Here is a 229072-nt window from a genome sequence, read left to right as displayed (position 1 = left end):
TTTCGGCCTGGGCGTAGCGGCGCCAGGCCAGTATGCCGGTGCTGCTGTCGTCCTCGGCAGGCAGGCGCAGGTTGGGCTGGGTGGCGTCGAGGAGGCCCTGGACCTGGTGATTTGCTTCGCTTTCCGGCGAATAGAAGAGCACCCAGAAGTGGTCGGTGATGACATTGAGGGCCACCTGGCCGCGACACACCGGGCCTTTCATGAAGCCCATCAGCGTGAACTGGGCATCGTCGAGCATGAAGCGGTAGCGGGCGTCCACTGGCAGCGCCCGGAAGGCGGCGAAGGGATTGGTGGCCGTCTTTGGCGAATAGTCGGGCAGTCTGGCCACCGCGATCGGCGCATCGAAAAACCACTTCCGCAGGCGGGCCAGCCGGGCCGGGTCGAGGGCCAGCGGCATGTGGGTCTTGGCGACCAGCGTCTCCTCCAGCGGACGCAGGCGGTAATACACGCGCTCGACGCCCGGCGCGTCATAGGGGCGGCGGGTGGCGATCACGTCGATGGGCTGGCCGGGGGCGCTGCGGCTGCGAACCAGCTCGAAGCGGTAGTCCGGCTGTTCGTCGAAATACAGCTGGCCCACGTACCAGTGTTCATAGATGTAGCGGGCGGCGAGCCGGTCGCGCAGCGTGTTGCCGTTGAGCAGGCGTTCCCATTCGGCGACGCGGGCCTGCACCGCCGGCAGCGGCGCTGGGCGTGGCGTGTAGGGCGCGCCGGCTTCGATCCAGTGGGCGAGGATGTCGTGGTCCTTCTGGCTGAGCGCCGGCAGGCCGTAGGGCATGCCCCATTCGGGATGCTCGGCGACGAAGCTGTCCATGCTCTCGACCTTGGGGCAGCTCTGGCTGCGGTCGAGGGAGAAGTCGAAGCGCTCGTCCGGCAGCTGGCCCGAACTGGGGCCGGGGTTCTGCTGCTTGAGGGCCAGGAGGCGGTACAGCACGCTGGCCTCGCGGTTGGCGGCCGGTGTGGCGGCCCGTTCGTTGAGAATCGGGTGGAAGCCTTTGTCGCGCCATTCCACGGTGCTGTGGGCGTCGAAGCCGAGGCGGGTCGGGCTGGCGGCCCGCAGGCGGGCATTGGCATAGACCGGGTCCGGGTTGGCGCCGCGGGTGATGCCGTCGTAGCGGGTCAGCTTGAGCTGGCAGGGCGAGTCGTAGCAGGCGTGGCAGGTCACGCAGCGGCGGTCCAGGATCGGACGGACCTGCTGCCAGTAGTCGGGGGTCGGCGCGACGGGCACGGTGGGAGCGTCGTAGCGGGCCGGGTCGGGGCGGCCCAGTTCGTGGTCGAGCTGGACCTTGGCGACAACGGTGGTACAGCCGGCGAGGACGAGCAGGGCAAGGCCGAGGAAGGCGCGCATGGGCTTCGGGGGAGATCTAGTATGGGAGCTGGATGCCGCCGGGCTGCTGCAGGCGCATGTAACGGGCGTCGGGGCCATAGCCAGCCAGGCGTTCAGCCAGCGCCGGTGTGGCCGTCACCGCTTCGAAACCGTGACGCGCCCACCAGCCGGTCGAGCCCTGAATGGCGATCAGGCTGGCGCGCCTGAGGCGGCTGGCGGCCAGGGCCGCCATGAAGGCGTCGACGAGGGCGTCGGCGGCACCGCTGCCGCGCGCTTCGGGGGTCACGGCGAGATCATGCAGATAGAGCGTGTCGGCATCTGCTGGTAACTGGCAGGTTTGGGCGTCCAGATGCGGCGGGTCGTCGAAGCGCCAGGGCAAGGCCAGAAGGTAGGCGACCGGTGTGCCATCGGCCCGGCCGGCGATGAAACAACTGTCGGGCGCGGCGGCCAGCTTGGCGCCCATCGAGCCCGGCGATTCGGGGACGATGGCGGTGTAGCAGCGGGCCTGGATCTGCAGGATGGCGTCCAGGTCGCCACGCCGAGCAGGACGGATGGAGGGGCGGGTCAAGGCTATGGCAAACGGATCGGAAAGGCTGCCGATTATCGCCGATCCCCTCTATCCGTGTGGCGGCGGGTGTTACCGGCTGCAACTGGCACATGCCTTGCTGTTTCCTACCCCAAAGGGAATATAAGGAGACGCAAATGGATTTGCGCTGGAGACTTTTCGGGTACGTGCTGGGCTTTGCGCTGGCCTTGTCGGTCGCGGCGGTGGCATGGGTCGGGCTGGCCCTGCAGCAGGACGTGGCCGAGGAAATGGAAGCCTCGACCCGCCTGGCCGACGTGATCCTGGCGGTCGGGACCGCGCCGGGGCGCCGGGCGAGCGAACTGCGTGAATTGCTGGCAGGTGGTCAGTTGCGACACGTTGCGGTGTCCGTGGAGCGCTCCAATTTGGAGCAAGGGGCCGCCGCGCCTGCTCCAGCGGGCCTGTTGGCGACCCTTGCCGATTATCTGCTCGACGGGCGCGTTGCCCATGAGCGCCGTATTCCGCTCGGCGACGAGGTGCTGGTGATCCGCGCCGATCCCCGTGCCGAAATCCACGAAGTGCTGCGCGACGGCGTGCGCAACCTGGCAACGCTGGTGGTGTTCTGTCTGGGCATGGCGGCTGTGGCATGGGTGGCAGCCCATCGGGCGTTGAAGCCGGTCCGCTTGCTCGAACAGGGCCTGGCCCGCCTCGGACGCGGAGAAGAACAGGTGCGCCTGCCTCCCTTCCAGTTGAAGGAGTTCGCCAGCATCGCCCAGGCCATCGAAACCCTGTCCGGCGAACTGGCCGAGTCGCGGGCGGCGCGTCAGCTGCTCGCCCGCCAGCTGCTGGAGCTGCAGGAGAGCGAGCGCCGGGAGCTGGCCCGGGAACTCCACGACGAACTGGGGCAGGCGCTGACCGCCGTCAATGTTTCGGCGGCTTACATCGAGCGCCAGGCCGGCCGTGCCGAGGCCGGGCAGCTGGCGGCCATCGCCGGTGACATCCGCAGCCAGACCAACGGAATGCTGGCCCAGGTGCGGAACCTGTTGTCCCAGCTGCGCCCCCATGGCCTCGAAGGGCTGCAGATGGTGGACGCCCTCAATGATCTCGTCCGCGGCTGGCGTGGCCGGGTGCCGGAGATCGGCATCGAGGCCGAGTTTCCGCCGTCCCTGCCGCCGCTGGAGCCCCATGCCGGCCTCGCGCTTTATCGTACGCTGCAGGAAGCCCTGACCAATGTGCTGCGTCACAGCGTGGCGAGCCGTGTGCGCCTGTCCTTGCAGACCAAGGGACAGGTGCTGGAATTGACTGTCGCCGACAATGGTGTCGGCAAGGCCGAAGAGGTGGTGCCGCGTTCCCGCGGCGGCTTGCTCGGAATGCGCGAGCGCGCCGAGATGGCCGGCGGAAAGTGCTGGCTCACCGATGCGCCGGGCGGCGGTCTGCAGATTCGCCTCAGTCTGCCTCTGGTGCAGGCTTGAGGCCCATGTTTCCCGAAATCATTCCGGGATTCCGCCTGCGTTCTGCCAAAGGGCGGATGCGGGCGACGTTTTCAGGCTACCGAACGGGTGGCGTGGAGACTTTTTTTAGCCAAGGAGAAACAAGATGAACGCCTTACGCAAGACGGCGCTGCTGGCGGGCCTGGCCCTGGTCGCCACGGCAGCCAACGCCGCGGTGGATGAGGACATGAAGGCGCTGGCCAGCAAGAGCGGCTGCCTGACCTGTCACGCCATCGAGTCCGGCACGCCCGGCCCGAACGGCATGGCCCCGATCGGCCCGGCCTGGCAGGACGTGGCCAAGGCCTACAAGGGCAAGCCGGGTGCCGACACTTTCCTGACCCGTGTGGTGCTCGAGGGTTCCAACCCCTACGGCAGCCACTGGAAGGACAAGGTCAGCGGTCTGGCCATGCCTCCCAACAAGGTCGCCATCAAGGAAGCCGACGCCAAGAAACTGGTGAAGTGGATCCTGACCCTGGCGCCCAAGTAAGCACGCGATACGCACGGCTGCGGCCGTGAAGGATGCAGTACCGAGAACCCCGGACGTCCCCCCCGTCCGGGGTTCGCTTTTTCCGGGCTTACAGCAGGCTGTCGATCTGTTCGAAGTGCCCGTCCACGAGCCGGCCATCCGCGCCGAAGACGAGTTGCAGGATCACGTCGCTCTTGCCGCCGAACCAGCTGCGGGACAGGGGAATCTTGCCGAACATGCAGGGGCCGCCCTGGGGCGGCAGTTGGGAAACGTTGGGGCTGCGCTCGACCAGGGCCTGGCACTCGGCGTTGCTCTTTTCCGAGAAGGTGGTGCCGTGGGCGCTGAGCCGCTTGCGGGCGTCGTCAAGGGGCATGCCGGGCTGGAACTCGGCCGAGAGCTGGTCCGGCAGCGGGCTGGGAGCTGGTGAGCAGGCAGTCAGCACGGCGGTCAGGCACAGGCCGGCCGCCAGGCGCGAGAGGATGGAGGTGATGGAGGGCACGGTGGTGGGCGGAGAGCGCAAAGCCCGAGTATCCCACGCCGGGCCTGTCCGGATCACGAGGCCGATAGCTGGCGCAGCTTGCGGTAGAGGGTTGTGCGGGTGATGCCGAGTTCGCGCGCCGCCGCCGAGATGTTGCCGTTGTGACGGGCCACGGTGCTTTCCACCAGGCGTCCTTCGGCGGCCCGGAGGCTCTGGGCGGCAGGGCGCTGGGCCGGCGTGTCTGGATCGTCCACCAGGTCGTGGGGCAGGTGTTCGGGGCCGAGGGTGTCGTCGTCCGGCCCCAGCATCGCCACGGCCAGGCGCAGCGCGTTCTTCAACTGGCGGATGTTGCCGGGCCACGGGTGGTGGCGGATCAGGTCGAGGGCGGCGGCGGACAGGCGCACCGGCCGCCGGGGCGATTCGTCCTGCAGGATGCGCCGGGCCAGCGCCTCGATGTCGCTGCGGTCCCGCAGCGGCGGGAGGGACAGGCTCATCGCCGACAGGCGGAAATACAGGTCAGGGCGGAAGTCGCCGCTTTCGCACAGGGTTTTCAGCGAACGGTGGCTGGCGCAGACCAGGGACAGGTCGATTTCCTCCTCGGGGCCGCCGCCCAGCGGCGTGACGCGGCGGGTTTCCAGGACCCGCAGCAGGACGGCCTGCAGCTTGAGGGGCATGTCGCCGATTTCGTCGAGGAACAGCGTGCCCTGGTGGGCTTCGCGCAGCTTGCCGCGGGCGCCTTCCCCGCGGGCGCCGGTATAGGCGCCGGCCGTGTAGCCGAACAGCTCGGCCTCGATCAGGTTGGCCGGGATGGCGGCGCAGTTGATCGCCACGAAGGGACCGTTGCGGCGCGGCCCGCTGGCGTGGAAGGCCTGGGCGAAGACTTCCTTGCCGGAACCCGTCTCTCCCTGGATCAGCAGCGGAATGTCGAGCCCGAGGATGCGTCGGGCGCGCCGGATGGCGTGGCTGACGCTCTTGTCGCCGAGGTCCAGTTCGTCAAGGGTCGGGCCGCTCGGTGCGGTTGGGGAGAAGGTTGCCTGTACGTCCCGCGCGTTCATTGGCCGCATGCGCTGCATGTTGGTCAGCAGCACGCGGGCGACCAGTTCCTGGCCCTGGCGGCTGCGCAGACGGACCGGATCGGCGCTGGTCTGCAGCGCGTGGTCGAGCACGGCGTTCCAGCGGGTCTCGAAGATGTCCCAGAACGGCGGCTTTTCGTTGCGCCGGGTATCGGCCAGCCCGAGCAGGCGTTCTGCGCGGCGGTTGCACGCGAGCAGTGCACCGGCTTCGTCGAAGACGGCGAGCCCTTCCAGCGGTGAGGCCAGTGCTTCCGCCTGGTAATGAAAACGGACCAGCACCGCTGCGTCATTGACGGTTTCGATCAGCCGGTTTTCAATGATCTCGGCGGTGGTCTGCAGCAGCGCCTGGGCGTGGGTCTGAGTGATCTGCAGGTTGCTTGATACGTCCAGGATGCCGAGCACACCGCCAGTCGGCGCGTGGATCGGCGTGGCGACGCAGGCGAGGAACTTGTTGCGTTCGAGGTAGTGCTGATCCCCCATCACCGCCACCGGGCGTTGTTCGGCCAGCGCGGTGCCGATGGCGTTGGTGCCCATCACCGATTCGGCCCACGAGTGCCCTGGCTTGAGGGATACGCGGGCGGCTTTTTCCAGGAAATCCGAATCGCCGACGGAGCGCAGAATGACGCCGGAATCGTCGGCGAGCAGGATCGTGGAGGAGGAGTGGGCGATCTGCTGGTGCAGGTGCTCCATGATCGGCTGGGCGTAGGCGACCAGTCGCGCATTGGCTTCCAGACGGTCGGCCAGGTTGCCCTGCTGGCTCGTGGCTGGCAGGCGCTCAGTCGGGCGCAGGCCATCGGCCGCGCAGCGTTCCCAAGAGCGCAGGATGGCCTTGAGCGGGAAGGAGGAGGGGGGATCCTGATTATTCACAACTGCTGAATAGCACGAAGCGTACCCGCCTCGAAAGTGCTTGTCGTGCCCGTCAATTGAGCCGCGTTTCTCCATAAAAATCAGCGCTTAAGATCTATATCCATGTTTTTGAACGGGTTTTTTGGCACGCGCCGTGTGCATGAAGTGGAGCAAGTGTTCAGGGCGACGTAACGGGATGGAGCAGGTGTTCCGCCGCGGAACATGCGTACGCCCCGGTGTTTGCTTTATTCATTTGTCAAGCCTTTGTCTGGAAAGGATTTTTGCTGTTGCGGCCGACTGGCATTGATCTGCACGCTTTTTGCTGCCTATGGTGGGTGATGCGGTTCAGTGGATAGTCGTGCCGTGTCGCGGCCCTGGCCGCTGTCTTGATAACCAGTCAGTCAAGAATGACTAGAAGGAGGAGCTCATGAAATTCGCCAACCTGCTGTGCATCGTCGCCCTGGGAGCCGCCGCCGCGACCCCGGCCGTGGCATCCGAAGAGATCATCAAGAAGGCCCGTTGCGTGGCCTGTCACGCCGTCGACCAGAAACGCGTCGGCCCCGCCTACAAGGATGTGGCTGCCAAGTACAAGGGGCATCCGGAGGCCGAGGCCATGTTGATCGCCAAGGTGCGCAGCGGTGGTACGGGTACCTGGGGGCAGATCCCGATGCCCCCCCATGGTCCGGACAAGATCAGCGATGCCGATCTGAAGGCTGCCGTGGAGTGGATTCTGAAGCTCTGAACCGGGAGCGCGGGAGATCTTCCCGCTACAGATGTGCAAAACACCTGCTCCAGGCTGGAGCAGGTGTTTCTTTTTGATGCGCTACAAAAGGGTGTCCTGCGGCCGCCGGACGGCGGCGCAGATGGGGGTCAGCGGACGACGACGCCCCAGGGGAGCTCCCCGACGGGGATTTCCTTGATGGTTTCCAGGCGTTCGGTGTCAATCACCGAGACGCTGTTGGAGCGGCCGTTGGCCACGTAGAGCTTGCGGCCGTCGGGAGTGATGGCCATGTTCCACGGGCGCTTGCCAACCGGCACGGTGGCTTCGATCTGGTTGTCGCTGGTGCGGATCACGCTGACGGTGCCGTCCTTGCCGTTCGAGACGTAAGCGCGGCTGCCGTCCGGCGCCATGGCGACGCCGTTGGAGAAGTTGCCGGCCTTGATTTCAGCGATGACCTTGCGCTTGCCCATGTCGATGGCGTAGACGGTGCTGACCATCTCGCACGCCACGTAGGCGCGCTTGCCATCGGGTGTGAAGCCGATGCCGCGTGGACGCTTGCCGACCTCGATGCTGGCGACTTGCTTGCGGGCCTTCACGTCGATCAGGTCCACCTGCTGGGCTTCTTCGGCGCTGACCAGCAGCCAGCGTCCGTCCGGGCTGAATTCCGCGTGTTCCGGGTTCTTGCCCTTCACCTTGATTTCGGCAAGCTTGCGCTGCTTGGCCGTGTCCAGTAGCACCACGCTGTTGGATTCCTCGACGGCGGCAGCCACCAGCTTGTCGTCGGCGGAAACGCTGACGCCTTCCGGTGACTCTCCGAGCGGAATGCTGCCGACCTGCTTGCCTTTGGCGATGTTGACCACCACCAGGCCGTTGCTCGGTGCCTCGCTGATGAACAGGTTCTTGCCGTCCGTTGCGATGCCCCGTGGCCGCTGTCCGCCGGGCAGGGTCGCGACCACCTCGTCGGTGGCAGTGTCGATCACCGATACCGACGCGGATTTTTCGTTGGGAACGTAGGCGAAGGGAGCGGCGAGGGCTGCACCCGGCAGCAGGAAGCAGCTCGCCAGGAGCTGCCGCAAGGTGAAGGACTGGTGGGTCATGGTCTCAGAGGGTCGGCTTGACGTAGGTGACGCCGTAACGGGCGAAGATGGCTGCGACCGTGCCGTTCTTTTCGAGTTCCTTGAGCGCCTTGTCGATGGCGTCGGCGAGGCCGGTTTCGTCGGCCTTGACGGCCATGCCCAGCGGCCAGCTGTTGATCTTGAGCTCCGGCATCTGGACCACTTCGACGACGAAGCGGTTGTCCTTGCCGAGGGCGGTTTCGATCTCCGAGCGCGGCCCCATCACGGCGGCCAGTTCGCCGGCCTTCAGCTTCTCGATGGCGGCTTCCACGCTGCCGAAATGGACCACGTTTTCGCGCAGGCGGCCGTTCAGTACGCCGAGCAGGAAAGCGTCGGCCAGGCTGCGGCCTTCGACGCCGATCTTCTCGCGGGTGAACACTTCCAGCGCCGTGGCGGCGGAGCCGCGGATCGAGCCGATGCGCTGCACGCGGGCAACAGCCACCGTTTCCAGGTGATAGGGGCCGAAGATCTTGACCTTGTCGTTCTTGCCCTGCAGGTAGGAGTCCACCGGCACGTGCATCATCACGTCGGACGGCTGGGTGCCCAGGTAATGGCCTTTCCAGACCATGTTGCGCAGGTCGTCGTCCATGTCCTCGTCGGCGTTGTAGCCGACGACCTGGGGATTCAGGCCGAGTTGCTTGCCAAGGGCTTCGGCGAGCTCCACGTCGATGCCCTTGCCCTGGTTGGAGTAGGGGGCAAAATTGTTGTACACGGCAATCCGGAGGCTGCCGCGTTTCCTGATCTCTTCCAGCGCGTCGGCGTGGGCCGGCAGGCTGGAGGCCAGGGCCGCCGCGCCGGCGGCCAGCAGGAAGCGGCGACGATCAGTCTTCACGAACGGTCTCCAGCCAGGAGCGGATGGTCCACATGGCTTCCTGGCTCAGGATGCCTTCGAACGGGGGCATGTACACACGGCCGTCGCGAGTGGCGCCATGGCGGATGCGGTTCAGGAAGATCTCGTCGCCTTCCTGGCCCGCCGGCAGGTAGCGCAGATCGGGGGCGATGCCGCCGGAGATCGCGCCGAGGCCGTGGCAGCGGGCGCAGTTCTGGTTGAAGGCGGAGGAGCCGATGCGGATCGCCTCCTTGTTACCCAGGAAGGGGTTCTTCGGCAGCCAGTCCTTGCCAACGGAGGGCAGCGTCGAGGTGTCGACGGCCTGGGGAGTCACGTCGCCGTGGGCGATGACGGCAGTTGCAGCCAGGGTCAGCACGGCGGCGGAGAGGGCACGGAGAAGGGCGGAATTACGGACAGTCACCTGGGTCACCTTTGGTCATGTGTTTGGATTACGTCGAGCAAACCGCGAGTGGGCGGTCGCCGTGTGTGAATCTTTCAGCAAGGGGCGTGCCAATTTTCAAAGGGCGGCGTTGTGAAATGGGACACCTTTGCCACAACAGGTTTTTTCCAGTTTCCTTTATAGACCTATAAACTGGCCTGAGTTTTGCTGAACAAGCGGAAGGGTGGAGCAGTCACATTGCTGAAATGTGGTCCAGCTGCTACATTTTGGCGCACACCACGATGCCGGCTAGAGCTGGCGCACAATCCGTTCAAACGGAGGAGGAGAGATGATGCAGGTTCCTTTCAGCGCTGAGGCTCGGGCTCTGAGTCTCCTGGAGGCGCGGTCGCTGTATTTCGGCCGGGGAGAGCTTCCGGAGGCCTTGCTCGACCAAAGCGTGTTGCGTTCCTGGGAGCGCTGCCGGCAGGCCGGCCTCGACCCCACCCGCCTCGAGTGCGGCGAACCCAATGTGCGGGCGGTGTCGGAAGCGCGGGAGCGTAACCGCACGTTGATCTCCCATGCCGAGCCGGTTCTTGAGCATCTCTTTGAGCAGATCCGCAACTCCCACAGCATGGTCATCCTCGCCGACGCCCGCGGCATGGTGCTGCAGACCTACGGCGATCCCGATTTCCTGAGCCAGGCCGAGCAGGTGTCCCTGCATCCGGGGGCTAGTTGGCACGAGTTCGACCGCGGTACCAACGCCATCGGGACAGCCCTTGCCGAGCGCGGTGCGCTTAATGTCTTCGGTTCCGAGCATTTCTACGAGGGCAACGCGTCCCTGACCTGCAGCGCATCTCCGATCCAGGATGCCCAGGGCCGTCTGATGGGGGTGCTCGACATCTCCAGCGACTATCGCGCGTTCCAGCGTCACTCCCTCGGCTTGGTGAAAATGTCGTCCCGCATCATCGAAAAGCGTCTGTTCGAATCCGAATTCGCCCACCAGGGCCTGCTCAGTTTCCACGCTCGCCCGGATCACGTGGGCAGCATGTGCGAGGCGCTGCTGGCGATCTCGCCGGATGGCGACATCGTCGGCGCCGACCAGGCTGCCCTCGAACTGCTCGGCCTGCGCCGCGAAGACCTCCCGCGCCGCCACTACAGCATGCTGTTCGACGTGCCGCTGGGCACGCTGATCGATCGCGCACGGCGCGACCCTTCATCCCTCATCGCCATTGCCGGCCGCAACGGCGAGCGCTTCTATGCGCGCCTGCGCGGCAACTTCGCATCGATGCCGGTGGCGACCCCCACCGGGACGGAAACCCGTAGCGAACGCGCGGCCCGTCCGGCCCGCGTGGAGGCGGAGCCGGCTCCGCAGGTCCGTCTCACGCTGCACACCCTGGCTACCGGTGACGAGCGCCTGCAGGCCGCCATCGACAAGGGGGTGCGGGTGCTCGGGCGCGACATCCCGATCCTCGTTCAGGGTGAGTCGGGTGCCGGCAAGGAAATGTTCGCCAAAGCATTCCACAACAGTGGACCGCGGGCCCAGGGGCCCTTCGTGGCGCTCAACTGTGCGGCGATTCCCGAAACCCTGATCGAGTCCGAACTGTTCGGTTACTCCGGCGGGGCCTTCACCGGCGCCCGCAAGGAAGGCGCGGTCGGCAAGATCCAGCAGGCCCACGGCGGAACCCTGTTCCTCGACGAAATTGGCGACATGCCGCTGTCCCTGCAGGCCCGCCTGCTGCGCGTGCTGCAGGAACGCTGTGTAACGCCGCTGGGGACCAACAAGAGCATTCCGGTGGACATCACGCTGGTCTGCGCTACCCACCGGCGCCTGAAGGAGGAAGTGGCGCGGGGCGGCTTCCGTGAGGATTTGTACTACCGCCTCAACGGCCTGTGCATCAATCTGCCGTCCCTGCGCGAGCGCAGCGACATCGACCGCCTGATCGACAAACTGATGCGTGACGAGGCGGGCCCCGACCGGCATGTGGAGGTGTCTCACAAGGTCATGCAGGCTTTCCTGAACTACCGTTGGCCAGGCAACATCCGCCAGCTCAACAATGTCATCAAGGTGGCGATCGCGCTGCTCGACGATGACGAGGACATCATCGAGACCTGGCACCTGCCGGACGACATCTTCGAGGAAATCGGCGAAGCGATGCCGGCGATGGCCTCCGCCGCGCCCGTTCGCAGCAAGCTGGGTGGTCTTGCCGACAGCGCAGCCGCAACGGCCGCCGGTGGCGCGGCAAGCTTCGGGCGCCTGGAGGAGATCGAGCGCGACATGATCCAGCGTACGCTGGAGGCGGAGAACGGCAACATTTCCGCCGCTGCCCGCCGCCTCGGGATCAGCCGCAACACCTTGTACCGCAAGCTCGGCCGCTTCTGATGCGGGCTCGTCGGCGAGTTCCGTCCGGCGCTGCGTGATTCCATTGCCGGTGGGGCGTTCCTGCCGGTGACGGAGGCGCGGGAAACCTGAAGTTGAACATCCCCATGAGACCCTCCTTGCGAGGGTTTTTTCATTGCAGAATGCCAGGTACAAAAAGAAAAAGCCCGAGCGCTTGAAGGCTCGGGCTAAATCCACACCAAAGGAGGAGGGTGGAGGAGACAAATCCATTCTAGATGTACCGATGGCGTCATGTTTGTGAATATTTTTATTGCTTAATAAGCTGGGTTGTTTGTCCACGCTCCGTGGGTATTGTCTTCTTCGCTGGCAGCAAAGCTTCGGGTTCGTGACTGCGCAGGTGTTGACGGGAAATGAAACGGCTGTATGATTAAAACGTACGTTTGAATTAATTTCGACTGCGTTGATGGATTGAGTTGCGTCATATCAGGATCGGAAAAGAACGTTAGCATACGAATGAACATGCGCTGCGGAGACGGCGCCGAGCAAGAGGAGACCTGCGATGTCCTATATGTTCCTGATTTCCCTCCCGTTCCTGATGGCTGCGCTGGCCTGTTGGCGGGCGCCGTTCCTGGTCTGGTATGCCTCGGTCCTCGCGTGGCTGGCCGTGCTGGCGGGCATCACTGGCTGGTCGCCGGTTCTGGCAAGCGGAGTGATTGGTGGTGTGGCGGCGGTTGGTGCCCTGTTCCTGCTGCCGGAGCTGCGGCGCAGCCTGGTTACCGCGTCGATCTTCCGGGCCTTCCGCAAGGCATTGCCGTCCATGTCGCAGACCGAGAAGGATGCGTTGGAGGCCGGCACGGTGTGGTGGGAGGGTGAGTTGTTCGCCGGCCGGCCGGATTGGCGGAAGCTGCTGGCCTACCCGGTGCCGAAGCTCACTGCCGAGGAACAGCGTTTCCTAGACGAAGACACCGCCGAGCTGTGCCGCCTGACCCGCGACTGGGAGATGACCCAGCACCAGGACATGCCGGCCGAAGTATGGAAGTACATCAAGGAACGTGGTTTTCTCGGCATGATCATTCCCAAGGAATATGGCGGGAAGGGCTTTTCGGCTTACGCCCATTCACAGGTGGTGACCAAGCTGTCCACCCGCTCGTCGGCCCCGGCGGTGACGGTGATGGTGCCCAACTCGCTCGGCCCCGCTGAGCTGCTGCTGCACTACGGCACGCCTGAGCAGAAACAGCATTACCTGCCGCGGCTGGCCGCTGGTGTGGATATTCCCGCCTTCGCGCTGACCAGCCCGTGGGCTGGTTCCGACGCGGCGTCGATTCCGGATGCGGGCGTCGTGTGCCGTGGCCAGTACCAGGGGCGCGAGGTGCTGGGCATGCGGGTCAGCTTCGACAAGCGCTACATCACGCTGGCGCCGGTGTGCACGGTGTTTGGCCTGGCCTTTCGTCTCTACGATCCGGATCGTCTGCTCGGCGATGTGGAGGATCTGGGCATCACTTGCGCGCTGGTGCCCCACGATCATCCCGGCGTGGATATCGGTCGCCGCCACTTTCCGCTCAATGCGGTGTGGATGAACGGGCCGATCCGCGGGCGTGACGTGTTCATGCCCCTCGACTTCATCATCGGCGGCCCGCAGATGGCTGGGCAGGGCTGGCGGATGTTGATGGAATGCCTGGCGGCGGGGCGTTCGATCTCGCTGCCCGGCTCCAACACCGGCATGCTGAAGATGACGGCCCGCACGGTCGGCGCCTATGCCCGCGTGCGCTACCAGTTCAAGACCGCCATCGGGCGTTTCGAAGGCGTGGAGGAGGCGCTGACCCGCATTGGGGCCAATGCTTATCTGTGCGATGCGGCGCGGGTGATGACCGCCGGGGCGATCGACCTCGGCGAGAAGCCGGCGGTGGTGTCGGCCATAGTCAAGTATCACGTCACAGAAAGGGCCCGCCAGGCGGTCAATCACGGCATGGATGTGATCGGTGGCAAGGGCATCTGCCTGGGGCCGCAGAACTTCCTCGGCCGCGCCTACCAGCAGATCCCGGTGGGCATCACCGTAGAGGGCGCCAACATCCTGACCCGCAGCCTGATCCTCTTCGGCCAGGGGGCGATCCGCTGCCATCCCTATGTGCTGAAGGAGATGGACGCGGCGCGGAGCGGCAACCTGACGGGCTTCGACCAGGCCTTCTGGGGCCATATCGGCTACACCGTCAGCAATGCCGTGCGGGCGCTGGTGATGGGCCTGACCGGCTCCCATTTCGTGGCTGTGCCGGCCGATGTGGCGCCGGAAACCCGCCGCTACTACCAGCAACTCACGCGTTTCTCGGCGGCTTTTGCGCTGCTGTCCGACGTGTCGATGGGCACCCTCGGCGGCGCGTTGAAGCGCAAGGAGAAGCTGTCGGCCCGCCTCGGCGACATCCTGTCTCTGATGTACCTGGCCTCCGCCACCCTCAAGCGTTACGAGGACGAAGGCCGCCAGGCCGCCGATGCACCGCTGATGCACTGGGCCATCTGGGACTGCATGTTCAAGGCGCAGAATGCCTTCGAGGGCGCCATCGCCAACTTCCCCAACCGCCTGTTTGCCATGTTGCTGCGGCGCCTGGTGGTCTTCCCGCTCGGGCGTCCCTACGTCGTGCCGTCGGACGTGCTCGGGCATCAGGTGGCAGGTCTGCTCATCGAGCCGTCGGCAACCCGCGACCGCCTGACCTCCGATGTGTATCTGCCGAAGGACATGGAAGAGCCGGTCGGTGCGCTGGAGGCCGCGCTGCACGCCACGATTGCGGCGGAGCCGGTCGAGGCCAAGGTGCGCCGCGCGATCAGGGAGGGCCATTTCACGCCCGGTCTGCTGGTCGGCGGGGGTGTGGACGCGCTGTACGATGCGGCGGTGGCCGGCGGCATCATCTCGGGCGACGAATACGCGCTGATCAAGCGCCGCGGCGAATTGCGCGACAAGGTGATCCGCGTGGACGATTTTCCCTATGATTTCGGCCTGCGCGATGCGTTGGCGGAGATCACCGAACCCCAGCACAAGGCCGCCTGAGCGGGATCGGGCGCGCCTGAGGAAAGGGATCCTTGCGAACCATGAACGAGCCGATCTACGTCATCGACGGGGCGCGAACCCCCTTTCTGAAGGCGCGTAGTGGCCCGGGGCCGTTCGCCGCCGCCGATCTCGCCACGGCGGCCGGTGGCGCGCTGCTGCTGCGCCAGCCCTTCGCGCCGGATCAGCTCGACGAGGTTATCCTCGGTTGTGCGAGCCCGTCGCCGGACGAGGTGAACATCGGCCGCGTGGTGGCGCTGCGCATGGGCTGCGGTCTCAAGGTGCCGGGCTGGACGGTGATGCGTAACTGCGCGTCGGGCATGCAGGCCCTCGATTCGGCGATCGCCAACATCCGCTGCGGCCGTTCGCAACTGGTGCTGGCCGGTGGCGTCGATGCCTTGTCCCGCGCGCCGCTGCTGTTCTCGGATGAAATGGTGCGCGTCTTAGCCGGCTGGATGGCAGCGCATGGCTGGGGCGAACGGCTGGCGGCGCTGAAGGGTTTTCGCCTGAGACACCTGGCGCCGGTGATCGGCATCATGAAAGGCCTCACCGATCCCATCGTCGGCCAGCTGATGGGGCAGACCGCCGAGAACCTTGCCTGGAAGTTCGGCATCACGCGGCAGGACATGGACGCCTACGCCGTCGAGAGTCACCGGCGTGTCGCCGCGGCCCAGGACGGCGGCCATTTTGCTGACGAGTTGGTGCCGTTGATCGGCGCTGACGGGACGGTTCATGGCGCCGACGACGGCTTGCGCCGGGATGCGTCGATGGCCGGCATGGGCAAGCCGAAGCCCTTCTTCGACAAGAAATACGGCCGTGTCACCGCCGCTAACAGTTCCCAGATCACCGACGGCGCCACCTGGCTGGTGCTGGCTTCCGGCGTGGCGGTGGAACGCTTCGGCCTGCAACCCATCGGGCGCATCGTCGACAGCCAGTGGGCCGGCCTGGAGCCGGACCAGATGGGGCTCGGCCCCGTTCATGCGGCAACGCCGATCCTGCAGCGCCACGGGCTGGCAATCGACGATGTGGACCTGTGGGAGATCAACGAAGCCTTCGCGGCGCAGGTGATCGCCTGCCAGCGCGCCTGGCAGGACGACACCTACTGCCGTGAGCGGCTGGGCCTGCCCGGCGCGCTGGGGGCCATCGATCCCGCCCGCCTCAATGTGGATGGCGGCGCGGTGGCCCTCGGCCACCCGGTCGGGGCGAGTGGCGCACGCATCGTGCTGCATCTGCTGCTGGCCCTGCGCCGCAGCGGCGGCCGGCGCGGCATCGCCAGCATCTGCATCGGCGGTGGCCAGGGCGGTGCGATGCTGGTGGAGGCCCTGTGATGGAACTGCTCAACTGGAAGCTGGAACGGGACTCGGACGGCATCGCCTGGGCGACCCTCGACGTGCCGGGCGCCGCCGCCAACACGCTGGGTAGCCGGGTGATGGCCGAACTGGAGGCCATCCTCGATCAGCTCACCGTGCGTCCGCCGAGCGGATTGGTGATCCGCTCCGGCAAGGCCGCCGGCTTCATTGCCGGGGCCGACATCGAGGAGTTCACCCGCATCGATTCCGCCGACGGGGCACGCAAGCTGGTGGAGCGGGGCTGGAGCCTGTTCGAACGCCTGGCCGCGGCGCGCTTTCCAACTCTCGCACTGGTGCGCGGCCATTGCATGGGCGGCGGGCTGGAGCTGGCGCTGGCCTGCCGTTACCGTCTGGTGGTGGACGAGCCCGGCACGCGCCTGGCCTTGCCCGAGGTGATGCTGGGCATCATGCCGGCCTGGGGCGGCATGCTGCGCCTGCCGCGGTTGATCGGCCCGGCGGCAGCCCTCGACATGATGCTGACCGGCAAGGGCGTCGATGGGCCGAAGGCAAAGCGCCTTGGCCTGGCTGATGACTGCGTGCCGCTGCGGGTGATGGAGGATGCGGCGCGGATCCTGCTGATGTCCGGTCGGCCGCCGCGCAGGCTGTCGATGACGCAGGCTTTGATGAACGGGCCGCTGCGCGGCATCGTCGCTGCCAAGGCGCGCAAGACGGCAGCCGCGAAGGTGCGCCGCGAGCATTACCCGGCTCCCTTCGCGATCATCGATACCTGGGCCAATCACGGCGGCAACGCGCTGGCCGTGCCGGCTGCTTCGCCATCGTCGCTGGGCGCGATCTTCCGTTCGCCGACGGCGCGCAACCTGATCCGCGTGTTCTTCCTGCAGGAGCGATTGAAGGGCTTCGGCAAGGATGGCGATTTCCGGCCGCGCCACGTGCATGTGCTCGGCGCCGGCGTGATGGGTGGCGATATCGCCGCCGAGTGCGCACTGCGCGGCATGATGGTCACGCTGCAGGACCAGTCGGTCGAGCGTATCGCGCCGGCAATCGCCCGCGCCGTGCAGCGTTTCGGGCGCAAGTTCCGCAGCAAGCCGAGGGAGGCCCGCTTCGCGCTGGATCGCCTGATTCCCGATCCGGCCGGCTATGGTGTCGCGAAGGCCGACGTGATCATCGAGGCGATTTTCGAAGACCTGGAGGCCAAGCGGGCGCTGTTCGCCGACATCGAAAAGCGGGCCCGTCCGGACGCGCTGCTGGCGTCCAACACGTCCAGCCTGCGTATCGCCGATATCGCGACGGCGCTGATGCAGCCCGAACGGCTGGTCGGTATCCATTTCTTCAATCCGGTGGCGGTGCTGCCGCTGGTGGAGGTGGTGCGGACAGCGCAGTCGGGTGACGAGGTTTTCCGGCGGGCGGCGGCTTTCGTGCGCCGGCTCGACAAGCTGCCGCTGCCGGTGAAGGACGAGCCGGGCTTCCTCGTCAATGCGCTGCTCGGCCCCTACATGTACGAGGCCCTGCGCTGCGTGGAGGAGGGCATCGCGCCGGAAACCATAGACGCGGCGCTGGTGGCCTTCGGCATGCCGCTGGGGCCGATCGAGCTGGTGGACACGGTCGGCCTGGACATCGCCGTGGCGGCCGGCAAGGCCCTGGCCGGCGCCGGTGCGGTGATGCCGCGGGCGTTGGCCGAGCGGGTCGAGCGCGGCCAGTTGGGGAAGAAGAGCGGGCAGGGCTTTTACGCGTGGAAGGACGGCAAGGCCCGCAAGGGCAGGCCGGGGGCGATACCGGCCGGTCTGGCGGAGCGGATCATGGCGCCCCTGCGGGCTGCCGCCGAAGCCTGCGTGGCGAAAGGCGTGGTGGACGATGCCGATCTGGCGGACGCCGGGGTTATATTCGGGGCCGGCTTTCCGCCCTTCACCGGCGGACCCTTCCACCAATCCCGCGCGGCTGCGTCTTCTGGCAGCCGGCGCTGACAGGAGTTTCCATGTGCAACATTCCCACCCAATTGCCCTCCGGCAAGATCCCCGTGCTGCGGGTCATGCCGATGCCCCGTGACCTGAACCCGGCGGGCGACGTGTTCGGCGGCTGGATCATGTCCCAGGTGGACATCGCCGGTGCGGTGCCGGCCCACAAGCGCTCCCGCGGCCGGGTGGCCACCATCGCCGTCAATTCCTTCCTGTTCAAGCAACCCATCTCGGTGGGCGACATGGTCAGCTTCTACGCCGAGATCGTGCGCATCGGCAAGAGCTCGATCACCGTCGACGTGGAGGTCTATGCGGAACGCAACCCCGAGAACCCGGTGGTCGTGAAGGTCACCGAGGCGACGCTGACTTACGTAGCGGTAGATGCCAATGGCGTGAAGCGCGAAGTTCCGCCGGAGATTGTTGCATGAATCCAACAGAGCCCCGATTTTCTGCGTAGCAGCAGCCCGTCGGGGCTCTAGAATCGCCGCGGGTTTGCGCTCCCCGTGGTTGCACACAACTAAAGCGCCCTAGTGAGGAGACACAGGTATGAAGATGAAGACCATTGCCCGATTGATGCCCTTGCTTGCCCTTGGCCTCGCCAGCGGTCAGGCCGCCGCCGCAGGCTTCCAGTTGCTCGAGCAGAATGCCAGCGGCCTCGGTAACGCCTATGCGGGTTCCGCCGCGGTGGCGGAGAACGCCAGCACGATCTTCTTCAACCCAGCCGGCATGACCCAGCTGAAGGACCGCGAGGTGTCGGTGGGTCTGGCCGTCGTGCGTCCGACCTTCAAGTTCTCCGACCGGGGCTCCAGCACCGGCGTGCTGGGCGGGGCCGGCAACGGTGGCGATGCAGGGAGCTGGGCCTTCCTGCCCAATGCCTACCTGTCCTGGGCGCTCTCCAAGGATCTGTATGCCGGCGTCGGCCTCGGCGCGCCCTTCGGCCTGATCACTGAGTACGACGACCCGTGGCTTGGCGGTGCGCAGGCGATCAAGTTCGACATCAAGACCTACAACATCAACCCGAGCCTGGCCTATCGGCTCAACGACAAGGTCTCCATCGGCGGCGGGTTGAACATCCAGCGCATCGAGGTGGACTACCGCCGCCAGGCGACAGTGACCGCGGCGGCCCTGGCGGCTACCCACGGGACCTTCTCGGCCGACGACGTGTCCCTCGGCTGGAACCTGGGGGCCTTGTTCACGTTGAGCCCGACGACCAAGGTCGGGGTGTCCTACCGTTCCGAAGTCCGCCACAAGCTCGAAGGCGACCTGAAGGTCGACGGCCCCGCCGCGGGCGCTACCGCCGCCCTGACGACGGGCTCCGCCAAGGCCAATGTGGACCTGCCGGCAACCTTCATCCTCAGCGTCACACAGAAGCTCGACGAGCGCTGGGAGATGCTGGGCGACCTGTCGTGGACCGGCTGGAGCAGCATTCCGAAGGTCGATATCGTGCGCACCTCCGGGCTGCTCAACGGCGTGACGGCGCAGACCCTCGACACCGATTTCCGCGACACCTGGCGCTATGCGCTGGGCGCCAACTACCGCTACAGCGACACGCTGAAGCTCAAGTTCGGCGTGGCCTACGACCAGACCCCGGTGCGCGACCCGCAGCACCGCCTGGTGTCCCTGCCGGACAACAACCGCACCTGGTTCACCACCGGTGCGCAGCTCAAGGTGAACAAGGATTCGGCGGTCGACGTGGGTGTCGCCTACCTGTACGTGCCGGAGTCCCACATCGACAACAATCAGACGGCCCTGGGCCGCGGCCGGGTCACTGGCGTCTATGATGCGCGGGTGTGGATCTTTGGCGCCCAGTATTCGATGGCGTTCTGATCGCTGGCCGGCTTTTCTTTTCCAACCGTTCCCCGGTTCATCCGGGGACTTTGCTGCTGATTCCCGATGGGCCGTTCCGACTCCTCCCTGCCTGACGTCAAGACCCGCATCCTCGACGCTGCCGAGCGCCTGTTCATGGAGAACGGCTACGCCGCGACCTCCGTGCGCATGATTACCGGCGCTGCCGGAGCGCCGCTGGCGCTGGTCAATTATCACTTCGGCTCCAAGCAGGGCTTGATGGAGGCCGTGTATGAACGGGCGCTGGGAAGCCGTGGCGGCAGCCGCGTGAGCTACCTGGACAAGCTGGAGGCCGATGCCGCCGGCGCGCCGATCCCGGTGGATGTGCTGGTGGATGCCTTCCTGTCGTCGGCGCTGCGCCTGACCCGCAAGGACAGCATTCCCGGCGAGGTCTTCAAGCAGCTCATCGGGCGGGCCTTCTACGAGCCCGGGCCGGGCACCGAGGCCTTCTTCCCGACAGAGTACAGGGAGGCGGTGGACCGCTACCGCCAGGCCTTCATGCGTACGCTGCCGCAGCTCTCCCAGGATGACGTGGTGTGGCGCATGTACTTCTTCGTTGGCATCGTGGCCTATGCGATGGCCGGTAAGGACGTGATGCGGATGACCGAGACTTACGCGCTGGCCGATGCAGGCGAGCCGGAGGCCATCATGGCGCGGCTGCGGCCCTTCATCGTCGCGGGTTTCCAGGCGCCTGCCGGGGTGCCGCCGGTTGGGCTGGCAAGCACCTGATTTTTAATCCATGTTGTACCTGAAGGAATCATTGCGCTAAGATTTGAACGATTGTTCAAATTCAACTGCGGCGATGTCGTCCGCGGTTCATGACAAAGGTCCGGTCACGGGCCGAGCCAAAAGGAGACGCATGTGAGCAGACTGATCATTCGCAAGGTGGCTGTGCTTGGTGCTGGCGTGATGGGGGCGCAGATCGCCGCCCATTGCGCCAACGCCGGCGTGCCGGTCGTCCTCTTCGACCTGCCCGCGAAGGAGGGCGACCCCAACGGCATCGCCAGGAAAGCTGTTGAAGGCCTCAGGAAACTGGAGCCGGCACCGCTGGCGGCCAAAGACCGCGCCCAGTTCATCGACGTCGCCAACTACGGCAGCGACCTGGAGCAACTGCGCAGCTGCGACCTGATCATCGAGGCCATCGCCGAGAAGATGGAGTGGAAGCTCGACCTCTACGCAAAGGTCGCGCCTTACGTCCGTGCCGATGCGATCTTCGCGTCCAACACCTCCGGCCTGTCCATCGGGACCCTGTCAGAAGGCATGCCGGTGGCGCTGCGCAGCCGCTTCTGCGGCATCCATTTCTTCAACCCGCCGCGCTACATGGCACTGGTGGAACTGATCGCCACCGGCACCACCGATCCGGCGACCCTCGACGCTCTGGAAAGCTGGCTGACGACCCGCCTCGGCAAAAGCATCGTGCGCGCCAAGGACACGCCCAACTTCGTCGCCAACCGCGTCGGCGTGTTCTCGATCCTCGCGGTGATGCACCACACCGCGCGGCTGGGCCTCGGTTTCGATGAAGTGGATGCACTGACCGGCCCGCTGATTGGCCGCCCGAAGAGCGCTACCTACCGCACCGCCGATGTGGTCGGCCTGGATACCCTGGCCCACGTGATCGGCACCATGCAGGCCACGTTGCCAGGCGATCCGTGGCACGCCTTTTACAAGAGCCCAGATTGGCTGTCCGAGCTGATCGCCAAGGGCGCTCTTGGCCAGAAGACCAAGGGCGGCATCTTCCGCAAGGACGGCAAGGCCATCGTCGTGCTCGACCTGGCGAAGCAGGACTACCGCCCGAGCGCCGGCGAGGTGGCGCCGGAAGTGGCGGCGATCCTGAAGAACCGCAACCCGGTGGAGAAATTCGCCCAGCTGCGCGCCAGCAGCCACCCGCAGGCGCAGTTCCTGTGGGCGATCTTCCGCGACGTGTTCCATTACTGTGCCTTCCATCTGGGCGACATCGCCGACAACGCCCGCGACGTGGATTTCGCGATGCGCTGGGGCTTTGGCTGGGCGCAGGGGCCCTTCGAGACGTGGCAGGCCGCAGGCTGGCAGGCTGTTGCCGAGGCGGTGAAGGCCGACATCGACGCCGGAGCGGCGATGAGCGCCGTACCGCTGCCGGCGTGGGTCTTCGACGGTCGCCAGGGCGTGCATGAGGTCGCAGGCTCGTGGAGCGCGACGGATGCGGCGCTCAAGCCCCGTTCCGCGCTGCCGGTGTATGGCCGCCAGCTCTTCCTGGAGCAGGTGCTGGGCGAAGCCGCGCCGGATGTCGGTGAGACCCTGTGGGAGAACGACGGCGTCCGTCTGTGGAACCTGCCGGCGAAGGATGCGCGTATCGGCATCCTGTCCTTCAAGTCGAAGATGCACAGCATCGGCGACGAGGTGCTGGACGGCGTGCTGGAGGCCGTCGCCCGTGCCGAGCGCGATCTGGACGGGCTGGTGATCTGGCACGAGGCGCCGTTTGCCGTCGGCGCCAACCTGCAGCAGGTGGTGGAAGCCTGCAAGGCCGGCCAGTTCGACATGCTCGAGAAGACCGTCGCCAAGTTCCAGCGCGCCTCCATGGCCCTCAAGCACGCAATGGTGCCGACCGTCGCGGCGGTGCAGGGCATGGCCCTCGGCGGTGGCTGCGAGTTCACGATGCACGCGACCCACCGTGTGCTGGCGCTGGAAAGCTATGTCGGCCTGGTCGAGGCCGGTGTCGGCCTGATTCCGGCCGGCGGCGGCTGCAAGGAGTTCGCGCTGCAGGCGGCGAGCCTGGCCAGCCGGACAGCGGGCGGCGACGTGTTCCCCTTCATCCAGAACATGTTCCAGACCATCGCGATGGCGACGGTGTCGAAGAGCGCGTTGCAGGCCGTCGAGCTGGGTTTCGCCAAGGCTTCGGACGACATCGTCTTCAACGCCCGCGAGTTGTTGCACGTGGCCCTGCATCGGGCCCGGGCGCTGGCCGAGTCGGGCTACCAGCCGCCGCTGGTCCAGCGGGCGATTCCGGTGGCCGGCCGCAACGGCATCGCCACTTGCGAAATGATGCTGATCAACATGCGCGAAGGCGGCTTTATCTCCGCCTGGGATTACCGCGTCGCCAAGGCGGCAGCCACCGCCCTGTGTGGTGGAGAAGTGGATACCAATGCCAGGGTGTCCGAGGAGTGGATCCTCGACGTGGAGCGGGCCCAGTTCGTGGACCTGCTGAAGACCGAAAAGACCCAGCAGCGCATTGTGCACATGCTGGAAACCGGCAAGCCGCTGCGCAACTGAAGGACGGAGACGAAACCATGAGCAAACAGATTCAGGACGCCTATATCGTCGCCGCGACCCGTACGCCGGTGGCCAAGCGCAACGGCATGTTCCGCAACGTGCGGCCGGACGACATGCTGGCCCACGTGCTGCGCGCGGTGGTGGGCCAGGTGCCGGGGCTGGACGCCCACGAGATCGGCGACGTGGTCGTCGGCTGTGCGATGCCGGAAGCGGAGCAGGGCATGAACGTGGCGCGCATTGGCGTGTTGCTGGCCGGCCTGCCCAACACCGTGCCGGGCATCACCATCAACCGTTTCTGCTCGTCCGGCCTGCAGGCGGTGGCGGACGCCGCGGCGCGGATCCGCCTCGGCGAGGCCGACGTGATGATCGCCGCCGGCACCGAGAGCATGACGGTGATGCCGCAGATCATGGGCAACAAGGTGTCCCTCAACCCGAATATCTTCGCGAAGGACGAGAACCTGGGCATCGCCTTCGGCATGGGCCTCACCGCCGAGAAGGTCGCCCAGCAATGGCAGATCGGCCGCGACGAGCAGGATGCCTTTGCGGTGCAGTCCAATCAGCGGGCGGCCGCGGCGATTGCCGCCGGGGCGTTCCGGGATGAGATCACGCCCTACATCGTACGTGCCCATGTGCCCGGCGAGGGCGGTGCGGTGCGTGTCGTCGAGCGGATCTGCGACACCGACGAAGGACCGCGGGCCGATGCGTCGCTGCAGAGCCTCGGCAAGCTGCGCCCGGTGTTCGCCGCCAGGGGCTCGGTGACTGCCGGCAACAGCTCCCAGATGTCCGATGGCGCCGGCGCTGTGCTGCTGATGTCCGAGGCGGCGGTGAAGCGCTACGGTGTCACGCCGATCGCCCGCTTCTGCAGCTATTCGGTGGCCGGCGTGCCGCCGGAGATCATGGGCATTGGCCCGATCGAGGCGATTCCCCGCGCCCTCAAGGCGGCGGGTATCGGCAAGGGCGATCTCGACTGGATCGAGCTCAACGAAGCCTTCGCGGCCCAGGCGCTGGCGGTGATGAAACAACTCGATCTCGACCCGGCCAGGGTCAACCCGCAGGGCGGCGCCATCGCCCTAGGCCACCCGCTTGGCGCCACCGGAGCGATCCGCGCGGCGACGCTGATGAGTGCCTTCCGGCGTACCCAGGCACGCTACGGGATGATCTCCATGTGCATCGGCACCGGCATGGGCGCGGCGGGCGTCTTCGAGAAGCTCTGAGTACGTCTGGTCGGGACGACGGGCGCACTTTCCGTCGTCCTTTTTTTGCGGACAATGATGTCACCGAGATCCAACCAAAACGTCATCGCGAGAACGAGATCATGACTGCACCCATCCTGCTCGACATCGATGCCGGTGTCGCGACCCTCACGCTCAATCGTCCGGCGTCCCTCAACGCCTTGTCCTTCGACATGATGGCGGCGCTGTCCGAGACGACCGGCCAGCTGGCCCGCCGCAAGGACTTGCGGGTCGTGGTGGTCGCCGGGGCCGGCGAGCATTTCATGGCTGGCGGCGACCTGAAGGATTTCGCCGGCCAGCTGCATCTGTCCCCCGAGAGCCGGCTGGCCAGCTTCCGGGCGACCATCGAGCAGCACATCAATCCGGCCATCGAGACGCTGGTCAGCTTGCCAGTGCCGGTGGTCGCCCGTGTGCAGGGCGCCTGTGCGGGCTTCGGTCTGTCCCTCGCGCTGGCCTGCGACCTGGTGCTGGCGGCCGACAACGCCTATTTCACCACCGCCTACGCGAGCATCGCGCTGAGCGGCGACGGTGGCGTGTCGTGGCTGCTGCCGCGCATCGTCGGGCGGCACAAGGCCTACGAGTTGCTGCTGCTTGCCGAGCGCTTCGACGCCGCGGAGGCGCTGCGGCTCGGTGTCGTGAACAAGGTCGTCCCGCTGGCGGAGCTGGATGGCAGCGTCGACAAGCTGGTGCGCCGCATCGTCGACGGACCGCGGGAAACCCATGCGGAGATGAAGCGCCTGCTCGGCCAGTCGGCCTGCCATTCCCTCGATGCCCAGCTGCAGCTGGAGGCCGAGGCCTTTGCCCGCTGTGCGGCGCGGCCGGACTTTGACGAGGGGATCAATGCTTTCCTGGGCAAACGCAAGCCGCGCTTCAACGGTTGAGACGATAGGCCAGCAGTCCCAGCCATTCATGCACGGCATACCAGCCGGCATAGGCCGTATTCATGCTCGGCATTGCCGCCAGGGCGTCGTCGCCACCGGAGGGGCCGCTGAGATAGGCGGTCGGCGCCGGCATGACCTGAAGGCCGGCGTGTTCGAACGCTTCTACCGAGCGCTGCATGTGGGCTGCATGGGTGACCAGCACGATGCGGTGGACGCCGGCCGGCAGCAGCATGGCGGCACTGAAGTCCGCGTTCTCGCGAGTGTCCCGCGAGCGGGTTTCGATCCACTTCACGGGAGTCCGGAAATCATCCTCCAGGGCCGCCTTCATCAGTTCCGCTTCCGTTTCCTTTTGCGACGGCCGCGTCGTGCCGCCGCTCACCATGACCGGCAAGCCGGAGCGGCGTGCCAGACGGGCGCCGTAGCGCAAGCGTTCGAGGGTCAGGCGATTGACTGTCTTGCCGCCGAACTCGGGGGCGTACTGGCGCATGCCGCCACCGAGAATGACGATCGCGTCGGCCTGGCGCAGCGTCGTTTCGTCGATCGGCATGAAGCCGCCTTCGAGGCCACGCACCAGCGGTGCGACCGACAAGGGTGTGACCAGCAGTAGGGCCGCGAGCAGGCCGCTCCAGGCCAAGAGTTTTCCGGTACGTGGGTGGCGGCGCAGCAGCAGGAGGCCCACTGCAACGAGCAGAAGAGGGCCCAGTGGGGGCAAAAGAAGAGCGGAAACGAGCTTTTTCAGAAAGAACATGAGTAAAAGGGGCGTGCCAGGGGGCTGCCACATTGTCGGTGAGGGTCGGCGCGGCTATTATCCAGCGTCACTCGTCGGCCGTGCAGGCCGGCTGCCATCAGGGGAACGATCATTATCTGCATCGGGTTTGAATCAAACGGGTACGACAGGGCGGCCGGGGAGCGCACGCGATGATAAATATCGGTGTGCGCGAGGTGATCCTGGCGCTGGTCGCCGTGTTGAGTCTCTACCTGGTGGTGGTGCTGTTCCGCCTTGCAAGCCATCGGCGTGGCGCTGCGCAGCCCGCCGCGCCGGAGCCGTCGCGCGCGGAGATCGCCGATAAGCCGGTAGGGCGGTCGCCGGCGCCTCTGCCTGCGCCCGAGCAGGACCAGGAGCAGGCCGAAGTATCCAGGGATTTGCTCAACGAACTCGAAATCCAGCAACTGCGCCAGGATGTAACGCGCCTGCGGGCCGACAGCGATTTTCTGCGCCGCGAACTGGCGGTGATGCGCCACGACGTAGACCAGATCGGCGAGCAGGCGCGCAATGAACAGCAGCAGGCCGCCCAGGCGGCGCGGGAGCGTTCCCAATACACCCGTCCGGTTTCGCCGCAGCACTCGGAAGCGATGTTGCTGGCGGGGCGGGGCATGAGTGCGGCACAGGTTGCGGAGCACTGCGGAATTTCGGTCGCCGAGGCCGAACTGGTTTGTGCTCTGGCGCGCGCGGAGAGCGGATCATGACGGAACGCAATAATGACGCAGCTGACGACGTGGCAGGCGACGAGGATCCGCGCAAGCAGTTGTTGATCCGCGCCGGCGTGGCCGGCGGGCTGATCGCCGCGATGCTCGGTGGGCTCGCCATTTTCGATTATGCGTCCCGGCCGCCGGCGCCCGCCGAAGCGCCGCTGCCGACCCGACCCATCGCGCCGGCCCAGGTGACGCCTGAAGTGGGGCGGGATGCGCCGCCGGATGTGTTGCGGGCCGGGAGCGAGGAAGCCGCACCGGAGGCGGCGGCGCCCCAGGAGGAGTCCGCGCCGCCGATGCTGCCGGGCGGTGACGTCGCATCGGATACGGAGGCGCCGTCCCGCGCGATGCGCAGCGGGCGTATCGGCGAGGTCAGTCGAGGTGTGCCGCCGCATGCGGGCAGTACGGCCCATGCGCCGGCGTCGCCGGTACAGGGGGGCGCGCCTGCCCAGCAGCCTGCTCCTGCGGCACCGGCGGTAAGCGCATCGGCGCCGACTGCTGCGGCTGTTCCGCATCAGCCCGCGCCCCAGGAGTCCCCGCGTCCGGCGCCGGCTGCTCCCCCGGCTGCCCGTCCTTCCGTTGCCGCCGCGCCGGCCGTGCCCGCTGCTCCGGCGGTGTCGACGCAGCGCCAGGCCGTACCCGCGGTGCCGGCAGCGAATGCAGCGGCTCCGGTTGCCGCCAGCCCGGCGCAGCCATCGCGGCCCTATGTGCTGGAGTTCGGTGTGTTCACCAGTGCGGCCAACGCCGAGGCCTTGCGGGCGCGGCTCGCCCAGGTCGGAATTCCGTCCCAGCTGGAAATGCGCGTGGTGGTGGGGCCGTTTGCCGATCGCAAGGAAGCTCTTGCCGCGCAGGCACGCCTGCGTGAGAAGGGTATCGATCCGGGAACCCTGCAGCCCCTCGGGCGCTGAGTCCCCGAGCGCGCCTGTCCGGCGCGCACTACTTCCGGCTTATTCCGTTTCGATGGTCAGCGCGTGGCCGCTGCGGCAGTGCAGCGCGAGCCCGTGGCGGCCGGCGGTGGCTTCAGCGGTCCACACCGCTGCGGCCTCACCGAGGCTGCGGGCGATTTCATAGCCTCGCTGTTTCAGCCAGGACGGATCCACGTGACGGGCCACCAGGCGCGGCGCATTGGGTTGGCGGGGCGAGGCGAGGACGAGGTTGTAGATTCCCATGGCAATCTCCAGAGAGTTTTGCAATGGGGGCCAATCTAGCCGCAGAGTATGACGGTTGTTGGTGGTAGGGCCTTGCGGGCGTCTGTCAGCCGAACTGCAGGCTGTCGGCAAAGGACAGGGCTTCGAGGTGGGCCCGGTTGACCTGCTCCGCCGACAGATGGAGCGCTTCCGCCTGGGCAGTGAGGTTCTTCGCGTCGAAGCCTTCCAGCGCACAGGCCAGCTTGAGGAAGGGCGCATACACGCCATCGCCGGTGAGCAGTGCGTCGGCGATGCCTGCCGGCAGGTGCATTTCTTCCAGGGCCGTCTGGAGGCTGGCGCCGAGCAGCAGGTGCAGCATCGAGAACGCACCGGTGATGAACAGGTTGTCCAGTTCGCCCTTGTCGAAGAAGGCCGAGCCGATCTTTTCCATGAAGCGCCCGCGTGCGATGGCCGTCTGCATCAGCGCCGGCGCGGACGGGTCGCGGCTGGCCGACACGAGCAGCACCGACAGCCATTTGTTGAGCTTCTCGTAGCCGAGGATGGTCACCGCGTGGCGGAAGGACTGGATCTCGCACATCAGTCCGAAACCGGCCGAGTTGATGTAGCGCAGCAGCTTGTAGGACAGGGCCACGTCCTGCTTGAGGACGGTCTCGATCTCCTTCACCTCGGCGTTCTTGCGCACCAGGTTCATGAGCCGGACGATCTGCGCGTGGGACGGTGCCAGCTTGCCGTCGGTCTTGATGCCGCGCAGGAAGAACCAGCCGGATGCGCCGTCGTAGCCCTGGGCGACTGATTCCTTGAAGCTGGGCACGTCGGGCAGGCCCCAGGCGAGGGACAGGCCCGGCGGATCGGCGGGCAGCGGGTGGCGCTTGGCGTCGATGATCACGAAGCGCCACGGCACGTTGGGCGGGAGCACCGTGTCGGGCTGATACCAGGTCAGGTTGAGGCTGACGCCGTTGGCCTGCAATTGGGGGAGGAGCTGCAGCGTCAGCGGATGGCCGATGGACTGGGTCGGGATCTCGATCATCGCGTTGGACGGCGCGATCCATTCCAGCAGGTCGGGCGTTGGAACCAGCTTGTACAGGCTGACGAATACCGGATGGGTGGCCGGCCACGCGTCGGCGAGACCGTCGAGAGTTTCCACGGCCTGGGGTACCGACGTGGCGTGAACGACCAGCCGGTTGGCGGTGATCTTGTACTGCTTGTTGATGACGGGTTCGCGGGTGATCAGCGCTGCATTGCTCATGGACTCGGGGCTCCGTTACGCGGGCTCAGGCCGCCTGGGCGTCGTTCGAGAAACTGAAGGCGTCGGCGTAGAAGGCCTCCACCGGCAGGCCGCAGCGCTCGGTGAGGTCCTTGCGGGCCGCGTCGATCATCGCTGGCGAACCACAGGCATACACCTCGTGGCCAGACAGGTCGGGCAGGTCGGCCATCAGTGCCGCATGGGCGAAGCCGGTGCGGCCCGTCCAGTTGTCGCCGGCAGGTGCATCGGAGAGCACTGGTACGAGGCGGAAGCCCGGCAGGTGCTCTTCCCAGCTGCGGGCGACGTCGAGCTGATACAGGCCGGCCGCGTTGCGGCTGCCCCAGTAGAGGGTCATCGGGCGCTTGAGGCCGGTGGTGATGGCGTTCTCGACGATGCTCTTGATCGGCGCGAAGCCGGTGCCGCCGGCCAGCAGCACCACGGGCTTCGGCGAACCCTCCTGCAGCCGGAAACTGCCCAGCGGGCCTTCGAAGCGCAGGATGTCCTTTTCCTTGAGCTTCTCGAAGACGTGGGTGGTGAACTGGCCGCCGGGTACCAGGCGGATGTGCAGTTCGAGGAAGTCGGCGCCGGTCGGGGCGTTGGCGATGGAGAAGCTGCGCCGCTTGCCATCGGCGAGCAGGAAGTCGATGTACTGGCCGGCCACGAACTGGAACTTCTCGCTGCTCGGCAGCTTGATCTCGAGGGCGATCACGTCGTCGGCAACGCGGCTGATCTTCTGTACGCGGCACGGCAGTTTCTTGACCGGGATGTCGCCGGCGCGGGTCACCTGGCGTACCTCGATGCTCAGGTCGGAGCGGGGCTGGGCGCAGCACAGCAGGGTCAGGCCACGCTCGCGCTCCTCGGCGGTCAGCGTGGATTCCGAGTAACGCCCGATGTCCACCTCGCCGGACAGGACCTGGCTCTTGCAGACGCCGCAGGCGCCGTCGCGGCAGCTGTAAGGCAGCAGCAGGCCGGCCGTGAGGGCGGCTTCGAGGAGGGTTTCGTCGGCTTTGGCAGAATACTGGAGTCCGCTGGGTTGGAGGGTGACCTGGAACGACATGATGGGTGGCCGTGAGATAATCGATTAATGAAACGTCGAAATATGAAGAAAGTGCTGATCGTCGGCAGCGGAGACGTGGCCCGCCGGATCATTCCGTGGCTGGCGCGGCGCTTTTGCGTGCGTGCGGTGGTCCGCCGGGCGGAGGAGGGTGCCGCACTGCGGGCCCTGGGCGCGCAGCCCATCGTGGCCGACCTGGATCAGCTCGCCAGCCTGAGACGTCTCGCCGGTATTGCCGATTACATAGTGCATTGCGCGCCGCCGCCCGCCGTGGGGCGAGATGATCCGCGTACCCGACATCTGCTGGCAGCTCTTGTGCATCGCGGAAGTCTACCACGACGGCTAAGCTATATTAGTACCACCGGTGTCTATGGGGACTGCGGCGGTGCCCGGGTCGAGGAGACGCGCGCGCCGCGGGCGGCGTCGGCGCGTGGCCTCCGGCGCATGGCTGCAGAGGCGCATCTGCGGGCCTTCGGGCAGCGCACCGGATGCCGTGTGAGTATCCTGCGGGCGCCGGGGATCTACGATGCCTTCGAGCGCCTGCCGGTGGCCCGCCTGCACAAGGGCGACCCGGTGCTGGCGCCGGAAGATGACGTGTTCACCAACCACATCCATGCCGACGACCTGGCGCACCTGCTGCCCCTGGCCCTGTTCCGCGCAGGGCCGAACCGGGTCTATAACGCCTGCGACGACAGCGAACTGCGCATGGGCGAGTATTTCGACCTGGTCGCCGACACGCTGGGCCTGCCGCGTCCGCCCCGTATGCCACGGGCCGAACTGGCCGGCCGCCTGTCGGAGCTGACGCTTTCCTTCATGGCCGAGTCCCGCCGTCTGAAGAACGATCGCATCAAGCGGGAGTTGCGCGCGCGCCTGCTTTATCCGACGGTTGCCGATGCGCTGCGCACGCGTCCCGCCGCTTCCTGAATACTTTCATCCTCCGAGTCGAGACCATGCTCTATCTGAGTATCAAAGCCCTGCACATCATTTTCGTCGTCAGCTGGTTTGCAGGCCTGTTCTACCTGCCACGCCTGTTCGTCAATCACGCGATGGTCACCGACAAGGCCACCATCGAGCGCCTGGCGCTGATGGAGAGCAAGCTCTATCGTTTCATGACGCCGCTGGGCATCCTGGCCGTCGGCCTGGGCATGTGGTTGTGGTTCGGTTTCGGCTTGGCCGGCGGCTGGCTGCACGCCAAGACCGCGCTGGTCACGCTGCTGATCGTCTATCACCTGTATTGCGGCCGCCTGATGCGCGCCTTTGCTGAAGGGCGCAACACGCGCAGCCACGTGTGGTACCGCGTCTTCAACGAAGTGCCGGTGCTGGTGCTGTTCGTCGTGGTGTTCCTGGTCGTCCTGAAGCCCTTTTGATTTTCCGAACGGATTGCAATCTTGAATTTCTTTGCCCCCTGTCCCCGCGGCCTCGAGCCGCTCCTCGCCGATGAACTCCGCGCCCTCGGCGCCACCGATGCCAAGGATATTCCTGGTGGCGTGCAGTTTTCCGGCGACTGGGCCCTGTGTTACCGCGCCAACCTGGAGAGCCGCCTGGCGACCCGCGTGCTGTGGCAGATCAGCATGGGCCGCTACCGCAGCGAGGAGGACGTGTACCGCATCGCCTACGCGCCGACCTGGGCCCGCTGGTTCACGCCCGACCAGACCATCCGCGTGTTCGTCACCGCCCACAAGTCGCCGCTGCGCAGCCTGGAATTCACGACGCTGAAGATCAAGGACGCGGTGTGCGACCACTTCCGCACCGTCGCCGGCCGCCGCCCGAACGTGGACACCCAGGCGCCGGACATCCGCATCCACGCCTTCCTGTCGGCGGATACCGTCACGCTGTACCTGGATACCTCCGGCGATCCGCTCTACAAGCGCGGTTTCAAGCAGGCCGCGGTGGAAGCGCCGCTGAAGGAGAACCTGGCCGCCGGCATCCTGCGCCTGACCGGCTGGAAGCCGGGCGAGGAGGCCTTGTGCGACCCGATGTGCGGCAGCGGCACCTTCCTCATCGAAGCGGCCCAGATGGCCCTCGACGTGGCGCCGGGCCTTGGGCGACACTTCGCCTTCGAGCGCTTCAAGCACTACGAGCGTGATACCTGGCTGCCGATCCGCAAGGCCGCCGAGGCGCGCCGTCAGGCGCCGCGCAAGCTGGAGATCTACGGTTCGGACATCCTCGAGTCCCAGCAGCGCAAGGCCTATGTGAACCTGCGCAGCGCGGGCCTGGAGGGCTGTGTGGAAGTGGGGCGGGCCGATCTGCTCGACCTTCAGGCCCCGGCACCGGCCGGCGTGCTGATCGCCAACCCGCCCTACGGCGTGCGCCTGTCGGATACCGCCGAACTGGAAGCCTTCTACCCCAAGCTTGGCGATGCGTTGAAGGCCAACTGGACCGGCTGGCGTTGTTACTTCTTCACGGGTGACCCGGCACTGCCGAAGGGCGTCCGCCTCAAGGCCAGCAAGCGCACCCCGCTGTTCAATGGCGCCATCGAATGCCGTCTGTTCGAATATCTGATGGTCACGGGCTCAGCCCGCAAACCGAAGCCTGCAGAATCAGATAACTAAGCCGCCTCGCTCGAACCGAAGCGCCCGAACGGGGGAAGAAGGCGTAGCGAGCGGCCCGATGCTGTGACGAGAAGCACCGCCGTACAAGAGTACGGCGAGCACCGCAGTCGCGAGATCGGGCCGCGCAGTAGCTTTAAGGGCGTCTTTAGACGATGTCGAGGTTCTGGAGGCCCGGTGAGATCGCGTCCCGGTCGCCGCGGCGGCTTTTCAGCTTGATTTGCAGGCGCAGGTCGTTCATCGAGTCGGCGTTGCGCAGGGCATCTTCGTAGCTGATCAGGCCCCGCTCGTAGAGGTCGAACAGGCTCTGGTCGAAGGTCTGCATGCCGAGCTCGCTGGAGCGCTTCATGACTTCCTTGATGCCCGGGATCTCGCCCTTGAAGATCAGGTCGGAGATCAGCGGCGAATTGAGCATGACCTCTACTGCCGGCACGCGGCCCTTGCGGTCGCACATCGGCAACAGGCGTTGGGAGATCAGCGCCCGCAGGTTGAGGGACAGGTCCATCAGCAACTGGTGGCGGCGCTCTTCGGGGAAGAAGTTGACGATCCGGTCGATGGCCTGGTTGGCGCTGTTGGCGTGCAGCGTGGCCAGGCACAGGTGGCCGGTTTCGGCAAAGGCGATGGCGTAGTCCATCGTTTCCCGGTCGCGGATTTCGCCCATCAGGATCACGTCCGGGGCCTGACGCAGGGTGTTCTTCAGCGCCGGTTCCCAGGATTCGGTGTCGATGCCGACTTCCCGCTGCGTCACGATGCAGTTCTTGTGGGCATGCACGAACTCGATCGGATCTTCGACGGTGATGATGTGGCCGTAGCTCTTCTCGTTGCGGTAGTCCACCATCGCCGCCAGCGAGGTGGTCTTGCCGGTGCCGGTACCGCCGACGAAGATCACCAGGCCGCGCTTGGACATGGTGATGTCCTTCAGCACCGGCGGCAGGCCGAGGTCGTCGAAGGTCGGGATCTTCTGCGGGATGGTCCGCAGCACCATGCCGACCTGGCCCTGCTGGATGAAGGCGTTGGCGCGGAAGCGGCCGATGCCCGGCGGAGAGATCGCGAAGTTGCACTCCTTGGTGGCTTCGAATTCCTGGGCCTGGCGGTCGCTCATGATCACCCGCGCCAGTTCCATGGTGTGGGTGTGGGTGAGTTGCTGGTTCGACTGCGGCACGATCTTGCCGTCGATCTTGATCGCCGGCGGGAAGGCCGCCGTGATGAAGAGGTCGGAGCCATTCTTCTGCAGCATCAGCCGCAGCAGGTCGTGCATGAACTTGAGGGCCTGATCGCGTTCCATGGTGCGTTCCTGTCACCGGCGCGGCCGGTGGTTGTTGCGGTTTTAGGACGGGGACGAAGAGGCTTTAGGCCGGGAAACTGTCCTTGTTCTGGGCTTTCAGACGGGCTTCGGCGCCCGCCACGATATTGCGCCGGACCAAATCGGCCAGGCACTGGTCGAGGGTCTGCATCCCGACGTTCTGACCGGTCTGGATCGCCGAGTACATCTGGGCGACCTTGTTCTCCCGGATCAGGTTGCGGATCGCCGGGGTGCCGATCATGATCTCGTGGGCGGCGACACGGCCGGTGCCGTCCTTGGTCTTCAGCAGGGTCTGGGAGATCACCGCGCGCAGGGACTCGGACATCATCGCGCGGACCATGTCCTTCTCGGCGGCCGGGAAGACGTCCACGATACGGTCGATGGTCTTGGCGGCGGACGAGGTGTGCAGCGTGCCGAACACCAGGTGGCCGGTTTCGGCGGCGGTCAGGGCCAGGCGGATGGTTTCCAGGTCGCGCATTTCACCGACCAGCACCACGTCCGGGTCTTCCCGCAGCGCCGAGCGCAGCGCCGCGTTGAAGGAGTGGGTGTCGCGCATGACTTCCCGCTGGTTGATCAGGCAGCGCTTGGACTCATGAACGAATTCGATCGGATCCTCGATGGTCAGGATGTGGCCGTATTCGTTCTCGTTGACGTAGTCAACCATCGCCGCCAGCGTCGTGGACTTGCCCGAACCCGTCGGGCCGGTGACCAGCACGATGCCGCGCGGCTGGATGGCGATGTCCTTGAAGATCTTCGGGCAGTTGAGTTCCTCGAGGGTCAGCACCTTGGACGGAATGACCCGGAAGACCGCCGCGGCGCCGCGGTTCTGGTTGAAGGCGTTGACCCGGAAGCGTGCCAGGTTGGGGATCTCGAAGGAGAAGTCGGTCTCGAACTGTTCCTCATACTGCTTGCGCTGGGAGTCGTTCATGATGTCGTACACCATGCCGTGGACGTCCTTGTGCACCAGCGCGGGCAGGTTGATGCGGCGCACGTCGCCGTGCACGCGGATCATCGGTGGCAGGCCGGCCGAAATATGCAGGTCGGATGCCTTGTTCTTGACGGTGAAAGCGAGCAGTTCGGTGATGTCCATCGTGGTGACTCGTTGCGTGCTGCAGGATTACGGGTGACTGGGCTGAGCGTGCAAAACGGGCCGCGCCAGGGCCGATGCTATACTCAACGGCCTCTTTAGCCCAGATTCACGCTTTGGAAGATTATAAGTCAGGCATTTCCGGCCGCCTTCAAAACCTTGTCATGCGCATCGCGTCGGCGGCGCAGGCGGCGGGGCGTCAGCCGGCCGAAGTCCGCCTGCTGGCGGTGAGCAAGACCTGGCCCGCCGACAGCGTGCGCGAGGCCGCCGCCGCGGGGCAACAGGCCTTCGGCGAGAACTACGTGCAGGAAGGTGTGGCCAAGGTCGAGGCGCTGAGTGGCCTCGGTCTCGAATGGCATTTCATCGGTCCCCTGCAAAGCAACAAGACGCGGCAGGTCGCCAACCACTTTGCGTGGGTGCATTCCATCGACCGCCTGAAGATCGCCGAGCGCCTGTCCGAGCAGCGTGACGTGCATCTGCCGCCGCTCGATGTGTGCATTCAGGTCAATGTGAGCGGCGAGGACAGCAAGAGCGGCGTGGCACCGGCCGAACTGGCGGAACTGGCGAGGGCCGTGGCCGCGCTGCCGCGCCTGCGTCTGCGCGGGCTGATGGCGATCCCCGAGCCGACCTCCGACGTGGCCGTGCAGCGGGCGCGGTTTGCCAGCCTGCGGGCCCTGCGCGATGAACTCAATGGGGCCGGCTACGGTCTTGATACGCTGTCGATGGGCATGTCCGACGACCTCGAAGCGGCGATCGCCGAAGGTTCGACGATGGTCCGCGTGGGCACGGCGATCTTCGGATCACGCGCCTGAAGCATTTCCCTTTGAATCCAACTGGTGGAACGAATCCGATGAAAATCACCTTCCTGGGTGGCGGCAACATGGCGGCGGCCCTGATCGGCGGCTTGGTCAAGCAAGGTTTCAAGGCGGCGGACGTGCAGGCCGTCGAGCTGTCGGCCGAAGGCCGCGCCAAGCTGGAAAGCCTCTTCGGTGTGCGCGCCGTCGAATCCCTCGACGACCAAGCGCTGGCCTGCGACGTGCTGGTGCTGGCGGTCAAGCCGCAGCAGCTGAAGGCCGCCGTGGCGCCGATTGCCGGCCGCCTGAGCACGCAGGTGGTGGTCAGCATCGCCGCCGGCCTGCGCCTGACCGACATCAGCCGCTGGCTGGGTGATTACCGCAAGCTGGTGCGGGCCATGCCCAACACGCCGGCCCTGATCGGCGCCGGCATCACCGGCCTGTTCGCCGACCCGTCCGTCGATGCGGATGGGCGCGACGCCGCCGCCAAGGTGCTGGCGGCTGTCGGCAGCGTGGTGTGGGTGGTCGACGAGGCGCAGATCGACGGCGTCACCGCTGTGTCCGGTAGCGGCCCGGCTTATGTCTTCCACTTCATCGAATGCCTGCAGGCGGCTGGTGAGTCCCTCGGCTTCGATGCCGACACGGCCCGCAAGCTGGCCATCGACACGGTGCTCGGCTCGGCCAAGCTGGCGGCCAGCAGCGACGAATCCCCGGCGGTGCTGCGTGAGCGCGTCACTTCCAAGGGCGGCACCACCGCCGCGGCGCTGGCGTCCTTCGCCGCCGACGGCTTCCCGGCCATCGTGACCCGCGCGGTGGCAGCGGCCGAGGCCCGCGGCCGCGAGCTGGGCGAACAGCTCGGCCGCGACTGAGAACGGAGCCGACCATGCTCGGAAACCTGTTCCTGACCATCGTCGAAACCCTCGGCAGTCTGCTTTCCGGCGTGCTGCTGGCGCGCTTCGTGATGCAGTGGCAGCGGATTTCCTTCCGCAACCCGATCGGCAACTTTGTGCTGGCCACCACCGACTGGGTGGTGGTGCCGCTGCGCCGCGTCATCCCGGGGCTTTTCGGGCTGGATATCGCCAGCCTGCTGCCGGCCTGGATCGTGCAGACGCTGGTGGTGTTCGTCACGCTGTGGGTGCGCGGCATCATCGGCATCACCGATCCCGTCAGCCTGCTGGTGGTGATGTGGGGCGTCGGCCTGCTCGAAACCCTCAAGGCGGCGCTGTACCTGCTGATGGGCGTCGTGCTGATGTCGGCGATCCTGTCGTGGGTCAATCCCTACGCGCCGATGGCGGGCGTCATCAACGCGCTGGCCGAGCCTTTCCTGCGTCCGTTCCGCCGCGTCATCCCGGCCATTGGTGGGGTGGACCTGACGCCGATCGCGTTGCTGCTGGTGCTTCAGGTGCTGCTCAGCGCGCTGGCGATGGGCAAGTACATGCTGATCGGCCTGGCCTGAGCATGACCTGGCTGAGCCGGGCTGCCGACGGCAGCGTGATCCTGACGCTGCACATCCAGCCCGGCGCCAAGAAGACCGAGTTCGCCGGCCTGTACGGCGAGGCCCTCAAGATCCGTCTCGCCGCGCCGCCGGTGGACGGCAAGGCCAACGCGGCCTTGATCGCCTTTCTGGCCAAGACCTGCGGAGTGCCCAAGGCATCCGTCGAACTGGTCAGCGGCGACACCTCGCGCAGCAAGCGGGTCCGCGTGAGTGGCGCCGACCCCGCGCATCTCCTCGCGCTGGAGCAGGCTGCCGTCTGAATTTCCAGCCCCCTTCAGGCCAGCCCTCATACCGCTACTTGAGCGGACCGGCGGGGCTGCTGCCGGTCGTACCGCAGGTTCTCAGGGATACAGCCCACGCATCTCGCGCGCCTTGAGGATGCGCTCGCAGGCCAGGATGAAGGCCGCGGTGCGCAGGCTCACCTGCCGGGCGCGGGCGGTGTCGCGGATGTGCACGTAGGCTTCTTCCATGATGCGGTCGAGGCGGGCGTTGATCTCGTCCTCCGACCAGAAGAAGCTGGAGAAATCCTGCACCCATTCGAAGTAGCTCACCGTCACGCCGCCGGCGTTGGCGAGCACGTCGGGCACCACCTGGATGCCGCGCGCGGCGAGGATGTCGTCGGCCTCCGGCGTGGTCGGGCCGTTGGCGCCTTCGAGCACGATGCGGGTGCGGATGCGCGGGGCGTTGTGGAGGGTGATCTGTTGCTCCAGCGCCGAGGGCACCAGGAAGTCGCTTTGCACATCCCAGAAGCTGTCGTCGGGAATACGCTCGCCGTCGCGGAACTCGGCCAGCGGGCGGCCGGCGGCGACCCACGCCAGCAGGGCCGGGACGTTGAGCCCACCCGGGTGGAACAGGGTGCCGGACACATCCTGCACGGCTACCACATGGGCGCCGGCCTCGTGGAAGCAGCGCGCCGCGGTGCCGCCCACGTTGCCGAAGCCCTGGATGGCGACGCGCGCGCCGCTCATCGGGATGCCGGCGTCCTTGGCCGCCGCCGCGCCCACCACGAAGACGCCGCGCCCGGTGGCGTCCCGGCGGCCGAGGCTGCCGCCCAGGCTCAGCGGTTTGCCGGTGACGACGCCGGTGGCGGTGCGGCCCTGGTTGATGGAGTAGGTGTCCATCATCCAGGCCATGATCTGTTCGTTGGTGTTAACGTCCGGTGCCGGGATGTCCTTGTCCGGCCCGATCAGCACGTTGAGCTCACTGGTGTAGCGGCGGGTCAGGCGTTCCAGCTCGCCGTGGCTGAGGGTTCGCGGGTCGACCCGGATGCCGCCCTTGGCGCCGCCGTAGGGCACGCCGACGGCGGCGTTCTTGACGGTCATCCAGCCGGCCAGCGCCATCACTTCGGAGAGGGTCACGTCCTGGTGGAAGCGGATGCCGCCCTTGCCGGGGCCGCGGGAGGTGTTGTGGTGCACCCGGTAGCCCTCGAAGTGGGCCACCGTGCCGTCGTCCATTTTTACCGGCACGTCCACGATGAGGACGCGCTTGGGGCGCTTGAGGGTGTCGACCCAGTAGGTCAGCTCGCCCAGATAGGGCGTCACCCGGTCGATCTGCTGCATGTAGACGCCCCAGGGGCCGGCGTCGTTGCCGGGGCGGAGGTAGGAAGGCAAGGGGTCGAGCATGGTGTCTCCTTGGGGGGCGGAGGAGTGCAGGGCGCCGGCGGGATGGCCGCTGTACCGGCGCCCCAGGGAGGTTAGAAGTTGTACTTGACGGCGCCCTGGACGCGGCTGGAGGTGCCTTCGGCGCCGCCTTCAACCTTGCGCTGGGACCACACGTATTCCATGCCCACGTCGAGCTGGGAGGCGGCCTTCCAGATCAGGTTGGCGTGCACCTGGCGGGTGTCGGTGTTGAGTCCGGTGATGTCGCCGAAGCCGGTCTTGTTGTTGATGTGGGTGGCGTTGAGGGACACGGTGGTGCGCAGCACGGTGTTCCAGAAGTGCTGCAGGGCCAGGTAGCCGCCGGCCGCCTTCTGGGCCGACAGGGTGCCGGTGCTGGCGTCGTAGGCGGCGGCGCCATATACGTCCTGGATGTAGCGGCCGATGCCCTGGCCGCCGTTGAGCTGGTAGAGCACCGTGTCGTTGGCGCCCAGCTTGAGGGAGCCGCCGACGCCCAGTGCCCAGCCGTTGGTGGAGGCGCGGTGATCGCCGTTGCCGTCGTCGGCCTTCAGCGGGCGCACCAGGGCGCGCACGTTGAAGTGGCCGTAGTCACCGCTGTGCTGCCACTTGGCGGTGAGGTCGGCGCCGCGGTCGATGGCGGTCACGTTGCCGCCGTTGTCGCGGGCGTCGGTCTGGGGGTTTTCCACCGATACGGAGAACTGGCTGGCGCTGCCGACGGCGGTGGTGTAGCGCAGCTGGGGCTGGCGGATGAAGACCTGGCCGGTGGGGCCGTTGAACTCCAGGGTCTCGGGCATGGCGTCCAGGTCCATGAAGTTGGACCAGGTCTGGCCGGCCAGCCAGTTGCCGACGGTGCCGTAGGCGTGGCGCAGGCGCGGGCGGGCGGAGTTGGTGTAGGTCTCGCTGCCTTCGTCGGTGAAGAAGTCGAACTCGATCTTGGTCTTGATCTCGCCCAGCTCGCTGGGGCTGGCGGTCTGCATGTTGATCCGCGAAGTACGGGCGCTGAAGGTGGTGGTGCCCTTGCGCCTGGCGTCGGCGCTGCCGTCGAGGGCGATGTCGGCGGCGCTCACTGCGCGGCCCTGGTTGCCCTTGATGTCGTAGATGGCGTCGAGCTGCACATAGCCGCCGAACTTGATGGAGGTCTCGGTGCCCGGCACCTTGAAGGAGCCCGGCATGGAGCCGCGGGTGACCACGTCGGCCGGGTTGAGGGCCGGCGCCGGCGCTGCGGCGGCCACGGGGGCGGCGGCGACCGGGCGGTTTTCCAGCTGCTCGATGCGCGCCTGCATCTTCAGGAGCATGGCTTTCAGGTCTTCCACTTCGCCGGCACAGGCGACGCCGGGCAGGGAAAGGACGCCGGCGGCGGTGAGGGCGAGGATCAGTTGCGGCTTCTTCATGGTGCGGACTCCCAATTTGACGGTGATGAAAACGGTTTCAGCAGGCAAGGCGCGCCCCTGCGCGGCGGGGCGCATCGAAATTCGGTCCGGGGTGAACCCCGTGTTATCGGGTAGGGGGCCGCAGCCCCCGGGACGGGGACTGCGGCGGGAGGGCGTTTAGCCCTGGGCGGCGAGGACCGCGCGCAGACTGGCTTCAAGCACGTCGAAGCCTTCTTCGAGCAGCGCGTCGTCGAGGGTCAGCGGCGTCATCAGGCGGATCACGTTGCCGTAGCTGCCGCAGGACAGCAGCAGGAGCTGGCGCTTGAAGGCTTCGGCGACCAGGGCCTTGGTGATCTCCGGAGCCGGGCGGGTGCGCTCGGCGTCATGGAAGAACTCGATCGCCACCATCGCGCCGAGGCCGCGCACGTCGCCGATGCACGGCGCCCAGCTGGCCATGTCGCGCAGGCGGGCCTGCATGCGCTCACCGATCTGCACGGCGCGCTCGCACAGCTTCTCTTCTTCCACTGCGTCGAGCACGGCCAGCGCGGCGGCGCAGGCCAGCGGGCTGCCGGAATAGGTGCCGCCGAGGCCGCCGGGGGAGACGGCGTCCATCACTTCGGCGCGGCCGATGATGGCGGAGATCGGGAAGCCGCCGCCGAGGCCCTTGGCCATGGTGATGATGTCCGGCTGCACGCCGCTGTGCTCGATGGCGAAGACCTTGCCGGTGCGTGCCATGCCGGTCTGGATCTCGTCGGCGATGATCAGGATGCCGTGCTTGTCGGCCAGCGCGCGCAGGCGCTGCAGGAACTCGGTGGGCACCGGGTAGTAGCCGCCTTCGCCCTGCACCGGCTCGATGATGAAGGCCGCCACGCGGGCCGGCTCGATGTCGTTCTTGAACAGCAGCTCGATGCCGTGGATGGCTTCGTCGATGCTGGTGCCGTGCAGCTCGCAGGGGAAGGGGGCGTGGTAGATCTCGGCCGGGAAGGGGCCCATGCGCAGCTTGTACGGATCGACCTTGCCGGTCAGCCCGAGGGTCATGCAGGTGCGGCCGTGGAAGGCGCCGTTGAAGGCGATGATGCCGGGCCGGCCGGTGTAGGCACGGGCCACCTTGACGGCGTTCTCGACGGCTTCGGCGCCGGTGCTCATGAAGAAGCTCTTGGCCGGGCCGGCCACCGGGGCGAGGGCGTTGAGGCGCTCGGCGAGGGTCACGTAGCCGTCATAGGCGACGACCTGGAAGCAGGTGTGGGTGAAGGCTTCCATCTGGGCGGCGGCGGCTTCGACGACCTTCGGGTGGCAGTGGCCGGTGTTGACCACCGCGATGCCGGCCACGAAGTCGATGAAGCGGCGGCCTTCCACGTCCCACAGCTCGGCGCCCTTGGCGCGGCTGACGAACAGGGAGTGGGCCTGGCCCACGCCACGGGGCAGGGCGGCGGAGCGGCGGGCCATCATGTGGGCGTTTTGTTGTTGAAGCGCTTGGTTCATTGCTGTTCTCCGTATGAAGGTCTGAATGTCTTGATGGAAAGGGGCTTGAGGGGATCAGCTGTCGAGGCCGCCGAGGGCCACGTACTTGATCTCCAGGTAGTCATCGAGGCCGTGGCTGGAGCCTTCGCGGCCGAGGCCGGAGGACTTGACGCCGCCGAAGGGGGCGACCTCGGTGGAGATGAGGCCGGTGTTGACGCCGACCATGCCGTACTCGAGCGCCTCGGAAACCCGCCAGATGCGGCCGATGTCGCGGCTGTAGAGGTAGGAGGCGAGGCCGAACTCGGTGTCGTTGGCCATGCGGATGGCGTCGGCTTCGGTGACGAAACGGAACAGCGGGGCCATCGGGCCGAAGGTCTCCTCGCGGGCCACGGCCATGTCGGTAGTGATGCCGGTCAGCACGGTGGGTTCGAAGAAGCTGCCGCCGAGGGCGTGGCGCTTGCCACCGGTGAGGACGCTGGCGCCCTTGGCCAGCGCGTCGGCGACGTGGCGCTCGACCTTCTGGACCGCCGCTTCGTTGATCAGAGGGCCCTGGGTGGTGCCGGGCTCCAGGCCGTCGCCGACCTTGAGGGCCTTGACCGCCTCGGCGAGCTTGGCAGCGAAGGCGTCGTACACGCCGTCCTGTACCAGCAGGCGGTTGGCGCACACGCAGGTCTGGCCGGCGTTGCGGTACTTGGAGGCGAGAGCGCCCTGCACGGCGGCGTCCAGGTCGGCGTCGTCGAAGACGATGAAGGGGGCATTGCCGCCCAGTTCCAGCGACAGCTTCTTGATTGACGGTGCGCACTGGGCCATCAGGCGGGCGCCGACGGCGGTGGAGCCGGTGAAGGACAGCTTGCGCACGATGGGGTTGGCGCACAGCTCGGCGCCGATGTCGGCGGAGCTGGCCACGTCGCCGGTGACCACGTTGAAGACGCCCTTGGGGATGCCGGCGCGCTCGGCCAGCACGGCCAGTGCAAGGGCCGAGTAGGGGGTCTGCGGGGCCGGCTTGAGGACCATCGTGCAGCCGGCGGCGAGGGCCGCGCCGGCCTTGCGGGTGATCATCGCGGCGGGGAAGTTCCACGGCGTGACGGCGGCGCATACGCCGACCGGCTCTTTGGTGACGATCAGGCGGCGGTCGGGGAAGGGCGACGGGATGGTCTCGCCGTAGGCGCGCTTGCCTTCCTCGGCAAACCATTCCAGGTAGGAGGCGGCGTAGGCCACTTCGCCGCGGGCCTCGGCGAGGGGCTTGCCCTGCTCGCAGGTCATGATGACGGCCAGGTCTTCCTGGTTTTCCAGCAGCAGTTCGAACCAGGCGCGCAGCAGTTTGCCGCGCTGGGCGGCGGGCAGGCGGCGCCAGGCCGGCAGGGCGGCGTTGGCGGCGTCGATGGCGCGGCGGGTTTCCGCCGTGCCCATCACCGGCACGGGGCCCAGGCTGGCGCCGCTGGCCGGGTTGAGGATCTCGCTGGTGGCGCCGTTGTCGGCCCCGCACCACTCGCCGTTGATGAAGGCGGCATGGCGAAGAAGGGTGGAATCACAGATTTTGGGCATGAGAAGGGCTCTCCCGACACGAGTGGGATAAAAAAGCGGAGGTGGATCAGGGGTTTAGGTTTTTAGCGCAATGCTCAGCGCGATTTACCGGTGCGCAGCTTTTCGGAGCGCTGGCGTAGCCATTCGAGGGTCAGCAGCATGAGGGTGGAAAGTACGATCAGGATCGTCGCCACCGCGGCAATGGCCGGGCTGATGTTCTCGCGGATGCCGGCGAACATCTGGCGCGGCAGCGTGGCCTGGCCGGGGCTGGCGAGGAAGAGCGTGACCACCACTTCGTCGAAGGAGGTGGCGAAGGCGAACAACCCGCCGGAGACGATTCCCGGCGCGACCAGCGGCAGGGTGACCCGGAAGAAGGTCAGCACCGGGTTGGCGCCCAGGCTGGCGGCGGCGCGCACCAGGTTGTAGTCGAAGCCCTGCAGGGTGGCGGTGACGGTGGTGATGACGAAGGGCACGCCGAGGGCGGCATGGGCGAGGATCAGCCCGGTGTAGCTGCCGGCCAGGCCGAGGGGGGCGAAGGACAGATACACCGCGACGCCGACGATGACTACCGGCACCACCATCGGCGAGATGAGGATGGCCGTGAGCAGCGCCTTGCCGGGGAAGTCGCTGCGCACCAGGCCGATGGAGGCCAGCGTGCCGAGGACTACCGCCAGCAGTGTGGCAGCCGGGGAGACGATCAGGCTGTTGAGCAGCGCGTTGCGCCACACCTCGGAGCCGATGATCTCCTCGTACCAGCGCAGGGAGGCGCCGGCCATCGGGTACATCAGGAAGGAGTCCGAGTTGAAGGACAGCGGCACGATGACCAGGATCGGCAGGATCAGGAACAGCAGGATCAGGCCGGCGATGACCCGGTGGGCGTAGAACCAGGTCCGTTCGAGGGGCGAGGCGTAGGCTTGCAACATGGGTTTTTCCTCTCAGTTATCCCTAGCGCTGTGCGCTAGTCGTCAGGCACGGGCCTGAGGCCGGCCGCGCACGGCCGCTCCGAAGCGGCCGGCCTGCCCCCCAGTGGGGGGAGACGCCGCAGGCGTATCGGGGGGCGTCCTTCATCTCAGCGGGCCTTGGCCGCGTTGCGGCCCTGGCCGGCGTAGCGGGAATAGACGACGTAGAGCAGCAGGGTGGCGCCGAGCAGCACGGTGGATAGCGCCGCGGCCATGCCCCAGTTGATCGTCTCGTTGGTGTAGAAGGCGATGAAGTAGCTGGCCATCTGCTCCTGCGGGCCGCCGAGCAGGGCGGGGGTGATGTAGTAGCCCATCGACAGGATGAAGACCAGCAGGGAACCGGCGAACACGCCCGGCAGGGTCTGCGGGAAGTACACCTTCCAGAAGCTCTGGAACGGCGGGCAGCCGAGGGATTGGGCGGCGCGCAGGTAGATCGGCGAGATGCCTTTCATCACCGAGTACAGCGGCAGGATCATGAAGGGCAGCAGGATGTGGGTCATGGCGATGTACACCCCGATGCGGTTGAACACCAGCTGCAGGGGCTCGTCGATGAGGCCGAGGGCCTGCAGGGCCTGATTGACCAGGCCGCCGGACTGCAGCAGCACGATCCACGAGGCGACGCGCACCAGGATGGAGGTCCAGAAGGGCAGCAGCACCAGGATCATCAGCAGGTTGCTGCTGCGGGTGGGCAGGCTGGTGAGCAGGTAGGCCAGCGGGAAGCCGAGGACCAGGCAGCACAGGGTGACCACCAGGCTCATCCAGAAGGTGCGGCCGAGGACGTCCAGGTAGATGGCCTGGTCTTCGGTGGCGGCGACGATGGCGCCGTCGGCATCCACCACGTGGTCGAGGGCGGCCAGCAGGTAGTAGCTGGTGTAGGGCTGGCCGGCGCGGGCCATCACCTGCCAGGTGCGGGTTTCGCTCCAGCGCGGGTCGATGGCGGCGAGGCCTTCCTGCGGGTTGCTGCCGTCGGGCAGCGGCAGGCTGCGGGCGGTCTTCATGATCAGGCTGCGGTAGCCGGTCATCTCGGTGTTGAGGCGCTTGGCGGCGGAGGCCAGTTCGGTGCTGCCACGGGCGCCTTCCATTTCCTTCACGAAGACGGCGAGGGCCGAGGCCGGCGGCAGGCCCTGGCCGTTCCAGTGCTCCAGCGCGGCGGCGGTGGCGGGCAGGCCGCCGACCACTTCGGGGTTGTCCACGCTGCGCTTGAGCAGCGCACCGATCGGCCACAGGAAGGTCAGCAGCAGGAACACGGCGAGGGGGGCGATCAGCGCCAGGTGCAGCAGCTTCTTGCGCCGCTCGGCCCGCTGCAGGCGGGTCTTGAGGGGCAGAGTCCGTTCGGCGGGCGCGGCGGCAGCGTCGGGAGCGCTCAGGGTGGTGGCGGTCATGGGGGCTTCATCCATGGTGGTCGTCGGGGCCGGAGCCCGGTCGGGTGACGCCCGGCCAAGATCCAGGGCAGGGGAGGGGGAGGCGCTGCTCGGGGACATGGCGGGCGTCATTCGGCGGTCTGTTTACTTGGCGGCCCAGCTGTTGAAGCGCTGTTCCAGCTCTTCGCCGTGCTCGACCCAGAACTGGGTGTTACTGGGCAGCGCGCTGGCGATGTTGGCGGCCGAGGTGGGCAGCTCGGCGGCGATCTGCGCCGGCATGCCCTTGGCGGCCTTCAGGTTGGTCGGGCCGTAGGGGATTTCGCCGGAGAAGACTTGCTGGTTCTCGGCCTTGCTGGAGAACTGCAGGTACTTGTAGGCCAGGTCGCGGTTGGGGGCGCCCTTCGGAATGGCGTAGGACTCTACGTCGTAGATGTTGCCGCCCCATACCATCTTGAGGTTCTTGCCTTCCTTCTGGGCGGTGGCGATGCGGCCGTTGTAGGCGGAGCTCATCACCACGTCGCCGGCGGCGAGCATCTGCGGCGGCTGGGCGCCGGCTTCCCACCACTGGATGGAGCCCTTGATCTGGTCGAGCTTCTTGAAGGCGCGGTCGACGCCCTCCTTGCTGGCGAGCAGCTTGTAGACCTGGTCGGGCTTCACGCCGTCGGCGAGCAGGGCTATTTCGAGGGTGAACTTGGCGCCCTTGCGCATGCCGCGCTTGCCGGGGAATTTCTTCAGGTCCCAGAAATCGGCCCAGCTGGTGGGGGCGGCCTTCAGCTTGTCGGCATTGTAGGCGAGCAGCGTGGACCACACGAAGAAGCCGATGCCGCAGTCGGTGACGGCCTTGCCGATGAATTCGTCCTTGCCGCCGATCTTGCTGTAGTCGAGCTTCTCGTACAGGCCTTCCTCGCAGCCGCGGGCCAGCTCGGGGGATTCGACCTCCACCACGTCCCAGGTGACCTTGCGGGCTTCGACCATGGCCTTCACGCGGGCCTGCTCGCCGTTGTATTCGCCGGGCAGGATCTTGTTGCCGCTGCTCTTCATGAAGGGCTGGTAGAAGGCCTTGTCCTGGGCCTTCTGGTTGGTGCCGCCGAAGGAGATCAGGGTCAGTTCGCTGGCCATGGCGCTGCTACAGGACAGGATGCCGCAGACGGCGAGGGCGATGGTTTTGAGGGCATGCATGGTGGTGGTTCTCCGGGTGAGGGATGGCGTGGATTGGGAGGAACGAAGGGTGCAGCGGATTCGTCAGGCGCTCGGCGTGGGGGCCAGGGCGCGCAGGTGGGCGGCCGGGATGCCGACCTCGATGGGTTGTTCGGGGCGCAGCTCATGGCTCAGTTGGGAGATCGGCGCCTTGACCATCAGGCTGGATTGGTTGCCGAGGTCGAGCTGCACGCGGACGTGGTCGCCCTGGTAGATGAGTTCCTTCACCTTGGCGCTGAAGCGGTTCTCGCAGCCGGCGGAGGCGCCGTTGAGGACGATGCGCTCGGGGCGCACCGAGACCACCGCGCTGCTGCCCACGGCGCCCACGTCGGCGGCCCGGGCCTGGACCACTGCGCCGCTCGGCAGGCGGATCGCGCAGGCGTCGCCGTTACGTTCGAGCAAAGTGCCCTGGAAGGTGTTGCTCTCGCCGATGAAGCCGGCGACGAAGGCGTTGGCCGGTTCCTCGTAAAGGCATTCGGCGCTGTCGATCTGCTGGATCTCGCCGCGGTCGAAGACGGCGATGCGGTCGGACATGGTCAGCGCTTCGCCCTGGTCGTGGGTGACGAAGACGAAGGTGATGCCGAGGCTGTCGTGAAGGTGCTTGATCTCGATCTGCATGTGCTCGCGCAGTTGCTTGTCGAGGGCGCCGAGGGGCTCGTCCATCAGCACCAGTTCGGGTTCGAAGACCAGTGCGCGGGCCAGCGCGATGCGCTGCTGCTGGCCGCCGGAGAGCTGCTGCGGGTAGCGGTTGCCGAAGGCTTCGAGGCGCACCATGGCGAGGGCGCGCTTGACCTTGGCGTCGATGTCGGCGGCCGGCAGCTTGCGCACGCTGAGGGGGAAGCGCAGGTTCTCGGCCACCGTCATGTGCGGAAACAGTGCGTAGTTCTGGAACACCATGCCGATGTTGCGGCGATGCGGGGGCACCTTGTTGATGACCGTGCCGCCGACGCGGATCTCACCGGAGGTCGGCGTCTCGAAGCCGGCCAGCATCATCAGGCAGGTGGTCTTGCCGGAGCCGGAGGGGCCGAGCAGGGTGAGGAATTCGCCGCGGCGGATCTCCAGGTTGAGATCGCGGACGATGAGGGTTTCACCGTCGTAGGTCTTCTGGACGCGGGTGAAGGTGACGTGGGCTTCCTGCCCGGTACTGCCGGATTGTGCGGCCATTGGGTATTCCTCCAGGGTGCGGTTCACAGCGGGGCCGGATAGGTTGGCGCCGTTTGTTGCGAGTTCGTTAAGGCCATAGTAGGGTGCGAAAGCGGTTCTGTAGAGAGCCACTTTTTACGCACTGGAAGGAACCACTTTGCGGGAACCTTTCCATTCGGGGCCGGTGGACCTGTCTGCCGGCCGGCGCGTATTGCGCTGCAGAACGGCGCTGCCGCTGCTCCGAAACCCCTGACTGACGCAAGATTGACGCCACTTTTGCCCTGCCATGGATAACCGTCTGATCGTCGAATTGCTGCAGCAGCACCTGGCCCGCCAGCCGGAAGGGCTGATGCTGCGCATCCGCACTTTTCTGGCCTTGCGCCAGGCTATTCTCGATGGGCAGCTGCCCCCCGGCACCCGTCTGCCGGGCACCCGTTCCCTGTCCCGGGATCTGGGCATGGGCCGCAATACGGTGCTTCGGGCCTACGAGCAACTGTTCGCCGAGGGCTATATCGAGGGTCTGATCGGCGACGGTTCCTACGTGTCGGAGGCGTTGCAGCGGGTCGGCCGCCATCCGCCGCCGAAGCGGCTGGTCGGGACGCGGCGGGAGGGCTTGTCGCGGCGCGGCGGGGAGATCGCGGCGGCGAGCAGCAGCAGCCGGATCCAGCGCGGAGCCTTCATGCCGGGGGTGCCGGACACCGAGAGCTTCCCGTTCGCGATCTGGCGGCGCCTGCTCAGCAAATACTTCCAGCCGGCCCAGTCGCACCTGCTGCAGTACGCCCACGGCGGCTACGGCCCGCTCAAGGTGGCTCTCGCCGAGTACCTGCACGTGACGCGGATGATGAAGTGCTCGCCACGCCAGATCCTGATCCTCAACGGTTCCCACCAGGCGGTGGACCTGTGCGCACGGATGCTCACCGACCACGGCGACCGGGCCTGGATCGAGGAGCCGGGCTACTGGGGCTCGCGCAACGTGCTGCGCGCGGCGGGGCTCGACGTGCGGGCGATTCCCCTCGACGCGGGCGGCATCGCACCGACTCCCGAGGATTGGGAGGCGCCGCCGCGCATCATGTGCCTGTCGCCGTCGAGCCAGTACCCGACCGGCGTGGTGTTGTCGCTGGAGCGGCGTCTGGAGGTGCTGGAGCAGGCCGAACGCTGCGGGGCGTGGATCATCGAGGACGACTACGACAACGAACTGCGCTACCACAACCAGCCGCTAGCGTCCCTGTTCGGCCTGTCGCGCACCCAGCGGGTGATCTATGTGGGCACCCTGAGCAAGGTGATGTTCCCCGGCCTGCGCCTGTCCTACATGGTGGTGCCGGAGGATCTGGTCGATGCGTTCTCGATCGGCAACGCGGAGCTGTTCCGCGAGGGGCGGATGGTCGATCAGGCGGCGCTGGCGGAGTTCATCGATTCAGGCCATTTCACCGCCCACATCAAGCGCATGCGCGGTATCTACCGCACGCGTCGGGACATCCTGCTCGATGAGCTCGGCACGCGGCTGGGCAACAGCGTGCGGGTCTCCGGCGGGCATGCCGGGCTGCAGCTGGTGTACCTGTTCGATGCGCCGGTGGACGACGCGGCACTGGCTGCCGATGCGCTGGCCGACGGCGTGGTGGTGCGGCCCCTGTCGCTCTACTACATGGACCGTAGCCGCAGCGAACCAGGGCTCAACCTGGGCTTTGCAGCAGTGCCGGACGAGCTGATCCGCCCGGCGGCGATCAAGCTGGCACGGGTGGTGGAGAACCACCTGGACAAGGCCGCCCGGCGCGGCTGAGCGGCCTGCCGCCGGGCGGGTAGACGAAAAAACGGCACCCGCAGGTGCCGTTTTCGTAACGAAGCGCAGGCTCCGTTTATTCCATCGCCTCGTACAGCGGCAGGGTCAGGAATTCCGGGTATTCCGGGGTCAGCGACATCTTGTCGAAGATCTCGGCGGCTTGATCGTAGGTGGCGGTGTCCTCGCCCTGGGCGGTGACGGTGGCCTTCACCTTGGCCAGTTCCTCGGCGATCATCGGGCGGACCAGCTCTTCGGTGACCTTGCGGCCGTCGTCGAGAATGCCCTTCGGGCTGACCACCCACTGCCACACCTGGGAGCGGGAGATTTCGGCGGTGGCGGCGTCTTCCATCAGGTTGTGGATGGGCACGCAGCCGTTACCAGCCAGCCAGGAGCCGAGGTAGTGGATGCCGACGTTGATGTTGTTGCGCAGGCCGGTTTCGGTGATCGGGGTGGTGGGACGGAAGTCCAGCCACTGGGCCGGGCCGAAGGAGCCTTCGACCTGCTTCTCGAACTGGTTCGGCTTGTCGCCCAGCACCTTGACGAACTCTTCCATAGCGATGGAGACGAGGCCCGGGTGAGCCACCCAGCCGCCGTCGAAGCCGTCGTTGGCGTCGCGGGTCTTGTCGTGGCGGATACCGGCCAGCGCCTTTTCGTTGGCTTCCGGATCACCCTTGATCGGGATCAGCGCCGACATGCCGCCCATGGCCGGCGCGCCGCGCTTGTGGCAGGCCTGCACCAGGGCCAGCGCGTAGGAGCGCATGAAGGGTACTTCCATCGTGATGGCGCCGCGTTGGGCCAGGCAGAAGTCCTTGTTCTTCTTGAACTTCTTGATGCAGGAGAAGATGTAGTCCCAGCGCCCGGCGTTGAGGCCGGCGGAGTGGTTGCGCAGTTCGTACAGGATTTCTTCCATCTCGAAGGTGGCGAGGATGGTTTCGACCAGCACGGTAGCCTTGATGGTGCCCTGGGGCACGCCACAATGGTCCTGGGCCATCACGAAGATGTCGTTCCACAGGCGGGCTTCCAGGTGGCTTTCCATCTTCGGCAGGTAGAAGAAGGGGCCGGCACCGCGGGCGATCTGTTCCTTGGCGTTGTGGAAGAAGACCAGGGCGAAGTCGAAGATGCCACCGCCGACGCGTTGGCCGTCAACGGTCACGTGCTTCTCGTCCAGGTGCCAGCCACGCGGACGGATCTGCAGCGTGGCGATCTTGTCGTTGAGCTTGTATTCCTTGCCGGCTTCGTTCTTGAAGGACAGTTCGCGGCGGATGGCCTTGTAGAGGTTCACCTGGCCCTGGAGCTGGTTGTCCCAGTTCGGGGAGTTGGAGTCCTCGAAGTCGGTCATGTAGGAGTCAGCGCCGGAGTTGAAGGCGTTGATGATCATCTTGGCCTCGACCGGGCCGGTGATCTCGACGCGACGGCACTGCAGCGCGGCGGGCACCGGGGCGACCTTCCAGTCGCCTTCGCGGATGTGCTTGGTTTCCGGCAGGAAGTCGGGCATTTCACCGGCGTCGATGCGGGCCTGGCGCTCGACACGGGCCTTCAGCAGTTCCTGGCGGCGGCCTTCGAAAGCGCGGTGCAGCTTGGCGACCAGCTCGAGGGCTTCCGGGGTGAGGATGGTTTCGTAGCCCGGACGAATCGGGGCATTGATCTGCATGCCGGCGGGGAGGGTGAGGCTCATGATGACTCCTGGTTGAGAAGTTGAAAAAACTTGAAGTTGCTCAGGCACGGTGGCGCGCCACGTAATCGACGACATCGGTCAGCAAGCGGCCCTGGACCGTGGGGGTGACGTCCAGTTGCTCAAGGGGCTGGCCGCTGCGGTTGATCCAGAATGTGGTATAGCCGAACCAGGTGGCGCCGGCTGCATCCCAGCCGTTGGACGACACGAACAGGATGCGCTCGGCGGCGCAGCCGAAGGCCTGCGGAGCCAGCGCGTAGGCGTCGGCGGCGGTCTTGTACTTGCGCACCGCATCCACCGACAGCACGTGCTCGAAGAGGCCGTGCATGCCGGCGCTCTTGACGGCGACCTGCAGCATCTCCGGCGTGCCGTTGGACAGGATGGCGGTGGGGACGCCGGCTTCCTTGAGGGTGCGCAGCGCGCCCAGGTTCTCCGGAAACGGCGACAGGCAGGCGTACTGGTTCATCAGCTGAGTGCGACGCTGGGCGTCGAGCTCCAGCCCGAGCTTGGCGGCGGCGTACTGCAGGCCGTCCTGGGTGATGTCCCAGAAGGGCTTGTAGCGGCCGGACAGGGTGCGGATGAAGCTGTATTCGATCTGCTTGATGCGCCACAGCTCGGCGAGGGCGGCGCCCTTGCCCGGGTAGAGCTGCTCGGCCAGCAGGCCCACCGAGTAAACGTCGAAGAGCGTGCCGAAGGCATCGAATGCAACAGCCTGGATTCGGGGCGCGTGCGCCATGCTCTTGAGGTCCTTGTCGGTAAAGCGGTTGTTGTTGGTGGTGCTGCGGGGCGCTTCTGCCGGGCTTTTGCCCGCTGGCGCCGCTCGATCAGCGTCTCCTCCACCACGTTGAAGCGAAGTTTATTCAATGACTAAACAAAAAAGAAGCCATAATAAAATCAAATGATTTTTTACTTTTAGTATCAAGTGAGCAGCTTCAAGGAAATCGAAACCTTCGTCAGCGTGGCGACCCGCGGCAGCCTGTCGGCGGCGGCCCGCGCCGAGGGCGTGACGCCGGCGATGATGGGGCGGCGCATCGATGCGCTGGAGGAGCGCCTGGGGGTGAAGCTGCTGGTGCGCACCACCCGCAAGCTGAGTCTTACCTTCGAGGGTAGTGCCTTCCTGGAGGATTGCCAGCGCATCCTCAACGACCTCGCCAATGCGGAGGCGTCGGTGAGCCTGGGTGGCGTGAAGGCCAGCGGACACATCAAGGTGTCGGCACCGGCGGGCTTTGGCCGGCGTCATGTGGCGCCGCTGGTGCGGGATTTCCTGGCCGCCAATCCGGAGGTGACCTGCAGCCTCGATCTCAGCGACCGCCTGGTGGACCTGGTGAACGAAGGCGTCGATTGCGCGATCCGCATCGGCGAGCTGAGCGATTCGAGCTTGGTGTCGGTGCGCCTCGCCGACAACCGGCGGGTCGTCGTGGCGAGCCCGTCCTACCTGGCCCGCAACGGCATTCCGGAAACCCCGGATGAACTGGCCCGTCACGACTGCCTGTCCCTCGATCCGCAGCGGGGCTGGGTGTTTGCCGATCTCGACGCGCCGGGCCGGGCGCGCACCGTCAAGGTGTCGGGGCGTTTCGAGTGCAACGACGGTACGGTGCTGCACGAATGGGCGCTCGGCGGCATCGGCCTGGCCTGGCGTTCCATGTGGGAGGTGGAGAGCGACCTGGCGAACGGAGCCCTGGTGTCGGTGCTCGACGAATGGGCCGCGCCGGCCACCGGCATTTACGCCGTCTTTCCCCAGAACCGTCGCCTGCCGCTGCGGGTGCGGCTGCTCATCGATCATCTGCGCGGGGTGTTCGGCCGGCCGGATTACTGGCGCGCGGGCTGCTGATCGATGCCGGGGAAGTTGCTGTCCCCCTTCACCTGGAACTCGAAGACGATCTGGCTGGGAACCTGCGTACCCAGCACTTCACCGGGCAGGAAGCGCCAGTTGCTGACGATGTCCACGTAGATGCGGGCGGCTTCGCAGAGTGCTTCCTCGCACTCCGGTTGAACCTCTTTCACGAGTCCGTCGGTGCCGACCGACACTTCGAGGCGGAACGAGCCCGCCGGTACGCCCGGCATGCGCGGCCAGCGTTTCTCATCCACGTAGCTGATCAGCTCCGGCGGGCGGGTCAGCTCGGCCATCGGAATGAAGCGGGGCGGAATGTGCTGGGACGCTGCGGGGCCCTGGAGGTGGACTGCTTCGTCGACAGGTGTGGCGTCCGCCGGAGCCGGGGCGGTGGTGGTCGCTGGAAGCGGACCCGGAACTTCGTCGAGAGCCGGGGCGTCCGCGAGCATGGGCTTCGGACCCCTTGTATCGCTTTGGGGGTCGTCCGGCGCGGGCGGAGTGGGTGGCGGTGTGTCGGCCTCCGTTTGGGGCTCCCGATGCACCAGGGTGACGGACAGCGGAACGTCGCGAGCGGAGCGGCCACCCGTCGTCGAGGGCCGATCCCCGCTGGTGGTAAAGGCGGCGAGGGTGAGCAGATGGGCAAGCGTCGACAACGCCAGGGCAAGGCCAAAGCGGCGCGGCGCAGCCGAAGGAGAACCGGCGGAAAGCACAGGGAGTGCAGCCATGAGGGACATTGATTGCACTTTAATGCGGGGCCGGCGCACGTGCCCTTCCGTCTGTCGGTAGCCTCGGACCGCTGGTCGATTCACGCTCGCGTCATGCTTTGCGATATGCCATCGTACGATGAAAGGAGATGGATAGATGAAGCATGAAAAAGGCATGACACTGCTCGAGCTGATGATCGTTGTGGCGATTGTCGGCATCCTCGCTGCCATTGCGGTACCTGCGTATATGGACCACATCATCCGCGGCAAGATCGCGCAGGGGACGGAAGCTTTGTCCGAAGCGAAAGTCCGCATGGAGCAGTATTTCAACTCCAATCGTACCTACGAATCGGCGATGGGCAACACGACCTGTCCGGATCTGTTCAGCGGCCTTTTTGCGGACACGCCGTTCACGGTCAGCATGTCCAGCTGCTCCCAGACGAGCTTCACGATCACGGCGACAGGCTCGTCGGCCAAGGGCATGGATGGCTTTACCTACACCATCAACCAGGCCGGTGAGAAGACCTCCCAGACGCCGTCTGTCGGCGGGGCGCAGTCCTGCTGGCTGATGAGCAAGGCAGTCACATCATGCTGACCCCGGCTGGCCAACGGCTGCAGGCGGGCGCCACGCTGCTGGAACTCATGATCACGGTGACCATTCTAGGAATCTTGATGGCCATCGGGATGCCTTCGTTGAAGGACTGGATCCTGCGCAACTCGGTGACGGTGGGGGCCGAGGGGCTGCAGAACGGGCTGAGGCAGGCAGAGGCAGAGGCCATCCGTCGCAATGCACGGGTCGAGTTCCTGTTGACCAACGACACGCCCTCGGTTGCGGCGATCTCGTCCCTTGCCGCCGCCGGCAATGGCAAGAACTGGGCCGTGCGCGTGCTGGACAGCAGTTTCAAACCGCTCGCCGATACCAAGCTGGCCTATGTAAGCGGGCAGCCGATGTCCGAAGTTTCGCCCGATCTCACGATAACCGGACCGGCCAGCGTGGTCTTCAGCGGAACCGGGCGTGGATCGACGATCGATGGGGTCGGGTTGACCGAATACCAGATCTATCGGGTCAGCAGAAGCGGGGCAGACCGTGCCCTGTGCGTTTTCGTGACGCCGGGGGGGGCCGTGAAAATGTGCGATCCATCCGCTGCATCCGGGACGTCTTATGCCTGTGCGCCGCTCGTGCCGGCAGACAGCTGTCCGCAACCGTAATGGGGAGGCACACCGTGAATAAGCATCTGCGGGGTTATGTCTTGCTTGAAGCCTTGGTGGCGCTGCTGATCTTCTCGCTCGGCGTCCTGGGAATGATCGGCTTTCAGGCCACATCGACAAAGATCGCCACGGACAGCCGCTTTCGCACCGAGGCAGCACTGCTGGCCGACGAGTTGCTGGCAAAGATGACGATGTCCGATATCGCAACGGTCCAGTCGGATTACGCCCAGAAGGGCTCGAAATTCCAGGCCTGGTACAAGGACCGGGTCCTGGGCGGGAGCTATTTGCCCAATGCCACGGTGAGCATCGACTGGACATCTCCCGCTTATACCAAGCAGACCCTGGTGGCGATGGTGACCATCGAATGGACGATGCCCGGCACGACTTCGAAGGATGGCAAGACCAGCGAAGTCAAGGGCTCGTACACCACCAGCACCATGCTTTTCTAGGAAGCGCACATGTATTCGGAAATCGTTTCGCGCCGGTGTCATGCGAGGCGGCAGCTCGGTGTGAGTCTCGTCGAGGTCATGGTCGGGTTGGCCGTCGGCCTTATCGCGTCCTTGGTGGTCTTGAAGTCGTTCAGTGCGAGCGATTCATTCCGCCGAAATCTGGGCGGCACCGCGGACGTGACTCAGGCGGCCGCAATCGTCGGGAGCCGGCTCGAAGTCCTGCTCCAGGAGGCTGGCGCGTCCTTCGTTCAGGGCCGCAATGTGTGGGGCTGCCGGTTGATGGTCAGTCGTGCCAATACGGCAGTGCTGCCGGCTGGGGCTGCCTTTCCCGAGCCCTTTGCGAACTTTCCCCAGACGGTGCGGGTGTTGCCGGTGGGCATCAAGGATGGTGGTGACTCCGGCTCCGATCTGATCGTTGTCATGGCTGGCGGCTCGCCGTCGGCAAATCGGGACATGGCTTATGCGTCGGATGCGAAGGGTACGTTCATGTCCTTCAAGAACACCAATGGCTTCGGTTTGAAGAATGCCGCGCAAAGTGTCGATGACCTTTTCCTGTCCGTGCCCATGGCAGTCGATCAACCGGGCGACTGTCAGATCGTGCAGGCTGCCAGCGATTTTTCAAATGGTGCCGTCGTCAGCGATGCGTCGCTGGGGTTGAAGGTGGTGCCCGCGGCGGCTGCAGTCGTAGCACCGGCGTCCTACACGGTGGTCACGTTGAATGCCGCCGCTTCGTCCTATGGGCTGCTGTCGTCGACGGCGAGTAGCCCGTCGGCTTTCCATCTCGGGCGGGAAGCTAACCCGGTGTTCTCGCTGCTTGGCATCAACGCCAATGGCGAGTTTGTCGAGTATGACCTTCTCAAACGTCGTGGCGTGCAGGCTTTTGGAGAGAACGTCGTCCTGCTCAAGGCGCGTTACGGTCTGGACGATGGCGCCAATGGCGGGTTGGCCAACGACAACATCATCGACGAGTGGGTTTCGCCGGCTACGGCGGGGTGGGATGCGGGCAGCCTGATGGACGGCAAGGCGGCGACCCAGCAGAAGATCGACCAGATCAAGGCGATTCGTATTGGTGTCGTGCTGCGTTCGTCCCGGGCCGGCTCTACGGACGCCAAGACCACCCAGTTGGTGCTGTTCAAGGACCTCGGTGATGACAAGAAAGTGACGCGCGATTTGACGGGGAGCGACCAGTTTTACGTCTATCAGGTGTTCGACTGGGTGGTTCCGTTGCGCAACATGAAATCCATTCCGAAATCCTAGGTGTTGCCATGGCATCGATCCCACGCAATTTCTTTTCTTCCAGGCCATCCCGATCGGGGGGAACCATCCTGGCCATCGTGCTGGTGGTTCTGGTGGTGATGATGCTGGGCGGCGTGGCGCTGCTGCGCTCCGTCGATACTTCCGCACTGTTGTCCGGCAACCTGGCGTTCAAGCGGGATACCGTCAATCGCTCCACTGTCGGCTTGAACGAAGCGTTCAAGGTCATGACGTCCACCAATTTTTCTCTTTTCGCCGATTCGAATACAGGCTGTGCTGCAGGTGCGTGTGCCGACGCAGCCAAATGGCTCGCCATGAATTACTCACCGCGCCTGCTGCAGTCTGACGCGAATGGCATTCCTGCCATTTTGACGGACGCCACCACCTTCGACGCCAAGTTCACGGTCAAGCCAATCGACAAGAAAGACGGCGATGTAGTCCGTTTCCTGATCGAGCGGATGTGTACCGATTTTGGCCCGTCCAACGAGAACATGTGTTCGGTGTCGGACCGTGTGCAGGTGGGGGGCGATACCCGCAATAATCCTCTTGGGGCCGTTTCTTTGCCCCTCTACCGTATTACTGTCCGGAGCGATGGTCCGCGCAATACGCAGACCTATGCCCAGGCAATCGTGACGACGCGCGTGAAATGATGAAGCAGCGAGGAATACTGGAAATGAAAACGTGGGCTTCTGGCCGGCGTCTTTTTGCGTCGGTTGTTGCAAGCGGATTTATCGCTTGGGTGGGGACTGGCCGTGTATTGGCGGATACGACGCCCCTGGCCGATCAACCGATCCGGGTTTCTGATGTGCCTGCCAACGTGATGCTGGCCCTGTCGGTGGAGTTTCCGACGGCAATTACACGGGCTCACCAGGGCGCGACTTTCGATACCAGTGGAAATACCCTTTATCTGGGATATTTCGATCCGCTGAAGTGCTATTCCTATGTGAAGGACTCTTCGGTCGCGACGGGGAATAACTCCAGTAATGCGGGTTATTTCAAGCCTGCCGACTTTACGACGAAGGCCGCTGCTTATTCCTGTACCGGAAAGGCGGGGCGGTGGAGCGGAAACTTCATGAACTGGGCGACGATGCAGGGCATCGATGCCTTCCGCTGGGCCTTGACGGGGGGCTACCGCAGCGTGGACCTGCCGGTAGCGTTTGCCGATGCGACGTCGGCGCCTTACGGGCTTACGGTGCTCGAGCGCGCCTATGCCTCTCAGCAGGGAAGCTATCTGACCAGTAACTTTCCGGATAGGGTATTGGCAAGCGCAAATCTGGCCGCTTATACCGATACGACGCTGACGAAGGTTTCGGCAACCACGCTTGGTATCCGGAACGGCGGGCGCGGGGTGCAAGTCCGGTTCGGGCCAGTGACTTTGTCCAGCAGCACCTATTATTGGCCTAATGCGACCAAGACAGGGCAAGTTGCGTGGAATACGGAAGACAGTACATGCCTGAAGAACACGACAAATCCCTGTATCGAATTCGACGTGCGTGTCGAGGTTTGTCGTGACGAAAAGGTGAACGGTGTTTCCCTGCTGGAGGCGAATTGCCAGAAGTATACAAGTGGGGATGGTGCGAAGACGGTCTGGAAGCCTGTCGGACTGATACAGCAATACAAGGACAAGATGTATTTTGGCGCCTTCGGATATCTGGGGCTTTTTGCTGCCAATGATGCCGATGCCAATGGCGTGACGAATAGCAGTAAGGATGGTGGCGTTTTACGAGCAAAAATTCAGCCTGTTTCGTCGGAAATTGGGGCGACTGGCAGTTTCTTGAAAGATCCGTACGGCATGAATGCGATCCAGGGCGCCACTTATAGTGGTACGATTAACTACCTGAATCGCTTTGGTCGGGATGCACAAAAATACAAGTACTATGATCCGGTCAGCGAGTTGTATGCGGAGGTGGTAAAGTATTTCAAGGCGCTCCAGCCAACGCCTTCATATATATCTGGACTCAATTCGCAGCTACGTGATTATTTTCCTGTATTTACGACGTGGACTGATCCGGCGATTGATCCAAAATATCCGACCTCGGGCGCGTTGTCCTGCAAGAAGAACTACATCATCGGGATTGGGGATACCAACTCGCAATATGATCTGAACAATCTTTCCGGGGCTGCTTCTCCTGCTCCAGGAGTGGATGCCGACATGGCTGGTGGTACGGCGGTCAGTTGGACGAACAAGGTTGGTGTTCTTGAAGGGCTCGGCGGCAGCTTGGGCACTACCAGGCAGAACCAGTCCGTAAATCCGAGCAACCCTAATGAGAATAGTTACCTCATAGCAGGTATTGCCTACTATGCCCATAGCAGCGACATTCGGAGTGACCTCGCGGGCGTTCAGAACATCACTACCTACTGGATGGATGTCCTGGAGGCCACCATTCCGAACATGAAGAACGACCAGTACTGGCTGGCGACCAAGTATGGCGGTTATAAGAAGTCGGACGGTTCCGTGGGGCCGTTTGATGCGGCCAACGACACCTGGTATGAAAAGAAGGCAGATGGGACTCCAGCGCGTACCTATTCGGACACGCTGAACAACAAGACTGCAAGTCCGTTGCCCACCAATTATTTCCCTGCCAACACCCCTGATGCAATGGTCTCAGGCCTGCAGAGCGCTTTCAAGAGCATCGCTTCGGGTTCAGGGGCCGGTGCAGGTTCGGCCCTGTCTTCTCCGCAACTGAATTTGGCATCGGGTGGAGGAAATTCCTATGTGGGCACCTACGATGCATCTTCTTGGAAAGGGGATGTACTGGCGTCGTCCATCACGTCTTTTGACAGCGGCAGCCAGCCGGTAACTACGACGCTATGGAGTGCGGCGACCAAGCTGAGTACGCTCGCGGCAGGTTCCGGCTGGGATACCGCACGCAAGATCGTGACCCTGGTGGCCAAGGATGAATCCGCGGCGATCACGGCGGCGAATCTGATGGGTGCCACTTTTCGCTTTGCCAGCCTGGGCGTCAAGCAGAAGTTGAATCTGAGCAAAACGTCGGTTGCGCCTACGGGCAATGACGTGGATGGACAGCAGGTGCTGAACTATCTGCGGGGTGACCGGACTTACGAAAGCACGGCGTCGACGACAAAGCTCTATCGCCAAAGAGAAAGCCTCCTGGGGGATATCGTAGATTCGCAGGTCGTTTATGTGGGAGCGCCGAACGAGGGGTATGGCGATGCCTACAATCCGGGCTATTCCCAGTTTGTGAGCAGCAAGCAGGGTCGGACCCCGGTGGTTTATGTCGGAGCAAATGACGGCATGTTGCATGCTTTCGATGCGAGCAGCACCGCCAATGCCGGTAACGAATTGTTTGCTGTCGTGCCGTACGCGCTCTACGCCGGGCCCGATGATGTGCCTGAAACGAGCGGTATTCAGGCGCTTGCGCGGCCGACCTATTCCCACCATTACTACATGAATGCGACGCCCGAGGTTCGCAGCGTTGATTTTTCCCGGTCTGGCGGGAGCGTCCCCACCGATGTTTCAACATTCAATTGGCGTACCTTGCTGGTGGTGGGTGAAGGCAAAGGGGGGCGCAGCTATATCGGAGTGGATGTAACCGACGTCACTGCTGGCATGACGGAAGCTGATGCCGCGGGCAAGGTCCTGTGGGAGTTCTCCCATGCCGACATGGGCTACAGCTTCGGCCAACCGTTGATCGTCAAGACGACCAAATGGGGGTGGGTGGTCTTGCTGACAGGGGGGTATAACAACATTTCCGGTCCCAACGCGGGGCAGGGTGTGTTGTTTGTCGTGAATCCGCAGAACGGGGCGCTGCTGCAGGCGGTTTACACGGGGGTTGGGTCGGCTACCAGTCCGGCTGGTCTGGCACAGATAGCCGGATTCACTCCCAATTATCAGGATTACACCGTCGACTATGTTTACGGGGGGGATTTGAATGGCAATGTATGGCGCTTCGATCTCACCGGTTCTGGATCTATTCCCAGTCCGACCAAGATTGCAACACTGGTGTCACCGGACGGGACCGCTCAGCCTGTGACCGCCATTCCGCGGGTCGAGTATTCGGCAGATGATCTCAAGCGTTACGTTTTCGTTGGCACGGGGCGCCTGCTCGCATCGGAGGATCAACCGAACTCGCAGGTTCAGACGGTCTATGCGATCAGGGATGGCACGCAGAGTACCGCTTATGGTACTGCCGGCAACCAGATGGCGTTTCCTTCGGGCGGGAGTTTTCCGGCGACGCGTTCGTTGATGAGCCAGGCCAGTAATCTGATTGAAGGGGCCAAGCTGACGGAATCGAAACCGATGGGCTGGTTCTACGATCTGACGGGAGCTTCCGGATCAGTGAGGGAGCGGATCATCGTCGGCCTGCAGACTTTTGACGGCGTTTTGAGCTGGACGGGCTCTTTGCTAAATAGTGATCCCTGCAATGTCACAGGTACGTCCCGTACCTATTCGGTGAACTATGGGACGGGTCAGTCGGTTCTCTATACGACTTCGAGTAGCCTCAGCACTCCCGTGCAGTACCTGGAGGGAGGCTCTACCGGCTTGACCGGGATCAGGTTGGTACGTCTCGGCAACAAGATCGTCATCATCGGGACGACCGCGGACGGCAAGATGGTGGTCTTTGAGCAAGCGGTTGCTGAGTCCGGGGATCCCCGGGTTGTCAACTGGCGGATCATTCGTGAGTGACTTGGTGGTGAGTGGTTTGGAAGGCTACGCTACGCAAGTTCCACTTGCGTAGCGTAGCCTTCGTATATATAATTGTCGACTTCTTGGAGCCGCTGTAGCTCAGTCGGTAGAGCAGCGCATTCGTAATGCGAAGGTCACCAGTTCGATTCCGGTCAGCGGCACCATAAGAAACAAGCATTTAGGCCAGCTCATGAGGGTTGGCTTTTTTGCTGGGGTTACATCTCCTCCGGGAGGTGCAAAAAGCCCACTGAATCAGTGGCGGCATTAGCTCAGTTGGTAGAGCACTGGATTGTGATTCCAGGTGTCACCGGTTCGAAACCGGTATGTCGCCCCAAGAATACATGGCAAAAAGCCCTGAGAAATCAGGGCTTTTTGCTTTTTTGCTTTTGGTGGTGGCAATGCTGAAAGCGGCATTGCCACAGAGGGCTGTCAGGCCTTGCGTCCGAGGCCGCCGAGCAGGAAGGCGATGGGGCGTTGGGCCTTGTGGATGTCACGCCCTGCTGCTGCAGGCGCGGAACTGCCTTGCTGAGGCGCGTGCGTCGGGGCTTCATAGGGCTTGCTGAAGTCGAAGCCGTCCGGTGCGATGTGATTCGGCTGGCGGCCGCGCGGAGCGGGGCGTTCTCGCTCGGTAGTGCGCTTGCGACGATCGCCCGCTGAGGCGTTGTCGGGCTGCTGACGGGCCGCCGCCGGCGCAGCGGGTTTGCGGCGACGTGCCGCTTCACCCTCGAAGAAGTCCACTTCAGGCTCGTAGCCGGGAACGACCTCTTGCTGGATCTCGAGTTTGATCAGCTTCTGGATGTCGGCCAGGCGGTGGCGCTCCTCGGCGCTGACCAGGGAGACGGCCTTGCCCTTCTTGCCGGCCCGGCCGGTTCGGCCGATGCGGTGGACGTAGTCTTCCGCTGTATGTGGCAGTTCGAAGTTGATCACCGAGGGCAGGTCTTCAATGTCCAGGCCGCGTGCGGCCACGTCGGTTGCGACCAGCACGCGGATCTTGCCGTTCTTGAAGTTGTCCAGGGTTTCCGTGCGTGCTTGCTGGCTCTTGTCGCCGTGGATGGAGTCCGCGGAGATTTCGTGGCGTTCGAGGAAGTGGGCCAGCCGGCTGCAGGCGAACTTGGTGTCCACGAAAACCAGCACTTGGTTGGACGGATCTTCGTGACGGATCAGATGGGCCAGCAGATTGCGCTTGAGGCCGCTGGAAACCGGGTGGACGACGTGGGTGATCGTCTCGCTGACCATGTTGCGGCGAGCCACTTCGATCAGCTGCGGATTCTTCAGCATCTGGTCGGCGAGCTTCTTGATCTCGTCCGAGAAGGTGGCCGAGAACAGCAGGCTCTGGCGATTGGCCGGCAGCAGCGCAAGGATGCGGCGGATGTCGGGGATGAAGCCCATGTCGAGCATGCGGTCGGCTTCGTCGAGGACCAGGAACTCGACCTGGCCGAGGGCGATGGTCTTCTGCTGGACGTGGTCGAGCAGGCGGCCCGGTGTTGCCACGACGATCTCGATGCCACGGCGCAGTTCCTGGATTTGCGGGTTCATGTCGACGCCGCCATAGATGCAGGTGCTGCGCAGGGGCAGGTGCTTGGAGTACAACTTGACGGACTCGAACACCTGCATCGCCAGTTCGCGCGTCGGCGCCAGGATCAGGGCGCGCACCGGGTGGCGGGCTGGGCTGGTCGAGGTGCTGGCGTGACGGGCCAGGCGGTTCAGCAGCGGCAGCGTGAAGCCTGCGGTCTTGCCCGTGCCGGTCTGGGCTCCGCCCATGACGTCGTGTCCAGCGAGAACGACGGGGATCGCCTGGCGCTGGATCGGGGTGGGTTCGGAGTAGCCGGCGTCGGTGACGGCCTGCAGGATTTCAGGGATGAGCCCGAGTTCGGAAAACGACATGGATGTGGTCACGATGGCGGTGCTGTTTGTTTAGTGCACCGCAGCATTTAAGTAGTCGAACATTATACATCGGAGAGCCGTCAGCGCCGCGTCAGATAGCACGTAACCTCTTCACGGTCGTGGTAAAGGTGTTTGATTCGCAATGTATATTTGATGCCGGCAGGGCGCAGGCGCTGGTCGATGAGGGCGCGGCAGCGTTCCACTTCCTCCTGCCGGCGCTTCATCGGCAGCTTGAGGTTGAAGATCGTGTGCCGGCAGCGTCCGCTGGAGATCCACTCGGCCATCAGCGGCGCAATGCGCGAGGGCTGCTCGACCATGTCGCAGACCATCCACTCCACCGGTTTCTTCGGGCGCCAGGTGAAGCCGTCGGCGCGTTGGTGCGTGATGAGCCCGGTTGCCAGCGCCGACGGCGCGAGGGGGCCGTTGTCGATGGCGGTCACCCGCAGCCCCCGACTAGCCAGCTGCCAGCTCCAGCCGCCGGGCGAGGCGCCCAGGTCGACGGCCTGCAGGCCGGCTCGCAGCGTGGTCTTTTGTTCGTCCGGGGTCAGCAGCGTGAGGATCGCTTCGGCGAGCTTTAGGGTGGAGCGGCTCGGTGCTTCCTTCGGCATGCGCAGGCGCGGAATGCCCATCGGCCACGGCGAGGATTCGCTCGGCAGGCTGAGGCCGAGCCAGGCCTGCCGGTTGCCGACAAGGAAAAGATGCAGGCGCGGCAGGTGCGGCGTGTCGGGGCGCAGCAGGCCGGTTTCGAGCAGCGCGGTCTGCAGCAGGGGGCCGAAGCGCTTCAGGAAGCCCGACTGCTCCTTGCCGTCGTTGGTATCCGGGGTTTCCAACAGCAGATCCGAAAAGCGTTCGCCGAAGGACTCGATGGCTTGCTTCAGGGGCGTCAGCCTGTCGCGCTCGGGCAGATCGGCGACGATGGCCAGAACCTGAAAGGCCTGGCGCGCGAAGATCAGCCGGGAGATGTCCAGGCGGCGCCGCACTTCGTCGTGGGGAGCCGGTGTGTCCAGCGCCAGGTAAACGAAGCCGCTGTTGGCGTGTGCTTCGACCCGGCCGGCGAGGCGGCGGCTCTCCGCCTGGAGTTCCTGGGCGGCATCGGCTTCGAAGCCGGGCCGGCACTGTACGAGAACGCCGAGTGCCGGGTGAGGCTGGTTGACAGACGACATGAAGGGCTGGATGAGTGTCGGAGCAGGATGGATGTGTAGAATTCCGGAATACTCAGGGGCTGCCGCTGCCATTTACCGGCGTGGCGGGCTGGCCGACTGGTGGCGGATGATAACCGATCGTTGCGGCGGAGCCGTCTCTTTGCCGGGTTTGGGAGTGTGTTCATGGACTATCGCAGGCTGGGGAACAGCGACTTGCAGGTGTCGCCCGTATGCCTCGGGACGATGACCTTTGGCCGGCAGAACACCGAGGCGGAAGGGCATGCCCAGCTCGATGCGGCCTTTGCCCGCGGTGTGAATTTCATCGATACCGCCGAGATGTACCCGGTGCCGCCTCAGGCCGAAACCTATGGGGCGACCGAGTCGATCGTCGGTTCGTGGCTGAAGGGGCAGGCCCGCGACAAGGTCGTGCTGGCCACCAAGGTGGCCGGACCGGCGCGCGGGATGGGGTGGATCCGCGGCGGTCCGCAGGCGCTCGATCGGGACAACATCCGGACCGCGCTTGAAGGCAGCCTCCGGCGGCTAGGCACCGATTACGTCGATCTGTACCAGTTGCACTGGCCTGCCCGTAATCAGCCGATGTTCGGGCAATCGCGTTTCGATCCTGCGGCGGAGCGACCGGCGACGCCGATCCGCGAGCAGCTGGAGGTTCTCGGTGGACTGGTCAAGGAGGGCAAGATCCGCTACGTGGGCTTGTCCAACGAACATCCCTGGGGGGTGATGGAGTTCCTGAGGGTTGCCGGTGAACTGGGGCTGCCGCGCGTCGCAACCATCCAGAACGCCTACAGCCTGCTCAATCGCGTCTTCGAGCAGGGGCTGTCGGAGGTGTGCTTCCGCGAGAAGGTCAGCCTGCTGCCGTATTCCGTACTGGCCTTCGGACACCTGACTGGAAAGTACCTGGAAGATCCCGCGGCGTCCGGCCGTATTTCCCTGTTTCCTGGTTTCGGGCAGCGTTACGACAAGCCGAATGTCCGTCCCGCAGTGGCGGCCTATGTCGACCTGGCCCAGCAGCATGGCCTGACGGGGACCGAATTGGCGATCGCCTTCGTGGCCGCCCAGCCGCTGGTGGGCAGTACCATTCTCGGAGCGACATCCGTCGCCCAGCTCGACGCCAACCTGAGGGCTGCCGAATTGAAGCTGCCGGAAGCCGTGCTCACCGGGATCGAGGCCATACACCAGCGGTTCACGAATCCGGCCCCTTGACCAAGAGGGCTTTTGTCGTCCGGGAGAAGTGCATTGAGGGAAATCGTAGCCGCCCGTGACCTTGGTGTCGGCATGTTCGTGGCCGAACTGGATCGTCCCTGGCTCGAGTCGTCGTTCCTGTTGCAGGGCTTCCTGATCGAGGACGAGACGATGCTCGAACAGGTGCGACGGGAGTGCCGCTTCGTGTACGTAGACCGGAGCCGCTCGGTGGGTGATGCCTGGCGCGCCGATCCGCAGGAGCAGCAAGGGCCGGGAGGGCTCCGGCCGGTTCCGGGTGTCCTGCAGGCCGAAGTGGTTTCCCGGCGCCGTCCCCTCGATTTTTTCGCGCTGTTGCGGGCGCTGCGTTCGGGTGGGCTGGAAGGACAGGAGGAAGTACGGCGCGTCGATGCGGCGGCGGGAGCGTATGTCGTCGGAACGGAAACGCCACTCGAGACGGAGATCGCCGCGGCACTGCCGGTCATGGAGCGCGCCACGTGTGTGCTCGAGCAGATCGCGACCGATGTGCAGCGCAGCCTGAATCCTGATCTGGAGCGCGTGCGCAGCGTGGTCGCTGAGATGGTGCTGAGCGTCGCCCGCAATCCGGATGCGCTGCTGTGGCTGGTGCGCCTGAAGCAGATGGATCGCTACAGTTACGACCATTCCCTCGACGTGGCGGCCCACGTGATGATCTTCGGTCGCGCCCTGGGCCTCAGCGAGGATGGCATCGCGACGTTGGGGATGGCGGGCATGCTGCAGGACGTCGGCAAGCTGCGCCTGCCCGCCCGGCTGCTGCAGAAGACTGGTGCCTTGACGGCCATGGAGTACGAGATATTCAAGACCCATGTGGGCTACTCGCGGCAGATCCTGTCCGCGTCGCCCCATGCAAGTCCGCTGATGCTCGATATCGTCGCCAAGCACCATGAGCGCCTGGACGGCAGTGGCTATCCGGCGGGGTTGAGCGGGGCGGCCATTGGTATCATGGGGGAGGTCGCCGGCATCTGCGATATCTATTGTGCGATGACCCGCGAAAGGCCCTATGGGCCGGCGGAAAGCTCGCAGGCCGCCCTCGATGCGGTGCGTGCCCAGCGCGGCAGCCGCTTCTCGGGGAGCCTGGTCGATCAGTTCGTGCAGTGCATTGGCCTCTACCCGGTGGGAATGCTGGTCGAGCTCAACTCCGGCGAGGTTGCCGTCGTCGTCGCCCAGAACCGCATCCGCCGCCTCAAGCCGAAAGTCATGATCCTGCTCGGGCCCGACAAACAGCCGAACGCTTATCCGCAGACGGTGGACCTTCTATACGATCGGCCGGGCGCGGTGGGCGAGCAGTATTTCATCGTGAAGGCTCTGCCGCCGGGGGCTCATGGTGTGGTGCCTTCGGAGTTCTATCTGGCATGAATACGCTGCCCGTGCGCCCCGGAAGCCCCTTTGTATCAACGTTGGACGCAGATGCGTTGGCGCGCCTGCTACTGCGCTACGGTATCGGGCTGTCCGAGCAGGCGGCGATCCGGGCCTTCGGCCGTGTCATCGATCCACCAGCCCTGGCTGCAAGCCTGGCCGCGCGCTTCGCGGGCCTTGCCGAGGACGAAGGTGGCCCTCCGTTGGGGACCTTCTGTGCCGATCTGGCCGGCTTTGCCGAATGGGATTTCTCGCCGGCCTGGCTGCAGGGCCTGGTGGTCCGCTGGCTCGAATGCTATTTCGCCGGTGCGGTGGCCGAGTTTCCGTTCCTGGCGATCGAAGCGCTGCTGGCGGAGTGTCAGGGCGAACTGCTTGGCGAGCGCCATGTGGCCCATCGTCTCGAACTGGACATCCAGGCTGCGCTGGTACGCCTTGGGCTCTGTCTCGGTGGTGTGCTGGCCGAGGCGACCGTCGAGCAGGAGCAGGCTTTCCGAATCAGTGCTGAAGATGGTGACCCCGTGCTTGGCATCCCCAACCGGCGCCGCTTCCTGCTCCTGCTGGAGGAGCATCTGAGGAAGGCCGGCGAGGACTGCATGCTGGGCCTCGTGGTCGTTGCCGCAGAGTGGGGTGGTGCGGCCGATGTGCTGGCACTGGATGAGCAGGACCGCCTGCGCCTGGCCTTGTCCGACGCGATGCGGGCCGTATTGCGCCCGCGGGACGTCCTGTGCGCGTTGGGCAATGCCGAGTGGGCGGTGATCCTTCCCGATCTGCGCGCGGCGGCACAGGTGTCGCTGGCTGCCTACAAGCTGGTGGATGCCTGTGAGGCGGCGCGTGGCAATGTCTTTCCGGCCTTGCGGGGACGCTTTTGTGCGGGGGGCAGCTGGGCACCCGAACAAGCTCGGGATGTACTGGCGCTGGAAAAGGCCGCCCGAATGGCTGTCAACGTGGCCAGGCGTTCAGGTCAGCTCTTCGACGTGTATTGCCCTGACGTGGCGCGCCAGGCCGATGGTGATGCGCGTTTCGAGACCGAAGTGGCGCGGGCTTTCGAAGCGCGTCAGTTCCAGCTCTACCTGCAGCCGCAGGTTGCCTTGCCGTCCCGGCGCCCGGTGGGCGCCGAAGCCCTGCTGCGCTGGACGGACGGGGAAGGGCGGGTGGTGTCGCCTGCCCGGATTCTGCGTGTTCTCGAACGGCTGGGGCTGATGGCCGACCTGTCGCGCTGGGTGATCCAGCAGGCGGCGCAGAGCCTCGCCGCGCTGGAGGCTGCCGCCTGCCCGCTGCGGGTGTCGGCGAATCTGGTGGCGGAGGACCTGAAGGATCCGGAGCTGCCCCTGTTCATCCGCCAGACCTGCGAGACCTGGCGGATCGACCCGTCGAAGCTGTGCTTCGAATTGACCGAGGGCGGGTTGGTGTCGAGCGAAGGCATGTCCGTGCGTACGCTGGAGGCGCTGAAGGTGGCCGGCGGGCGTGTGGCGCTGGATGATTTCGGAACCGGCTATTCGTCCATGGACTATCTGCGCCGTCTGCCGGTGGACGAACTGAAGATCGACAAGTCCTTCGTCGAGCGCATCGTCGAGTCGACGAGCGATCGCGCCATCGTGGAGCTGATGATCCGCATTGCGCACGCCTTCGGCCTGGAGGTAGTGGCGGAAGGCGTCGAGGACGCCGAAACGGAAGGCATGCTGGCCGGCATGGGCTGCGACTGTGCGCAGGGCTATCTTTATGCGCCAGCCATGGCGGTGGATGCGTTCATCGACTGGTGGCGCGGCCTGCCCGGGCAAGATACTGCCGCCGGATAGGCCGCGCCGACGCCGTCATTCGCTGGAGCGGCGACGTTTGCGCGGCGTTTCTTCAGCCGCGTCGGCCTTGGCGGTGTCCTCGCTGTCCTTGCTGTCGTCCTGTGTTTCGGCTTCCGCCTTCTTGGCCTTGGCTGGCTTGGCTCCGGGCGGTGGGGGCGGAGGAAGCTGCGGTGCGACCTCACCGATCTTGTTCTCCGCCATGTAGTCGTTCATTTCCTTCCAGCCGGCAAACACTGAGGCCTTGGATGCGCCCTGGTTGAGCGTGAAGCAGTCTTCGATGGCGCGCCCCGCGTGCCGGCAGGCGCTGCCGATCGCCTTGCCTTCGGCCTCGGTCTGGGCGGCGGCCTTGCTCGGGTCGGGGATGCCCAGGCGTTCGCAGCCGCCGAGCAGGGCGGCGGCTGCGATAATCGGAAACGTGAGGCGCAGGGAGAGTCTCGTCATGGCTCGCGGGTCGCGTTGCATTGACCCGTAAACGGCCCCTGCGCGGGGGACTTGAACGTCTTGTCACGAATCCGGGCGGGCGGAGCAGGGCGCTTCTTACTATAATCAGCGCCTGATTCGCGTCTTCCTGTCGATGGACCCCTTCCCCATGAATATCTTCAGTCGTACCGCCCTGCTGGCGGCTTTCGGCGCTGTGTGCGTCTCCCCGGTCATGGCCGCTGCCAAATCGCAGCCGGCCGCCAAACCCCAGGCCTCCCGTGTCACGCCGGCGGATGCCGCCGTGAAAGAAGTCGAGTTGGTGCACAGCCTGGGCGCCGACAAGGGCGAGCAGCTGCAGAAACTGGTCGATCGCTACAACGCGACCAATCCGGCCGTCAAGGTGGTGGTGCGTGAGCGCCGCTGGAACGACGGTGCGTTGCCGGACATGATGATCCTTGGCGAGCGGGATCTGCCGGGCTTCTTGAGCGGTGCGCCGCGCTACCGTCCGCTCCACCAGGTCATGAAGGATGCCGGTGAGCACCTCGACACCCTGCGCGCGCCGGCGATGATGACGCCGACGCCGCTCGACGGCGCCAATCGCCTGGTTGCCCTGCCGGTCGGTCTGTCGACCCCGGTGATGTTCTACAACAAGCAGGCCTTCCGCGATGCGGGTGTCGATCCGGATAACGCGCCGAAGACCTGGCAGGCCCTGCAGAAGACCCTCGGCCAGCTGGTTGCGCACGGAGCCACCTGTCCTTACACCACCGCCCAGCCGGCCTGGATCCTGGTCGAGAACATGAGCGCCTGGCACAACGAGCCGGTTGTCTCCGAAGGCAAGAAGGCCAGCCTGACCATCAACGGGATGCTCGAGGTCAAGCACGTCGCGATGCTGTCTTCCTGGGTCAAGGCCCGCTACCTGCACCTCTTCGGCCGCGACGACGAAGCCACCGAGCGCTTCGCTAAGGGCGAGTGCGCGGTGCTTACCGCGCCTTCCGCCGCCTTCCCGACCCTGCAGCGTCAGGCCGGCTTCGAGGTTGGCGTGGCGACGCTGCCGTACCATGAAGACTATTACGGTGCGCCGCAGAACACCCTTGCCGACGGTCCGGCAATGTGGATCGGCGCGGGCAAGAAGCCGGCCGAGTACAAGGCCATCGCCCGTTTCGTAAGCTTCTGGCTGAGCAGCGAGAGCCAGGTGGAATGGCAGCGCACCGCGGGTTACCTGCCCCTCAACCGGGCCGGCCTGCTGGCTTCTGAAAGCCGCCTGCTGGCGGATGACCTGGCCGCTATCCGCATCGGCGTGCAGCAGCTGACCCACAAGCCGGTGAGCTCCGTGTCCCGGGCGAGCAGCTACCCGCAGCGCGCCGCGGTCCGTCGCATCATCGAGGAAGAGCTGGAGTCCGTCTGGGACGATCGCAAGCCGTCCAAGTTGGCCCTCGACAATGCGGTGACCCGCTCGCGCGCGCTGGACTGATCGAGGCTCGGGCGACTATGACCGGCTGGGCGTGGCCTGAGCTGCTGGTGCACCGCTGTGGCGGTGCGCTGGCGCCGGAAAACACCCTGGCCGGCCTCGAGATCGCCGCCCGGCTCGGTTGCCGGGCAGTAGAATTCGATGTGATGCTGTCCGCGGATGGCCAGCCCTTCCTGATTCACGACGAAACCTTGGAGCGCACCGCCGGTGTCCCGGGGCAGGTTGCCCAACTGAGCGCGGCGGAGTTGGCGGCCGTCGATGTTGGTCGTCGCTTCCATCCGGCCTTCGCCGGCGAGACGATTCCCACCTTTGCCGCGGCCCTCGAAAGCTGCCGGCGCCTCGGGCTGGCTACCAACGTGGAAATCAAGCCGGCTGTCGGCCATGACAGGCAGACCGGGCAGGTCGTCGGGCGTGCGCTGCGTGCCGCCGGCGCAACTGGCCAGCAGGTTCTGCTGTCGTCCTTTTCCATTGAAGCGCTCGAAGCCGCCATCGAGGAAGCTCCCGACCTTCCGCGGGCCTTGCTGGCGGAGTGTCTTACGCAGGCTACCGTCGATACCGCGCGGCAACTGTCCTGCGTTGCGCTTAATCTGTCACGCAACGGGTTGACCGAGGAAGATGTCACCGCCGTATGCGAGGCGGGTTTGGCGGTAATGGTCTATACGGTGAACTCCCGCGCGGAAGCTCGGCGCCTGTTGGATTGGGGTGTTTCCGGCGTGTTTTCCGACCGTCCCGATCGCTTGTCCGCCCCCGTGACGGAGTCGTGAATTACTTGACCGGAGCGGCTTGACGCCATCGCGGTCGGCCCCTACCATCGCGTTTTTCCTATCCTGGGCATGGTCTTGTCTCTCACGCAGCTTTACGCGCCGATCGCCGAAGACATGAAGGCGCTTGACGCCGTCATTAGGGAACGCCTCTACTCCGACGTGGTCCTCATCCGCCAGGTGGCCGAGTACATCATCGGCAGTGGCGGCAAGAGACTGCGTCCGGCCATGGTCTTGTTCACCGCTGGCGCGGCCGGTTATCAGGGTAGCTACCATCGTGAATTGGCGGCGGTCGTGGAATTCATTCACACCGCGACGCTCCTGCACGATGATGTGGTCGACGAGTCCGAATTGCGCCGTGGCAACAAGACGGCCAATGCCTTGTTCGGAAATGCGGCTTCTGTGCTGGTCGGGGATTTCCTTTATTCCCGCGCTTTCCAGATGATGGTCGGCACCGACAACATGAAGGTGATGCGCGTTCTCGCGGACGCCACCAACGTGATTGCCGAAGGCGAAGTCCTGCAATTGCTCAATTGCCACAACGCCGACGTCGCAGTGGACGATTACCTGCGCGTGATCCGTTACAAGACGGCCAAGCTATTTGAAGCGGCGGCTCGGCTCGGCGGTATTCTGGGTGGCGTCGGACAGGAACTCGAGGACAGCCTTGCTGCCTTCGGCATGCATATCGGTACGGCTTTCCAATTGATCGACGACGTGCTGGATTATTCCGGCGAAGAAGCGGATACCGGCAAGCATATTGGCGACGACCTCGCCGAAGGCAAGCCGACCCTGCCGCTGATCCACGTCATGCAGCACGGCACGTCCGAGCAGGCGGCCTGTGTACGCAAGGCCATCGAGACCGGCGGACGGGACGACTTCGCAGCGGTGCTGAGTGCCATTCGTGAATCCGGTGCGATCGAAGCCACCCGTAAGGTGGCTGAAGAAGAGGCCAAGCTCGCGCTTAATGCACTTAATCAACTTCCCTCTTCCATTTTTAAGGAATCGTTGGTAGAATTGTCGTCCTTCGCAGTTGCACGGAAATACTGAGCTTCGGCAGATTTAAAAAGTATTTAAAAAATACTTTACAAAGTCGAAATTAAGTGTAAAATGAACGTCTTCTGTTTTAGGGAATTAGCAAAGCAGCGCTAATTCAGCAGTAAAGCGTCGGGGAATAGCTCAGCCTGGTAGAGCACTGCGTTCGGGACGCAGGGGCCGGAGGTTCGAATCCTCTTTCCCCGACCACCAATTCAAGTGCAAATAGAAATTTTATTTGCACTCAAATGAAAATGGAGCAAAGTCAAAATCGACTTTGCTCCATTTTCATTTCCACTGCCGAAATCGGCAAATACGGCTTACTGGCGATGCTATCGATGCCCGCTTCCCGCTGTTCCCTCCTGTCACTGTCTGTACGGGCATCCGGTCAGTCAGTTGCAAGGGGGTTCTGCTATAAGCATGTGTCGTTTTTCCTGGCACAACGCCTGCCGCATCCACATCCCGTGATTCCCTGCCGCAGTTGGAGCCCGAGCGCTTCCACTGCGCGTTGCCACGTCCGCCTTGCGGAACGTGGGCAGGGGGTGACCGACTCTGCTGATCTCCGATGATTGTCAAAGGCCCCCTCCGACCGGATTTCCTCGCTGAAGAAACCCTGGCGGACCTTTTCGAGGCGACCGCGCGTCGCCATCCCGAGCATCCGGCCCTGATCTGGGGAACGGAGTGCCTGTCCTACCGTGTGCTCGACGCGCGCGCGGACCTGATGGCGCATCACCTCATCGAGGCCGGTGTGAAGCCCGGCGACATTGTCGGCCTGTGGCTGCCCAGAGGTGTCGAACTGCTGGTGGCCCAGCTGGCCATTGCCAAGACCGGTGCCGCCTGGCTGCCCTTCGACGCGGATGCGCCGGCCGAACGGGTTGCCGTGTGCCTGAAGGACGCGCAGGGCGCAGGGCTGATCACGCAGCGGGAACGTCCCACGATCGAATGTCCGGCGTGGTCGCCGGCGGAGCTGTTGCGTGATGCCCTGTCGCCCTTGCGTCGCCGGAGCGGCGCGAGCCCGGACGATCCGGCCTACGTGATTTACACCTCGGGTTCGACGGGTGTGCCGAAGGGCGTGCCGATCAGCCAGCGGGCGATCTGCCATTTCCTGCGCAGCGAGAACGAGGTGCTCGGCATTCGCGGCGATGACCGGATCTACCAGGGTTTCTCGGTCGCCTTCGACATGTCCTTCGAGGAGATCTGGATCGCCTATCTGGTCGGCGCCAGCCTGTGGATCGCGCCGCAGGAGATCACCGCCGATCCGGATGCCTTGCCGAAGGCGCTGCAGGATCATGGCATCACCGTGCTGCATGCGGTGCCGACGCTGCTCGCGCTTTTTGCGACCGATGTGCCCGGTCTGCGGCTCATCAATCTGGGCGGCGAGGCCTGCCCGCAGTCGGTGGCCGACCGCTGGGCGACGCCATCGCGGCAGGTTTTCAACACCTATGGCCCGACGGAGGCCACCGTTTCGGCCAGCATCACGGCGCTGACGCCGGGCGAGGCGGTGACCATCGGCCGCCCGCTGCCCAACTATGGCCTGCTCGTCGTCGATGCCGACATGAAGCTGCTGCCCGCTGGCGAAACCGGCGAGCTGTGCATTTTCGGACCGGGGGTTGCCGCTGGCTACCTGGGACGGCCCGAGCTGACCAGCGAGAAATTCCGGCCCAATCCGTGGGCGGAGCATCCCCATGAGGCAAGCCTTTACCGCACCGGCGACCTAGCCCGCATCGACGGGGAGGGCCGCGTGGCGTGCCTGGGGCGGGCCGACGACCAGGTCAAGGTGCGCGGCTTCCGCGTCGAGCTGGGTGAGATCGAGGCGGCGCTGACCCGCCGGCTCGTCAACGCGACGGCGGCAGTGGTGCTCAAGCCGGTCGGCGACCTCGAACAACTGGTTGCCTACATCATGGCGGCGGAGAGTGGGCGGCTGGATGTGGCTGGCCTGCGCGCCCATCTGCGCGAGACCTTGCCGTCCTACATGGTGCCGAGCCACTTCGAGCTGATCGAGACGATCCCGCGCCTGACCTCGGGCAAGATCGACCGCAAGGTCTTGCGCGCGATGCCGATGAGCGCGCCGATCATCGCGACGGAGTCGGACGAGCCGGCCACCGAGGCGGAGGTTGCGCTGTTTGCCGGTCTGGCCCGCTTCTTCCCGGGGTTGTCGATCCGTCGGGACAGTGACTTTTTCAACGATCTCGGCGGCCACTCCCTGCTGGCCGCGCGCCTGGTTTCTTCGCTGCGAACGGATCCGCGTTTCACCGGCATGACCGTCCGCGACGTGTATTGCCAGCGTCGCGTCCAGGACATTGCGGCAGCGATGGAGGAGGGCGCCCGCCGCCACTCGGCCGTCACTTCGCGCCCCTTCGTGCAGGTGCCGCCGCTGCGGCGCTTCCTGTGCGGCCTCGCGCAGGCGGTGACGCTGCCCTTCATGATCGGCCTGCACATCCTCAACTGGCTGGCGCCGTTCTTCACCTACCACTTCTTCACCGGCGATCCGGGAGACAGCGTGTGGCGTGCGATGGGCGCGTCGATGCTGGTCTTCCTCGGCACCTACCTCGTCACCTTCGGCGTGGCGGTTGTCGGCAGCCGGATCCTGCTGGTCGGTATCCGCCCAGGGCGTTATCCGCTGTGGGGTGCGACCTATTTCCGATGGTGGCTGGCTGACCGTCTGCAGCAGACCGCGCCGGCCTATCTGCTGTCGGGCTCTTCCCTGTATTGCGGCTATCTGCGGGCCCTGGGCGCGCGCATCGGCGAGGACGTGGTGATCGGCTCGGTGACGATCCGCCAGCCGTGGCTGCTGTCCGTCGGCGATGGCGCCAGCATCGGCTCCCAGGTCAACCTGGAGAACGTGCGGGTCGAGGGTGGGGAGCTGATCGTCGGCGCCATCGACATCGGCGCGGAGAGCAATGTCGGCTCCTACGTGGTGCTGGAGGACGACACGACGATCGCGCCCCACGGGCGCATCGAAGGCCTGGCGGCCTTGCCGCGGGGCGGACGGATCGGCGAGCGGGAAGTGTGGGACGGTTCGCCGGCTCGTTACGTGCGCCACCTGACGGATAAGGAAAGGCTGGTTCGGCCCCCGGTCAGTGCCCTGCGCCGGAAGCTGGAAGCGGTCTTCTTCGGGCTGGGCGCCGCCATGACGGCCTTGCTGTTCTTCCTGCCGATCTTCCCGACCTTTGTGCTGATCGACGCGCTCGACGACGGCGCCTTCGATCCGTCGGCCGCCGGTGCCCACAGCTATCTGTGGGCCGTCATGCGCTATACGGTGCTGGCGCTGCCGGCCAGTAGCGTGCTGGTCATCGGCACCGCGCTGATCGCCGCCGCCATCCGCTGGCTGGTGCTGCCGCGCCTGCTGCCGGGCACCTGGCCCGTGCACAGCAACGTGTATTGCCGCAAGTGGCTGGCCAACCAGATCCAGGTGGCCAGCCTCAATGTGCTGCACGGGGTGTACGCGACGATCTACGCGCCGGTGTGGTATCGCCTGCTCGGCGCCAAGATCGGCCGCGACGCGGAAATCTCCACCGCGATGGGCATCGTGCCGGACATGCTGACCCTCGGCGACGAGGCCTTCATCGCTGACGCGGTGATGCTCGGCGACGAGAAGATCGACGCCGGCTGGATGTCGGTGGACAACACGGTGATCGGCCAGCGCAGCTTCGTCGGCAACGGCGCCTACGTGCCGGACGGCACGACGCTGCCGCCGGGCGTGCTGCTCGGCGTGCAGTCGAAGGCGCCCGCCACCGAGCGGATGGCCTCCGGCCAGACCTGGCTCGGCTCACCGGCGCTGGAGCTGCCGTCCCGCGAGGAGGTGATGGGTTTCCCGGATTCGCTGACCTTCCGCCCGTCCATCTGGCGGCGCATCGGCCGCGGCATCGTCGAGGCGGCACGCATCCTGATTCCCTTGTCGCTGATCATCGGCGTCGGCTACGTGATCGTGCTGGCCGCCATGCCGGCCGCCGCCGACGAGAACTGGTTCAAGTTGTCCTGGCAGCTGACGCTGGCGGGCATCTGCTACGGCATCGGCGGCTTTCTGCTGGTGGTGGTGCTCAAGTGGCTGCTGATCGGCCGCTACCGGCCGCGGGCGATCCCCATGTGGACGCCCTTCGTGTGGGTCAGCGAGGCGGTCACCAGCGTCTATGAGTCCATCGCTGTGCCCAACTTCCTCGAATACCTGCGCGGCACGCCGATGCTGCCGGTGGTCCTGCGCCTGATAGGCGTGCACACCGGGCGCGGCGTGTATATGGATACCACCGACATCACCGAGTTCGACTGCGTGACGATCGGCGACCAGGCCGAGCTGAACGCCTGGTCGGGGCCGCAGACCCACCTGTTCGAAGACCGCATCATGAAGATCGGCCGCATCGACATCGGCGCGCAGGTGACGGTCGGCGTACGCGGCACCGTGCTGTACGACAGCCGGATCGGCGACGGCGTGCGCCTCGGGCCGCTGACCCTGGTCATGAAGGGCGAAAGCCTGCCGGCCCAGACGGCGTGGAGCGGCTCGCCGGCCCAGCCCTGGCAGGGCTGAAAAACGGGCGATTTCGGTACTGCAACTGAAAAGCTATTCGGCATGCAGCTGCTAAGCTCATAAGAATTGCTTGGTTGGGCCCCCGGAGGGGCGGGACTAGAGTCGGGCCTTCGAGTATTCGTTGGTCCGTATCATGTCCCGCCTCTCCGCGCCTGCCCCAAACCATCGCCCCTTCTGGGACGAAGCCCTCGAAACCCAGTCCCGCGCCGACTGGGATGCCCTGAAGCTGCAGCTGCTGCAGAAGCACCTGCACCACGCCTATTACAACTCCCCGTTCTACCGGGCCAGTTTCGACGCGGCCGGCGTGCATCCGGAAGAGGTGCGCAGTCTCGACGACATCCGCCGCTTCCCCTTCATCAACAAGCAGACCCTGCGGGAACGTCAGCTGGCACTGCCGCCCTTCGGCGATCTGGTGGCGGTGCCTGAGCGGGACATCGTCTACATCTCCGCATCCAGCGGCTCGACCGGCGTGCCGACGGCCTCGCCCTTCAGCGCCACTGACTTCGATGAGTGGATCGACTACGAGGCGCGCCAGTTCTGGTCTTCCGGGCTGCGTCCGGAAGACCGCTACGCCCATTCCCTGAACTTTTCCCTGTTCGTCGGAGGCCCCTGCGTGCTCGGTGCGCAGAAGCTCGGTGCCTTGTCGATCCACGCTGGCACCGTGCCGTCCGAGCGCCTGCTGGCCATCCTGCGCCAGTTCCAGGTGACGGCCATCTGGACCACGCCGTCTTACGCCTGGTACCTCGGCGAGACGGCGATCAAGGAAGGCATCGACCTGCGCAAGGACCTCGCCGTACGGCGCATCTTCGTGGCCGGCGAACCCGGCGGCTCGATCCCGGAAACCCGCCAGCGCATCGAGGATCTGTGGGGCGCGTCGGTGTATGACTACTACGGACTATCGGACATCTTCGGCTCCTGCGCCGGCATGTGCGAGGAGAAGGACGGCCTGCACTGGGCCGAGGACCACATCCTCGTCGAGGTGCTGCACCCGGAGACCAACGAGCCGGTGGAAGAGGGCGGCCGCGGCGAACTGGTGCTGACCACGCTGAAGAAGAGCGCCCGCCCGATGATCCGCTTCCGCACTGGTGACATCGTGTCCTTCACGTCCGAGCCCTGCGGCTGCGGCCGCACGTCGATCCGTCTGCAGGGCGTGCATGGGCGCCTGGACGACATGCTGATCATCAAGGGCGCCAACCTCTTCCCCAGCGACGTGGAGGCCATCGCCCGCCGCGACCACAACCTGACTGGCGAATACCGGCTGATCGTCGAGCGGGAAAACCACCTGGACCGCCTCACCGTGGAGCTGGAGCGCAGCGCCGCATTTACCGGCAGCAACGAGGAACTGGCCCACCACTTCGGGCGCCAGCTCAAGTCGATCACCGGCGTCAGCGCGGTGGTGACCATCCTGCCGCCCGACACCTTGCCCCGCGCCACCCACAAGGCCAAGCGCGTCGAGGACCGCCGCAGCGGCGTGTGGGCCTGAGCAGGCCGGCATAGGCAACGACAACAGACCGATACAGATAGACCAAGGAGCGCTTCCATGACCGACCGCAAAGCCGCCTACCGCTTCGAAACCTTGCAGGTCCATGCCGGCCAGCAGCCGGCGCCGGGCACCAATGCCCGCGCCGTGCCGATCTACCAGACCACGTCCTACACCTTCAATGACGCCGACCACGGCGCGCGCCTGTTCGCGCTGAAGGAGTTCGGCAACATCTACACCCGCATCATGAACCCCACCACCGACGTCTTCGAACAGCGCATCGCCGCGCTCGAAGGGGGCGTCGCCGCGGTGGCCACCAGCTCCGGCCAGGCCGCCCAGTTCCTGGCCATCACCACCATCGCCCAGGCCGGCGACAACATCGTGTCCACCAGCTATGTGTATGGCGGCACCTACAACCAGTTCAAGGTCACGCTGCCGCGCCTCGGCATCGACGTGAAGTTCGTCGAGGGCGACGACCCGGAGGATTTCCGCCGCGCCATCGACGCCAACACCAAGGCCTTGTACGTGGAGACCATCGGCAACCCGCGCTTCAACATCCCCGATTTCGAGGCGCTGGCGCAGATCGCCAACGCGGCCGGCATTCCGCTGATCGTCGACAACACCTTCGGCGCCGGTGGCTACATCGCCCGGCCGATCGACCACGGCGCGGACATCGTCGTCGAGTCGGCCACCAAGTGGATCGGTGGCCATGGCACGTCCATCGGCGGGGTGATCGTCGATTCCGGCAAGTTCGACTGGGGCAACGGCAAGTTCCCGCTGTTCACCGAGCCGGCGCCGGGCTACCATGGCCTCAACTTCTGGGAGGTCTTCGGCAGCGGCGGCCCCTTCGGCAACATCGCCTTCGCGATCCGTGCCCGCGTCGAAGGCCTGCGCGACATCGGCCCGAGCCTGTCGCCGTTCAACGCCTTCCAGCTGCTGCAGGGCGTCGAGACCCTGTCCCTGCGCGTGCAGCGCCACCTGGAGAACACCCTCGAACTGGCCCGCTGGCTGAAGGCCCATCCGCAGGTGGCGTGGGTCGAATACAACGGCTTGGAAGACAGCCCTTATCACGAACTGGCCAAGAAGTACCTGCGAAACGGCTTCGGTGCGGTGCTCAACTTCGGCATCAAGGGCGGCGCCAACGCGGCGCGGACCTTCATCGACAACGTGGAACTGGCCAGCCATCTGGCCAACGTCGGCGACGCCAAGACGCTGGTCATCCACCCGGCGTCGACCACCCACCAGCAGCTGTCGGAGGCCGAGCAGAAGAGCGCCGGCGTGCGGCCGGATCTGGTGCGCGTGTCGGTGGGCATCGAGCACATCGAGGACATCAAGGCCGACTTCGACCACGCCTTGCGCCGGGCTGGGCTGGAAGCGGCGGCATGAGCGCTGTGCGCCTGTCCGACCAGACCCGCCTGTTCCAGATGGGTGGTGACTTCGCGCTGGAGTCGGGCGACAGCCTGCCCGGCGCGCAGATCGCCTTCCGGACCTGGGGCCAGCTGTCGGCACGGGCCGACAACGCGGTGATTGTCTGCCACGCCTTGACTGGCTCGGCAGATGCCGATGACTGGTGGGCGCCGCTGTTCGGCAAGGGCAGGGCGCTTGACCCGAGCAGCCAGTTCATCGTCTGCAGCAATGTGCTGGGCGGCTGCTACGGCAGCACCGGGCCGACGACGCCGGCACCGGACGGGCGGCCGTGGGGGGCGCGTTTCCCGCGCCTCACCATTCGCGACCAGGTGCGGGCGCAGATCGCGCTGGCCGACGCCCTCGGCATCCGCCGAGTCCGCTTCGTGATCGGTGGGTCGATGGGCGGCCTGCAGGCGCTGGAGTGGGCGCTGCTCGATCCGCAGCGGGTTGGCGCGGTGGTGACGATCGCCGCGTCGGCGGCCCATTCGCCCTGGTGCGTGGCGTGGAGCGAAGCCCAGCGCCTGGCGCTGGCTGCCGATCCGAAGTACCGCAACGGCCACTACGATCCGTCCGATCCGCCGCTGGCGGGCCTCGCTGCGGCGCGGGCGATGGCGATGGTCGGCTACCGCAGCCCGGCATCGCTGGGCCGGCGCTTCGGGCGCAGCGCGGCCGAGGAGATCTTCGGCGCGCGGGCCGCCGATCCGGATGCGCTGGCCGTGCAGGGCTGGGTGCGCCATCACGCCGATAGTCTGACCCGCCGCTTCGACGCGCACAGCTACCGGGTGCTCCTCGACGCGATGGACACCCACGACATCGGGCGCGGACGGGGCGGCTGCCGGCTGGCGCTGGAGCAGATCCGCCAGCCGGTGCTGGTCGGTTCGGTGCCGTCGGACGCGCTCTACGTGCTGGAGGATCAACTTGCTCTTGTCCGCCAACTGGTGCGGGCCAGCCTGATCGCCATCGATTCCGAGCATGGGCATGACGGCTTCCTGATCGATGCCGGCCGCTTCGAGCCCGCGATCCGGCGCTTTCTGGCCGAATTCCACACTGGCGATGTGCATTCCTTGCTTACAACTAGCTGCGCGCCGAGTCATATTTCGTACATACATTAGGACGAAAATGCACGCCCCGGCTGGTCCGGCTGTATTACTGGAAAGATCGACATGAGCAATTCCCCCGTTCCCCGCCGCGCCAACGCGGCAACGCCTCCCCAGGTCGGCAACGCTGTGTTGCGCAGTGCGCTGCTCGGAAACCTGCACGATGCCGGTGTGGCGATCGTCCGCTGTGCCGCCGGGCGGGACCGGGAATCCCTGTTCGCCTCGCCGTCCCTGCACGAGAAGATCGTCGAGTGCCTGGAGGTGATGCGCGTCAGCGCCCGCGACATGCCGGAGGCGGACAAGGAGGAGATGGAGCACGTCGACTGGCACGCTTGGGAGACCCTCAACACTGCTGCTATCGGATCCCCGCGGCAGGGCCGCGAGCGCCTGTGGCAGATCATCACCGACCTGGTGCCGACGACCCTCGTCGAGGTTCGCCGCTACCGCCGCGCCTTGCCGGGCTGGTTCGAGATCTGATTTCCGGCCTCCGGTGCCGCTGCCCGGAATTCCCCATTGCCTGCTGTAATTCCACCACGGGCTGCTGGATGCGAAACATCCGGCAGCCCGTGGCCCTTTCTGCCCCAGCTTGCACGCAGCTTGCAGAGCGGCCCGAAAACCCCTGAAGAAACAAAGCCTCGCCGTGCCCCTCCCGGCCAGGGATCTGAGCTGGGTATGCTTCTTGCCGAAGCCTGAACATCATTCACTCGATAAGGCCCGTTCGCGGGCCCATGTTCAGGGGGTTTCATGCGCAAGGTCGTACTTCCCGTCATCGGTGTTACCGCAGCCCTGTCTCTCGCCGCCAGCATGCCGGTGGCGGCACAAAGCCTGGAAGGCGCCGTCAAGGCCCTGAACGCGGCGGACACTCATTCCCTGTCCCTCACCGGGACCGGCCAGTGGTTCCAGTTCGGCCAGGCGCCGAACCCCACGCTGGCTTGGCCGCGTTTCGACGTCAGCCGCTACGCCGCCGATTTCAACTACGACAGCGCCAGCGCGCGGGTGCAGATCACCCGCAGCCAGACCATCGAGCCGGGCCGCCTGCGCCCGGCGCCCGTCGAGCAGAAGGTCGACCAGTACGTCAGCGGGGCCCACGCCTGGAACCTGCCCACCGGCAATGCCGCCAGTCCGGCGCCGACGTCGCAGCCCACCGCGCTCGCCGAGCGGCTGGCCGAGATCTGGTCCACGCCGCAGGGCTTCCTGCGCGCGGCGCAGGCCAACAACGCCAGGAGCGTGGTCAAGGCCGGCGAGGCCGAGGTGAGCTTCACCGTCGACGGGCACTACCGCTTCGTTGGCATCATCAACGCCGCCAACCAGGTGGTGAAGGTGCGCACCTGGATCGACAACCCGGTGCTCGGCGACACCCTCGTCGAGACCCGCTTCTTCGGCTACCGCAACTTCGGCAACCTGTACTTTCCGTCGCAGATCGAGCGCGTGCAGGGCGGTTACCCGGTGCTCGACCTGCAGATCAGCGACGTGAAGGCCAACCCGGCCGTCGACCTGCCGGTGCCGGCCGAGGTGGTGAACGCCAAGCCCACCGCCTCGACGGTGACGGTCACCAAGCTCGCCGAAGGCGTGCTGTACCTGACCGGCGGCACCCACCACAGCGTGGCCATCGAGCAGAAGGATCACGTGGTCGTCGTCGAGGCACCACTCAACGAGGAGCGCTCCCAGGCAGTGATCGCCAAGGTCAAGGAAGCCATCCCCGGCAAGCCGATCAGGTTTCTGGTCAACACCCACGCCCACTTCGACCACTCCGGTGGCCTGCGCACCTTCGTCAATGAAGGCGCGACCATCGTCACGCCGGCGGCCAACGTGGCCTATTACCGCAAGATCTGGGGGACGCAGCGCAGCATCAATCCGGACAGCCTGGCCAAGTCCCATAAGAACGCCCAGTTCGCTGCCGTGGAGGGCAAGCGCGTGCTGACCGACGGCAAGCGCCGCATCGAGATCCACAGCATCGCCGGCAGTGGCCACAGCGACGCTTTCGCACTGATCTACCTGCCCGCCGAGAAGATCCTCATCGAGGCCGACGCCTACACGCCGACGGCCGCCAACGTGCCGCCGCCAACCAGTCTCAACCCGTACTCGGTGAATCTCTACGACAACATCCGCAAGCTCGGGCTCGACGTGGAGCAGATCGCTGCGCTGCACGGCCCGCGCGTCGTCACGCTGAACGATCTGCGCACCGCCATCGGCCAGGCCAGCGCGTCCCGCTGAGCCCCATCCACTGCGTTTCCTGCTGCGGCAAATCCCTGATTAGGAATTCACTGCGGCAGGAATAAGCAAACGAATTTTTCTTGGTTCGCCATTCGAATCTTCGTCTCTAGACTCGGTTTCACTCATCGTTAGTTAATAGGAAGCCCAATGAAATCGCGCATCGCCCGCCGCTCGCTGTTGTCTCTCGCCCTCGTTCTCGGCCTTTCCAGCCTGGCCCACGCCGACGTCACGCTGCTGAACGTTTCCTATGACCCGACCCGTGAGCTCTACCAGGATTACAACGCCGCCTTCGCCAAGTACTGGAAGGCCAAGACCAAGGAAGACGTGACCGTCAAGGCTTCCCACGGCGGTTCCGGCAAGCAGGCCCGCTCGGTGATCGACGGCCTCGAAGCCGACGTGGTGACCCTGGCCCTGGCCGCCGATATCGACGCCCTCCACGAAAATGGCAAGCTGGTGCCGGCCGACTGGCAGAAGCGCCTGCCGCACAACGCCTCGCCCTACACCTCCACCATCGTCTTCCTGGTCCGCAAGGGCAACCCCAAGAAGATCAAGGACTGGAACGACCTGGCGAAGCCCGGCATCGAGGTGATCACCCCGAACCCGAAGACCTCCGGCGGCGCCCGCTGGAACTACCTGGCCGCCTGGGGCTACGCCCTCAAGCAGCCGGCCGGTACCGACGCCACCGCCAAGGACTTCGTCAAGAAGATCTACGGCAATGTGAAGGTGCTGGATTCCGGCGCCCGCGGCGCGACCACCACCTTCGCCGAGCGCGGCATCGGCGACGTGCTGATCGCTTGGGAAAACGAAGCCTACCTGGCCGTCAAGGAGCTCGGCCCGGACAAGTTCGACATCGTCACGCCGTCCATCTCCATCCTGGCCGAGCCCCCGGTCTCCGTGGTGGACAAGGTCGTCGACAAGCGCGGCACCCGCAAGGTCGCCGAAGAGTACCTGAAGTACCTGTACTCGCCGGAAGGCCAGGAAATCGCCGGCAAGAACTACTACCGCCCGACCGATGCCAAGGTCGCGGCCAAGTATTCCAAGCAGTTCGCGCCGGTCAAGCTGTTCAAGATCGACGAAGTCTTCGGCGGCTGGACCAAGGCCCAGAAGACCCACTTCGCCGACGGCGGTGTGTTCGACCAGATCAGCATCAAGTAACAGGCGAGGGCGTTCCGGCCCTAGTGCCGGAAGACACCGGAACCGCGCCAGGCCCCCAAAGCCTGGCGTTTTTTTCATCGAGGCGCCGCAAGGCCGCCTTTTGCAGGAGCGTTCGCGTGCTGCAAACCACCCTGATCGTTCCCGGACTCAACAACAGCGGCCCCGGCCACTGGCAGACCTGGCTGGAAGAACAATTGCCCGATGTGCGCCGGGTGCGCCACATCGACTGGGATGTCCCCGTGCTGGCCCGCTGGGCCACGGAAGTCCGCCGTGAAATCGACGAGGCCGCCGGCGTGGTGTGGCTGGTCGCCCACAGCTACGGTTGCCTGGCTTCGGTCGTGGCGGCGGCGGATCGCCCGGAGAGGGTCGCCGGCCTGCTGCTGGTGGCGCCGCCGGACCCCGACCGTTTCACCGCCTTCGGCCTGCGCGACCCGCGCGACATCGCCTGTAAGAGCGGGCTGGCCGAGTGGATTCCGGCTTCGCCGATCGGCGTGCCGAGCATGGTCGTGGCAAGCGGCAATGACCCCTGGGCCAGCATCGAGCAGACGGCTCACTGGGCGGACAGCTGGGGCAGCCTGTTCATCGACATCGGCCTGGCCGGGCACATCAACGTCGAATCGGGGCATGGCCCGTGGCCGCAGGGCCTGGTGCTGCTCAATGCGCTGCGGGATTCCTACACCGGCCTGCCGCTCGGCAGCATCGACGACGGCAAGGTCACCAACCGCGGCAAGCGCGGTGCGCTGGCCCGCCTGCGCCACCGCACCCGCTTCAACTGGGACGTGTTCACCGAGCTGTCCCACTGAATCTGTATATTCATAAAAAGTGGAATGCTTATCCGGTTTGAGTTGCAAACCTACTGAATTATTGTTGGTTCGCTGCCTGGAACGGTGGGCGTAGTGTGCTCCGCAGTGCAGCAAAGACATTCACCTATCCAAACTGATTGATCCAAGGAGCTTTCCCATGTCGAAATGGTACGCGGACAACGCCCAGTCCATCGGCCACACCCCGCTGATCAAGCTCAACCGCATCACCGACGGCGCCTCCGCCACGGTGCTGGCCAAGATCGAAGGGCGCAACCCGGCCTATTCCGTGAAGTGCCGCATCGGCGCGGCTCTGGTGGCGGACGCCGAACAGCGCGGCCTGCTCGGCCCCGGCAAGGAACTGGTCGAACCGACTAGCGGCAACACCGGCATTGCGCTGGCTTTCGTCGCCGCCGCCAAGGGTATTCCGCTGACCCTGACCATGCCCGAGACCATGAGCATTGAGCGCCGCAAGCTGCTCACCGCCTACGGCGCCAAGCTGGTGCTGACCGAAGGCGCCAAGGGTATGAGCGGAGCGGTCGCCAAGGCCGAGGAGATCGCTGCTTCCGATCCGGACAAGTACGTGCTGCTGCAGCAGTTCAAGAACCCGGCCAACCCGGCTATCCACGAAACCACCACTGGCCCTGAGATCTGGGACGATACCGACGGCGCGGTGGACATCTTCGTGTCTGGCGTCGGCACCGGCGGCACCATCACCGGCGTCAGCCGCTACATCAAGCAGGGCCGTGGCAAGGCCATCCAGTCGGTGGCCGTCGAGCCGTCGGCCAGCCCGATCCTGACCCAGTCCCGCGCCGGCGAGCCGCTCAAGCCTGGCCCCCACAAGATCCAGGGCATCGGCGCCGGCTTCGTGCCGGGCGTGCTCGACCTGTCGTTGGTGGATGCCGTGGAACAGGTCAGCAACGAAGAGGCGGTGGACTTCGCCCGCCGCCTGGCCCGCGAGGAAGGCATCCTGTCCGGCATCTCCAGCGGTGCTGCCGTGGCTGCTGCCGTGCGCCTGGCCAAGCTGCCGGAGAACGAGGGCAAGACCATCGTCGTGATCCTGCCCGATTCGGGTGAGCGCTACCTGAGCTCGGTGCTGTTCGAAGGCGTCTTCGACGCCGCGGGCCTGCCGGCATGAACTCGCGCGAGCCCGTGAGCACGCACGACGAATCCGTCGCGGCCGAACACTGGGACCTTGGCGCGGTGGTCGGCGGCCTGCGGGCCGTGCGCGATCGCTGGCGCGAGGCCCAGGGCCGCAGCCGCGAGGCTGGCGGCCGCGAGTTCCCGTCGCGGGATGCGCTGGCCACGGTGGTCGGACAGTTATGCGGAGCGCTCTTCCCGATGCGCCTCGGCCCGGCCGACCTGCGCCAGGAGAGTGAAGACTTCTACGTCGGCCATACGCTGGACGCGGCGCTGAACGGGCTGCTCGAACAGGTCCGCCTCGAACTGGCCTACCAGGCCCGCCATGGCGATGTCGACGAGCAGGCGATCCGCCGCCAGGCCATCCATGTGGTCCGCGAGTTCGCGGCAACGCTGCCGTCCACCCGGGCGCTGCTCGATACCGACGTGGAGGCCGCTTTCCTCGGCGATCCGGCGGCCCGCAGCGTGGATGAAGTGGTGCTGTGCTACCCGGGCATCCTGGCGGTCATCCACCACCGTATCGCCCATCGCCTGTACCGCCTCGGCGTGCCGCTGATCGCGCGCATCGTCGCCGAGCTGGCCCACTCGGCCACCGGCATCGACATCCACCCGGGCGCCGGGATCGGCCACAGCTTCTTCATCGATCACGGTACCGGCGTGGTGATCGGCGAGACGGCGGTGATCGGCAACCGGGTCCGCCTCTATCAGGCAGTGACCCTCGGCGCCAAGCGCTTCTCTGTGGGCGCCGACGGCGGCCTTGAGAAGGGGCAACCGCGCCACCCGGTCATCGAGGACGACGTGGTGATCTACGCCGGCGCGACGATTCTCGGCCGCATCACCATCGGCGAGGGCTCCAGCATCGGCGGCAACGTGTGGTTGACCCACAGCGTGCCGCCGGGCAGCCACATCACCCAGGCCGGTCTGCAGCATGCGCTCGCCGGCCAGGAGCGGTCCGCCCCATGGCCGCGCTGAATCGCCGCTTCGGGCTGGCCGTCCGTCAGCTGCGGGAGGCGCGGGGCTGGTCCCAGGAGGTCTTCGCCGACCGGGCCGGCCTCAGCCGGTCCTACGCCGGTGAGGTCGAGCGGGGCAACGCGGTGCCGTCCCTGGCCACCGTGCTGAAGGTCGCGGCGGCCTTCGGCATCAGTGGTGCGGCGCTCATCGAGCACTCGGAACAGGCCGAACTGCGGCGTCCGGGCAGCGCCGCCGCGCCCGTCACGACGACGGAAAAATAGGCGTCCTGACGCTGCGCCGCCCAGAATCGGCAGCCGGTGCGGTGGAGCCGGGCAAATCCCCATGGTGGTCATCCTTCGCGAGACCGTCCGGCGGGCGATCCTGCCGGGCTCTGCAGCCTGCGCTGGCGCTGGCGGCCCGCCTGAGCGGCGACGGGGCGACCGGTGGGGGCGGCGGCGCGCTTTCAGTTCCCCGAACGCAATTCCTGTGCGAATGCGCTCGCCCCGACCGGGTGGCCGTAGGCGTAGCCCTGCAGCAGCACATGGTCGGCGGCCAGTTCCGGTGCCGGCTCTTCCACGTGGGTGACGATGATGTGGGCGTCCTCGCGCAGGGCGGCCAGCCACTTCAGGCGCTCGTGGGCTTCGATGCCGGTGCCGAGTTTGCGCCGGTCCACCTTCACGAATTGCGGCCACACAGTGTTGGCGATGGCCTGCCACTGGGCGGCGGACTCCACGTTGACCGCCACGCGGAAGCCGTGGTTGCGGTAGTTGCGCAGCACGAAGGCCAGCAGGTCGGGCTGGGCGCTGGCTTCCGGCGGCGTTTCGATGACGATGCTGTCCGGTGCCACGCCGAGGGCATCCACCACGCGGCGGAAGGCGCGGCCGTGGTCGTCGCCGACGGCGGCCAGCAGGCGGCCGTGCACGTTGAGGAAGAGTGGCGCCTCGTTGCCCGCCGCCAGTCCGTTGAGCAGATGCACGGTGCGCGCCAGGCGGTCGAGGGCGATCAGGCGGGCATCTTCGGCGGCGGCGGAGAACAGCGTCCATGGCGACAGCCCGTCGTCGTCCGGGCCGTGGCTGCGCAGGAAGGCTTCGCGCCCGGCGACGGTGCCGCTGGTCGCATCGACGATGGGCTGAAAGGCGCTCGACAGCTCGAAGCCGAACCAGTCGCCGACCACCGTGCCGTTCTCCGTGCGGTGCAGTTGCTTGCCGGGGACGGGTTCCTGCGGCAGGCGGGCGAGAAAATCCCGCGCCAGCGGGTTGAGGTGGGATGCGGTGGCTGCGGCCATGGGGAGACTCCTTGGTGGATCGGGTGCGGCCGCGCACGGGCGGTCCGGCTGCCAAATCTATTTCCACCCGGCCGCGGGCGGAACCAAGAAATTCTGCAAAACATATGCGGACGCCCGGCCGGGCCCCCCGCGGCGGGGCAGGGCTCAGCCCAGCGAGCCGACGATGCTGACCTCCCGCTGCTCCGGGATCTCGTTGTACGACAGCACGGACAGGCCGGGGGCGAACAGCCGCGCGTAGCGGGCCAGCAGCGGGCGGATCTGCGGCATCACCAGCAGGATCGGCGGCACGTTCTGCTGCTTCATCTGCTCGCGCACCTGGGGCATGTTGGCCTGCAGCTGGGCCAGCAGGTTGGGGTCGATCGGGTAGTTGTCGAGGGCCGCCTTGCCGCCCTGGCGGGCCTGGTTGAGGGAGCCGAGCAGCATGTTCTCCAGCTCGCCGCCGAGGTTGAAGACCCGCATTTCGCCGCTCGGGCCGGCCAGCGTGGCGACGAGCTGGCGGCGCAGGGTGCAGCGCACCTCGGCGGCGAGCAGGATCGGGTCGCGGGTGGCCTCGGCGTTTTCGAGCAGCGTGGTGGCGATCGGCACGATGTCCTTCAGGGACACGTTCTCGGCCAGCAGCACGCGGAAGATCTTCAGCAGCAGGCTGTGGCTGTAGGCCTTCTCGAGGGCCGCGGCGAGCTTGGGGGCCACCGCGGTCAGGCGCTCCAGCAGGGCCGGCACGTCCTCGTGGGCGATCAGCTCGGGCAGGTGGTCGCGCATCAGCTTGGCGACGTGGGTGGCGATCATGCTGGCCACGTCGACGACCTGGTAGCCGAGGCCCAGCGCGTGGGCCTTCTGTTCCGGCGCGATCCAGATGACCGGCATGCCGTAGGCCGGCTCGACGCCCGGCGTGCCGTCCAGCTCGCCGTAGATCTGGGGCGACGGGATGGCCATCAGCTGGTCCGGGTAGGTGAGCACCTGGGCGATCGGCGTGCCGTTGAGGAGCACCGAATACTGGGCTGGCTTCAGCGTCAGGTCGTCGCGCACGCGGATCTTCGGCAGCAGCAGGCCCATGCTCTCGCTGAGCCCCTGGCGCATGCCGGCCAGGCGTTTGCTGAGCGGCGCGCCCTGGGCGCTGTCGATGAGGCCGACCAGCTTGTAGCCGACGGCGATGCCGAGCGGCTCGACGAAGGGCAGGCCGGTCCAGTCCAGCTCGGGGGCGCTCTCGGTGAGCAGCGCGGCGTGGATGGCGGCGTTATCCGCTTCGGCCGGCGCGGCGGGGCGGCGGCCGAGGCGCCAGGCGACGAAGGCGAGCACGCCACCGAAGGCCAGGAAGACCAGCCACGGCATGCCGGGGATCGCCGCCAGCGCCACCATCAGCCCGGCGGCGCCGTACAGCACGGCCGGCGAGGCCAGCATCTGCGCCGCCACCTGCTGCTCGAAGTCCTTGCCGTCGTTGCCGACGCGGGTCACCACGATGGCCGCCGCGGAGGACAGCAGCAGGGCCGGGATCTGCGCCACCAGGCCGTCGCCGATGGTCAGCAGCGCGTACAGGCGGAAGGCGTCGGCGAGGCTCAGGTCGTGCATCAGTGCGCCGATGGCGACGCCGCCGAGCATGTTGATGAGTAGGATCAGGATGCCGGCGATGGCGTCGCCGCGCACGAACTTCGACGCGCCGTCCATCGCCCCGTAGAAGTCCGACTCGGCGGCCACTTCGCGGCGCCGCTGCTGGGCCTTCTCCTGGTTGATCAGGCCGGCATTGAGGTCGGCGTCGATGGCCATCTGCTTGCCGGGCAGCGCATCCAGCGTGAAACGCGCCGACACCTCGGAGATCCGCTCGGCGCCCTTGGTGACCACGATGAAGTTGATGATCATCAGGATCACGAACACCACCAGGCCGACCACGAAGTTGCCGCCGATGACCACGTGGCCGAAGGCTTCGATGACCTGGCCGGCGGCGCCGGTGCCCTCGTGGCCGCGCAGCAGCACGACCCGCGTGGATGCCACGTTGAGGGTCAGGCGCAGCAGCGTGGTGGCCAGGATGATCGTCGGGAAAATCGAGAAATCCAGCGGCCGCCGCGCATTCACGCTGACCAGGATGACGATCAGCGCCAGCACGATGTTGAAGGTGAACAACACGTCCAGCACCACCGGCGGCAGCGGCAGGATGACCATCGACAGGATGGTCAGCACGAACAGCGGCGCGGCGACGCGGTGGCGGCTGAGGTCGGAGAGGAGTTGGCGCAGGGTGTTCATGGGCGTGGTTCGTGGTCCGTCAGGAGGCGGGCTGGAATGGGTTGCCGGCGGCAGCTCAGGTGTTGGTTTCGGTGTCGAGGAACTGCCGCGGCACCGGCGGCGCGTCCGGCAGGTCGGGGCGTTGCGGGCGCTGGCCGTTGCGGAAGGCCTTCAGCTGCAGCACGTAGCCCAGCACCTGGGCCACCGCGCGGTACAGCGGGGCCGGGATCTGCTGGTTGACCTGGCTGGTGTTGTAGATGGCGCGGGCCAGCGGCGGCAGCGGCACGATCTCGACCTTGTGTTCGGTGGCCACCTCGCGGATGTACAAGGCCATCTCGTCCACGCCCTTGGCCACCACGAAGGGCGCCTCGGCGCGGGCAGCGTCGTACTTGAGGGCGACCGCGTAGTGCTGCGGGTTGACGATCACCACGTCGGCGCCGGGCACCGTCTTGCGCACGCCGCGGCGGGCCAGTTGCTGCTGGATCTGGCGGATGCGTTGGCGCACTTCCGGGCGGCCCTCGGTGGATTTGTGCTCCTCCTTCATCTCGCGCCGGCCCATGCGCTGGCCACGCAGGTAGATGAAGTGCTGCACCGGCACGTCCACCAGCGCGAAGACGACGAAGACCGCGCACAGGGCCATGATGCCGTCCACCATCAGGCCGGCGCCGCCCGCCAGCGCCTGGTCGAGGGGCTGGGCCTGCAACTGCATGAAAGACTCGCGGCCGCTGCTGACCACGTGCCACAGCACCAGGCCCAGCGCGGTGGCCTTGATGACGGTGGTGGCCAGCTCGACCAGGTGCTTGGGCTGGGTCAGGCGCTCGGCGTAGGAGAGCGGGTTGAGGCGGTCCAGCCTGGGTTTCAGGTTCTCGCCGCTGAGCACCCAGCCGCCCGGCACCAGCGAGCCGATGGAGACGAGCAGCGGCACCGCGAACAGCGGGGCGAGCATCTTGGCGAGCAGCAGCATGGTGGTCGTGAAGGCGATGGACCACAGGTTGTCCAGCGTGGCGCCGCCGTCCAGCGCCGCGAAGCCGACGCCGAACAGGGCGCGGAAGTCGGCCAGGTAGCCCGGCATCAGCAGGAGCAGCAGCTTGAGGCTGACGAGCAGGCCGAGGGCGGTGGCCCAGTCCCGCGAGCGGGCCACCTGGCCCTGTTCGCGGGCCTTGCGCAGTTTCTGCGCGGAGGCCTTTTCGCTCTTGTCTTCGGTCGACGTGTCGGCCATCGCTCACAGCCCCATGTCGTGGTGGAGCAGGCGCAACACCTGGCTGGTCATGCGCACGTAGTGTTCCGGCACGAAGCCGACGATGCGCACCAGCATGTAGAGGCCGAACAGGGTGATCAGCGAGAAGCCGAGGGCGTACAGGTTGAGGGCCGGCGCCACGCGGTTGAGGAAGCCGAGCCCGACCTGCACCACTAGCGTCGAGAAGATGATCGGGATGGCCAGCAGCAGCGCCGCGGCGAACACCCAGGCGATGTTGAGGGCCAGGGTCTGCAGCGCCAGGAACTCGAAGCCGCGGCCCACCGGCCAGGAACGGAAGCTCTCGGCGAGCACGCCGGTCAGCACCAGGTGGCCGTCGATGGAGAAGAATACGATGACGCCGAGCATGTAGAGCAGGCCGGACACCACGTCCGACGAGGTGCCGTTCATCGGGTCGTTCATGACCGCCATGCTGAGGCCCATCTGGGACGACACCAGGAAGCCGAGGATGGCGAGGATGGCCATCAGCTGGTGGAAGGCCAGGCCGATCACGAAGCCGATCAGTACCTGTTCGCCGGTGGCCAGCAGGCCGGCCATCGAGAAGGGATCGATGTGTGCCGAAGGGCCGACGACCGGCAGCATGACCACCGCGACGAGCAGCGACAGCAGCACGCGGATCGGCACCGGCAGCATGTTCTCGCCGAGCACCGGTGCCGCGCTGAACAGCGCCAGGCTGCGGCAGAAGGGCCACCACAGGGTGTGCAGCAGGGCGAGCAGCTGGCCGAAGAGCGCTTCCATGATGCGGCGGGGGCGGGCTCAGCCCACCAGCGTGGCGGCGCGCCGGAACACGGCGACGCAGAAGTCCATCACGTAGGACGTCATCCAGCGCCCGGCGAGGGTGATCGCCAGCAGCGTGACGACCAGCCGCGGCAGGAAGCTGAGGGTCTGCTCGTTGATCTGCGTGGCGGCCTGGAACAGCGCGACCAGCAGGCCGACCACCAGGCCGGGCACGACCAGCACGGCGACCAGCACCATGACCATCTGCAGGGCTTCGCCGATCAGGTCGGCGGCGATCTCGGGGCTCAGCATCGGGGCTCCGTGTTCACAGGCCGCGCACGCTGGTCACCAGCGTCTCGACGGTCAGGGTCCAGCCGTCCACCAGCACGAACAGCAGCAGCTTGAGGGGCAGCGAGATGACCAGCGGCGACAGCATCATCATGCCCATCGCCATCAGCACCGACGACACCACCAGGTCGATGACCAGGAAGGGGATGAACAGCATGCAGCCGATCTGGAAGGCGGTCTTCAGCTCGCTGAGCACGAAGGCCGCCAGCTTGACGGTGAAGGCGTGCTGCTCGGGCTTGTCGACGGTCTTCTCGCCGGCCAGCCGGGAGACTTGGGCCAGCGCGCTCTTGCTGGTCTGGGCGAGCATGAAGCGGGATAGGGGCTGCTCGGCGATGGAGAGGGCCTCCTGCAGGCCGATCTTCTCCTGGTCGTAGGGCTGCAGCGCCTTCTCCCAGATGGTGTCGCCGACCGGGCGCATGACCAGCAGCGTGAGGATCAGCGCCACGCCGGTGATGATGCGGTTGGGCAGGCCCTGCTGCAGGCCGAGGGCCTGGCGCAGCAGCGACAGCACGATGACGAAGCGCGTGAAGCTGGTCATCATCAGCACCAGCACGGGCAGGAGCCCGAGCAGGGTCATGATGATCAGCACCTGGGTCTTGACCGTCAGTTCGGTCTTGGCGCCCTGGGTGGAGCTGGTGAACAACCCGATCTGATCGGCCACCGCCAGGTCGGGCAGGGCCAGCAGCCCGAGCGCCAGCAGGCCGAGCAAGGCTGCCGGCCCCAGGCGTGCGCGCAACGATGTCATGCCGCCAGCCTCATGACGTCAGCGAGCTCAGGTCCAGGTCGCACAGCTCGACGACCTTCAGCCCGTAGTTCTCGCCGGCCAGCACGACTTCGGCACGGCCGATGGCGGTGCCGTTCACCTTGATCAGCAGCGGCTCGCCGGCCAGCGTGTCGAGCTCGATGACGCTGTCCCGGTCGATGTTCATCAGGTCCTGCAGCGAGATGCTGGTCGACCCGACTTCCAGCGTCAGCCGGACCGGGATCTTGCGCAGCATCTGGGCCAGCGGCCGGGCAGGGCGCGGGGCCGGGGCGGGTTCGGCGGCCTGGCCGAAGTCAGCGGCTTCACCGTCGAAATCGCCCAGCATGTCTTCGAGACTCGGGTTGATCGGGTCCATCCCATTCACTCCACATCTTCAAAAGCGGTTAAACAAAGCTTGCCCCGGTGCTCCACGACCTGGGCCGTGAACACGCGGGAATCGTCGATCAGTACGTCGGACGGCCCCATGCTTACCGGGACCACGTCGCCGACCCGCAGGTCGAGCAGGCGCCCCAGCGGGATGTCCTTTTCCAGCAGGCGGGCCGTCAGCCCGAGCTGCAGGCGGCGTGGAAAAGGCTGGGCCGCGGACGGTTCGCCAGGGCGATCCCGCGTGGGCGCCAGTTGCTGCAGTAGATGGCGCTGCCAGGCCTCCTCGAGCAGGAAGTACATGCCGCCGTCGATGCCGTGGGCCCGCTCGCGCACGCCGACGCGCAGGGCCCAGGCGCCCTGGCGGCGCAATGCCGTCGTCGCATCGCCGAGCAGGCGCCCGGTGTGGGCGCTGCCGTCGTGGGACGGCGCGCGCCCTTCCAGGCGATCGACGAGCACGCCGGCGAAGCGCCGCCCGAGCAGTGCGGCGAGGCGTTCCTCGGTAGCCGTCACCGGGGCTTCGTCCCGGGGGCCGGCCTGTGTGGTCGGATGGGCGCCGTAGCGGTAGTCGAGGGCGCACAGCAACAGCTGACGGTCCAGCGCGAAATCGATGCGACCCCGCTCGTGGGCGTAGCCGTTCCAGCGGCGATGCTCGGGGAGGCCGTCGACCGGCACGAGGCGGACCTCGGCGACTTCGAACTGCGCGCGGTAGCGGCGGTTGAGGCTGCCGCGCAGGGCTTCGTCGAGATCGTCCCGCGCGAGCACGGTGAAGCGCTCCAGCAGGTGGAGCGGGCGCCCCAGCGAGAGAGGATCGAGCGTCATTCCACCGCGCGGCGCTGCGGATTTCTGCATGTGTGTATTACCAATGATTGTCCGGCAATTCGAGTCGAATACCGGTCGCGTTTCGCCCGCGAATGGCGTTTCCGGAGTTTTCAATCCAGAAAGACCTGGGTCTAATTGCTTTTTAGTTTGAGGATTAATTGGATTTCGCGCAACAGGAATTGATGGAATGTCCGTCGATTAATTCAGTCTGAATTCAAATTGAAAAAAATGATTGCCTGCCGGAAAGCTTCTAGGCATAATCACTCCATCTCGCGACAAAAACCGCGAAAACTTAAATTTGGGCACACCCGTTCGAAAGACGGGGTCGCAAAGCCTCCGGTCTAAAGCTCTCTCACGGGCTACGATAGCGGGGTTGCCAGACTGGAACCGCTGACTCGGTTCCGCCGGCTGTTGTCCGTGTGGGCTTTGCCTGCACGCCGCGCCGGGTCTGTGTTGTCGCCTTTCTGGCGGCTGCGCCTCGTCTTTCCCATGTGTGCGCCCCGAGCACATCGATGAGGGAAAGCGCATGAACCGTCACATTCTCGTCTGAATACGCACCAAGGCCGTCTTGGCATGGAGTCGTTCGCCTGCCCTCCGTACGCCTGGATCCGGATCAGGGTTTTCTCCTGATCCCATTCGCCCGATTCAATTCGGCGCGAGGTCTATTTGCGTCCGGTTTTAATTCCGGCCTTATTGCCTTTTCAATTTTTATTCGTCGATTAATTCGTTCGTTTTTCAATTGCCGCATCGAGCGTGCGAGGGATTCCTTTTGCCCGAAAAACGCAACGCCAATTGGCGATTGAATCCCGCTCCACCGGCTGGTGCGTGCGGGGCGCGATTCCGGCGCATCCCGTTTCCGAAGGAGAGTGTGGTGGTGACTGAAATGCTGGCGTCGATCGGCGCCGACCTGATGAAGCTGCAGGGCAGCCTGCCGGCCGCCGATCTGGCCGTGCCGGCGGCCAACCCGCTGGATGCGGCGGGGCCGGAAGCCGACGGCTTCGGCGAGCACCTCAAGCAGGCCGTGCTGGGCGTCAATGAGAAGGACCGCGTCGCCGGCGAGCGCATGGCCGATGTGGACAGCGGCCGCAGCGACGATCTGGTGGGGGCGATGTTATCCAGCCAGGAAGCCAGCCTGTCCTTCTCGATGCTGATGCAGGTCCGCAACAAGATGGTCGGCGCGATGGACGACCTCATCAAGCTGCCGCTCTAAGCGCACCCCGGGACGCCGCTCGTGAATCTCTCCCTCTCTCCCGCCCTGGCCCGCCTGCGCACCCCCGGTGGCCTGCCGAAGCTGCCGCCGGGCTTCGTCAAGAGCCTGCTGCCCATCGTGCTGCTGGCGCTGGCGATCACCGCGCTGGTGCTGATGTTCGCGTGGAACGACCAGGCCGGCTACAAGCCGGTGTTCGGCAGCCGCGAGAAGGTGGCGTCGGCCGACATGATCACTCTGCTCGAGGCCCAGGGCATTCCCTACCGCCTGCATCCGGATTCCGGCCAGGTGCTGGTGCCCGCCAAGCGCTTGGGCGAGGTCCGCATGCTGCTGGCCGCCAAGGGCGTGGTTGCCAAGCTGCCGCAGGGGCTGGAGCTGATGGACCGCAACGACCCGCTGGGTGTCAGCCAGTTCGTGCAGGACGTGCGCTTCCGCCGTGGCCTGGAAGGGGAACTGGTGCAGAGCATCATGACCCTCGACGCGGTGGATTCGGCGCGGGTGCATCTGTCCATCGCGCGCTCCTCGTCATTCGTCGTCAATGACGGCGAAAAGAGCACCGCGTCGGTGGTGCTGGCCCTGAAGGCCGGCCGCAACCTGAGCCCCGAACAGATCGCGGCGATCATCAACATGGTCGCCAACAGCGTTTCCGGCCTCGACCCGCAGCGGGTCAGCGTGGTCGACCAGGCCGGCAACCTGCTGTCGGCCCGCGTCGATCTCAGCGAGGGCTTCGAGGGCGCCCAGCTCAACGACGCGTCCCACCGCTTCCGCGACGAAACCCGGCGCAATGCCGACGATCTGCTGACGCCGATGCTCGGCACGGGCAACTTCAAGGTCAGCGTCACCGCCGAGGTGGACAACGATCGCATCCAGGAAACCACCGAACGCTACGGCGAGGCGCCGAAGATCACCAACGAGGCGACGCGCATCGAGAACGGCCGCGATCCGCTGGCGGTCGGCGTGCCGGGCTCCCTCAGCAACCGCCCGGTGAGCGTGAAGGGCGAGGGCGGCAAGGCCGATGAGGAGCCGGAGGCGGCGACCACCAAGAAGAACGCCACCACCCGCCAGTACGCCTACGACCGCAGCGTGACCCAGGTGAAGCGCAGCCGCGGCCGCCTGAAGAAGCTCTCCGTCGCAGTGGTGATGAACAACGCCGCCGCCCCCGACGGCAAGACATGGACGCCGGAGGCGCTGGCCAATGTGGACAAGGTGCTGCGCAGCGGCCTCGGCATCGACGCGGCGCGCGGCGACAGCCTGGTGGTCACCGCCAGCGGCTTCCGCAAGCCGGTGGATGACAGCGTGGCCTGGTGGCAGCAGCGCGACAACGTCATCGAGATGGGGAGTTGGGCGGCCTATGCGATCAGCCTGCTGCTGGCCTTCCTGTTCGTCGTTCGTCCGCTGATGAAGCTGGCCCAGCAGCGCCTGGCGCGGCCCGCCGCCGGCACCGTCACCGAACTGGAAGAGGCGCAGGAGCCCGGCAGCCCGGAACTGGCGGCGCCGACGTCCCCCGCCGCGCTGGCCGCGCCCGATGCCCAGCGCATGCCGGTTGCCGGCCTGCTCGAAAACTACGACCTGCCGGCACCGGGTTCGCCGGTGGATGTGATGGTCGAACACCTGAAGGTGCTGTCGGCGAAGGAGCCGGAGCGCGTCGCCGAAGTGGTCCGCCAATGGATGCAGAAAAATGGCCGAAGCGAATAATCTGCCCGACATGATCGTGCCCGGCGCCACGCCGACGCCGGTGGAACAGGCCGCCATCGTGCTGCTGTCGATGGGCGAGGAGCCCGCCGCCGCGGTGCTGCGCTGCCTGTCCCGCGACGAGCTGCTGGAAGTCACCCAGGTGATGTCGCGGATGAGCGGCATCAAGGTGGAGGTGGTGAAGAGCTCGCTGCAGCGCTTCTTCGACGACTACCGGGAGCAGAGCGGCGTGCATGGCGCCTCGCGCACCTACCTGCGGCGCTCCCTCGACCTGGCGCTCGGTGCCGACATCGCCGGCAGCGTGCTCAACAAGATCTACGGCGACGAGATCCGCCCGAAGATGGCGCGCCTGCAGTGGGCCTCTCCTAAGTGGCTGGCCGAGCAGCTGATCAACGAACACGTGCGCATGCAGGCGGTGTTCCTGGCTTTCCTGCCGGCCGCGCTGGCCAGCGAGATCGTCGATGCACTGCCCACCGACAGCCGCGACCAGGTGCTGCTCAACGTGGCGCGCCTTACCGAGATCGACCGCGAACTGCTGATCGAGTTGGAGGAGATGGTGCTCCGCTGTCTGGACAGCCTGGGCCTGCAGAGCGCCAGCGTGGAAGGCATACGCCATGCCGCCGAGATCCTCAACCGCTTGCCCGGCAACCGCCAGCAGATGGTCGAAATGCTGCGCGCCCACGATCCCGAGATGGTGTCGGAGATCGAGGTCAGCATGTACGACTTCTACATCCTGTCCCGCCAAAACGACGAGCTCATCACCCGCCTCATCGAGGAAGTGGCCCTCGACCAGTGGGCCATCGCCCTCAAGGGGGCCGAGCCGGCGGTGCGCGACGCGATCCTGCGCGCCATGCCGCGCCGCCAGGCGCAGAGCTTCGAGGAACTCATGCGGCGCAGCGGCCCGGTGCCGCGCAGCCGCGTTGAGCAGGTGCGCGCCGAGATCATGGGCCAGGTCAAGGAGCTCGTCGATGCCGGCGAGATCGAGATCCAGCTGTTCGCCGAGGCGACGGTCGAATGAAAGGCCTGCGCCCCTACCGTTTCCCGCCCCTGTCCCAGGTGGCCGCGGCCTCGCCGGCTGCGGCGGCGGAAGCTCAGGCCCTGCTTGCCGACGGTTTCCAGCAGGGCATGGAGCGGGGCTACCGGGAAGGGCATGCGCTGGGCCAGGCCCAGGGCCGCGCGGACGGGATGGCCGACAGCCGTGCCGAAGGGCTGCGCGTCGGCCGCGACGAGGCCCGGCGCGAGGTGCAGGTGCAGTTCGATACGTTGAGCGCGCCGATCGACGCGCTGATCGCCAGCCTGCGTCAGCTGCAGGCCGACTACCAGGGCGCGCTGCGCCGGGAGGTGGTGGACCTGGTCGCCAAGGTGGCCCGCCAGGTCATCCGCAGCGAGCTGGCGCTGCAGCCAGTGCAGCTGCTGGCGCTGGTGGACGAAACCCTGGCGACGATGCCGCCGGCCCGCGAAGGGGTCGAGGTCTTCCTGAATCCCGAGGAGCGCCAGCGCATCCTCGAGCTGGCGCCGGACCGTGCCGCGCGCTGGACGCTGATCGCCGATCCGCGCCTGGAACCCGGCGAATGCCGCGTTCGCGCCGACGGGCGGGAGGCCGACGCGGGTTGCCGCCAGCGCCTGGCCGCCTGCATCGAACAGCTCGAAAGCCATCTCGCCGAGGACGGCGAGGAGGAGGGGCGTCCGTGATCGCCGCCGCGCTGCGCCAGCTCGAATTCGCCGACATCCCGGTGGCCACGCTCACCGGGCGCCTGGTCGGCGCCTCCGGACTGCTGCTGGAGAGCACCGGCTGCGCCTTCCAGACCGGCCAGTGCTGCCGCATCGAGACTGCCAGCGGCGAGTGGATCGCGGCCCAGGTGGTCGGCTTCCGTAATGACGTTTCCTACCTGATGCCCTTCAAGCGCCCCGAAGGCCTGGCCACCGGCGCCCGCGTGCTGCCGGCTGCCGACCAGGGCGGGCTGATGATCGGGCCGTCCTGGCTGGGGCGTATCGTCAATGGACTCGGCGAGCCGGTGGACGGCCGTGGCCGCCTCGGCGGCGAGCATCCGCTGGCGGCGCGGCCGCCGCACGTCCATCCGCTGCGCCGCAAGCCGGTGGAGGGCGTGCTCGACGTCGGCGTGCGCTCGATCAACGGCCTGCTGACTCTCGGGCGCGGCCAGCGCGTCGGCCTGATGGCCGGCAGCGGCGTCGGCAAGAGCGTGCTGCTCGGCCTGATCACCCGTCAGACCGTCGCCGACGTGGTGGTGGTCGGCCTGATCGGCGAGCGCGGCCGCGAAGTGCGCGAGTTCATCGACATGTCCCTCGGCCCGGCCGGGCTGGCCCGCGCGGTGGTCGTCATTGCGCCGGCCGACGAATCCCCGCTGATGCGCCTGCGCGCCACCGAGCTGTGCCACGCCATCGCCGCCCATTACCGGGACCAGGGCCAGAACGTGCTGCTGCTGGTCGATTCCCTCACCCGTTACGCGATGGCCCGCCGCGAAGTGGCGCTGGCCCTCGGCGAACCGCCGGCCACCCGCGGCTATCCGCCGTCGGTGTTCGGCCTGCTGCCGCAACTGGTTGAGAGCGCTGGCAACGGCGAGCACGCGGAGGGCAGCATGAGCGCCATCTACACCGTGCTGGCCGAAGGCGACGACCAGCAGGACCCGGTGGTGGATACCGCCCGGGCCATCCTCGACGGCCACATCGTGCTGTCCCGCGAGCTGGCCGACCGCGGCCATTACCCGGCCATCGACATCGCCCAGTCCATCAGCCGCTGCATGGCGCAGGTGACGACCCACGCGCAGCAGGCGGCGGCGCGGGAGATCAAGGCCCTGTATTCCCGCTACGCCCGCGTGCGCGACCTGCTGCCGCTGGGCGCCTATGTCGCCGGTGCCGATCCGGCCACCGACCGCGCCGTCGCCCTGTACCCGCAGATCGAGGCCTTCCTGCACCAGGGCACGCGGGAGGCCGCGCCCTTTGGCGACACCCTGGCCCGACTGGAGAGCCTGCTGGCATGAGCACCCATCCCAAGACCTTGCGCGGCCTGGCCGCCGTCGTTGACCAGCGCCGCCGCGAGAAGGACAGCCTGGTCGGCGAACTGGCCGGCCGCCGCGCCCAGCTCGAACGCCAGCGCGCCACGCTGACGCGCCTCGAACAGCTGTACGCCAGCGCCAGCGCCGAAGGCCGGGCCTCCGCCCACGTCGTTGCGCTGTCCCTCAACTGCGGCGACTACAAGCAGGCGGTGATGCGCCTCGCCGACAACCAGCGCGACGAGGTGCTGCGCCATGACGTGGACCTGCAGCTGGCCCAGGTCGAGCTGACCCGTGCCGTGCAGCGCCACGAAGCGCTGACCCGCGTGCTGGACGGCAAGCTGCGCGTGCTGCAGCGGGAAGAGGCCCGGGGCGAGCAGAAGCGCCAGGACGAACTGGCCACCCAGAGCTGGTGGCGGGGGCGGGCATGAGCAACGGAATGCACGCGGGATTTCAGTCCGGAGCGGATCCGGTCGCCTTTAACCAGGGCGTATTCCGATCCACTTCTTGCCCCGTAGGAGAGCTCCATGGCTAGCACGAGCATCAATCCGACCTCGATGGCCAATTCCCTGGCCACCGCCTACACCCAGGCCGCCCAGGACCAACTGACCACCCAGACCAACAAGGCGCAGGCCACGTCCACGGCACTGACGTCCCTGCGCTCGGCGCTCAGCACCTTCAACACCGCGTTGACGGCCCTCGGCACGAAGAAGGGGCTGACCCAGAACACGGCCACCTTCAGCAATACGGCGATCGGCACCGCGACGGCCAACGCCACCGCGCAGGCCGGCAGCTATTCCTTCTTCGTGGACAAGCTGGCCACCGGCAGCCAGGTCGCCTACCAGGACCTGCCCGCCGCGGCGGCATCGGAGGGCGGCCCGATCGTCGTGCAGATGCCCGACGGCGCCAAGATCAACGTCACGCTGGCCGACACGGACGGCGACGGCACCATCTCCCAGGCGGAGGTGGCGCGCGCCATCAACCTCGCCCCGGACAACCAGGGCAAGCTCACCGCCGCCATCGTGAGCGCCAACGGCAAGACCCAGCTGGTGCTGACGGCGGCCCAGACCGGCGGCGCCGCCGATCCCGTGACGGGCGTCGTCCCCAACATCAGCATCGACGCCAGCGGCCTGCCTGGCGGCACCCTGCAGACCGCCCTAGGGGCCGCACCGAACGTGCTGGCAGCGGCCCAGAACGCAGTGGTCTGGCTGGGCGCGCAGGGCACCGGCATCAAGCTGGAGCAGGCCAGCAACACCTTCACGTCGATCCCGGGCGTCAGCATCACCTTCAATCAGGCCATGAGCGCCGGCGCCACGCCGGTGACGCTGACGGTGGCCGGCGACGCGAGCGGCACCGCGGCCAATGTGCAGAGCTTCGTCGATGCCTACAACGCCCTCGACAAGGTGCTCGACAGCCTCACCGCGTCCGGCAGCGCCGACGGCAAGACCAGCGCCGGCGTCTTCGCGTCCGACGCCGGCATCCGTGCGCTGCGCGGCAAGCTGAGCAGCATCCTGCGCCAGAGTTTCGGCGGCCTGAGCGTGATCGACCTCGGCGTGACGAGCGACCGCAACGGCAACCTGAGCCTCGACAGCAGCAAGCTGGCCAAAGCCCTGGCGGCCCATCCGGATGGCCTGTCGCAGGTTTTCGGCAGCACCTCCATCACTGGCGGCAGCGGCCTGCTCGGGACGCTCAACGACTACGCCGGCCTGTGGCTCAACAGCGCCAACGGCCTCCTCAAGAACCGCCAGGACTCGCTGCAGCGTGCACAGACCGCGCTGACCGACAAGCAGACCCGCCTCGACGCCACCTTCAAGCTTTACTACGAGCGCTACCTGCAGCAATTCACCGCGCTGCAGACCCTGCAGGACCAGATGAGCCAGACCTCCGACATGTTCAGCAGCCTGAGCACCAGCGGCTGAGCGACTTCATCGAACCACCGGGACCACCACCGTGCATCACTCCGCTTATCAGAGCTATCACAGCGAAAACCTGGCGGCGCAGACCGCTCAGGCCTCGCCGGTCCAACTCGTGCTGATCCTGACCGACGGTCTGCTCGAGGAACTGTTCCGCGCCCGCGCCCACATCGAGGCCGGCCGCTACGAACAGAAGGCCCACAGCCTGGACCGGGCCCTCGGCATGCTCAACGGGCTGGCCAGCGCCCTCGACCTCGACTCCGGCAGCGAGGTGGTGGCCAGCCTCGGCCAGCTCTACGACTACTGTGGCCGCCGTCTATACCAGGCCGGTGTGGCGCTGGACGTGGGCATCGTCGATGAGGTGGTCGGGCTGCTGACCACGCTGCGTAGCGGCTGGGAAGGGATGCAGGCCAGCCATGGCTAAGCGGCTGGATGTCCTGGCCTCGGCGGCAACCCGTCTGCGCGCCGCGACGGCTGCCCGCCAGTGGGTGGCCGTCGCGCGCATCGACAGCGAGATCGCCGCGCTGCTGGCCGAGCTCGGCGCCGGCTGTCCGCTCAGCAGCGCAGAGCGGCAGGCGGTGGACGCCCTTGCCGCCGTGCATCGCATGGCCCGCGAATCCTGCGCCGAGGAGGCCGCCCGGCTCGAGCGGCGGCTGACCGAGATGTGTACCCACCGGGATGGCTGGATGGCCTACGCGATGGCCGAATACGACCAGTGGGAGCGGCGCGCATGAGCATCGTGGTTTCTGACGCCCGGCTGGCGACGGCCCCACTGCCGGCCTTCGTGGCCGCGGCGAGCGCGGATCTCCCGGCGACGCCCGGCAGCACCGACGACAACGGCCTGGAAGGCACGCCCTTCGACGCAGCGCTGCTGGCCTGCCTGGCCGGTCAGGCGGACCCGCAGGCAGTGGCGGGGTCATCACCGTCGGCCGATGCAGCCCCAGCCGACGGCGATGACCCCGCCACTCCGGCAGCCACCGACGACACGCTGGTCGCCCCGCTGCAGGGCATGCCGGCCATGCTCACCGCGTTGCTGCCGCCGTCGCAGATGGTGGTGGCCGCCGCCCAGTCGCTGGCGACGCCGGATGGTGCCGCGGCAAAGACCAGCGCAACCAGCGTCGGCGCCTCCGCCGGGCCGGCGAGCTGGCCGGCCGCGGGCGACGTGGGAAGCAATCCGGCCATCGTCATGGCGCTGGCTGCAGGGCAGGGGACTTCGAGCCCGCTGCAGGCCGCCATGCGGAGCGAGCCGGCGCCGGTAGCCGCGGCGCCGTCCGAGGCCACGCAGTCGCCGGCGACGCCGGATGGTGCCGCGGCCAGGATGAACGCGACCAGCGCCGGCGCCTCCGCCGGGCCGGCGAGCTGGCCGGCCGCCGGTGACGCGGGAAGCAATCCGGCCATCGCCATGGCGATGGCAGCGGGGCAGGAGGCCTGGCGCCCGCTGCCGGCCGCCGCGCGGGGCGAACCGGCGCCGGTGGCCGCTGAGCCGGCCGATGCCGCCCAGTCCGCCGCACCGTCAGTTTCTGGAATGTCCGCCTCGGTCATGCCCGCCGGCGGGTTGCCGCTGCCCGAGCGCAGCGCCGCTGCAGCGGTTGTCGCCGCGATGTCGGACGGCACCGCCGGCGAGGGCGCCCGCGCGCTGCAGGCCGATGGTGCCGACCGTTCTTCCGTTCCCGCTTCCGTGCTGCCCGTCGGCCTCGCCGACGCCGGCACGCCGCGTAGCGCGGATGCGCCACTGCGCCTGCCCAACGGCGATGCGAGCCAGTGGCGCCAGCCCCTCGCGCAGGCCCTCGGCGAGCGGCTGCAGTTTGCCTCCGAGCGGGGCATCGACAGTGCGGTGATCCGCCTCGAGCCGCCGCGCATGGGCAGCATCGAGATCGCCATCCGCCACCAGGACGGCGCGCTGCAGATCAATCTCAGCGCCACCCACAACGAGGTGCTGCGCCAGCTGCAGGACATCAGCGACAGCCTGCGCCACGGCCTCGGCCAGCGCCACGCCGGCGAGGTGACGGTGCAGGTGGCCGCCGACAGCGCCTCGTCCCGTCCGGGGCAGGGCGACGGCGAGCGCCAGCGGCAGCGCCAGGCGCAGTCCGAACAGAACCCCGGCCGTGCGCTTGGCGATGACGAGGCCGACGGCGGGACGGCGTCCTTCCGCCTGGCCCGCAACGAGGAATGAACGAGATGAGCAAACTGAAACGATCCCTGCTGGCGGTGGGCGCGCTGCTGCTGACCGCCGGCGTCGGCGCCGGCGCCGCCTGGTGGGTGCTGCGGCCGCAGGACGGCGGCACCAAGGCCGAGGCGCCGGCCGTCGATCCGCAGGACTACCGCTACATCAACCTGGAGAAGGTGATCGTCATGCTGCGCGGCCACGCCGGCGAGTCGATGAGCCACTACCTGGCGATGGACCTGGTCTTCAAGACCCCGATCAAGAGCGAGAAGAGCACCAAGGAACACTTGCCGCTGCTGCGCAGCGTGGCGGTGATGGAGCTGTCCCGCTACTCCCACGAGAAGGCCTCGACGATGACCCTCGAGGAGTTCGCCGCCAACATCAACCGTGCCTTCAACGACCGCTACGCCCGCGAACACGGCGAGAAGCCCTTCGTCGAGGCAATGGTCAGCAAGCTGATCATCGAGTAAGCGGCCATGGACATGTACGCGGGGTATGCCGAACTGCAGGGGGGCGCCGTCGAACAGCGCTACCTGCTGCAATACGCACCGCTGGTGAAGCGCATCGTGCGCCAGCTGCGCTCCCAGGTGGGCGCGGCGATGGAGCGCGAGGACATGGAGCAGATCGGCCTGCTCGGCCTGCTCGACTGCCTGCGCCGCTACGGCACGCCTGACGAGAAGTTCGGCGCCTACGCGTCGATGCGCGTGCGTGGCGCGGTGCTCGACGAGCTGCGCCGCCAGGACTGGCGGCCGCGCAGCGTGCGCCAGGAAAGCCACCGCCTGCGCGACAGCATCCGCGCCCTCGGCCGCCGCATCGGCCGCGAGCCGAGCGAGGCGGAGGTGATGCAGGCCCTCGGCCTGAGCCCGGAGGTCTATCAGGCGTTCCTGCTCGCCGAGAACGCCGAGGTGCTGGTCAGCTTCGACGAGGTGCTGCAGGAGATGGGCAGCCTGTCCGCCGACGGCCCGTCGCCGGAAGCCCAGCTGGTGCGCCGGCGCAGCATCGAGCAGGCCCTGCAGGCCCTCGACGAGCGCGAGCAGCGGGTCATCCAGCTGTACTACGAATTCGACCTGAGCCTGAAGGAGATCGCGGCGGTGCTCGATCTCACCGAGGCGCGGGTCTGCCAGATCAACAAGGGGGCGCTCCGCAAGATGCGGGCGTGCCTGCAGCACTGAACGCCAGCCCGGCGGAGCGACGCACATGCAACAGCTAATCGGAATCGTCATTGTCCTCGGCACCGTCTTCGGCGGCTTCGTGCTCGGCGGCGGCATCCTGAAGGTCATCTGGCAGCCGGTCGAGCTGCTGATCATCGGCGGCGCCGCCTTCGGCGCGCTGGTCCTCGGCAACCCGCGCCACGTGCTGGCCGAGACCTGGCTGCAGATCCGCCAGATCGTCACCAGCCGCAAGCAGGGGCGCGAGTTCCAGCGTCAGCTGCTGCTGCTGATGTACGAGCTGCTGCAGACCGCCGCCGGCGGTCTCAAGGCCCTCGACGCCCACGTGGAGGAACCCCACAACAGCCCGCTGTTCCGCAACTACCCGCTGATCCTCGACGAGCCCAAGCTGCTGGCCTTCATCGTGGACAACTTCCGCCTGATGGCGATGGGCAAGATCAACGCCCACGAGCTGGAAGGCGTGCTGGAGCAGGAGCTGGAGTCCATCCACGACGAGCTGAATCAGCCCGCCAAGTCCCTGTCGAAGATCGCCGAGGCGATGCCGGGCTTCGGCATCCTGGCCGCGGTGCTTGGCATCGTGATGGCCATGAACACCGTCGGCGAAGGCGCCAATTCGGCGGAGATCGCCGAGCGCGTGGCGGCGGCGATGGTCGGCACCTTCATCGGCATCTTCTTCTGCTACGGCCTCTTCGACCCTCTCGCCAATATGATGAAGCAGGTCGTCACCCAGGAGCTGTCGGCCCTCGAGTGCGTCAAGGTGGTGCTGGTCACCCACGTGTCGGGCAAGCCGGCGCTGCTGTCCATCGACGCCGGGCGGCGCCTGGTGCAGCTCAACATCAAGCCGAGCTTCGCTGAACTGGAGAGCTGGATCATGGCCCTCAGCGGCGATCCGGACGCGGTGATGCAGCGTCGCGGCGGAGCACGCGCGAATGCCTAGCCTGGCCGACAAGAAGCACGGCGAAGCCGTCGTCAAGCGGGTCTCCCGCCGGCACGACGACGAGGGCCACGGCAGCGCCTGGAAGGTCGCCTTCGCCGATTTCTGCCTGGCGCTGATGTGCCTGTTCCTGGTGCTGTGGGTGATGGCTGCCCGCAACGCCGAGCAGCTGGCCGACATCACGCGCACGGCCACCGGCGATCTCATGGAGGACGGCGCGGGCCGCCGGGCGGAGGCGGTGGGCGGGCCGCGCGGCAGCCTGATCGACCGTTTCCCGGTGCCCGACCACGGCGACGACCCCAACGGCAAGCTGCGCTCCACCGGCGACGGCAATGCCGGACGGGAGCCGCTGCTGACCAAGAGCCGTCTCGAAAGCGCGGCCGACATGCAGGAGCTGGCCGAAGTCGTGAAGCGCCTCAGCGCCGACACCGGCCTGGCCGCCAACCTGCTTACCGAAGTGAGCGCCCAGGGCTTGCGCGTGATGCTCCACGACACCGACCAGAGCGGCATGTTCGCCCGAGGCTCGGCGCTGCCCAGCGAGCCCTTCCGCGCGCTGCTGCGCAAGATGGGGCCGCTGTTCGCGCGCATCGAGAACCAGATGCTGATCCTCGGCCACACCGACGCCATGCAGTACGCCGACGCCGGTCCGTCGGCTTATTCCAACTGGACCCTGTCCAACGAGCGGGCCATGCGCGCGCGCCTCAACCTGCTGGCCGGCGGCATGCGCCCGGACAGCGTGCTGCAGGTGGTGGGCATGGCCGACCGCGCGCCCCTCGACCCGAAGAACCCCCGCGCGGCGGTGAACCGCCGCATCGAACTGCTGATCCTGAGCAGCGAGCAGGCCCGCAGCCTGTCCGCCACCTTCGGCATGCCCGCCGCGGTGGCCCCGCTGATCGACGGCGTGAATGTCGGCCTGCCGCGCGCCGGCGAGCATGCGTCCGCCCGCCAGGGCGCCGACGTGCGCAGCCTGCTTGAGGGCGCCGCCCGCTAAGCCCATGCGAACCAAATCCAGAGAGTCCCGAATGAAGATTTCCGGTCCTTCCATCCCCATGACGTCCGCCGCGGCGGCCTCCGAGGTCGCACCGGTCAGCGGCGCGCCCGCCGTCACTCCGGCCTCCGGCGCCGCCGAGCAGGCGCCGCTGCAATCGGCCGTGCTGCAACAGGCGAAGGAAGCCCTGCAGGGCATGCCCGAGATTGACCGCGCCAAGGTGGATGCCCTGCGCGACGCCCTGGCCAAGGGAGAGCTGCCCTTCGACGCGGGCAAGCTGGCCGGTCTGATCGACCGCTACCACGGCAGCCGCTCATGACCCAGCCGACAGAGCCCGCCACGCCCGCCCAGGCGCTGCTCCGCCTTGCCGCCGGCGTGCGTGCGGACGTGGCCGACTACGAGCGGCTGCGGGAACGGCTCGAAGGGCAGTTCGACGCATCCCTGCACCACGACGGCGGCCGGCTGGCCCGGCTCGCCGACGAGATCGTTGCGCTGTGCAACACCCTCGACGGGCGGCGCCAGGAACGCAACGGGCTGCTGCGCGTGTTCTCCGCCGCGCTGAAGGGCCTGCCGCCCGCCGACGCCGTGCCGGCGCTGCTGGCTCACCTGCCTGTCAGCCAGCGTGCCGCCGCCGCGGACGACTGGGCCAGGCTGGGCATGCTGGTGCGCGAGTGCAAGGCCCTCAACGTGCGCAACGGCCGGCTGCTGATGGATCAGCACGAGATCATGCAGCGTGTGCTCAAGGATGGAGACGATGTCTATGCTCCGGCCTGATGCCGCCTTCCGCACCGGCGGCGCCTTCGACGCGATTACCGACGACATCGCGCTGCCCATCGGCATGGCCGGCAAGGGCGACTTCGCCGCGCTGATGCGCGACGTAAACCGGGAGGTGACGGATTTCATCGAAAACGGCGGCGGTGACAGTGGCGCGGTCGGCGGGCTGGATGCGGCGGCCCGCGCCTACCTGCTGCGCCAGGGCCTGGCGCCGGCGGCGGCCGACAGCCCGGCCAGCGCCGGCGTGGCCGCGGACGGGCTGCCAGCGGACAGCCGCGCCTTCCTCGACGCCATCGCACCGCTGGCCGCCGAGACTGGGCGCCGCCTCGGCGTGTCGCCGGAAATCCTGGCCGCCCAGGCGGCGTTGGAATCGGGCTGGGGCCAGCGGCCGATCCGCCAGTCCGATGGCAGCACCACCCACAACCTGTTCGGCATCAAGGCCGGTGCGGCCTGGCAGGGCGACAGCGCGAGCATCGCCACCACCGAATACGAGGGCGGCGCCAAGCTGACCCGCAGCGAGCGCTTCCGCAGCTACGCCAATCCCGGCGAGGCCTTCCGCGATTTCGGCCGCCTGCTGCTCGACAACCCCCGATACAAGGGGGCGCTCAACACCGGCAACGACGTCGCCGCCTATGCCCGCGGCCTGGCCCAGGGCGGCTACGCCACCGATCCCCAGTATGCGGCCAAGCTGGCGCGCATCGCCGCGCGGCTTCAGTCGGGGGATTGAACGATGCCGACCGGCTCCACTTCATTCGCGCCCGTCACCCGCGCCCGGATCACCCGGCCGGTGGCGCTGTTGCGCACACCGATGACGTCGTCGCGCCGCCCGGCCTCGGTGGCTTCGCCGGTCGAGCTGACCAGGATGCCCTGGTTGCGCGCCACGATGGTCACGCTGGCGCCGCGGCGCACCAGCACCGCCGGGGCCAGCGCGCGGCGGTCTACCACTTGCCCCGGCCGCAGCGCGCGCCGGCTGGCCATGCCGACCAGCGCGGCTGGATCGGACAGCGCGTCCTGCAGGCTCACCAGCGTGCGCCGCTCCAGCCGCAGGTCGTCGGCACCGATGGGTTGGCCGCTGTTGAGCTGGCTGGCGGCCACCACGACCCGGGCGCTGACCTCGGCGCGCACCGTGTATGTCTCGCTCCAGCCCGCCGCCGCGCAGTTGGCGACGAAGCGCATGCGCGACGGGAACTGGGTGTCGGCGGGTTCGACGCTGACGGGCTTGGCGCAGGGCTGCGCCTTTGGTGGGCTGCCGACCACCTCGACGGCGAACTGCGGCTCCACGAGCCCCAGGCGCGTCGCTTCGGCATTGAGGAACTGGCGCGCCGCCCGCGCCACGTCGCCGGTGGCGTCGGCCCGGGCCGGCAGGGTGCCGGCGGCCAGCAGGGCGGCGAGCGCGGCATTGATTACGAATCTGGTTTTGGGGGGAAAACGCATGAGTATCGATTTCGACAAGGCTCTTGGAGTCCATGCCGACACGCTGAAGCTGCGTGCCGAGCGGACGAGGATTCTGGCATCCAACATCGCCAATGAAAACACGCCGGGGTACCAGGCCCGCGACGTGGACTTCTCGACCAGCCTCCGCGAGGCGCTGGCGGGGCAGGGCGGCGTGCCCGGCGGCGACGCGGCCGAGCTGCGCTACCGGGTGCCGAACCAGGCCAGCGCCGACGGCAACACCGTCGAGCTGGGTGTCGAGCAGGCGGCGTTCTCCCAGAACGCGTCGGATTTCCAGACCAGCCTGAGCTTTATCAACATGAAACTCAAGGGCCTGGCCCGAGTCATCGAGGGGCAATAAGACATGTCGTTCAGGAGCATTGCACAGATCGCCGGGGCGGCCATGACGGCCCAGAGCCTGCGCCTCAACACCGTGGCCAGCAACCTGGCCAACGCCCAGACCGCCGCGCCCAGCGAGGACAAGACCTACCACGCCCGCAAGCCAGTCTTCGCTACCTATTACCAGGGCGGCGCCGACGGCCAGACGCCGGCCGCCGGCGTGCGCGTGCTCGACGTGGTGCAGAGCAGCGAGCCGGTGCGCAAGGTGTACGAGCCCGGCAACCCCCAGGCCAACGAGGACGGCATGGTGTTCTATCCCAACGTCAACTCGGTGGCCGAGATGACCGACATGATGGAAGCCTCCCGCGCCTTCGAGACCAACGTGGAAGTGCTCGGCCGCGTGAAGGGCATGCAGCAGGCCCTGCTGCGCATGGGGGAGAGCTGAGATGAGCGCCGTTTTCAACTCCGCCACCGGCGCGGCCGGCAACGCCACCGATAGCACCGCCGTCAAGGCCAACGGGCTGGACGCCACCGGCGACATGTTCATGACCCTGCTGGTGGCCCAGATCAAGAACCAGGACCCGCTCAACCCGCAGGACGCCTCCCAGTTCGTGACCCAGCTGAGCCAGCTCAGCCAGACCTCGGCGCTGCAGTCCCTGGTCAGCCAGGGCAAGAGCGCCGCGACGCAGATGGACGGGCTGCAGACCCTGCTGCTCGGCGCCCGCGTCGGCAGCGACGTGGCCGTGCGCAGCGACAGCGTGGAGCTTGGCAGCCAGGCCCTCAGCGGCCGCTTCGAGCTGGCCAGCGGCAGCGGTGCCACGTCTCTGGTGCTGACCGATGCGCTGGGCCAGGCGTACAGCGTGGCCCTCGGCAGCCGCGGCGTGGGCAGCAACAGCTTCAGCATCGACCCGGCCAGCCTGGGCCTGGCGCCCGGCCGCTACGGCATCGCCGTCAAGACCGACGGCGGCGAGACGCCGGCGGTGGACATCACCGGCAAGCTCGAAAGCGTGCGCGTCTCGGCGAGCTCGGGCGTGCTCCTCAAGGTCGCCAACGTCGGCGAGGTCGCCTCGTCGGCGATCACCGGTTTCAGCAGTCCCGCGGGTTGAGTTTTCCGACCGAGCCCAACGAATAGCCCCGTCACAAGGAATCCATCATGAGCTTCGAAATTGCCCTGTCCGGCATCAATGCGGTCAACACCCAGCTGGACACCATCAGCAACAACATCGCCAACTCCAGCACCTACGGTTTCAAGTCGAGCCGCGCCGATTTCGCGTCGGAATACGCCGGCTCCCAGTCCACCGGCGCCTCGGTGTCGTCCCTGACCCAGAGCATCAACGTCGGCGGCGGCGTGCAGAGCACCGGGCGCGCCATGGACGCGGCGATCCTCGGGCGCGGCTTCTTCGTCAGCAAGGACATCGCCGGCCAGTCGGTCTACAGCCGCGTCGGCGTCTTCTCGGTGAACAAGGACGGCTACGTGGTGGACGGCTCGGGCCGCCGCGTGCAGGGCTATGCGGCCATCGCCGGCAGCGCCACGCTGGGCGCAATGGGCGACCTGAAGGTGCCGGCCAGCCAGATGGCGGCGCAGGCCACCGACAAGCTGCAGTACGTGGCCAACATGTCGGCCGACTGGAGCGTACCGGCGGTGACGCCCTTCGACGCGACCGATCCGCAGACCTTCAACGGCTCGATGGTCTCGATGGTGTATGACTCCCTCGGCACCCAGCACAGCGTGACCCAGTATTTCGTCAAGACCGGCACCAATCAGGTCACCGTTCAGTACGGCTTCGACGGCACCACGCTGGCCGCCACCACGCCATTGACCTTCGACGCCGCCGGCCAGCTCACCGCCCCGGCCGCCGCTGTCGCGCTGGCCCTCGGCACGCCGACCGGCGCCGCGCCGCTGACGGTGAACATCAACTACGCTGGCACCACACAGTTCGCCGGCGAGGCCACCACCAGCGCCAACGCCGCCAACGGCTACGCTTCCGGCTCCCTGAGCAGCGTCCAGATCGCCGAGGACGGCGGCATCATGGTCCAGTACAGCAACGGCCAGAAGCAGCGTTCCGGCACCCTCGCGCTGGCGACCTTTCCCGACGAAGGGGCGCTGACGCCGGCCGGCGGCACCAGCTGGACCATGTCCAACGAGTCCGGCACGCCGCTGTTCTTCACGCCCGGCAGCGGCCTGGCCGGCAAGCTGGCCACAAGCTCGCTGGAGCAGTCCAACGTCGAGCTGACCGGCGAGCTGGTCAGCCTGATGACCGCCCAGCGCAACTATCAGGCCAACACCAAGGTGATCTCGGCACAGAGCCAGATGATGCAGAACCTGATGCAGGCGATCTAAGCCATGGACGCGCTGATCTACACCATCATGAGCGGCGCCGAGCGCGCGCTGCACGCCCAGCAGGTGCGCGCCAACAACCTGGCCAACGCCGACACCAGCGGCTTCCGGGCCGACCTGGAGCTGGCCACCAGCCAGGCGGTGGCCGGCTACGGCTACGACAGCCGCCACTTCAGCCAGCTGCAGGCCAACAGCCTCACCATGCGCGGCGGCGGCGTGCGTGAAACCGGCCGCGAGCTGGACGTGGCGATCGGCGGCGACGGCCTGCTGGCGGTGAGCTGGCAGGGCGGCGAGGCCTATACGCGGGCCGGCAACCTGGCCGTCGACGGCGAAGGGGCGCTGACCGCCAACGGGCACCCGGTGCTCGGCGACGGCGGCCCGATCGTGCTGCCGCCCTTCAGCCAGGCGGAGATCGGCACCGACGGCACGATCTCCGTGCTGTCCCCCGGCCAGCGCGACATGCAGCCGGTGGACCGCCTGAAGCTGGTGCGCGCCGACGCTGCCCAGCTCACCAAGAACGAAGCCGGCCTGATCGTCAGCCGCAGCGGCGCGGCCCTGCCGGCCGACGAGACGGTGACGGTCAGCAGCGGCCACCTGGAAAGCAGCAACGTCTCGGCGGTGGAGGAAATGGTCGCGACCATGAGCCTCAACCGGGACTTCGAAATCCAGATGCGCCTGCTCAAATCGGCCGACTCGATGGCCGCCAGCGGCAATCACCTGATCTCCGAATAAAGGAAAAAGACCATGAATCCCGCCATGTGGATCAGCAAGACCGGCGTGCAGGCCCAGGATGCCAAGCTGCAGGCCATCGCCAACAACATCGCCAACGTGAACACCGTCGGCTTCAAGCGCGACCGGGTGGTCATGGAAGACATGTTCTACCAGGTGGACCGCCAGCCCGGCACCCAGAGCAACAACACCGGCGCGAGCTCGCCGGTGGGCGTGCAGCTGGGCAACGGCACGCGCCTGGTCGGCACGCAGAAGGTGTTTACCACCGGCAGCCTGCAGACCACCAGCCAGCCGCTCGACGTGGCCATCCTCGGCAAAGGCTTCTTCCGCGTGCTGCAGCCCAGCGGCGAAGTCGGCTACACCCGCGCCGGCCAGCTGCAGGTCAATGCCGAAGGCCAGCTGGTGAATACCCAGGGCCGCCCGCTGCAGCCGGAGATCACCATCCCCGCCGATGCCACCTCGGTGACCATCAGCGACACCGGCGCGGTGTCGATCACCCAGTCCGGCTCGGCCATCGCCAAGGAAGTCGGGCAGATCACCCTGTCCAACTTCGTCAATCCGGCCGGCCTGCTGGCCCTCGGTGAGAACCTCTACCAGGAGACGACCGCCAGCGGCGCGCCGACCGAGGCCAATCCCGGCGAGGAGGGCCTCGGCAAGCTCAAGCAGGGCGCGCTGGAAGGCTCCAACGTGCAGGTCGTCGAGGAGATGGTGGACATGATCGCCGCGCAGCGGACCTACGAGATGAACACCAAGGTCCTGTCCGCCGCCGACAACATGATGCAGAACCTGGCCCAGGCGACCCGCTGAGATGCCTGCCGCCCACGCCCTGTCACGTCTCCGGAACGGACTGGCCGCCTGTGCGGCCGGCCTGCTGGCCGCGTGCGCGGCCATCCAGCCGGCCCAGATCCCGCCCCTCGACGACGGCACCCGGCCCAACATCCCGGCGCCGATGCCGCGCAAGGCGCGGGCCGGCGGTGTGTTTTCCAGCGAGCTGCCGTGGGCGATCACCGCCGACAGCCGGGCCTTCCGCCCCGGCGACGTGCTGACCGTGCAGCTCGAGGAAACCACCCAGGCCAGCAAGTCGGCGGACACCGCCATCGACAAGAAGAGCGGAGCGACGCTGGCGCCGGTCACCCTGTTCGGCAAGGCGGTGAAGAGCACCGGCCTCGGCTTCGACGCCAACCGCAACTTCGCAGGCAACGCGTCGAGCCGCCAGCAAAACACCCTGCAGGGGGCGATCACCGTCATCGTGCAGGAGGTGCTGCCCAACGGCCTGTTGCGCGTCAGCGGCGAGAAGAGCCTGTACCTGAACCAGGGCGAGGAGCTGCTGCGGCTGGCCGGCTACGTGCGCGCATCGGACATCGACACCGAGAACCGCGTTTCGTCCCTGCGCATCGCCAACGCGCGCATCGCTTACTCCGGGCGCGGCACGCTGGCCGACGCCAATGAGCCGGGCTGGCTGAACCGCTTCTTCAACAGCCCCTGGAGCCCTTTCTGAGAGTCCGTCCATGAACACCTGTCTGCGCCTCCTCGGCCTTGCCGCCGCGCTGCTCCTTCCCGTCCCCGCGGCCCATGCCGCCCAGGCCCTCGGCCAGCTGGTCAGCGTCGAGGGCGTGCGCGAGAACCAGCTGCTCGGCTATGGCCTCGTCGTCGGCCTGCAGGGCAGCGGCGACAGCACCCAGGTCAAGTTCTCCAGCCAGTCGGTGAGCAACATGCTCAAGCAGTTCGGTATCAAGCCGCCGGAGGGCAACGCGTCGCGCCTGAAGAACGTGGCGACGGTGATGGTCAGCGCGGTCTTCCCGCCGGGCTACCGCCGCGGCCAGCAGCTCGATATCACGGTGTCGTCGATGGGCGACGCCAAGAGCCTGCGCGGCGGCATGCTGCTGCTGACGCCGCTGCGCGCCGCCGACGGCGAGATCTACGCGCTGGCCCAGGGCCAGCTGGTGGTCGGCGGGGTGACGGCGCAGGGCGCCAGCGGCTCCAGCGTGACGGTCAATACGCCGACCTCGGGGCGCATTCCCAACGGCGCCACCGTCGAGCGGGAGATCGAGAGTGATTTCGATATCCAGCCGACGATCCGCCTGAGCCTCAAGCGCCCGCATTTCCGCACCGCGACCAACATTGTCGAGGCGATCAATCGCCGCTACGGCCAGCTCGCCACCACCCGCGACGCGACCAGCGTGGACGTCATCGCACCGCCCGACCCGACCCGCCGCGTGGCCTTCGTGGCCGACCTGGAGATGCTGCCGGTGGACATCGGCGAGAACCGCCCGAAGGTCATCTTCAACTCGCGCACCGGCACCGTGGTGATCTCGGAAGGGGTGCGCGTGCGCGCCGCGGCGATCTCCCACGGTTCGCTGAAGGTGGTTATCTCCGAGATGCCGCAGGTCAGCCAGCCGGGTCCCTTCGGCCGCGGCCAGACGATGGTGGTGCCCCAGTCCCAGGTGAAGGTGGAGCAGAGCGGCGGGCACATGTTCAAGTGGCCGTCCGGCGTCAGCCTGCAGGCCATCATCGACACCGTGAACAGCATCGGCGCCAATCCCGACGACGTGATGGCGATCCTGCAGGCCCTCGACCAGGCCGGCGCCATCGACGGCGAGCTGATCGTCATCTAGGAGCGCGCCGTGAAACTGAATTCCGCCAACCCTTCGCCCGCCGCCCCGACCACTGCCGAGAGCGTCCTCGACATGCCGCGCGGCGCCGGGGGCGAAGACGCCGAGCGCGCCCGCGTGGTGGCCGCCGCCGAGAAGTTCGAGTCCTTCTTCATCGCCGACATGCTCAAGCAGATGCGCAGCGTGACGCGGGAGATGGCCGACGAGGACAGCGCATTCCAGAGCCACATCAACCAGGACATGCTGGAGATCGCCGACGGCAAGCTCGCCGACGTGCTCGCCGGGCAGCGCGCCTTCGGCGTGGCCGATGCGATCCTTGCCCAGCTGCTGCCCGATGCGCGCAGCCCGGCGGCCGGTGGCGCGGCGGTGAAGTCCTCCTCCGCCAGCCCGGTGCCGGGCGCGACCCCGTTTAAGTCCCGGCCCTGAGGGGTCGCCTTTCCGTCAGGAAGGGGTTCGCCGCCTTGCCGGCGCCCCGCTACAGGAAGAACCCGCCATGAGCCTCATCAACAACGCCCTGTCCGGCAGCCTGGCCGCCCAGGCCGCGCTCAACGCGACCAGCCAGAACGTCGCCAACGTCATGACCCCCGGCTACACCCGGCAGGGCGTGCTGCTGACCGCCCTCAAGCCGGCCTACAGCGGCCTGTCCGCCGGCAATGGCGTCGAGGTGTCGGCGCTGACGCGCTTCGCCGACAGCTACAAGAGCCAGCAGATGTGGCGGGCGGCGACCAGCCTCGGCCAGTACAACGTGACCCAGCCCTACCTGACCCAGCTGGAGCAGGTGATGGGCGACACGACCTCCGGCCTCAACAGCGGGCTGGACGCCTTCTTCAGCGCGCTCAACGCGGCCAGCGTGGACCCCACGTCGAGCCCGCTGCGCCAGCAGGTGATCACCACCGGCGAGGCGATGGCCCAGCGCTTCAACAGCCTCAACCAGGTGCTGTCCAACCAGCGCGCGTCGGTGCAGCAGCAGCGCACCGCGGCGGTCGGCCAGATCAACACGCTGACGACGGACGTGGCGACGCTGAACAAGCAGATCTCCGCCGCCCAGGCCGCCGGCGTCAATGCGTCCGGGCTGATCGACGAGCGGGACCAGAAGATCGATTCCCTGGCCAGCCTGGTCGGCGTGCAGGTGGTGGACCAGCAGGATGGCACGCGCAGCGTGTCCCTGCGCTCCGGCCAGCCGCTGGTGGTCGGCTCCATCGCCGCCACGCTGGGCGTGAGCGCCCAGCTCGATGGCTCGCAGACCCTCAGCGTGAGCTTCGCCAAGGAGAGCTTCAAGCTGCCGGTCAGCGGCCTGGGCGGCCAGCTCGGCGGGCTCGACAGCCTGGAGCGCAGCGTGCTGGTGCCGACCATGCAGTCGATCACCGAGATGGCCAGCCAGATGTCGACGGCCTTCAACACTCAGCTGGGCGCCGGCTTCGCGCTGGACGGCAGCCCTGGCAAGCCGCTGTTCATCTTCGACATGAGCAGCGTGACCGGCATGCTGCGGGTCGACCCTTCGGTCTCCGCGCAGGATCTCGGCTTTTCCGGCGATGCCACGCTGCCCGGCGACAGCGCCAACCTGAAGGTGTTGCTCGCCCAGCAGCAGGCGCCGTTGGCGCTGAGCGCGCTGGGCAGCGTCAGCCTCGGCGACGCGGTGACGCAGCTGGTCGGCAAGCTCGGCATGGACAGCCAGCAGAACCAGACCTCGCTGAAGACGGCCGAGACGGTACGCAGCCAGAGCGAGGACAGCTGGGCCTCCACCAGGGGCGTCAATCAGGACGAGGAGGCGATGAACCTGGTCCAGTACCAGCAGATGTACAAGTCGAACATGAAGGTCATTGCGGTGGCCAACGAGCTGTTCGACGCCACGCTGTCGATGCTGGGCTGACGATGTCCGTTGTCCCATCCGTGCCCGTCGGCGCCGGGGGCGGCCCGGCCGCCGTCGAGGAGGCCTTCGTGCAGCGCCGCCGCTATGCGCGCGTGCATGCGCCGGTCGGCCTGCCGTTCACCGCCGAGTTCACGCTGGGCGGGCGGCTGCGCGTGCTGGGCGTGGACAACGTCGCCCGCGGCGGCATCGGCCTGCGCGCCTCGCCGGCGCAGGCCGCGCTGCTGTACGTCGGGCGGCGCCTGCCGCGGGTGTGGATGGAGCTCGGGCCGGGCAGCGGCTTCCAGGCCGAGCTCGAAGTCCGCTCGCGGCGGGTTCTGCAGACTTTCCTGCTCGGCCAGCAATACGTGGTCGGGTGCCGTTTCACGGATCTGTCGGCGCCGGCGCAAGCCATCGTCGAACATGCGCTGGGCGAGCTGGAACGGCACCAGGGCGTGGCGGCGGAGCAGACAGTATCCCTTGAGAACCAGTGAGGCCCGCGATGCGCATTTCCACCACCCAGTACCACAGCACCATGAGCCGCACGCTGCAGACCGCCTCGTCGCGCCTCGAGAGCGTCATGCAGCAGATGTCCACCGGGCAGAAGCTGCTGCTGCCGTCCGATGACCCGATCACCGACGTGCGCCTGTCCCGGCTGAACCGGGAGGAGGCTGCGGTGAAGCAGTACCGGGACAACATCGGCGCGCTGCAGGTGCGCCTGCGCCAGAACGAGGCCAGCCTGGACAGCATGAACTCGGACATGCTGAGCGCCCGCGACCTGATGGTGTGGGCGCTGGACGGCTCGAACACCTCGGAGGACGTGGCCGCCATGTCTTCGTCCCTGAAGGCCATCGGCGACAGCCTGTTCTACGGCGCCAACGCCAAGGACCAGGAAGGCCGCTACCTGTTCTCCGGCACCAAGACGGCGACGCAGCCCATCGTCTACGACCCGACGAAAGCCCTCGGCTCCCGCTACAGTTACCAGGGCAACGCCGGCGAGCAGCAGGTGGCGGTGGGCAACGGCGTCACGCAGAGCGCCAACGTGACGGTCGGCGAGATGGCCGCCATGCTCAACCAGCTGGAGAGCACCGTCAGCATGCTGTCCGCGCCGGGCGCCAGCGCCAACGACCCGGCGACGCGGACGCAGCTGACCGCCACGCTCGACACCATCGACACGACGACCGGGCAGGTCAGCAGCAAGATCGCCCACCTGGGCGGCATGCAGAACATCCTCGAAACCCTCGACGGCAATTTCGCCAATGTCAGCCTGTCCAACCAGCAGGCGCTGATCGACCTCGGGCAGCTGGACTACGGCGACGCGGTGACCAAGCTTAACGGCTACAGCGAAGCCGCCCAGGCCACGCAGAAGGCCTACGCGCGGGTCAGCCAGCTGTCCCTGTTCGACGTGATCTGATCGATGGCGGCACCGATGCAGATTTCTGCTATCCAGGCCCGCGGCGCGGCGGCGGCCGGCGCTTCCGTCGCCGCCGCACGGGCACCTGGTTCGGCCGCGGCGGGGCGGGACGCGCTGGCGCAACGCGCCGCGCAGTTCGCCCTGCCGACGGGGGGCGGACTGGCCCTGAAGGAAGGCTTTAACCGGCAGGCCTCGGCGCTGCAGCAGACCAAGGCTTTCACCGGCCGCGCGCAGGCGCTGCTGTCCGATCTCAAGAAAGGCCTCGGTGACGCGCTGGCTGGGCAGCCAGCGGCCGAGGCGCGGGCGCCGCAGCAGGTGCGGCGCTTTGCCGATTTCTGGCAGAGCCGCCCGGCGGCCACCGACGGCAGCGTGGACGGCGCGCTGCGCCTGGTGGATGCCGGCACAGCCCGCCAGGGCTTCCGCCTGCGGGGCCTCGATACGCCCAATGTCGCCGCGGGGGACGCGGAGAGACTGCAGTTTTCGGTACGCGGCCAGGCGTCGGCGCCGGTGTCCGTCGAGCCGGGCCTGTCGCCGGTCAATCTCGGCCGGCGCCTCGATCTGGCGCTGGCTCCGCTCGGTGTGCGCGTCGCGGCGGATGCCGACGGCGTGCTGCAGTTCAGCGCCACCGAAGCCGACTGGCCGGCGGTGCGCGACAGCCTGCAGGTGAGAGGCGAGGGCCGGCGCTATCCGACCGGCCAGTTCAGCCGCGTGCGGATTGACGCCGATGCGGCGGCAATCCGCACCGATGGCTGGAAGACCGACAGCCCGACCGCGCTGCGCCAGACCCTGCGCGATGTGGTGCAGGCCGGGCAACAGGTGGGCGCGCTGCAGCGCGGTGCCGATACCGCGCTGAACAGCCTGGCGGCGCAGGCCGGCGATCCGTCCGCGGCCGAGCAGGCGCGCCGCGCCGCGGCCCTTGCGGCCCAATTCGAAACGCAGGCCGGCACGGCCTCGTTCGCCATGCTGGCCGACCTGCTGCCAGCCACCCGCGGCCTCACCCGCGAGCGCGTCACTGCGCTGCTGGCCGCCCAGGGCTGAATTCCGCATCCTCCGTGGCGGGCGGCTTCGCCGTCACGGCTCGCTTCCTCCGCGCCGCCCGGCGCACTCTCCGGGATTCCGGCCGTCATTTCCCTTTCATGCCATTTCCGTGATCGATGCGCGCCCGCGCGCTCGATCCCGCCACCGTTTTTTTGCGCATCACGCGAAAATTTCCTGCAGATCGATTTAAGGACTCCACCGGGGAGGTCGCCTTTGACTGATGAGGGCGCAGGAAACGGTGCCCGCAACGAAAAACCTCTTAAGGAGTCTTGCCATGCTCAGCCTGAACACCAACCTCGCTTCCCTGACCTCGCAGAATTCCCTCAGCGCGACGCAGAAGAACCTGTCCACCTCGATGGCCCGCCTGGGCACCGGCTACCGCGTCAATTCCGCGATGGACGACGCCGCCGGCCTGCAGATCGCGACCCGTCTGGACGCCCAGACCCGTGGCATGGCGGTGGCCCAGCGCAACGCCCAGAACGGCATCTCGATGATGCAGACCGCCGAAGGCGCTTTCAAGGAAGTCACCGACATCCTGCAGCGCATGAAGGATCTGGCCACCGAGGGCGCCAACGGCACCGCCAACACCGACGACAAGGCCGCGATGCAGTCCGAGTACGACTCCCTGTCGCAGGAACTCTACAACATCACCTCCAACACCTCCTTCGGCGGCTCCAAGCTGCTGGATGCGGCGAGCGGCTCCCTGGCCAACGCCTCCGGCGTGACCTTCCAGATCGGTTCCAGCGCCAACGAAACCATGAAGGTGGACATCAGCGCCAGCCTGAAGACCGGCGGCACCCTGGACGCCGCCCTGGTGGCCGCCAGCGCCAACAACTACAAGGCGGCTTCCGCCGGTGCCGGTACCGAAATCGGCGCCGCCGCCACCATCACCCTGCTGGATACCGCGCTGAAAGAAGTCGGCACCGTGCGCTCCGCCCTCGGCGCCGCCTCCAACCGCCTGGACCACGTCTATAACAACCTGGCCAACATGAGCACCAACACCTCCGCTGCCAAGGGCCGCATCATGGACGTGGATTACGCCACCGAAACCGCCAACATGACCTCCAAGCAGATGCTGATGCAAGCCGGCTCCGCCATGCTGAAGCAGTCCAACAGCATGTCCCAGATGGTCATGTCGCTGCTGCAGTAAGCCTCCGGAACAGGATGACGGACGCCCCTGCGCGGCAGGGGCGAAGCGCTACCCGATGGTGCCCCCCGTGCCGTCGGGTTTTTTGCGTTTACGGGGCGGGTTGGTCAGTCGGCCGCGGGCTGCCAGCCTGGGTGCTGGAAGTAGGTGCCGTAGTCCTGCAGGGCCCGCTGCAGGCGCGCGGCGCCGGCGTGGCGCCGGGCGGGGAGCTTGCTCCGCATCATCTCCGCGCCGCCGAGCATGTCGGCGATGACGAGGTGCAGCATTTCGTCGGTCTCCGGGGCCAGCCGGCAGTGTTCGACGGCGTAGGCGACCTTCTGGTCGACGGTGGCGGCGAGGGCCGCGTAGTCGCGCCGGCCGAAGCGCTCGCCGTGGATGGCCGGCAGCGCGCCGGCCAGCGCCCGGTTGATGTCGTCCATCACCTGGCGCAGCGGGGCGTCGGTTTCCCACTGGGCGCCGGCGTTCAGGTGCAGCCCGGCGGCCGGCGCGGCACCGTGATGGGCGTGATGAGGGTGATGGGCGTCGGCGGCGAAGGACGCCTGGGGAGCGGCCAGCAGCGCGAGGGCGCTGATCGCCAGGGTGATCCACGGTCTGGTCTGCATGTCTTTTTGTGCCATCGGTTCGGATTCCGGTCGCGCATTCTGGGCCCGGCGGGCGGCGGAGGGCTTTAACCGGGATCAAAGGGGACTGGATTGGGAGCGGATTCGGCGGCGAACCTGGGGGCCGGATTCGGCCGCCGACGCGCCGCGTCCGTCCGGCATTGCTATAGTTCGGGCCCGAACACGCATCAATCAGTGAGACGAAAAATGGCCCAGCAGGTGAGCAAGGTTTTCCAACACATCGACTTCGCGATCTGGCACGTGCCCCAGGCGGGCGGCTATGTGTACGAAGCGGTCGGCGTGGAGATCGACGACGACACCTACCAGGACAGTCCGTTTGAGGACAGCTACGAAGCCGCGCTGGAGGCAGCCTGCGAACTCTACGACGTGGAGGTCGGCAGCCTGGCGGCCGAGCTGCCGGTGGTGTACGCCAACAGCCTGTTCAGCGTGTATGCGACGCCGGATGGGGAGTTCCTGTTCCACTTCTCCAGTGAAGACAGCGAGGCGCCGACGCTGGCCAGCTACGCCGGCTTGCCGGGGCCGCTGTTCGACACGCGCGAAGAGGCCATCATCGCCGCCTTCGAGCAGGACCTGGAGCGCCGCAGCGAGCGGGGGGACTGATCGTCCCGCGATCTGATTCCCGCCGTGGCGGGATGGCAGCTTGAATGGAAGAGGGGCGGGGCGCCGTGTAGTCGGCGGCCCGCCCCTCGTTCGTTGCTGCGTGGCTTAGTCAGCGTACTTCACCGAGCCGCCGTAGGGCTTGGTGATTACTCCTTGGCGAGTTTGGAGGAAGCGGTGGCCGGCCCAGCCGCGGCGATGGCGGACAGGACCGTGGCGGGGGTGAGCAGCTGCGGCAGCACCTGCGGCGCGTTGCCGGCGCCGGCCGGGTAGAGCAGGTAGAGCGGCACGCCGCTGCGCCCGAACTCCGCCAGGTGGGCGGAGATCTGCGGGTCCTGGTTGGTCCAGTCGCCCTTCAGGTAGGTGATGCCGGCCTGGCGGAAGGCGTCGGCCACGCCGGCGTCACTGAGGGCGACCTTTTCGTTGGCCAGGCAGGTGATGCACCAGGCAGCGGTGAAATTGACGAATACCGGCTTGCCGGCGGCGCGCAGTTCGTCGAAGCGGGCCTTGCTGTAGGGCTCCCAGGCGTGCTTGGCGGCGCCGGCGGTGGCTGGCGTGGCCGCGGCCTGCACGCCGGCGTAGCCGCCGAGCAACGCCGTGAGCAGCGTCAGCACAGCCAGGCCGGTGCTGCCGTGGCGGGCGAACACGTGGGCGTTGCGGCTGCTGTCGTACAGCCAGGCGGCGAAGGCGATGGCCAGCATGCCGCCCAGCGCGATGGCGATGGCGTTGGGACCGGCCTGCTGGGCGAGCACCCACACCAGCCACACGGCGGCGCCGTACATCGGGAAGGCCAGTGCCTGCTTGACCCATTCCATCCACACGCCGGGGCGCGGCAGCGCACGCTGCAGCGCCGGCCAGAAGCACAGCAGCAGATAGGGCAGGGCGAGGCCCAGGCCGAGGCTGAGGAACACTGCCAGCAGCACCGGCGCCGGCTGGCCCAGTGCGAAGCCGAGGGCGGCGCCCATGAAGGGGGCGGTGCACGGCGTGGCGACCACCGTGGCCAGCACGCCAGTGAAGAAGCTGCCGGCATAGCCCGGCTTGTCGGCCAGCGAGGCGCCGATGCCGGCCGCCGAGGCGCCCAGCGTGAACACGCCGGACAGGCTGAGGCCGACCGCGAACATCAGGTAGGCCACCGCCAGCACGAAGGGCGGCGACTGGAACTGGAAGCCCCAGCCGACCTGGGCGCCGCCGGCCTTGAGGGCGATCAGCACGGTGCCGAGGGCCGCGAAGCTGGCCAGCACGCCGGCGGTGTAGGCGAGGCCCTGCAGGCGGACCAGCCGGCGGTCGTGGCCAGCGTGGCGCAGCAGCGACAAGGCCTTGATCGACAGTACCGGGAAGACGCAGGGCATCAGGTTGAGGATCAGCCCGCCGGCGAGGGCCAGCAGCACGGCCATGCCGATGGAGAGGTCGGAGCTTCCGGCGTTGTCGCCGGTTGGCGGCGCCACGGCGCTGGCCCCGGCAGCGACGGACACCGGCGCGGCGATGCGGTAGCCGCGGGTCTGGCCATCATCGTCGCGAATGCTCAACACGCCGGCCAGGGTTTCGCCATCCTTCGGCGGCTCGTCACCGGGCTTGATGCGGATCTCGAGGGCATTGCCGACCACCGCGACCGGCTGCGGCGCGTCGTGGGCGGTCTTGCCCCACTGCTCGGCGTAGAACCACAGCTCGCCGGGGGCCTGGCTGGCGAAACGGGCGGCCAGCCGCGTATCGGCGATGCGCAGCGTCAGCGCGTCCTTGCCCATGCGGGCGTCGACGGGCCACGGGCTGCTTGCCGGGAGGCGGGCGCGGGCCGCTTCGATCAGCGGGCTGCCGGGGCCGACGGCGCTGCCGGCGGCCTGCACGGGCAGCGTCAGCTCCAGCTCGACCTGCTGCGGGATGCAGCTTTCCTGGCAGACCAGCCAGACCACCGTGGCCTTCACCGGGAAGCGTCCGCCGGCCGGCAGCTTGGCCGGCGCCGTGACGGTGGTGAGCAGCGTGACTTCGTTTTCGTAGCCGTAGTTGACCACCGGGCCGAGCTTGAAGCGGCCGGGCGTCGGCCACTGGATGTCGCCGGCACGGGCGCCGTCGGGCAGCGTCCACGCGATCTGCGTGGCGAGGCCGGAGTCGCCGGGATTGACCCAGTAGGTGTGCCAGTGGGGAATGATCTTCTGGCGCACGCCGAGCTGGATCTCGTCGCCGGGGTGGATGGCGGCGGCCGAGGCGACGAGTTCGGCCTCGACCTGCGGCGTGCTGGCGCGGGACGACGCGGCGAAGCCGGCATCGGTGGCCAGGCTCAAGGCCAGCATGGCCAGGCCGGCGGCGAAGCGGGCGATCGGAAAGTGGCGCATGGCGGTCATCGGGCGGGGCCAGGCCCCGCGCAGAGGCCCCGGCCAGGCCGGGGTGGGGTGGATCAGTTGGTGGCGAAGCAGTAGAAGTAGCCGGCGCCGCCGGTGGCGATCAGCGCGTCCTGGCTGCAGCCGCGGCTGCCGTGGGTGGAGTTCCACGACACGTTGCCGCCGGTGGCGCCGCGGTTGGTGCGGTCGGAGTGGCCCAGCTGCACGCTGCCTTCGCCGCTGCTCGTGTAGTTCTTGCAAGTGTGGTCGGCGGCGTCGGCGTAGGCGCGGCCGTCGGGCTTGGAGCCGGTGATGATGTCGTGCTGGTTCGGGGTGTCGCCGACGCCCTTGATCGGATCGCCCTTCTCGGTCAGCGCGGTGGTGCGGTGCAGGTTGCTACCGAGCTGGCCCAGCTCGACGGTGTCGCCGTGCAGGTGGGCCACGTCGTTGGCGATGATGGCATTCTTGGCGTTGGCCCACGGGCCCTTGCCGATGCGGTCGCGGGCGTTGACGGCCGGCTGGCCGTCGGCGGCCTGGGTGCTCAGGTAGGCGTGCCAGGTCCGGTTGCCGGCGCCGACGGCGGCGGCCAGCTTCTGGCAGTGGGCATCGGCGCCGGCCAGGCCGCCCAGGTCGGCACCCTTGCCGACTCCAATGCTGGTGACGAAGAAGCCGAGGGGCAGCTTGGGGGCCTCGGTGACCTGCTGGGCGATGGCGGCGCCGGCAGCGAGGACGAGGGCGGCAGCGATGAGGGTGGTGCGTTTCATGCGGTGTTTCCTGGAGTGGTTGTAAAGATGGTATTCAGCTCGCCGGGCTGTCGGTGGCCAGGCGCGGCTGGCCCGGCGGTGGAACCGACACAGGAGACGTTTCACCGGAGTGCTCTTCTTGTGACGGACGACAGGGGCCGGAAACAAAGATCCCCCCGGTGGCCCGGGGGAAGTCTTTGTATGAGGGGAGGGCTTTTGCTTACAGCTTGCCGGTGAACATCACGCCGACCCAGCGCGGAACGGCCGGGGTGTAGCTGTTCCAGGTGGCGGACAGCGGGGTGCTGTCGTTGAAGGCGTTCTTCACCAGCAGGCTTACGTCGTAGGAGCGGTCGGCCTTGCCGATGCCCACCGACAGGTCGGTGACGCTGTAGTCCGGAATCCAGGAGTAGCTGGACAGGGACACGTCGGAGTTGAAGCGGCTGTAGTAGGCCGTGTTGAAGCTGGCGTGGAACACCTTGTCGCCGAACACCGGGCGGTTGTAGTCGGCGCCGACGTTGAAGGTCCACTTCGAGGCGCCCGGCAGGGTCTGGCCGGAGACGTCCTGGTAGGGCGCCGCGCCGGTGTAGCCGTTCTCGTTGGGCTGCGCGGAGTTCGTGAAGTCCTTGTAGCGGGCATCCGTGTAGGCGCCGGAGAAGCGGAGCGTGGTGTTCTTGATGCCGGCATACACGCCGTCGAACTCGACACCCTTGGACTGCACCTTCGGCACGTTGCCGGTGGCGTTGGTGTAGTAGACGGTGCCGTCGGCCTTCAGGGCGGTCGTGTACGCGTCAAGAACCCGCGTGGTCTGCTGGTAGTTGCGGATGTTGGTGACGTAGACGTCGGCATTGAGGATCAGCGTCTTGTCGAGCAGCGCGGACTTGAAGCCGACTTCGAAGGAGTCGTTCTTCTCCGGCTTGACCTGGTTGGAGATGCCGTTGGTGAGCTGGGCGATACCGGCCTTCTCGCCGTGTTGCCAAGAGGTGTAGGCGGTCAGGTTGTTGTTGAACTTGTAGCTCGGGCTGATCACGAAGGCCGGCAGCACCGCGCGGTAGGGCTCGGCCTCGGTGCTGTTGAAGACCACGCCGATGTTGGAGGCGCGGATGTTCTTGGCATCGGCCACCTGTTGCTTCTGGGCGGCGGAGAGGGCCGAGTAGGAGGCGAGGTTGAAGTACTTCTGGGCGACCAGGTTGGCGACGGCCAGTTGCGCTGCATTGTTGGTGCCCAGCACGCCCTTGGCGTCGGAATCGAAGCCGCCGAGCTGCACGCCATTGACCGAGACCGGGTTCAGCTCGCCGCCGTTGCCGTTGTCCTTGATGTAGCTGCTGCCGGTGTTGGTGCGGTCTTCCTGGGTCAGGCGCAGGCCGGTGGTGATGGTGAAGGGCTCGGTGATGTGCCAGTTGGCCTGGCCGAAGATCGCCGTGCTCTTGTTGTTGATCGCCTGGTAGCCGGTCGGGCTGTTGAAGGACATGGACAGCCGACCGAGGGAGTTCTGCATCAGCGAGCGGCCGGCGGCGTCGGCATCCAGACGGTTGTACTGGGCGGTGCTGGCGAACCATGCGCCGGCGTCGTTGCCCCACGACTTGCGGTAGTCGTTGCTGTTGTGGACGTTGATGAAGTACAGGCCGGTCTGGTAATCGACGAAGCCGCCGGGCTTGGAGCTCAGGCGGATTTCCTGGCTGACCTGGCGGTAGTCGTTCCAGAAGCCGCCGGAGTTGGTGTTGATGTCGAAGGGCGTGCCTTCGTCATTCACCGCATTGAAGTGGTAGTCCTTGTAGGCGGAGATGGAGGTCAGCGTGTGGCTGCCCAGGTCCCAGTTGAGCTCGGCGGAGGCGCCGCGGCTGCCGGTGACCAGGCCGCGGGCGGCATCCACATTGACGGCGTTCTGGCCGCCGCCGTAGAGGTAGTTGTTGGCGTAGCTGTAGCTGCCCTGGGTGAACCAGCGGCGGCCCAGGCGCGTCGAGGCGTCGGTGCTGAGCGGGTTGGTGGAGCCGTTGGCGTAGGTGGCCGGTGTCGGCGTGTAGATGGTGCGGCCGTTGGTGGTTTCGGACGAGCGGGGCTGTAGTTCCAGCGAGACGCGGGCGTTGAAGTCCGGTGTCGGCGTGAGCAGGAACTGGACGCGGCCGGAGACGCGCTCGATGTTCTGGTAGGTGAGGTCCGGGTTGTTGGCGTTGTAGATGTCGCCGCGGCCCTTTTCGACGACGAAGCTGCCGCGCCAGGCCAGCAGGTCGTCGATCAGTGGGCCGCCGGCGGCGAGCTTGCCGATCAGGCGGTCGCGCTGGCCGAAGGTCAGGGAGTAGTCGGCGCTGGGCGTGAACGAGGGTTTGCGGGTGACGATGTTGACTGCGCCGAGGCTGGCGTTCTTGCCGAGAAGGGTGCCCTGGGGGCCGCGAGTAACTTCCACTGCTTCGATGTCGTGGAAGTTGAAGCTGGAGGTCAGCGCGTTGTAGGCGTAGCTGACGCCGTCCACGATCACGCCGACCGGCGGGTCCTGGGCCTCGGTCTGGCCCTGCTTGCCGATGCCGCGGATCGACAGGCTGGAGGTGCGCTGGTTGCCCTGGTTCCAGGAGATGTTGCCGGCCCGCTTGGTGATCTCTGCGATGTCGCCGGCGCCGAGGCGGTCGAGTTCCTTGCCGGTGACCACGGAGACCGACAGCGGTACGTCCTGCAGGCGTTCGATGCGGTTGCGGGAGCGGATCACCACGGCGTCGAGGGCGGTGGGTTCTTCCTTGGCCGGCGCGGCGGTTTCGTGGGCTGCCGCGGCGGAGGCGGCGGGCGCGCTGCCGCCTTCCTTCTGCTGCAGTTCCTGCTGGGCTTTTTCAAGGGCCTGCTTGAGGCGGCTGATTTCCGATTGCAGCTCGGCACTGGATTTTTCCTGGGCGTGGACGGCACCGCTGGCGAGCACCGAAACGGCGGCGATGGCGGCGGCCACGGGGGACAGGCGGAAACGGGCGGCGTTGCGACGGGCGATGGAGCGCGGTCGAACCTGGGTGTGGCTGGTCATGACGGGAGTGTTCCTCTTGGAAATATTCGAGGACACATTCCGCAATAGCTATGCCACGCCGGCTAATCGGGCTTATAAGAAATAAGGAAATCCATATTCCGTCCAATAAGTCGTGGAAATACAGTGATTTTTTTGCCGGCTTTGGTCTTATTTACGTAATGACGGATAAGAATCGTCAAAAAGACGTAAGCAAATGAAAAACGATTTCGGTGCTGATTAGGCAGCAGCCGCGCATTCAGATTGTTTGTTGCGATGCAGCTGCGCCCGCCCGGTGGCGGGGCGGGCGCATTTCCGGTCACTCCGGCCGGATCAGAGCTTGCCGCTGAACACGATGCCGTACCAGCGTGGGTAGGGGTAGGGCGTGTAGCTGGCCCAGCCCTGCTCGTGGGCGGTGTCGTTGAAGGCGTTCTTGGCGATGAAGGTCACGTCGTAGTTGCCCCTGACGTGGCCGAGGCCGATGGCCAGGTCGGTGGTGGCGTGGTCGGGCACCCAGGCGTAGTCGGAGATCAGCTCGTCGGTGTTGGCCTTGCCGGTGTAGGCGGTGGTGAAGCTGGCGTGGAAGACCTTGTCGCCGAACACCGGGCGGCGGTATTCGCCGCTCAGGTTGGCCTGCCAGTACGGGGCTTCACCCAGCCGCGTGCCGCTGCGGTCGATGAAGGGGTTGGACAGATAGGCCAGTTCGGATGGCTTGCCGGCGTTCTTGAAATCCTTGTAGCGGGCGTCGTTGTAGGACGCCGCCAGGCGGAAGCTCGTGAAGGGGATGCCGTTGTAGGTCGCGTCCAGCTCGACGCCGGAGACCTGCACCTTGTTCACGTTGCCCTGCACGCTGGCATAGGCGGTGGGGTTGGCGATACCGTTCTTGATGTTGTCCTGGGTGGCAAAGTCATCCACCGCGACGACCGTCTGCTGGTAGTCCTTGATGTCCATCAGGAAGACATCGGCATTGAGCGTGAGCGTCTTGTTGAGCAGGAAGGTCTTGATGCCCAGCTCGTAGGCGTTGGTCTTTTCAGGCTTGACCGTGGTCGGGATGCCGTTCACTACCAGCGCCGAGCCTGACTTTTCGCCGTACTGCCAGCTCGCGTAGGCGGTGATGTCGTCGTTGATCTTGTACTTCGGGCTCAGTACCGCGGAATAGAGCTGGTCCTTGTAGTCGCTGCGTACGTTGTTGACCAGCGTGGCGATCTGCGACGCGCGGATCGCCTTGGCGGCGGCCACCTGGGCCTTCTGGACGGCGCTCAGGTCCGCATAGTTGGCGACGCCGAAATACTTTTGCGCGATGGCGTTGGCCTGGGCCAGCTGGGCTGGGCTGTTGGTGCCGGTGAGGTTGCCGGCGGTGCCGTTGGCGACGCTGGCCGTAGTGTAGGCCACCGAGCTGAAGCCGCCGAAGGACTGGGTGTTGCCGGCGCCGTCGATGCGGACGGAGACCGGGTTCAGCGCGGTGCCGTAGCCAAGGTTGTTGAGGGCGTTGAACTGCGTTGTCGAGCGGGCCTCCGTGCCGATGCGCAGGCCGGCAGTGACGGTCAGCTGGTCGGTGACATGGATGTTGGCCTGGCCGTAGATCGCCTTGCTGAAGCTCTTGATGTACTGCTCGCCCCACTTGTAGAGGCCGCTCAGGGAATCGGTGGCCAGCGCGCGGCCGGCACCGACGTTGGTGCCGGCGTTGGTGATCAGCGTGCCGTACTGGGCGTTGTTGGCGAACCAGGCGCCGGCGTCGGCACCGTAGCCGGAGCGGGATTCGACCTCGTCCTCGGTGCGCAGCAGGAAGATGCCGGTCTGGTAGTCGATGAGCTTGTTCGGTTTGCCGGTCAGGCGGAATTCCTGGCTGGCCTGGTTGTAGAAGACGCTGCCGCCGCCCAGCTTGCTGATGTCGAAGGGGGTGCCCTCGTCATTGCGGGCCTGGAAGGTGTATTGGCGGTAGCCGGTGATCGACGTGAGGGTGTGGGTGTCGTTGAGGTTGTAATTGAGCTCCGCGACGGCGCCGTTGCTGGAGGCGATCTGGCCCTGGGTCTCGTTCTGGTAGACCTTGCCTTCCCGGGTGATGCTGTTGATGTAGGTGTCGTAGTTGAAATTGCGGCCGGCGAACCAGCTGCGGTTGAGGCGGGTGCGGGCGCCGGTGCCGCTGGGGTCCACCAGTGTGCCGTTGGCGTAGTTGAGCGGCGTGTCCACGAAGTTGGTCAGGCCGTTCTGTAGCTGCGGCGCGCGCGGCTGGATGTCCACGCTCAGCTTGGCGTTGAAGTCCGGCGACGGGGTCAGCAGGAACTGCGTGCGGGCGCTGACCCGGTTGCGGTTGTACATGGTGTCGAGCTGCTTGTTCGAGTCTTCCGCGACGGTGTAGTAGCCGCGCTGGTTGTCCACGATGAAGGAGCCGCGCCAGGCCAGCAGGTCATCGATGATCGGGCCACCGAGGGCGCCCTTCAGCATCACGGTTTCCCGCTGGCCGTAGGTGATCTCCAGGTCGGAACTGGGCGTGAAGGACGGGGCCTTGCTGGTGATGGTGAGGGCACCGGCGCTGGCGCCCTTGCCCTGCAGCGTGCCCTGCGGGCCGCGGGCCACTTCCACCGACTGGATGTCGTAGAAGTCGAAGTTGCCGAGTTGGGACAGGCCGTAGGGTACGCCGTCGACGATGATGCCGACGCTGGGGTCCTGGGTTTCGGTGAAGCCGCGTCGGCCAAGGCCGCGGATCGACAGGGACGAGCCGCGGGTGTTGTTCTGGTTGAAGGTGATGTTGCCGAGGCGCTTGGTGATGGCCTCGAAGTCGGAAGCCTGCTCCCGCGCCAGCTCGCCGCCGGACACCACGGAAACCGATACCGGCACGTCGTGGAGCTTTTCCAGCTGGCGGCGGCTGCGGATCACCACCGAATCCAGGGACTGGGGCTTGACGGCTTCGGCGGCCTCCTCGGGCGTGGGGGGCGCTGCCACTGCGGGGGCGGCCGCTGGCGCCGCGGCGGTGGGCGTGCCACGCGATTTTTCGAGTTCCTTTTTGAGCTGCTGGATTTCCGCATTGGCCCGGTTCAGCTCGCCCTGCAATTCGGTGGCCGTCTTGTCTTCCGCGGCGTGCAATGAGGTGGACGAAATGGCGAGGCCGGCGATCAGCAGCGCAGAAATCGGTTTGCGGCGGAAGGCGGGCGGAAACGCAGAATAGGAATCAGGTGTTCGGTGGGATCGGTCGGTCATGGTGGCAGCTCTCGTTTTCTACTGATATGTAAATGGACGAAATGCTGCCAGCAACCGCTGTGCCAATCGAACTTCCGGTTTAACGGCTTGTTGTCTTGTAAATAAATTCAATCCTTGTGATTGTTTTAATGGGAAAAATTAAAGTCGATGTGCGTATCCACTAGCGCGGTTTTGCATATCTTTAAAAGATATGCTGTTTGATTGTGCGCAACTCTGGATTTGTTGATGTGATTATCTGAGCAGCCCTTGTCGGGATATGAATGGACGGCTTTTATCAGCCATTTTTTGTTCCCGGGGCAATTCGCTGCCTGCCTGCGGACAGGGGCTGTGTGCTGGGCAGCAGCGCGCTGGCGGAACGTGCTGCTGCTTCAACATCGTCTGCTGCAGGGGCTTTCCGAAAAGCGCTGTCCGGCATCTTGCCTTGACGAAAAAGATCCTTTTGAAACATTGGTTTGCCGTGGAGTGCGACGCTTTTGTGACGCTCTCCGGGTATTGGCATGCTTGATGCGAATGAAATGGTCGCTGCGTTCGGAGCGTCCTTCTGTGGCTTTCACCCCGGACTTCCGTGACGCCTTATCTATTTCCAGGAATCGCATCGGGTGGTGGCCGGCGTGTTCGCCAGTCCGACGCTTTTCGGTTGTCATTAAATGGCCTTTGGGAGTTGGTTGATGTCAAAAAGAAAAGGGATCTATATCGCGGTTGCGTTGGCGCTGAGTGCGCCGCTCATTCACGCGGAAGGGGACGGCAAGGCCGCTGCGGCGCCGGCGACGGTAGCCGCCAAAGCGGTGCCGAACGGCTGGGCCTATCAGCCCGTCAAGCAGCAGCAGGCACCCGCAGTGAAGCAGCAGAAATGGGTGCGTACGCCGATCGATGCGTTCGTGCTGGCCCGCCTCGAGGAAAACGGCATCAAGCCGTCGTCGGAAGCCGACCGCTCCACCTTCATCCGCCGCGCGACGCTCGATGCCTGGGGTCTGCTGCCTACGCCGGAAGAGGTCAAGGCCTTCGTCAATGACAAGTCGCCGAACGCCTACGAAAAGCTCGTCGACCGCCTGCTGGCCTCCCATCACTTCGGCGAGCGCCAGGCCCGCCGCTGGCTCGACCTGGCCCGCTACGCCGACAGCTCCGGCTTCCAGAACGATTCGACCCGCCCGAACAACTGGCGCTATCGTGATTACGTGATCAAGGCTTTCAACGACGACAAGCCCTTCGACCGTTTCATCCGCGAACAGGTGGCCGGCGACGAACTGTGGCCGGACAGCCAGGAGGCCAAGATTGCCACCGGCTTCATCGCCGGCTATCCGGACAACGCCAACTCCCGCGACCTGGTGCAGCGCAAGTACCAGATCACCACCGACATCACCGACACCATCGGCGAGACCTTCCTGGCGTCGACCATCGGTTGCGCCCGCTGCCACAACCACAAGTCCGACAAGGTCAGCCAGAAGGAATACTTCCAGCTGCAGGCCTTCCTCGCCAACACGTCCTTCGACCAGCGCACGCCGCTGGCCAAAGGCACGGAAACCGCGTGGGACAAGAAGTTCGCCGAGCAGCAGGCCAAGTACCGCGAGGCCACCAAGGAAATCCGCGACAAGCAGGCGGCAATCCTCAAGCCCTATCGCGAAGCGGCCATCAAGTACCAGAAGGAGCGTTACCTCACCGACAGCCGCGAATCGATCTTCAAGGCCGAGAGCGACTGGAACGCCCTCGACCGCTGGGTGAATTTCCGCCACAAGACGGTCTTCAATCCGGACACCGACACCGCCGGCTACCTGCGCCTGACCGCCGAGAGCAAGGAGCACCAGGATTACTCCCCCGACCGCGTGACGGCCTGGAAGGAATACCAGAAGCTGCAGGCCGAGCTGCGCAAGTTCGACAACCTGCGCCCGATCAGCGGCTCGGTGAACATCACCGCTGCGACGGAGCTGGGTCATTCCGACTCGCCGCCGACCTTCGTGCGCTTCGGCGGCATCCATGAACGCCCGACCGACGAAGTGCAGCCCGGCATTCCGGCCCTGTGGGGCGGCGACAAGCTCGACATCAAGCCGACCGCCACCTCGTCCGGCCGCCGCACCGCCTACGCCAACTGGCTGGCCAGCCCCAACAACCCGCTGACGCCGCGGGTCTACGCCAACCGCGTGTGGAGCCAGTACTTCGACAAGGGCATCGTGCCGACCGTCGCCGACTTCGGCCGCGCCGGCGAGAAGCCGACCAATCCGGAACTGCTCGACTACCTGGCCAGCTCCTTCGTGAAGAACGGCTGGAGCGTCAAGAAGCTGCACAAGGAGATCCTGCTGTCGGCGGTCTATCGCCAGTCGTCCGAGGAGCGTGCGGACGTCGCCAAGATCGATCCGAAGAACCAGCTGCTGGCGGTCTATCCGCGCAAGCGCCTGGAGGCCGAGGAGATCCGCGATGCGCTGCTGTACGCGTCTGGCCAGCTGACCGATGTGGTCGGCGGTCCGTCTGTGTTCCCGCCGATCGCCAAGGTGCTGGAAGGCGGCCAGGCCGACTTCGACGGCAACCGCCAATGGACGGTGTCGAAGGACAAGGCCGACTGGAACCGTCGCAGCATTTACATCTTCAGCCGCCGCAGTCTGCCGTATCCGCTGCTGCAGAACTTCGACCCGGCCAACCCGTCGCAGGCCCACCACAAGCGTGACGTGACCACCACCCCGCTGCAGGCACTGACCCTCTTCAACAGCGACATCGTGGTCAATTGGTCACAGGCGCTGGCCGGCCGGATCATCAACGAAGCGGGCAAGGAGCAGTCCGCCCAGCTCAGCCGCCTGTACCAGATCCTGTTCTCCCGCGAGCCGAACAAGACCGAGCTGGCGGCGCTGAAGGAGTTCCTGAACAAGGAAGAGGCGATCGTCCAGAAGAAGGTGGCTGACGGCAAGTTCGAGGCTGCGGTGCCCATCGGCCTGAAGGTCCCGGGCGCCATCAACCCGGTGCGCGGCGCGGCCTTCGTGGATCTGGTGCACACCGTCGCCAACTCCAACGACTTCGCCTACCGCTTCTGATCGACCCCAACATCTGACGACAAGGAAAACAACCATGAGCATCAACCGTCGCGACTTCCTGCTCAAGAGCGGTCTCGGGCTAGGCGCCGCCGCTGCGACCGGCTTCATCCCCGGTCTCGGCTACATCAACGCGGCCACCGCCGCCGAACTGATCGACCCGCTGGCAGCCAAGCAGCCGCACTTCCCGGGCAAGATCAAGTCGGTGATCTGGCTGCACCAGAACGGCGCTCCGTCCACGCTGGACCTCTACGACTACAAGCCGGAGCTGGAGCGCCTGGCCGGTACGCCGGTGCCGGCGTCCTTCCTGAAGGGCATCAAGACATCCACCCAGGGCGGCGTGAGCAAGCTGTTCGCCTCGAAGGAACGCACGTGGAAGCAGTACGGCCAGAGCGGCGCGTGGTTCTCCAATCTGCTGCCCAACCTCGCCCAGCACGCCGACACGCTGACCTTCATCAAATCCAGCGTGACCGTCGGCGCGACCCACGACATCTCCATCCTCAAGCTCAACACCGGCGACCTGAACCCGGGCCGTCCGTCGCTGGGCGCATGGATCACCTACGCGCTGGGCTCCCTGAACCCGGATCTGCCGCCCTACGTGGTGCTCTACAACGGCGAGCAGGAACCCAGTGCCGGCTCGGTGAACTGGAGTTCCGGCTTCCTGCCGGCGGTCTATCAGGGCACCGCCTTCCGTCCGGGCGAATCCCCCATCCTCTACCTGGAGCGCCCGGACCTGCGTTCCGCCTCCCAGCAGCGCGCGTCGCTGGACTTGTTGAAGCAGCTCAACCGCTTCGGCGGCGACCGCCGTCCGTCCGACACTGAGCTGCGCGCCCGCCTGGAGTCCTACGAGCTAGCCGACCGCATGCAGACGGCCGCGCCGGCGGCGGTGGATCTCTCCAAGGAGTCCGAAGCCACCCTCAAGCTGTACGGCATCGACGACCCCACCAGCGAGAGCTACGGCAAGGTGCTGCTGCGCGCCCGCCGCCTGGTGGAGCGCGGCGTGCGCTTCGTGCAGGTGGTGTCCGGCTATCCCGGCAACGTCTCCGACCAGGAGCGCCGCAGCTGGGACGCCCACAGCGATCTGGACGGCAACCACGCCACCCAGGCGCGCATGGTGGACAAGCCCATCGCCGGCCTGCTGACCGACCTGAAGGCCCTCGGCCTGCTCGACACCACGCTGGTGGTGTGGGCCTCCGAGTTCTCCCGCACCTCGTGGGGTGAGAGCGGCACCGGCCGCGACCACAACCCGTGGGGCTACACCCAGTGGATGGCCGGCGGCGGCCTGAAGGCCGGCTTCACCTACGGCGAGACCGACGAGATCGGTTTGCAGGTGGCGGACAAGGAGAAGGGCGTGGATACCTACGACCTGCACGCCACCGTGCTGCACCTGATGGGCCTCGACCATCTCAAGACCACCTTCCTGAACAACGGCCGCTCCGAGCGTCCGACGGTGGTCTACGGCAAGGTCGTCAAGGAGCTGCTGGCCTGAGGGCTGGTGCTGCCGGGCGGGTGCCGGGAGAACCGGCGCCCGCCATTCCCGCAGGGTGGCGCGGTGCGCCATCCGACGAACAACATGCAATTCCCCAATTGGATCCCGTATGAAGCGATCTCTCCTGTCCGGCCTGCTGCTCGCCGGCGTACTCGCGGCGCCCGCGTTCGCGGCCCTCAACGAGGGCGACAAGGCACCGGAATTCAGCGCCCAGGCTTCGCTGGCCGGCAAGGCCTTCAACTACTCCTTCCGCGACGCGCTGAAAAAGGGGCCGGTGGTGGTCTATTTCTACCCATCGGCCTTCACTGGCGGCTGCAACCTGCAGGCCCACACCTTCGCCGAGAACATCGACAAGTTCAACGCTGCCGGTGCGACGGTGATCGGCGTCTCCCTCGACAGCATCAAGCGGCTCAACGCCTTCTCGGCGGACCCGCAGTACTGCGCCAGCAAGGTTGCGGTGGCCTCCGATCCGGATGGCCGGATCGCCAAGTCCTTCAACCTGGCGGTGGCCGACGTGCCGGCCGGGCGCAAGGACTCCCGCGGCGAGGACATCGACCACGGCCGCGTGGACCGGGTGACCTTTGTCGTCAAACCCGATGGCCAGGTCGCCGCGACGATCGGCGGCGTAGCGCCGGTGGAGAACGTCGAGAAGGCACTCGAAACGGTGACGCGGCTGGCGTCCGCAAGGCGCTGAGGGTCATCGTTTGAGTTTGACTGTTCGCAAGGCCCCGGGCCTGGCCTGGGGCGCGGGAGGTTGCGTGGCCCTGGTGCTGGCAGCCTTCCTGTCCGGGCCGGTGGCGGCCCAGGCAATAAAGAGCAAGGGGAAGTCGGTAACGGGGGCGGTGCCTGTCGCGGCCGCCTCCGCACCGCGTAGCGGTGATCCGGTCGCCGGCGCCCGCAAGTCGGACGACGAGCGCTGCCAGGAATGCCATGGCGTCGACGGCCACGGCTTCGACCAGAGTGCCAGCTCCGAAGGTCGGCATCCCAAGCTCGGCGGCCTGCCCGCCGACTACATCGTCAAGCAGATCGCCGATTTCCGCAGCGGCGCGCGCAAGCACGACGTGATGACGGTGATGGCGCGCACCGTCGATCCGGCCGACATCGCCGACATCGCGGCGTACTTCGCCAGCCAGAAGGCGATGGCGGGTGACGGCAAGGGCGACGACGCGGTGGGGCGCAAGCTCTTCGAGGGCGGCGATCCGGCCCGCGGCGTGGATGCCTGCGTGGCCTGCCATGGTCCGGCCGGGAAGGGGATCGCCGGGCTGGGCGCCGCCTCGCCGCCGATCGGCGGGCAGGAGTGGCGCTACCTGGAGAAGCAGCTGCTCGACTGGCGCAGCGGCGACCGCAGCAACAGCCGCGACGGGGTGATGAACCGCATCGCCAGATCCCTCAGCGACGAGGAGGTGAGGGCGCTGGCGAACTACCTGTCCGCGCAGCGCTGAGAGGGCGCCGTGCGGTGCTGGGCAGCCTCTGTTGGCGGTGCAGCATTTGCGTTGTGCCCGGTGCTGGCCGCGCAGCAGGCCGGCCTTTTACCCGCCGTCATCGAGGCCGTCGGCAGGGATTTTCGCCGGACCCGGGAGGTTTTGTAAGCGATTGAAAAATTGAATTCTTGATCGCCATTCAATGACCATGGGATGCGTGCTGGCGTGGAGCGGCATGGATTCTGCTGAAAGCCTGCATGCCGATGCGCAAGCGTCGGCTCATCCAATCTGTCATTGGAAGGTTCACGGCAATGAAGAGCCCGCACTTGGCCATGTCGCCGACGCCGGCATCGATGGCGGCCGCTCCGCCCGCCCGCTGAACCGAATGCAGGTTTTCTATGCGGAGGTTCGGTGACGAGTCGACGCAGGCACATGGAGTTGAAACGATGAAGAGAAAAGCCGCATCCCTGGCGGTGGCCTGGAGCCTGGTCGGGGTCATGAGTCTGGAGTCGGTGGCAGCGCTGGCCGCCGATGCCGCGCCCGCCGCATCCGCCGAACCAGTACGTCCGGCCCGCGCAGCCCAGGGCCAGCAGCACTGGGCCTACCAGACCGTCGCGCGTCCGGCCACGCCGGCCGTGAAGGACGCCAAGTGGGTGCGCAGCCCGATCGATGCCCACATCCTGGCCCAGCTCGAAGCCAAGGGCATCAAGCCGTCCGCCGATGCGGACCGGGCCACGCTGATCCGCCGCGTCACGCTGGACACCTGGGGCATCATCCCGACCCCCGAGGAGGTCAAAGCCTTCGTCAATGACAAGTCGCCCAACGCCTACGAGAAGCTGGTGGACCGCCTGCTCGCCTCGCCGCGCTACGGCGAGCGCTGGGGCCGCCGCTGGCTGGACCTGACCCGCCACGCCGACAGTGACGGCTACAACACCGACGGCACCCGGCCCAACATGTGGCGCTACCGGGACTACGTCATCAAGGCCTTCAACGACGACAAGCCCTACGACGTCTTCATCAGGGAGCAGTTGGCCGGCGACGAGCTGTGGCCGGACCGCAAGGATGCACTGGTGGCGACCGGCTTCCTGCGCAACTTCCCGGACGAGATCAACGCCCGCGACCTCAACCTGAAGAAGCAGGAGATCGCCAACGACCTGACCGACACGGTCAGCTCGGTGTTCCTGGCCACCACCGCCAACTGCGCCCAGTGCCACAACCACAAGTTCGACAAGTTCAGCCAGAAGGAGTACTACCAGCTCCAGGCCTACTTCGTTAACACCAGCTTCCGCGACGACGTTACGCCGCTGTCCGGCAAGGAACTGGCCGACTACTCGTCCAAGCTCGCCAAGTGGGAAGACGCCACCAAGGACGTCCGCGCCAAACAGGAAACCCTGCTCAAGCCCTACATCGACAAGCTGGAGGCGGACCGCCTGCTCGGCTTCGTGCCGGAGACCCGCGACTCCATCAACAAGCCGGAGAAGGAACGCAACGCCTACGACCGCTGGATCTACCACCGCAACCTGTGGACCATGTCCGGCCGCACCCGCAACGCGGCCAACCAGATGAAGGAGAAGGACAAGGCCCAGTACGCGGAGTACGAGAAGGTGGCGGCCGAGCTGAAGAAGTTCGACGAGCTCAAGCCGAAGGACCCGGGCAACATCTCCACCGCCACCGAGCTCGGCCACAGCGATTCGCCGTCCACCTTCGTGCTCTTCAAGGGCATCTACGACCGCAAGCTGGAGGAAGTCCAGCCGGCGCTGCCGGCGGCCCTGTCCGGTGGCCAGAACCCGCAGATCGTCGCCACCGCCGCCTCGTCCGGCCGGCGCACCGCGCTGGCCAACTGGATTGCCAGCCCGTCCAACCCGCTCACCGCGCGGGTGCTGGTGAACCGGGTGTGGAACAACTACTTCGGCCGCGGCCTGGTGGATACCGTCAATGACTTCGGCAAGATGGGCCAGAAGCCGGTCAATCCGGCGCTGCTCGACTACCTGGCCGACAGCTTCGTGAAGAACGGCTGGAGCGTGAAGAAGCTGCAGCGGGAGATCCTGCTGTCAAGCGTCTATCGCCAGTCGTCCGACCACCGCGAGGAGCTGGTCAGCATCGATCCGGAAGACAAGCTGCTGGCCTACTTCCCGCGCCAGCGTCTGGACGCCGAGCAGGTGCGCGACTCCCTGCTGTACGCCGCCGGCCTGCTCGAAGAAAAGATCGGCGGCCCGTCGGTGTTCCCGCCGGTGCCGGTCAATTTCGACAACCGCAACGCGTGGAAAGTCTCCGACAGTCTGGCCGACCAGCACCGGCGCAGTGCCTACATCTTCGTGCGCCGCAATACGCCGTACCCGCTGCTCGACACCTTCGACTGGGCCAACCCGCAGCTGGTCCATGGCCGCCGCGAGGTGACCACCACCGCGCCGCAGGCGCTGGCGCTGGTCAATAGCGACCTGGTCTTCGAGTGGTCCAAGGCGCTGGCCGGCCGCGTGATCCGCGAAGTGGGGGAGAGCGATAACGCGCGCCTCGACCGCCTGTACCAGATCGCCTTCGGCCGCAACCCGGACAAGACCGAGAAGGACTCCCTGCTGGCCTTCCTCGACAAGGAAGAGAAGGTCGTCGCCGGCCAGATCTCCGGCGGGAAGAAGGTGGTCGCCCCGGTCGGCGCCAAGGACGCCGGCGCCGTGCGTGAGAAGGTGGACGGCCTCTTCAAGACCCTCTACGGCCGCAGCCCCGACAGGTTCGAGCGGGCCACGCTGCTGTCCTACCTGGACACCCAGCAGGCCAAGCTGGCAAAGGCTTCTGATGACGACGGCGACAGCGCCGGCGGCGCCAAAACGTCCGCCCGGGACAAGGCCAACCCGGCCCGCAGCGCCGCCTTCGTGGAGCTGGTCCATGCCGTGGTGAACTCCAACGAATTCCTCTACCGCCTGTAAGCACCGCAGCGAAAACAAGGCAGGAACACATACATCATGACTCACGATCACAACGCCCGTCGTCGCTTCCTCGTCAATGCCGGCTATGGCATCGGCGCCTTCGCCTTCAGTGGCGTGCTGCCCGGCGGCGGCTTCATCTCCTCGGTGCAGGCCGCCGAGTACCTCGACCCGCTGGCCCCCAAGCAGCCCCACCACACCCCGAAGGCCAAGGCGGTGATCTGGCTGCACATGGCCGGCGCGCCGTCCACCCTCGACCTGTTCGACTACAAGCCGGAGCTGGTCAAGCTGCACGGCCAGCCGCTGCCGGATTCCTTTTCGAAGAACCTCAAGACGGCCACCGACGGCGGCGTCGGTGCCCTCTACGCCACCAAGCGCAGCTGGAAGCAGTACGGCGAGAGCGGCGCCTGGTTCTCCGACCTGGTGCCCAACCTGGCCCAGCACGCCGACAAGATCTGCTTCCTGAAGGGCAGCAAGACCGAAGGCTCGACCCACGTCATCGCCTCCCTCAAGCTGCACACCAGCGGGCTGGTGCCGGGCCGCCCGGCCCTCGGCTCGTGGATCCAGTACGGCCTGGGCACCAACAACCCCGACCTGCCGGCCTTCGTGGTGCTCGCCAACGGGCGCAGCACCGGCGGCGGCGGGCGCGGCCAGGTGATCTGGAGCTCCGGCTTCCTGCCGGCGGTGTACCAGGGCACGGCCTTCCGCCAGGGCGATTCGCCGATCATGTACCTGGACCGCCCGGCTGGCGTGTCCGACGCGGAACAGCGCAACACGCTGGAGCTGCTGAAGACCCTCAACCAGCGCACCACCGCGCGCTTCCCGGCGGATACCGAACTGGAAGCCCGCCTGCGCTCCTACGACCTGGCCTACCGCATGCAGAAGTCGGCGCCGGAGGCGGTGGATCTGTCCAAGGAGACCGACGCCACCAAGAAGCTCTACGGCCTCGACGACAAGGCCACCGTGGAATACGGCACCAATCTGCTGCGGGCCCGCCGCCTGGTCGAGAAGGGCGTGCGCTTCGTGCATGTGATTTCCGGCTCGCCGGACGACAGCCTGCCGGACTGGGACGCCCACAACAACATCGAGAAGAACCACGGCACGATGGCCAAGCTGGTGGACAAGCCCATCGCCGGCCTGCTCGCCGACCTGGAGGCCCGCGGCCTGCTGAAGGACACGCTGGTGGTGTGGACCTCCGAGTTCGGCCGCACGCCTTACGGCCAGACCGGCGACGGGCGCGACCACAACCCGTGGGGCTTCACCTCGTGGATCGCCGGCGGCGGCATCAAGGCCGGCTACACCCACGGGGCCACCGACGAGATCGGTCTGCGCGCCACGTCCGGCATCGTCGACACCTACGACCTGCAGGCCACGCTGCTGCACCAGCTGGGCCTCGACCACCGCAAGCTGACCTTCCAGTACCAGGGCCGCCAGGAGAAGGCGACGACCGTCTTCGGCGACGTGGTGCCGGAAATCATCACCTGACCGGCAACGGGGGGCGAGGGCAGGGGCCCTCGCCATGCCCGCCGGCATTCACCCTGAGCTTGACCCCATGTACAAGAAAAAACTGTTCCGCCTTGCCCTGACCAGCCTGCTCGCCACGACCGCGCTCACCGCCTCCGGGGCGGTGGACGAAGACTTCATGCGCAACGTGGAAGACACCTTCAAGAGCGCCGATGCCGCCATCGGCATCAAGGACGCCAAGACCGCCACCGCCGACGCCAAGGAGCTGGAGAAGCTCTTCAAGGAAGTGGTGGACCACTACGTCAAGAAAGGCGATGCTGAGGACGGCGTGAAGATGTCCCAGAAGAGCATCGACCTGTCCGCGCGCATCGTGACCACCGTCGCCGCCAAGGACTTCGACAGCGCCGCTGCCGCGTCCGCCGAACTCGGCCGGACCTGCAAGGCCTGCCACAACGTTTACAAGCAGGACTGACCCCCATGAAGACCCTCGCGACCGGCGCCCAGCTCGCCGCCACGGTGGCCGGCCTCCAGCCGGTGGCCAACGTGGACAAGGCCCTCGACGGGGTGCAGACGCTGGCGGGCGGGGTGCGTTGAAGCGCGTCCTTCCCCGCCTGCTGGCGGTCGTCGCCTTGAGCGCCGGCGTGCTGTGCGCCGGCGCCGCGGCGGCCGACAGCATCCTCGAGTTCGACGTGTGGATGCAGAAGATTGACCGCCACAGCCAGTCGGTGCTGCTCGCCCTCAAGCGCCAGGACGCCGCATCGGCCAGCGCCGAGGCCCGCGAGCTGGAGCGCCTGTACGGGCTGATGGAGCGCTTCTACGAGGCCCGCGGTGAGCACGACGATCCGCTGCTGCTGTCCTGGGACGGGCGTCAGCGGGCAGCCAGGGCAGCGAGCCTGGCGGAGCGCGGGGATTTCGCCGCCGCCTACGAGTCGGCGCTGGGCATCGCCCGTGACTGCCGGGCCTGCCACGACCGCTTCAAGCCGATCCGGCCGCAGGGGTGAGCGCAATGTGGCTTCCGTCTTCACTTCGTATGCTGCTGCTCGGCGCGTTGTGCGCGGCCGGTAGCGCCGCGGCGGCGGACCGCATCGGCGATCCGCTGGTCGGCAAGGCCTGGTCCGACGACAACGTCTGCAAGGAATGCCACAACCCGGACGGCAACAGCACCGTGGCCGAATACCCGCGCCTGGGCGGCCAGCAGGCGGTCTATCTGTACAAGCAGCTGCGCGACTTCCGCGACGGCCGGCGCAGCAACGTGATCATGCAGGCGCTGACGCAGGAGCTGGGCGATGCCGAGCTGGCCAACGTATCGGCCCATTTTGCCGCCCAGCCGGCGATGAAGGGCGCCGCAGCCAGTAGCAACCCGCTGGGCCGCAGCCTGTTCGAGCAGGGCGACGGTGCCCGCGGCATTCCGGCCTGCAGCGCCTGCCACGGGGCCGACGGTAAGGGGCGGGTGGCCGGCAGCCTGGCCTATCCGGCCATCGGCGGCCAGCACCGCTTCTACCTGCGCGGGCAGTTGCAGGACTGGCGCAGCGACACCCGCCGCAACAGTCCGGACGGCGTCATGAACCACATCGCCAGATCGCTCGGCGACAAGGACATCGAAGCGCTGGCAGACTATCTTTCAGGCTTGTAGGGCCCGCCTTCAACCATCCGGACCGACCCATTCCATGAGCAAATACACCCTGTCCATCAACGGCAGCAGCCGTAGCGTCGAGGCGGCACCGGAAACGCCGCTGTTGTGGGTCCTGCGCGACAGCCTGTCGCTGCTCGGAACCAAGTACGGCTGCGGCATCGGCCAGTGCGGCGCATGCACGATCCACCTCAACGGCGTGCCGGCCCGTGCCTGCATGACGCCGGTGTCCACCGTCGGCCGCAAGCAGGTCACCACCATCGAAGGGCTCGATCCGCAGGGCGAGCACCCGCTGCAGCGGGCCTGGAAGGAGCTCGATGTGCCCCAGTGCGGCTACTGCCAGGCCGGCCAGATCATGACCGCTGCGGTGCTGCTAAAGGAGAACCCCCAGCCCAGCGACGAGGACATCGACGGCGCGATGGCCGGCAACCTGTGCCGCTGCGGCACCTATCTGCGCATCCGCAAGGGCATCCACCGGGCCGCCGAACTGGCCGCCGCCGACAAGAAAGGTCGTAAATGAACGCCCCCGATCTCGCCAGCGCCGGCCGCCGCAATTTCCTCCGCCAGTCTGCCGCAGCCGGTGGTGGGCTGGTGCTCGGCTTTTACCTGAACGGCACGACCCAGGCCGTCGAGCGGCTCGAAAAGCCCGTCGCCGGCGGCGCCGGGTTCAAGCCGAATGCCTTCATCCGCATCGGCCGCGACGGCGTCGTGACGCTAGTGTCCAAGCAGCCGGAGATCGGCCAGGGCATCAAGACCTCGTTGCCGGCGGTGATCGCTGAGGAACTGGAGGTCAGCTGGAAGGATGTGCGTATCGTGCAGGGCGATCTGGACCCGGCCTACGGTCGCCAGAGCGCCGGCGGTTCCACATCCACACCGACCAACTACGAGGACTTTCGCCGCCTCGGCGCCGCGGCGCGGCTGATGCTGGTGGAGGCGGCTGCGCGCAGCTGGAAGGTGCCGGTCGGCGAGTGTTTCGCGGCAGATTCGGCCGTGCATCACCGCCCGTCGAAGCGCACGCTGGGCTACGGCCAATTGGTGGACGCGGCGGCGGCGCTGCCGGTGCCCGATCCGAAGAACGTGCAGGTCAAGGACCCGAAGGATTTCAAGCTGCTCGGCAAGCGTATCGGCGGCGTGGACAACCACCAGGTCGTCACCGGCCAGCCGCTGTTCGGCATCGACACCCAGCTGCCGGGCATGCTCTACGCGGTATATGAGAAGAGCCCGGTGTTCGGCGGCAAGGTCCGTTTGGCCAATCTGGAGGCGATCAAGGCGCTGCCCGGTGTGAAGGACGCCTTCGTGATCGCCGGTACGGATAACCTGCGCGGCCTGCTGCCGGGCGTGGCGATCGTTGCCGAGTCCACCTGGGCGGCGTGGAGCGCCCGCAAGCAGCTGCAGGTGGACTGGGACGAAGGGCGCTTTGCCGACCAGAGCTGGGCCGGCTTCGTCGCCGAGGCCCAGCGGCTGTCCAAGCAGGGGGGCGCCGTGCTGCGCCAGGACGGTGACGTGGGCGCCGCGCTGGCCGGCGCCGCCAAGACCGTCGAGGCCGCCTACAGCTACCCCTTCATCTCCCACGCCAGCTTCGAGCCGCAGAACTGCACGGCCCACTACAAGGACGGCACGCTCGAACTGTGGGCGCCGACCCAGAACCCGGCCGCCGGGCAGGCCGTCGTCGCGGCCACGCTGGGCATTCCGAAGGACCGGATCATCCTGCACATCACGCGCAGTGGCGGCGGCTTTGGCCGGCGCCTGTCGGCGGACTACATCGTCGAGGCGGCGGCCATCGCCCAGCGCGTGAAGGCGCCGGTCAAGCTGACGTGGACGCGGGAGGATGACCTGCGCCACGACCATTTCCGGCCGGCCGGTTTCCACTTCCTGCGCGGCGGCGTCGATGCGCGGGGCCAGCTGATCGCCTGGCACAACCATTTCGTGACCTTCGCCAACCCGGTGACCGGCGACGGCCAGACCAGCCTGGAGCCGGGCGCCGGCGGCAGCCTGTCGGGGGACGAGTTTCCCGGCCGCTGGGTTGCCAACTGCCTGCTGGAGCAATCCGCCATTGAATGCGGCGTGCCGATGGGGCCCTGGCGCGCGCCGGGCAGCTGCGTGTTCGCATGGGTCTTCCACAGCTTCATCGACGAGCTGGCCCACGCCGCCGGGCGCGATCCGCTGGAATTCCGCCTCGACATCCTGGGCGACAAGGCCATCGTCGCCGGCAGCGGCGAGCGCGGCACGCCCTACGACGTCAGCCGCATGCGCCGGGTGCTGCTGCACGTGGCGGACAAGGCTGGCTGGGGCAGGAAGAAATTCCCGAAGGGGCAGGGCCAGGGCATCGCCTTCCACTTCAGCCACCGAGGCTACATTGCCCAGGTGGCCGAGGTGACGGTGACCAGGGACGGCACGCTGAAGGTGGACCGGGTGGTGGTGGCCACCGACATTGGCGCGCAGATCGTCAATCTGTCCGGCGCCGAGAACCAGGTCGAAGGCTCGGTCGTCGACGGCCTCGGCACGCTGATGTTCCCGGAACTCACCATTGAGCGCGGACGCATCGTGCAGGGCAATTTCAACGACTACCCGCTGATCCGCATTGCCGATGCACCGCCGAAGATCGAGGTGCATTTCGTCAAGACGGATTACCCGGTCACCGGCCTCGGCGAGCCGGCGCTGCCGCCGCTGGCTCCGGCCGTCTGCAACGCGATCTTCGCCGCCACCGGCAAGCGGGTTCGCCAGCTTCCGCTGTCGCGAACCGACCTGCGCTGGAGCTGAGTGTTTTTCGCGGCATGTTCTGAAGGAGAGGGCCGATGCGTTACGTGATCCTGCTGGTGTGGCTGGCCGTCGTCGGCGTGGTCATTGGCTGGTTGGGCCTGGCGGCGGCGGAAGAGGAGGCCGGCAAGAGCGAGCCGACCAACGCGCCGGAGCTCTCCATCCCGGCGGTGAACGGCCGCGGCATCCGCGACTGGGTGGCCGAGGACGACAGCACGCTGCTGGTCCAGGACAACTTCCGCAAGTGGTACAAGCTCCGCCTGATGGCGCCGTCGCGGCATCTGCTGCATGCCGAGCATATCGGTTTCGTCACCGGGCCATCGGGCATCCTCGACAACACTGGCGCGGTGGTGGTGCGCGGGCAGAAGACACCGGTTGTGTCGATCACCGCCAGCGAGGGCCCCAGGCGCCAGCGGCGCTGATATAAAGATTGTTAACTCTCTTCCCGTTGCGACTTAGTTCGCACCAGAATGGGCAATACGTGCGGAGAATCTCGTACGAGTGCCGCTTGGGAGAGAGCCATGAATTCCACGAATGGAAACGGCAGGCGCTGGGATGGTGTCGATCGACGCTTGAAAGGGGAGCGTCGGCAGACGGATGGAGAATCCCCGATGGGCTGGGAACGGCGCAGGCGGGCGGAGCCACGCCAGATGCAGGTCGTCGAAGTGTTCCTTTCGCCGGAGCAATGGAAGGTTGTCAGCCGCCACTGGATGCTCGGACCCGCAGCGCCTCAAGCCGACAAGGACGATGACGCCTTGGGAACGCCTGGTTTCGTGCAGCCTTGAGGTAGGTTGCCGGAGCCGATCCGGCAAATCGGTTTGCGCCGATTGGTGTGAGTCATAAAAGCGGTGCCGGCGTGGAAGCGTCGGCACCGCTTTTTCATTGATGCCTCACTTCTGCCGCTTGCGGCGGGCCAGCAGGGCCAGACCGCCGAGGCCCAGTGCCAGGCTGCCGGGCTCCGGCACGCGGTGGGCGGCATCCAGGCGGATGTTGGCGAGGCTCAGCGCCGAGGTGCCGACGTAGTCGTTCACATCGACGATGCCGAAAGCCAGGTCCACATTGCCATCGGCAGCGAAGGTGGTGCTGAAGTGACTGCCGGTGGCGCCGCCGAAGACGTCGGCCAGCGTGATCAGGGTCTGGCCGATAATCACGAAGGCGTAGTCGTTCATGCCGTTGCGCGGGTCTTCGTGGGTGGAGAACAGCCAGTCGAAGCTCAACGTGTCGCCGGCCTTGACCGCCAGGGTCTGCTTCAGTGCCGAGCCCTCGAAGGCCCAAGTGCCACCCGCCGGATCCGGATCGAGGCCGCCGAGGGGCAGGCCGACGAAGCTCTCCATGCCGCCGGGCATGCCGACCGGGGCCGCCGCGGTGCCGGACACGTTGAAGGCCGCGGCGCCGGCCGGCGCGTCATCCACGTCCAGGGACGCGGTGGTGAGCGTCGCACCGTTGACCGCCGCCACGTCGCCGAGGGTGGCCCAGCCGGTCAGGCCGGCGCCGAAGTCGCCGTTGATCACCGCCGCGTGGGCGGGCGCGGCCAGCACGCCGGCGACCAGCAGGGCGGCGGCGCAGCGGGAAATCAGGGAATGCAGTTGCATGGAGGGTTCTCCTTATTGGGGAAGCTGTTGGACGATGAAGTCGCGGCGCAGGTCGAGGGCGCTGACCTGCACGCCCTTCAGCAGCACCAGCGGGCGGGGCAGGGCGCTGCCGGCATCGCCGTCGCTGTCGAACTGCACGCTGGTGCCGGCGGCGGTCTGGACCAGCTTCAGCACGCCACGGCCCAGGTTGTCGGAGGTGACGCCGAGTTGGCTGACGTCGACGCGGTCGGTGCCCGGCGTGAAGTCGGTGATGGTGTCGCCGGCTTCGCGCATGTTGCGATACACGAAGATGTCGGCCCCACCGCCACCGGTGAGGGTGTCGGCGCCGTCGCCGCCGACAATGACGTCGTCGCCGGGCGTGCCGACCAGGGTGTCACGGCCGGCGGTGCCGTCCAGCTTCTTCAGCAGTTGCAGGCCGATCACCACCGGGTCGTGGTCGGACGAGCGGTAGGGCGTGGCGGCGTACAGGTCAGGCTCGCAGGCCGGGCAGGCAGGCTGCTTGAACTCCAGGTTGTAGTCGAGGAAGGAGGGCTCGTCGGCATTGATGTGCCAGTGGCCCACGCCGCCCATCTGGCTGGTCAGCGAGGCGGTGGTCAACGCGTGGTCGATGTAGCCCAGCTCGCCGTCGAAGACGTAGGAGTAGGCGTTGCTCTCGTAGGCGGCGAGCTGGTTGGCCAGGCCGGCGGCGGTGAGGGCGTTGATCGGGTCTTCCTTGCCGTAGGAGTTCATGTCGCCGATCAGCACCACGTCGTCGTCGCCGGCGCCGCTCTTGACCTGCTCGACGAAGGACAGCAGGCGGGCGGCCTGCTGCACGCGGCGGGGGGTGTAGCAGCCCTGGCCGTCGCCCTGGTCGAGGTCGGCGCCGCTGGCGTCGGTGCAGCTCTTCGACTTGAGGTGGTTGACGATCACCGAGAACTTCTCGCCGTTGAGGGCGGCGAAGGTCTGGGCCAGCGGCGGGCGGTTGTTGATCGCGTCCGGATCGGACAGCGACGCGCCGACGCGGGTGACGGAGGCCGGCTTGTAGATCATCGCCACCTTGATTTCGTCTGTACCGGTGCCGGTGGAGGGATCGGGCACCACCGCGTAGGTGCCGGCGCCCATCGCTGCGTTGAGACCATTCACCAGGTCCTGGATGGCGCTGGTGCTGCCGTAGCCGTCGTTCTCGATCTCCATCAGGCCGACCACGTCGGCGTTGATGGCCTTGATCGCGCCGATGATCTTGGTGCGCTGGCGCTCGAACTCGGCGGCCGTGCTGGCCCCGCGGGAGGTCGGGAAACCGCCGCCGGTGCCATTGCCGTTGAAGTAGTTGAGCACGTTGAAGCTGGCCACCTTCACATTGCCGCCGACGCCGGCGGGCGTGGTGGTACGCGGGTTGGCGCGGGTGAAGCTCACCGCCTCGGTGGGGTGCAGGCGGTAGTCGATGGCGGCCGGGCTGCTGGCGTTGATCGGGCCCTGGTCGAGCACGCCGACCAGCGGGCCGTTCACCGTGTCGCCGGCGCGCACGGTGTTGCCGGCGCCGATGTAGGGCGTCGGGCTGGGGTTCTGCAGGGATGAGCCGTCGTCCAGCACCAGCAGGCGGCGCTGGTTCTCGTCGGCCAGCGCGATGGCCTCCGGCGTGCCGGCTGCGTAGCGGTTGGTGGCCTTCTCGATGCGGCCGTTGGCCGACAGGGTCAGCTGGCCGTAGCGGCCGAGGAAGTAGTTCTGAGCGACGCTCATCGGGCTGACGATGCGCACCAGCATGCCTTCGTAGCGCTCCAGGTCGCCATTCACGGCTTCCGGCAGCGTGACGTCCACCGGCTGCACGCTGTTGCCGGTGGATTGCACGGTGACGGCGCTCGGGGCGGTCAGTTCGGTCAGGCCGTTGAACTCGGCCACCGTGCCCTTGACGGTGATGCGGTTGCCCACCGCCACGCCGGCCGGCATGGTGGCGCTGTTCACGTACACGAAGATGCCGTCGGAGGTGGCCGGGTTGCCGTCGCCGCTCGGGTCCTGCAGGTAGAAGCCCTTCAGGTTGGGGAACACCGCGGTGATCACGCCGCCGGTGGTGAGGGTCTCGCCGACCTTCGGGCTGGTGGCGCCGCTGCCCTGGATCTCGTAGACCGGGGTAACGGCCGGCGCGGCGCTGACGCTCACGTCCACCGTGCAGCTGGCGCTCTGGGATTCGTTATTGCTGAACTGCACCAGCACCGGGTAGTTGCCCACGGCAAGGCCGGCAGCGGCCTGCAGGCTCACGCTGGCGGTGCCGCCGTCGGCGTCGGCCGGGGTGACCGGGCTGAGGCTGATGCCGGAAACCGGCGTGCCGACGATGGCGGCGCCGGTGACGATGCTGTCCGGATCGGTGGCAGTGAGGACCACGTTGCCGGCGCTACCGACTTGCACGGCCAGCGGGCCGCAGCTCGGCACGATGGCGGCGTTCACCGGCGCGGACACGCATTGGTTGAACGGCGAACTGCTGTTGCGCGGCGACGGCGTACCCGTCGCGAAGTCGGTGCCGTTCTGGTCGGTGTCGGTGCACCCGCCGTTGGCGCGGAACAGGGCGGTGGTGCCGTTGGCGGCCGGCGCGGTGGCCGAGCCTTCCTTGAAGTTGGCGCTGCCGTAGCCAACCAGGTCGACGATCTGGGCGCTCTGCTCGGCGGAGCACGGCACGCTGCTGCCGTTACAGGCCAAACCGGTGCCCACGTTGGCGAGGATCACCTTGCCGGCGCTGGCCGACAGGTTGCTGCTGCCGGTGGCGTCCGGCGTCGGCACGGCCGCGCCGGTGGTGGCGGTGGCCAGGCGCACCAGCAGGTACTGGCCGGGCTGCAGGGTGCCGCTCACGGCGGCCACACCGTTGCCGTTGAAGTTGCCGGTACCGGTGGCGCTGGCGTACTGCACCGACCAGTTGGACAGGTTGACCGCCGTGGCGCCGCGGTTGAACAGCTCCACGTAGTCGGCGTTGTAGGTGTTGCCGTTGCCGCCGTAGATCTGGCTGATGACGACGTCGGATGCGGCGGCCAGGCCGCTGGCAGACAGCAGGCCGACGGCGCACAGGGCCGAGGCGAGACGATGGGGTGTGGGCATTGGGGGCTCCGTGTTCTTTCTTGAAAGAGCCCGCCACTTTAGGCACCGCAGGCTACAGGGATCGCCTTGCCCAAACCGCCAAAACTGGGCTGACCGGATCAGGCCGGGCGAATGATCGTGTAATGAAGATGGTGTATGCCATAAGACAGTCCGTAGGCAAAATGGAAGCTGTCGTCTGCCTTTCAAATCCCTGTCATGGAGCGCCGCTAGCCTTCGCCGGCTATGCATACGCCCGCCTTCCGTCCCGATCGTCCCCGCCGTTCCCGTCGCCTGCGGGGTTTCACGCTGCTCGAACTGCTGGTGGTGATGACCATCATCGGCCTGCTGGCCGGCTACGTCGGGCCCAAGTTCTTCGCCCACATCGGAAAGTCGGAGGTGAAGGCGGCGCGGGCGCAGATCGACGGGCTGGAGAAGGCGCTCGACCAGTACCGCCTCGACGTGGGCCGCTACCCGACGACCGAGGAAGGCCTGCGCGCCCTTACCGAGAAGCCGGCCGATGCCGCTCGCTGGGCCGGCCCTTACCTCAAGAAGGCGGTGCCCGACGACCCGTGGGGCAAGCCCTACCAGTACCAGCAGCCGGGCGAGCACGGCGAGTTCGACCTGTATTCCTTCGGCCGCGACGGCCAGCCCGGCGGCAGCGGCGAGGCCGCCGACATCGTCAACTGGTGAGCCATGCGTTTCCGTGTTCGCGCCCTCGGGGCGGCCTCGTCCGTGGTCGACATCGAGGTCGATGCCGTCGATGAAGCTGCCGCCCGCGCGCTGGCTGCCGAGCGCCGCCTGGCGGTGCTGTCGGTTGCGCCGCTGGGGCGGCCGGCCCGCGGCGCGCGCTTCCCGCTGATGCTGTTCAACCAGGAGCTGGTGGCCCTGCTGCGCGCCGGCATTCCGCTGGCCGACGCGCTCGGCGCCCTCGCCGAGAAGGAGGCCCGCCCGGCTCTGCGCGCGGTAGTGGACGCCCTCGGCCACGGGCTGCGGGAAGGCCGCAGTCTGTCCGCCGCGCTGGAAGCCCAGCCAGCCGCCTTCCCGCCTCTGTACGTGGCCACCGTGCGCGCCGCCGAGCACACCAGCGACCTGGAGCCCGCCCTGTCCCGCTACGTGGCCTACCAGCGCCAGCTCGACGCGATCCGCGGCACGCTGGTCGCCGCCGCGGTGTACCCGGCCTTGCTGCTGGTGGTGGGCGGGGCGGTCATGCTGTTCCTGCTGCTCTTTGTGGTGCCGCGCTTCGCGCAAGTCTTCGAGAGTGTCGGCGGCGAGCTGCCGTGGATGTCGCGCCTGCTGCTCGACTGGGGGCAATTGATGGACGCCCATGGCGGGCTGATCGGCGGCGCTGTCGTGGCCGCGCTCGGAGGGCTGGGGGCACTGGCCGTCCGCGCCGACAGCCGTGCCGCGCTCCTACGCCTGGCCTGGTGCCTGCCGCGCCTCGGCGAGCGGCTGCGCGTCTTCGAGCTGGCCCGCCTGTACCGCACGCTGGGCATGCTGCTGCGCGGCGGCATCCCGGCGGTGGCGGCGATGGGTATGGTCGAGGGCCTGCTGTCGCCGGTGCTGCGGCCCGGCCTGCTGGCCAGCCGGACGGCGGTGCGCGAAGGGCAGGGCTTCACCGCCACGCTGCAGGCCCACGGCCTCGCCACGCCGGTGGCGCTGCGCATGCTGGCGGTGGGGGAGAAGGCCGGCAACCTCGGCGACATGCTGGAGCGCGCCGCCGACTTCCACGACCAGGACAACGCCCGCTGGCTCGAACTGGTGGCCCGCCTGGCCGGGCCGCTGCTGATGCTGGTGATCGCGGTGGGCGTCGGCGTGGTGCTGGTGATGCTCTACCTGCCGATCTTCCAGGTGGCGGAGAGCATCCAGTGATTGCCGCCATCGGCCACGCCGAACTGTTCGCGCTGCAGCCCGACTTTGCCGCGCTGCCTTTCGACGACGCGCTGCGCCGCGACGCCTTCGCCGGCCGCGCGGACGACGGGCGGCTGCTGATCGCCGTCGCCGACCCGCAGGACACCGACCTGCTCGACGGCCTCGGCGGCCGCCTCGCCGAACCCTTCGCGCTGCGCCTGGCGCGCCGCGACGATCTGGCCGCCTGCCTGGCCCGCCACGCGGAATCCGGCCGCGTCGTCGCCGGCGTGCTCGGCGAAGCCGCCGCGGCCCGCGTGGACGACGGCGAGGACTTGTCCCTGCGGCGCATCGCCAGCGACGCCAGCCCGGTGGTCAAGCTGGTTAACTCCACCCTCTACGACGCCATCCAGCAGGGGGCCAGCGACATCCACCTGGAGAGTGTGCCCGGTGGGCTGGTCGTCAAATACCGGGTGGACGGCGTGCTGACGCGGGCCGGCGGCGCCCAGGGCGGCGAACTGGCCGAGCAGGTGCTGTCGCGCCTGAAGGTGCTGGCCGAGCTTGACATCGCCGAGCGGCGCGTGCCCCAGGACGGACGCTTCAAGGTCCACGCCGCCGGCCGCCCGATCGACTTCCGGGTCTCCATCATGCCCAGCATCCACGGCGAGGACGCCGTGCTGCGCCTGCTCGACAAGGAACACCTGACCCGCGAGATGGCGGCCCTCACCCTCGAGACCCTCGGCTTCGACGCCGCCACCCGCGCCACGCTGCGCCGCCTCGCCATGGAGCCCTACGGCATGCTGCTGGTCACCGGGCCGACCGGCTCGGGCAAGACCACCAGCCTCTACGCCGTGCTGTCCGAAACCCACTCGGGGCAGGAGAAGGTCGTCACCATCGAAGACCCGGTGGAGTACCAACTGCCCGGCGTGCTGCAGATTCCGGTGAACGAGAAGAAGGGCCTGGGTTTTGCCCGCGGCCTGCGCTCCATCCTGCGCCACGACCCGGACAAGATCATGGTCGGCGAGATCCGCGACCCGGAGACCGCAGAGATCGCCGTGCAGGCCGCGCTGACCGGCCACCTGGTGTTCACCACTGTGCACGCCAACAGCGTCTTCGACGTGATCGGCCGCTTCATGCACATGGGCATCGACCCCTACAACCTGGTGGCGGCCCTGAACGGCGTGGTGGCCCAGCGCCTGATCCGCGTGAACTGCCCGGCTTGCAGCGCCGAGTGCACGCCCGACGCCGCGCTGCTCGCCGACTCCGGCCTGGCGAGCATGAGCGGCTATCGTTTCCGCGCCGGCAGCGGCTGCGGTGCCTGCCGCGGCACAGGCTACCGGGGCCGGCACGCCATCGCCGAGGTGTTGATCCTCGACGACGAGCTGCGCGACCTGATCATCGCCCGCGCGCCGCTGCGCGAGCTGAAGGCGACGGCTCGCCGGCGCGGCTTCGCCAGCCTGCGCGACGCCGGCCTGGCGCTGGTCCGCGACGGTCTCACCACCTTGCAGGAGCTGAACCGTGTCACTTTCGTGGCCTGAGCGCGCGACGCTGCATATCGGGCCGGATGCGCTGCGGCTGGAGCGGCGGGCCGGTGTGATCGAGCAGCCGGTCGTTGACGCCGACTGGGGCGAGGCGCTGGCCGCCTTGCCGGCGCTGCCGCGCTTCTCGCGCCTGCACGTCACCGTCGCCGACCGCCACGTGCGTTATTTGCGTGTGACCTGGCCGAAGGGGCTGTCGGCGGACGAGCGACGGGTTTTTGTCGAACATCGATTTGTCGAGGTTTTCGGTGCTGGGCCCTGGGTGGCGCTCGCCGACCGCAACGCCGCCGGGCCGCAGTGTGTCGCCGCGGCGCTGCCGCTCGCCCTGCACGACGCGCTGCGGGACTGGGCGAGGGAGCGCCGATTGAGCCTGCGGGCGGTCGAGCCGGCTTTCCTGGCCGACTTCAACTGGGCCCGCCGCCGTTTCCGTGGCGACGGCGCCTTCGCGCGCCGGGAGCCGGGGCGCGTCACTATCGGGGTGTGGGCGGCTGGCGCCTGGCGGGCCCTGCGCAGCCTGCCGGTCGGCGAGGCCGATGGCCGCGCTGCGGTGGACGGCCTGATCGCGCTGCTCGCCACGCTGCCGGACGCACCGGCCGCCGGCACCTTCTACGTGGCCGGTGTGCTGCCGACGGACGCGCCGCTGCCGGCCGGCTGGACCCACGCCGATTGCGTGGAGGCCCGTCCGTGAGTCGCGCCGTGCCGGCGGCAGTGGACCTGGACTTCAGCGGCCGCCGCCGACCGCCCGGCGCGCTCGGCTGGCTGATGCTGGCCTGCGGAGGGCTCGCCGCATTCGCTGTGCTGCATGAGTTCGACGTGGCCGAAACCCGCCTCGCCGAGGCGCGCCATGCCGATGAACGGGCGCGCCGGCAGAGCGCCGTGGCCCATCCGGTCCGACCACCGGTGGCGCCACTCACGGACCCCGAACGCCGCGCGGCCCTCGGCGTGGTGGCCGGCCTCGGTCGCGACTGGAACGCCTTGCTGGCGGCCCTCGAGAGCGCCGCCGACGATCCGGGCCTGGCCTTGCTGGAGATGGACCAGGACGGCGCCAAGGGGCGGCTCAAGCTCAGCGGCGAGGCCCGCAATTTGCCCGAGGTCTTCGCCTTCGTGAAACGCCTCGAAGCCATCCCGGCGCTGCGCGACGTGCGCCTGGCGGGCTACGCCTTCCGCCAGAACGGGCCGCTCCCGGTGGTCGGCTTCGACCTGCAGGCCCGCTGGGAGGCGCAGCCGTGACGGCGCCGCGCCTCGCCAGCTTACGAGCGGAAGCCCAGCGGATCCTGCGCGGCGCCGGCTGGGCCGGCGTGCTCGGCGTGGCGCTAATGGTTTTCGCGCTGGCCTTCGACATCAGCGGCAACCGGCCCCTCGCCGACGAAGCCGACATGCTGGACCGCCAGAGCCGCAGCCTGCTGCGCCAGCAGCGCCACGCGCTGCCGCCGCCGCCCGCCGAGCGGGAGCGCCTCGACGCCTACTACGGCGCCTTCCCGGCCAGCGACGGCCTGCCCGATCTGCTGGTGCGCATCCACGGCTACGCGCTGGCCCGCGGCCTCGCCGCCGACAAGGCCGACTACCGCTCCACGCCGGTGACCGGCACGCCGCTGGAGCAGGTGGCGCTGGAGCTGCCGTTGCACGGCCGCTATGCCGCGCTGCGCCTGTGGCTCGGCGACCTGCTGGCCGAACTGCCGGAGGTCGCTATCGACGGGCTGCTGCTGAAGCGCGCCGACATCGGCGCCGAGGAACTGGACGCGCGGGTCCGGCTGGTGATTTTCCTGCGGGGGCGCTCATGAAACGCGCCCATGGGTTGATCCTCGCGCTGGGCGCCGTCCTTGCCGCCGCCTGGTGGGCCGCCGGGCTGGACGATGAGGGCGACGGCGGTGCGCGGCCGCTGCGCAAGGCCGGCCGTGCACGTCCGGCCGCCATCCCGGCCACGCCGCTGGGCGAACTGCGCCTTGGCGCGCGTCCGCCGGCCGATGGACCGCCGGGCGAACTCTTCCCCGCACGCAGCTTCCTGCCGCCGCCGCCACCTTCGCCAGTCGTCGACACCAAGCCCGTCGCACCGCCGCTGCCTTACCGCTACGGCGGCGCGCTGGAGGATGGCGGCCCGCCGGCGGCCTTCCTGCTGGAGCGGGACGAGGTCCGCGCGGTGCGCCCCGGCGACGTGCTCGATGGCCGCTACCGGGTCACGGCGGTGAGCCGCCAGCGCATCGACTTCCTGTATTTGCCCCTCAACGAAACCCAGAGCCTGAGCACAGGCAATCCATGAAGCCACGACGTCCGTTCCGTACCCTGTGCGCCGGGGCCGCGTTTGCCCTCGTATTTGCCTTGTTGACCGCCTGCGCCGCCAACCCCGCCCTGGAGGCAAGCCGCCAGGCCTTCGCCAGCGGAGCCCCAGACGCGGCCCTGCGCGAGCTGCAGCAGAAGGTCGCCGCCGACCCCGCCAACCTGGCGCTGCGCAGCTACTACCTGCGCCAGCGCGACCGCCTGACCTTGCGCCAGTTGGCCGTGGCCGAGGAGGCGCGGGCCGGCGGCCGTTTCGAGGACGCCGAGGCGGCGCTGGTGCTGGCGCGCCAGTACGACCCGAATCACCCGCGGGTGGTCGCCGGGCTGGAGACGATCGCCGCCCAGCGCCAGCGCAACCGGATGGCGGCCGAGGCTGGCAAGCGCCTCGACGCGCAGGACTTCGTCGGCGCAGAGCAGGTCGCCCGCAGCGTGCTGGCCGCCGAGCCCGGCCATGCGGTGGCGCGTGGCGTGATGCGCCGGCTCGACGAGCGTACCGCCGCCCGCGATCCGCTGCCGGTGGCGCTGAAGGGACCTCTCGCCAAGCCGATCACCCTCGAATTCCGCGACGCCGCGCTGCGCGGCGTGCTGGAGGTCTTGTCGCGGGAGTCCGGCCTCAATTTCGTGCTCGACAAGGACGTGCGACCCGACACCAAGGTGTCGATCTTCGTGCGCCGCAGCAGCATCGACGACGTGCTCAAGCTGCTGGCGGTGACCCAGCAGCTTGAACGCAAGCTGCTCAACGACAACTCGATCCTGATCTACCCCAACACGCCGGCCAAGCAGAAGGACTACCAGGAGCTGGTGACGCGCAGCTTCTACCTCGCCAACGCGTCGCCCAAGCAGGCCATGGAACTGGTCAAGCAGATGGTCAAGACCAAGGACGTCTTTGTGGAGGAGCGCCTCAACCTGCTGGTGATGAAGGACACGCCCGACGCGGTGCGCCTCGCCGAGCGGCTGATCGCCGGCCTCGACCTGGCCGAGCCGGAGGTGATGCTGGAAGTGGAGGTGCTGGAGATCAGCCGCAACAAGCTGCTCGAACTGGGCCTGCGTTTCCCCGATCAGATCGGCTACGGCCTGCTGCAGCCCAACACCACCAGCGCGGTGACCACCACCACCGGCACCACCATCACCGAGAACTTGGGCGGCCAGCTGCTCAGCGGCAATGTGAACCTGCGCAACACCGGCGCGATGGTGCCCTACGTGGCCAACCCCGGCCTGCTGCTCAACCTGAAGGACCAGGACGGGGATTCCAACATCCTCGCCAACCCGCGCATCCGCGTGAAGAACCGGGACAAGGCGCGCATCCACATCGGCGAGAAGCTGCCGGTGTTCACCACCACCTCCACCGCCAACGTGGGCGTATCGGCCTCGGTGAATTACCTGGACGTGGGCCTCAAGCTGGAGGTGGAGCCTTCGGTGCACCTGGACGAGGAGGTGGCGATCAAGGTGAATCTGGAGGTCAGCAGCGTGGTCAAGGAAGTCCTCGGCCCGTCCAACTCCCTGGCCTACCAGGTTGGCACGCGCAGCGCCGCCACGTCCCTGCGCCTGAAGGACGGGGAGACCCAGGTGCTGGCCGGCCTCATCAGCGACGAGGAGCGCAGTGCCGCCAACCGCCTGCCGGGCCTCGGCGATCTGCCCGGGCTCGGGCGGCTCTTCAGCAGCCAGCGTGACGTGGCCAACAAGACCGAGATCGTGCTGCTGATCACCCCACGGGTGCTGCGCAATCTCAACCAGCCGGCGCTGGCCAGTGCCACGTTTGGTGCGGGGACGGAGTCGGCGGTGGGGGCCGCGCCGCTGCTGCTCGCGCCCGTGGCGGGGCCGGCGGCTGGAACACGGCGGGCCGAGGCTGCGCCTGCGCCGGTGATGGCGACGCCGACGGGCGCGTCGGCCGGCGAACTGCAGCTGGACGCCCCGGAGCAGGTCCGTCCAGGCGAGACCTTCGCGGTGCACGTCAGCGGCGCGAGCGGGGAAGGGCGCCCGCTGCTGCTGGCCTACGACACGACGCTGGTCGAATCCCTCGACCAGCCCGGCGAGGGGGGCGACGCGCTGGCCTTGCGCATGCCGGCCAGCGGGAGCGTGGATGCGCGCTTCCGCGCCCGCGCCAAAGCCGCCGGCAATACCGTCTTCAGCCTGCTGGCGAGCGACGCGCGTGCAGGCGGATCGGTCCAGCCGTTGAGCAGCCCCGCGCCGGCGCGGGTGCGCATCGCGCCCTGAGCCCTATATATATGAGCAGCCGCGGCTTCACGCTGATCGAGATGGTTGTCACCGTGGCGGTGGTGGCGGTGCTGGCCGCCATCGCGGTGCCGGTCGCTCAGCTCACCGCCCAGCGCGCCAAAGAGAGCGAACTGCGCCTGGCCCTGCGCCAGCTGCGTGAGGGCATCGACACCTACAAGCGTTACTCCGACGAAGGGCGCATCGCCCGTGCCGCCGATGGCAGCGGCTACCCCGAGACGCTGGAAGACCTGGTGCGCGGCATGCCCGACGCCCGCGCCCCCGGCCAGGCGCGCATTTACATCCTGCGGCGGATCCCGCGGGACCCTTTCGACACCAGCGGTCAGGACGCCGCGGCCGGCTGGGGCCTGCGCAGCTACGCCAGCCCGCCCGACGCGCCGCGGGAAGGGCGCGATGTGTACGACGTGTATTCCCGCGCACCGGGCAGTGGGCTCGATGGCGTGCCCTACCGGGAATGGTGATGGACATGCCGAACCGGGCCCGCCGGGGCTTCACACTGATCGAGCTGCTGGTGGTGATGGCCATCGTCGCGCTGCTCATCTCGATTGCCGCGCCGCGTTACTTCGTGCACCTGGAACGGGCGCGGGAGGCGGCCCTGGCTGAGACGCTGGCGGTTACCCGCGACGCCATCGACAAGTTCCGTGGCGACACCGGGCGTTATCCGCAGGACCTGGACGAGCTGGTGGACCGCCGCTACCTGCGCACCGCGCCAGTGGACCCGCTCACCGAACGTAGGGACGGCTGGCTGCTGGTAGCCCCGCCCGGCGGCAGCGGCGTGTGGGACCTGCACAGCAACGCCCCCGGCACGGCCCGCGACGGGCGCCCGTTCGGCGAGCTATGAGCACGCGGGCACGCCAGCGCGGCGTCACCTATCTCCTGATGCTGTTCGCGGTGGCGGCCCTGGGCTTCGGCCTGGCCCGCTTCGGCGGCCTGTGGTCGATCACCGCCCAGCGGGCGCGGGAGGCCGAGCTGCTGTTCATCGGCGGCGAATTCGCCCGCGCGCTGGCCAGCTACCAGGCCGCCCAGCCCGACGATCCGGCCGCTGCTCCGGCAACACTGGACGCGCTACTCATCGACCCGCGCGTGCCCTTTGTGCGGCGCCACCTGCGCCGCCCGTACCGCGACCCGATGACCGGCGCGGCGGACTGGGTGGTGGAGCGGCAGGGCGGCCGCATCGTCGGGCTGCACAGCCGCTCCGAGCGCGAGGCGCTGCGCACCGACGGCTTGCCCGAGTGGGTCAGCCCGCGCGGTGCGGCTTCAGGGGCACGCTATAGCGACTGGTTGTTCCGCCCGGCGGACATTACGTCCCCGCATCGTCCTTTGGCTGCGCCAAGGCAATGAGAGGGGCTCTGCGATGATGCTTCTTACCGACCTCGACCGGGAGCGTCTGCCGCTGGTGCTGGACGAGGCCATCCGCATCCGGCGCAGCCACCAGTTCTATTTGTGGACCCAGGGTGGGCTGCAGAGCTTCCTGCCCCATGAAACGCTGGTGTGCCTGAGCCATTGGTCCGGCGGCGGACGTGCCGAAGTGTTCTCCCGCCTGCCGCTGCCGGTCGGTGTGGAGGAGGGCGTCCGGAAGGCCGGCGAAGTCTTGAGTCGAGAGTGCGTTCGCCAGTGGCAGGCCCGTGACAGGCTTCCGTCGCGTGTGGATCCGTTGTCAGATTGTCCGACCCTGGCGAAGGCATTGGGGCCGCTGGCTGGTGGTGTGGCGCTGCTACACGCCAGCGAACTGGCTATGGAAGGCGGGGCCTGCGTCTTCATCTTCCTGGGGCTTCCCATTGCGCCCGGCGCGCGGGAAGCCTACTTCGCACAACTCCTGCAGCCCTATCTAGTCAATGCACTGGCAGGCCTGCATCTGGATGCCGGTTGTTCAAAGAGTGTGGAATCAGGCCTGTCGCCGCGACAGCGCCAGGTGCTGGCCGGCATCCGCAATGGCCTGTCCAATCGGGAGATCGCCGAAGCGCTCGGGCTGAGCCCCCAGACGGTCAAGAACCATGTCCAGCAGCTTCTCAACAAATTGAACGTGTCGAATCGCACCGAGGCTGCGCTTCATTCAGCGGGGTCTGGCGCTGATTGATGTGCGGCCATTACGCTGAAATCGGGTGTCGGGTGTCGGGTGTCGGGTGTCGGGTGTCGGGTGTCGGGTGTCGGGTGTCGGGTGTCGGGTGTCGGGTGTCGGGTGTCGGGTGTCGGGTGTCGGGTGTCGGGTGTCGGGTGTCGGGTGTCGGGTGTCGGGTGTCGGTGGGCGAGCCGTGACTGACGCGCATGCCCTAGGCCGCAGTTTGGGCTTTGGGAAGTACGACCCCAGATTTTCGATGTAAGTGACTGCGTGGCTTGAAGCTAGGCGCAGTCCTTTGGCGTGTGCGAAGTGGCAGCCGGTGAGGCGTACATTGGCGTCCCTGCGGCGCCTCGAGAATTATTTTCCCAAATGGTGTTGACGCATTCCGATAACTCTTTATAATGCGCAGCTCTTTCGCTGCAGCGCGTTACGCAATAAGCGCTACGGGGTGAGGAGGCGGTGCTGAAGCGGTTTGTGTGTTTCGGTGCTGGCGCGCTAAGTAGTTTGTTTCGAAGTGCTGAAACAAAATGCTTGACAGGGTTAAAAAGCTCTGTATAATGCGCACCTCTTCGCTGCTTCTGCAGCAGTTCTTTAAAAAGATGAACAACCGATAGGTGTGGGTGCTCGGTTTCGAGGGGTGACTGATTTATATCAGAAGCCACAAAGAAATTGAAGTATCTGCAGAAATCGTCAGGTTTCTGGAGTTTTTGGATTGAACTTAAGAGTTTGATCCTGGCTCAGATTGAACGCTGGCGGCATGCTTTACACATGCAAGTCGAACGGCAGCACGGGCTTCGGCCTGGTGGCGAGTGGCGAACGGGTGAGTAATGCATCGGAACGTGCCGTGTAATGGGGGATAACGTAGCGAAAGTTACGCTAATACCGCATACGCCCTGAGGGGGAAAGCGGGGGATCGTAAGACCTCGCGTTATACGAGCGGCCGATGTCGGATTAGCTAGTTGGTGGGGTAAAGGCCTACCAAGGCGACGATCCGTAGCGGGTCTGAGAGGATGATCCGCCACACTGGGACTGAGACACGGCCCAGACTCCTACGGGAGGCAGCAGTGGGGAATTTTGGACAATGGGCGAAAGCCTGATCCAGCCATGCCGCGTGAGTGAAGAAGGCCTTCGGGTTGTAAAGCTCTTTCAGTCGGAAAGAAATCCTTCGGGTTAATACCTCGGGGGGATGACGGTACCGACAGAAGAAGCACCGGCTAACTACGTGCCAGCAGCCGCGGTAATACGTAGGGTGCGAGCGTTAATCGGAATTACTGGGCGTAAAGCGTGCGCAGGCGGTGATGTAAGACAGATGTGAAATCCCCGGGCTCAACCTGGGAACTGCGTTTGTGACTGCATCACTCGAGTACGGCAGAGGGAGGTGGAATTCCGCGTGTAGCAGTGAAATGCGTAGAGATGCGGAGGAACACCGATGGCGAAGGCAGCCTCCTGGGCCAGTACTGACGCTCATGCACGAAAGCGTGGGGAGCAAACAGGATTAGATACCCTGGTAGTCCACGCCCTAAACGATGTCAACTAGTTGTTCGGTGAGGAGACTCATTGAGTAACGCAGCTAACGCGTGAAGTTGACCGCCTGGGGAGTACGGCCGCAAGGTTAAAACTCAAAGGAATTGACGGGGACCCGCACAAGCGGTGGATGATGTGGATTAATTCGATGCAACGCGAAAAACCTTACCTACCCTTGACATGCCAGGAACTTGCCAGAGATGGCTTGGTGCTCGAAAGAGAGCCTGGACACAGGTGCTGCATGGCTGTCGTCAGCTCGTGTCGTGAGATGTTGGGTTAAGTCCCGCAACGAGCGCAACCCTTGTCATTAGTTGCCAGCATTAAGTTGGGCACTCTAATGAGACTGCCGGTGACAAACCGGAGGAAGGTGGGGATGACGTCAAGTCCTCATGGCCCTTATGGGTAGGGCTTCACACGTCATACAATGGTCGGTACAGAGGGTTGCCAAGCCGCGAGGTGGAGCCAATCCCAGAAAGCCGATCGTAGTCCGGATTGGAGTCTGCAACTCGACTCCATGAAGTCGGAATCGCTAGTAATCGCAGATCAGCATGCTGCGGTGAATACGTTCCCGGGTCTTGTACACACCGCCCGTCACACCATGGGAGTGGGGTTTACCAGAAGTAGGTAGCTTAACCGCAAGGAGGGCGCTTACCACGGTGAGCTTCATGACTGGGGTGAAGTCGTAACAAGGTAGCCGTATCGGAAGGTGCGGCTGGATCACCTCCTTTCTAGAGAAAAACCTCTGAATCGAGTATCCACAACCTATCGGTTGTTTTTTAAAGAACAGTGAGAGGCTGGGCGTCAGGCAGTGAGACATCGCGGGCTGATGTCGGGCTGTCTGGGCTGATCCTCGAAACAGTAATGGGGGTCAGTAGCTCAGTCGGTTAGAGCACCGTCTTGATAAGGCGGGGGTCGTAGGTTCGATTCCTACCTGACCCACCAAGCGATCAAAGGGGGCATAGCTCAGCTGGGAGAGCACCGGCTTTGCAAGCCGGGGGTCGTCGGTTCGATCCCGACTGCCTCCACCAGAGATCAGAACAAAGCAGCACGGTGCGTGTGCTTTGTTCTGGTTTTTGCCAGTAAGACTGTTCGATCTTTAACAAAGTGGAAGAAGTGTGTAGCGTCTGTTGATGAGACAGAGGCTACATGGGTTGTGTGATTGCATTTGCATCACTGCTGGCTTTGAACCAGCACAGTGGTGATGCGCACAAGCGCGAGTTCGTCGATAGCTTTGTCTCTGAGCAATCAGAGTGCAACGTTATAGGATCAAGCGACAAAGTGCATGTGGTGGATGCCTTGGCGATCACAGGCGATGAAGGACGTGCAAGCCTGCGAAAAGCGGGGGGGAGCTGGCAATGGAGCTTTGATCCCCCGATATCCGAATGGGGAAACCCACCTCTTTTGAGGTATCCCTGACTGAATTCATAGGTCAGTGGAAGCGAACCGGGAGAACTGAAACATCTAAGTACCCCGAGGAAAAGAAATCAACCGAGATTCCCCAAGTAGTGGCGAGCGAACGGGGATGAGCCTGCACGACTAAACCGGTTACTTAACAGAACAAGCTGGAAAGCTTGGCCATAGTGGGTGATAGCCCCGTATGTGAAAAGTAGCCGGCGGGTCTGAGCGTGCGACAAGTAGGGCGGGACACGTGAAATCCTGTCTGAAGATGGGGGGACCATCCTCCAAGGCTAAATACTCGTGATCGACCGATAGTGAACCAGTACCGTGAGGGAAAGGCGAAAAGAACCCCGGGAGGGGAGTGAAATAGATCCTGAAACCGCATGCATACAAACAGTGGGAGCCTCGCAAGGGGTGACTGCGTACCTTTTGTATAATGGGTCAGCGACTTACGTTCAGTAGCAAGCTTAACCGGATAGGGGAGGCGTAGCGAAAGCGAGTCTGATAAGGGCGATTCAGTTGCTGGGCGTAGACCCGAAACCAAGTGATCTATCCATGGCCAGGATGAAGGTGCGGTAACACGCACTGGAGGTCCGAACCCACTAATGTTGAAAAATTAGGGGATGAGCTGTGGATAGGGGTGAAAGGCTAAACAAACTTGGAAATAGCTGGTTCTCCCCGAAAACTATTTAGGTAGTGCCTCGTGCGGACACTTCCGGGGGTAGAGCACTGTAATCGTTGGGGGGGTCATTGCGATCTACCCCGCGATAGCAAACTCCGAATACCGGAAAGTGATACACGGGAGACAGACGGTGGGTGCTAACGTCCATCGTCAAGAGGGAAACAACCCAGACCGCCAGCTAAGGTCCCAAATACATGGCTAAGTGGAAAACGAGGTGGGAAGGCATAGACAGCTAGGAGGTTGGCTTAGAAGCAGCCACCCTTTAAAGAAAGCGTAATAGCTCACTAGTCGAGTCGTCCTGCGCGGAAGATGTAACGGGGCTCAAGCCATGAACCGAAGCTGCGGATCTCGTAAGAGATGGTAGGGGAGCGTTCTGTAAGTCTGTGAAGGTGTCTTGTAAAGGATGCTGGAGATATCAGAAGTGCGAATGCTGACATGAGTAGCGATAAAGGGTGTGAAAAGCACCCTCGCCGAAAGCCCAAGGTTTCCTGCGCAACGTTCATCGACGCAGGGTGAGTCGGCCCCTAAGGCGAGGCAGAAATGCGTAGTCGATGGGAAACAGGTCAATATTCCTGTACCGCTCTATGATGCGATGGGGGGACGGAGAAGGTTAGGTCAGCCGGGTGTTGGACGTCCCGGTTTAAGCGTGTAGGCGTGCTCTTTAGGCAAATCCGGAGAGCTTAGCTGAGGCGTGACGACGAGGTCTCTTTGAGACCGAAGTGATTGATACCCTGCTTCCAGGAAAAGCCTCTAAGCTTCAGTCATAGAGTGACCGTACCGCAAACCGACACAGGTGGGCAGGTAGAAGATACTAAGGCGCTTGAGAGAACTCAGGAGAAGGAACTCGGCAAATTGATACCGTAACTTCGGGAGAAGGTATGCCTCGGTAGCTTGTAGGAGTACATCCGAAGGGCGAAGAGGCCGCAGAGAATCGGTGGCTGCGACTGTTTATTAAAAACACAGCACTCTGCAAACACGAAAGTGGACGTATAGGGTGTGACGCCTGCCCGGTGCCGGAAGGTTAAGTGATGGGGTGCAAGCTCTTGATCGAAGCCCCGGTAAACGGCGGCCGTAACTATAACGGTCCTAAGGTAGCGAAATTCCTTGTCGGGTAAGTTCCGACCTGCACGAATGGCGTAACGATGGCCACACTGTCTCCTCCTGAGACTCAGCGAAGTTGAAGTGTTTGTGAAGATGCAATCTCCCCGCGGCTAGACGGAAAGACCCCATGAACCTTTACTGTAGCTTTGCATTGGACTTTGACGGGACTTGTGTAGGATAGGTGGGAGGCGCTGAGACCAGGACGCTAGTTCTGGTGGAGCCGTCCTTGAAATACCACCCTGGTGTCGTTGAGGTTCTAACCTAGGTCTGTGAATCCAGATCGGGGACCGTGCATGGTAGGCAGTTTGACTGGGGCGGTCTCCTCCCAAAAGGTAACGGAGGAGTACGAAGGTCTTCTAGGTACGGTCGGACATCGTACTGATAGTGCAATGGCAAAAGAAGGCTTGACTGCGAGACCGACAAGTCGAGCAGGTGCGAAAGCAGGTCATAGTGATCCGGTGGTTCTGTATGGAAGGGCCATCGCTCAACGGATAAAAGGTACTCTGGGGATAACAGGCTGATTCCGCCCAAGAGTTCACATCGACGGCGGAGTTTGGCACCTCGATGTCGGCTCATCACATCCTGGGGCTGTAGCCGGTCCCAAGGGTATGGCTGTTCGCCATTTAAAGTGGTACGTGAGCTGGGTTTAAAACGTCGTGAGACAGTTTGGTCCCTATCTGCCGTGGGCGCTGGATATTTGAGGGGGCCTGCTCCTAGTACGAGAGGACCGGAGTGGACGGATCTCTGGTGTACCGGTTGTGACGCCAGTCGCATCGCCGGGTAGCTAAATCCGGAAGAGATAACCGCTGAAAGCATCTAAGCGGGAAACTCGCCTCAAGATGAGATATCCCTGGGAACTTGATTCCCCTGAAGGGTCGTTGAAGACCACGACGTTGATAGGCTGGGTGTGGAAGCGCAGTAATGCGTTAAGCTAACCAGTACTAATTGCCCGTGAGGCTTGATCCTATAACCTTGCAAAAAAGTGCAAGATGAACACCGCGCACAGCGCAGTCACACACCCCACAGAACACTTCTTCCCTTTGACGCTCAGCGCGAAAGCGCGCCTGAGCGGTACAAGTTATAGTCTGACGACCATAGCGTCTTGGAACCACCCCTTCCCATCCCGAACAGGACCGTGAAACGAGACCGCGCCGATGATAGTGCACAGCCGTGCGTGAAAGTAGGTCATCGTCAGACTAACCCATCGAAGCCCCCGCAGAGTTCTCTGCGGGGGCTTTTTGTATTGGCCGGCAACACAAAACAAGATCCCGCCAACGCCTGCATTCAACCCTTGCTCAGGTGTTAGCAGTTGATACAGAACCCAGCTGGCCATCGCGCGGAAGCCGTGCCCGGTCATCTCGGTTTTGGTGTCGTAGCCCATGCGGCGTAGGGCTGCATTCACTGTGGTGTTGCTCATGCACTTCTTCGGATCTCGGCCGGAGAACACGAACTGTCCACGCCCGGTCAGCGGCTTCAGGTCGCGCAGGATCGCCACGGCCTGGGGCGCCAGCGGGACGAGGTGCGGCGTCGTGATACCTTTGCGGGCCCATCCCTTCATCCGGCTGGCCGGGATGTTTCATTCGCCTTTGTCCAGATCGATCTCTACCCACTCGGCTTGTCGCAACTCGCCAGGGCGGACGAACCACCAGGGCCGACAGCTTCAGGGCTGATTGGACGATCAGGGGGCCCCGGAAGGCGTCGATGGCGCGGAGCAGGGCGCCCACCTCGGCCGGGGCGGTGATCGCGGCCATGTGCTTTTCACGGGTCGGGGGGAGGACGCCGCGCAGGTCGCCGGTCAGGTCGCGTTCAGCGCGTCCAGTCGCCACGGCATATCGGAACACCTGGCCGCAGTTCTGGAGCGCACGGTGGGCCGTCTCCAACCTTCCACGGGCTTCAATGCGGCGGATCGTAGTCAGCGCCTCGGGGGCATTCAGGTCGGCAATATGCTTGTCGCCGATCCACGGGAACACGTCGCGCTCCAGGCGCTTGATGATCTTGTCAGCGTGGTCGAGTGTCCAGGTAGGAGCATCTTGGTGAACCACTCGCGGGCCACCGTCTCGAAGCTGTTGGCCACAGCGTCGGCGCAGGCGTTCTTGTGGGCCTTCTTGTGTTCGCCCGGGTCGATAGGAGACGGCGGGCTTCGTCGCGGCGGTCGCGTGCCGCTTTGAGGGGTACATCAGGATAGGCGCCGAAGGACAGCCGTTTCTCTTTCCCGTCGATGCGATATTTCAAGCGCCAGAGTTTCCCGCCTGCCGGTGAGATCTCAAGGTACAGGCCGCCGCCGTCGAACATCCGGACTGGTTTCTCGCCCGGCTTGGCGGAGCGGATAGCGGAGTCGGTTAGGGGCATTTTTCACCTCGTGGGGGCACGCTGCGGGTTGCATCCAGGGCCGCGCAGCTCGGCTGTTTCAAGATGGAGTCAAGGTGACGTAGCGGGCGCCAAGGCGGAAAGAAAGCGCACCATCGCTATCCAGCAGGAAGCGGGTGGCTGTTTTCTGGCGGGCCTGCTCGTCGTTCTTTCGGATACGCTCCTGGCGTGATCGCTCGGATCTACGCCGGCCGCAAGAAGGGATCTCGCGGCATCTCGCCGCTCACGTGCTGCTTCATTCAAGGCTGGTTTCCGGATACACGCCACAGGAGAGCGTGTTTTGCTTGCCTGCCCATCGGTAGCGCAGGCGCCAGTACTTCGCGCCGTTGGGGCGGATCTCGAGGTAGAGCCCAAGTCCGTCCGTTACCTTGTAGGTTGTGCCGCGCGGGCGGAGTGCCTCAATGGAGGCGGGATCTAGGGGCGTTGGGGGCATCCATTCCTCCAATAATGCCCCCACGAAGGGCCGGCTTGCAATAGCCTGTACCGGAACACTACAGACGTAAAAAAGGCCGAGAACCCTGATATTGCTAGGTTTCTCGGCCTTCTCCGGAACATCCCGGACTCGATTCTGGTGGAGCCGGGGGGAATCGAACCCCCGTCCGCAAGCCCTCTACAGTCAGTTCTACATACTTAGCCGACTAATTTGAATTTAACCCGGAGTTTAGCCAATCGGCAGGCCGACTACAGGCGAGTCACCTAGAGTTTCGCGCGAGACCAAGTAACCCGATCTGTTGCTAGTTCCTGTAAATGACACTGCATTGGGTTTGACCCCATCTGACCCAGGAACGAATCAGTGCAGTGGCTTAGGCCTTAAGCGGCCAGAGCGAAACGCTCGTCGTTGGCGTTTGTAGTTTTCCAGTGGATTTACGAGGTAACTGGTCCTCGGTATGCACTGATCTGCTTTGCAACCCACGTCGAAGCCAGGTCGGCCCCATGCTTGTTACATGCATTGGTTTCCAGCCTGAGCTGGAAGTTCCGTATCCTAACACAAACTCAAGGTCTTCTCAGTAGCTCCAGGATTTCCAATGGGTGCTGGATGATTACATCCGCTTCCCAGGCCTGGATTGCGGCGCCGTTGCCGAGATAGCCGTAGGCGGCGGCCACGGTCTTCATGCCGGCGGCGCGCCCCGCCGTGATGTCGCGGATGTCGTCGCCAACATAGAGGCACTGCAGTGGGTTGGTGCCGGAAACCTGGCAGGCGTGCAGTAGTGGATCAGGATGAGGCTTGGCGCGGGCGGCGGTGTTTCCACCTACGATGCAGTGGCTGCGTTCGGCGAGCCCGAGGGTTTCGATGATGGGGCGTGCGAAGCGCTCGGCCTTGTTGGTGACGATGCCCCAGGCGATACCGTCGGCGTCAAGTGCGTCGAGGAGTTCGGCCATGCCTGCGAAGAGCTGAGTTTCGACGCAGAGGGCGTCGGCGTACAGGTCTAGGAAGCGTTTGACCATTGGCGGATAGTCGGCCATATCAGGCGTCAGTCCGAAGCCCATACCGAGCAAGCCGCGCACGCCGTTGGAAACCATCGGGCGTAGTTGCTCGAACGGTGTTTCTGGGCGTCCGTGTTCGGCCTGAAGGCGATGTAGTGTGCCGATGAGATCCGGTGCGGTGTCGGCGAGTGTGCCGTCCAGGTCGAAAAAGACGGCTTCAGCCACGCTTTGAAGCCCGCATCAGGTAATTCACATCGGCATTGGGGCCGAGGGAATAGACCTGGCTGAGCGGGTTGTAATGCATCCCGGTCAGGTCTTCTACATCGAGTCCGGCTTCGCGCACATAGCGGGCGAGTTCGGACGGCTTGATGAATTTGGCGTACTCATGGGTGCCCTTGGGCAGCAGCTTGAGGACGTATTCTGCGCCGACAACCGCCATCAGATAGGACTTGAGGTTGCGGTTGAGGGTGGAGAAGAACACATGCCCGCCGGGTTTGACCAGCGCGGCGCAGGCGCGAATGGTACTGGCCGGATCGGGAACGTGTTCGAGCATTTCCATGCAGGTCACGACGTCGAAGCCTTCGGGATTCTCGCGAGCGATGTCTTCGGCGGAAATGTGTCGATAATCGACGGTCTGGCCGCTTTCGTAGAGGTGCAGGCGAGCGACGCCGAGGGCTTTTTCGGAGAGATCCACACCGGTGACCTGGGCGCCACGGGCCGCCATAGATTCGGCCAGGATGCCGCCGCCGCAGCCGATGTCGACGACACGCTTGCCCGTAAGGCCGGCGGCGGAGTCGATCCAGTCGAGGCGCAGGGGGTTGATCTGGTGGAGAGGCTTGAATTCAGATTCCGGGTCCCACCAACGGTGGGCGAGGTCACTGAATTTCTGCAGTTCGGCGGGATCGGCGTTCATGGAGTCGGACATCAGCAGTGGTCGGTAATCAGGTTGGGATTGTATGCGAGAGGCTGGCCCGCGCTCAAAAACAAAAAGCCCTGCAGTGCAGGGCTTTTTGCGAACTGGCGCGGAACCAGCGTATCGGCGATTACTTGGTGCCGATGACTTCGATTTCCACGCGGCGGTCCGGCTGCAGGCAGTCGACCAGCTTCTTATTCTTGCCGGACTCCTTGCCGAGGTTCTTGCAGGAGTCGCCGGTGACGGGCTGCTTCTTGCCCTTGCCTTCGGTGTAGACGCGGTTGGCTTCGACGCCCTTGCTGACCAGGTAGCTCTTCACAGCGGCAGCGCGCTTTTCGGAGAGCTTCTGGTTGTAGGCGTCGCCACCGATACGGTCGGTGTGGCCAACAGCCAGGATGACTTCCAGCTTGACGTCCTTGGACTTGGCGGCCAGGTCGTCGAGCTTGGTCTTGCCGGCGGGCAGCAGGACAGCCTTGTCGAATTCGAAGAGGGCATCGGCAGCCAGCTTGATCTTTTCAGCAACGGGGGCCGGAGCGGCAACCGGAGCCGGAGCGCTCTTGGCGCCAGCAGCCGGGGCAGCAGCGGTCTTCACGCACTTGTCCTGGGGTACGACGTCCTTGTCGCACTCGCAGCCAACCGGGAACTCGCCGGCCATGGTGGTGGAGGCAGCCGCCGGGGTCCAGTAGCCGGTGCGCCAGCACAGGTCGTGGCCGCTACGGGCAACAACGGAACGGGCGTCGATCACGTAGGGGACTTCGCCTTTCGTATCCACGACGACATCTTTGGCGAAGCTCGCGGAGGCGGACAGGCCGAGAGCGGCCATTGCGGCGGCAATCAGCAGTTGTTTTTTGGCTTGTTTGATCATCGTTTTCCTCGTCGCAAGGCAAAGGGGGTAGAACCGGAAATTACTTACTTGCTGAAGTTGAGTTGCCGCAAGGCACTCAGGCAGCATATCCAATTCATTGGCGGAACTTATTCTGCCATAGCCGGACGGCGCTCAATAGCTCGGTGTTGGTTATTTGCAACAGTTTTCCGCTGGCTACACGCCGTTCGCCGGCAACCCACACATCTGATACAACGCGCCGGCCAAGTACATAGATCAGGTGCGAGATCGGATCGAAGCAAGGCAAGTCGTCCACGTCGTCTACACCCACGGCACATAGATCGGCGGCTTTACCGGGAAGGAGGGAGCCGATGGTCGAGTCGAGTCCGAGTGCTTGGGCGCCGTATAGCGTTGCCATGCGCAGGGCCTGGTGGGCGGGGAGGGTGGAGGCGTCACAGCTGCTCAGCTTGGCGAGCAGGCTGGCCTGGTGCATTTCGCGAAACAGGTCGAGCCGGTTGTTGCTAGCCGCGCCATCGCTACCCAATCCAACCGTGATGTGTCTATCCAGCAGGGTGGAGATTGGCGCTGCGCCGCTGGCCAGTTTCATATTGGACGTCGGGCAGTGGGCGACAGAACAGTTGTGCAAAGCCAGGCGTTCGATGTCTTCGTTGTCGAGGTGGACGGCGTGCACACCGATCAGGTTGGGTCCCAGCAGTCCGAGGTCATCGAGACGGGCGAGGGGGCGTTGTCCATGGTCGCGCAAGCTGTCGGAAATTTCCGTAGCCGTTTCGTGGATATGGATATGAACAGGAAGATCGAGCTCGTCCGCCAGCGCGCCAACCCGTTCGAATGTGCGATTGGATACGGTATAGGGGGCGTGGGGGGCCAAGGCAAAACGTATGCGAGGATGGTTCTGCCACTGGTCGTGGGCGGCGAGTCCCTTGTGCAGATAGTCATCTGCGTCCGCCGCGTACTGTGACGGGAACTCCAGGACGGTGATGCCCAGTACGGCCCGCATGCCGAGGCGGTCGAATGCGTCGGCGGCCGCCTCAGGGAAGAAGTACATGTCGTTGCAGGTGGTGATGCCGCCACGCAGCATCTCCGCCCCGGCCAGCAAGCTGCCGTCCCTCACGAAGGCAGGGGAGACGTGGCGTGCTTCGGCCGGCCAGATGGCTTCCTGCAGCCAGCGCATCAGCGGAAGGTCGTCGGCCAGGCCGCGCATCAGCGTCATGGCGGCATGGCAGTGTAGATTGACGAGGCCCGGGATCAGGATGTGCTCGGGCAGCTGGACATGTTCTTGCGCCGAGAATTTTGCGCGGGCCTCGCCGGTTGGAAGTATCTCGACGATCCTGCCGTCGCGGATGGCGACAGTGTGGTGTTCCAGCGTGGTGTCGTCGGGCTCGACCGGGATGATCCAGCGCGCCTCGATGAGCAGGTCGACCTCGATGGGCGTCATGGCTGTTCTCGTTGTTTGTATTGGGCGAAAGGGTGTCCCGCGTCGTGTCCGGTCGGGGTTGGTCGATTAGAGCATATGCGCTGCGGCTGTCACAATTGGCCGGGGCCGTGCCGTGGTGGGGTAGCGCAGGCGGGAGTAGGGCTCTCGCGGCGTGCTAAACTCGCGTCTTTTCGTCTTTTCGACGAACTGTCGATTCCCGCGGTGCCATGATCCCGTTCGCCAAAGAAACTCTCCCTATCAGCCTCGAAGACGAGATGCGTCACGCCTACCTGGATTACGCGATGAGCGTGATCGTCGGGCGAGCCCTGCCGGATGTGCGTGACGGCCTCAAACCCGTGCATCGGCGCGTACTGTTTGCGATGCACGAACTGGGCAACGACTGGAACAAGGCTTACAAGAAGTCCGCCCGTATCGTCGGTGACGTGATCGGTAAGTATCACCCCCACGGCGATCAGTCCGTATATGACACCATCGTCCGCATGGCACAGAATTTCTCGCTGCGCTACATGCTGGTGGACGGCCAGGGCAACTTCGGTTCGGTGGACGGCGACAGCGCGGCGGCCATGCGTTACACCGAAATCCGCATGGCCAAGATCGGCCATGAGCTGCTGGCCGACATCGACAAGGAAACGGTCGACTTCGGGCCGAACTACGACGGCTCGGAGAAGGAGCCGCTGGTGTTGCCGGCGCGCATCCCGAATTTGCTGATCAACGGTTCCGGCGGTATTGCCGTCGGTATGGCGACCAACATCCCACCGCACAACCTCAGCGAAGTTGTCGATGCCTGTCTGCGCCTGTTGCAGGAGCCGGACGTGTCGATCGACGAGCTGATCAAGATCGTGCCGGCGCCGGACTTCCCGACCGCGGGTCTGATCTACGGCCTGTCCGGCGTACACGAGGGCTATCGCACCGGCCGTGGCCGCGTGGTGATGCGTGCGCGCACCCACTTTGAAGACATCGGCAAGGGCGATCGCCAGGCGATCATCGTCGACGAGATTCCGTACCAGGTTAACAAGAAGACCCTGCTCGAGAAGATTGCCGAGCTGGTGAACGAGAAGAGGATCGAGGGCATTAGCGAGATCCGTGACGAGTCGGACAAGTCCGGCATGCGCGTGGTCATCGAGCTTAAGCGCAACGAAGTGCCTGACGTGGTGCTGAACAACCTGTTCAAGCAGACCCAGCTGCAGGACACCTTCGGCATGAACATGGTGGCGCTGGTGGACGGCAAGCCGCGTCTGCTGAACCTGCGCCAGATGGTGGAGTGCTTCCTGGCGCACCGCCGCGAAGTGGTCACCCGCCGCACGATCTTCGAACTGCGCAAGGCGCGCGAGCGTGGTCACATTCTCGAAGGCTTGGCTGTCGCACTCTCCAACGTGGACGAGATCATCGCGCTGATCAAGGCCGCGCCGACCCCGCCGGAAGCCAAGAAAGCGCTGATGGGGCGCGAGTGGCGCTCGGCGCTGGTGGAGGAAATGCTGGCCCGCGCGACTTCCGACAGCTTCCGTCCCGAAGGCCTGGCGCCGGAGTTCGGCCTGTCCGCCCAGGGCTACCGCCTGTCCGACGCCCAGGCCCAGGCCATCCTTGAGCTGCGCCTGCAGCGCCTGACCGGCCTGGAGCAGGACAAGATCGTTGCCGAGTACAAGGAGGTGATGGCCAACATCGCCGACCTGCTCGACATCCTGGCCCGCCCGGAGCGGATCACCGCAATCATCGGTGACGAGCTGACGCTCATCAAGCAGCAGTTCGGCGACCCGCGGCGTTCCGAGGTGGTGATGAACACCGCCGACATCAACATCGAAGACCTGATCGCCCCGCAGGACATGGTGGTGACCTTGTCCCATACCGGCTACTTCAAGCGTCAGCCGCTCACCGACTACCGTGCCCAGAAGCGCGGCGGTCGTGGCAAGCAGGCGGCGGCGGTGAAGGACGACGATTTTGTCGACCAGCTCTTCGTCGCCAATACCCACGACCACATCCTGTGCTTCTCCAATCGAGGCCGCCTGTACTGGCTCAAGGTGTACGAAGTGCCGGAAGGCACTCGGAACTCCCGTGGCAAGCCGATCGTCAACCTTTTCCCGCTGCTCGACGGCGAGAAGATTACCGCCGTGCTGCCGGTCAAGGAGTTCGACGAAGGGCATTTCATCTTCATGGCCACCGCCGAGGGCACGGTCAAGAAGACGCCGCTCACCGACTTCTCCAACCCGCGCAAGGCCGGCATCATTGCCGTGGGCCTGGATGAGGGCGACTACCTGGTCGGGGTGGCGATCACCGACGGCAAGCATGACGTGATGCTCTTCTCCGACGCCGGCAAGGCGGTGCGCTTCAGCGAGAACGACGTGCGTCCGATGGGCCGCCAGGCCCGCGGTGTGCGCGGCATGACGCTGGAGGACGGGCAGACCGTGATCGCCATGTTGGTGGCCGAGAACGAAGAGCAGAGCGTGCTGACGGCCACCGAGAACGGTTTTGGCAAGCGTACGCCGATCGGCGAGTACACCCGCCACGGCCGCGGTACCAAGGGCATGATCGCCATCCAGACCTCCGACCGTAACGGCAAGGTGGTGGCGGCAACCCTGGTGACCGAGAAGGATCAGATCATGCTGATCACCACCGGTGGCGTGCTGGTGCGGACCCGCGTGGCCGAGATCCGCGAGATGGGTCGTGCCACCCAGGGCGTCACGCTGATTTCGGTGGACGAGGGCAGCAAGCTGTCCGGCGTGCAGAAGATTCTTGAAGGCGATGAAGAAGAGCAGGACGTGACGGGCGAGGCCGGGGCCGAAGGCGCTGCGCCGGAAGCCTGAGCGAACTGAGGAAGGATTCAGACGATGCGGATTTTCAATTTCTCGGCGGGCCCTGCCGTTCTGCCGAGCAAGGTGCTCGAACAGGTGCGCGACGAACTGCTCGACTGGCAGGGCACCGGCATGAGCGTCATGGAAGTGAGCCACCGGGGCAAGGATTTCACCGGTGTGATCGAGGCGGCCGAGGCCGACCTGCGCACGCTGATGGGTATCCCGTCCAACTACAAGGTGCTGTTCCTGCAGGGCGGCGCGACGCAGCAGTTCGCGCAGATCCCAATGAACCTCCTGGACGGGCGTTCCGCCGACTACATCGTCACCGGCTCGTGGTCCAAGAAGGCCTACAAGGAAGCCCAGCGTTTCGGCGCCGTGCGCCTGGCCGGCTCGAGCGAAGCCGACAATTTCATGCGGGTGCCGGGGGCTGACGAGCTGAAGCTCGATCCGCAGGCGGCCTACCTGCACATCTGCACCAACGAGACCATCCACGGCGTCGAGATGTTCGATCTGCCGACCGCGCCGGCGGGTGTGCCGCTGGTGGCGGACATGAGCTCGCACATTCTGTCGCGCCCGATGGACGTGTCCCGTTACGGCCTGATCTATGCCGGCGCGCAGAAGAACATCGGCCCGGCCGGGCTGGTCATCGTGATCGTGCGCGAAGACCTGCTAGGCAAGGCCTCCGCGATCACGCCGAGCGTCATGGACTACGCGACGATGGCGGAGAACGGCTCCATGCTCAACACGCCGCCGACCTTCGGCATCTACCTGGCCGGCCTGATCTTCAAGGACCTGCTGGCGCAGGGCGGCCTGGAGGCGGTGGAGCAGACCAATATCGCCAAGGCGCAGCTCGTCTACGATGCCATTGCGTCCAGCGGCGGCTTTTACCGCAACCCGGTGCAGGAGGCTTTCCGCTCGCGCATGAACGTGCCGTTCACGCTGGCCAATCCGGCGCTGGATGCCGCTTTCCTGGCCGAGGCCGCCGAGCGGCAGCTGTCCGGCCTGAAGGGGCACAAGTCGGTGGGCGGCATGCGCGCATCCATCTACAACGCGATGACGCTGGACGGTGTGCGGGCGCTGGTGGACCTGATGCAGGATTTCGCCGCGCGCAAGGCGTGAGCGTTACGGACGAGGAGAAGGCATGAACGACGAGATGCTGCGTGAGCTCGGCGTGGTGCGCGAGCAGATCGACACCATCGACGCGCAGATGCTGGCGCTGCTCAACCAGCGCGCCAAGTGTGCCCAGCACGTGGGCGAGATCAAGGCCAGGTATGGCGACGCCGGTTATATCTACCGGCCGGAGCGGGAGGCGCAGGTGTTGCGGCGCATCCAGTCCCTGAACGAAGGGCCGCTGCCGAACGAAAGTGTGACTTTCTTCTTCCGGGAAGTGATGTCGGCCTGTCTGTCGCTGGAAAATCCGCTGGGTGTCGCCTTTCTGGGGCCGCTCGGCACGTTCTCTGAGAGCGCCGCGGTCAAGCAGTTCGGGCACGCCGCGCGCCTGGCCCCGCAGACGACCATCGACGACGTGTTCCGTGAAGTGGAAGCCGGGCATGCGGACTACGGCGTGGCACCGGTGGAGAACTCCACCGAAGGGGCGGTTGGCCGGACCCTCGATCTGCTGCTGGGCTCCTCGCTGAAGATCTGCGGCGAGGTCGTGCTGCGTATCCACCAGAATCTGCTGACCCGTGAGACGGAGCTGTCGGCGATCCGCAAGGTGTATTCCCACGCTCAGTCCCTGGCCCAGTGCCATGAATGGCTGAACGGCAACCTGCCGGGCGTGCCGCGCATCTCGGTCGGCAGCAATGCGGAGGCCGCGCGTCTGGCTTCTCTTGAGCCCGGTGTGGCGGCGATTGCCGGCGAAGCCGCGTCCGAGCGCTACGACCTGCCGCGGCTGGTCGAGAGCATCGAGGACGAGCCCAACAACACCACGCGCTTCCTGGTGCTCGGCCGCCATGATGCGGGGCGCACCGGGGCGGACAAGACATCGCTGATCATGTCGGCCACCAACCGTCCGGGTGCGGTGCACGAACTCCTCGCGCCGCTGGCTGATGCCGGGGTTTCGATGACCCGTCTCGAATCGCGTCCGGCCCGCGCTGCCCTGTGGGAATACGTGTTCTACGTGGACATCGACGGCCATCGCGATGATCCGGCAGTGAAGGCCGCCCTCGATGACCTGGCACGCAACGCCGCCTATCTGAAGATCCTGGGCTCCTACCCCCAGGCTGTGTACTGATTCCCAGGAGTTGTTCATGTCTTTGTGCGATCTGGCGCCCGCTCATATCCGGGCCATTTCTCCCTATCAGCCCGGCAAGCCGATTTCCGAGCTGGCGCGCGAAATGGGTCTGGCCGAGGAATCCATCGTCAAGCTGGCCTCCAACGAGAATCCGCTGGGCGTCGGCGAGAAGGCCCGTGAGGCCATGCTCGAGGTGGTGGCGGACATCGCCCGCTATCCAGACGGCAACGGCTTTGAGTTGAAGGACGCGCTGCATCGTCGCTACAGTGTGGGCCACGACCAGATCGTGCTGGGAAACGGTTCCAACGACGTGCTCGAACTGGCCGCCCGCGCCTTCCTCGGGCCGGGCATCGATGCTGTGTATTCCCAGCACGCATTCGCGGTGTATCCGCTGGCGACGCAGGAGGCGGGCGCACGGGGCATCGAGGTGCCGGCCAAGCACTTCGGCCATGATCTGGACGCTATGCTGGCCGCCATTACGCCGGCGACCCGGGTGCTGTTCATTGCCAACCCCAACAATCCGACTGGCACCTTCCTGCCTGGAGCGGAGATCGAGGCCTTCCTCGCCCGCGTGCCCGGGCATGTGCTGGTGGTCCTCGACGAGGCCTACACCGAATACCTGTCGCCGGAGCAGCGTTACGACGCGATCGCGTGGCTCAAGCGTTTCCCGAACCTGCTGATCAGCCGCACCTTCTCCAAGGCCTATGGCCTGGCTGGGCTGCGCGTCGGCTACGGTCTGGCCAGTCCGGCTGTCATTGATCTGTTGAACCGGGTGCGCCAGCCTTTCAATGTGTGCAGCCTCGGTCTGGTGGCCGCCGCCGCAGCCTTGTTTGACGACGAATTCCTCGCGCGCAGCTACGAGCTCAACCGCACCGGCATGGCTCAACTGACCGCCGGTTTCGTCGAGCTCGGCCTCGACTGGATCCCGTCCGCCGGCAATTTCGTGACCTTCAAGGTCGGCAACGGGGCTGCGGTCAATCAGGCGCTGCTCAAGCAGGGCGTCATCGTCCGGCCGATCGGCGCCTACGGAATGCCGGAATGGTTGCGGGTTTCCATCGGCCTGGAAAGCGAGAACGCACGCTTCCTCGAGGCCCTGCCGGTGGCGCTGGGCTAAATGGGGCCCACCGTGAAGATGATCGACAAGCTGGTGGTCTGCGGCGTCGGTCTGATCGGCGGCTCGGTGGCCCTGGCCCTGCGCCAGGCGCGGCTGGTCAATCGCATCGTCGGCGTCGGCCGGCGGCCCGAGCCGCTGGCGGTGGCCCGCCAGTTGGGCGTGATCGACGAGATTTCTACCGACTGGGCCGAGGCCCTCGACGGTGCCGACATGGTGCTGCTGGCGATGCCGGTCGGCCAGATGGATGCGGTGGCCGCGGCGATGGCGCCACACCTGTCCGCCGGAACCATCGTGACGGATGCGGGCAGCACCAAGCGTGACGTGATTGAGGCGATCTACCGCCACCTGGGTGCCCATCTGGCCAACGTGGTGCCGGCCCATCCCATCGCCGGTGCGGAAAAGAGTGGGCCGGCGGCGGCCCGTGCGGAGCTGTATCGCGGCCGCAAGGTCGTCGTAACGCCGTTGCCGGAGAATGCCCCCGAGTCCGTGGCACGGGTCCGTGAGCTGTGGGCCGCCTGCGGCGCGGTGCTGCACGAGATGAGTCCGCAGGAGCACGACCGGGTTTTCGCGGCGGTCAGTCATCTGCCGCATCTGCTGGCCTTCGGTCTTGTTCATGACCTGGCCGGTCGGGCCAATGCCGAGCAGCTGTTCAGCTACGCGGCGAGCGGTTTCCGGGACTTCACCCGCGTGGCAGGCAGCCATCCGGAGATGTGGCGGGACATCTGCGTGGCCAACCGGCATTCGCTGCTGGCCGAGTTGGATGCCTACCTGTCCGAGCTGGCCTATCTGCGTGCGCTGCTGGTAGCCGGTGACGGACCTGCTCTAGAAAAGGTTTTCGACGAGTCCAGTCGCGCCCGCAACGCGTGGGCGGACAAGGCATTTCCCGCGACGCCCTCGGGCGAGTAATCAAAAGGAGTTTTCATGGAATTCATCGACCTGCCTCCGATGCAGAAGGCCGCGGGCACGGTGCGCCTGCCGGGCTCCAAGAGTATTTCCAATCGCGTCTTGCTGCTTGCTGCGCTGGCAGAAGGCGATACGCTGGTCGAAGACCTGCTGGACTCCGACGATACGCGGGTGATGCGCAATGCGATCGTTGCCCTCGGCGTGGCGGTGACGGAGGAGGGCGAGGCGCTACGCGTGAAGGGCTGCGGCGGACGTTTCAGCAATCTGCGGGCCGATATCTTCGTCGGCAATTCCGGGCTGAGCATCCGTACTCTGGTGCCGGCCATCGTGACGAGTTTGTCTGGTTGTGCGGATGAGGCCGCCGAGGTGCGTCTGTCCGGCGTGCCGCGCATGCATGAGCGGCCGATCGGCGACCTGGTGGATGGTCTCAAACAGTTGGGCGCGCAGGTCGAGTGGCTGGGACAGGAGGGCTATCCGCCGTTGGCGCTGAAGCCCGCGGATCTTGCTGCGGAGCGGGTCAGCGTGCGCGGCAACGTGTCGAGCCAGTTCCTGACCGGTCTGCTGCAGGCCGCGCCGCTGGTGGCACGGGACAAGCCGCTGGTCATCGAGGTGGAGGGCGAGCTGATCAGCCGTCCCTACGTGGAGATCACCCTCAACCTGATGGAGCGCTTCGGCGTCTTTGTGCAACGCGAGGGCTGGAGCCGTTTCATCGTGCCGGCTGGCCAGCGCTATACGTCGCCCGGCCGCATTGCGGTGGAAGGGGATGCATCGACGGCCAGCTATTTCCTGGCTGCGGGGGCTCTGGGCGGCGGTCCGGTCCGCGTGGTCGGGGCGGGGCGCCGCAGCATCCAGGGCGACGTCAAGTTTGCCGAGGCGCTTGCGAAGATGGGGGCGCAGATCGTCTGGGGCGAAGACTGGATCGAGGCGAGCGCGCCGGCATCCGGCCGCCTGAAGGCCTTCGACCTCGACCTGAACCACATCCCCGATGCGGCCATGACGCTGGCGGTCGCCGCGCTGTTCGCGGACGGGCCCAGCGTGCTGCGCAACATCGGCAGCTGGCGGGTCAAGGAGACCGATCGCATCGCCGCGATGGCTGCCGAGCTGCGCAAGCTCGGCGCCACGGTCGAGGAGTATCCGGAAAGCATCAAGGTCATTCCGCCTGCGCAGCTCAAGCCGGCGGTGATCGATACCTACGACGACCATCGCGTGGCGATGTGCTTCTCGCTGGCGACATTGGGTGGACCCTACGTGCGCATCAACGACCCGAAGTGCGTGAACAAGACCTTCCCGGCTTACTTCACAACCTTCGCGGGCATTGCGACGCCGGCTCCGGTGGTGGCGATCGACGGTCCGTCGGCCTCCGGCAAGGGGACCGTGGCGGCGCGGGTGGCCGAGGCGCTGGGCTTCGATCATCTGGACAGCGGTGCGCTGTACCGTCTGGTGGCGTTGGCCGCTGCGCGGCAGGGGGTGGCGCTGGACGACGAGCCCCGTCTGGAGAGCATCGCCGCGGCGCTGCCGGCGCGTTTCGACGGTGATCGGGTGTTGCTGGATGGTGACGACGTGACCGAGGCTATTCGTAGCGAGGAGTGTTCGGCGGGTGCCTCCAAGGTGGCGGTGCTGCCGGCGGTGCGCGACGCGCTGTTCTGGCGGCAGCGGGCCTACCGCAAGTCGCCCGGCTTGGTGGCGGAAGGGCGTGACATGGGGTCGGTGGTTTTTCCCGATGCCGGCCTGAAGATCTTCCTGACCGCCTCCGCGGAGACGCGTGCGGAGCGACGCTATAAGCAGTTGATCGATAAAGGAATGGCTGCTAACATGACAGATCTGCTCAAAGACTTGCATGAACGTGACGCGCGGGATTCCCAGCGCGCCGTTGCGCCTTTGACGCGGGGCGAAGACGTGGTGCTGCTCGATACGTCCGGAATGACTGCCCAGCAGGCGGTCGATTTCGTGATCGAGCGGGTCGCGCCTCACAACTAATTTTTTGCTGTAAAGGATCTTCCCGAACCATGAGGAACGGGAAGGTATGTTCAACCAGGAGCCGTTTCGCGACGGTTGTAAGGTTCTTTTTTTCAATATGTCCACTGCCACCCCTGTTTCCTTCGAGGAAAGCTTTGCCGCCCTGTTTGAGGAATCCCTCAATCGTCAGGAAATGCGTGCCGGCGAGGTGATCACCGCTGAAGTCGTGCGGATCGATCAGAACTTCGTTGTCGTCAATGCTGGCCTCAAGTCCGAGAGCTACATCCCCATCGACGAGTTCCGCAGCGATCGCGGCGAAGTGACCGCTCAGGTTGGCGACTACGTTCAAGTCGCCATTGAGCAGCTCGAAGACGGCTACGGTGAAACCCGCCTTTCCCGTGACAAGGCCAAGCGTATCGCTGCCTGGAACGACCTCGACAAGGCGCTCAACGACGCGATCCTGGTCAAGGGCATGATCACGGGCAAGGTCAAGGGTGGCCTGACCGTCATGGTCAACGGCATCCGCGCATTCCTGCCGGGTTCCCTGGTGGACATGCGTCCTGTCAAGGACACCACGCCGTTTGAAGGCAAGGAATTCGAATTCCGCGTCATCAAGCTCGACCGCAAGCGCAACAACGTCGTCGTTTCCCGTCGCGCCGTGCTGGAAGCTTCCATGGGTGAAGAGCGTCAGAAGCTCCTCGAAACCCTCAAGGAAGGCACCGTCGTCAAGGGTATCGTCAAGAACATCACCGACTACGGCGCATTCGTGGATCTGGGTGGTATCGACGGCCTGCTGCACATCACCGACCTGGCATGGCGCCGTGTCCGTCACCCGTCGGAAGTTCTGTCCGTCGGCGACGAACTCGAAGCCAAGGTGCTCAAGTTCGACCAAGAGAAGAACCGCGTCTCCCTGGGCCTCAAGCAGCTCGGCGAAGATCCGTGGGTCGGCATCTCCCGTCGTTACCCGCAGGGCACCCGTCTGTTCGGCAAGGTTACCAACATCACCGACTATGGTGCATTCGTTGAAGTCGAGCAGGGCATCGAAGGCCTGGTGCACGTGTCCGAAATGGACTGGACCAACAAGAACATCCACCCGACCAAGGTTGTCCAGCTGGGCGACGAAGTCGAAGTGATGATTCTGGAAATCGACGAAGACCGTCGTCGTATCTCCTTGGGCATGAAGCAGTGCATGTCCAACCCGTGGGACGATTTCGCCATCAACCACAAGAAGGGCGACAAGGTCCGCGGCCAGATCAAGTCCCTGACCGATTTCGGCGTGTTCATCGGCCTGGAAGGTGGCATCGACGGTCTGGTTCACCTGTCCGACCTGTCCTGGTCCCTGACCGGCGAAGAAGCTGTTCGCCAGTACAAGAAGGGCGACGAAGTCGAGGCCGTGGTGCTGAACATCGACGTCGAGAAGGAGCGTATCTCTCTCGGCATCAAGCAGCTTGATGGGGATCCGTTCACCAACTTCATCGCTACCCACGACAAGAATACCCTCGTGACTGGCACCGTGAAGTCCGTGGATGCCCGTGGCGCCGTGATCGGCCTGAACAGCGATGTGGAAGGCTACCTGCGTGCGTCCGAGTTCTCCCGTGACCGCGTGGACGATCTGTCCCAGCTGCTGAAGGTCGGTGAGTCCGTCGAGGCCCTGATCGTCAACGTCGATCGCAAGACCCGCGGTATCAACCTGTCCATCCGTGCCAAGGATCAGGTCGAGCAAAACGAAGCGATGAGCAAGCTGGCTTCTGACAGCGCTTCCGCAGCCAGCGGCACCACCAACCTCGGTGCGCTGCTGAAGGCCAAGCTCAACGAGCAGAAGTAAGCGGTTCGGGCATGACCAAGTCGGAGCTCATCGCCCGGCTGGCGGAGCGTTTTCCCCAGCTGGTTGCGAAGGACGCCGAGTTCGCGGTCAAGATGATTCTCGATGCGATGACCGACGCCTTGTCGAGGGGTGATCGCATCGAGATCCGCGGCTTTGGCAGCTTTGCCTTGAATTACCGCCCCCCGCGCGTTGGGCGCAATCCCAAGTCGGGTGAAAAGGTGCAAGTGCCGGAGAAGTATGTTCCGCATTTCAAGGCAGGCAAGGAGTTGCGGGAACGCGTCGATATGATGGGTTGATTCCGTCTGAGATGCGGTCTCGTCCGGTGGCCAGAAGCTCGAGCAGGAAGGCGGCGTAAGCCGCCTTCTTTTTTTTGTCCACGTCGGGGATAATTTCGGCCATGCGTGCTCTCATATGGCTTGTCAGGCTCTTCCTCTTCTTGGTGCTGTTTGGTTTCGCGCTCAAGAACGATGAGGTTGTCGTCCTGCATTTCTTCTTCGGTGCTCAGTGGCAGGTGCCGCTGGTGCTGGTCATTCTGCTTTTTGTCGTCATCGGCGTACTGATCGGTGTGACGGCAACGCTGGCAACCGTGTATCGCCAGCATCGCGAGATCGGCTTTCTCCGTAGCCGGGCGAGCTCCAGCAGCGCCCCGGAGGCGCGCAGTAGCGTTCCTGTCGTGAGCGGTCCCGATCTTCCCGAAAGCTACTAGTACCTATGGAATTTGAACTCTGGTGGCTGCTGGCGTTCCCCCTGTTCTTTGCGCTGGGGTGGCTGGCGGCCAGAATCGACATCAAGCATTTGGTCCGGGAGTCGCGGGCACTACCGCGCACTTATCTGACGGGCCTTAATTTTTTGCTCAACGAGCAGCCGGACAAGGCGATCGATGCCTTCATTGAGGCGGTGAAAATCGATAACCAGACAGTCGAACTGCACTTTGCACTGGGTAGCCTTTTTCGCCGTCGCGGGGAAACTGATCGGGCCATCCGCATGCACCAGAACCTGGTTGATCGTGATGATCTTTCCGAGGATCAGCGTTTGCATGCGCTTTCGGAGCTTGGGCTGGATTTTCTGAAGGCGGGCCTGCTCGATCGTGCCGAGGCTGTCTTTCTGCAGTTGCGCGGTACGCGGGCCAATGATTTCGCTCTGAAGAACTTGCTGGACATCTATCAGCAGGAGAAGGACTGGCGCAAGGCCATCGATACTGCAAACGCACTGCCCGAGCACGAGAGCGTGCTCTGGGAGAAGGAGGTTTCCAACTTCCATTGCGAGCTTGCGGCCGCCGATCTGGCAAATTCCCGTTTTGACGACGCCGCCGAGAGTTTGGCTCGTGCGCTTGAAATGAACCGGAAATCCGTGCGTGCGAGCATGTTGCTTGGCGATCTCCATGCCGCGCGCGGGGATGACCGCGGAGCGTTGGAGGCCTGGAAGCGGGTCGAAAGCCAGAATCCGGTTTATCTCGCGCTGGTGGCAGAGCGGATCATGGACGCCTATCGACGTCTGGGCGAGCTGGAGCAGGGCATGCAGCTGCTGCGCAGCTATCTGGAACAGTATCCCTCGCTTGATCTGCTCGATGCCCTGTTCCAGTGGGAGCTGCAGCAGGAGGGCGCTCAGGCCGCTTATAGCCTGGTGCGCGACGAGTTGCGCCGCAATCCCACGCTGCTGGGCCTCGATAAGTTGCTTGAGGCCGCACTTCTTACTGCGCCGGCGGCTCAGCGGACCGATATCGAGCTGGTAAAAGGCTTGGTCCATGGCCATACCCGGCGCGTAGCACGTTATCGCTGTGAGGCATGTGGTTTCAAGGCGCGGCAGTTTTATTGGCGTTGTCCTGCGTGCGGTGGATGGGAAACCTATCCGCCCAAACGGACGGAAGAATTCGATCTGGCCCCTTAGCGTTTCCAGGGGCGGGCAGTTGGCGCGTTTTCTGGATTCATCATTGGAAATGAGTGTATGAAAATCACTGTAGTCGGTACTGGGTACGTGGGCTTGGTGTCAGGGGCCTGTCTGGCGGAGATGGGCAACGACGTGCTGTGCCTCGATCTGGATCCGGAGAAGATCCGGATTCTTGAGGAAGGCGGGATTCCCATTCACGAGCCGGGCCTGGATCAGGTTGTGGCACGTAACGTCGCGGCTGGTCGTCTGCATTTCACGACGGATGTCCAGGCTGCCGTGCAGTTCGGCACGATCCAGTTCATTGCCGTCGGTACTCCGCCTGACGAAGATGGTTCTGCGGATCTGCAGTACGTGCTGTCGGCAGCGCGGGCTATCGGCCGGCACATGACAGACTACAAGGTGATCGTCGACAAGAGCACCGTGCCGGTGGGCACGGCGGACAAGGTCAAGGCGGCCGTGCAGGCCGAGCTCGACGCCCGTGGCGAGTCCATTCCGTACAGCATCGTCTCCAACCCTGAGTTTCTCAAGGAAGGGGCTGCCGTCGAAGACTTCATGCGTCCGGATCGCATCGTTGTCGGTGCGGAGGACGATCAGGCTATCTTCCTGATGAAGGCCTTGTACGCGCCTTTCCAGCGCAACCATGAAAAGCTGCTGATCATGGATCTGCGCAGCGCTGAGCTGACCAAGTACGCCGCCAATGCGATGCTGGCCACCCGTATCAGCTTCATGAACGAACTGGCCTTGCTGGCCGAATCCCTCGGGGCCGACATTGAGTTGGTTCGCCAGGGTATCGGCAGCGACCCGCGTATCGGCTATCACTTCCTGTATGCGGGCTGCGGCTACGGCGGTTCCTGCTTCCCGAAGGACGTCAAGGCGCTGATCAAGACCGGCTCGGACGAAGGGCATGCGCTGTGCGTGTTGAATGCCGTGGAGGATGCCAACGATGCGCAGAAGCTCGTGCTGGTGAACAAGGTCGTCGCCGAGTTTGGCGAAGACCTGTCCGGCCGCAATTTCGCCATCTGGGGCTTGGCCTTCAAGCCGAACACCGACGACATGCGCGAGGCGCCCAGCCGGGTGATCATCGCCGAGCTGTTCCGCCGTGGCGCGACGGTGACGGCTTACGATCCGGTGGCGATGCCGGAGACGCGCCGGATTTTCGGCGATGAGCCGCGCCTGCGTTACGCTGAGCGCCCGATGCAGGCCCTCGACGAAGCAGATGCGCTGCTGATCGTGACCGAGTGGAAGGAGTTCCGCAGTCCTGACTTCGCGGTCATCAAGGAGAAGTTGAAGGCGCCAATCATCTTCGATGGGCGTAACATCTTCGATCCGAAGCTGCCGCGTCAGGCCGGCCTCACTTACCTGAGCATCGGCCGGCCGTAAGTCTGGCGCAAAACTGACAAATTGTTTCGGGGGCTTCCGTCGGAAGCCCCTTTTTCATCCGGCGGAGCCAGGCGCACGCGGTGCTGAATGGATGGCTCAGGGTTTGCTTGTCTGGCTTGAGGCGGCATTCGGTATGATCGCTTCAATCCGGCATCCCATTGGACGGAATCATGGAATTCAAAACACTCGAGGACTACGTGGGGCAAACCCCGCTGGTCCGTCTCAAGCGTATTACTGCAGGGCGCAACAACGTCATCCTGGCCAAGCTGGAAGGTAACAACCCGGCGGGCTCGGTGAAGGACAGGCCGGCGATGTCGATGATTCTGCGGGCTGAGTTGCGTGGCGACATTCGCCCTGGCGACACGCTGATCGAAGCAACCAGCGGCAACACCGGTATCGCGCTGGCGATGGCGGCGGCGATCCGCGGCTACGGCATGATCCTGGTCATGCCGGAGAATCAGAGCATCGAGCGCCGGCAGACGATGCGCGCCTTCGGTGCCGAGCTGGTGCTGACCCCGAAAGAGGGCGGCATGGAGCTGGCCCGAGACGTGGCCGAAAAAATGCGCGATGAAGGTCGTGGCGTGATCCTCGACCAATTCGCCAATCCGGACAATCCCCAGGCGCACATTGATGGCACCGGGCCGGAGATCTGGCAACAGACCGGTGGAATGATCACCCACTTCATCAGCAGCATGGGTACTACTGGCACCATCATGGGCGTCTCCGTCTACCTGAAGGCGCAGAATCCGGCGATCCAGATCATCGGTTGCCAGCCAACCGAAGGCGCGCAGATTCCAGGGATCCGCAAGTGGCCTGAGGCGTATCTGCCGAAGATCTACGACAAGAGCAAGGTTGATCACCTGGAGTACGTGGCTCAGGCTGACGCCGAAGAAATGACCCGCCGTCTGGCGCGGGAGGAGGGCATCTTCGCCGGCATTTCCTCCGGCGGCGCCATGCATGTCGCGCTGCGCCTGGCTGAGCAGGTCGAGAATGCGGTCATTGTCTCGGTCGTCTGCGACAGAGGTGACCGTTATCTGTCCACCGGGGTATTTCCTGCCTGATGGCTGCCTTGGCCACCACCCTCGTCTTCGACATCGAGACGATCCCGGATGTCGAGGGGATTCGCGTCCTGCACGGGTTGCCCGCTGAACTCCCGGGCGAGGAGGTGGCCGAGTTCGCGTTTCAGCAGCGGCGGGCAGCGAACGGCACCGACTTCCTGCCCCATCATCTGCAGCGGGTCGTCACGATTTCCTGCGCGTTGCGGGATGCGAGCCAGTTCCGGGTCTTTTCCCTGTCGGAGCCGGAGTGCACGGAAGGGCAGTTGATCCAGCGCTTCTTTGACGGTATCGAGCGTTTCACTCCGCAGATCGTGTCGTGGAACGGCGGCGGCTTCGATCTGCCGGTACTGCATTATCGCGGCATGCTGCACGGCATCGCCGCGCCGCGGTACTGGGATCTGGGAGATGGTGATTTCCACGACTCCCGCGATTTCAAGTGGAACAACTACATCAGCCGCTACCATACCCGCCATCTGGATCTGATGGACCTGCTCGCGCTGTATCAGCCGCGAGCCAATGCGCCGCTGGATGATCTGGCCAAGCTGATGGGTTTTCCGGGCAAGCTGGGCATGGATGGTTCGGCAGTCTGGAAGGGGTACTGCGAAGGGCGCATTGGTGAGATCCGCGATTACTGCGAGACTGATGTAGTCAACACCTACCTGGTGTTCCTGCGTTTTCAGCTGATGCGTGGTGCGCTCGACAAGGCGCAGTACGACGTGGAGATCGCATTCGTGCGGGAGTCTCTCGGTCGTGTGGCGGCGCCCCATTGGCAGCGCTTTCTGGCGGCCTGGCCGCAGATGGAAGCGGGGAATGAAAATAGTGTTGACAGTTTCTGAGGTTCATCTATAATGCGGGCTTCTTAGGCGCGTAGCTCAGCTGGTTAGAGCACCACCTTGACATGGTGGGGGTCGTTGGTTCGAGTCCAATCGCGCCTACCAAACACCTAAGAGGAAAACGCAATGTTTCGAACTTGCAGCTTTCTAGGCTAAGTAGGGTCGAGTCTGCTGTAAGGCGTTTTTCGGTAGAGAAAAAAGTGCGGCTCGGCCGCACTTTTTTTTTGCCCAGATTTTTCCTTTGAGCGAGCCATCATGCCCAACATCACCCTGCCCGACGGTTCTGTTCGCAGTTTTGAGCAGCCTGTAACCATTGCCCAGGTTGCTGCGTCGATTGGTACTGGCCTTGCCAAGGCGGCGCTTGCCGGCAAGATTGAAGGCAAACTGGCTGATACCTCCTGTCTGATCGAGTCCGATGTGGCGCTGTCGATCGTCACGGACAAGGATCCTGACGGTCTCGAGGTGATCCGTCACTCGACGGCCCACTTGTTGGCCTATGCGGTCAAGGAACTGTTTCCGGAAGCGCAGGTGACCATTGGGCCGGTGATCGAAAACGGTTTCTACTACGACTTTTCCTACAAGCGTCCGTTCACGCCGGAAGATCTGGTGGCGATCGAGGCGCGCATGGCCGAGCTTGCCAGGCGTGATATTCCCGTTGAGCGCCGTGTGCTGCCGCGGGATGAGGCCGTGGCGTACTTCAAGTCCATTGGCGAGCATTACAAGGCCGAGATCATTGCGTCGATCCCGGAAGATCAGGATGTGTCCCTGTATCGGGAGGGTGATTTCACCGACCTGTGTCGCGGCCCGCACGTGCCGTCCACTGGCAAGCTGAAAGTGTTCAAGCTGATGAAGGTGGCTGGCGCCTACTGGCGCGGCGACTCCAAGAACGAGATGCTGCAGCGCATCTACGGTACCGCCTGGGCCAAGAAGGAAGACCAGGAGGCCTACCTGCATATGCTGGAAGAGGCCGAGAAGCGGGATCACCGCCGCCTGGGCAAGCAGCTCGATCTCTTCCATCTGCAGGAAGAGGCGCCGGGACTGGTGTTCTGGCATCCCAATGGCTGGACGGTCTGGCAGGCGGTCGAGCAGTACATGCGCGCCGTCTATCGCGACAATGGCTACCAGGAGGTACGCTGCCCGCAGATCCTGGATCGTTCCCTGTGGGAGAAGTCCGGCCATTGGGAGCACTACAAGGCCAACATGTTCACCACCGAGTCGGAAAGTCGCGATTACGCGGTGAAGCCTATGAACTGCCCGGGGCACATCCAGATCTTCAATTCCGATCTGCGCTCCTATCGCGAGCTGCCGCTCCGCTACGGCGAGTTCGGAGCCTGCCACCGCAATGAACCGTCGGGTGCGCTGCACGGCATCATGCGGGTGCGTGGCTTCACGCAGGACGATGGGCATATCTTCTGTACAGAAGATCAGATTGAGGCCGAAGTCACCGCCTTCAATGCACTGGTTCGCAAGGTTTATGCGGATTTCGGTTTCAAGGATGTGGCCGTCAAGCTCGCGCTGCGTCCGGATAGCCGGGTGGGCTCGGACGATGTGTGGGACAAGGCCGAGAGTGGCCTGCGTTCCGCGCTGCGTGCCAGCGGCCTGGAGTGGGAGGAGTTGCCGGGTGAGGGCGCCTTCTATGGTCCGAAGATCGAGTTCCACATCAAGGATGCGATTGGCCGCTCCTGGCAGTGCGGTACCGTCCAGGTGGACTTTTCAATGCCGACCCGCCTCGGGGCCGAGTATGTGGGCGAAGATAACGGTCGCCATACGCCGGTGATGCTGCACCGCGCCATTCTGGGTTCGCTGGAGCGCTTCATCGGTATCCTGATCGAAAACTATGCGGGAGCCCTGCCCATGTGGCTGGCGCCGGTGCAGGCGGTGGTGCTGAATATCTCCGAATCCCAGGTGGATTACGTCACGGAAGTGGTCAGTTCCCTGCGCGCGCGCGGCTTCCGCGTTGAGGCCGATTTGCGCAACGAAAAGATTACTTATAAAATACGCGAACATAGCGTGCGTAAGTTGCCGTACATCCTTGTCGTGGGCGACAAGGAAAAGGCAGCTAATGTAGTGGCCGTGCGCGCCCGAGGCAATCAAGACCTCGGTCAACTGACCCTCGATTCGGTTGTTGAGCGTTGGCAGCAAGAGGTTTCCTCGTTTGCTGGCACGGCCTGATTTTTTGTTTTCATAGGAGATTTGAACCATCGCTCAGGAAAAGAAGCTGCGCATCAACGGCGAAATTAGTGTGCCGGAAGTGCGCCTGACGGGTGAGGACGGTGAGCAGATCGGCATCGTTTCTCTGCGTGCTGCACTGGAAGCGGCTGAAGAGGCCGGTGTAGATCTGGTAGAGATCGCGCCGATGGCCAAGCCGCCGGTGTGTCGCTTGATGGACTTCGGCAAGTACAAGTACGAAGAAGCCAAGCGCGCCCACGAGGCCAAGCAGAAGCAGAAGCAGATCCAGGTCAAGGAGGTCAAGCTGCGTCCGGGTACGGACGAGAACGACTACCAGATCAAACTGCGTAACCTGATCAAGTTCCTGAACGATGGTGACAAAGCCAAGGTGACGCTCCGTTTCCGCGGTCGCGAAATGGCTCACCAGGAGTTCGGCATGCGCCAGCTCGAGCGAATCAAGGCCGACCTGGACGAAATCGCCCAGGTCGAGCAGATGCCGAAGATGGAAGGGCGCCAGATGATCATGGTCATCGCGCCGAAGAAGAAGCACTAAGGATTTTCGGAGCCTTCGGGCTCCGGAGTACGGTGGACAGCATAGTCCGCCGGAACAAGTGGTGACGGGTTGTTGAAGCGTTTCCGAAAGTCGGAAGCCACCTGGCACCATGATATAAGTGGAGTACTTCATGCCCAAGATGAAGACCAAGAGCGGCGCCGCCAAGCGGTTCAAGATCCGCGCTTCCGGTAGCATCAAGCGTTCGCAGGCGTTCAAGCGCCACATCCTGACCAAGAAGACCACCAAGAGCAAGCGCCAGCTGCGCGGCATGACTGCCGTGCATGCTTCGGACGAAAAGTCCATCCGCGCAATGATGCCTTACGCTTGATTTAGGAGAACGCAATGCCCCGAGTTAAACGCGGTGTAACCGCTCGCGCCCGCCACAAGAAAGTCCTCGATCAAGCCAAGGGCTATCGCGGCCGTCGCAAGAACGTATATCGGATCGCCAAGCAGGCGGTGATGAAGGCCGGTCAGTACGCTTACCGTGACCGTCGTCAGCGCAAGCGTCAGTTCCGTGCCCTGTGGATCGCCCGTATCAACGCGGCCGCCCGTGAAGTTGGTCTGACCTACAGCCGCTTCATGAACGGTCTGAAGAAGGCCTCCATCGAAGTGGACCGCAAGGTTCTGGCCGACCTGGCCGTGTTCGACAAGCCCGCTTTTGCGGCGCTCGCCGAACAAGCCAAGGCCAAGCTCGCTGCGTAATCTTGCGTAGCACGAAAAAAGGAGGCCTAGCCTCCTTTTTTTTGTCCTGAACCCGGGATAAGACAGGAAAAATGGATCAACTCGATCAACTCGTCGCGCAAGCCGGCGTGGATTTCGCCGCCGCCGCGGACGGAGCAGCCCTGGAGGCCGCCAAGGCGCGCTACCTGGGCAAGGGCGGTTCCCTCACTGAACTGCTGAAGGGCCTCGGCAAACTCGATCCGGAAGCCCGCAAGACAGCCGGTGCCGAGATCAACAAGGCCAAGGCCGCCATCGAAGCGCAGCTCAACGCGCGCCGCGATGCGCTGCAACAGGCCGCGCTCGAAGCGCAATTGGCTGCCGAAGCGCTGGATGTGACCCTGCCTGGCCGTGGCGCCGGCATCGGTGGTCTCCACCCGGTGGTGCGTACGTTGGAGCGTGTCGAACAACTGTTCCGCTCCATTGGCTTCGATGTGGCCGAAGGGCCGGAGATCGAGACCGACTTCTACAATTTCACGGCATTGAACACCCCGGCCAACCATCCGGCCCGTTCGATGCACGACACCTTCTATCTGGAAAACGGCGAGGGCGTGCTGCTGCGCACCCACACCAGTCCGGTCCAGATCCGCGCGATGCAGGCCCACGTCGAGGCCTACAAGGATTGCGACACGATGCCCGAGCTGCGCGTGATCGCGCCGGGCCGCGTCTACCGCGTCGACTCCGATGCCACCCACTCCCCGATGTTCCACCAGGTCGAAGGCCTGTGGGTGGGCGAGAGCGTCAGCTTTGCCGACCTGAAGGGCGTGGTTGCCGACTTCCTGCGCAGCTTCTTCGAGAGCGACGACCTGCAGGTGCGCTTCCGTCCGTCCTTTTTCCCGTTCACCGAGCCGTCCGCCGAGATCGACGTGGCGTTCATGAGCGGCGCGCTGAAGGGGCGTTGGCTGGAGATCGCCGGCTGCGGCATGGTTCATCCCAACGTATTGCGCTTCGGCGGCATCGACCCCGAGCGTTACACCGGCTTTGCTTTCGGCATGGGGCCCGACCGGCTGACCATGCTGCGGTATGGCGTCAATGACCTTCGCCTGTTCTTCGAAGGCGATCTTCGTTTCCTCGGTCAATTCAGGTAAGCCATGCAATTCTCAGAACTCTGGTTGCGCAGCTTCGTCAGTCCGGACCTCGATTCGGATGCGCTTGGGCATTTGCTCACGATGGCGGGGCTGGAAGTGGAAGAGCAGGACGGCGTGGCCGCCCAGTTTTCCAAGGTGGTGGTCGCGCAGATCGTCGAGGCTGAAAAGCACCCCAACGCCGATAAGCTGCGCGTCTGCAAGGTGGACGCGGGGCAGGGCGAGCTGCTGCAGATCGTCTGCGGTGCGCCGAATGCGGCCGCGGGCATCAAGATTCCGTGCGCGCTGGTGGGCGCCGACCTGGCCGGCTTCGGCATCAAGGCGGCCAAGCTGCGCGGCGTCGAATCCTTCGGAATGCTGTGTTCCGCCAAGGAGCTGGGCGTCTCCGAAGAGAGCAACGGCCTGCTGGTGCTGCCGGAAGATGCGCCTGTCGGCACGGACCTGCGCGAATACCTCGACCTCAACGACACGCTGTTCACCATCAAGCTGACGCCGAACCGCGCAGACTGCCTGAGCCTGACCGGCATCGCCCGTGAAGTGGCGGCGCTGACCGGCAAGCCGCTCAGCCTGCCGGCGAGCGAGCCAGTGGCGCCGGTCCACGACGCCGTGCGCGGCATCATGCTCGATGCACCGGAAGCCTGCCCGCGTTACGCCGGCCGGATCATCCGCGGCGTCGATGCCAAGGCCGCGACGCCCGACTGGATGAAGCAGCGCCTGGCCCGCAGCGGCATCCGCTCGATCAGCGCGCTGGTGGACGTCACCAACTACGTGATGCTCGAACTGGGCCAGCCGCTGCATGCCTTCGACGAGGCCAAGCTGAACGGCGCCATTCACGTGCGTTTCCCGACGGCGGGCGAGCAGGTGCTGCTGCTCAACGGTCAGACCGTGACGCCGGCGGCCGACACCCTGCTGATCGCCGACGAATCCCGTGCGCTGGCACTGGCCGGCATCATGGGCGGCGAGGAAAGCGGCATCACCCTGGAAACCACCGATCTGTTCCTCGAGAGCGCCTTCTTCGCGCCGGACGCGATCGCCGGCCGTGCGCGCGCCTACGGCTTCTCGTCGGATGCGTCCTACCGCTTCGAGCGCGGCGTCGACTTCGCGCTGGCTGGCCAGGCCATCGAGAGGGCGACCCGCCTGATCCTGGACATCTGCGGTGGTTCCGCCGGTCCCGTGAACGAAGTCGTCGATGCGGCCAAGCTGCCCGCCCGTGCGCCGATCCGCCTGCGCGCTGCCCGTGTGCGCCGCGTGCTGGGTATTCAGCTGACGGCCGACCACGTCGCCGAGATGTTCATCCGCCTGAATCTCCAGGTGGCCCGTGACGGCGAGGATTTCGTCGTGACGCCGCCCTCCTACCGCTTCGACCTGGAGATAGAGGAAGACCTCATCGAGGAAATCGCCCGCCTGCACGGCTACGACAACATCCCGACCGTCGCCCCGAAGGGCCCGATCAGCATGTTGCCGCGCCCCGAGGCCCGCCGCGACACGATGAGCATTCGCCGCCTGATCGCCGGCCGCGAGTACCAGGAAGTCATCAACTTCGCCTTCGTCGAAGAAGCCTGGGAGAAGGATTTCAGCGGCAACGCCGATCCGGTCCGCCTGGCCAACCCGATTGCCAGCCAGATGAGCGTGATGCGCTCCAGCCTGATCGGTGGTCTGGTGTCCAACGTGGTGACCAACCGCAAGCGTCAGACCAATCGCGTCCGTGTTTTCGAGATCGGCCGCTGCTTCGCCAAGGATGCCGCGGGCAAGCCGGTGGAGGGGTACCACCAGCCGTTGCGTGCAGCGGCGCTGGCGGCCGGCCTGGCCAAGGCCGAGCAGTGGGGCGAGTCCAACCGCAACGTGGATTTCTACGACGTCAAGGCGGACCTGGAAGCGTTGCTGTTCCCGCGTGTCGCCGAGTTCGAGCGGGCCTCCCATCCGGCCCTGCATCCAGGCCGTTCCGCACGTGTGCTGCTCGATGGCCGCGAAATCGGTTTCATCGGCGAACTGCACCCGATCTGGGTTCAGCGCTATGAGCTGGGTACGGCGCCGGTGGCCTTCGAGATCGAACTCGACGCGCTGCTCGGCACGGTGACGCCGGCTTACAAGGAACTGTCCCGCTTCCCAGCGGTGACCCGTGACCTAGCGCTGGTGGTTGAGCAGAATGTGACGGCGGCAAGTCTGCTGAAGGGCCTGCAGCAGGTGGCTCCGGCTATTGTGCAGCGCATCGAACTGTTCGACCAATACCAGGGCAAAGGTATCGAGCCGAACCGGAAAAGCCTTGCTTTCCGCGTAGTTATGCAAGAAACTCAGCGGACTCTGGAGGACGCTGAAGTGGATGCCGCGATGACTGCCCTGACCCGCCATGCCGAAGAAAACCTCGGCGCGAAGCTGAGGGCTTGAGTCAATATGGGTATGACACTTACCAAGGCGGAACTCGCCGACATGCTGTTTGAACAGGTGGGGCTCAACAAGCGCGAGGCCAAGGACATGGTCGAGTGCTTCTTCGAGGAAATCCGCCTGGCGCTGGAGCGGGGGGATTGCGTCAAGCTCTCTGGCTTCGGCAACTTCCAGCTCCGTGAGAAGCCGCAGCGTCCTGGTCGAAATCCCAAGACTGGCGAAGAGATCCCCATCACCGCCCGGCGTGTGGTGACTTTCCACGCCAGCCAGAAGCTCAAGGCCAATGTGGAGCAACTGAGCGATGTCGCAAAGTGAAGTTCCGGCGATAGCCGAATTGCCGCCGATTCCCGCCAAGCGCTATTTCACCATCGGTGAGGTCAGCGATCTGTGCGGGGTCAAGCCCCATGTGCTGCGTTACTGGGAGCAGGAGTTCACCCAGCTGCGGCCAGTCAAGCGGGGCGGCAACCGGCGCTACTATCAGCATCACGAAGTGCTGCTGATTCGCCGGATTCGCGAACTGTTGTACCGGGACGGCTTCACCATTTCCGGCGCGCGCAACCAGCTCGGTGAGCTGGGGGTGCGCAAGCTCGAAGACGTGGAAGAGGCCGCCGGTTTGCGCGGGCAGCTCAGTGACATCCGCGCCGAGATCAAGTCCATTCTTGACGATCTGCGTCGCTGACCCGCCGGCGCACTACACAGCTTCCAAACTCTCCCGGCGGTCCCGCATCCGGACCGCCTTTTTTTGGGACTTTCCCCATGACTTATTGTGTCAGCATGCTGCTCGATGCGGGTATGGTTTTCCTGTCGGATTCTCGTACCAATGCGGGCGTCGACCACATCAATACCTTCCGCAAGATGTCCATCTTCCAGCGCCCCGGCGAGCGGGTGATGGTCCTGATGAGCTCGGGCAACCTGGCGATTACGCAGCAGTTGGTGTCGATGCTGCGCGAAGCGATGGCAGCCCAGGATGGGCGGGAAAACCTGTGGTCGGTGCCGAACATGTTCGAGGCGGCCCGGCACGTGGGCGACACGCTGCGTGAGGTGCATCGGCGGGATGCCGACGCGCTGCAGAGCTTCGGCATCGATTTCACCGCGGCGCTGATTCTCGGCGGGCAGATCGGCGATGAAGCACCGCGCCTGTTCCACATCTACGCGGCCGGCAACTTCATCGAAGCCACGCCGGATACGCCGTACTTCCAGATCGGCGAGTCCAAGTACGGCAAGCCGATCATCGACCGCGTCGTGAAGAGCCAGACCAGCCTGGACGAGGCGGCCAAGCTGGCGCTGATCTCCATGGATTCGACGATCCGCTCGAACCTGTCGGTGGGCGTGCCCCTCGATCTGGCCATCCTCAAGACCGATGAGCTCAAGATTTCGTCCCACGTCAGCATCGATGCGAAGAACGAATACTTCGCGATGATCCGCAACCGCTGGAGCGAAGCCCTCGGCCACGCCTTCGACGAACTGCCCAACCCCGACTGGCTCAGCGGCGAAGCGGCTCCGAAGGGCGACGCCTAGCGCCACAGGGCCTGGCCCGTCCAGGGCCGGGCCGTTGTTAGGGCGTCGTCGCTTCGGATGGCTCGTTGAGCGACAGCCAGTACAGGCCCAGTTGCCCGACGGCCTGCAGGAAGCGTTCGAAATCCACCGGCTTGCGGATGTAGCTGTTGGCGCCGAGGCGGTAGGCCTCGGAAATGTCCTGGTGTTCCTTCGAGGTGGTCAGCACGACCACTGGCAATAGAGCGGTGCGCTCGTCCGCGCGGATGCGGCGCAGCACTTCGAGGCCGTCGATGCGCGGCAGCTTGAGGTCGAGCAGCACGAAGGCCGGCATCACCAGCGGGTCGCGTGCCGCATGCTGCCCGGTGCAGAATAGGTAATCCAGCGCTTCGACCCCATCCCTGGCGACCACCACCTGGTTGCTGATCTTGTTCTTGCTGAATGCCCTCAGCGTCAGGGCTTCGTCGTCGGGATTGTCCTCGACGAGAAGAATCGGGCGATCGGTCGCCATAGGGACTCCTTGATCCTGCCTTTATGTTCTTGTGTGTGTCTTTCCATTGGGTGGGGCTGGATCCGGAAGGGTCCAACCCCCGCACATGATCATAAGTACGGCAGGAGCAGGAATAGGTTGACCGATTTCTCGCTGAAAATCACTTTTACGATAGTTGACCGGCTTCGAGGACAAAAATCTTGTCATCGCCGCCCGGGGCGGATACCCAGGTCGGGGCGAGGCTGGGGAAGGCTTCGTCGACGATGTGCCGGTTGTGGCCGACTTCGATGGCTAGCAGGCCATCTGGCGTCAGGAAGCGGCGCGCATCGACCAGCAGCTTGCGCACGAGGTCGAGGCCGTCCTCGCCGGAGCCGAGGGCCAGGCCGGGTTCGTGCAGGTATTCCGCCGGCAGGCTGTCCATGGATTCCTGCGTGACGTAGGGCGGGTTGCTGAGGATGAAGTCGAACTTCTGCTCGGGAACCGCCGCGAAGCCGTCCGACAGCACCAGCTTGATGCGGCCCTCGAGACCATAGGCGGCGATGTTCTCGGCGGCGACGTCAAGGGCGTCCTGGGAGATGTCCACGGCGACGATCTCGGCATTGGGGAAGGCATGGGCCATCAGGATGGCCAGGCAGCCGGAGCCGGTGCACATGTCCATCGCCGAGGTGACGGCTTCCGGATCGGTGATCCACGGGCCGAAACCGTCGTGCAGCAATTCGGCGAAGTAGGAGCGCGGAATGATGACGCGCGGGTCCACCTTGAAACGGAAGTCGCCGAGCCAGGCCTCCCCGGTGATGTAGGCAGCGGGCAGGCGCTCGGCCGCGCGCTTCTCGATGACCTCGAAGATGTCCTCCCGCTCGTCGCTGGGGATGCAGGCGTCGAGGAAGGGTTCGAGGCGGTCGAGGGGCAGCGCGAGGGTGTGCAGGATCAGGTAGACGGCCTCGTCGTAGGCGTCCTGCAGGCCATGGCCGTAGAAGCAGCCGGCCCGGTTGAAGCGGGTGACCCCGTAACGAATCCAGTCGCGCACGGTGACGAGTTCAGCCAGCGGGCCATGCTCGTGTTCATGCTCGTCCTCTTGGTCGTGGTCATGCGCGTGGTCGTGTTCGTCGTGGTGGGTCATGCCGGTTCCGATGCAGTCAACAGGTTTTCGAGGGTGCGGCGATAGATCGCGGACAGGGGCTCGATGGCGTCCACCGCGATGCACTCGTTGAGCTTGTGGATGGTGGCGTTCACCGGGCCGAATTCGACGACCTGCGGGCAGATGTCGGCGATGAAGCGGCCGTCGGAGGTGCCGCCGGTGGTGGACAGTTCGGTATCGAGACCGACGGTGTCGCGGATCGCGCCGGACAGGGCCGTCACCAGGCTGCCGCGGGGCGTCAGGAAGGGCTTGCCGCCGAGGGTCCAGGCGAGGTCGTAGTCGAGGCCGTGGCGGTCGAGGATCGCATGGACCTTGGCCTTCAGGTCGTCGGCGGTATGCACCGTCGCGAAGCGGAAGTTGAACAGCACTTCCAGCGCACCGGGAATCACGTTGGTGGCGCCGGTGCCGGCCTTGATGTTGGACATCTGCCAGGACGTGGGCGGGAAGTACTCGTTGCCTTCGTCCCAGGTGACGGAGGCCAGCTCGGCGAGGGCCGGCGCGGCCAGGTGGATGGGGTTCTTGGCCAGGTGCGGGTAGGCGATGTGGCCCTGCACGCCCTTTACGGTCAGCTTGCCGGACAGGCTGCCACGGCGGCCGTTCTTGATGGTGTCGCCAAGGGTATCGACGGAGGTCGGTTCGCCGACGATGCAGAAATCGAGCGTCTCGCCACGGGCCCGGAGGGTTTCGACGACCAGTGTGGTGCCGTGGGTGGCGTCGCCTTCCTCGTCCGAGGTCAACAGCAGCGCGATCGAACCGGCGTGGTCGGGATGGACGGCGACGAAGGCTTCGATGGCGGTCACGAAGGCCGCCAGGGACGACTTCATGTCGGCGGCGCCGCGGCCGTACAGGAAGCCGTCACGCTCGGTGGGCACGAAAGGGTCGGAATGCCACTCGGCCAGCGGGCCGGTGGGGACGACGTCGGTATGGCCGGCAAAGACCACCAGCGGGCTCTGCGTGCCGCGACGGGCCCACAGGTTGCTGACGCCACCGCCGTCGATACGTTCGCAGACAAAGCCCAGCGGCGCGAGGCGGGCGGCGATGAGTTCGAGGCAGCCGGAGTCCTGCGGGGTGACGGACGGGCGGGCGATGAGTTCGCGGGTCAGGGCCTGGGTCGGCAGGTCCGTGGTCTGGGGGGCGTTCATGTCTTGTTGTTAGTCGTCGTTGTTGAGTTCGAGGGTGAACTCCCGGAAGGAGGAGCCGTCGGGCTCTGTCCGCTCGAAATCGATGGTGGAGGGCGGCCGGGTGTTGTTGTTCTTGTCGCCGCCGGTGGGGCCAAGCTGGGCGTTGTTGATCAGCCAGGACAGGTTGGTGGGCGAATCTGAGTTGGCCAGCGCCTCGTCGAGGGTGATGAGCTTTTCCTTGTAGAGGCGGAACAAGTCCTGCTCGAAGGTGCGAGAGCCCTGCGCCAGGCTCTGCTCCATGGCTTCGCGGATCGCCGAGATCTCACCGCGCTCGATGAGTTCGGCCACCTGGCGGGAATGCAGCAGGATCTCCACCGACGGGATGCGGCCGCCGTCCGGGCGCTTGACCAGCCGCTGGGAGATGATGCAGCGCAGCGTCGCGGCCAGGTCGAGGGACAGCAGCGTGCGGGCGTCCAGCGGGAAGAAGCTGAAGATGCGGTTCAGCGCGTGGTAGGCGTTGTTGGCGTGCAGCGTGGCCAGGCACAGGTGGCCGGTCTGGGCGTAGGCGAGGGCGGCCTGCATGGTCTCCCGGTCGCGGATTTCACCGATCAGGATGCAGTCGGGGGCCTGGCGCATCGCGCTGCGCAGCGCGTTCTGCCAGTCGAGCGTGTCGCTGCCGATTTCGCGCTGGTTGACCAGCGACATCTTGTGCTTGAACAAGTATTCGATCGGGTCTTCGATGGTCAGGATGTGACCGGAGCGGTTCTCGTTACGGTAGTCGATCATCGACGCGATGGTCGTCGACTTGCCGGAGCCGGTGGCGCCGACCACCAGAACCAGGCCGCGCTTTTCCATGATGACTTCGGACAGCACCGGCGGCAGGCCCAGGCTGTCGAGGCGCGGAATGTCGCCGAGGATGTAGCGGACGACGATGGCGATGCTGTTGCGCTGCCAGAAGATGTTGATCCGGAAGTTGCCCATGTCCCGCCGGCCGAAGGAGAGGTTCATCTCCTTGTGCTTCTCGAAGCGCTCGACCTGCTCGGGCGACATCATTTCGTAGGCCATGCGGTGGATCATCGTCGGATCCATCGACTGCTGGTTGATCGGCAGCGTGTTGCCGTCGATCTTGATGTGGATCGGGGTGCCGACGGTAATGAAGATGTCCGAGGCCTTCTTTTCGGCCATCAGGGCAAAGAGCTTGTCGATGATCATCGGGCGGCCCGAGAAAAGAACAGGGCCGCCCCTGGAGGGCGGCCCGTGAAGGGGGGAAGGTCAGTCGCGCAGCAGTTCGTTGATGCTGGTCTTGGCGCGGGTCTGGGCGTCCACCTTCTTGACGATCACGGCACAGTACAGGCTGTACTTGCCGTCGGCGGAGGGCAGGTTGCCGCTGACCACCACGGAACCTTCGGGGATGCGGCCATAGGTGATTTCACCGGTGGCACGGTCGTAGATCTTGGTGCTCTGGCTGATGTACACGCCCATGGAGATGACGCAATTGTCTTCCACGATGACGCCTTCGACGACTTCGGAGCGGGCGCCGACGAAGCAGTTGTCGCCGATGATGGTCGGGTTGGCCTGCAGGGGCTCCAGCACGCCACCGATGCCGACGCCGCCGGACAGGTGCACGTTTTTGCCGATCTGGGCGCAGGAACCGACGGTGGCCCAGGTGTCGACCATGGTGCCTTCGCCAACGTAGGCGCCGATGTTCACGTAGGAGGGCATCAGCACGACGCCCTTGCCGATGAAGCTGCCCTTGCGCGCCACGGCGTTCGGCACGACGCGGAAGCCGCCAGCGGCGAAATCGTGGGCGTCGTAGTTGTCGAACTTGGTCAGCACCTTGTCGAAGTAGCGGGTGTCGCCGCCCTGCATGATCTTGTTGTCATGGGTGCGGAAGTACAGCAGTACGGCCTTCTTGATCCACTGGTGGGTGACCCACTCGCCGTTGATCTTTTCGGCGACGCGCAGCTTGCCCTGGTCCAGCTCTTCGATCACATGCTCGATGACCTCGATCTGCTCCTTGGTGGCGCTGGCGGCAGACAGGTCGGCGCGGCGCTCCCATAGTTCTTCGATGAGGGCGGCGAAGGGGTTTTCGTGATTGGGCATGATGTGAATGGATGCAGTCATGAATTGTTCGAAAGTCGTTGGGCGAAAGTGGCGACTCGGGTGGCCGCCTCGACACACTCTGCCAGTTCGGCTACCAGCGCGATACGGACAAACCCCGCGCCGGGATTGACGCCGTGGGCTTCGCGCGCCAGATAGCTGCCGGGCAGAACCGTTACATTATATTCGGCCTGCAGGCGGCGGGCGAATTCGGTATCGCTGAGCCCCAGCTGGTCCACCCGCGACCACAGGTAGAAGCCGGCATCGGGGCGTTCCACGTCCAGGTGGGCGGCGATCAGCGGGGTGATGCGGTCGAACTTCTCGCGGTACTGGCGGCGGTTCTCGGCCACGTGGGCCTCGTCGTTCCAGGCCGCGGCGGAGGCCGCCTGCACGGACGGGCTCATCGCGCAGCCGTGGTAGGTGCGGTAGAGCAGGAAGCGCTTGAGGATGGCCGCATCGCCGGCCACGAAACCGGAGCGCATGCCCGGCACGTTGGAGCGCTTGGACAGGCTGGAGAACATCACCACGTTGCGGAAATCGCTGCGGCCGAGGCGATGCGCGGCTTCGAGGCCGCCGATCGGCAGATTGGCGTCGTCGAAGTAGATCTCCGAATAGCACTCGTCGGCGGCGATCACGAAGTTGTAGCGGTCGGACAGCTCGAACAGGCGTTTCCATTCATCCAGCGACAGCACGCGGCCGGTCGGGTTGCCGGGCGAGCATACGTAGACGAGCTGGATCCGCTGCCAGTCGGCTTCGGGGATGGAGTCGAAGTTCGACCCGAAGTTGTCCTCCGGCAAGTTGTTGATGAAGTAGGGCTGGGCGCCGGCGAGGTAGGCCGCGCCTTCGTAGATTTGATAGAACGGGTTCGGGCAGACCACCAGTGCCCCGGGCTTGGAGCCGTCCACGACGCACTGGGCGAAGGCGAACAGCGCCTCGCGGGAGCCGTTGACCGGCAGCACCTGGGTGCCGGCATTCACGGAAGGCAGGCCATAGCGACGCTCCAGCCAGCCGGCGATGGACTGGCGCAGCTGTTCGGAACCCTGGGTGGTGGGGTAGTTGGCCAGGCCGCCGAGGTTGTCGATCAGTGAGTCGCGGATGAAGGCCGGCGTGGCGTGCTGGGGTTCGCCGATGGACAGGCGGATCGGCGAGTACTCCGCCGGCGGCACGATGCCGTCGAACAGGGCACGCAGCTTTTCGAAGGGATAGGGGTGGAGTTCCTGGAGATGCGGATTCACTTTCGGCGGATGTCCTGTGTTTGGGCCCTCGATGGGCATTCGTGGCGCCGGCGCGGGGCCCGGCTTGGCCGCTGTCGGTGCGGCATGGGGGAGAGCAGTCAGCCCTGTGGCCTCGTTTTGGGCCGGTGGTATTATAGCGGCGGCCGTTAATGCGGCACTGCAGCATCAGCGGCGTTCCCGCCTCCTGTCCCTCGTTTTCTGGAATCCCGTGCGCCTCGCCAAACTCAAGCTTGCCGGCTTCAAGACCTTCGTCGACCCGACGACCGTGCTCACCCCGGGCAACCTGGTGGGCGTCGTCGGGCCGAATGGTTGCGGCAAGTCGAACATCATCGACGCGGTGCGCTGGGTGCTCGGCGAGTCGCGCGCCTCGGCGCTGCGCGGCGGGTCGATGCAGGACGTCATCTTCAATGGCTCGACGACCCGCAAGCCGGTGTCGCGGGCCAGCGTCGAGCTGGTCTTCGACAATGCCGAGGGACGCGCCGCCGGCCAGTGGAAGCCCTATGCCGAAGTGGCGGTAAAGCGGGTCCTCGACCGCAGCGGCGAATCCACCTATTTCATCAACGGCGTGCAGGTCCGGCGCAAGGACGTGATCGACCTGTTCCTGGGCACTGGCCTCGGGCCGCGGGCCTACGCGATCATCGAGCAGGGGATGATCTCGCGCATCATCGAGGCCCGCCCGGAAGAGGTGCGCGGCTTTCTCGAGGAAGCCGCCGGCGTTACCAAGTACCGGGAACGCCGCAAGGAGACCGAAGGTCGCCTGACCGACGCGCGGGACAATCTGGCGCGCCTGGACGACATCCGCAACGAGCTCGGCCAGCAGCTCGGCCGTTTGGAAGCCCAGGCCGCGGTGGCCGAAAAATACCACCGGCTGAACACCAGCCTGTCTGAACGCCAGAACCTGTTGTGGCTACTCAAGCGCAACGAGGCGCGCGCCGAACGGGCGCGTCTGAGCGAGGAGCTTGCCGACGCCACCCGCCGCATCGAGGCGGATTCGACCCGCCTGCAGGAACTGGAAGCCCAGCTTGAAGCCGCACGGGACAACCAGATGTCGGCCAACGAAGGCGTGCAGCTGGCCCAGAGCGCGCTGTTTACGGTGAGCTCCGAATTGACCCGCCTCGAAGGCGAACTGGCGCGCCTGCGCGACAGCCGGCGCCTGCTGGAAAGTCGCCTGGCACAGCTGGAGCGGGACGACGCCCAGTGGCGCAGCCAGCAGGAAAACCTGGGTGCCGACGCCGAGCGCTGGCAAGGCCTGCTGGAAAACGCCAGCCTGCGCGCCGAACAGGCCGAGGCGCGGCACGCGGAAGTCGGCGAGCGCCTGCCGGAGGCAGAGGAGGCCCAGCGCACCGCCGATACCACCGCCGCGGCCGTGCGGCGCGAACTCAACCAGGCCGAGCAGCAGATCCGCGTTGAAGAGGCGCACCGGGTCAGCAGCGAACGGACCCTCGAAACCCTGACCCAGCGCCGGGTGCGCCTGCAGCAGGAGCAAGCCTCCGTGCAGGCGCCGGACCTGCGCGCCGTGGCCGAAAGGGAGGCCGCGCTGGAGGAGGCCGAGGACACCCTGGCTCGCCACCAGGGCGAAATCGCCGATCGGCAGGCCGGCCTGCCGGGGGCCCAGCAAGCCCTCAAGCAGGCGCTGGAGGCGGAGCGCCAGGCCCAGCGCCGGGCGACCGAATTGCGGGCGCGGCGCGAAGCCCTGGTCCAGTTGCAGAACAAGGTGCAGGCCCAGGGGCAGCTGGGCGACTGGCTCAAACGCCATGGCCTGGAGGCGCTCAAGCCCTTGTGGCAGCGCATCCGTGTCGAAGCCGGCTGGGAGCTGGCGCTGGAGGCGGTATTGCGCGAGCGCCTGGCGGCTCTGCCGGCGTCCGACGGCCGTGCTGCGCTGGCGGCCCTGGCCGACCGGGTGCCGGGCGCTGTGGCCTTCCTGCTCACCGATGCGGCGCCGGAGCTGTCTGCGTCAGGCAATGCACCGGATGGCGCGCGTCCGCTGCTGTCCCTCGTGCAGACCGACGCCGAACTGTCGCCCCTGCTCGCCAGCTGGCTGGCGCAGGTCTTCGTCGTGGACGATCTCGGGCCGTGGCTGGCGCGGCGTGCGGAGCTGCATGGCCTGCGGCTGCTGACCCGGGAAGGGCATCAGCTGGATGCCTGCGTCCTCAGTCACTACGCGCCGGATTCCCGCACCCATGGAGTGATCGAACGCCAGCGGGAGATCGACCAGCTGGCGGCGGAAGTGGATGTCGCCCAGGAAGAGGCGTCGATGGCCCACGCGGGCGTGGGCGAGGCGGAAGAGCAGGCCACCCGCCTGCAGGACTCCCTGACCCAGCTGCGGCGCGAGGCGCAAGCGCTGCAGGCCCGCGTCCACGCCGAGCAGGTGGAAGTGCTCAAGCTCAACCAGGCGCGCCTGCGCTACGAGGAGCGCTGCGGCCAGATTGACCGCGACCTCGGCGAGATCGCCCACGGCGAGCAGGCCGAGCGGGACCGTCTGATGCGCGCCGAGACCGAGCTGGAGCGCAGTCGGGAAATGGCCGAGCTGCAGCGGGGCCGCCTGGATGCGGCGGAAGCCGTGCGGCAGGAGCGCGAACGTTCGCTGCGCGAGACCCGCGCGCTGGAGCAGGCCCTGTCGCGGGAGTTGCAGGAGTCCCGCCATTCCGAGCGGGAATGCGCCAGCAAGCTCGAAGATATCGCCCGCAACCGGGCGCTGGCCGCCGAGCAGCTCGAACGCATCGCCGACGAACTGGCGGAGCGGCGCGAAACGCTGATGGAGATCGACGAGGTGTCGGTCGCCTCGGCCCTGCAAGAGGCTGTAGCTCTGCGCTCGGCGCGGGAATCCGCGCTGGCGGAGAGCCGCAACATCCTCGAGGATGCCAACGGACGCCTGCGGGCGCTGGAGGAGGAGCGCCAGCGCACCGAGCATGGGGCGGCGCCTCAGCGCGAACGCGTCGCCGACCTGCGCCTGCGCGTGCAGGCCGCGGAAATGGCTGAAGCCCAGCACGGCGCGCGCCTGGAGGAAGCCCGGGCCGACGAAGCCGCGCTGCTGCCGTTGCTGGTGCCGGACCTGAAGGAGACCTCGCTGCAGCGGGAAGTGGCTCGTCTGGGGCGGGAGATCACCGAGCTGGGGCCGGTCAACCTGGCCGCGCTGGACGAGCTGAAAGCCGCGTCGGAGCGCAAGAATTACCTCGACATGCAGACCGAGGACTTGCTCGGTGCCATAGAAACCCTGGAGGATGCAATCCGCCGTATCGACCGGGAAACACGGGAGCAACTCCAGGAGACGTACAATACGGTCAATCGCCATTTCGGCAGCCTGTTCCCCATGCTGTTCGGTGGGGGCGAGGCCCGCCTGGTGCTGACCGGCGACGAGATCCTCGATGCGGGGATCACGATCGTCGCCCAGCCGCCGGGCAAGAAGAACAGTTCCATCCAGCTGCTTTCGGGCGGCGAAAAGGCCTTGACGGCGATTGCGCTGGTGTTTTCGATGTTCCAGCTCAATCCGGCGCCGTTCTGCATGCTGGATGAAGTCGACGCGCCACTCGACGACTCGAACACCGAGCGTTACTGCCAGATGGTCAAGCGCATGTCGTCGCAAACCCAGTTCGTGTTCATCAGCCACAGCAAGATCACGATGGAAATCGCGCAGCAGCTGGTGGGTGTCACGATGCAGGAGCAAGGTGTGTCGCGGGTGGTGGAAGTGGATATCGAGGAAGCGCTGCGTCTGGCCGAAACGGCCGCAGCGTAGTCCGGAATACAAGGGAAATCGATGGCAATCAACGAATTGCAGATGGGTCTGGTCGGTGCCGGCGGTGCCGTGGTGATCGGCATCTTCGCGTTCAACAAGTGGCAGGAACGCAAGCACCGCAAACAGACGGAGCAGGCCACCGCCAGCGTGCAGGAGGAGCCCGTGCTCAGCGAGCTGCCGACGGGAAGCGGCGCCGAGCGGGTCGAGCCGGTGATCAGTGCCGAGCCGCCGGCGAGGGCGGTGCCGAGTGCCCAGTCCGTCAAGGAGGCCAGCGCGCGGCGGGTACCGCCGCTGCTGCCGCCCGAGGTGGACGAGCGGGCCGACTGGGTGATCCGCATCGAATCCATCGAGCCGCTGGTCGCCGCCCGCCTGTGGCAGGCCGCCACGCAGCAGTGCGGTGACATCGCCAAGCCGGTGCGCTGGTTCGGTTTTTCCGATACCGCCAACCGCTGGGAGCCGGTGACGGCCCATAGCGCCGGCACCTACCACTGGGTCTGCGCGGCGCTGCAGCTGGCGGACCGTCGCGGTCCGGCGGGCGAGGGCGATCTGGTGCACCTGTCCGACAGCCTGCAACGCATGTGCGACATCTTCATGGCCATCCCGTCGCTGCCCGCTCGTAACGAGGCGCTGGCGCGGGCGGCCGAGCTCGACCGCTTCTGCGCCGGCGTGGACATCCAGATCGGCGTCAACGTGGTTGCCCGCAGTCAGGCCTTCGCCGGCACCAAGCTGCGCGGCCTGGCGGAAGCCGCCGGGCTGGAACTGCTCGGCGACGGCTGCTTCCATGCCCGTGACGAGCTGGGCAACAGCCAGTTCGTGCTCGGCAACCTGGAGCCGGTGCTGTTTGCGGCCGAGGAAATGCGCGGCCTGATCACCAAGGGCGTGACGCTGACGCTGGACGTGCCGCGCGTGGCCGATGGTGTGCGCGTCTTCGAGCGCATGATGGGCTTTGCCCAGCAGCTGGCCGAGGCGCTCAACGGGGCTGTTGTAGACGACAACCGCAACCCCTTCGGCGACAAGGCCGTCGGCTTGATCCGGGCCCAGATCGAACAGTTCCAGGGGCAGATGGCCGAGTGCGACATTGCGCCGGGCTCGCCGCTGGCGCAGCGCCTCTTTTCCTGAGCGGGGTACGGATGACTGTCAGTCAGGAAACCCGTGCCCGGGCGGCGGCGCTGCGCGCCGAACTGGAACGCCATGAACATGCCTACTATGTGCTCGATGCGCCGACCGTGCCGGATGCCGAGTACGACCGTCTGTTCCGCGAATTGCAGGACCTCGAAACGGCCAACCCTGAGCTGCTGACGCCGGATTCGCCAACCCAGCGTGTCGGCGGCCAGCCGTCGTCCGAGCTGGCGTCGGTGGCCCACGTGGTGCCGATGCTGTCGATCCGCACCGAGACGGACACCACCGACCAGGGCGCTGTCAATTTCGATCAGCGCGTGCGCCGGGCATTGGGCCTCGACGAGCAGGCGCCGCCGGTGGGCTACGCAGCGGAACTCAAGTTCGACGGCCTGGCGATCAGCCTGCGCTACGAAGACGGCGTACTGGTCCAGGCAGCGACGCGCGGCGACGGCAGTACCGGCGAGGACGTGACGCGCAACGTACGCACGGTCCGCCAGATTCCGCTACGCCTCAAGGGCGAGGTGCCGCCGGTGCTGGAGGTGCGCGGCGAGATCTACATGCGCCGCGACGAATTCGAACACTTCAATGCCCGCCAGGAAGCGGCAGGGCAGAAGATCTTCGTCAATCCGCGCAACGCTGCGGCAGGCAGCCTGCGCCAGCTCGACCCGGGCATCACCGCGCAGCGGCCACTGTCCTTCTTCGCTTATGGCCTTGGTGACGTGCAGGGCTGGGCGCAACCGGATACCCACAGCGGCGTGCTCGATGCACTGGCGGCCTTCGGCCTGCCGGTCTGCGAGCACCGTACCCGCGCCGAGGGGCCGGAAGCGCTGGCCCGTTTCCACACCGAGATGGCAGCGCAGCGCGAGCGCCTGCCCTTCGACATCGACGGCGTGGTCTACAAGGTGGACAGCATCGCTCGCCAGATGGAGCTGGGCTTTGTGTCCCGCGAGCCGCGCTGGGCCGTAGCCCACAAGTACCCGGCCCAGGAAGTGGCGACGCGTCTCATCGGCATCGACGTGCAGGTGGGGCGGACCGGTGCGCTGACGCCGGTGGCGCGGCTGGAGCCGGTGTTCGTCGGCGGGGTGACGGTCACCAACGCCACGCTGCACAACCAAGGCGAGATCGACCGCAAGGACGTGCGCCTCGGCGACTGGGTCATCGTGCGCCGCGCCGGCGACGTGATCCCGGAAGTTGTCGGCCCCATCGTCGAGCGGCGAGAAGGCGAGCTGGAACGCTTCGACCTGCTCAAGGCCTACCCGACCTGCCCGGAATGCGGCTCCCACGTGGTGCGCGGCGAGGACGAGGCGGTGGCGCGGTGTACCGGCGGCCTGTTCTGCCCGGCCCAGTGCAAACAGGCCCTGCTGCATTTCGCGGGTCGGCGGGCGGTGGATATCGATGGGCTCGGCGAGCAGATCGTCAATCAACTGGTCGAGGCCGGTATCGTCAAGACACCGGCGGATCTCTATGACGCCGGCCGGGTGAACACCGAGGTGCTGGCGGGGCTGGAACGGATGGGCGAAAAATCCGCGACCAATCTGGTGCAGGCCATCGACGCCAGCCGCGAGACCACGCTGGCGCGCTTCATCTTCGCGCTGGGCATCCGCAATGTCGGGGAGACGACGGCCAAGGACCTGGCCCGCCATTTCGGTGGCCTCGAAGCCCTGCAGGACGCCGACGAGGCCGCGCTGCTGGCGGTGCCGGACGTGGGGCCGGTGGTGGCGCGCTGCATCGCCGAGTTCCTTGCCGAAGCGCACAACCGGGATGTCATCGCCGCGCTGCGCCGGGATATGCGCTGGCCGGAGACCGCGCCGGCGCCGAGTCGTCCGACCGAAGGCGGCCTGGCCGGCAAGACCTTCGTACTGACTGGCACGCTGCCGAGCTTGCGGCGCGACGAGGCCGCCGCGATGATCGAGGCGGTCGGCGGTAAGGTCAGCGGTTCCGTCTCCAAGAAGACCAGCTACGTGGTGGCCGGCGCCGAAGCGGGCAGCAAGCTCGAAAAGGCGCAACAACTCGGTGTCATAATCCTGGACGAAGACGCATTGCGCGTCCTGCTTGCATCGGTCGAACCGGAACCGCCGGGCGACCAGGGCCAATTATTCGGGGAATAAGGGACGATGAAGAAAGTAACGAAGGCGGTGTTTCCCGTCGCGGGTCTGGGTAGCCGCTTCCTGCCGGCGACCAAGGCCAGTCCGAAGGAAATGATGCCGATCGTGGACAAGCCGCTGATCCAGTACGCGGTGGAAGAGGCCGTGGCGGCCGGCGTGACCGACCTGGTGTTCATCACCGGGCGCTCCAAGCGCGCCATCGAGGATCACTTCGACAAGGCCTACGAGCTCGAGACCGAGCTGGAGATGCGCGGCAAGAGCGAATTGCTGAAGATCGTGCGGGACACAGTGCCGTCCCACGTCAATTGCATCTACATCCGCCAGGCCGAAGCGCTGGGCCTTGGCCACGCGGTGCTGTGCGCCGCGCCGGTGGTGGGCGACGAACCCTTCGCGGTGCTCCTCGCCGACGACCTGCTCGACTCCCAGGGCCAGACCCCGGTGCTCAAGCAGATGACCGACGTGTACAACTACCACCGCTGCTCCGTGCTCGGTGTCATGAACGTGGCCCGCGAGCAGACCAAGCAGTACGGCATCGTCAGCACCGAGCGGGATACGGGTGACATCCAGCGGGTCACCGGCATCGTTGAGAAGCCGAAGCCCGAGGAGGCGCCGTCCACCCAGGCGGTGATCGGCCGCTACATCCTGACCGGGCGGATCTTCGACCACCTGCGCCAGCTCAAGCCGGGCGCCGGCGGTGAACTGCAGCTGACGGACGCCATCGCGTCCCTGCTGGAAGAAGAAGCGGTACTCGCCTACCAGTTCAAGGGCGTCCGCTACGATTGCGGCTCCAAGCTGGGCTACCTGCAGGCCACCGTGGAGCTCGGCCTGCGCCACCCGGAAGTCGGCGCCGAGTTCGCGGCCTTCCTGGCCTCGCGGGGCGCCTGATCTGCTGACGGAGGCCGCAGGCCGAGCGGCCCGCCGGCTCCGTTGCGGTCCGCCCGAAGAGGGCACGCCCGGCTGCCTCCGCGGATGCCCGGCGACGCACCGGGGATGACTGTGCCGCGCGGCCGACTATGCTTCAATACTCGGGCTGCGGCGGGTGGCGCGCCAGGCATGGAGCGGCCCTGAAGGAGAGACGGACATGGATATCAGTGCATCCGTGGGTGCCTGGGAACGGGGCGCCCAGAACCTCAAGGCCGATGTGATCACCGTTCAGACCTTGCTGACCGAGGCGGCCCGGCGGCTCGCCAGGCCGGCGGTGGATCCGGCGGGCGTCGACGGCGGCATTGCCCGTCCGCCGAAGAATTCCGCGACGGTGGCCGCGATCAAGGCGTTCCAGATCCTCTCCAACCTCGCGCCGAGCGGCCTGATCGCCGTGCAGAGCCAGGACTGGCAGCACCTGCTGATGACCGCCGGCGGCATTGCTGGCAGCGCGGTGAGCGGCGCCGCCTGCTTCCCCTTGCCCGTGCTGCCCAGGGTGGACTGGACCCAGCCGCCCCGAGCGTACGGATCGAACCGCAGCAGCGGCGCCCGGGCCCACGCCGGCTGCGACCTCTATGCGCCCATCGGCACCACCGTCCATGCTGTCCGCGCCGGCGTGGTGGTCCGCGATCCCTATGCCTTCTACGCCGGAACCGACGCGCTGGAGATCGACCACGGGGATTTCCTGATCCGCTACGGCGAGATCCAGCCCGGTTCGCCGCTGCGCAAGGGTGATCGGGTGACGGCCGGCCAGTTCATCGCCAAGGTCGGGCACCTGGTCGGCGTCAACGTACCGAGCGCCATGCTGCACCTGGAGATGTATGCCGGCACCGCCAGCGGCCGCCTGACCGTCAGCGAGGACGAGTCCGCCCGGCGTGCGGATGGCATTCCCTTCCTGCGCCGTGCCGACCTCATCGATCCGACACCCTATCTCGACCAATGGAAGCTGAGTCTGCCCAAGGCATGACATATCGAATGCTGTTTTGCGGCGGCCTGGCCGCCTTGTTGACGATCTCTGTTCCCACCCACGCCGCCACGCCGTGCAAGGCCGGCCCGCCTGACGGCGTCAGCGTATTGAGCGGCGACTTCGATGGTGACGGCGCGCCCGACCGCCTGTGGGTGCGCCGCCAGTCCCGTACCGCCATCCCGGCGCTGGCCTGGGACCCGTGGAATGCGCGCCTGCGCCGCAATGCCGGCGTGGCCTTCATGCTGGTGGTGGATCGCTACGCTGGCTGTACGATGATCCAGAACCGCCGCTTCTTTTCCACCCCCATCTGGAACGAAGGCCCCGCGCCCTTGCAGGTCCTGGCCCAGAATGCGCCCCAAGCGGAATCCTGGCGTGCTCTTGCGCCGCGCTGGCGGGGTGATGGCATCCTGCTCGGCAGCGAGGCCGGTATCGACATGCTGCTCTACTGGGACGGGCGGCGCTTCCGTGTCGTGCATTCCAGCGACACGCCGTAGCAAAACAAAACGCATATTCCTTGGCACTTCGATGCGCCTCGTCTAATTTTGGATGACACCGGCCTAGCGTGCCGGTACCAACCGGACGAGGACGAGATGGCGACACGATTCAAGTACGAGAACGATTTCCTGGTGGGCGGCCCGGCGGCGGGCAGCGTGACGCCGAGCTTCCAGCTGCGCGAGTACGCCAGGCCGGACGGCAGCGTGCATATCCACCGGGAGCTGGTCGGTTCCGTGCAGGTGCTGCGCGACGCCATCGGCATGCCGCTGAAGATCGCCTCGGTGCTGCCGGTGGATGGCATCGGGCAGGGGCTGGACGGGCGTTTCGTGTGGGTGAGCAGCGCCAAGCCGGAAGAGCTGTTCAAGTCCGCGTCCCGTCTCGCGCAGGAAGGGCATTTTCAGCGCGTCGAGCAGGAAGGCAAGCTGGTTTACCTGGAAATGCCCGATCCCGCCGCGCTGCCGGCGGTGCGTCCGGAACTCGCCATCGCCAACGCGCTGCGCGTCACCGCCGCCTTCGAGACCAGCGGCGATCCCTTCCAGCAGGTCACCGGCAATTTCGACGGCGCCGGCCTGTCCTTCGGGCCGCTGCAGGTCAATCTCAAGACCGGCACGCTGCAGGAACTCTTCAAGCGCTTCGCGGTGCGTGACGAGGCGGCCCTCAAGGCCTGCTTCGGCACGCTGTGGCCCGAGTGGCAGGCCATGCTCAAGCTGCCCAGCCTGGCCAAACAGGTGGCCTGGGCCGATGCCCTGTCCCGCGGCGGACGCAAGACCGACTTCGATCCGGCCTGGAAAGCCGCGCTGCAGGCAGTCGGCCGCGTCCCGGCCTTCTATACCGAGACCCTGCAGTACGCGTACGACGTGTATGGCCGCAAGCTCATCGCCGCGCTATCGTGGCTGCACGGCCTCAACCCGATCCGCATCGACAACGTGCGTTGCCTGGCGGCGCTGTATGACCTGTGCGTGCAGCAAGGCAGCCTGGACAAGGCGCGCGATGCCATCCGCGCCCGCGTGGACAAGGAGAAGCCCGCCGACCAGTTCCATCTCACCCGCATCGCGGTGGAGGAGCGCGGCAAGACCGCGCTGCCGCCGTGGCGCGCCGACTGCGTCAGCCGCCGCCTGTGCATCCTCGACCGGGAGCCGGTGCCGATCACTCTCAATGGCAAGTCGGCAGAGCGCGTCAATCCGCAGCTCTACCTGTTGCGCAACGCGCCGGTGAGCCGCATCGAGCAATACCTGTTGTAAGCCGCCAGCGGCGGGGGGCGCCTAGTGGTGGTGCTCGCCGCCGTTGAGGCTCTTGATCACGTCCCGCGTCACCTCGCCGAAGGCCAGCACCTTGCCGCCCTGGGCCTTGGTGAAGGCCTCCGCCGCCTCGCGGGTGGCGAAAGCCGGCAGGTTGGGATCGTTCATCGGGCCGGTGGCCTTCGAGCCGAGCACGAAGAAGGCCTTCTTCGCATCCACCGGCGTCTTGCGCTCGTAATCCGCCACGTAGATCGCGCCGATATCCGCCGGCTTGTGCTGCTTGTCGAACAACACCATGTTGTTGAGGAAGCGGAACAGATCCACCGGCGAATCGAAATGGCTGGCGCTCTGGTCGTTGAAGACGATCTGCGCCGCCCACTGGGGCGTGCGCGCCGGGTACATGCCGCACACCGGGCAGCGCGCCGAGCGGGGAACGGCCTGCGCGGCGAGATCGACGGCGAAGGCCGGCATCGACAGGGCCAGCGCCAGCAGCGGTGCGGCGAGGCGGGCAGGGGACAGGCGAGAAAGCATGACGAAGCTCCTTGGGGCTTAAGGGGCGGACTTGCGTTCGAGCAGTGGGTCGGCAAGCACCGCATCGAGCACCGCGCGCAGGTTGTCCCACGGTGCCGCACCGCAAACGGTCAGCGGATCGTGCTGCAGATTGCCGTCGGCGGCGTGCAGGTGGTTGGGCCAGGTGGCCAGATCCTTGTGTACCGGTGCAGTGTCGATGCGCAGCTCCGCCTCGCCCCAGGCCCACGCGATGACATAGGCGTCGGGGGCGGCAATGCGCGCTTCCATCACCACGCCGTTGTCCAGGCGCAGGATCAGCGCATCCAGCTTGATCTCAGGCGCCGATTCCAGGTGGGCGCCGAAATCCTCTTCCACGCGGGCGGCGAGTTCGATATGCAGGTTCATTGTTCCTGGGCCTCCCTGACGAGGGCGGCCAGCTCGGCACGCACCTGGTTGTGCAGCCCGTTGAGGATGCGCACCGACAGATAGTGTTCGTAGCCCGGATGCTCGGGCAACTGGCCGTCGACGATGCAGGCCAGCGCCTGCTCGGCATCCGCGGCGCCGAGGCGGGCCAGCATGTCGTCACGGGCGGCGCGCACTTCGTACATCAGGCGCGACACGCGCTGGATCTCCAGCGCGCGCTCGGCGGGAACCTTGTCGTAGAAATTGTCCATCGGGCTTACATCCTCTGATCGTGCAATGCGCCGCCATCCAGGCGGGCCATTTCAGGGGTGACTTCGGAGAACGCGACGACCTTGCCGCCCTCGGCGGCGGCGAACTTCTGCGCTCCCTCGCGGGTGCCGAAGGACGGCAGCGTCGGGCCCATCGCGGCGCGCTTCTTCGAGCCCACCACGTAGAAGGCCGCCTTCGCGTTGATCCACGCGCCCTTCGGCTCTTCCCAGGTGGTCTTGTCCAGGTCCTGCACGTAGATCGCCGCCACCTTGCGGGCCTGTTCCGGCTTCAGGTAGATGGAGAACATCTCCATCGTGTCGCAGAAGAACTCCGGCTCCGGCTGACCGGCGTAGTGGATCTGCGCCTTGGGGCCGGGATAGTCGCCGAGCAGCATGCCGTCGAGGGCGCAGTAGGTTTCCTTGCCGATCTCCGTCGGGGCGACGCTGCTGTCCATCGTCTTGCCGCAGGCCGTCAGCATGCCGGCTGCCAGCAGCAGCGCGGCCAGGCGCGGCAGGGCCTTGAAGGGGGAGGGGCGTTTCATCGTTCGAATCTCCAGATGGCTACCATCAGCGGGCCGGCGATCCACGCCAGCATCACGCCGCCCAGGGTGGCCGGATGGCTGAGGGCTTCGGGGAACACGGTGGCGAGGCCGTACAGCGTGCGCACCTCGTCCAGGCTGAACACATTGAGCACGCGGAACACATCCGCCGGGTTGAGCAGCAACAGGTAGGGGAAAACCTCCCCACCATAGTCGCCGGCGGTCACCACCAGCGCACCGAGGATCAGCAGGTCGAACACCAGCACGAAGAAGAACCATGTGCCGATGGCCAGGCCCGAGGCCCGTGTGCGGTCGCTGGCAAACACCGACAGCATCACCGCCAGGCTCAGGAAGGCGAAGCCGAGCAGGATCGCCGAGGCCATGAAGCCGGCGTAGTGGAACAGTGCGTTGAGATCCAGCTGCGGCGACAGGATCACCCCCACCGCGCCGAAGCCGGCGATGGTGGAGAAGGCCAGCGCGCCGGCCAGCCCGGCGTATTTGCCGAGGATCAGCTCCTTGCGGGTGATCGGCAGCGTCAGCAGCAGGTCGAGCGAGCCCCGTTCCCGCTCGCCGACGATGGCGTCGAAGCCGAGGATCAAGGCGATCAGCGGGATCAGGTAGATCACCAGGCTGACCAGCGAGGCAATGGTCACGTCGATGGAGTGGAAACCCACCGTGCCCTGCTGGGCCGCGCCGAAATAGGCGATCACCAGCGCGAACACCGTGAACACCACGGCCACGGCCAGCACCCAGCGGTTGCGGATGCGGTCCCAGAATTCCTTGCCGGCCACAATGCCGATCTGTCTGAAGTCGATGGAGAACATGGTTCAGGTCCGGTAGCCGAAGAACACGTCCTCGAGGGACGGTTCGCGCACGTGGAGGTCGCGCAGCGTTTCGCCAAGGGTGGCGAGGCGGGCGAGGGCGGGCATCTTGGCTTCGCGGGGCAGGCGGATGTGCAGGCTGTAGCCCGAATCGTCGATGCTGTCGACGGCGAGGCCTTCGAGCACCCGCGCCACCTGCTCGCGCAGGCCGGCGCCGCCGGCGATCTCCAGCGTCAGCGGCAGGTTCATCGCCTCGCGCAGGGACTGCACCGTGCCGGTCGCGCGGATCACGCCGCCTTCCATGATCGCCAGCCGATCCACGCGCTCCTGGATCTCGGCGAGGATGTGCGAGGTGAGCACCATCGTCACCCCCTCGTCGCGCAGCTCCCGCAGGATGCGGTAGAAGTCGCGGATCGCCCCGGGGTCGAGGCCGGTGGTCGGCTCGTCGAGGAACAACAGGCGCGGCTTGCCAAGCAGGGCCTGGGCAAAGCCGAGGCGCTGGCGCATGCCCTTCGAGTATTCCCGCACGCGCCGGCCGGCGGCGTGGGCGAGGCCCACTTTTTCCAGCAGCGCGGCGCAACTGCTGCGCGGCACCGCCTTTAGGTCGGCGAAGAAATACAGCGTCTCGATGCCGGTCAGGTTGTCGTAGAGGACCACGTTTTCCGGCAGGTAGCCGATCTTGCGGCGCGTATCCCGAAAGCGCGGCCCGGTCACGGACTCGCCGTCCAGGCGGATCTCGCCGCGGGTCGCAGGGATCAGCCCGAGCATCATCTTGAACAGCGTGCTCTTGCCGGCGCCGTTATGGCCGATCAGGCCGAACAGCTCACCGGCGGCGATGGAAAGGTCGACACCCTTCACCGCCTGAATGGACCCAAAGTCCTTGGTGACGCCGCGGGCTTCAACGATAGTGCTTGCCAAGCCAGTTTCTCCAATCGGTATGTTCGGGGCGCATGCGCGGATTCTTGTCCACGATGCTGGGGGCGCGCAGCAGCGGAAACTGCTGGGCGATCAGGCGCAAAGTCTGGATGGCCGGGCTGGCGAGCAGCAGCTTGACCATCGGATGGCGCCACGACAGGCGGTCCACCATGTCGTTGGCTTCGTAGGGCACGTCGCCGTGGCCATCGCCGTTGCGGTCCCAGCCCACGTAGTTGCTCCAGTGGTTGCCCACCTTGCCCCCCCAGGGCTCGTCCTTGGTGGCCACGTACTTGATCTGCTCCCGGTTGGAGATGAAATCGTTGCCCTCCACCGTGTTGCGTACCGAGCCCGCCCACAGGTGCACGCCCACCTGGTTGTCCACCACCAGGTTGTTGCGCAGGGTGTTGTACTCCGCGTCGTAGATGAAGAAGCCGCGCGCATTGCCGGCCACCACGTTGTTCTCCACGACGGAGTCCTGGATCGTCCGCAGCATGATGCCGTGGTCCGAATTGCCCCAGGCCTTGTTGTTGCGCACGATGAGGTTGCGGACCTCCATCAGCGCCAGGCCACCGCGGTTCAAATAACTCTCGTTGTCCTCCCACAGGTTGTAGTGGGAGTTCATGTAGTGGGTGCCGTAGCGGCTGTGGTGCATCTTGTTGCCACGAAAGACCGCGTGGTTGGTGATGTCCACGTAGATCGCGTCGCGTACGAAGCTGATGTGGTTGCCGATGATCTGCGCGCCGGCGCTGTTGTAGAGCTCGATGCCGTTGCCGCGCTGGGCCGAATCCACGTCCCGCTTGCCGGTGATGATGTTGTATTCCACCCGCACGTCGCGGGCTTTCTCGATCCACAGCCCGAACAGCGTGTAGCTGAAATCGCAATGCGCCACGCGGGCCCTGTCTGCGCCCGGCTGGATGTACACGCCGGCGTTCTGGGCGCCCAGGTCGGCGCCGGAGTTGGAAATGATGAAGCCCTCGATATTCACATCGGTGGCCACCACGCGGATCGTGTCGCCATGGCCTTGACCATCGAGGGTCGGGCGGCTGTCGCCGACCAGTTTCACTGGCTTTTCGATACGCAGGTTTTCCGCGTAGGTGCCGCGGGCCACGTGCACCGTGTCGCCGGCGGCAGCGCGGTTGAGCGCGGCCTGGATCGACTCGCCCGGCTTCACCAGCCAGTCGGCCCCATGGGCCGCCAGTGCCGGCACGGCCAGCAGGGTGGCAAGGCCACTGCGGACGACAGAACGAAGGGTGAGGCGAGAAAGCAGCATGGACGGAATGGAAGCAGCTGACGGGAAGTGACTCTGGCCGCCAGTCTGCGGCGGAATGTCGCAGGCGGCCTTGATGTAGGTGAAGTCAGCGGCCGCGTAGCGCGCTGCAGGGGCTGCCGCGGGCCTCTCTCCGGCAAGATGCGATCAATTACGGCTTGGCCGTGGCCGGCGGCGCACCGTCCACCGCGCCGGTGGCGGCTGCGTTCGATGAGGCGACCACCACGCTGCGGGGCGCGGCCGGCGGGGCAGGGCAGCGATTGCTTGCTGCCGGTTCCAGCGCCGGCAGCAGCAGCGGACCCATCGACTTCAGGATCTGCACCGGCAGCGCCGACGTGAAGCGATAGCGGGCGGCGTCCGGGCCGATGACATAGGCCGTCAGCGTGCCGAAATGGCGCGGGCCAAGATAAAAAACGAAGGTCGCCGTGCGGTTCAGCGCAACACCGCGGGCTGCGCCACGGCCGAGCACAATGCGATTGTCGCCGGTGCCTGTCTTGCCGCCGACATTCAGCGTGCTGCCGTCGGCAAGCTTGAAGGCGCCGGCCAGGCGCCGCGCCGTTCCACCTTCCACCACTTCGGACAGCGCGCTGCGCAGCGCAGCAGCCACCTCCGGCGCCATCACCCGTTCGCCCTGTTCGCCGCCGCTGGCGAAGCGGGTTTCGTAAGGGGTGCCGGTGGCGAAGTTGAGGCTGTCGATGCGCAGCGTGGGCTGGCGGATGCCGTCGTTCTCGATGATGCCCATCAGTTCGGCCAGCGCCGCCGGGCGGTCGCCGGAGCTGCCGAGGGCGGTAGCCAGCGAGGGCACGAGATGGCCGAAGGGGTAGCCAAGACGGGCCCAGCGGCGGTGGATGTCGAGAAAGGCCTCGACCTCCAGCATGGTGAAGATGCGCGAATCCTGCGCGCCCTTGAAGCGGGTGCGGAACAGCCAGCGATAGACAGCCTGGCGTTCGGCGGTGCTGGCCTTGACCAACTCGTCCCAACTGGCTTCCGGCTTGGCTGAAAGATAGCTCACCAGCCACAGCTCAAGCGGATGGACGCGGGCGACATAGGCGCGGTCGGTCAGGTCATAGGCCTCCGGTGCCGTGCGCGTGTACAACTTGCCGATCTGTTCGGCGCTCAGCTTGCTGCCTTCCAGGCGCTGCTGCAGGAAGGTGCCAAGGGCTTCCGGCGAGGCCTGCGGCGACAGATAGCGGAAGACCGCGGAGAGGCGCTCGGCACTGGGATGCAGGCCGTCGAGGAAATCGTCCTGGATGTCGGCGGCCTTCTTGCCCCGGTACTTGTTCCAGAAACGACGCAGGAAGACCTGCCCTTCCTTGTCTGCAAAGCGGGCCAGATAGTCCGCGCGGCGCGGGTCGTCGGCCTGTTGCAGCAACTGCGCCGTGCTGCCGGACACCTGGTACATGGCGTGGCGCACGACATCGCGCATCAGGCGGACGAAGGGCAGGTTGATCGAACCCTGCAAGGCCTCACGCACGGTAGGCATGCGGCCGTTGTCCTCCTTGCGGAAATTGTTGAAGGTGTGGACGCCGCCGCCGGTGAAGAAGCTCTCGCCCGGGCTGGCCGAGTAGTTGCGGGCCAGGGCTGCCTGCAGCATGGCCGGCAGGCCGCGGTCGGTGGCGTGGGCCAGGTAGTCGAGGGCCCATTGGCTGATGCGGTCGTGCGGGTCCACCTGCAGCTTGCGCAGCTCGGCCGGCGTCTTGGTCACGTGTTGCTGATGCAACTCGGCGACGATCTCGAGATAAGTGGTCAGCACGCGCAGCTTGGCGGTGGAGCCGAGTTCGAGCTTGCTGCCTTCGTTGATGTCGAGGGGCTGGTCGGTGGTGTCGGTCTGCACGCGCACGCGATTGCTGCCCGGCGTGCCCTCGACCAGGTTGAAGCTGTAGCGCACCTTGCCCCAGTTGGCGGTCTCGAGCATGTGCTCGCCGATCAGGCCCTGCTGCCGGGCAAACTCCGGCTCATCGAGGCGCCCGAGGAAAGTACTCACACGCTGCTGCAGCGTGCCGTCGAGAGTGGTGGCCACATCCGCATCGTAGCGGTCTAGTTCGTACAGCGACGCGTCGAGGAGGCCCGCCAGGCGGTTGCGGATCGCCGTTGCGCCCTTGCCCGCGTCGGCCGGCAGCAGGGCCGGGTTGGCCACCATGTCGCGGAACTTCAGCGGTTCGGCCAGGGCCGCATCGCGCAGCGCAGGCCCGATCATGCCGTTCTCGGCAAACAGTCGGATGTAGCTCGCAGAGAGCTGGCCAAGGCTCTCGCGGCCCTTGGGGGCGAGATAGTAGGTTGGCCGGCGGTGGGCGATCATCAACGCCACCACTTGGCGCAGCGCACGGCCTTGGGCGGCGAGGCGCGGGCCACCGTCCTCGGGGGCGGCGAGCAGCGTGTTGACCTCGTTGAAATCGGCGGCGAACCACACCCACAGCCCATCGCCGAGGCCGTTGACCTCGCCGAAGCCGGGCGCCGCCGACAGCGGCACCGTGTTGAGGTAGTCCACCAGCAGGTCACGGCGCTGGGGCAGGGTCTGCTCGCCGTCCCGGTAGGCACGGACGCTGGCCGACACCATCTGGCGGAGCTTCTCGCTGCTGTTGGGTGTAACGCCGTCCGGCGAGTGGCGGAACTTCTCGATCTGCGTGGCCAGCGTGCTGCCGCCCGGCGCATCGAAATCCTCATTGACCAGGCGGCCGACCCGGCCGAGCACGGCGCGGCCGAAACGCACCCAGTCCACCGCCGGGTTCATCAAGGGGCGGTCGTCGTCGAGCAGATCGCGGTTTTCGATGAAGGTCAGGGCCTGGGCAATGCGCGGCGGTACCGCCGCGAAGTCCGCATAGGCCCGGAAGGGATAGCGGAAGCGGTACAGCGTCTCGTTGCGGCAATCGGTGACGGTGAGGCCGGCCGAAGTCTTTTCCCGGTAAGGCGGGAAGTAACCGCGGCTGGTGTAATCGAGCAGCGCGTCGGAGAAGTGCGCCTGCCGCATCAGCCGGAAGCCGTGCGCCGTGAGGCGGGTACCGATCTTGGGCAGTTCGCTGTAGCCCATGCGCTCATCGAAGGGGCCGTGGGCCGGCGTGCGGATGGCGTCGCTGCTGCCATCGACCACCGCATAGCTCAGGTCGGCGGCGTAGCGCGCCAGGTAATGCGCCTGCAAGCGCGAAGTCTTCACCTCGTCGGCGACGAGCAGGCCGCCACCGACAACAATGACCACCATCAGCCCGCCAAGGGGCCAACGCAGGCGGCGCAACAAGCTTGGGGGCTGGTCTTCTCGCACTTGGGATTCGTTGTCTGACCTCACGGCGCCAGTATAGGGGGATCGCGCGGCGCGCGGCCAGATCGATGGACTTGAATGTCATCGATCTTCCCGCGCTTGTGTTGCGGAACGACGGTGGTGCCGGCTCATTCCTGCGGACGGCAGCCCCGCCAGCCGGCTTCAGCCCAGCAAAACCGCCGCAATCGCCATCACCTTTCAGAAGAGCATGCTCAGATAACTTGTCGGGACCTGGCGGCCAAGTTATGCAACTGGCCTCGTTGCGTAGTAGACGCCAAACGCGAGCAACACCGGCAAGATCAGTTGTGAGATGGCTACAAGGACCCCCAGCATCCGGCTTCTTCGAGCGTGCTCGGAGAAGCCGGCAATCAGCAAAGCAAGCTGGAAAAGCGCGACAACATAAAAGATGCCTGAGAACTGACTATCAGCCATCGCTGCAAGAAAGCCCTCGAACGGAGTCAGATTCATTGGTTGAATGCCATGAAGTTCCAGCGGAATAGATCGAAGTACTTGATGAAGTCACTGCTGCGGTTATGGGTCGAAGTATTCTCGTAATCCCATCGACCATTTCCATGATTGGTGTAGATGCCGTGCTCCAACGGCAACCCAGCATATGCGCTCTGCTGGGGATCTGCGGAATTCCTGCCGAGGAGTCTGTTGATCCAGGTCATAGGACGATGAATGGTGTAGTCCGAGTTGCCTTGAAGGATCGCAATAGCGTTGTCGTTCTTGGCGATCAATACCTGAATATGGTGTGCTAATCCACCCGATGCCTTGCCCTTCGTGTCGTGAGCTAGCAGGCTGATGCAGAACCCAGTGAACGATCCGGCCACCCACCTGTCCTAGCCGTATCCTTCAAACCCCAGGCACAGCACCGATGCGCGGCGAAGTCGATCCCCAGTCCTCGATGTTCCACTATTTCTCGGTCGAGTCCCGGATTCCGGCCGATCATCCGCTGCGTCCGGTGAAGAAACTGGCCGACTCGGCACTCTCGGCGATTTCCGCGGAACTCGATGGGCTTTACGCCAAGGGCGGCCGACCGTCGATTCCGCCGGAGCGGTTGCTCAAGGCGCAGTTGCTGATCGCGTTTTACTCGGTGCGCTCGGATCGGCAGTTCTGTGAGCAACTCGATTACAACCTGCTGTTTCGCTGGTTTCTCGATCTGGACCTGGAGTCGGGTGGATTGGATCAATCCAATTTCAGCCGCCTGCGCGAGCGATTGGTGGAAACGGACATCGCCCGTCGTTTCTTTGACGAAGTGGTGCGTCTGGCCCGCAAGGACAAGCTGCTGTCGTCCGATCACTTCACCGTGGATGGCACCTTGATCGACGCTTGGGCATCCTTCAAGAGCTTCAAGCGCAAGGACGACGACGAGCCCCCCAAGCCCGGCGGTGACGGCACCGGCATGGTGGACTTCAAAGGCGAGAAGCGTTCCAACGCCACCCACCGGAGCACGACCGATCCCGACGCGAAGCTCATGAGGAAAGGCAACGGCCAACCGGCCAAGCTCAGTTACGGCGGCCATGCGCTCATGGAGAACCGCAGCGGCCTGTGTATCGATCTGCTCATCACCGATGCGACGATGGCCGAACACAAAGCGGCTCGCCAACTGCTCACCCGCGCCCGGCGCCGCAGGATTCATCCCAAGACGCTGGGGGCCGACAAGGGCTACCACGTGAAGGACTTTGTCCAGCATTTGCGCGAGCACAAGATCAAACCTCATATCGCCCGAATTGAAGGACGCAAGACACCGGGCCTCGATGGACGGACGACCTGCACCGAAGGCTACAAGGTCAGCCAGCGCAAGAGAAAGCGGGTTGAAGAGATCTTCGGGTGGTTGAAGACGGTGGGTGGAATGAGAAAGACCCGTTTCATCGGAGAAGCCCGAACCCAGATCGCCGCCTATTTGTCGGCAGCGGCGTACAACCTGCTGCGGATTGCGAAATTGCAGACGATGGGGAGTGCGGCATGAAGCGGCACTTGGAATCGGGTGAAAACCCATTTCCCTGCCCAGTCTATGGGCATAAAAATGGGATTGAGAATCCAATTTCGGGAATGAAGTCATGAGAGATCAAACAACGGGCTTCAGGCTGGACGTGGAGTCTGAGCTTTTTGCATCGGCCTGCTAGGGCCAGAATGTCACCGGGCTGCAACTCTTCAGGGGTTTCCACGGCAATGGTATTGATCCCGATACGCTGCATGTCAGGCGCACCGTAGGAGCGCATGACCATCTCCGAAAAGCCATAGATGTTCGAGGCGTGCTTGTCATGCTCGTTGGCGTTGTACATCTCCATATTGCGGAATGTCCGTACGCCGGTCGTCAGTTTGACCGGCAGGCCTTTCGGCGCGGCATACTCGCAAAGCACACGAATGGCAAAATCTTCACAGGTGAACTTGTTGGTGTGAATGTTGCCGTCTGTGCTCCAGTAGCGTTCAGTGCGAAGGCGCTCGGCGATGTTCGGGACACTCTTCTGAAAATCCTTCACGTCTGCCAATGTCCAGAATCTAATGGTTTTCCAGAACACCTTGAGTCTGATCTTGACTCCTTGAGTGTCGTTTTTTGGCGTCAGCGCAACTGATCGGACTGTCAGCATGGATAGGACTTCTGCGCTCATGCCTTGGGTTCCTTGGCAATGTCGCAGTCCAGCGTCTCGCCGTTGTTACCGGCAACGCTCCCCGTTTTCCCGTCTATTGCTGTTGTCCCCTCAATAATTGTTCCCCGGACATCAATGAGCCGATACGGAATACCCTCGAGCAACTGTCCGTCCTGATCCTCAAGAATCAGGTGTTGATCATGGCCGTAATCTTCATGTTCAAGGGGGGCAAGCATGGAGAGCCATTTACCATTGGAATCCTGCATGAACTCTTCAGGAATGGCCTCGTCCCCCTCATTTGTCCATCCATGGACATCGTTCAGGGTGGATTCGAGCGGGCAACCGCCAGTGGTGATGTGCCCGTGGTGCGGCACATTGCGGCCATTGGGTAACGTGAAGCATGGATGTGCCTGCGTGATCAGGCAATTCTTGCGGCAGGCAATGCGTGCCCCGTAGTAGGCGAGCGGACGACCATGGCTTTTGAATGTCGGGTCACCCTCAACCACAGATCCGCCGCAAGCCGCTTTGTCACCGTACCGTATCCAGCCAAGTATCTTCATGCATGATCTCCCGATGCTAAGTAGCTGTCTCGCTATGGCGTATCGCTCGATTTTTCTATTTTTTTATGCATTATAAGTATATTGTTGGTGCTTGGTGATTCTGATTTTTTGAGTGGTGTGAGGCGTGTTCTTAGAAGCTCTAACAAAAAGACCCATTCGCCCCTGTTCACGATGGTCGAATTTCGTTAACCTCGGCCTTGTTTCTTTGAATAGAGGACATGGCCAAAGCACTTCTCGACGACGATCTGTGGGCCTTGATCGAACCGTTGCTACCTCCCGCCAAGCCCCGTCGGAACAAGTATCCGGGGCGCAAGCCGCTCGATGATCGAGCGGTTCTGACCGGCATCCTGTTCGTCCTGCAAAGCGGCATCCCTTGGGAGATGCTGCCCCAGGAAATGGGCTGCGGCTCGGGCATGAGTTGCTGGCGGCGCCTGCGTGCCTGGCAGGAAGCGGGTGTCTGGGACAGGCTGCATGAGGTACTGCTGGCTCGCTTACGCACGGCCGACAGGATCGATTGGTCCCGTTGCATCGTCGATTCTTCCTCCATTCGTGCTGTGGGTGCGGGTCAAAAACAGGACCCAATCCCACCGATCGCGCACGCCCCGGCTCCAAGCACCACCTGATCACCGAAGCGCAGGGCATTCCGTTGGCGGTCATCCTGACCGGCGCCAATCGCAACGACGTAACCCAACTTTTGCCCTTGGTCGAAGCCATTCCACCTATTCGTGGCAAGCGGGGGCGCCCACTCTCCAAGCCCCGCATCATCCAGGCCGACCGTGGCTACGATCACGACAAGTACCGCCGGCCCCTTCACGCTCAAGGCATCAAGACCGAGATCGCCCGGCGCAACACGCCGCACGGCAGCGGCTTGGGCAAAACCCGCTGGGTGGTCGAGCGAACCATCGGCTGGCTCCACAATTACCGACGCCTGCGGGTTCGATTCGAGCGATTGGCCGTCATTCACGAAGCCTTTATCAAGATCGCCTGCAGCCTTATTTGCTGGCGAAAACTGAACTGCGCGGAAAACTCATTTTGTTAGGTCTTCTTAGGTCGTCATCCAACACCCCACTGATTGGCCAGAAGGAGGTGTTAGAAGCCCTAACAAAAAGACCCATTTCCCCCTGTTCACGATGGTCGAATTTCGTTAACCTCGGCCTTGTTTCTTTGAATAGAGGACATGGCCAAAGCACTTCTCGACGACGATCTGTGGGCCTTGATCGGACCGTTGCTACCTCCCGCCAAGCCCCGTCGGAACAAGTATCCGGGGCGCAAGCCGCTCGATGATCGAGCGGTTCTGACCGGCATCCTGTTCGTCCTGCAAAGCGGCATCCCTTGGGAGATGCTGCCCCAGGAAATGGGCTGCGGCTCGGGCATGAGTTGCTGGCGGCGCCTGCGTGCCTGGCAGGAAGCGGGTGTCTGGGACAGGCTGCATGAGGTACTGCTGGCTCGCTTACGCACGGCCGACAGGATCGATTGGTCCCGTTGCATCGTCGATTCTTCCTCCATTCGTGCTGTGGGTGCGGGTCAAAAACAGGACCCAATCCCACCGATCGCGCACGCCCCGGCTCCAAGCACCACCTGATCACCGAAGCGCAGGGCATTCCGTTGGCGGTCATCCTGACCGGCGCCAATCGCAACGACGTAACCCAACTTTTGCCCTTGGTCGAAGCCATTCCACCTATTCGTGGCAAGCGGGGGCGCCCACTCTCCAAGCCCCGCATCATCCAGGCCGACCGTGGCTACGATCACGACAAGTACCGCCGGCCCCTTCACGCTCAAGGCATCAAGACCGAGATCGCCCGGCGCAACACGCCGCACGGCAGCGGCTTGGGCAAAACCCGCTGGGTGGTCGAGCGAACCATCGGCTGGCTCCAGAATTACCGACGCCTGCGGGTCCGATTCGAGCGATTGGCCGTCATTCACGAAGCCTTTATCAAGATCGCCTGCAGCCTTATTTGCTGGCGAAAACTGAACTGCGCGGAAAACTCATTTTGTTAGAGCTTCTTAGCCGGTTTGCAAAGTTGACCTGCAAGATCTGGGCAACGGCTTGGCGACACTTCAGCCCGGCAACACCGCCGCAACCGCCGCTGGCAGGTCTTCCATGCGCTCCACCAGCGGATGCCGGCAATACTTCTGAAACTCCGCCGCCCGCGTAAAGCCCCAGGCCACCCCCAGGAACGCCATGCCCACCGCCGCCGCGGCTTCCGCATCGCGGATCTCGTCACCCACGTACACCACCTGGAGCGGCTTCAGCCGGCTCGACCACAGCAACTCCTGCAGCTTGAAACGCTTGCCGAACAGGGACGCACCGCAATGCACCTGCGCAAACAGCGCCAGCGTCTCCCCACCCAGCACCGCATGCACCGCCTCGCGAGAGTTGGATGTCACCAAGGCCAGCGTCGTGCCCTGGTCCGCAATCGCCCGCAAGGCCTCCGCCGTGCCCGGATAGGGCTGCACCATGTCGATATGCGCCAGCACCCGCTGCCGCATGTCCACCGCAATCGCCGGCACCTTCCAGAACGGAATCCCCAGGTAATCCATCAACTGCCGCCCCGACATCTTGCGCGGCTCTTCCGTCGCATCCGGCGCAATACCCCGAAAACCATGCCGCTTGGCCACCTCGTTGAGGGACACAAGGAAAGCATCGAAGGAATCGGCAAGCGTGCCGTCGAAATCGAAAACCGCGAGGCGCTGCGACATGATGGAGAAAGCCGGAACAGACGAAAGTGAAAGGCGCTCGGTCGATGTTGACAGAGTATGCCGAAAGGATTGGCCGCGCAGACTACGCGAAGCCGCGTGCACGGTAAAGAGTGCCGCGTCTAAACACGATGTTGCAGCCGTCACATCGAACAATGCCATCCCGATATCGAATGTTCACGACGCACTCATCAATGTTGCCGCCACAACATGCTTAGTGGACGGTCAACATGCCATGTTCCCCTGTCAACAAAGCATGTTGACGTCACAACATAGAACATTGCGATGTGAACATACGATGTTGCGACGTCAACATTGAATATTCGCCGTGAACATCGAAAAATAATGTTGTGTGGATATTTGCACCTGTTTAACATAAATGAAACAGGCCTCGCATTCCCTTCCAAACCACACGCAGGAGGATTCATGGCAAACCCGCTGTTCAAACGTCTCCCCACCCAGGTCGTATACGCTGACCTGGAAATCTACCGTGCCCTCAAGGCCATCCCCGACTACAAGCCGGCCAACACCGACTACAGCTTCGACGTCGTGACAGCCTTGTTCAACAAGTTGCAGAGCGCCCTCGACACCGAAACCCACACCCAGAATACCTACGCCGCCGCCCGCGATGCCGCCGTCGCCGTCCAGCACGAATTCCACGCTGCAATCCTCGGCGTGAAGAACCAGTTCAAGGCGCAATACGGCGTGGACTCCGACCAGGTCGCGGCGCTGGGCTTGAAGAAGAAGTCGGAACGGAAATCGCGGGCGAGGGCAGGGAAGGTGGAGGAGGCGACGACGTAGACCGCCGTTCGACGGTATGAGATGAGGGCGTTACGCAAAGCCCACAAGGCCCAGCTGATTGCTGGGCCTTGTCACGTCGAGGGGGCTCTGCCGTCAAGAGTGAAGTTCTGCACTACCCAATATGGTCAACTGTCATAGTTTTCATGTGTCATCTCATGGGAGCCTCGATGCATCACAAACTATAAGAGTTTGCTGATCAACTGAAGGCGACTGCCAGCCTTCATG

At 65.8% G+C, this 229072-nt stretch carries 207 protein-coding genes, 6 tRNA genes, 3 rRNA genes, 1 other RNA gene and 1 riboswitch (1 of these 218 cut by a window edge); of the genes, 147 read left to right on the top strand and 70 right to left on the bottom strand.

Features of this window, described 5'->3' with window-relative positions; genetic code table 11:
• Together AC3QL2_RS02690 and AC3QL2_RS02685 are read right to left on the bottom strand one after the other, a co-directional pair.
• A protein-coding gene (locus AC3QL2_RS02690; protein ID WP_493233780.1) for a fatty acid cis/trans isomerase crosses the window boundary here: on the bottom strand, positions 1-1345 show its 5' portion. It extends 998 nt beyond the left edge of the window; the window shows 1345 of its 2343 coding nt (coding positions 1-1345); it begins with the start codon at positions 1343-1345; the stop codon falls past the left edge of the window.
• 16 nt (positions 1346-1361) lie between these two features.
• Entirely contained in the window at positions 1362-1892 is a 531-nt protein-coding gene (locus AC3QL2_RS02685; protein WP_493233778.1) for a GNAT family N-acetyltransferase, read from the bottom strand.
• Positions 1893-2026: 134 nt separating this feature from the next.
• Between AC3QL2_RS02685 and AC3QL2_RS02680 the strand changes: the two genes are divergently transcribed.
• Both AC3QL2_RS02680 and AC3QL2_RS02675 read left to right on the top strand, forming a co-directional pair.
• A complete protein-coding gene (locus tag AC3QL2_RS02680; protein WP_493233776.1) occupies positions 2027-3319 on the top strand; it encodes a histidine kinase in 1293 nt (430 codons plus the stop codon).
• 124 nt (positions 3320-3443) lie between these two features.
• Positions 3444-3824: a c-type cytochrome gene (locus tag AC3QL2_RS02675; protein WP_079435902.1), complete on the top strand. Its 381-nt coding sequence runs from the start codon at positions 3444-3446 to the stop codon at positions 3822-3824.
• Between the two features lie 88 nt (positions 3825-3912).
• Here AC3QL2_RS02675 and AC3QL2_RS02670 read toward each other — a convergent pair whose 3' ends face one another.
• Together AC3QL2_RS02670 and AC3QL2_RS02665 are read right to left on the bottom strand one after the other, a co-directional pair.
• Positions 3913-4323 (bottom strand): hypothetical protein, encoded by a 411-nt coding sequence (locus AC3QL2_RS02670; RefSeq protein WP_493233774.1) that lies wholly within the window; start codon positions 4321-4323, stop codon positions 3913-3915.
• Between the two features lie 32 nt (positions 4324-4355).
• Positions 4356-6221 carry a sigma-54-dependent Fis family transcriptional regulator gene (locus tag AC3QL2_RS02665; protein ID WP_493233772.1) on the bottom strand — a complete coding sequence of 622 codons (1866 nt, stop codon included), beginning with the start codon at positions 6219-6221 and terminating at the stop codon, positions 4356-4358.
• Positions 6222-6627: 406 nt separating this feature from the next.
• On the opposite strand from AC3QL2_RS02665, the gene AC3QL2_RS02660 reads away from it, so the two are divergent.
• Positions 6628-6942, top strand: a complete 315-nt coding sequence (locus AC3QL2_RS02660) for a c-type cytochrome (protein WP_493233771.1) — start codon at positions 6628-6630, stop codon at positions 6940-6942.
• Positions 6943-7070: 128 nt separating this feature from the next.
• Here AC3QL2_RS02660 and AC3QL2_RS02655 read toward each other — a convergent pair whose 3' ends face one another.
• Genes AC3QL2_RS02655 through pedF form a run of 3 tightly spaced genes read right to left on the bottom strand, consistent with a single transcriptional unit; the run spans position 7071 to position 9295 of the window.
• Positions 7071-8018, bottom strand: coding sequence for a beta-propeller fold lactonase family protein (locus AC3QL2_RS02655; RefSeq protein ID WP_493233769.1), 948 nt, complete (start codon positions 8016-8018; stop codon positions 7071-7073).
• Positions 8019-8022: 4 nt separating this feature from the next.
• Positions 8023-8868 (bottom strand): substrate-binding periplasmic protein, encoded by an 846-nt coding sequence (locus AC3QL2_RS02650; RefSeq protein ID WP_493233767.1) that lies wholly within the window; start codon positions 8866-8868, stop codon positions 8023-8025.
• Positions 8858-9295: a cytochrome c-550 PedF gene (gene pedF, locus AC3QL2_RS02645; RefSeq protein ID WP_493233765.1), complete on the bottom strand. Its 438-nt coding sequence runs from the start codon at positions 9293-9295 to the stop codon at positions 8858-8860. The genes AC3QL2_RS02650 and pedF overlap by 11 nt, the downstream gene beginning before the upstream one ends.
• Positions 9296-9701: 406 nt before the next feature.
• Here pedF and AC3QL2_RS02640 point away from each other — a divergent pair, with 406 nt between their 5' ends.
• The 10 genes from AC3QL2_RS02640 to AC3QL2_RS02595 all read left to right on the top strand — a co-directional run bounded on the left by AC3QL2_RS02640 (position 9702) and on the right by AC3QL2_RS02595 (position 25082).
• The gene (locus tag AC3QL2_RS02640) at positions 9702-11624 is read left to right on the top strand and encodes a sigma-54-dependent Fis family transcriptional regulator (protein WP_493240347.1); all 1923 of its coding nucleotides are present in this window, start codon (positions 9702-9704) and stop codon (positions 11622-11624) included.
• A gap of 517 nt (positions 11625-12141) precedes the next feature.
• Positions 12142-14619: an acyl-CoA dehydrogenase gene (locus AC3QL2_RS02635; protein WP_493233761.1), complete on the top strand. Its 2478-nt coding sequence runs from the start codon at positions 12142-12144 to the stop codon at positions 14617-14619.
• 41 nt (positions 14620-14660) lie between these two features.
• Positions 14661-15944 (top strand): acetyl-CoA C-acetyltransferase, encoded by a 1284-nt coding sequence (locus AC3QL2_RS02630; protein ID WP_493234029.1) that lies wholly within the window; start codon positions 14661-14663, stop codon positions 15942-15944.
• Positions 15944-17887 (top strand): 3-hydroxyacyl-CoA dehydrogenase NAD-binding domain-containing protein, encoded by a 1944-nt coding sequence (locus AC3QL2_RS02625; RefSeq protein ID WP_493233759.1) that lies wholly within the window; start codon positions 15944-15946, stop codon positions 17885-17887. Before AC3QL2_RS02630 ends, AC3QL2_RS02625 begins: the two co-directional genes overlap by 1 nt.
• A gap of 11 nt (positions 17888-17898) precedes the next feature.
• Positions 17899-18306 (top strand): acyl-CoA thioesterase, encoded by a 408-nt coding sequence (locus AC3QL2_RS02620; RefSeq protein WP_493233757.1) that lies wholly within the window; start codon positions 17899-17901, stop codon positions 18304-18306.
• Positions 18307-18424: 118 nt separating this feature from the next.
• The gene (locus AC3QL2_RS02615; protein WP_493233755.1) at positions 18425-19705 is read left to right on the top strand and encodes an OmpP1/FadL family transporter; all 1281 of its coding nucleotides are present in this window, start codon (positions 18425-18427) and stop codon (positions 19703-19705) included.
• 66 nt (positions 19706-19771) lie between these two features.
• A complete protein-coding gene (locus tag AC3QL2_RS02610; protein ID WP_493233753.1) occupies positions 19772-20452 on the top strand; it encodes a TetR family transcriptional regulator in 681 nt (226 codons plus the stop codon).
• Positions 20453-20584: 132 nt separating this feature from the next.
• Complete coding sequence (locus tag AC3QL2_RS02605; RefSeq protein ID WP_493233752.1) at positions 20585-22969, top strand: 3-hydroxyacyl-CoA dehydrogenase/enoyl-CoA hydratase family protein; 2385 nt, start codon at positions 20585-20587, stop codon at positions 22967-22969.
• A gap of 17 nt (positions 22970-22986) precedes the next feature.
• Positions 22987-24183: an acetyl-CoA C-acyltransferase gene (locus AC3QL2_RS02600; protein WP_493233750.1), complete on the top strand. Its 1197-nt coding sequence runs from the start codon at positions 22987-22989 to the stop codon at positions 24181-24183.
• A 101-nt stretch (positions 24184-24284) separates the two neighbouring features.
• Positions 24285-25082, top strand: coding sequence for an enoyl-CoA hydratase (locus tag AC3QL2_RS02595; protein WP_493233748.1), 798 nt, complete (start codon positions 24285-24287; stop codon positions 25080-25082).
• Here the strand turns inward: AC3QL2_RS02595 and AC3QL2_RS02590 are convergent.
• Positions 25072-25716, bottom strand: coding sequence for a YdcF family protein (locus AC3QL2_RS02590; RefSeq protein WP_493233746.1), 645 nt, complete (start codon positions 25714-25716; stop codon positions 25072-25074). The two genes, AC3QL2_RS02595 and AC3QL2_RS02590, sit on opposite strands and share 11 nt — an antisense overlap.
• A 284-nt stretch (positions 25717-26000) precedes the next feature.
• Here AC3QL2_RS02590 and AC3QL2_RS02585 point away from each other — a divergent pair, with 284 nt between their 5' ends.
• Together AC3QL2_RS02585 and AC3QL2_RS02580 are read left to right on the top strand one after the other, a co-directional pair.
• The gene (locus AC3QL2_RS02585; RefSeq protein ID WP_493233745.1) at positions 26001-26549 is read left to right on the top strand and encodes a DUF2802 domain-containing protein; all 549 of its coding nucleotides are present in this window, start codon (positions 26001-26003) and stop codon (positions 26547-26549) included.
• A complete protein-coding gene (locus AC3QL2_RS02580) occupies positions 26546-27460 on the top strand; it encodes an SPOR domain-containing protein (protein ID WP_493233744.1) in 915 nt (304 codons plus the stop codon). Before AC3QL2_RS02585 ends, AC3QL2_RS02580 begins: the two co-directional genes overlap by 4 nt.
• A 39-nt stretch (positions 27461-27499) precedes the next feature.
• On the opposite strand, the gene AC3QL2_RS02575 is transcribed toward AC3QL2_RS02580, so the two are convergent.
• From AC3QL2_RS02575 to AC3QL2_RS02565, 3 genes are all read right to left on the bottom strand, one after another.
• A complete protein-coding gene (locus AC3QL2_RS02575; RefSeq protein ID WP_493233743.1) occupies positions 27500-27721 on the bottom strand; it encodes a hypothetical protein in 222 nt (73 codons plus the stop codon).
• 85 nt (positions 27722-27806) lie between these two features.
• A complete protein-coding gene (locus AC3QL2_RS02570; protein ID WP_493233741.1) occupies positions 27807-28946 on the bottom strand; it encodes an EAL and HDOD domain-containing protein in 1140 nt (379 codons plus the stop codon).
• A gap of 25 nt (positions 28947-28971) precedes the next feature.
• On the bottom strand, positions 28972-30000 hold the full coding sequence (locus AC3QL2_RS02565; RefSeq protein ID WP_493233740.1) for a CDP-6-deoxy-delta-3,4-glucoseen reductase: 1029 nt from the start codon (positions 29998-30000) through the stop codon (positions 28972-28974).
• Positions 30001-30042: 42 nt separating this feature from the next.
• On the opposite strand from AC3QL2_RS02565, the gene AC3QL2_RS02560 reads away from it, so the two are divergent.
• Genes AC3QL2_RS02560 through AC3QL2_RS02550 form a run of 3 tightly spaced genes read left to right on the top strand, consistent with a single transcriptional unit; the run spans position 30043 to position 32549 of the window.
• On the top strand, positions 30043-30921 hold the full coding sequence (locus AC3QL2_RS02560; protein ID WP_493233738.1) for an NAD-dependent epimerase/dehydratase family protein: 879 nt from the start codon (positions 30043-30045) through the stop codon (positions 30919-30921).
• Positions 30922-30947: 26 nt separating this feature from the next.
• A complete protein-coding gene (locus AC3QL2_RS02555; RefSeq protein ID WP_493233737.1) occupies positions 30948-31364 on the top strand; it encodes a CopD family protein in 417 nt (138 codons plus the stop codon).
• 21 nt (positions 31365-31385) lie between these two features.
• Entirely contained in the window at positions 31386-32549 is a 1164-nt protein-coding gene (locus tag AC3QL2_RS02550; RefSeq protein WP_493233735.1) for a THUMP domain-containing class I SAM-dependent RNA methyltransferase, read from the top strand.
• A gap of 145 nt (positions 32550-32694) precedes the next feature.
• Here the strand turns inward: AC3QL2_RS02550 and AC3QL2_RS02545 are convergent, their stop codons facing one another.
• Positions 32695-33831, bottom strand: a complete 1137-nt coding sequence (locus tag AC3QL2_RS02545) for a PilT/PilU family type 4a pilus ATPase (protein ID WP_493233733.1) — start codon at positions 33829-33831, stop codon at positions 32695-32697.
• Positions 33832-33895: 64 nt separating this feature from the next.
• The gene (locus tag AC3QL2_RS02540) at positions 33896-34939 is read right to left on the bottom strand and encodes a type IV pilus twitching motility protein PilT (RefSeq protein WP_493233731.1); all 1044 of its coding nucleotides are present in this window, start codon (positions 34937-34939) and stop codon (positions 33896-33898) included.
• A 161-nt stretch (positions 34940-35100) separates the two neighbouring features.
• Between AC3QL2_RS02540 and AC3QL2_RS02535 the strand changes: the two genes are divergently transcribed.
• From AC3QL2_RS02535 to AC3QL2_RS02520, 4 genes are read left to right on the top strand one after another with little or no spacing between them, the layout of a single operon-like run.
• A complete protein-coding gene (locus AC3QL2_RS02535) occupies positions 35101-35748 on the top strand; it encodes a YggS family pyridoxal phosphate-dependent enzyme (protein ID WP_493240345.1) in 648 nt (215 codons plus the stop codon).
• Between the two features lie 38 nt (positions 35749-35786).
• Positions 35787-36599: a pyrroline-5-carboxylate reductase gene (gene proC / locus AC3QL2_RS02530; RefSeq protein WP_493233727.1), complete on the top strand. Its 813-nt coding sequence runs from the start codon at positions 35787-35789 to the stop codon at positions 36597-36599.
• A 14-nt stretch (positions 36600-36613) separates the two neighbouring features.
• Positions 36614-37186 carry a YggT family protein gene (locus tag AC3QL2_RS02525; RefSeq protein ID WP_493233726.1) on the top strand — a complete coding sequence of 191 codons (573 nt, stop codon included), beginning with the start codon at positions 36614-36616 and terminating at the stop codon, positions 37184-37186.
• 2 nt (positions 37187-37188) lie between these two features.
• On the top strand, positions 37189-37485 hold the full coding sequence (locus AC3QL2_RS02520; protein WP_493233724.1) for a DUF167 domain-containing protein: 297 nt from the start codon (positions 37189-37191) through the stop codon (positions 37483-37485).
• 81 nt (positions 37486-37566) lie between these two features.
• Here the strand turns inward: AC3QL2_RS02520 and AC3QL2_RS02515 are convergent, their stop codons facing one another.
• From AC3QL2_RS02515 to AC3QL2_RS02480, 8 genes are all read right to left on the bottom strand, one after another.
• Entirely contained in the window at positions 37567-38847 is a 1281-nt protein-coding gene (locus AC3QL2_RS02515; RefSeq protein WP_493233723.1) for a Glu/Leu/Phe/Val family dehydrogenase, read from the bottom strand.
• Between the two features lie 71 nt (positions 38848-38918).
• Positions 38919-40232: a DcaP family trimeric outer membrane transporter gene (locus AC3QL2_RS02510; RefSeq protein WP_493233721.1), complete on the bottom strand. Its 1314-nt coding sequence runs from the start codon at positions 40230-40232 to the stop codon at positions 38919-38921.
• Positions 40233-40388: 156 nt separating this feature from the next.
• Positions 40389-41693: a 4-aminobutyrate--2-oxoglutarate transaminase gene (gabT, locus tag AC3QL2_RS02505; protein WP_493233719.1), complete on the bottom strand. Its 1305-nt coding sequence runs from the start codon at positions 41691-41693 to the stop codon at positions 40389-40391.
• A gap of 54 nt (positions 41694-41747) precedes the next feature.
• Positions 41748-43217: an NAD-dependent succinate-semialdehyde dehydrogenase gene (locus AC3QL2_RS02500; protein ID WP_493233718.1), complete on the bottom strand. Its 1470-nt coding sequence runs from the start codon at positions 43215-43217 to the stop codon at positions 41748-41750.
• A gap of 74 nt (positions 43218-43291) precedes the next feature.
• Entirely contained in the window at positions 43292-44119 is an 828-nt protein-coding gene (locus AC3QL2_RS02495) for an ABC transporter permease (RefSeq protein WP_493233716.1), read from the bottom strand.
• 146 nt (positions 44120-44265) lie between these two features.
• Complete coding sequence (locus tag AC3QL2_RS02490; protein WP_493233714.1) at positions 44266-45552, bottom strand: ABC transporter permease; 1287 nt, start codon at positions 45550-45552, stop codon at positions 44266-44268.
• Positions 45553-45660: 108 nt separating this feature from the next.
• Positions 45661-46695, bottom strand: coding sequence for an ABC transporter substrate-binding protein (locus AC3QL2_RS02485; RefSeq protein WP_493233712.1), 1035 nt, complete (start codon positions 46693-46695; stop codon positions 45661-45663).
• Between the two features lie 63 nt (positions 46696-46758).
• Complete coding sequence (locus AC3QL2_RS02480; protein WP_493233710.1) at positions 46759-47877, bottom strand: ABC transporter ATP-binding protein; 1119 nt, start codon at positions 47875-47877, stop codon at positions 46759-46761.
• Positions 47878-48142: 265 nt separating this feature from the next.
• On the opposite strand from AC3QL2_RS02480, the gene pdxR reads away from it, so the two are divergent.
• Positions 48143-49633, top strand: a complete 1491-nt coding sequence (gene pdxR / locus AC3QL2_RS02475; protein WP_493233709.1) for a MocR-like pyridoxine biosynthesis transcription factor PdxR — start codon at positions 48143-48145, stop codon at positions 49631-49633.
• A gap of 76 nt (positions 49634-49709) precedes the next feature.
• Here pdxR and aceB read toward each other — a convergent pair whose 3' ends face one another.
• Together aceB and AC3QL2_RS02465 are read right to left on the bottom strand one after the other, a co-directional pair.
• On the bottom strand, positions 49710-51308 hold the full coding sequence (gene aceB / locus AC3QL2_RS02470; RefSeq protein ID WP_493233707.1) for a malate synthase A: 1599 nt from the start codon (positions 51306-51308) through the stop codon (positions 49710-49712).
• A 40-nt stretch (positions 51309-51348) separates the two neighbouring features.
• Positions 51349-52041: a haloacid dehalogenase type II gene (locus tag AC3QL2_RS02465; RefSeq protein WP_493233705.1), complete on the bottom strand. Its 693-nt coding sequence runs from the start codon at positions 52039-52041 to the stop codon at positions 51349-51351.
• A 186-nt stretch (positions 52042-52227) separates the two neighbouring features.
• On the opposite strand from AC3QL2_RS02465, the gene AC3QL2_RS02460 reads away from it, so the two are divergent.
• Positions 52228-53136 (top strand): LysR family transcriptional regulator, encoded by a 909-nt coding sequence (locus tag AC3QL2_RS02460; RefSeq protein ID WP_493233703.1) that lies wholly within the window; start codon positions 52228-52230, stop codon positions 53134-53136.
• On the opposite strand, the gene AC3QL2_RS02455 is transcribed toward AC3QL2_RS02460, so the two are convergent.
• Positions 53115-53585, bottom strand: a complete 471-nt coding sequence (locus AC3QL2_RS02455) for a hypothetical protein (protein ID WP_493233702.1) — start codon at positions 53583-53585, stop codon at positions 53115-53117. The two genes, AC3QL2_RS02460 and AC3QL2_RS02455, sit on opposite strands and share 22 nt — an antisense overlap.
• Positions 53586-53997: 412 nt before the next feature.
• Between AC3QL2_RS02455 and AC3QL2_RS02450 the strand changes: the two genes are divergently transcribed.
• The 8 genes from AC3QL2_RS02450 to AC3QL2_RS02415 all read left to right on the top strand — a co-directional run bounded on the left by AC3QL2_RS02450 (position 53998) and on the right by AC3QL2_RS02415 (position 61734).
• Positions 53998-54435, top strand: coding sequence for a type IV pilin protein (locus AC3QL2_RS02450; RefSeq protein ID WP_493233700.1), 438 nt, complete (start codon positions 53998-54000; stop codon positions 54433-54435).
• Positions 54429-55049 (top strand): GspH/FimT family pseudopilin, encoded by a 621-nt coding sequence (locus AC3QL2_RS02445; RefSeq protein WP_493233698.1) that lies wholly within the window; start codon positions 54429-54431, stop codon positions 55047-55049. The genes AC3QL2_RS02450 and AC3QL2_RS02445 overlap by 7 nt, the downstream gene beginning before the upstream one ends.
• A gap of 14 nt (positions 55050-55063) precedes the next feature.
• Positions 55064-55498: a hypothetical protein gene (locus tag AC3QL2_RS02440; RefSeq protein ID WP_493233696.1), complete on the top strand. Its 435-nt coding sequence runs from the start codon at positions 55064-55066 to the stop codon at positions 55496-55498.
• A gap of 9 nt (positions 55499-55507) precedes the next feature.
• Positions 55508-56755, top strand: coding sequence for a PilW family protein (locus AC3QL2_RS02435; protein WP_493233695.1), 1248 nt, complete (start codon positions 55508-55510; stop codon positions 56753-56755).
• Positions 56756-56763: 8 nt separating this feature from the next.
• Positions 56764-57402 (top strand): hypothetical protein, encoded by a 639-nt coding sequence (locus AC3QL2_RS02430; RefSeq protein WP_493233694.1) that lies wholly within the window; start codon positions 56764-56766, stop codon positions 57400-57402.
• Between the two features lie 23 nt (positions 57403-57425).
• Positions 57426-61400 (top strand): pilus assembly protein, encoded by a 3975-nt coding sequence (locus AC3QL2_RS02425; RefSeq protein WP_493233692.1) that lies wholly within the window; start codon positions 57426-57428, stop codon positions 61398-61400.
• Between the two features lie 88 nt (positions 61401-61488).
• Positions 61489-61564, top strand: a tRNA-Thr gene (locus AC3QL2_RS02420).
• Positions 61565-61658: 94 nt separating this feature from the next.
• Positions 61659-61734: transfer RNA gene (locus AC3QL2_RS02415), tRNA-His, on the top strand.
• Between the two features lie 95 nt (positions 61735-61829).
• Here the strand turns inward: AC3QL2_RS02415 and AC3QL2_RS02410 are convergent.
• Both AC3QL2_RS02410 and rlmM read right to left on the bottom strand, forming a co-directional pair.
• The gene (locus tag AC3QL2_RS02410) at positions 61830-63284 is read right to left on the bottom strand and encodes a DEAD/DEAH box helicase (protein ID WP_493233691.1); all 1455 of its coding nucleotides are present in this window, start codon (positions 63282-63284) and stop codon (positions 61830-61832) included.
• An 80-nt stretch (positions 63285-63364) separates the two neighbouring features.
• Positions 63365-64447: a 23S rRNA (cytidine(2498)-2'-O)-methyltransferase RlmM gene (rlmM, locus tag AC3QL2_RS02405; RefSeq protein ID WP_493233690.1), complete on the bottom strand. Its 1083-nt coding sequence runs from the start codon at positions 64445-64447 to the stop codon at positions 63365-63367.
• A 162-nt stretch (positions 64448-64609) separates the two neighbouring features.
• Here rlmM and AC3QL2_RS02400 point away from each other — a divergent pair, with 162 nt between their 5' ends.
• The 3 genes from AC3QL2_RS02400 to AC3QL2_RS02390 are packed head-to-tail and all read left to right on the top strand — an operon-like array spanning position 64610 to position 68814.
• Positions 64610-65647 (top strand): NADP(H)-dependent aldo-keto reductase, encoded by a 1038-nt coding sequence (locus tag AC3QL2_RS02400; RefSeq protein WP_493233688.1) that lies wholly within the window; start codon positions 64610-64612, stop codon positions 65645-65647.
• A gap of 33 nt (positions 65648-65680) precedes the next feature.
• Positions 65681-67018 carry an HD-GYP domain-containing protein gene (locus AC3QL2_RS02395; protein WP_493233687.1) on the top strand — a complete coding sequence of 446 codons (1338 nt, stop codon included), beginning with the start codon at positions 65681-65683 and terminating at the stop codon, positions 67016-67018.
• Positions 67015-68814: a putative bifunctional diguanylate cyclase/phosphodiesterase gene (locus tag AC3QL2_RS02390; protein ID WP_493233685.1), complete on the top strand. Its 1800-nt coding sequence runs from the start codon at positions 67015-67017 to the stop codon at positions 68812-68814. The genes AC3QL2_RS02395 and AC3QL2_RS02390 overlap by 4 nt, the downstream gene beginning before the upstream one ends.
• 15 nt (positions 68815-68829) lie before the next feature.
• Here the strand turns inward: AC3QL2_RS02390 and AC3QL2_RS02385 are convergent, their stop codons facing one another.
• Entirely contained in the window at positions 68830-69255 is a 426-nt protein-coding gene (locus tag AC3QL2_RS02385) for a hypothetical protein (RefSeq protein ID WP_493233683.1), read from the bottom strand.
• A gap of 148 nt (positions 69256-69403) precedes the next feature.
• Here AC3QL2_RS02385 and AC3QL2_RS02380 point away from each other — a divergent pair, with 148 nt between their 5' ends.
• From AC3QL2_RS02380 to AC3QL2_RS02310, 15 genes are all read left to right on the top strand, one after another.
• Positions 69404-70705 (top strand): extracellular solute-binding protein, encoded by a 1302-nt coding sequence (locus AC3QL2_RS02380; RefSeq protein WP_493233681.1) that lies wholly within the window; start codon positions 69404-69406, stop codon positions 70703-70705.
• Positions 70706-70722: 17 nt separating this feature from the next.
• Entirely contained in the window at positions 70723-71466 is a 744-nt protein-coding gene (gene ugpQ, locus AC3QL2_RS02375) for a glycerophosphodiester phosphodiesterase (RefSeq protein WP_493233679.1), read from the top strand.
• 75 nt (positions 71467-71541) lie between these two features.
• Entirely contained in the window at positions 71542-72510 is a 969-nt protein-coding gene (gene ispB / locus AC3QL2_RS02370) for an octaprenyl diphosphate synthase (RefSeq protein ID WP_481118878.1), read from the top strand.
• 118 nt (positions 72511-72628) lie between these two features.
• Positions 72629-72705, top strand: a tRNA-Pro gene (locus AC3QL2_RS02365).
• 355 nt (positions 72706-73060) lie between these two features.
• On the top strand, positions 73061-77017 hold the full coding sequence (locus AC3QL2_RS02360; RefSeq protein WP_493233677.1) for a Pls/PosA family non-ribosomal peptide synthetase: 3957 nt from the start codon (positions 73061-73063) through the stop codon (positions 77015-77017).
• Positions 77018-77150: 133 nt separating this feature from the next.
• Positions 77151-78500 (top strand): phenylacetate--CoA ligase family protein, encoded by a 1350-nt coding sequence (locus AC3QL2_RS02355; RefSeq protein ID WP_493233676.1) that lies wholly within the window; start codon positions 77151-77153, stop codon positions 78498-78500.
• A gap of 57 nt (positions 78501-78557) precedes the next feature.
• Positions 78558-79883, top strand: coding sequence for an O-acetylhomoserine aminocarboxypropyltransferase/cysteine synthase family protein (locus AC3QL2_RS02350; protein ID WP_493233674.1), 1326 nt, complete (start codon positions 78558-78560; stop codon positions 79881-79883).
• Entirely contained in the window at positions 79880-81016 is a 1137-nt protein-coding gene (gene metX / locus AC3QL2_RS02345) for a homoserine O-acetyltransferase MetX (RefSeq protein ID WP_493233672.1), read from the top strand. Before AC3QL2_RS02350 ends, metX begins: the two co-directional genes overlap by 4 nt.
• Before the next feature lie 51 nt (positions 81017-81067).
• Positions 81068-81478: a hypothetical protein gene (locus tag AC3QL2_RS02340; protein ID WP_493233670.1), complete on the top strand. Its 411-nt coding sequence runs from the start codon at positions 81068-81070 to the stop codon at positions 81476-81478.
• 267 nt (positions 81479-81745) lie between these two features.
• On the top strand, positions 81746-83215 hold the full coding sequence (locus AC3QL2_RS02335; protein ID WP_493233669.1) for an MBL fold metallo-hydrolase: 1470 nt from the start codon (positions 81746-81748) through the stop codon (positions 83213-83215).
• A gap of 147 nt (positions 83216-83362) precedes the next feature.
• Complete coding sequence (locus AC3QL2_RS02330; RefSeq protein ID WP_493233667.1) at positions 83363-84370, top strand: sulfate ABC transporter substrate-binding protein; 1008 nt, start codon at positions 83363-83365, stop codon at positions 84368-84370.
• Between the two features lie 116 nt (positions 84371-84486).
• Complete coding sequence (locus AC3QL2_RS02325; RefSeq protein ID WP_493233666.1) at positions 84487-85173, top strand: RBBP9/YdeN family alpha/beta hydrolase; 687 nt, start codon at positions 84487-84489, stop codon at positions 85171-85173.
• A 157-nt stretch (positions 85174-85330) separates the two neighbouring features.
• A complete protein-coding gene (gene cysK, locus AC3QL2_RS02320) occupies positions 85331-86308 on the top strand; it encodes a cysteine synthase A (protein ID WP_493233664.1) in 978 nt (325 codons plus the stop codon).
• A 14-nt stretch (positions 86309-86322) separates the two neighbouring features.
• The gene (gene epsC, locus AC3QL2_RS02315) at positions 86323-87282 is read left to right on the top strand and encodes a serine O-acetyltransferase EpsC (RefSeq protein WP_493233662.1); all 960 of its coding nucleotides are present in this window, start codon (positions 86323-86325) and stop codon (positions 87280-87282) included.
• Complete coding sequence (locus AC3QL2_RS02310; protein ID WP_493233661.1) at positions 87270-87542, top strand: helix-turn-helix domain-containing protein; 273 nt, start codon at positions 87270-87272, stop codon at positions 87540-87542. Before epsC ends, AC3QL2_RS02310 begins: the two co-directional genes overlap by 13 nt.
• 182 nt (positions 87543-87724) lie before the next feature.
• Here AC3QL2_RS02310 and AC3QL2_RS02305 read toward each other — a convergent pair whose 3' ends face one another.
• The 8 genes from AC3QL2_RS02305 to AC3QL2_RS02270 form a co-directional block, all read right to left on the bottom strand.
• Positions 87725-88546 carry an EAL domain-containing protein gene (locus AC3QL2_RS02305; protein WP_493233659.1) on the bottom strand — a complete coding sequence of 274 codons (822 nt, stop codon included), beginning with the start codon at positions 88544-88546 and terminating at the stop codon, positions 87725-87727.
• A 144-nt stretch (positions 88547-88690) separates the two neighbouring features.
• On the bottom strand, positions 88691-90781 hold the full coding sequence (locus AC3QL2_RS02300; RefSeq protein WP_493233657.1) for a flagellar biosynthesis protein FlhA: 2091 nt from the start codon (positions 90779-90781) through the stop codon (positions 88691-88693).
• A gap of 55 nt (positions 90782-90836) precedes the next feature.
• Positions 90837-91979 (bottom strand): EscU/YscU/HrcU family type III secretion system export apparatus switch protein, encoded by a 1143-nt coding sequence (locus AC3QL2_RS02295; protein ID WP_493233655.1) that lies wholly within the window; start codon positions 91977-91979, stop codon positions 90837-90839.
• A 3-nt stretch (positions 91980-91982) separates the two neighbouring features.
• On the bottom strand, positions 91983-92753 hold the full coding sequence (fliR, locus tag AC3QL2_RS02290; protein ID WP_493233654.1) for a flagellar biosynthetic protein FliR: 771 nt from the start codon (positions 92751-92753) through the stop codon (positions 91983-91985).
• 18 nt (positions 92754-92771) lie between these two features.
• A complete protein-coding gene (fliQ, locus tag AC3QL2_RS02285; protein WP_493233652.1) occupies positions 92772-93044 on the bottom strand; it encodes a flagellar biosynthesis protein FliQ in 273 nt (90 codons plus the stop codon).
• Positions 93045-93057: 13 nt separating this feature from the next.
• Positions 93058-93825, bottom strand: a complete 768-nt coding sequence (fliP, locus tag AC3QL2_RS02280) for a flagellar type III secretion system pore protein FliP (protein ID WP_493233650.1) — start codon at positions 93823-93825, stop codon at positions 93058-93060.
• Between the two features lie 10 nt (positions 93826-93835).
• A complete protein-coding gene (locus AC3QL2_RS02275) occupies positions 93836-94198 on the bottom strand; it encodes a FliM/FliN family flagellar motor switch protein (protein ID WP_493233648.1) in 363 nt (120 codons plus the stop codon).
• Positions 94199-94203: 5 nt separating this feature from the next.
• The gene (locus tag AC3QL2_RS02270) at positions 94204-95028 is read right to left on the bottom strand and encodes a FliM/FliN family flagellar motor switch protein (protein ID WP_493233646.1); all 825 of its coding nucleotides are present in this window, start codon (positions 95026-95028) and stop codon (positions 94204-94206) included.
• Positions 95029-95319: 291 nt separating this feature from the next.
• Positions 95320-95409: riboswitch (cyclic di-GMP riboswitch) on the top strand.
• Between the two features lie 502 nt (positions 95410-95911).
• Here AC3QL2_RS02270 and fliE point away from each other — a divergent pair.
• From fliE to AC3QL2_RS02185, 17 genes are all read left to right on the top strand, one after another.
• Positions 95912-96238 (top strand): flagellar hook-basal body complex protein FliE, encoded by a 327-nt coding sequence (gene fliE, locus AC3QL2_RS02265; RefSeq protein ID WP_493234027.1) that lies wholly within the window; start codon positions 95912-95914, stop codon positions 96236-96238.
• A gap of 21 nt (positions 96239-96259) precedes the next feature.
• Entirely contained in the window at positions 96260-97930 is a 1671-nt protein-coding gene (fliF, locus tag AC3QL2_RS02260; protein WP_493233644.1) for a flagellar basal-body MS-ring/collar protein FliF, read from the top strand.
• Complete coding sequence (locus AC3QL2_RS02255) at positions 97914-98945, top strand: flagellar motor switch protein FliG (RefSeq protein WP_493233643.1); 1032 nt, start codon at positions 97914-97916, stop codon at positions 98943-98945. The genes fliF and AC3QL2_RS02255 overlap by 17 nt, the downstream gene beginning before the upstream one ends.
• Positions 98942-99619, top strand: coding sequence for a flagellar assembly protein FliH (gene fliH, locus AC3QL2_RS02250; RefSeq protein WP_493233642.1), 678 nt, complete (start codon positions 98942-98944; stop codon positions 99617-99619). Before AC3QL2_RS02255 ends, fliH begins: the two co-directional genes overlap by 4 nt.
• Positions 99616-100926, top strand: a complete 1311-nt coding sequence (gene fliI, locus AC3QL2_RS02245) for a flagellar protein export ATPase FliI (RefSeq protein ID WP_493233640.1) — start codon at positions 99616-99618, stop codon at positions 100924-100926. Before fliH ends, fliI begins: the two co-directional genes overlap by 4 nt.
• Positions 100923-101369: a flagellar export protein FliJ gene (locus AC3QL2_RS02240; RefSeq protein WP_493233638.1), complete on the top strand. Its 447-nt coding sequence runs from the start codon at positions 100923-100925 to the stop codon at positions 101367-101369. Before fliI ends, AC3QL2_RS02240 begins: the two co-directional genes overlap by 4 nt.
• Positions 101370-101465: 96 nt before the next feature.
• Positions 101466-102857: a flagellar filament capping protein FliD gene (gene fliD, locus AC3QL2_RS02235; protein WP_493233636.1), complete on the top strand. Its 1392-nt coding sequence runs from the start codon at positions 101466-101468 to the stop codon at positions 102855-102857.
• Between the two features lie 31 nt (positions 102858-102888).
• Positions 102889-103275: a flagellar export chaperone FliS gene (gene fliS / locus AC3QL2_RS02230; protein WP_493233634.1), complete on the top strand. Its 387-nt coding sequence runs from the start codon at positions 102889-102891 to the stop codon at positions 103273-103275.
• Entirely contained in the window at positions 103268-103585 is a 318-nt protein-coding gene (locus AC3QL2_RS02225; protein WP_493233633.1) for a hypothetical protein, read from the top strand. Before fliS ends, AC3QL2_RS02225 begins: the two co-directional genes overlap by 8 nt.
• The gene (locus AC3QL2_RS02220; RefSeq protein WP_493233631.1) at positions 103582-105024 is read left to right on the top strand and encodes a flagellar hook-length control protein FliK; all 1443 of its coding nucleotides are present in this window, start codon (positions 103582-103584) and stop codon (positions 105022-105024) included. Before AC3QL2_RS02225 ends, AC3QL2_RS02220 begins: the two co-directional genes overlap by 4 nt.
• Before the next feature lie 5 nt (positions 105025-105029).
• On the top strand, positions 105030-105485 hold the full coding sequence (locus AC3QL2_RS02215) for a flagellar basal body-associated FliL family protein (RefSeq protein WP_493233630.1): 456 nt from the start codon (positions 105030-105032) through the stop codon (positions 105483-105485).
• Between the two features lie 6 nt (positions 105486-105491).
• A complete protein-coding gene (locus tag AC3QL2_RS02210) occupies positions 105492-106187 on the top strand; it encodes a FliA/WhiG family RNA polymerase sigma factor (protein ID WP_493233628.1) in 696 nt (231 codons plus the stop codon).
• 25 nt (positions 106188-106212) lie between these two features.
• The gene (gene motA, locus AC3QL2_RS02205; RefSeq protein ID WP_493233626.1) at positions 106213-107121 is read left to right on the top strand and encodes a flagellar motor stator protein MotA; all 909 of its coding nucleotides are present in this window, start codon (positions 106213-106215) and stop codon (positions 107119-107121) included.
• On the top strand, positions 107114-108109 hold the full coding sequence (locus AC3QL2_RS02200; RefSeq protein WP_493233625.1) for a flagellar motor protein MotB: 996 nt from the start codon (positions 107114-107116) through the stop codon (positions 108107-108109). Before motA ends, AC3QL2_RS02200 begins: the two co-directional genes overlap by 8 nt.
• A 31-nt stretch (positions 108110-108140) precedes the next feature.
• Entirely contained in the window at positions 108141-108425 is a 285-nt protein-coding gene (flgM, locus tag AC3QL2_RS02195; protein ID WP_493233623.1) for a flagellar biosynthesis anti-sigma factor FlgM, read from the top strand.
• Positions 108422-108880 (top strand): hypothetical protein, encoded by a 459-nt coding sequence (locus AC3QL2_RS02190; protein WP_493233621.1) that lies wholly within the window; start codon positions 108422-108424, stop codon positions 108878-108880. The genes flgM and AC3QL2_RS02190 overlap by 4 nt, the downstream gene beginning before the upstream one ends.
• Complete coding sequence (locus tag AC3QL2_RS02185; RefSeq protein ID WP_493233620.1) at positions 108867-109607, top strand: glycoside hydrolase family 73 protein; 741 nt, start codon at positions 108867-108869, stop codon at positions 109605-109607. Before AC3QL2_RS02190 ends, AC3QL2_RS02185 begins: the two co-directional genes overlap by 14 nt.
• Here the strand turns inward: AC3QL2_RS02185 and flgA are convergent.
• On the bottom strand, positions 109592-110314 hold the full coding sequence (flgA, locus tag AC3QL2_RS02180) for a flagellar basal body P-ring formation chaperone FlgA (RefSeq protein WP_493233618.1): 723 nt from the start codon (positions 110312-110314) through the stop codon (positions 109592-109594). The two genes, AC3QL2_RS02185 and flgA, sit on opposite strands and share 16 nt — an antisense overlap.
• Here flgA and flgB point away from each other — a divergent pair.
• From flgB to AC3QL2_RS02110, 14 genes are all read left to right on the top strand, one after another.
• On the top strand, positions 110313-110672 hold the full coding sequence (flgB, locus tag AC3QL2_RS02175) for a flagellar basal body rod protein FlgB (RefSeq protein WP_493233616.1): 360 nt from the start codon (positions 110313-110315) through the stop codon (positions 110670-110672). The two genes, flgA and flgB, sit on opposite strands and share 2 nt — an antisense overlap.
• Positions 110673-110675: 3 nt before the next feature.
• The gene (flgC, locus tag AC3QL2_RS02170) at positions 110676-111095 is read left to right on the top strand and encodes a flagellar basal body rod protein FlgC (RefSeq protein ID WP_493233614.1); all 420 of its coding nucleotides are present in this window, start codon (positions 110676-110678) and stop codon (positions 111093-111095) included.
• A gap of 1 nt (position 111096) precedes the next feature.
• Positions 111097-111756, top strand: a complete 660-nt coding sequence (locus tag AC3QL2_RS02165) for a flagellar hook capping FlgD N-terminal domain-containing protein (protein ID WP_493233613.1) — start codon at positions 111097-111099, stop codon at positions 111754-111756.
• 47 nt (positions 111757-111803) lie between these two features.
• On the top strand, positions 111804-112991 hold the full coding sequence (locus AC3QL2_RS02160; protein ID WP_493233611.1) for a flagellar hook protein FlgE: 1188 nt from the start codon (positions 111804-111806) through the stop codon (positions 112989-112991).
• 3 nt (positions 112992-112994) lie between these two features.
• Entirely contained in the window at positions 112995-113720 is a 726-nt protein-coding gene (locus AC3QL2_RS02155) for a flagellar basal body rod protein FlgF (RefSeq protein ID WP_493233609.1), read from the top strand.
• Between the two features lie 12 nt (positions 113721-113732).
• Positions 113733-114524, top strand: a complete 792-nt coding sequence (gene flgG, locus AC3QL2_RS02150; RefSeq protein WP_493233607.1) for a flagellar basal-body rod protein FlgG — start codon at positions 113733-113735, stop codon at positions 114522-114524.
• A gap of 1 nt (position 114525) precedes the next feature.
• Positions 114526-115215 carry a flagellar basal body L-ring protein FlgH gene (flgH, locus tag AC3QL2_RS02145; protein WP_493233606.1) on the top strand — a complete coding sequence of 230 codons (690 nt, stop codon included), beginning with the start codon at positions 114526-114528 and terminating at the stop codon, positions 115213-115215.
• A gap of 10 nt (positions 115216-115225) precedes the next feature.
• On the top strand, positions 115226-116332 hold the full coding sequence (locus AC3QL2_RS02140) for a flagellar basal body P-ring protein FlgI (protein ID WP_493233604.1): 1107 nt from the start codon (positions 115226-115228) through the stop codon (positions 116330-116332).
• Positions 116333-116341: 9 nt separating this feature from the next.
• Positions 116342-116755 (top strand): hypothetical protein, encoded by a 414-nt coding sequence (locus AC3QL2_RS02135; protein ID WP_493233602.1) that lies wholly within the window; start codon positions 116342-116344, stop codon positions 116753-116755.
• 67 nt (positions 116756-116822) lie between these two features.
• Positions 116823-118199 (top strand): flagellar hook-associated protein FlgK, encoded by a 1377-nt coding sequence (flgK, locus tag AC3QL2_RS02130; protein WP_493233600.1) that lies wholly within the window; start codon positions 116823-116825, stop codon positions 118197-118199.
• A 2-nt stretch (positions 118200-118201) separates the two neighbouring features.
• Positions 118202-118669, top strand: coding sequence for a PilZ domain-containing protein (locus AC3QL2_RS02125; protein ID WP_493233599.1), 468 nt, complete (start codon positions 118202-118204; stop codon positions 118667-118669).
• Positions 118670-118677: 8 nt separating this feature from the next.
• Positions 118678-119589 carry a flagellar hook-associated protein FlgL gene (gene flgL / locus AC3QL2_RS02120; protein WP_493233597.1) on the top strand — a complete coding sequence of 304 codons (912 nt, stop codon included), beginning with the start codon at positions 118678-118680 and terminating at the stop codon, positions 119587-119589.
• Positions 119590-119604: 15 nt separating this feature from the next.
• The gene (locus AC3QL2_RS02115; RefSeq protein WP_493233595.1) at positions 119605-120627 is read left to right on the top strand and encodes a hypothetical protein; all 1023 of its coding nucleotides are present in this window, start codon (positions 119605-119607) and stop codon (positions 120625-120627) included.
• Positions 120628-120901: 274 nt separating this feature from the next.
• On the top strand, positions 120902-121777 hold the full coding sequence (locus AC3QL2_RS02110) for a flagellin N-terminal helical domain-containing protein (RefSeq protein ID WP_493233594.1): 876 nt from the start codon (positions 120902-120904) through the stop codon (positions 121775-121777).
• A 104-nt stretch (positions 121778-121881) separates the two neighbouring features.
• On the opposite strand, the gene AC3QL2_RS02105 is transcribed toward AC3QL2_RS02110, so the two are convergent.
• Entirely contained in the window at positions 121882-122391 is a 510-nt protein-coding gene (locus AC3QL2_RS02105; RefSeq protein ID WP_493240342.1) for a hypothetical protein, read from the bottom strand.
• A 189-nt stretch (positions 122392-122580) separates the two neighbouring features.
• On the opposite strand from AC3QL2_RS02105, the gene AC3QL2_RS02100 reads away from it, so the two are divergent.
• On the top strand, positions 122581-122994 hold the full coding sequence (locus AC3QL2_RS02100) for a hypothetical protein (RefSeq protein ID WP_493233590.1): 414 nt from the start codon (positions 122581-122583) through the stop codon (positions 122992-122994).
• A gap of 146 nt (positions 122995-123140) precedes the next feature.
• On the opposite strand, the gene AC3QL2_RS02095 is transcribed toward AC3QL2_RS02100, so the two are convergent.
• The 4 genes from AC3QL2_RS02095 to AC3QL2_RS02080 all read right to left on the bottom strand — a co-directional run bounded on the left by AC3QL2_RS02095 (position 123141) and on the right by AC3QL2_RS02080 (position 132221).
• Complete coding sequence (locus tag AC3QL2_RS02095; protein WP_493233588.1) at positions 123141-125318, bottom strand: protein-disulfide reductase DsbD family protein; 2178 nt, start codon at positions 125316-125318, stop codon at positions 123141-123143.
• A gap of 62 nt (positions 125319-125380) precedes the next feature.
• The gene (locus AC3QL2_RS02090) at positions 125381-126067 is read right to left on the bottom strand and encodes a lectin (protein ID WP_493233586.1); all 687 of its coding nucleotides are present in this window, start codon (positions 126065-126067) and stop codon (positions 125381-125383) included.
• A 199-nt stretch (positions 126068-126266) separates the two neighbouring features.
• On the bottom strand, positions 126267-129047 hold the full coding sequence (locus tag AC3QL2_RS02085; RefSeq protein ID WP_493233584.1) for a TonB-dependent receptor: 2781 nt from the start codon (positions 129045-129047) through the stop codon (positions 126267-126269).
• Between the two features lie 309 nt (positions 129048-129356).
• A complete protein-coding gene (locus AC3QL2_RS02080) occupies positions 129357-132221 on the bottom strand; it encodes a TonB-dependent receptor (RefSeq protein WP_493233583.1) in 2865 nt (954 codons plus the stop codon).
• A gap of 668 nt (positions 132222-132889) precedes the next feature.
• On the opposite strand from AC3QL2_RS02080, the gene AC3QL2_RS02075 reads away from it, so the two are divergent.
• From AC3QL2_RS02075 to AC3QL2_RS02010, 14 genes are all read left to right on the top strand, one after another.
• Positions 132890-135238, top strand: coding sequence for a DUF1549 and DUF1553 domain-containing protein (locus AC3QL2_RS02075; protein WP_493233582.1), 2349 nt, complete (start codon positions 132890-132892; stop codon positions 135236-135238).
• Between the two features lie 34 nt (positions 135239-135272).
• Entirely contained in the window at positions 135273-136724 is a 1452-nt protein-coding gene (locus tag AC3QL2_RS02070; protein ID WP_493233580.1) for a DUF1501 domain-containing protein, read from the top strand.
• Between the two features lie 109 nt (positions 136725-136833).
• Positions 136834-137418, top strand: a complete 585-nt coding sequence (locus AC3QL2_RS02065; RefSeq protein ID WP_493233579.1) for a peroxiredoxin — start codon at positions 136834-136836, stop codon at positions 137416-137418.
• Positions 137419-137428: 10 nt separating this feature from the next.
• Positions 137429-138166: a c-type cytochrome gene (locus AC3QL2_RS02060; protein ID WP_493233577.1), complete on the top strand. Its 738-nt coding sequence runs from the start codon at positions 137429-137431 to the stop codon at positions 138164-138166.
• 214 nt (positions 138167-138380) lie between these two features.
• Complete coding sequence (locus AC3QL2_RS02055) at positions 138381-138560, top strand: hypothetical protein (protein WP_493233575.1); 180 nt, start codon at positions 138381-138383, stop codon at positions 138558-138560.
• 31 nt (positions 138561-138591) lie between these two features.
• On the top strand, positions 138592-141066 hold the full coding sequence (locus tag AC3QL2_RS02050) for a DUF1549 and DUF1553 domain-containing protein (protein WP_493233573.1): 2475 nt from the start codon (positions 138592-138594) through the stop codon (positions 141064-141066).
• Between the two features lie 36 nt (positions 141067-141102).
• Complete coding sequence (locus AC3QL2_RS02045; RefSeq protein WP_493233572.1) at positions 141103-142548, top strand: DUF1501 domain-containing protein; 1446 nt, start codon at positions 141103-141105, stop codon at positions 142546-142548.
• Between the two features lie 67 nt (positions 142549-142615).
• On the top strand, positions 142616-142999 hold the full coding sequence (locus AC3QL2_RS02040; protein ID WP_493233571.1) for a hypothetical protein: 384 nt from the start codon (positions 142616-142618) through the stop codon (positions 142997-142999).
• 118 nt (positions 143000-143117) lie between these two features.
• A complete protein-coding gene (locus AC3QL2_RS02035; RefSeq protein WP_493233569.1) occupies positions 143118-143528 on the top strand; it encodes a hypothetical protein in 411 nt (136 codons plus the stop codon).
• Positions 143529-143533: 5 nt separating this feature from the next.
• Complete coding sequence (locus AC3QL2_RS02030) at positions 143534-144160, top strand: c-type cytochrome (RefSeq protein WP_493233567.1); 627 nt, start codon at positions 143534-143536, stop codon at positions 144158-144160.
• 34 nt (positions 144161-144194) lie between these two features.
• Entirely contained in the window at positions 144195-144677 is a 483-nt protein-coding gene (locus AC3QL2_RS02025) for a (2Fe-2S)-binding protein (RefSeq protein ID WP_493233566.1), read from the top strand.
• Positions 144674-146917 (top strand): xanthine dehydrogenase family protein molybdopterin-binding subunit, encoded by a 2244-nt coding sequence (locus tag AC3QL2_RS02020; RefSeq protein ID WP_493233564.1) that lies wholly within the window; start codon positions 144674-144676, stop codon positions 146915-146917. Before AC3QL2_RS02025 ends, AC3QL2_RS02020 begins: the two co-directional genes overlap by 4 nt.
• A gap of 35 nt (positions 146918-146952) precedes the next feature.
• Positions 146953-147336, top strand: a complete 384-nt coding sequence (locus AC3QL2_RS02015; RefSeq protein WP_493233562.1) for a DUF6491 family protein — start codon at positions 146953-146955, stop codon at positions 147334-147336.
• 99 nt (positions 147337-147435) lie between these two features.
• Positions 147436-147699: a hypothetical protein gene (locus AC3QL2_RS02010; RefSeq protein ID WP_493233560.1), complete on the top strand. Its 264-nt coding sequence runs from the start codon at positions 147436-147438 to the stop codon at positions 147697-147699.
• Positions 147700-147804: 105 nt separating this feature from the next.
• Here the strand turns inward: AC3QL2_RS02010 and AC3QL2_RS02005 are convergent, their stop codons facing one another.
• Positions 147805-148506, bottom strand: coding sequence for a PEP-CTERM sorting domain-containing protein (locus AC3QL2_RS02005; protein ID WP_493233559.1), 702 nt, complete (start codon positions 148504-148506; stop codon positions 147805-147807).
• A gap of 12 nt (positions 148507-148518) precedes the next feature.
• Positions 148519-151566, bottom strand: coding sequence for an ExeM/NucH family extracellular endonuclease (locus tag AC3QL2_RS02000; protein WP_493233558.1), 3048 nt, complete (start codon positions 151564-151566; stop codon positions 148519-148521).
• 222 nt (positions 151567-151788) lie between these two features.
• Between AC3QL2_RS02000 and gspG the strand changes: the two genes are divergently transcribed.
• The 17 genes from gspG to rrf all read left to right on the top strand — a co-directional run bounded on the left by gspG (position 151789) and on the right by rrf (position 167395).
• Positions 151789-152235 carry a type II secretion system major pseudopilin GspG gene (gene gspG / locus AC3QL2_RS01995; protein WP_493240341.1) on the top strand — a complete coding sequence of 149 codons (447 nt, stop codon included), beginning with the start codon at positions 151789-151791 and terminating at the stop codon, positions 152233-152235.
• 3 nt (positions 152236-152238) lie between these two features.
• Positions 152239-153414, top strand: a complete 1176-nt coding sequence (locus tag AC3QL2_RS01990) for a type II secretion system F family protein (protein ID WP_493236397.1) — start codon at positions 152239-152241, stop codon at positions 153412-153414.
• Positions 153411-154928 (top strand): GspE/PulE family protein, encoded by a 1518-nt coding sequence (locus AC3QL2_RS01985; protein ID WP_493236396.1) that lies wholly within the window; start codon positions 153411-153413, stop codon positions 154926-154928. Before AC3QL2_RS01990 ends, AC3QL2_RS01985 begins: the two co-directional genes overlap by 4 nt.
• Positions 154909-155616: a hypothetical protein gene (locus AC3QL2_RS01980; RefSeq protein ID WP_493236395.1), complete on the top strand. Its 708-nt coding sequence runs from the start codon at positions 154909-154911 to the stop codon at positions 155614-155616. The genes AC3QL2_RS01985 and AC3QL2_RS01980 overlap by 20 nt, the downstream gene beginning before the upstream one ends.
• Positions 155613-156158 (top strand): PilN domain-containing protein, encoded by a 546-nt coding sequence (locus tag AC3QL2_RS01975; RefSeq protein WP_493236393.1) that lies wholly within the window; start codon positions 155613-155615, stop codon positions 156156-156158. Before AC3QL2_RS01980 ends, AC3QL2_RS01975 begins: the two co-directional genes overlap by 4 nt.
• Entirely contained in the window at positions 156155-156709 is a 555-nt protein-coding gene (locus tag AC3QL2_RS01970; protein WP_493236392.1) for a hypothetical protein, read from the top strand. Before AC3QL2_RS01975 ends, AC3QL2_RS01970 begins: the two co-directional genes overlap by 4 nt.
• Entirely contained in the window at positions 156706-157185 is a 480-nt protein-coding gene (locus AC3QL2_RS01965; RefSeq protein WP_493236390.1) for a hypothetical protein, read from the top strand. The genes AC3QL2_RS01970 and AC3QL2_RS01965 overlap by 4 nt, the downstream gene beginning before the upstream one ends.
• Positions 157182-159416: a secretin GspD/PilQ domain-containing protein gene (locus AC3QL2_RS01960; RefSeq protein ID WP_493240339.1), complete on the top strand. Its 2235-nt coding sequence runs from the start codon at positions 157182-157184 to the stop codon at positions 159414-159416. The genes AC3QL2_RS01965 and AC3QL2_RS01960 overlap by 4 nt, the downstream gene beginning before the upstream one ends.
• 11 nt (positions 159417-159427) lie before the next feature.
• Positions 159428-159895, top strand: coding sequence for a prepilin-type N-terminal cleavage/methylation domain-containing protein (locus tag AC3QL2_RS01955; protein WP_493236414.1), 468 nt, complete (start codon positions 159428-159430; stop codon positions 159893-159895).
• Positions 159895-160275, top strand: coding sequence for a type II secretion system protein (locus AC3QL2_RS01950; RefSeq protein ID WP_493236416.1), 381 nt, complete (start codon positions 159895-159897; stop codon positions 160273-160275). Before AC3QL2_RS01955 ends, AC3QL2_RS01950 begins: the two co-directional genes overlap by 1 nt.
• A complete protein-coding gene (locus AC3QL2_RS01945; protein ID WP_493236417.1) occupies positions 160272-160775 on the top strand; it encodes a type II secretion system protein in 504 nt (167 codons plus the stop codon). The genes AC3QL2_RS01950 and AC3QL2_RS01945 overlap by 4 nt, the downstream gene beginning before the upstream one ends.
• Positions 160776-160788: 13 nt before the next feature.
• Positions 160789-161511, top strand: a complete 723-nt coding sequence (locus AC3QL2_RS01940; RefSeq protein WP_493236419.1) for a helix-turn-helix transcriptional regulator — start codon at positions 160789-160791, stop codon at positions 161509-161511.
• Between the two features lie 696 nt (positions 161512-162207).
• Positions 162208-163745 (top strand): 16S ribosomal RNA (locus tag AC3QL2_RS01935).
• Between the two features lie 137 nt (positions 163746-163882).
• A tRNA-Ile gene (locus AC3QL2_RS01930) sits at positions 163883-163959 on the top strand.
• A gap of 10 nt (positions 163960-163969) precedes the next feature.
• Positions 163970-164045, top strand: a tRNA-Ala gene (locus AC3QL2_RS01925).
• A 236-nt stretch (positions 164046-164281) separates the two neighbouring features.
• Positions 164282-167164 (top strand): 23S ribosomal RNA (locus AC3QL2_RS01920).
• A 118-nt stretch (positions 167165-167282) separates the two neighbouring features.
• Positions 167283-167395: ribosomal RNA gene (gene rrf / locus AC3QL2_RS01915) — 5S ribosomal RNA — on the top strand.
• Together the 16S, 23S and 5S rRNA genes with 2 tRNA genes alongside form the textbook arrangement of a ribosomal RNA operon.
• Positions 167396-167493: 98 nt before the next feature.
• Here the strand turns inward: rrf and AC3QL2_RS01910 are convergent.
• The 8 genes from AC3QL2_RS01910 to AC3QL2_RS01875 form a co-directional block, all read right to left on the bottom strand.
• A complete protein-coding gene (locus tag AC3QL2_RS01910) occupies positions 167494-168240 on the bottom strand; it encodes a tyrosine-type recombinase/integrase (protein WP_493240338.1) in 747 nt (248 codons plus the stop codon).
• A complete protein-coding gene (locus tag AC3QL2_RS01905; RefSeq protein WP_493237128.1) occupies positions 168197-168490 on the bottom strand; it encodes an Arm DNA-binding domain-containing protein in 294 nt (97 codons plus the stop codon). The genes AC3QL2_RS01910 and AC3QL2_RS01905 overlap by 44 nt, the downstream gene beginning before the upstream one ends.
• A 310-nt stretch (positions 168491-168800) precedes the next feature.
• Complete coding sequence (locus AC3QL2_RS01900; protein ID WP_493236103.1) at positions 168801-168998, bottom strand: Arm DNA-binding domain-containing protein; 198 nt, start codon at positions 168996-168998, stop codon at positions 168801-168803.
• A gap of 136 nt (positions 168999-169134) precedes the next feature.
• Positions 169135-169498, bottom strand: a transfer-messenger RNA (tmRNA) gene (gene ssrA / locus AC3QL2_RS01895).
• Positions 169499-169558: 60 nt separating this feature from the next.
• Complete coding sequence (gph, locus tag AC3QL2_RS01890) at positions 169559-170215, bottom strand: phosphoglycolate phosphatase (RefSeq protein ID WP_493236104.1); 657 nt, start codon at positions 170213-170215, stop codon at positions 169559-169561.
• Positions 170208-170915 carry a bifunctional 2-polyprenyl-6-hydroxyphenol methylase/3-demethylubiquinol 3-O-methyltransferase UbiG gene (gene ubiG / locus AC3QL2_RS01885; protein WP_493236105.1) on the bottom strand — a complete coding sequence of 236 codons (708 nt, stop codon included), beginning with the start codon at positions 170913-170915 and terminating at the stop codon, positions 170208-170210. Before ubiG ends, gph begins: the two co-directional genes overlap by 8 nt.
• Before the next feature lie 118 nt (positions 170916-171033).
• Positions 171034-171768, bottom strand: a complete 735-nt coding sequence (locus tag AC3QL2_RS01880; RefSeq protein ID WP_493236106.1) for an OmpA family protein — start codon at positions 171766-171768, stop codon at positions 171034-171036.
• A 94-nt stretch (positions 171769-171862) separates the two neighbouring features.
• Positions 171863-173182, bottom strand: a complete 1320-nt coding sequence (locus AC3QL2_RS01875) for a TRZ/ATZ family hydrolase (protein ID WP_493236107.1) — start codon at positions 173180-173182, stop codon at positions 171863-171865.
• Positions 173183-173388: 206 nt separating this feature from the next.
• Between AC3QL2_RS01875 and gyrA the strand changes: the two genes are divergently transcribed.
• The 23 genes from gyrA to AC3QL2_RS01760 all read left to right on the top strand — a co-directional run bounded on the left by gyrA (position 173389) and on the right by AC3QL2_RS01760 (position 197581).
• Positions 173389-175980, top strand: coding sequence for a DNA gyrase subunit A (gene gyrA, locus AC3QL2_RS01870; protein WP_493236108.1), 2592 nt, complete (start codon positions 173389-173391; stop codon positions 175978-175980).
• Positions 175981-176004: 24 nt separating this feature from the next.
• Positions 176005-177087, top strand: coding sequence for a 3-phosphoserine/phosphohydroxythreonine transaminase (serC, locus tag AC3QL2_RS01865; protein ID WP_493236109.1), 1083 nt, complete (start codon positions 176005-176007; stop codon positions 177085-177087).
• A 22-nt stretch (positions 177088-177109) separates the two neighbouring features.
• Entirely contained in the window at positions 177110-178201 is a 1092-nt protein-coding gene (gene pheA, locus AC3QL2_RS01860) for a prephenate dehydratase (RefSeq protein ID WP_493236110.1), read from the top strand.
• A 16-nt stretch (positions 178202-178217) separates the two neighbouring features.
• The gene (gene hisC, locus AC3QL2_RS01855; RefSeq protein ID WP_493236111.1) at positions 178218-179315 is read left to right on the top strand and encodes a histidinol-phosphate transaminase; all 1098 of its coding nucleotides are present in this window, start codon (positions 178218-178220) and stop codon (positions 179313-179315) included.
• Between the two features lie 12 nt (positions 179316-179327).
• Positions 179328-180221: a prephenate dehydrogenase gene (locus AC3QL2_RS01850; RefSeq protein WP_493236112.1), complete on the top strand. Its 894-nt coding sequence runs from the start codon at positions 179328-179330 to the stop codon at positions 180219-180221.
• Between the two features lie 15 nt (positions 180222-180236).
• Positions 180237-182195: a bifunctional 3-phosphoshikimate 1-carboxyvinyltransferase/cytidylate kinase gene (locus AC3QL2_RS01845; protein WP_493236113.1), complete on the top strand. Its 1959-nt coding sequence runs from the start codon at positions 180237-180239 to the stop codon at positions 182193-182195.
• Positions 182196-182292: 97 nt separating this feature from the next.
• The gene (gene rpsA, locus AC3QL2_RS01840) at positions 182293-183999 is read left to right on the top strand and encodes a 30S ribosomal protein S1 (RefSeq protein WP_493236114.1); all 1707 of its coding nucleotides are present in this window, start codon (positions 182293-182295) and stop codon (positions 183997-183999) included.
• 11 nt (positions 184000-184010) lie between these two features.
• Entirely contained in the window at positions 184011-184295 is a 285-nt protein-coding gene (locus AC3QL2_RS01835; protein WP_079434022.1) for an integration host factor subunit beta, read from the top strand.
• 101 nt (positions 184296-184396) lie between these two features.
• Positions 184397-184705 carry a lipopolysaccharide assembly protein LapA domain-containing protein gene (locus AC3QL2_RS01830; protein ID WP_493236115.1) on the top strand — a complete coding sequence of 103 codons (309 nt, stop codon included), beginning with the start codon at positions 184397-184399 and terminating at the stop codon, positions 184703-184705.
• A 5-nt stretch (positions 184706-184710) separates the two neighbouring features.
• The gene (lapB, locus tag AC3QL2_RS01825; protein WP_493236116.1) at positions 184711-185886 is read left to right on the top strand and encodes a lipopolysaccharide assembly protein LapB; all 1176 of its coding nucleotides are present in this window, start codon (positions 184711-184713) and stop codon (positions 185884-185886) included.
• A 57-nt stretch (positions 185887-185943) separates the two neighbouring features.
• The gene (locus AC3QL2_RS01820; protein WP_493236117.1) at positions 185944-187266 is read left to right on the top strand and encodes a UDP-glucose dehydrogenase family protein; all 1323 of its coding nucleotides are present in this window, start codon (positions 185944-185946) and stop codon (positions 187264-187266) included.
• A 170-nt stretch (positions 187267-187436) separates the two neighbouring features.
• Positions 187437-188327: a cysteine synthase CysM gene (gene cysM, locus AC3QL2_RS01815; protein WP_493236144.1), complete on the top strand. Its 891-nt coding sequence runs from the start codon at positions 187437-187439 to the stop codon at positions 188325-188327.
• 8 nt (positions 188328-188335) lie between these two features.
• Positions 188336-189160 (top strand): 3'-5' exonuclease, encoded by an 825-nt coding sequence (locus AC3QL2_RS01810; protein ID WP_493236118.1) that lies wholly within the window; start codon positions 188336-188338, stop codon positions 189158-189160.
• Positions 189161-189185: 25 nt separating this feature from the next.
• Positions 189186-189262 (top strand) — tRNA-Val (locus tag AC3QL2_RS01805).
• 150 nt (positions 189263-189412) lie between these two features.
• Positions 189413-191329, top strand: coding sequence for a threonine--tRNA ligase (gene thrS, locus AC3QL2_RS01800; protein ID WP_493236119.1), 1917 nt, complete (start codon positions 189413-189415; stop codon positions 191327-191329).
• Between the two features lie 70 nt (positions 191330-191399).
• A complete protein-coding gene (infC, locus tag AC3QL2_RS01795; protein WP_493240336.1) occupies positions 191400-191879 on the top strand; it encodes a translation initiation factor IF-3 in 480 nt (159 codons plus the stop codon).
• Positions 191880-192009: 130 nt separating this feature from the next.
• Entirely contained in the window at positions 192010-192207 is a 198-nt protein-coding gene (gene rpmI / locus AC3QL2_RS01790) for a 50S ribosomal protein L35 (protein WP_481113480.1), read from the top strand.
• 14 nt (positions 192208-192221) lie between these two features.
• On the top strand, positions 192222-192581 hold the full coding sequence (gene rplT / locus AC3QL2_RS01785) for a 50S ribosomal protein L20 (RefSeq protein WP_079434014.1): 360 nt from the start codon (positions 192222-192224) through the stop codon (positions 192579-192581).
• 71 nt (positions 192582-192652) lie between these two features.
• Positions 192653-193684, top strand: a complete 1032-nt coding sequence (gene pheS, locus AC3QL2_RS01780) for a phenylalanine--tRNA ligase subunit alpha (protein ID WP_493236120.1) — start codon at positions 192653-192655, stop codon at positions 193682-193684.
• A 3-nt stretch (positions 193685-193687) separates the two neighbouring features.
• A complete protein-coding gene (gene pheT / locus AC3QL2_RS01775; protein ID WP_493236121.1) occupies positions 193688-196066 on the top strand; it encodes a phenylalanine--tRNA ligase subunit beta in 2379 nt (792 codons plus the stop codon).
• 6 nt (positions 196067-196072) lie between these two features.
• Positions 196073-196378, top strand: a complete 306-nt coding sequence (locus AC3QL2_RS01770; protein WP_173862649.1) for an integration host factor subunit alpha — start codon at positions 196073-196075, stop codon at positions 196376-196378.
• The gene (locus tag AC3QL2_RS01765; RefSeq protein WP_481118761.1) at positions 196365-196742 is read left to right on the top strand and encodes a MerR family transcriptional regulator; all 378 of its coding nucleotides are present in this window, start codon (positions 196365-196367) and stop codon (positions 196740-196742) included. The genes AC3QL2_RS01770 and AC3QL2_RS01765 overlap by 14 nt, the downstream gene beginning before the upstream one ends.
• A gap of 77 nt (positions 196743-196819) precedes the next feature.
• Positions 196820-197581 carry a proteasome-type protease gene (locus tag AC3QL2_RS01760; RefSeq protein WP_493236122.1) on the top strand — a complete coding sequence of 254 codons (762 nt, stop codon included), beginning with the start codon at positions 196820-196822 and terminating at the stop codon, positions 197579-197581.
• 37 nt (positions 197582-197618) lie between these two features.
• On the opposite strand, the gene AC3QL2_RS01755 is transcribed toward AC3QL2_RS01760, so the two are convergent.
• The 6 genes from AC3QL2_RS01755 to dapC all read right to left on the bottom strand — a co-directional run bounded on the left by AC3QL2_RS01755 (position 197619) and on the right by dapC (position 203641).
• On the bottom strand, positions 197619-198068 hold the full coding sequence (locus tag AC3QL2_RS01755) for a response regulator (RefSeq protein WP_493236123.1): 450 nt from the start codon (positions 198066-198068) through the stop codon (positions 197619-197621).
• A 145-nt stretch (positions 198069-198213) separates the two neighbouring features.
• Positions 198214-199167 carry a 50S ribosomal protein L3 N(5)-glutamine methyltransferase gene (gene prmB, locus AC3QL2_RS01750; RefSeq protein ID WP_493236124.1) on the bottom strand — a complete coding sequence of 318 codons (954 nt, stop codon included), beginning with the start codon at positions 199165-199167 and terminating at the stop codon, positions 198214-198216.
• On the bottom strand, positions 199164-200327 hold the full coding sequence (gene dapE, locus AC3QL2_RS01745; protein WP_493236125.1) for a succinyl-diaminopimelate desuccinylase: 1164 nt from the start codon (positions 200325-200327) through the stop codon (positions 199164-199166). The genes prmB and dapE overlap by 4 nt, the downstream gene beginning before the upstream one ends.
• Before the next feature lie 9 nt (positions 200328-200336).
• Positions 200337-201518 (bottom strand): PilT/PilU family type 4a pilus ATPase, encoded by a 1182-nt coding sequence (locus tag AC3QL2_RS01740; RefSeq protein ID WP_493236126.1) that lies wholly within the window; start codon positions 201516-201518, stop codon positions 200337-200339.
• Between the two features lie 60 nt (positions 201519-201578).
• Positions 201579-202409, bottom strand: a complete 831-nt coding sequence (gene dapD / locus AC3QL2_RS01735) for a 2,3,4,5-tetrahydropyridine-2,6-dicarboxylate N-succinyltransferase (RefSeq protein ID WP_493236145.1) — start codon at positions 202407-202409, stop codon at positions 201579-201581.
• 17 nt (positions 202410-202426) lie between these two features.
• The gene (gene dapC, locus AC3QL2_RS01730; RefSeq protein WP_493236127.1) at positions 202427-203641 is read right to left on the bottom strand and encodes a succinyldiaminopimelate transaminase; all 1215 of its coding nucleotides are present in this window, start codon (positions 203639-203641) and stop codon (positions 202427-202429) included.
• Positions 203642-203849: 208 nt separating this feature from the next.
• On the opposite strand from dapC, the gene smc reads away from it, so the two are divergent.
• The 7 genes from smc (at position 203850) to AC3QL2_RS01695 (ending at position 214222) form a co-directional block, all read left to right on the top strand.
• Positions 203850-207374, top strand: coding sequence for a chromosome segregation protein SMC (gene smc, locus AC3QL2_RS01725; RefSeq protein ID WP_493236128.1), 3525 nt, complete (start codon positions 203850-203852; stop codon positions 207372-207374).
• Between the two features lie 21 nt (positions 207375-207395).
• Positions 207396-208493: a cell division protein ZipA gene (locus AC3QL2_RS01720; RefSeq protein ID WP_493236129.1), complete on the top strand. Its 1098-nt coding sequence runs from the start codon at positions 207396-207398 to the stop codon at positions 208491-208493.
• An 11-nt stretch (positions 208494-208504) separates the two neighbouring features.
• Positions 208505-210601, top strand: coding sequence for an NAD-dependent DNA ligase LigA (ligA, locus tag AC3QL2_RS01715; RefSeq protein WP_493236130.1), 2097 nt, complete (start codon positions 208505-208507; stop codon positions 210599-210601).
• A gap of 6 nt (positions 210602-210607) precedes the next feature.
• Positions 210608-211483: a UTP--glucose-1-phosphate uridylyltransferase GalU gene (galU, locus tag AC3QL2_RS01710; RefSeq protein ID WP_493236131.1), complete on the top strand. Its 876-nt coding sequence runs from the start codon at positions 210608-210610 to the stop codon at positions 211481-211483.
• Positions 211484-211679: 196 nt separating this feature from the next.
• Positions 211680-212486 carry a M23 family metallopeptidase gene (locus AC3QL2_RS01705; RefSeq protein ID WP_493236132.1) on the top strand — a complete coding sequence of 269 codons (807 nt, stop codon included), beginning with the start codon at positions 211680-211682 and terminating at the stop codon, positions 212484-212486.
• Between the two features lie 8 nt (positions 212487-212494).
• A complete protein-coding gene (locus AC3QL2_RS01700; RefSeq protein ID WP_493236133.1) occupies positions 212495-212980 on the top strand; it encodes a hypothetical protein in 486 nt (161 codons plus the stop codon).
• Between the two features lie 96 nt (positions 212981-213076).
• Entirely contained in the window at positions 213077-214222 is a 1146-nt protein-coding gene (locus AC3QL2_RS01695) for a hypothetical protein (RefSeq protein WP_493236134.1), read from the top strand.
• Positions 214223-214243: 21 nt separating this feature from the next.
• Here the strand turns inward: AC3QL2_RS01695 and AC3QL2_RS01690 are convergent, their stop codons facing one another.
• The 10 genes from AC3QL2_RS01690 to AC3QL2_RS01645 all read right to left on the bottom strand — a co-directional run bounded on the left by AC3QL2_RS01690 (position 214244) and on the right by AC3QL2_RS01645 (position 223028).
• A complete protein-coding gene (locus AC3QL2_RS01690) occupies positions 214244-214750 on the bottom strand; it encodes a nitrous oxide reductase accessory protein NosL (protein ID WP_493236135.1) in 507 nt (168 codons plus the stop codon).
• Positions 214751-214768: 18 nt separating this feature from the next.
• Positions 214769-215134, bottom strand: coding sequence for a hypothetical protein (locus AC3QL2_RS01685; RefSeq protein WP_493236136.1), 366 nt, complete (start codon positions 215132-215134; stop codon positions 214769-214771).
• Positions 215131-215403: a hypothetical protein gene (locus AC3QL2_RS01680; RefSeq protein WP_493236137.1), complete on the bottom strand. Its 273-nt coding sequence runs from the start codon at positions 215401-215403 to the stop codon at positions 215131-215133. The genes AC3QL2_RS01685 and AC3QL2_RS01680 overlap by 4 nt, the downstream gene beginning before the upstream one ends.
• Positions 215404-215408: 5 nt before the next feature.
• Complete coding sequence (locus AC3QL2_RS01675) at positions 215409-215942, bottom strand: nitrous oxide reductase accessory protein NosL (RefSeq protein ID WP_493236138.1); 534 nt, start codon at positions 215940-215942, stop codon at positions 215409-215411.
• On the bottom strand, positions 215939-216754 hold the full coding sequence (locus tag AC3QL2_RS01670; RefSeq protein WP_493236146.1) for an ABC transporter permease: 816 nt from the start codon (positions 216752-216754) through the stop codon (positions 215939-215941). The genes AC3QL2_RS01675 and AC3QL2_RS01670 overlap by 4 nt, the downstream gene beginning before the upstream one ends.
• A 12-nt stretch (positions 216755-216766) precedes the next feature.
• Complete coding sequence (locus AC3QL2_RS01665) at positions 216767-217678, bottom strand: ABC transporter ATP-binding protein (RefSeq protein WP_493236139.1); 912 nt, start codon at positions 217676-217678, stop codon at positions 216767-216769.
• A complete protein-coding gene (locus AC3QL2_RS01660; protein ID WP_493236140.1) occupies positions 217659-218945 on the bottom strand; it encodes a nitrous oxide reductase family maturation protein NosD in 1287 nt (428 codons plus the stop codon). Before AC3QL2_RS01660 ends, AC3QL2_RS01665 begins: the two co-directional genes overlap by 20 nt.
• 148 nt (positions 218946-219093) lie before the next feature.
• Entirely contained in the window at positions 219094-222138 is a 3045-nt protein-coding gene (locus tag AC3QL2_RS01655) for a transglycosylase domain-containing protein (RefSeq protein WP_493236141.1), read from the bottom strand.
• A gap of 300 nt (positions 222139-222438) precedes the next feature.
• Positions 222439-222663, bottom strand: a complete 225-nt coding sequence (locus AC3QL2_RS01650) for a hypothetical protein (protein WP_493236142.1) — start codon at positions 222661-222663, stop codon at positions 222439-222441.
• Positions 222660-223028, bottom strand: a complete 369-nt coding sequence (locus AC3QL2_RS01645) for a hypothetical protein (protein WP_493236143.1) — start codon at positions 223026-223028, stop codon at positions 222660-222662. The genes AC3QL2_RS01650 and AC3QL2_RS01645 overlap by 4 nt, the downstream gene beginning before the upstream one ends.
• Positions 223029-223072: 44 nt before the next feature.
• On the opposite strand from AC3QL2_RS01645, the gene AC3QL2_RS01640 reads away from it, so the two are divergent.
• Positions 223073-224167: an IS5 family transposase gene (locus tag AC3QL2_RS01640; RefSeq protein WP_493240271.1), complete on the top strand. Its 1095-nt coding sequence runs from the start codon at positions 223073-223075 to the stop codon at positions 224165-224167.
• A gap of 43 nt (positions 224168-224210) precedes the next feature.
• Here the strand turns inward: AC3QL2_RS01640 and AC3QL2_RS01635 are convergent, their stop codons facing one another.
• Both AC3QL2_RS01635 and AC3QL2_RS01630 read right to left on the bottom strand, forming a co-directional pair.
• A complete protein-coding gene (locus AC3QL2_RS01635; RefSeq protein ID WP_493240335.1) occupies positions 224211-224810 on the bottom strand; it encodes a hypothetical protein in 600 nt (199 codons plus the stop codon).
• Positions 224807-225349 (bottom strand): PAAR domain-containing protein, encoded by a 543-nt coding sequence (locus AC3QL2_RS01630; protein ID WP_493236439.1) that lies wholly within the window; start codon positions 225347-225349, stop codon positions 224807-224809. Before AC3QL2_RS01630 ends, AC3QL2_RS01635 begins: the two co-directional genes overlap by 4 nt.
• 218 nt (positions 225350-225567) lie before the next feature.
• On the opposite strand from AC3QL2_RS01630, the gene AC3QL2_RS01625 reads away from it, so the two are divergent.
• A protein-coding gene (locus AC3QL2_RS01625) for an IS5 family transposase (protein WP_493240282.1) occupies positions 225568-226388 on the top strand; the annotation gives its coding sequence in 2 pieces (ribosomal slippage) (positions 225568-225916 and positions 225916-226388; 822 coding nt in all).
• 138 nt (positions 226389-226526) lie between these two features.
• Positions 226527-227347, top strand: a protein-coding gene (locus AC3QL2_RS01620; protein ID WP_493240334.1) for an IS5 family transposase whose coding sequence is annotated in 2 segments (ribosomal slippage) — positions 226527-226875 and positions 226875-227347 — 822 coding nt in all. Because the reading frame shifts where the segments join, the coding sequence is not laid out codon by codon here.
• A gap of 60 nt (positions 227348-227407) precedes the next feature.
• Here AC3QL2_RS01620 and AC3QL2_RS01615 read toward each other — a convergent pair.
• Positions 227408-228049, bottom strand: a complete 642-nt coding sequence (locus tag AC3QL2_RS01615; protein WP_493236343.1) for an HAD hydrolase-like protein — start codon at positions 228047-228049, stop codon at positions 227408-227410.
• A gap of 423 nt (positions 228050-228472) precedes the next feature.
• Here AC3QL2_RS01615 and AC3QL2_RS01610 point away from each other — a divergent pair, with 423 nt between their 5' ends.
• Positions 228473-228847, top strand: coding sequence for a hypothetical protein (locus AC3QL2_RS01610; RefSeq protein ID WP_493236345.1), 375 nt, complete (start codon positions 228473-228475; stop codon positions 228845-228847).
• Positions 228848-229072 lie beyond the last annotated feature (225 nt).

Source organism: Zoogloea sp. GW822-FHT05C07, from assembly GCF_058800215.1.
The sequence above is the reverse complement of the archived record's forward strand: the minus strand, read 5'-3'. Positions and strand labels throughout refer to the sequence as shown.

Bases quoted from the DNA above. Each gene is read 5' to 3' on its own strand.
- AC3QL2_RS02675 (WP_079435902.1), top strand. From the start codon at position 3,444: ATGAACGCCTTACGCAAGACGGCGCTGCTGGCGGGCCTGGCCCTGGTC.
- AC3QL2_RS02615 (WP_493233755.1), top strand. From the start codon at position 18,425: ATGAAGATGAAGACCATTGCCCGATTGATGCCCTTGCTTGCCCTTGGC.
- AC3QL2_RS02455 (WP_493233702.1), bottom strand. From the start codon at position 53,585: ATGCTCGCGGACGCCCCGGCTCTCGACGAAGTTCCGGGTCCGCTTCCA.
- AC3QL2_RS02575 (WP_493233743.1), bottom strand. From the start codon at position 27,721: ATGGGAATCTACAACCTCGTCCTCGCCTCGCCCCGCCAACCCAATGCG.
- AC3QL2_RS02295 (WP_493233655.1), bottom strand. From the start codon at position 91,979: ATGGCCGACACGTCGACCGAAGACAAGAGCGAAAAGGCCTCCGCGCAG.
- flgH (WP_493233606.1), top strand. From the start codon at position 114,526: ATGCCTGCCGCCCACGCCCTGTCACGTCTCCGGAACGGACTGGCCGCC.
- AC3QL2_RS02620 (WP_493233757.1), top strand. From the start codon at position 17,899: ATGTGCAACATTCCCACCCAATTGCCCTCCGGCAAGATCCCCGTGCTG.
- AC3QL2_RS01820 (WP_493236117.1), top strand. From the start codon at position 185,944: ATGAAAATCACTGTAGTCGGTACTGGGTACGTGGGCTTGGTGTCAGGG.
- AC3QL2_RS02450 (WP_493233700.1), top strand. From the start codon at position 53,998: ATGAAGCATGAAAAAGGCATGACACTGCTCGAGCTGATGATCGTTGTG.
- pdxR (WP_493233709.1), top strand. From the start codon at position 48,143: ATGGATAACCGTCTGATCGTCGAATTGCTGCAGCAGCACCTGGCCCGC.
- AC3QL2_RS02485 (WP_493233712.1), bottom strand. From the start codon at position 46,695: ATGCATGCCCTCAAAACCATCGCCCTCGCCGTCTGCGGCATCCTGTCC.
- cysM (WP_493236144.1), top strand. From the start codon at position 187,437: ATGGAATTCAAAACACTCGAGGACTACGTGGGGCAAACCCCGCTGGTC.
- AC3QL2_RS02565 (WP_493233740.1), bottom strand. From the start codon at position 30,000: ATGTCGTTCCAGGTCACCCTCCAACCCAGCGGACTCCAGTATTCTGCC.
- AC3QL2_RS02510 (WP_493233721.1), bottom strand. From the start codon at position 40,232: ATGAAGAAGCCGCAACTGATCCTCGCCCTCACCGCCGCCGGCGTCCTT.
- rpmI (WP_481113480.1), top strand. From the start codon at position 192,010: ATGCCCAAGATGAAGACCAAGAGCGGCGCCGCCAAGCGGTTCAAGATC.
- AC3QL2_RS02310 (WP_493233661.1), top strand. From the start codon at position 87,270: ATGGCCGCGCTGAATCGCCGCTTCGGGCTGGCCGTCCGTCAGCTGCGG.
- AC3QL2_RS01660 (WP_493236140.1), bottom strand. From the start codon at position 218,945: ATGCTGCTTTCTCGCCTCACCCTTCGTTCTGTCGTCCGCAGTGGCCTT.
- fliP (WP_493233650.1), bottom strand. From the start codon at position 93,825: ATGACATCGTTGCGCGCACGCCTGGGGCCGGCAGCCTTGCTCGGCCTG.
- fliQ (WP_493233652.1), bottom strand. From the start codon at position 93,044: ATGCTGAGCCCCGAGATCGCCGCCGACCTGATCGGCGAAGCCCTGCAG.
- AC3QL2_RS02680 (WP_493233776.1), top strand. From the start codon at position 2,027: ATGGATTTGCGCTGGAGACTTTTCGGGTACGTGCTGGGCTTTGCGCTG.
- AC3QL2_RS02540 (WP_493233731.1), bottom strand. From the start codon at position 34,939: ATGGACATCACCGAACTGCTCGCTTTCACCGTCAAGAACAAGGCATCC.
- AC3QL2_RS01705 (WP_493236132.1), top strand. From the start codon at position 211,680: ATGGATATCAGTGCATCCGTGGGTGCCTGGGAACGGGGCGCCCAGAAC.
- fliD (WP_493233636.1), top strand. From the start codon at position 101,466: ATGGCTAGCACGAGCATCAATCCGACCTCGATGGCCAATTCCCTGGCC.
- ugpQ (WP_493233679.1), top strand. From the start codon at position 70,723: ATGACCGGCTGGGCGTGGCCTGAGCTGCTGGTGCACCGCTGTGGCGGT.
- AC3QL2_RS02240 (WP_493233638.1), top strand. From the start codon at position 100,923: ATGAGCACCCATCCCAAGACCTTGCGCGGCCTGGCCGCCGTCGTTGAC.
- AC3QL2_RS02560 (WP_493233738.1), top strand. From the start codon at position 30,043: ATGAAGAAAGTGCTGATCGTCGGCAGCGGAGACGTGGCCCGCCGGATC.
- AC3QL2_RS01955 (WP_493236414.1), top strand. From the start codon at position 159,428: ATGAGCAGCCGCGGCTTCACGCTGATCGAGATGGTTGTCACCGTGGCG.
- AC3QL2_RS02155 (WP_493233609.1), top strand. From the start codon at position 112,995: ATGGACGCGCTGATCTACACCATCATGAGCGGCGCCGAGCGCGCGCTG.
- rlmM (WP_493233690.1), bottom strand. From the start codon at position 64,447: ATGTCGTCTGTCAACCAGCCTCACCCGGCACTCGGCGTTCTCGTACAG.
- pheA (WP_493236110.1), top strand. From the start codon at position 177,110: ATGAACGACGAGATGCTGCGTGAGCTCGGCGTGGTGCGCGAGCAGATC.
- AC3QL2_RS02600 (WP_493233750.1), top strand. From the start codon at position 22,987: ATGAGCAAACAGATTCAGGACGCCTATATCGTCGCCGCGACCCGTACG.
- AC3QL2_RS01700 (WP_493236133.1), top strand. From the start codon at position 212,495: ATGCTGTTTTGCGGCGGCCTGGCCGCCTTGTTGACGATCTCTGTTCCC.
- AC3QL2_RS01740 (WP_493236126.1), bottom strand. From the start codon at position 201,518: ATGATCATCGACAAGCTCTTTGCCCTGATGGCCGAAAAGAAGGCCTCG.
- AC3QL2_RS01675 (WP_493236138.1), bottom strand. From the start codon at position 215,942: ATGAAACGCCCCTCCCCCTTCAAGGCCCTGCCGCGCCTGGCCGCGCTG.
- fliE (WP_493234027.1), top strand. From the start codon at position 95,912: ATGCTGGCGTCGATCGGCGCCGACCTGATGAAGCTGCAGGGCAGCCTG.
- gyrA (WP_493236108.1), top strand. From the start codon at position 173,389: ATGATCCCGTTCGCCAAAGAAACTCTCCCTATCAGCCTCGAAGACGAG.
- AC3QL2_RS02275 (WP_493233648.1), bottom strand. From the start codon at position 94,198: ATGGACCCGATCAACCCGAGTCTCGAAGACATGCTGGGCGATTTCGAC.
- serC (WP_493236109.1), top strand. From the start codon at position 176,005: ATGCGGATTTTCAATTTCTCGGCGGGCCCTGCCGTTCTGCCGAGCAAG.
- AC3QL2_RS02525 (WP_493233726.1), top strand. From the start codon at position 36,614: ATGCTCGGAAACCTGTTCCTGACCATCGTCGAAACCCTCGGCAGTCTG.
- AC3QL2_RS02425 (WP_493233692.1), top strand. From the start codon at position 57,426: ATGAAAACGTGGGCTTCTGGCCGGCGTCTTTTTGCGTCGGTTGTTGCA.
- AC3QL2_RS02000 (WP_493233558.1), bottom strand. From the start codon at position 151,566: ATGCCCACACCCCATCGTCTCGCCTCGGCCCTGTGCGCCGTCGGCCTG.
- AC3QL2_RS02595 (WP_493233748.1), top strand. From the start codon at position 24,285: ATGACTGCACCCATCCTGCTCGACATCGATGCCGGTGTCGCGACCCTC.
- AC3QL2_RS02125 (WP_493233599.1), top strand. From the start codon at position 118,202: ATGTCCGTTGTCCCATCCGTGCCCGTCGGCGCCGGGGGCGGCCCGGCC.
- AC3QL2_RS01940 (WP_493236419.1), top strand. From the start codon at position 160,789: ATGATGCTTCTTACCGACCTCGACCGGGAGCGTCTGCCGCTGGTGCTG.
- AC3QL2_RS02545 (WP_493233733.1), bottom strand. From the start codon at position 33,831: ATGGAACGCGATCAGGCCCTCAAGTTCATGCACGACCTGCTGCGGCTG.
- AC3QL2_RS02210 (WP_493233628.1), top strand. From the start codon at position 105,492: ATGGACATGTACGCGGGGTATGCCGAACTGCAGGGGGGCGCCGTCGAA.
- AC3QL2_RS02570 (WP_493233741.1), bottom strand. From the start codon at position 28,946: ATGAGCAATGCAGCGCTGATCACCCGCGAACCCGTCATCAACAAGCAG.
- AC3QL2_RS02030 (WP_493233567.1), top strand. From the start codon at position 143,534: ATGTGGCTTCCGTCTTCACTTCGTATGCTGCTGCTCGGCGCGTTGTGC.
- AC3QL2_RS01835 (WP_079434022.1), top strand. From the start codon at position 184,011: ATGACCAAGTCGGAGCTCATCGCCCGGCTGGCGGAGCGTTTTCCCCAG.
- AC3QL2_RS02430 (WP_493233694.1), top strand. From the start codon at position 56,764: ATGGCATCGATCCCACGCAATTTCTTTTCTTCCAGGCCATCCCGATCG.
- proC (WP_493233727.1), top strand. From the start codon at position 35,787: ATGAAAATCACCTTCCTGGGTGGCGGCAACATGGCGGCGGCCCTGATC.
- AC3QL2_RS02410 (WP_493233691.1), bottom strand. From the start codon at position 63,284: ATGTCGTTTTCCGAACTCGGGCTCATCCCTGAAATCCTGCAGGCCGTC.
- AC3QL2_RS02020 (WP_493233564.1), top strand. From the start codon at position 144,674: ATGAACGCCCCCGATCTCGCCAGCGCCGGCCGCCGCAATTTCCTCCGC.
- AC3QL2_RS02160 (WP_493233611.1), top strand. From the start codon at position 111,804: ATGAGCTTCGAAATTGCCCTGTCCGGCATCAATGCGGTCAACACCCAG.
- AC3QL2_RS01900 (WP_493236103.1), bottom strand. From the start codon at position 168,998: ATGCCCCCAACGCCCCTAGATCCCGCCTCCATTGAGGCACTCCGCCCG.
- AC3QL2_RS01760 (WP_493236122.1), top strand. From the start codon at position 196,820: ATGACTTATTGTGTCAGCATGCTGCTCGATGCGGGTATGGTTTTCCTG.
- AC3QL2_RS01875 (WP_493236107.1), bottom strand. From the start codon at position 173,182: ATGACGCCCATCGAGGTCGACCTGCTCATCGAGGCGCGCTGGATCATC.
- AC3QL2_RS01965 (WP_493236390.1), top strand. From the start codon at position 156,706: ATGAAACGCGCCCATGGGTTGATCCTCGCGCTGGGCGCCGTCCTTGCC.
- AC3QL2_RS02385 (WP_493233683.1), bottom strand. From the start codon at position 69,255: ATGACGAGACTCTCCCTGCGCCTCACGTTTCCGATTATCGCAGCCGCC.
- AC3QL2_RS02535 (WP_493240345.1), top strand. From the start codon at position 35,101: ATGCGCATCGCGTCGGCGGCGCAGGCGGCGGGGCGTCAGCCGGCCGAA.
- ubiG (WP_493236105.1), bottom strand. From the start codon at position 170,915: ATGTCCGACTCCATGAACGCCGATCCCGCCGAACTGCAGAAATTCAGT.
- flgL (WP_493233597.1), top strand. From the start codon at position 118,678: ATGCGCATTTCCACCACCCAGTACCACAGCACCATGAGCCGCACGCTG.
- hisC (WP_493236111.1), top strand. From the start codon at position 178,218: ATGTCTTTGTGCGATCTGGCGCCCGCTCATATCCGGGCCATTTCTCCC.
- AC3QL2_RS01630 (WP_493236439.1), bottom strand. From the start codon at position 225,349: ATGAAGATACTTGGCTGGATACGGTACGGTGACAAAGCGGCTTGCGGC.
- AC3QL2_RS01680 (WP_493236137.1), bottom strand. From the start codon at position 215,403: ATGGACAATTTCTACGACAAGGTTCCCGCCGAGCGCGCGCTGGAGATC.
- AC3QL2_RS02445 (WP_493233698.1), top strand. From the start codon at position 54,429: ATGCTGACCCCGGCTGGCCAACGGCTGCAGGCGGGCGCCACGCTGCTG.
- AC3QL2_RS02435 (WP_493233695.1), top strand. From the start codon at position 55,508: ATGTATTCGGAAATCGTTTCGCGCCGGTGTCATGCGAGGCGGCAGCTC.
- AC3QL2_RS02185 (WP_493233620.1), top strand. From the start codon at position 108,867: ATGCTCCGGCCTGATGCCGCCTTCCGCACCGGCGGCGCCTTCGACGCG.
- AC3QL2_RS01960 (WP_493240339.1), top strand. From the start codon at position 157,182: ATGAAGCCACGACGTCCGTTCCGTACCCTGTGCGCCGGGGCCGCGTTT.
- AC3QL2_RS01755 (WP_493236123.1), bottom strand. From the start codon at position 198,068: ATGGCGACCGATCGCCCGATTCTTCTCGTCGAGGACAATCCCGACGAC.
- metX (WP_493233672.1), top strand. From the start codon at position 79,880: ATGAGCGCTGTGCGCCTGTCCGACCAGACCCGCCTGTTCCAGATGGGT.
- AC3QL2_RS02015 (WP_493233562.1), top strand. From the start codon at position 146,953: ATGCGTTACGTGATCCTGCTGGTGTGGCTGGCCGTCGTCGGCGTGGTC.
- prmB (WP_493236124.1), bottom strand. From the start codon at position 199,167: ATGACCCACCACGACGAACACGACCACGCGCATGACCACGACCAAGAG.
- lapB (WP_493236116.1), top strand. From the start codon at position 184,711: ATGGAATTTGAACTCTGGTGGCTGCTGGCGTTCCCCCTGTTCTTTGCG.
- AC3QL2_RS01690 (WP_493236135.1), bottom strand. From the start codon at position 214,750: ATGCTTTCTCGCCTGTCCCCTGCCCGCCTCGCCGCACCGCTGCTGGCG.
- AC3QL2_RS02465 (WP_493233705.1), bottom strand. From the start codon at position 52,041: ATGGCGCACGCGCCCCGAATCCAGGCTGTTGCATTCGATGCCTTCGGC.
- AC3QL2_RS02110 (WP_493233594.1), top strand. From the start codon at position 120,902: ATGCTCAGCCTGAACACCAACCTCGCTTCCCTGACCTCGCAGAATTCC.
- AC3QL2_RS02500 (WP_493233718.1), bottom strand. From the start codon at position 43,217: ATGCCCAAAATCTGTGATTCCACCCTTCTTCGCCATGCCGCCTTCATC.
- gspG (WP_493240341.1), top strand. From the start codon at position 151,789: ATGCATACGCCCGCCTTCCGTCCCGATCGTCCCCGCCGTTCCCGTCGC.
- AC3QL2_RS02655 (WP_493233769.1), bottom strand. From the start codon at position 8,018: ATGACCCACCAGTCCTTCACCTTGCGGCAGCTCCTGGCGAGCTGCTTC.
- AC3QL2_RS01720 (WP_493236129.1), top strand. From the start codon at position 207,396: ATGGCAATCAACGAATTGCAGATGGGTCTGGTCGGTGCCGGCGGTGCC.
- flgA (WP_493233618.1), bottom strand. From the start codon at position 110,314: ATGCGTTTTCCCCCCAAAACCAGATTCGTAATCAATGCCGCGCTCGCC.
- AC3QL2_RS02520 (WP_493233724.1), top strand. From the start codon at position 37,189: ATGACCTGGCTGAGCCGGGCTGCCGACGGCAGCGTGATCCTGACGCTG.
- AC3QL2_RS02300 (WP_493233657.1), bottom strand. From the start codon at position 90,781: ATGAACACCCTGCGCCAACTCCTCTCCGACCTCAGCCGCCACCGCGTC.
- AC3QL2_RS02340 (WP_493233670.1), top strand. From the start codon at position 81,068: ATGAGCAATTCCCCCGTTCCCCGCCGCGCCAACGCGGCAACGCCTCCC.
- aceB (WP_493233707.1), bottom strand. From the start codon at position 51,308: ATGAGCCTCACCCTCCCCGCCGGCATGCAGATCAATGCCCCGATTCGT.
- AC3QL2_RS02515 (WP_493233723.1), bottom strand. From the start codon at position 38,847: ATGCTCGACCCCTTGCCTTCCTACCTCCGCCCCGGCAACGACGCCGGC.
- AC3QL2_RS02065 (WP_493233579.1), top strand. From the start codon at position 136,834: ATGAAGCGATCTCTCCTGTCCGGCCTGCTGCTCGCCGGCGTACTCGCG.
- AC3QL2_RS02200 (WP_493233625.1), top strand. From the start codon at position 107,114: ATGCCTAGCCTGGCCGACAAGAAGCACGGCGAAGCCGTCGTCAAGCGG.
- AC3QL2_RS02305 (WP_493233659.1), bottom strand. From the start codon at position 88,546: ATGGCCGCAGCCACCGCATCCCACCTCAACCCGCTGGCGCGGGATTTT.
- AC3QL2_RS02335 (WP_493233669.1), top strand. From the start codon at position 81,746: ATGCGCAAGGTCGTACTTCCCGTCATCGGTGTTACCGCAGCCCTGTCT.
- AC3QL2_RS01770 (WP_173862649.1), top strand. From the start codon at position 196,073: ATGGGTATGACACTTACCAAGGCGGAACTCGCCGACATGCTGTTTGAA.
- rplT (WP_079434014.1), top strand. From the start codon at position 192,222: ATGCCCCGAGTTAAACGCGGTGTAACCGCTCGCGCCCGCCACAAGAAA.
- AC3QL2_RS01765 (WP_481118761.1), top strand. From the start codon at position 196,365: ATGTCGCAAAGTGAAGTTCCGGCGATAGCCGAATTGCCGCCGATTCCC.
- AC3QL2_RS02380 (WP_493233681.1), top strand. From the start codon at position 69,404: ATGAATATCTTCAGTCGTACCGCCCTGCTGGCGGCTTTCGGCGCTGTG.
- AC3QL2_RS02555 (WP_493233737.1), top strand. From the start codon at position 30,948: ATGCTCTATCTGAGTATCAAAGCCCTGCACATCATTTTCGTCGTCAGC.
- AC3QL2_RS01655 (WP_493236141.1), bottom strand. From the start codon at position 222,138: ATGGTGGTCATTGTTGTCGGTGGCGGCCTGCTCGTCGCCGACGAGGTG.
- AC3QL2_RS02010 (WP_493233560.1), top strand. From the start codon at position 147,436: ATGAATTCCACGAATGGAAACGGCAGGCGCTGGGATGGTGTCGATCGA.
- flgC (WP_493233614.1), top strand. From the start codon at position 110,676: ATGTCGTTCAGGAGCATTGCACAGATCGCCGGGGCGGCCATGACGGCC.
- AC3QL2_RS01905 (WP_493237128.1), bottom strand. From the start codon at position 168,490: ATGTTCGACGGCGGCGGCCTGTACCTTGAGATCTCACCGGCAGGCGGG.
- dapE (WP_493236125.1), bottom strand. From the start codon at position 200,327: ATGAACGCCCCCCAGACCACGGACCTGCCGACCCAGGCCCTGACCCGC.
- AC3QL2_RS02050 (WP_493233573.1), top strand. From the start codon at position 138,592: ATGAAGAGAAAAGCCGCATCCCTGGCGGTGGCCTGGAGCCTGGTCGGG.
- AC3QL2_RS02105 (WP_493240342.1), bottom strand. From the start codon at position 122,391: ATGGCACAAAAAGACATGCAGACCAGACCGTGGATCACCCTGGCGATC.
- AC3QL2_RS02480 (WP_493233710.1), bottom strand. From the start codon at position 47,877: ATGGCCGCACAATCCGGCAGTACCGGGCAGGAAGCCCACGTCACCTTC.
- AC3QL2_RS02255 (WP_493233643.1), top strand. From the start codon at position 97,914: ATGGCCGAAGCGAATAATCTGCCCGACATGATCGTGCCCGGCGCCACG.
- AC3QL2_RS01830 (WP_493236115.1), top strand. From the start codon at position 184,397: ATGCGTGCTCTCATATGGCTTGTCAGGCTCTTCCTCTTCTTGGTGCTG.
- AC3QL2_RS02090 (WP_493233586.1), bottom strand. From the start codon at position 126,067: ATGAAACGCACCACCCTCATCGCTGCCGCCCTCGTCCTCGCTGCCGGC.
- AC3QL2_RS02075 (WP_493233582.1), top strand. From the start codon at position 132,890: ATGTCAAAAAGAAAAGGGATCTATATCGCGGTTGCGTTGGCGCTGAGT.
- AC3QL2_RS02115 (WP_493233595.1), top strand. From the start codon at position 119,605: ATGCAGATTTCTGCTATCCAGGCCCGCGGCGCGGCGGCGGCCGGCGCT.
- AC3QL2_RS02390 (WP_493233685.1), top strand. From the start codon at position 67,015: ATGAATACGCTGCCCGTGCGCCCCGGAAGCCCCTTTGTATCAACGTTG.
- gabT (WP_493233719.1), bottom strand. From the start codon at position 41,693: ATGAACCAAGCGCTTCAACAACAAAACGCCCACATGATGGCCCGCCGC.
- AC3QL2_RS02490 (WP_493233714.1), bottom strand. From the start codon at position 45,552: ATGGATGAAGCCCCCATGACCGCCACCACCCTGAGCGCTCCCGACGCT.
- thrS (WP_493236119.1), top strand. From the start codon at position 189,413: ATGCCCAACATCACCCTGCCCGACGGTTCTGTTCGCAGTTTTGAGCAG.
- AC3QL2_RS01990 (WP_493236397.1), top strand. From the start codon at position 152,239: ATGCGTTTCCGTGTTCGCGCCCTCGGGGCGGCCTCGTCCGTGGTCGAC.
- motA (WP_493233626.1), top strand. From the start codon at position 106,213: ATGCAACAGCTAATCGGAATCGTCATTGTCCTCGGCACCGTCTTCGGC.
- flgK (WP_493233600.1), top strand. From the start codon at position 116,823: ATGAGCCTCATCAACAACGCCCTGTCCGGCAGCCTGGCCGCCCAGGCC.
- fliR (WP_493233654.1), bottom strand. From the start codon at position 92,753: ATGGAAGCGCTCTTCGGCCAGCTGCTCGCCCTGCTGCACACCCTGTGG.
- AC3QL2_RS02330 (WP_493233667.1), top strand. From the start codon at position 83,363: ATGAAATCGCGCATCGCCCGCCGCTCGCTGTTGTCTCTCGCCCTCGTT.
- flgB (WP_493233616.1), top strand. From the start codon at position 110,313: ATGAGTATCGATTTCGACAAGGCTCTTGGAGTCCATGCCGACACGCTG.
- AC3QL2_RS02025 (WP_493233566.1), top strand. From the start codon at position 144,195: ATGAGCAAATACACCCTGTCCATCAACGGCAGCAGCCGTAGCGTCGAG.
- AC3QL2_RS01880 (WP_493236106.1), bottom strand. From the start codon at position 171,768: ATGATCAAACAAGCCAAAAAACAACTGCTGATTGCCGCCGCAATGGCC.
- AC3QL2_RS01685 (WP_493236136.1), bottom strand. From the start codon at position 215,134: ATGAACCTGCATATCGAACTCGCCGCCCGCGTGGAAGAGGATTTCGGC.
- AC3QL2_RS02045 (WP_493233572.1), top strand. From the start codon at position 141,103: ATGACTCACGATCACAACGCCCGTCGTCGCTTCCTCGTCAATGCCGGC.
- AC3QL2_RS02080 (WP_493233583.1), bottom strand. From the start codon at position 132,221: ATGACCGACCGATCCCACCGAACACCTGATTCCTATTCTGCGTTTCCG.
- AC3QL2_RS02625 (WP_493233759.1), top strand. From the start codon at position 15,944: ATGGAACTGCTCAACTGGAAGCTGGAACGGGACTCGGACGGCATCGCC.
- AC3QL2_RS01610 (WP_493236345.1), top strand. From the start codon at position 228,473: ATGGCAAACCCGCTGTTCAAACGTCTCCCCACCCAGGTCGTATACGCT.
- AC3QL2_RS02355 (WP_493233676.1), top strand. From the start codon at position 77,151: ATGTCCCGCCTCTCCGCGCCTGCCCCAAACCATCGCCCCTTCTGGGAC.
- ligA (WP_493236130.1), top strand. From the start codon at position 208,505: ATGACTGTCAGTCAGGAAACCCGTGCCCGGGCGGCGGCGCTGCGCGCC.
- rpsA (WP_493236114.1), top strand. From the start codon at position 182,293: ATGTCCACTGCCACCCCTGTTTCCTTCGAGGAAAGCTTTGCCGCCCTG.
- AC3QL2_RS02165 (WP_493233613.1), top strand. From the start codon at position 111,097: ATGAGCGCCGTTTTCAACTCCGCCACCGGCGCGGCCGGCAACGCCACC.
- AC3QL2_RS01615 (WP_493236343.1), bottom strand. From the start codon at position 228,049: ATGTCGCAGCGCCTCGCGGTTTTCGATTTCGACGGCACGCTTGCCGAT.
- dapD (WP_493236145.1), bottom strand. From the start codon at position 202,409: ATGCCCAATCACGAAAACCCCTTCGCCGCCCTCATCGAAGAACTATGG.
- flgM (WP_493233623.1), top strand. From the start codon at position 108,141: ATGAAGATTTCCGGTCCTTCCATCCCCATGACGTCCGCCGCGGCGGCC.
- AC3QL2_RS02070 (WP_493233580.1), top strand. From the start codon at position 135,273: ATGAGCATCAACCGTCGCGACTTCCTGCTCAAGAGCGGTCTCGGGCTA.
- AC3QL2_RS02610 (WP_493233753.1), top strand. From the start codon at position 19,772: ATGGGCCGTTCCGACTCCTCCCTGCCTGACGTCAAGACCCGCATCCTC.
- AC3QL2_RS02630 (WP_493234029.1), top strand. From the start codon at position 14,661: ATGAACGAGCCGATCTACGTCATCGACGGGGCGCGAACCCCCTTTCTG.
- AC3QL2_RS02660 (WP_493233771.1), top strand. From the start codon at position 6,628: ATGAAATTCGCCAACCTGCTGTGCATCGTCGCCCTGGGAGCCGCCGCC.
- AC3QL2_RS02635 (WP_493233761.1), top strand. From the start codon at position 12,142: ATGTCCTATATGTTCCTGATTTCCCTCCCGTTCCTGATGGCTGCGCTG.
- AC3QL2_RS01845 (WP_493236113.1), top strand. From the start codon at position 180,237: ATGGAATTCATCGACCTGCCTCCGATGCAGAAGGCCGCGGGCACGGTG.
- AC3QL2_RS01950 (WP_493236416.1), top strand. From the start codon at position 159,895: ATGGACATGCCGAACCGGGCCCGCCGGGGCTTCACACTGATCGAGCTG.
- AC3QL2_RS02220 (WP_493233631.1), top strand. From the start codon at position 103,582: ATGAGCATCGTGGTTTCTGACGCCCGGCTGGCGACGGCCCCACTGCCG.
- AC3QL2_RS02350 (WP_493233674.1), top strand. From the start codon at position 78,558: ATGACCGACCGCAAAGCCGCCTACCGCTTCGAAACCTTGCAGGTCCAT.
- cysK (WP_493233664.1), top strand. From the start codon at position 85,331: ATGTCGAAATGGTACGCGGACAACGCCCAGTCCATCGGCCACACCCCG.
- AC3QL2_RS02140 (WP_493233604.1), top strand. From the start codon at position 115,226: ATGAACACCTGTCTGCGCCTCCTCGGCCTTGCCGCCGCGCTGCTCCTT.
- AC3QL2_RS02190 (WP_493233621.1), top strand. From the start codon at position 108,422: ATGACCCAGCCGACAGAGCCCGCCACGCCCGCCCAGGCGCTGCTCCGC.
- AC3QL2_RS02215 (WP_493233630.1), top strand. From the start codon at position 105,030: ATGAGCAAACTGAAACGATCCCTGCTGGCGGTGGGCGCGCTGCTGCTG.
- AC3QL2_RS02055 (WP_493233575.1), top strand. From the start codon at position 138,381: ATGGATTCTGCTGAAAGCCTGCATGCCGATGCGCAAGCGTCGGCTCAT.
- AC3QL2_RS02095 (WP_493233588.1), bottom strand. From the start codon at position 125,318: ATGCGCCACTTTCCGATCGCCCGCTTCGCCGCCGGCCTGGCCATGCTG.
- AC3QL2_RS02085 (WP_493233584.1), bottom strand. From the start codon at position 129,047: ATGACCAGCCACACCCAGGTTCGACCGCGCTCCATCGCCCGTCGCAAC.
- galU (WP_493236131.1), top strand. From the start codon at position 210,608: ATGAAGAAAGTAACGAAGGCGGTGTTTCCCGTCGCGGGTCTGGGTAGC.
- AC3QL2_RS01695 (WP_493236134.1), top strand. From the start codon at position 213,077: ATGGCGACACGATTCAAGTACGAGAACGATTTCCTGGTGGGCGGCCCG.
- AC3QL2_RS02360 (WP_493233677.1), top strand. From the start codon at position 73,061: ATGATTGTCAAAGGCCCCCTCCGACCGGATTTCCTCGCTGAAGAAACC.
- fliH (WP_493233642.1), top strand. From the start codon at position 98,942: ATGAAAGGCCTGCGCCCCTACCGTTTCCCGCCCCTGTCCCAGGTGGCC.
- AC3QL2_RS01635 (WP_493240335.1), bottom strand. From the start codon at position 224,810: ATGAGCGCAGAAGTCCTATCCATGCTGACAGTCCGATCAGTTGCGCTG.
- AC3QL2_RS02580 (WP_493233744.1), top strand. From the start codon at position 26,546: ATGACGGAACGCAATAATGACGCAGCTGACGACGTGGCAGGCGACGAG.
- AC3QL2_RS02225 (WP_493233633.1), top strand. From the start codon at position 103,268: ATGGCTAAGCGGCTGGATGTCCTGGCCTCGGCGGCAACCCGTCTGCGC.
- pheT (WP_493236121.1), top strand. From the start codon at position 193,688: ATGCAATTCTCAGAACTCTGGTTGCGCAGCTTCGTCAGTCCGGACCTC.
- AC3QL2_RS02005 (WP_493233559.1), bottom strand. From the start codon at position 148,506: ATGCAACTGCATTCCCTGATTTCCCGCTGCGCCGCCGCCCTGCTGGTC.
- AC3QL2_RS02495 (WP_493233716.1), bottom strand. From the start codon at position 44,119: ATGTTGCAAGCCTACGCCTCGCCCCTCGAACGGACCTGGTTCTACGCC.
- AC3QL2_RS01650 (WP_493236142.1), bottom strand. From the start codon at position 222,663: ATGAATCTGACTCCGTTCGAGGGCTTTCTTGCAGCGATGGCTGATAGT.
- pheS (WP_493236120.1), top strand. From the start codon at position 192,653: ATGGATCAACTCGATCAACTCGTCGCGCAAGCCGGCGTGGATTTCGCC.
- AC3QL2_RS02400 (WP_493233688.1), top strand. From the start codon at position 64,610: ATGGACTATCGCAGGCTGGGGAACAGCGACTTGCAGGTGTCGCCCGTA.
- AC3QL2_RS02040 (WP_493233571.1), top strand. From the start codon at position 142,616: ATGTACAAGAAAAAACTGTTCCGCCTTGCCCTGACCAGCCTGCTCGCC.
- AC3QL2_RS02270 (WP_493233646.1), bottom strand. From the start codon at position 95,028: ATGACGCTCGATCCTCTCTCGCTGGGGCGCCCGCTCCACCTGCTGGAG.
- AC3QL2_RS02585 (WP_493233745.1), top strand. From the start codon at position 26,001: ATGATAAATATCGGTGTGCGCGAGGTGATCCTGGCGCTGGTCGCCGTG.
- flgG (WP_493233607.1), top strand. From the start codon at position 113,733: ATGAATCCCGCCATGTGGATCAGCAAGACCGGCGTGCAGGCCCAGGAT.
- AC3QL2_RS01640 (WP_493240271.1), top strand. From the start codon at position 223,073: ATGCGCGGCGAAGTCGATCCCCAGTCCTCGATGTTCCACTATTTCTCG.
- AC3QL2_RS01945 (WP_493236417.1), top strand. From the start codon at position 160,272: ATGAGCACGCGGGCACGCCAGCGCGGCGTCACCTATCTCCTGATGCTG.
- AC3QL2_RS02100 (WP_493233590.1), top strand. From the start codon at position 122,581: ATGGCCCAGCAGGTGAGCAAGGTTTTCCAACACATCGACTTCGCGATC.